Source organism: Paraburkholderia lebeckiae (assembly GCF_050436225.1).
GTDB classification, from domain to species: Bacteria; Pseudomonadota; Gammaproteobacteria; order Burkholderiales; family Burkholderiaceae; genus Paraburkholderia; species Paraburkholderia tuberum.
In genome coordinates, this window is sequence record NZ_JBNDLU010000003.1 from 516460 (window position 1) to 747145 (window position 230686).

General features: G+C 62.1%; 185 protein-coding genes and 16 pseudogenes (1 of these 201 cut by a window edge). 124 read left to right on the plus strand and 77 right to left on the minus strand.

What is annotated here, in order from left to right:
- The first annotated feature begins 268 nt into the window (after positions 1–268).
- The 4 genes from OKW45_RS37175 to OKW45_RS37190 all read left to right on the plus strand — a co-directional run bounded on the left by OKW45_RS37175 (position 269) and on the right by OKW45_RS37190 (position 5493).
- The gene (locus OKW45_RS37175; RefSeq protein WP_429473732.1) at positions 269–883 is read left to right on the plus strand and encodes a tyrosine-type recombinase/integrase; all 615 of its coding nucleotides are present in this window, start codon (positions 269–271) and stop codon (positions 881–883) included.
- 264 nt (positions 884–1147) lie between these two features.
- Entirely contained in the window at positions 1148–2827 is a 1680-nt protein-coding gene (locus tag OKW45_RS37180) for an ABC-F family ATP-binding cassette domain-containing protein (RefSeq protein WP_018422773.1), read from the plus strand.
- Between the two features lie 29 nt (positions 2828–2856).
- A complete protein-coding gene (locus OKW45_RS37185; protein WP_018422774.1) occupies positions 2857–3015 on the plus strand; it encodes a hypothetical protein in 159 nt (52 codons plus the stop codon).
- Between the two features lie 1245 nt (positions 3016–4260).
- Positions 4261–5493: a YncE family protein gene (locus tag OKW45_RS37190; protein ID WP_429473733.1), complete on the plus strand. Its 1233-nt coding sequence runs from the start codon at positions 4261–4263 to the stop codon at positions 5491–5493.
- A 117-nt stretch (positions 5494–5610) separates the two neighbouring features.
- Here OKW45_RS37190 and OKW45_RS37195 read toward each other — a convergent pair.
- Positions 5611–5844, minus strand: a pseudogene (locus OKW45_RS37195) (LysR substrate-binding domain-containing protein); the annotation flags it as partial.
- A gap of 84 nt (positions 5845–5928) precedes the next feature.
- Here OKW45_RS37195 and OKW45_RS37200 point away from each other — a divergent pair.
- The 4 genes from OKW45_RS37200 (at position 5929) to OKW45_RS37215 (ending at position 10629) form a co-directional block, all read left to right on the plus strand.
- On the plus strand, positions 5929–7557 hold the full coding sequence (locus OKW45_RS37200; protein ID WP_429473734.1) for a hypothetical protein: 1629 nt from the start codon (positions 5929–5931) through the stop codon (positions 7555–7557).
- 209 nt (positions 7558–7766) lie between these two features.
- Positions 7767–8897: an IS110 family RNA-guided transposase gene (locus tag OKW45_RS37205; RefSeq protein ID WP_429473735.1), complete on the plus strand. Its 1131-nt coding sequence runs from the start codon at positions 7767–7769 to the stop codon at positions 8895–8897.
- Between the two features lie 297 nt (positions 8898–9194).
- Positions 9195–10007, plus strand: coding sequence for an IS5 family transposase (locus tag OKW45_RS37210; protein ID WP_429473736.1), 813 nt, complete (start codon positions 9195–9197; stop codon positions 10005–10007).
- Between the two features lie 202 nt (positions 10008–10209).
- A complete protein-coding gene (locus OKW45_RS37215) occupies positions 10210–10629 on the plus strand; it encodes a PPC domain-containing DNA-binding protein (RefSeq protein WP_429473737.1) in 420 nt (139 codons plus the stop codon).
- 38 nt (positions 10630–10667) lie between these two features.
- Here OKW45_RS37215 and OKW45_RS37220 read toward each other — a convergent pair.
- The 5 genes and pseudogenes from OKW45_RS37220 to OKW45_RS37240 form a co-directional block, all read right to left on the minus strand.
- Positions 10668–10943 (minus strand): annotated as a pseudogene (locus tag OKW45_RS37220) (LysE family translocator); the annotation flags it as partial.
- Between the two features lie 214 nt (positions 10944–11157).
- On the minus strand, positions 11158–11544 hold the full coding sequence (locus OKW45_RS37225) for an MAPEG family protein (RefSeq protein WP_429473738.1): 387 nt from the start codon (positions 11542–11544) through the stop codon (positions 11158–11160).
- 187 nt (positions 11545–11731) lie between these two features.
- The gene (locus tag OKW45_RS37230; RefSeq protein ID WP_429473739.1) at positions 11732–13414 is read right to left on the minus strand and encodes an alkaline phosphatase family protein; all 1683 of its coding nucleotides are present in this window, start codon (positions 13412–13414) and stop codon (positions 11732–11734) included.
- 106 nt (positions 13415–13520) lie between these two features.
- Positions 13521–14276 carry a hypothetical protein gene (locus OKW45_RS37235; RefSeq protein ID WP_429473740.1) on the minus strand — a complete coding sequence of 252 codons (756 nt, stop codon included), beginning with the start codon at positions 14274–14276 and terminating at the stop codon, positions 13521–13523.
- Complete coding sequence (locus OKW45_RS37240; RefSeq protein WP_184005267.1) at positions 14221–14625, minus strand: DUF427 domain-containing protein; 405 nt, start codon at positions 14623–14625, stop codon at positions 14221–14223. Before OKW45_RS37240 ends, OKW45_RS37235 begins: the two co-directional genes overlap by 56 nt.
- A 349-nt stretch (positions 14626–14974) precedes the next feature.
- On the opposite strand from OKW45_RS37240, the gene OKW45_RS37245 reads away from it, so the two are divergent.
- Complete coding sequence (locus OKW45_RS37245) at positions 14975–15961, plus strand: hypothetical protein (protein WP_026226210.1); 987 nt, start codon at positions 14975–14977, stop codon at positions 15959–15961.
- Between the two features lie 52 nt (positions 15962–16013).
- Here the strand turns inward: OKW45_RS37245 and OKW45_RS37250 are convergent, their stop codons facing one another.
- Positions 16014–16556 carry a DUF4142 domain-containing protein gene (locus OKW45_RS37250; RefSeq protein ID WP_018422785.1) on the minus strand — a complete coding sequence of 181 codons (543 nt, stop codon included), beginning with the start codon at positions 16554–16556 and terminating at the stop codon, positions 16014–16016.
- Between the two features lie 165 nt (positions 16557–16721).
- On the opposite strand from OKW45_RS37250, the pseudogene OKW45_RS37255 reads away from it, so the two are divergent.
- The 4 genes and pseudogenes from OKW45_RS37255 to OKW45_RS37270 form a co-directional block, all read left to right on the plus strand.
- Positions 16722–16985, plus strand: a pseudogene (locus OKW45_RS37255) (hypothetical protein); the annotation flags it as partial.
- A 225-nt stretch (positions 16986–17210) separates the two neighbouring features.
- Positions 17211–17399 (plus strand): hypothetical protein, encoded by a 189-nt coding sequence (locus OKW45_RS37260; RefSeq protein WP_429473741.1) that lies wholly within the window; start codon positions 17211–17213, stop codon positions 17397–17399.
- A 54-nt stretch (positions 17400–17453) separates the two neighbouring features.
- Positions 17454–17675, plus strand: coding sequence for a DUF2795 domain-containing protein (locus tag OKW45_RS37265; RefSeq protein WP_429473742.1), 222 nt, complete (start codon positions 17454–17456; stop codon positions 17673–17675).
- Positions 17668–20241, plus strand: coding sequence for a membrane-bound PQQ-dependent dehydrogenase, glucose/quinate/shikimate family (locus OKW45_RS37270; RefSeq protein ID WP_429473743.1), 2574 nt, complete (start codon positions 17668–17670; stop codon positions 20239–20241). The genes OKW45_RS37265 and OKW45_RS37270 overlap by 8 nt, the downstream gene beginning before the upstream one ends.
- A gap of 41 nt (positions 20242–20282) precedes the next feature.
- Here OKW45_RS37270 and OKW45_RS37275 read toward each other — a convergent pair whose 3' ends face one another.
- Both OKW45_RS37275 and OKW45_RS37280 read right to left on the minus strand, forming a co-directional pair.
- Positions 20283–20390 (minus strand): DUF2474 domain-containing protein, encoded by a 108-nt coding sequence (locus OKW45_RS37275; protein ID WP_429473744.1) that lies wholly within the window; start codon positions 20388–20390, stop codon positions 20283–20285.
- A gap of 1 nt (position 20391) precedes the next feature.
- Entirely contained in the window at positions 20392–21213 is an 822-nt protein-coding gene (locus tag OKW45_RS37280) for a cytochrome d ubiquinol oxidase subunit II (RefSeq protein WP_429473745.1), read from the minus strand.
- A 62-nt stretch (positions 21214–21275) separates the two neighbouring features.
- Between OKW45_RS37280 and OKW45_RS37285 the strand changes: the two genes are divergently transcribed.
- Entirely contained in the window at positions 21276–21614 is a 339-nt protein-coding gene (locus tag OKW45_RS37285; RefSeq protein ID WP_260327640.1) for a hypothetical protein, read from the plus strand.
- Here OKW45_RS37285 and OKW45_RS37290 read toward each other — a convergent pair.
- Positions 21605–21855 (minus strand): annotated as a pseudogene (locus tag OKW45_RS37290) (DDE-type integrase/transposase/recombinase); the annotation flags it as partial. The gene OKW45_RS37285 and the pseudogene OKW45_RS37290 sit on opposite strands and share 10 nt — an antisense overlap.
- A 12-nt stretch (positions 21856–21867) precedes the next feature.
- Positions 21868–21976, minus strand: a pseudogene (locus tag OKW45_RS37295) (IS6 family transposase); the annotation flags it as partial.
- 275 nt (positions 21977–22251) lie between these two features.
- Between OKW45_RS37295 and OKW45_RS37300 the strand changes: the two are divergent.
- The gene (locus tag OKW45_RS37300; RefSeq protein ID WP_184117220.1) at positions 22252–23820 is read left to right on the plus strand and encodes a hypothetical protein; all 1569 of its coding nucleotides are present in this window, start codon (positions 22252–22254) and stop codon (positions 23818–23820) included.
- A 207-nt stretch (positions 23821–24027) separates the two neighbouring features.
- Positions 24028–24720 (plus strand): phosphatase PAP2 family protein, encoded by a 693-nt coding sequence (locus tag OKW45_RS37305; protein WP_184117221.1) that lies wholly within the window; start codon positions 24028–24030, stop codon positions 24718–24720.
- A 73-nt stretch (positions 24721–24793) separates the two neighbouring features.
- Here OKW45_RS37305 and OKW45_RS37310 read toward each other — a convergent pair.
- Positions 24794–25120: pseudogene (locus OKW45_RS37310) on the minus strand (DDE-type integrase/transposase/recombinase); the annotation flags it as partial.
- A gap of 130 nt (positions 25121–25250) precedes the next feature.
- On the opposite strand from OKW45_RS37310, the gene OKW45_RS37315 reads away from it, so the two are divergent.
- The gene (locus OKW45_RS37315) at positions 25251–25529 is read left to right on the plus strand and encodes a hypothetical protein (protein WP_018422792.1); all 279 of its coding nucleotides are present in this window, start codon (positions 25251–25253) and stop codon (positions 25527–25529) included.
- Between the two features lie 139 nt (positions 25530–25668).
- On the opposite strand, the gene OKW45_RS37320 is transcribed toward OKW45_RS37315, so the two are convergent.
- From OKW45_RS37320 to OKW45_RS37330, 3 genes are all read right to left on the minus strand, one after another.
- Positions 25669–26259 carry a hemerythrin domain-containing protein gene (locus OKW45_RS37320; protein WP_429473746.1) on the minus strand — a complete coding sequence of 197 codons (591 nt, stop codon included), beginning with the start codon at positions 26257–26259 and terminating at the stop codon, positions 25669–25671.
- An 87-nt stretch (positions 26260–26346) separates the two neighbouring features.
- Positions 26347–26667, minus strand: coding sequence for a hypothetical protein (locus OKW45_RS37325; protein ID WP_429473747.1), 321 nt, complete (start codon positions 26665–26667; stop codon positions 26347–26349).
- A 744-nt stretch (positions 26668–27411) separates the two neighbouring features.
- Positions 27412–28296: a manganese catalase family protein gene (locus OKW45_RS37330; protein ID WP_429473748.1), complete on the minus strand. Its 885-nt coding sequence runs from the start codon at positions 28294–28296 to the stop codon at positions 27412–27414.
- A gap of 404 nt (positions 28297–28700) precedes the next feature.
- On the opposite strand from OKW45_RS37330, the gene hmpA reads away from it, so the two are divergent.
- From hmpA to OKW45_RS37345, 3 genes are all read left to right on the plus strand, one after another.
- Entirely contained in the window at positions 28701–29915 is a 1215-nt protein-coding gene (gene hmpA / locus OKW45_RS37335; RefSeq protein ID WP_429473749.1) for an NO-inducible flavohemoprotein, read from the plus strand.
- A 77-nt stretch (positions 29916–29992) separates the two neighbouring features.
- A complete protein-coding gene (locus OKW45_RS37340) occupies positions 29993–30856 on the plus strand; it encodes an MBL fold metallo-hydrolase (protein WP_429473750.1) in 864 nt (287 codons plus the stop codon).
- A gap of 131 nt (positions 30857–30987) precedes the next feature.
- Positions 30988–31179, plus strand: a complete 192-nt coding sequence (locus OKW45_RS37345) for a hypothetical protein (RefSeq protein ID WP_018422801.1) — start codon at positions 30988–30990, stop codon at positions 31177–31179.
- 187 nt (positions 31180–31366) lie between these two features.
- Here OKW45_RS37345 and OKW45_RS37350 read toward each other — a convergent pair whose 3' ends face one another.
- Positions 31367–31882, minus strand: coding sequence for a hypothetical protein (locus OKW45_RS37350; RefSeq protein WP_429473751.1), 516 nt, complete (start codon positions 31880–31882; stop codon positions 31367–31369).
- Positions 31883–31984: 102 nt separating this feature from the next.
- Positions 31985–33724 carry a RecQ family ATP-dependent DNA helicase gene (locus OKW45_RS37355; protein WP_429473752.1) on the minus strand — a complete coding sequence of 580 codons (1740 nt, stop codon included), beginning with the start codon at positions 33722–33724 and terminating at the stop codon, positions 31985–31987.
- Positions 33725–33859: 135 nt separating this feature from the next.
- Here OKW45_RS37355 and OKW45_RS37360 point away from each other — a divergent pair, with 135 nt between their 5' ends.
- Together OKW45_RS37360 and OKW45_RS39670 are read left to right on the plus strand one after the other, a co-directional pair.
- Positions 33860–36151, plus strand: coding sequence for an FdhF/YdeP family oxidoreductase (locus tag OKW45_RS37360; RefSeq protein ID WP_429473753.1), 2292 nt, complete (start codon positions 33860–33862; stop codon positions 36149–36151).
- 152 nt (positions 36152–36303) lie between these two features.
- Positions 36304–36507, plus strand: coding sequence for a four-helix bundle copper-binding protein (locus OKW45_RS39670; RefSeq protein WP_503129166.1), 204 nt, complete (start codon positions 36304–36306; stop codon positions 36505–36507).
- 39 nt (positions 36508–36546) lie between these two features.
- On the opposite strand, the gene OKW45_RS37365 is transcribed toward OKW45_RS39670, so the two are convergent.
- The 3 genes and pseudogenes from OKW45_RS37365 to OKW45_RS37375 form a co-directional block, all read right to left on the minus strand.
- Positions 36547–37455 carry a LysR family transcriptional regulator gene (locus OKW45_RS37365; RefSeq protein WP_429473754.1) on the minus strand — a complete coding sequence of 303 codons (909 nt, stop codon included), beginning with the start codon at positions 37453–37455 and terminating at the stop codon, positions 36547–36549.
- 180 nt (positions 37456–37635) lie between these two features.
- Positions 37636–38466, minus strand: a complete 831-nt coding sequence (locus OKW45_RS37370) for a 3-oxoadipate:acetyl-CoA acetyltransferase (RefSeq protein ID WP_429474035.1) — start codon at positions 38464–38466, stop codon at positions 37636–37638.
- 243 nt (positions 38467–38709) lie between these two features.
- A pseudogene (locus OKW45_RS37375) lies at positions 38710–39165 on the minus strand (MFS transporter); the annotation flags it as partial.
- A 105-nt stretch (positions 39166–39270) separates the two neighbouring features.
- Here OKW45_RS37375 and OKW45_RS37380 point away from each other — a divergent pair.
- The 9 genes from OKW45_RS37380 to OKW45_RS37420 all read left to right on the plus strand — a co-directional run bounded on the left by OKW45_RS37380 (position 39271) and on the right by OKW45_RS37420 (position 52494).
- A complete protein-coding gene (locus OKW45_RS37380) occupies positions 39271–39615 on the plus strand; it encodes a hypothetical protein (protein ID WP_162634044.1) in 345 nt (114 codons plus the stop codon).
- A gap of 268 nt (positions 39616–39883) precedes the next feature.
- Positions 39884–41392, plus strand: coding sequence for an ATP-binding protein (locus OKW45_RS37385; RefSeq protein ID WP_429473755.1), 1509 nt, complete (start codon positions 39884–39886; stop codon positions 41390–41392).
- A gap of 264 nt (positions 41393–41656) precedes the next feature.
- Positions 41657–42655 (plus strand): efflux RND transporter periplasmic adaptor subunit, encoded by a 999-nt coding sequence (locus OKW45_RS37390; RefSeq protein WP_429473756.1) that lies wholly within the window; start codon positions 41657–41659, stop codon positions 42653–42655.
- 12 nt (positions 42656–42667) lie between these two features.
- Entirely contained in the window at positions 42668–45742 is a 3075-nt protein-coding gene (locus OKW45_RS37395; protein ID WP_429473757.1) for an efflux RND transporter permease subunit, read from the plus strand.
- Positions 45739–48891 (plus strand): efflux RND transporter permease subunit, encoded by a 3153-nt coding sequence (locus OKW45_RS37400; RefSeq protein WP_429473758.1) that lies wholly within the window; start codon positions 45739–45741, stop codon positions 48889–48891. The genes OKW45_RS37395 and OKW45_RS37400 overlap by 4 nt, the downstream gene beginning before the upstream one ends.
- The gene (locus tag OKW45_RS37405; protein WP_429473759.1) at positions 48888–50306 is read left to right on the plus strand and encodes an efflux transporter outer membrane subunit; all 1419 of its coding nucleotides are present in this window, start codon (positions 48888–48890) and stop codon (positions 50304–50306) included. The genes OKW45_RS37400 and OKW45_RS37405 overlap by 4 nt, the downstream gene beginning before the upstream one ends.
- Before the next feature lie 421 nt (positions 50307–50727).
- On the plus strand, positions 50728–51528 hold the full coding sequence (locus OKW45_RS37410; protein ID WP_429473760.1) for a MipA/OmpV family protein: 801 nt from the start codon (positions 50728–50730) through the stop codon (positions 51526–51528).
- A gap of 147 nt (positions 51529–51675) precedes the next feature.
- Positions 51676–52122, plus strand: a complete 447-nt coding sequence (locus tag OKW45_RS37415; protein WP_018422814.1) for a glycine zipper domain-containing protein — start codon at positions 51676–51678, stop codon at positions 52120–52122.
- 120 nt (positions 52123–52242) lie between these two features.
- Positions 52243–52494 (plus strand): EF-hand domain-containing protein, encoded by a 252-nt coding sequence (locus OKW45_RS37420; RefSeq protein ID WP_429473761.1) that lies wholly within the window; start codon positions 52243–52245, stop codon positions 52492–52494.
- 845 nt (positions 52495–53339) lie between these two features.
- On the opposite strand, the gene OKW45_RS37425 is transcribed toward OKW45_RS37420, so the two are convergent.
- A complete protein-coding gene (locus OKW45_RS37425) occupies positions 53340–54086 on the minus strand; it encodes a response regulator (RefSeq protein WP_429473762.1) in 747 nt (248 codons plus the stop codon).
- Between the two features lie 522 nt (positions 54087–54608).
- Here OKW45_RS37425 and OKW45_RS37430 point away from each other — a divergent pair.
- Positions 54609–55355 (plus strand): response regulator, encoded by a 747-nt coding sequence (locus tag OKW45_RS37430; RefSeq protein ID WP_018422818.1) that lies wholly within the window; start codon positions 54609–54611, stop codon positions 55353–55355.
- A gap of 267 nt (positions 55356–55622) precedes the next feature.
- On the opposite strand, the gene OKW45_RS37435 is transcribed toward OKW45_RS37430, so the two are convergent.
- Positions 55623–56537: a response regulator gene (locus tag OKW45_RS37435; protein ID WP_429473763.1), complete on the minus strand. Its 915-nt coding sequence runs from the start codon at positions 56535–56537 to the stop codon at positions 55623–55625.
- Positions 56524–60006 (minus strand): hybrid sensor histidine kinase/response regulator, encoded by a 3483-nt coding sequence (locus tag OKW45_RS37440; protein ID WP_429474036.1) that lies wholly within the window; start codon positions 60004–60006, stop codon positions 56524–56526. Before OKW45_RS37440 ends, OKW45_RS37435 begins: the two co-directional genes overlap by 14 nt.
- Positions 60007–60725: 719 nt before the next feature.
- Here OKW45_RS37440 and urtA point away from each other — a divergent pair.
- The 11 genes from urtA to OKW45_RS37495 all read left to right on the plus strand — a co-directional run bounded on the left by urtA (position 60726) and on the right by OKW45_RS37495 (position 71653).
- A complete protein-coding gene (gene urtA / locus OKW45_RS37445) occupies positions 60726–61898 on the plus strand; it encodes an urea ABC transporter substrate-binding protein (RefSeq protein ID WP_429474037.1) in 1173 nt (390 codons plus the stop codon).
- 121 nt (positions 61899–62019) lie between these two features.
- Complete coding sequence (gene urtB / locus OKW45_RS37450; RefSeq protein ID WP_018422822.1) at positions 62020–62937, plus strand: urea ABC transporter permease subunit UrtB; 918 nt, start codon at positions 62020–62022, stop codon at positions 62935–62937.
- A gap of 23 nt (positions 62938–62960) precedes the next feature.
- Positions 62961–64106, plus strand: a complete 1146-nt coding sequence (gene urtC, locus OKW45_RS37455) for an urea ABC transporter permease subunit UrtC (RefSeq protein WP_429473764.1) — start codon at positions 62961–62963, stop codon at positions 64104–64106.
- A 31-nt stretch (positions 64107–64137) separates the two neighbouring features.
- The gene (gene urtD, locus OKW45_RS37460) at positions 64138–64881 is read left to right on the plus strand and encodes an urea ABC transporter ATP-binding protein UrtD (RefSeq protein ID WP_018422824.1); all 744 of its coding nucleotides are present in this window, start codon (positions 64138–64140) and stop codon (positions 64879–64881) included.
- Between the two features lie 54 nt (positions 64882–64935).
- Positions 64936–65625 carry an urea ABC transporter ATP-binding subunit UrtE gene (gene urtE, locus OKW45_RS37465; protein WP_018422825.1) on the plus strand — a complete coding sequence of 230 codons (690 nt, stop codon included), beginning with the start codon at positions 64936–64938 and terminating at the stop codon, positions 65623–65625.
- A gap of 67 nt (positions 65626–65692) precedes the next feature.
- On the plus strand, positions 65693–65947 hold the full coding sequence (locus tag OKW45_RS37470; protein WP_018422826.1) for a hypothetical protein: 255 nt from the start codon (positions 65693–65695) through the stop codon (positions 65945–65947).
- A 52-nt stretch (positions 65948–65999) separates the two neighbouring features.
- Complete coding sequence (fmdA, locus tag OKW45_RS37475) at positions 66000–67178, plus strand: formamidase (RefSeq protein ID WP_018422827.1); 1179 nt, start codon at positions 66000–66002, stop codon at positions 67176–67178.
- A gap of 57 nt (positions 67179–67235) precedes the next feature.
- Complete coding sequence (locus tag OKW45_RS37480) at positions 67236–67571, plus strand: FmdB family zinc ribbon protein (protein ID WP_429473765.1); 336 nt, start codon at positions 67236–67238, stop codon at positions 67569–67571.
- 99 nt (positions 67572–67670) lie between these two features.
- Entirely contained in the window at positions 67671–68708 is a 1038-nt protein-coding gene (locus OKW45_RS37485; RefSeq protein ID WP_026226222.1) for an aliphatic amidase, read from the plus strand.
- A gap of 83 nt (positions 68709–68791) precedes the next feature.
- Entirely contained in the window at positions 68792–69592 is an 801-nt protein-coding gene (locus OKW45_RS37490; protein WP_429473766.1) for a CbbQ/NirQ/NorQ/GpvN family protein, read from the plus strand.
- Positions 69593–69733: 141 nt separating this feature from the next.
- Positions 69734–71653: a nitric oxide reductase activation protein NorD gene (locus OKW45_RS37495; RefSeq protein ID WP_429473767.1), complete on the plus strand. Its 1920-nt coding sequence runs from the start codon at positions 69734–69736 to the stop codon at positions 71651–71653.
- Positions 71654–71948: 295 nt separating this feature from the next.
- On the opposite strand, the gene OKW45_RS37500 is transcribed toward OKW45_RS37495, so the two are convergent.
- Positions 71949–72404 carry a winged helix-turn-helix transcriptional regulator gene (locus OKW45_RS37500; protein ID WP_018422832.1) on the minus strand — a complete coding sequence of 152 codons (456 nt, stop codon included), beginning with the start codon at positions 72402–72404 and terminating at the stop codon, positions 71949–71951.
- A gap of 145 nt (positions 72405–72549) precedes the next feature.
- Here OKW45_RS37500 and OKW45_RS37505 point away from each other — a divergent pair, with 145 nt between their 5' ends.
- From OKW45_RS37505 to OKW45_RS37520, 4 genes are all read left to right on the plus strand, one after another.
- Positions 72550–73548 carry an aldo/keto reductase gene (locus OKW45_RS37505; RefSeq protein ID WP_429473768.1) on the plus strand — a complete coding sequence of 333 codons (999 nt, stop codon included), beginning with the start codon at positions 72550–72552 and terminating at the stop codon, positions 73546–73548.
- 16 nt (positions 73549–73564) lie between these two features.
- A complete protein-coding gene (locus OKW45_RS37510; protein WP_429473769.1) occupies positions 73565–73876 on the plus strand; it encodes a high-potential iron-sulfur protein in 312 nt (103 codons plus the stop codon).
- A 71-nt stretch (positions 73877–73947) separates the two neighbouring features.
- Positions 73948–74400: a (2Fe-2S)-binding protein gene (locus OKW45_RS37515; protein ID WP_026226223.1), complete on the plus strand. Its 453-nt coding sequence runs from the start codon at positions 73948–73950 to the stop codon at positions 74398–74400.
- The gene (locus OKW45_RS37520) at positions 74400–76664 is read left to right on the plus strand and encodes a xanthine dehydrogenase family protein molybdopterin-binding subunit (RefSeq protein ID WP_429473770.1); all 2265 of its coding nucleotides are present in this window, start codon (positions 74400–74402) and stop codon (positions 76662–76664) included. The genes OKW45_RS37515 and OKW45_RS37520 overlap by 1 nt, the downstream gene beginning before the upstream one ends.
- A 164-nt stretch (positions 76665–76828) precedes the next feature.
- Here OKW45_RS37520 and OKW45_RS37525 read toward each other — a convergent pair whose 3' ends face one another.
- Positions 76829–77995, minus strand: a complete 1167-nt coding sequence (locus tag OKW45_RS37525) for an EAL domain-containing protein (RefSeq protein ID WP_429474038.1) — start codon at positions 77993–77995, stop codon at positions 76829–76831.
- Between the two features lie 240 nt (positions 77996–78235).
- Between OKW45_RS37525 and OKW45_RS37530 the strand changes: the two genes are divergently transcribed.
- Positions 78236–78415 carry a hypothetical protein gene (locus tag OKW45_RS37530; protein WP_018422838.1) on the plus strand — a complete coding sequence of 60 codons (180 nt, stop codon included), beginning with the start codon at positions 78236–78238 and terminating at the stop codon, positions 78413–78415.
- 134 nt (positions 78416–78549) lie between these two features.
- On the opposite strand, the gene OKW45_RS37535 is transcribed toward OKW45_RS37530, so the two are convergent.
- From OKW45_RS37535 to OKW45_RS37550, 4 genes are all read right to left on the minus strand, one after another.
- On the minus strand, positions 78550–79164 hold the full coding sequence (locus OKW45_RS37535) for an ankyrin repeat domain-containing protein (protein ID WP_429473771.1): 615 nt from the start codon (positions 79162–79164) through the stop codon (positions 78550–78552).
- Positions 79165–79240: 76 nt separating this feature from the next.
- Positions 79241–80695 (minus strand): catalase, encoded by a 1455-nt coding sequence (locus OKW45_RS37540; protein ID WP_429473772.1) that lies wholly within the window; start codon positions 80693–80695, stop codon positions 79241–79243.
- A 765-nt stretch (positions 80696–81460) separates the two neighbouring features.
- On the minus strand, positions 81461–82993 hold the full coding sequence (locus OKW45_RS37545) for an MFS transporter (protein ID WP_429474039.1): 1533 nt from the start codon (positions 82991–82993) through the stop codon (positions 81461–81463).
- Positions 82994–83159: 166 nt separating this feature from the next.
- A complete protein-coding gene (locus tag OKW45_RS37550; RefSeq protein ID WP_429473773.1) occupies positions 83160–84572 on the minus strand; it encodes a DHA2 family efflux MFS transporter permease subunit in 1413 nt (470 codons plus the stop codon).
- 527 nt (positions 84573–85099) lie between these two features.
- On the opposite strand from OKW45_RS37550, the gene OKW45_RS37555 reads away from it, so the two are divergent.
- The 14 genes from OKW45_RS37555 to OKW45_RS37620 all read left to right on the plus strand — a co-directional run bounded on the left by OKW45_RS37555 (position 85100) and on the right by OKW45_RS37620 (position 98691).
- Positions 85100–85972, plus strand: coding sequence for an FAD binding domain-containing protein (locus OKW45_RS37555; protein ID WP_429473774.1), 873 nt, complete (start codon positions 85100–85102; stop codon positions 85970–85972).
- A 7-nt stretch (positions 85973–85979) separates the two neighbouring features.
- Positions 85980–86468, plus strand: coding sequence for a (2Fe-2S)-binding protein (locus OKW45_RS37560; protein ID WP_018422844.1), 489 nt, complete (start codon positions 85980–85982; stop codon positions 86466–86468).
- Positions 86461–88815 carry a xanthine dehydrogenase family protein molybdopterin-binding subunit gene (locus OKW45_RS37565; RefSeq protein ID WP_429473775.1) on the plus strand — a complete coding sequence of 785 codons (2355 nt, stop codon included), beginning with the start codon at positions 86461–86463 and terminating at the stop codon, positions 88813–88815. Before OKW45_RS37560 ends, OKW45_RS37565 begins: the two co-directional genes overlap by 8 nt.
- A 14-nt stretch (positions 88816–88829) precedes the next feature.
- On the plus strand, positions 88830–89711 hold the full coding sequence (locus tag OKW45_RS37570) for an NAD(P)-dependent oxidoreductase (protein WP_429473776.1): 882 nt from the start codon (positions 88830–88832) through the stop codon (positions 89709–89711).
- A gap of 9 nt (positions 89712–89720) precedes the next feature.
- Positions 89721–90170 carry an SRPBCC family protein gene (locus OKW45_RS37575; protein WP_429473777.1) on the plus strand — a complete coding sequence of 150 codons (450 nt, stop codon included), beginning with the start codon at positions 89721–89723 and terminating at the stop codon, positions 90168–90170.
- A 44-nt stretch (positions 90171–90214) separates the two neighbouring features.
- Positions 90215–90526 (plus strand): NIPSNAP family protein, encoded by a 312-nt coding sequence (locus tag OKW45_RS37580; RefSeq protein ID WP_026226227.1) that lies wholly within the window; start codon positions 90215–90217, stop codon positions 90524–90526.
- 86 nt (positions 90527–90612) lie between these two features.
- On the plus strand, positions 90613–91491 hold the full coding sequence (locus tag OKW45_RS37585) for an SDR family NAD(P)-dependent oxidoreductase (protein ID WP_429473778.1): 879 nt from the start codon (positions 90613–90615) through the stop codon (positions 91489–91491).
- A 37-nt stretch (positions 91492–91528) separates the two neighbouring features.
- The gene (locus tag OKW45_RS37590) at positions 91529–92479 is read left to right on the plus strand and encodes an SMP-30/gluconolactonase/LRE family protein (protein WP_429473779.1); all 951 of its coding nucleotides are present in this window, start codon (positions 91529–91531) and stop codon (positions 92477–92479) included.
- Positions 92480–92960: 481 nt separating this feature from the next.
- Positions 92961–94094 (plus strand): alpha-D-ribose 1-methylphosphonate 5-triphosphate diphosphatase, encoded by a 1134-nt coding sequence (locus OKW45_RS37595; RefSeq protein WP_429473780.1) that lies wholly within the window; start codon positions 92961–92963, stop codon positions 94092–94094.
- 65 nt (positions 94095–94159) lie between these two features.
- Positions 94160–95059 (plus strand): phosphate/phosphite/phosphonate ABC transporter substrate-binding protein, encoded by a 900-nt coding sequence (locus OKW45_RS37600; protein WP_429473781.1) that lies wholly within the window; start codon positions 94160–94162, stop codon positions 95057–95059.
- A 173-nt stretch (positions 95060–95232) separates the two neighbouring features.
- Complete coding sequence (locus tag OKW45_RS37605; RefSeq protein ID WP_239499177.1) at positions 95233–95916, plus strand: phosphonate ABC transporter ATP-binding protein; 684 nt, start codon at positions 95233–95235, stop codon at positions 95914–95916.
- Positions 95917–95930: 14 nt separating this feature from the next.
- Positions 95931–96713, plus strand: a complete 783-nt coding sequence (gene phnE / locus OKW45_RS37610; protein ID WP_429474040.1) for a phosphonate ABC transporter, permease protein PhnE — start codon at positions 95931–95933, stop codon at positions 96711–96713.
- A 114-nt stretch (positions 96714–96827) separates the two neighbouring features.
- Positions 96828–97484, plus strand: a complete 657-nt coding sequence (locus OKW45_RS37615; RefSeq protein WP_018422856.1) for an LbetaH domain-containing protein — start codon at positions 96828–96830, stop codon at positions 97482–97484.
- Between the two features lie 190 nt (positions 97485–97674).
- Entirely contained in the window at positions 97675–98691 is a 1017-nt protein-coding gene (locus tag OKW45_RS37620) for an aldo/keto reductase (RefSeq protein ID WP_429473782.1), read from the plus strand.
- A gap of 130 nt (positions 98692–98821) precedes the next feature.
- Here the strand turns inward: OKW45_RS37620 and OKW45_RS37625 are convergent, their stop codons facing one another.
- From OKW45_RS37625 to OKW45_RS37640, 4 genes are all read right to left on the minus strand, one after another.
- Positions 98822–100291: an efflux transporter outer membrane subunit gene (locus tag OKW45_RS37625; RefSeq protein WP_429473783.1), complete on the minus strand. Its 1470-nt coding sequence runs from the start codon at positions 100289–100291 to the stop codon at positions 98822–98824.
- Positions 100284–101471, minus strand: coding sequence for an efflux RND transporter periplasmic adaptor subunit (locus tag OKW45_RS37630; protein ID WP_429473784.1), 1188 nt, complete (start codon positions 101469–101471; stop codon positions 100284–100286). The genes OKW45_RS37625 and OKW45_RS37630 overlap by 8 nt, the downstream gene beginning before the upstream one ends.
- On the minus strand, positions 101461–104652 hold the full coding sequence (locus OKW45_RS37635) for an efflux RND transporter permease subunit (RefSeq protein ID WP_018422860.1): 3192 nt from the start codon (positions 104650–104652) through the stop codon (positions 101461–101463). The genes OKW45_RS37630 and OKW45_RS37635 overlap by 11 nt, the downstream gene beginning before the upstream one ends.
- Positions 104653–105361: 709 nt before the next feature.
- Positions 105362–105682 carry a DUF4148 domain-containing protein gene (locus OKW45_RS37640; RefSeq protein ID WP_187632724.1) on the minus strand — a complete coding sequence of 107 codons (321 nt, stop codon included), beginning with the start codon at positions 105680–105682 and terminating at the stop codon, positions 105362–105364.
- A 253-nt stretch (positions 105683–105935) separates the two neighbouring features.
- Here OKW45_RS37640 and OKW45_RS37645 point away from each other — a divergent pair, with 253 nt between their 5' ends.
- Positions 105936–106244 (plus strand): putative quinol monooxygenase, encoded by a 309-nt coding sequence (locus tag OKW45_RS37645; RefSeq protein ID WP_184011341.1) that lies wholly within the window; start codon positions 105936–105938, stop codon positions 106242–106244.
- A 152-nt stretch (positions 106245–106396) separates the two neighbouring features.
- The gene (locus OKW45_RS37650) at positions 106397–107089 is read left to right on the plus strand and encodes a TetR/AcrR family transcriptional regulator (RefSeq protein WP_429473785.1); all 693 of its coding nucleotides are present in this window, start codon (positions 106397–106399) and stop codon (positions 107087–107089) included.
- 313 nt (positions 107090–107402) lie between these two features.
- Here OKW45_RS37650 and OKW45_RS37655 read toward each other — a convergent pair whose 3' ends face one another.
- Positions 107403–107681, minus strand: coding sequence for a hypothetical protein (locus tag OKW45_RS37655; RefSeq protein ID WP_429474055.1), 279 nt, complete (start codon positions 107679–107681; stop codon positions 107403–107405).
- Here OKW45_RS37655 and OKW45_RS37660 point away from each other — a divergent pair.
- The 6 genes from OKW45_RS37660 to OKW45_RS37685 all read left to right on the plus strand — a co-directional run bounded on the left by OKW45_RS37660 (position 107568) and on the right by OKW45_RS37685 (position 114854).
- Positions 107568–109151 carry a methyl-accepting chemotaxis protein gene (locus OKW45_RS37660; RefSeq protein WP_429474041.1) on the plus strand — a complete coding sequence of 528 codons (1584 nt, stop codon included), beginning with the start codon at positions 107568–107570 and terminating at the stop codon, positions 109149–109151. The genes OKW45_RS37655 and OKW45_RS37660 overlap by 114 nt on opposite strands.
- An 87-nt stretch (positions 109152–109238) precedes the next feature.
- Positions 109239–110246 carry a low-specificity L-threonine aldolase gene (gene ltaE, locus OKW45_RS37665; RefSeq protein WP_429473786.1) on the plus strand — a complete coding sequence of 336 codons (1008 nt, stop codon included), beginning with the start codon at positions 109239–109241 and terminating at the stop codon, positions 110244–110246.
- Positions 110247–110344: 98 nt separating this feature from the next.
- Entirely contained in the window at positions 110345–111091 is a 747-nt protein-coding gene (locus OKW45_RS37670; RefSeq protein ID WP_429473787.1) for a GntR family transcriptional regulator, read from the plus strand.
- Positions 111092–111259: 168 nt separating this feature from the next.
- Entirely contained in the window at positions 111260–112828 is a 1569-nt protein-coding gene (locus OKW45_RS37675) for a gamma-glutamyltransferase family protein (protein WP_429473788.1), read from the plus strand.
- Positions 112829–112938: 110 nt separating this feature from the next.
- Positions 112939–114228 (plus strand): oxalate/formate MFS antiporter, encoded by a 1290-nt coding sequence (oxlT, locus tag OKW45_RS37680; RefSeq protein WP_429473789.1) that lies wholly within the window; start codon positions 112939–112941, stop codon positions 114226–114228.
- A 218-nt stretch (positions 114229–114446) separates the two neighbouring features.
- Positions 114447–114854: an SDR family NAD(P)-dependent oxidoreductase gene (locus OKW45_RS37685; protein ID WP_429473790.1), complete on the plus strand. Its 408-nt coding sequence runs from the start codon at positions 114447–114449 to the stop codon at positions 114852–114854.
- 219 nt (positions 114855–115073) lie between these two features.
- On the opposite strand, the pseudogene OKW45_RS37690 reads toward OKW45_RS37685, so the two are convergent.
- Both OKW45_RS37690 and OKW45_RS37695 read right to left on the minus strand, forming a co-directional pair.
- Positions 115074–115395: pseudogene (locus OKW45_RS37690) on the minus strand (MFS transporter); the annotation flags it as partial.
- A gap of 494 nt (positions 115396–115889) precedes the next feature.
- On the minus strand, positions 115890–116426 hold the full coding sequence (locus OKW45_RS37695) for a LysR substrate-binding domain-containing protein (protein ID WP_429473791.1): 537 nt from the start codon (positions 116424–116426) through the stop codon (positions 115890–115892).
- A gap of 808 nt (positions 116427–117234) precedes the next feature.
- On the opposite strand from OKW45_RS37695, the gene OKW45_RS37700 reads away from it, so the two are divergent.
- Positions 117235–117831, plus strand: a complete 597-nt coding sequence (locus tag OKW45_RS37700) for a recombinase family protein (RefSeq protein WP_429473792.1) — start codon at positions 117235–117237, stop codon at positions 117829–117831.
- A gap of 176 nt (positions 117832–118007) precedes the next feature.
- Here the strand turns inward: OKW45_RS37700 and OKW45_RS37705 are convergent, their stop codons facing one another.
- Positions 118008–118604, minus strand: coding sequence for a recombinase family protein (locus OKW45_RS37705; protein ID WP_184012708.1), 597 nt, complete (start codon positions 118602–118604; stop codon positions 118008–118010).
- Positions 118605–119191: 587 nt separating this feature from the next.
- On the opposite strand from OKW45_RS37705, the gene OKW45_RS37710 reads away from it, so the two are divergent.
- Both OKW45_RS37710 and OKW45_RS37715 read left to right on the plus strand, forming a co-directional pair.
- Positions 119192–119935 carry an EAL domain-containing protein gene (locus tag OKW45_RS37710; RefSeq protein WP_429473793.1) on the plus strand — a complete coding sequence of 248 codons (744 nt, stop codon included), beginning with the start codon at positions 119192–119194 and terminating at the stop codon, positions 119933–119935.
- Positions 119936–120052: 117 nt separating this feature from the next.
- A pseudogene (locus OKW45_RS37715) lies at positions 120053–123682 on the plus strand (ESPR-type extended signal peptide-containing protein); the annotation flags it as partial.
- A gap of 8 nt (positions 123683–123690) precedes the next feature.
- Here the strand turns inward: OKW45_RS37715 and OKW45_RS37720 are convergent.
- Positions 123691–124068, minus strand: a complete 378-nt coding sequence (locus tag OKW45_RS37720; RefSeq protein WP_429473794.1) for a hypothetical protein — start codon at positions 124066–124068, stop codon at positions 123691–123693.
- A gap of 115 nt (positions 124069–124183) precedes the next feature.
- On the opposite strand from OKW45_RS37720, the pseudogene OKW45_RS37725 reads away from it, so the two are divergent.
- Positions 124184–126178 (plus strand): annotated as a pseudogene (locus OKW45_RS37725) (YadA family autotransporter adhesin); the annotation flags it as partial.
- On the opposite strand, the gene OKW45_RS37730 reads toward OKW45_RS37725, so the two are convergent.
- Positions 126130–126786, minus strand: a complete 657-nt coding sequence (locus OKW45_RS37730) for a hypothetical protein (RefSeq protein ID WP_429473795.1) — start codon at positions 126784–126786, stop codon at positions 126130–126132. The pseudogene OKW45_RS37725 and the gene OKW45_RS37730 sit on opposite strands and share 49 nt — an antisense overlap.
- Before the next feature lie 226 nt (positions 126787–127012).
- Between OKW45_RS37730 and OKW45_RS37735 the strand changes: the two are divergent.
- The 8 genes and pseudogenes from OKW45_RS37735 to OKW45_RS37770 form a co-directional block, all read left to right on the plus strand.
- Positions 127013–130558: pseudogene (locus tag OKW45_RS37735) on the plus strand (ESPR-type extended signal peptide-containing protein); the annotation flags it as partial.
- A 3-nt stretch (positions 130559–130561) separates the two neighbouring features.
- Positions 130562–131101: pseudogene (locus OKW45_RS37740) on the plus strand (YadA family autotransporter adhesin); the annotation flags it as partial.
- Between the two features lie 182 nt (positions 131102–131283).
- Positions 131284–131886: an OmpA family protein gene (locus OKW45_RS37745; protein WP_429473796.1), complete on the plus strand. Its 603-nt coding sequence runs from the start codon at positions 131284–131286 to the stop codon at positions 131884–131886.
- A 137-nt stretch (positions 131887–132023) separates the two neighbouring features.
- Positions 132024–133163 (plus strand): DUF2827 family protein, encoded by a 1140-nt coding sequence (locus OKW45_RS37750; protein WP_429473797.1) that lies wholly within the window; start codon positions 132024–132026, stop codon positions 133161–133163.
- On the plus strand, positions 133160–134263 hold the full coding sequence (locus tag OKW45_RS37755; RefSeq protein WP_429473798.1) for a DUF2827 domain-containing protein: 1104 nt from the start codon (positions 133160–133162) through the stop codon (positions 134261–134263). The genes OKW45_RS37750 and OKW45_RS37755 overlap by 4 nt, the downstream gene beginning before the upstream one ends.
- A 33-nt stretch (positions 134264–134296) precedes the next feature.
- Positions 134297–135415, plus strand: coding sequence for a DUF2827 domain-containing protein (locus OKW45_RS37760; RefSeq protein WP_429473799.1), 1119 nt, complete (start codon positions 134297–134299; stop codon positions 135413–135415).
- Positions 135416–135429: 14 nt separating this feature from the next.
- A complete protein-coding gene (locus OKW45_RS37765) occupies positions 135430–136299 on the plus strand; it encodes a peptidylprolyl isomerase (RefSeq protein ID WP_429473800.1) in 870 nt (289 codons plus the stop codon).
- Positions 136296–138164, plus strand: a complete 1869-nt coding sequence (locus tag OKW45_RS37770; RefSeq protein ID WP_429473801.1) for a tetratricopeptide repeat protein — start codon at positions 136296–136298, stop codon at positions 138162–138164. Before OKW45_RS37765 ends, OKW45_RS37770 begins: the two co-directional genes overlap by 4 nt.
- Positions 138165–138313: 149 nt before the next feature.
- Here the strand turns inward: OKW45_RS37770 and OKW45_RS37775 are convergent, their stop codons facing one another.
- Positions 138314–138592, minus strand: coding sequence for a hypothetical protein (locus tag OKW45_RS37775; RefSeq protein ID WP_239499179.1), 279 nt, complete (start codon positions 138590–138592; stop codon positions 138314–138316).
- Here OKW45_RS37775 and OKW45_RS37780 point away from each other — a divergent pair, their 5' ends adjacent.
- From OKW45_RS37780 to OKW45_RS37835, 12 genes and pseudogenes are all read left to right on the plus strand, one after another.
- Positions 138593–139156 carry a hypothetical protein gene (locus OKW45_RS37780; RefSeq protein ID WP_429473802.1) on the plus strand — a complete coding sequence of 188 codons (564 nt, stop codon included), beginning with the start codon at positions 138593–138595 and terminating at the stop codon, positions 139154–139156.
- A 354-nt stretch (positions 139157–139510) separates the two neighbouring features.
- On the plus strand, positions 139511–140053 hold the full coding sequence (locus OKW45_RS37785; protein ID WP_429473803.1) for a (2Fe-2S)-binding protein: 543 nt from the start codon (positions 139511–139513) through the stop codon (positions 140051–140053).
- The gene (locus tag OKW45_RS37790) at positions 140050–141060 is read left to right on the plus strand and encodes an FAD binding domain-containing protein (RefSeq protein WP_429473804.1); all 1011 of its coding nucleotides are present in this window, start codon (positions 140050–140052) and stop codon (positions 141058–141060) included. Before OKW45_RS37785 ends, OKW45_RS37790 begins: the two co-directional genes overlap by 4 nt.
- Positions 141057–143198 (plus strand): xanthine dehydrogenase family protein molybdopterin-binding subunit, encoded by a 2142-nt coding sequence (locus OKW45_RS37795; protein WP_429473805.1) that lies wholly within the window; start codon positions 141057–141059, stop codon positions 143196–143198. Before OKW45_RS37790 ends, OKW45_RS37795 begins: the two co-directional genes overlap by 4 nt.
- Before the next feature lie 362 nt (positions 143199–143560).
- Positions 143561–144655: pseudogene (locus OKW45_RS37800) on the plus strand (IS630 family transposase).
- The gene (locus OKW45_RS37805) at positions 144652–144894 is read left to right on the plus strand and encodes a DUF6429 family protein (protein WP_429473806.1); all 243 of its coding nucleotides are present in this window, start codon (positions 144652–144654) and stop codon (positions 144892–144894) included. The pseudogene OKW45_RS37800 and the gene OKW45_RS37805 overlap by 4 nt, the downstream one beginning before the upstream one ends.
- Positions 144895–145278: 384 nt before the next feature.
- Positions 145279–146010 carry a succinate dehydrogenase/fumarate reductase iron-sulfur subunit gene (locus OKW45_RS37810; protein ID WP_429474042.1) on the plus strand — a complete coding sequence of 244 codons (732 nt, stop codon included), beginning with the start codon at positions 145279–145281 and terminating at the stop codon, positions 146008–146010.
- Positions 146007–146339: a succinate dehydrogenase/fumarate reductase transmembrane subunit gene (locus OKW45_RS37815; RefSeq protein ID WP_018422881.1), complete on the plus strand. Its 333-nt coding sequence runs from the start codon at positions 146007–146009 to the stop codon at positions 146337–146339. The genes OKW45_RS37810 and OKW45_RS37815 overlap by 4 nt, the downstream gene beginning before the upstream one ends.
- Positions 146336–146755 carry a succinate dehydrogenase, cytochrome b556 subunit gene (gene sdhC, locus OKW45_RS37820; protein ID WP_429473807.1) on the plus strand — a complete coding sequence of 140 codons (420 nt, stop codon included), beginning with the start codon at positions 146336–146338 and terminating at the stop codon, positions 146753–146755. Before OKW45_RS37815 ends, sdhC begins: the two co-directional genes overlap by 4 nt.
- A gap of 29 nt (positions 146756–146784) precedes the next feature.
- Positions 146785–147654: a fumarate hydratase gene (locus OKW45_RS37825; RefSeq protein ID WP_429473808.1), complete on the plus strand. Its 870-nt coding sequence runs from the start codon at positions 146785–146787 to the stop codon at positions 147652–147654.
- A 46-nt stretch (positions 147655–147700) separates the two neighbouring features.
- Positions 147701–148312, plus strand: a complete 612-nt coding sequence (locus OKW45_RS37830; protein WP_184043520.1) for a FumA C-terminus/TtdB family hydratase beta subunit — start codon at positions 147701–147703, stop codon at positions 148310–148312.
- Positions 148313–148346: 34 nt separating this feature from the next.
- Positions 148347–150098 carry an L-aspartate oxidase gene (locus OKW45_RS37835; RefSeq protein ID WP_429473809.1) on the plus strand — a complete coding sequence of 584 codons (1752 nt, stop codon included), beginning with the start codon at positions 148347–148349 and terminating at the stop codon, positions 150096–150098.
- On the opposite strand, the gene OKW45_RS37840 is transcribed toward OKW45_RS37835, so the two are convergent.
- From OKW45_RS37840 to OKW45_RS37865, 6 genes and pseudogenes are all read right to left on the minus strand, one after another.
- Entirely contained in the window at positions 150038–150946 is a 909-nt protein-coding gene (locus OKW45_RS37840) for a LysR substrate-binding domain-containing protein (RefSeq protein WP_018422886.1), read from the minus strand. The two genes, OKW45_RS37835 and OKW45_RS37840, sit on opposite strands and share 61 nt — an antisense overlap.
- Positions 150947–150980: 34 nt before the next feature.
- Positions 150981–151733: a sulfite exporter TauE/SafE family protein gene (locus OKW45_RS37845; protein WP_018422887.1), complete on the minus strand. Its 753-nt coding sequence runs from the start codon at positions 151731–151733 to the stop codon at positions 150981–150983.
- 28 nt (positions 151734–151761) lie between these two features.
- Positions 151762–152682, minus strand: coding sequence for an ABC transporter permease (locus OKW45_RS37850; protein WP_429473810.1), 921 nt, complete (start codon positions 152680–152682; stop codon positions 151762–151764).
- Positions 152675–153433 carry an ABC transporter ATP-binding protein gene (locus tag OKW45_RS37855; protein WP_018422889.1) on the minus strand — a complete coding sequence of 253 codons (759 nt, stop codon included), beginning with the start codon at positions 153431–153433 and terminating at the stop codon, positions 152675–152677. The genes OKW45_RS37850 and OKW45_RS37855 overlap by 8 nt, the downstream gene beginning before the upstream one ends.
- A 315-nt stretch (positions 153434–153748) precedes the next feature.
- Positions 153749–154633: pseudogene (locus tag OKW45_RS37860) on the minus strand (ABC transporter substrate-binding protein); the annotation flags it as partial.
- Between the two features lie 351 nt (positions 154634–154984).
- Positions 154985–155770: a GntR family transcriptional regulator gene (locus tag OKW45_RS37865; protein ID WP_429473811.1), complete on the minus strand. Its 786-nt coding sequence runs from the start codon at positions 155768–155770 to the stop codon at positions 154985–154987.
- A gap of 254 nt (positions 155771–156024) precedes the next feature.
- On the opposite strand from OKW45_RS37865, the gene OKW45_RS37870 reads away from it, so the two are divergent.
- From OKW45_RS37870 to OKW45_RS37890, 5 genes are all read left to right on the plus strand, one after another.
- Positions 156025–156294: a UxaA family hydrolase gene (locus OKW45_RS37870; RefSeq protein WP_018422892.1), complete on the plus strand. Its 270-nt coding sequence runs from the start codon at positions 156025–156027 to the stop codon at positions 156292–156294.
- A gap of 83 nt (positions 156295–156377) precedes the next feature.
- Positions 156378–157553, plus strand: a complete 1176-nt coding sequence (locus OKW45_RS37875) for a UxaA family hydrolase (protein WP_018422893.1) — start codon at positions 156378–156380, stop codon at positions 157551–157553.
- A 227-nt stretch (positions 157554–157780) separates the two neighbouring features.
- Positions 157781–159115, plus strand: a complete 1335-nt coding sequence (gene dctA / locus OKW45_RS37880; RefSeq protein WP_018422894.1) for a C4-dicarboxylate transporter DctA — start codon at positions 157781–157783, stop codon at positions 159113–159115.
- Positions 159112–160113, plus strand: coding sequence for a hydroxyacid dehydrogenase (locus tag OKW45_RS37885; RefSeq protein ID WP_429473812.1), 1002 nt, complete (start codon positions 159112–159114; stop codon positions 160111–160113). Before dctA ends, OKW45_RS37885 begins: the two co-directional genes overlap by 4 nt.
- Positions 160110–161111, plus strand: coding sequence for an Ldh family oxidoreductase (locus tag OKW45_RS37890; RefSeq protein ID WP_018422896.1), 1002 nt, complete (start codon positions 160110–160112; stop codon positions 161109–161111). Before OKW45_RS37885 ends, OKW45_RS37890 begins: the two co-directional genes overlap by 4 nt.
- Positions 161112–161144: 33 nt before the next feature.
- On the opposite strand, the gene OKW45_RS37895 is transcribed toward OKW45_RS37890, so the two are convergent.
- The gene (locus tag OKW45_RS37895) at positions 161145–162191 is read right to left on the minus strand and encodes a LacI family DNA-binding transcriptional regulator (RefSeq protein WP_429473813.1); all 1047 of its coding nucleotides are present in this window, start codon (positions 162189–162191) and stop codon (positions 161145–161147) included.
- A gap of 197 nt (positions 162192–162388) precedes the next feature.
- On the opposite strand from OKW45_RS37895, the gene OKW45_RS37900 reads away from it, so the two are divergent.
- The 7 genes from OKW45_RS37900 to OKW45_RS37930 all read left to right on the plus strand — a co-directional run bounded on the left by OKW45_RS37900 (position 162389) and on the right by OKW45_RS37930 (position 169311).
- Positions 162389–163171, plus strand: coding sequence for an ABC transporter permease (locus tag OKW45_RS37900; protein WP_018422898.1), 783 nt, complete (start codon positions 162389–162391; stop codon positions 163169–163171).
- Positions 163168–164076, plus strand: a complete 909-nt coding sequence (locus OKW45_RS37905) for an ABC transporter permease (RefSeq protein WP_429473814.1) — start codon at positions 163168–163170, stop codon at positions 164074–164076. Before OKW45_RS37900 ends, OKW45_RS37905 begins: the two co-directional genes overlap by 4 nt.
- Positions 164077–164115: 39 nt before the next feature.
- Positions 164116–164922, plus strand: coding sequence for an ABC transporter ATP-binding protein (locus OKW45_RS37910; RefSeq protein WP_429473815.1), 807 nt, complete (start codon positions 164116–164118; stop codon positions 164920–164922).
- A gap of 65 nt (positions 164923–164987) precedes the next feature.
- Positions 164988–166046, plus strand: coding sequence for an ABC transporter substrate-binding protein (locus OKW45_RS37915; protein WP_018422901.1), 1059 nt, complete (start codon positions 164988–164990; stop codon positions 166044–166046).
- Positions 166047–166146: 100 nt separating this feature from the next.
- Positions 166147–167460: a sulfopropanediol 3-dehydrogenase gene (gene hpsN / locus OKW45_RS37920; RefSeq protein ID WP_429473816.1), complete on the plus strand. Its 1314-nt coding sequence runs from the start codon at positions 166147–166149 to the stop codon at positions 167458–167460.
- 43 nt (positions 167461–167503) lie between these two features.
- Positions 167504–168271: an SDR family NAD(P)-dependent oxidoreductase gene (locus OKW45_RS37925; RefSeq protein ID WP_429473817.1), complete on the plus strand. Its 768-nt coding sequence runs from the start codon at positions 167504–167506 to the stop codon at positions 168269–168271.
- 32 nt (positions 168272–168303) lie between these two features.
- A complete protein-coding gene (locus OKW45_RS37930) occupies positions 168304–169311 on the plus strand; it encodes a galactitol-1-phosphate 5-dehydrogenase (protein ID WP_018422904.1) in 1008 nt (335 codons plus the stop codon).
- Positions 169312–170064: 753 nt separating this feature from the next.
- Here the strand turns inward: OKW45_RS37930 and maiA are convergent.
- The 14 genes and pseudogenes from maiA to OKW45_RS38000 all read right to left on the minus strand — a co-directional run bounded on the left by maiA (position 170065) and on the right by OKW45_RS38000 (position 187175).
- Complete coding sequence (maiA, locus tag OKW45_RS37935) at positions 170065–170712, minus strand: maleylacetoacetate isomerase (protein WP_429473818.1); 648 nt, start codon at positions 170710–170712, stop codon at positions 170065–170067.
- A gap of 8 nt (positions 170713–170720) precedes the next feature.
- A pseudogene (locus OKW45_RS37940) lies at positions 170721–171680 on the minus strand (MBL fold metallo-hydrolase).
- A 74-nt stretch (positions 171681–171754) separates the two neighbouring features.
- Complete coding sequence (locus tag OKW45_RS37945) at positions 171755–173152, minus strand: MmgE/PrpD family protein (RefSeq protein ID WP_429473819.1); 1398 nt, start codon at positions 173150–173152, stop codon at positions 171755–171757.
- Positions 173153–173155: 3 nt separating this feature from the next.
- Entirely contained in the window at positions 173156–173416 is a 261-nt protein-coding gene (locus tag OKW45_RS37950; RefSeq protein ID WP_429473820.1) for a DUF2783 domain-containing protein, read from the minus strand.
- A 10-nt stretch (positions 173417–173426) separates the two neighbouring features.
- On the minus strand, positions 173427–175091 hold the full coding sequence (locus OKW45_RS37955; protein ID WP_429473821.1) for an FAD-dependent oxidoreductase: 1665 nt from the start codon (positions 175089–175091) through the stop codon (positions 173427–173429).
- A gap of 98 nt (positions 175092–175189) precedes the next feature.
- A complete protein-coding gene (locus tag OKW45_RS37960; protein WP_429473822.1) occupies positions 175190–176884 on the minus strand; it encodes an MFS transporter in 1695 nt (564 codons plus the stop codon).
- 195 nt (positions 176885–177079) lie between these two features.
- A complete protein-coding gene (gene fahA, locus OKW45_RS37965) occupies positions 177080–178399 on the minus strand; it encodes a fumarylacetoacetase (RefSeq protein WP_429473823.1) in 1320 nt (439 codons plus the stop codon).
- A gap of 2 nt (positions 178400–178401) precedes the next feature.
- Positions 178402–179040: a VOC family protein gene (locus tag OKW45_RS37970; RefSeq protein WP_429473824.1), complete on the minus strand. Its 639-nt coding sequence runs from the start codon at positions 179038–179040 to the stop codon at positions 178402–178404.
- Positions 179041–179061: 21 nt separating this feature from the next.
- On the minus strand, positions 179062–180864 hold the full coding sequence (locus OKW45_RS37975; protein ID WP_429473825.1) for an FAD-dependent monooxygenase: 1803 nt from the start codon (positions 180862–180864) through the stop codon (positions 179062–179064).
- 21 nt (positions 180865–180885) lie between these two features.
- Complete coding sequence (locus OKW45_RS37980) at positions 180886–182403, minus strand: AMP-binding protein (protein WP_429473826.1); 1518 nt, start codon at positions 182401–182403, stop codon at positions 180886–180888.
- Positions 182400–183566 carry an acetyl-CoA acetyltransferase gene (locus OKW45_RS37985; RefSeq protein WP_429473827.1) on the minus strand — a complete coding sequence of 389 codons (1167 nt, stop codon included), beginning with the start codon at positions 183564–183566 and terminating at the stop codon, positions 182400–182402. Before OKW45_RS37985 ends, OKW45_RS37980 begins: the two co-directional genes overlap by 4 nt.
- A gap of 195 nt (positions 183567–183761) precedes the next feature.
- On the minus strand, positions 183762–184871 hold the full coding sequence (locus OKW45_RS37990; protein ID WP_429473828.1) for a LuxR C-terminal-related transcriptional regulator: 1110 nt from the start codon (positions 184869–184871) through the stop codon (positions 183762–183764).
- A 291-nt stretch (positions 184872–185162) separates the two neighbouring features.
- On the minus strand, positions 185163–185615 hold the full coding sequence (locus OKW45_RS37995; RefSeq protein ID WP_429473829.1) for a cupin domain-containing protein: 453 nt from the start codon (positions 185613–185615) through the stop codon (positions 185163–185165).
- 822 nt (positions 185616–186437) lie between these two features.
- The gene (locus OKW45_RS38000) at positions 186438–187175 is read right to left on the minus strand and encodes a dienelactone hydrolase family protein (protein ID WP_429473830.1); all 738 of its coding nucleotides are present in this window, start codon (positions 187173–187175) and stop codon (positions 186438–186440) included.
- A gap of 626 nt (positions 187176–187801) precedes the next feature.
- Between OKW45_RS38000 and OKW45_RS38005 the strand changes: the two genes are divergently transcribed.
- Both OKW45_RS38005 and imm40 read left to right on the plus strand, forming a co-directional pair.
- Positions 187802–189622 (plus strand): ABC transporter transmembrane domain-containing protein, encoded by a 1821-nt coding sequence (locus OKW45_RS38005; protein ID WP_429468773.1) that lies wholly within the window; start codon positions 187802–187804, stop codon positions 189620–189622.
- Positions 189623–189816: 194 nt separating this feature from the next.
- Positions 189817–190140 carry an Imm40 family immunity protein gene (imm40, locus tag OKW45_RS38010; RefSeq protein WP_113061922.1) on the plus strand — a complete coding sequence of 108 codons (324 nt, stop codon included), beginning with the start codon at positions 189817–189819 and terminating at the stop codon, positions 190138–190140.
- 401 nt (positions 190141–190541) lie between these two features.
- On the opposite strand, the gene OKW45_RS38015 is transcribed toward imm40, so the two are convergent.
- Complete coding sequence (locus tag OKW45_RS38015) at positions 190542–190802, minus strand: hypothetical protein (protein ID WP_018420641.1); 261 nt, start codon at positions 190800–190802, stop codon at positions 190542–190544.
- Positions 190803–191829: 1027 nt separating this feature from the next.
- Here OKW45_RS38015 and metE point away from each other — a divergent pair.
- The 3 genes from metE to OKW45_RS38030 all read left to right on the plus strand — a co-directional run bounded on the left by metE (position 191830) and on the right by OKW45_RS38030 (position 196617).
- Positions 191830–194124 carry a 5-methyltetrahydropteroyltriglutamate--homocysteine S-methyltransferase gene (gene metE, locus OKW45_RS38020; RefSeq protein WP_429473831.1) on the plus strand — a complete coding sequence of 765 codons (2295 nt, stop codon included), beginning with the start codon at positions 191830–191832 and terminating at the stop codon, positions 194122–194124.
- Positions 194125–194621: 497 nt separating this feature from the next.
- A complete protein-coding gene (locus OKW45_RS38025) occupies positions 194622–195233 on the plus strand; it encodes a recombinase family protein (RefSeq protein ID WP_018422263.1) in 612 nt (203 codons plus the stop codon).
- A gap of 283 nt (positions 195234–195516) precedes the next feature.
- The gene (locus OKW45_RS38030; RefSeq protein ID WP_429473832.1) at positions 195517–196617 is read left to right on the plus strand and encodes an SDR family oxidoreductase; all 1101 of its coding nucleotides are present in this window, start codon (positions 195517–195519) and stop codon (positions 196615–196617) included.
- A 47-nt stretch (positions 196618–196664) separates the two neighbouring features.
- On the opposite strand, the gene OKW45_RS38035 is transcribed toward OKW45_RS38030, so the two are convergent.
- From OKW45_RS38035 to OKW45_RS38070, 8 genes are all read right to left on the minus strand, one after another.
- Positions 196665–197681: a UDP-glucuronic acid decarboxylase family protein gene (locus OKW45_RS38035; protein ID WP_429473833.1), complete on the minus strand. Its 1017-nt coding sequence runs from the start codon at positions 197679–197681 to the stop codon at positions 196665–196667.
- A gap of 51 nt (positions 197682–197732) precedes the next feature.
- On the minus strand, positions 197733–198689 hold the full coding sequence (locus OKW45_RS38040) for a glycosyltransferase family 4 protein (RefSeq protein WP_429473834.1): 957 nt from the start codon (positions 198687–198689) through the stop codon (positions 197733–197735).
- Complete coding sequence (locus OKW45_RS38045; RefSeq protein ID WP_429473835.1) at positions 198679–199818, minus strand: glycosyltransferase family 9 protein; 1140 nt, start codon at positions 199816–199818, stop codon at positions 198679–198681. Before OKW45_RS38045 ends, OKW45_RS38040 begins: the two co-directional genes overlap by 11 nt.
- Positions 199815–200903: a glycosyltransferase family 2 protein gene (locus OKW45_RS38050; protein WP_429473836.1), complete on the minus strand. Its 1089-nt coding sequence runs from the start codon at positions 200901–200903 to the stop codon at positions 199815–199817. Before OKW45_RS38050 ends, OKW45_RS38045 begins: the two co-directional genes overlap by 4 nt.
- A complete protein-coding gene (locus tag OKW45_RS38055) occupies positions 200900–202645 on the minus strand; it encodes a carbamoyltransferase family protein (protein WP_429473837.1) in 1746 nt (581 codons plus the stop codon). The genes OKW45_RS38050 and OKW45_RS38055 overlap by 4 nt, the downstream gene beginning before the upstream one ends.
- Positions 202646–202667: 22 nt before the next feature.
- Positions 202668–203909, minus strand: a complete 1242-nt coding sequence (gene waaF, locus OKW45_RS38060; RefSeq protein ID WP_429473838.1) for a lipopolysaccharide heptosyltransferase II — start codon at positions 203907–203909, stop codon at positions 202668–202670.
- Positions 203906–204508, minus strand: a complete 603-nt coding sequence (locus OKW45_RS38065; RefSeq protein ID WP_429473839.1) for a D-glycero-alpha-D-manno-heptose-1,7-bisphosphate 7-phosphatase — start codon at positions 204506–204508, stop codon at positions 203906–203908. The genes waaF and OKW45_RS38065 overlap by 4 nt, the downstream gene beginning before the upstream one ends.
- A gap of 122 nt (positions 204509–204630) precedes the next feature.
- Positions 204631–205938, minus strand: coding sequence for a glycosyltransferase family 4 protein (locus tag OKW45_RS38070; protein WP_429473840.1), 1308 nt, complete (start codon positions 205936–205938; stop codon positions 204631–204633).
- A 379-nt stretch (positions 205939–206317) separates the two neighbouring features.
- Here OKW45_RS38070 and OKW45_RS38075 point away from each other — a divergent pair, with 379 nt between their 5' ends.
- Positions 206318–209011, plus strand: coding sequence for an ABC transporter transmembrane domain-containing protein (locus OKW45_RS38075; RefSeq protein ID WP_429473841.1), 2694 nt, complete (start codon positions 206318–206320; stop codon positions 209009–209011).
- A 31-nt stretch (positions 209012–209042) separates the two neighbouring features.
- Here the strand turns inward: OKW45_RS38075 and OKW45_RS38080 are convergent, their stop codons facing one another.
- On the minus strand, positions 209043–209975 hold the full coding sequence (locus OKW45_RS38080) for a glycosyltransferase family 2 protein (protein ID WP_429473842.1): 933 nt from the start codon (positions 209973–209975) through the stop codon (positions 209043–209045).
- Between the two features lie 58 nt (positions 209976–210033).
- Positions 210034–210741, minus strand: a complete 708-nt coding sequence (locus tag OKW45_RS38085) for a PIG-L deacetylase family protein (protein ID WP_429474043.1) — start codon at positions 210739–210741, stop codon at positions 210034–210036.
- Between the two features lie 177 nt (positions 210742–210918).
- Between OKW45_RS38085 and OKW45_RS38090 the strand changes: the two genes are divergently transcribed.
- A complete protein-coding gene (locus OKW45_RS38090) occupies positions 210919–211950 on the plus strand; it encodes a flavodoxin family protein (protein ID WP_429474044.1) in 1032 nt (343 codons plus the stop codon).
- A 175-nt stretch (positions 211951–212125) separates the two neighbouring features.
- On the opposite strand, the gene OKW45_RS38095 is transcribed toward OKW45_RS38090, so the two are convergent.
- Both OKW45_RS38095 and OKW45_RS38100 read right to left on the minus strand, forming a co-directional pair.
- On the minus strand, positions 212126–216208 hold the full coding sequence (locus OKW45_RS38095; RefSeq protein ID WP_429473843.1) for a CheR family methyltransferase: 4083 nt from the start codon (positions 216206–216208) through the stop codon (positions 212126–212128).
- Positions 216209–216312: 104 nt separating this feature from the next.
- Positions 216313–217302 carry a chemotaxis protein CheB gene (locus OKW45_RS38100; RefSeq protein WP_429473844.1) on the minus strand — a complete coding sequence of 330 codons (990 nt, stop codon included), beginning with the start codon at positions 217300–217302 and terminating at the stop codon, positions 216313–216315.
- Positions 217303–217493: 191 nt separating this feature from the next.
- Between OKW45_RS38100 and OKW45_RS38105 the strand changes: the two genes are divergently transcribed.
- Positions 217494–217640 carry a chemotaxis protein CheB gene (locus OKW45_RS38105; RefSeq protein WP_429473845.1) on the plus strand — a complete coding sequence of 49 codons (147 nt, stop codon included), beginning with the start codon at positions 217494–217496 and terminating at the stop codon, positions 217638–217640.
- 178 nt (positions 217641–217818) lie between these two features.
- On the opposite strand, the gene OKW45_RS38110 is transcribed toward OKW45_RS38105, so the two are convergent.
- Entirely contained in the window at positions 217819–218898 is a 1080-nt protein-coding gene (locus OKW45_RS38110; RefSeq protein ID WP_429473846.1) for a glycosyltransferase family 4 protein, read from the minus strand.
- Positions 218899–219037: 139 nt separating this feature from the next.
- Between OKW45_RS38110 and OKW45_RS38115 the strand changes: the two genes are divergently transcribed.
- The 9 genes and pseudogenes from OKW45_RS38115 to OKW45_RS38155 all read left to right on the plus strand — a co-directional run bounded on the left by OKW45_RS38115 (position 219038) and on the right by OKW45_RS38155 (position 227433).
- Complete coding sequence (locus OKW45_RS38115) at positions 219038–219601, plus strand: hemerythrin domain-containing protein (protein ID WP_429473847.1); 564 nt, start codon at positions 219038–219040, stop codon at positions 219599–219601.
- Between the two features lie 35 nt (positions 219602–219636).
- A pseudogene (locus OKW45_RS38120) lies at positions 219637–219876 on the plus strand (alcohol dehydrogenase catalytic domain-containing protein); the annotation flags it as partial.
- A gap of 181 nt (positions 219877–220057) precedes the next feature.
- Positions 220058–220330 carry a DUF6723 family protein gene (locus OKW45_RS38125; RefSeq protein WP_184011565.1) on the plus strand — a complete coding sequence of 91 codons (273 nt, stop codon included), beginning with the start codon at positions 220058–220060 and terminating at the stop codon, positions 220328–220330.
- A 336-nt stretch (positions 220331–220666) separates the two neighbouring features.
- Entirely contained in the window at positions 220667–221773 is a 1107-nt protein-coding gene (coxB, locus tag OKW45_RS38130; protein ID WP_429473848.1) for a cytochrome c oxidase subunit II, read from the plus strand.
- Positions 221770–224397, plus strand: a complete 2628-nt coding sequence (ctaD, locus tag OKW45_RS38135) for a cytochrome c oxidase subunit I (RefSeq protein ID WP_429473849.1) — start codon at positions 221770–221772, stop codon at positions 224395–224397. Before coxB ends, ctaD begins: the two co-directional genes overlap by 4 nt.
- Before the next feature lie 14 nt (positions 224398–224411).
- Positions 224412–224741: a hypothetical protein gene (locus OKW45_RS38140; RefSeq protein ID WP_429473850.1), complete on the plus strand. Its 330-nt coding sequence runs from the start codon at positions 224412–224414 to the stop codon at positions 224739–224741.
- Positions 224738–225688 carry a cytochrome c oxidase assembly protein gene (locus tag OKW45_RS38145; RefSeq protein WP_429474045.1) on the plus strand — a complete coding sequence of 317 codons (951 nt, stop codon included), beginning with the start codon at positions 224738–224740 and terminating at the stop codon, positions 225686–225688. The genes OKW45_RS38140 and OKW45_RS38145 overlap by 4 nt, the downstream gene beginning before the upstream one ends.
- The gene (locus OKW45_RS38150; protein WP_429473851.1) at positions 225685–227046 is read left to right on the plus strand and encodes a c-type cytochrome; all 1362 of its coding nucleotides are present in this window, start codon (positions 225685–225687) and stop codon (positions 227044–227046) included. Before OKW45_RS38145 ends, OKW45_RS38150 begins: the two co-directional genes overlap by 4 nt.
- 108 nt (positions 227047–227154) lie before the next feature.
- On the plus strand, positions 227155–227433 hold the full coding sequence (locus OKW45_RS38155) for a DUF2934 domain-containing protein (protein ID WP_429473852.1): 279 nt from the start codon (positions 227155–227157) through the stop codon (positions 227431–227433).
- Between the two features lie 15 nt (positions 227434–227448).
- Here the strand turns inward: OKW45_RS38155 and nadE are convergent, their stop codons facing one another.
- Complete coding sequence (gene nadE / locus OKW45_RS38160; protein ID WP_429473853.1) at positions 227449–228309, minus strand: NAD(+) synthase; 861 nt, start codon at positions 228307–228309, stop codon at positions 227449–227451.
- A gap of 14 nt (positions 228310–228323) precedes the next feature.
- Positions 228324–228848: a CinA family protein gene (locus OKW45_RS38165; protein WP_429473854.1), complete on the minus strand. Its 525-nt coding sequence runs from the start codon at positions 228846–228848 to the stop codon at positions 228324–228326.
- 333 nt (positions 228849–229181) lie between these two features.
- Here OKW45_RS38165 and OKW45_RS38170 point away from each other — a divergent pair, with 333 nt between their 5' ends.
- Positions 229182–230686, plus strand: the 5' portion of a protein-coding gene (locus OKW45_RS38170) for a protein-L-isoaspartate(D-aspartate) O-methyltransferase (RefSeq protein WP_429473855.1). The gene runs 541 nt beyond the window's last position; only the first 1505 of its 2046 coding nucleotides appear in the window; it begins with the start codon at positions 229182–229184; its stop codon lies off the right edge, out of view.

Below are 230686 nucleotides of genomic sequence, written 5' to 3' on the forward strand. Positions count from 1 at the left end.
TACCAGTGCCGAAACCCTATAACGAATGGCCGCTATCGACAAACTTGAGCGACCGAACCGGGTCGCAAGTACTCATTCGCTTTCCGGGGGACGAGTCATTCGCGACCACCGACCTGTGAATGACAGGAAAGCGCCCCATACCCGTCTGACCGGCACCGATGCTCGAATGACGGCTCAGGCCGATTCGGGTAAGAAGACCGGATGGAACCGGTGTGGCGGAAAAATAACGGCAGACAATATATTTCCCATCAACTCAAGGGAGTTTGTCATGGGAAGCATTCAAAACCGGGAGCCTTGGAACAAGGCCAAGCTGATCGGTCAGAAGCCGCCGTTGAAGCCAAAAGACGTCTGGGCAATCCGGATTCACCTGCAGAACGGGCATGCGGTTCGCGATCTTGCGTTATTCAATCTTGCGATCGACAGTAAGCTGCGCGATTGCGATCTCGTCAACCTGCATGTCCGCGACGTGACTCACGGCAATCAGATACTGCCGCGTGCGATGATCATGCAGAGCAAGACTAAACGGCCCGTGCAGTTTGAGGTCACGGAGCCAGCTCGCACTGCCGTTGCTGCATGGATTGAAAAAGCCAAGCTGAGGTCCGATCAGTACCCGTTCCCGAGTCGGCTTTCTCGCTCGTCGCACATTTCAACGCGACAATACGCCAGGATGGTTCATCAGTGGGTCGCTGCAATCGGTCTTGATCCGACCGCTTACGGCACGCACACGATGCGCCGGACGAAGGCCACCTTGATCTACAAGCGAACGAAGAATCTTAGAGCCGTTCAACTCCTGCTTGGTCACAGCAAATTGGAAAGCACTGTTCGATATCTCGGGATTGAGGTCGACGATGCCCTCGAAATATCTGAGCAAACTGAAATCTAACATCGGGACGTGGCTGCGCGACAGGTTGCTCGCCGCCAGCCGCGCTTGCGCCACGGCTAAACCGCGTTTTTCGACCAGGATCCGTCATCCACCGCAAAGTTCGCTGGCTCCGTAGCTGGAACGCCCGGTGCACCATGGCCTACCTCGCTTTGTTGCCGGTGGGCGCCGCAAAGCGCAAGCGGCTCTTCACTCGTTCGGCCAGGAAAGAGACCGCCTTGTACGTCCGGTCGGCTATCATGCCTATCCTCTCCGAAGTAGCTCCTTATGATTTCCGTCCGTAATGTCACGCTGCGCCGCGGCGTCAATGTCGTACTCGATAGCGCGTCCGTCACCTTCACCCCCGGCGAAAAGATTGGCCTTGTCGGCCGCAATGGCGCCGGCAAGTCATCCTTCTTCGGCCTTCTCAACGGCACGCTGCACGAAGACGGCGGCGAGTTCTCGATTCCCGCTGCATGGAAGATGGGCCAGGTCGCGCAGGAGATGCCGGAGACCGAGCAGAGTGCGACCGACTTCGTCATCGAGGGTGACGCCATACTGCTGGCCGCGCAGGCCGAAGTAGCCGCCGCTGAGGCCAGCGACGATGGCATGCGCATGGCGCACGCCTACATGGCCCTGCACGACGCCGGGGCACACGATGCCCCCGCACGTGCCCAGGCGCTGATCCAGGGCCTTGGCTTCAGTGCTGCACAGCTTGGCCAGCCGGTCAACAGTTTCTCCGGCGGCTGGCGCATGCGACTGCAGCTGGCGCGCGCGCTCATGTGCCCGTCGGACCTGCTGTTGCTCGACGAACCGACCAATCACCTCGACCTCGACGCGCTGGTCTGGCTGGAAGCGTGGCTCAAGCGCTATCAAGGAACCCTGGTCGTGATCAGCCACGATCGCGAATTCCTCGACGCGGTGACGCAGGTGACGGTGCACGTCGACAACGCCAAGCTCGTGCGTTATGGCGGCAACTACAGCAAGTTCGAAGAGATGCGCGCCGAGCAACTGCTGTTGCAGCAGGCCGCGATGGCCAGACAGGCGGACAAGATCGCCCACCTCCAGAAGTTCATCGACCGTTTCAAGGCGAAGGCCTCGAAGGCGAAACAGGCGCAGAGCCGGGTCAAGGCGCTCGAACGCATGGAGAAGATCGCGCCCGTGCTTGCCGACGCGGAGTTCACCTTCGAGTTCAAGGAGCCCCTCAACGTCCCGAACCCGCTGTTGTCGATGCTGGACACGAGCTTCGGCTACCCCGCGCCGGCCGGCGCACTGCCGGGCACGCCGCCCACGGTCATCGTGCGGGGCATCAACCGTTCGGTGCTGGCCGGGCAGCGGATCGGCATTCTCGGTGCCAACGGCCAAGGCAAGTCCACGCTGGTGAAGACGGTGGCGCACGCCCTGGCGCCGATTGCCGGCGAAATCAGCGAAGGCAAAGGCCTGAACATCGGCTACTTTGCACAGCAGGAGCTGGACGTGCTGCGTCCTCTCGACACACCGTTGGAACACATGATCCGCCTTGCCAGGGACACGCCGGCGCACCTGCGTGCCCCCGGCCAGAGTGGCACCGAACAATCGCTTCGCACCTTCCTCGGCACCTTCAACTTCAGTGGTGACATGGTCCATCAGGCGGTCGGCACGATGAGCGGCGGCGAAAAGGCGCGGCTCGTGTTGTGCATGATCGTGTGGCAGCGCCCCAACCTGTTGCTGCTCGACGAGCCTACCAACCACCTCGACCTGGCCACACGCGAAGCGCTAGGCATGGCACTCAACGAATTCGAAGGCACAGTGTTGCTGGTCAGTCACGACCGGTCCCTGCTGCGCGCGGTATGTGACGAGTTCTGGCTGGTCACCAAGGGTGGCGTCGAGCCCTTCGACGGCGATCTGGACGACTACCAGCAGTTCCTGCGCGACGAAGCCCGTCGCATGCGCGAGCAGGCTGCCGCGGAGCAGAAGGTCATCGCCTGAGTTACCTCTAGGCGGGCGGCGGGCGTTGCATGGCGGGCGACGCGCGGACGTTCGCCAACGTCTTCAGCATTCGTGCGGACAAGCGCGCTCCAATGCAAGATATCGGCCACAAGCAGCCAGTCGATGCCGCGCCACGGATCGTGGACGATCCGCCGATCAACCCGGCCGGCGCTCCGCATATCAGGTGACCACCCGTCAGGGACACGTTGGGAGGGCACGTACACGCCTCGGCACGGCGAACATCGGCGACGCGTTCGCGCGAAGCCTCGCGGCGTTCGCCGCATCACGGCTGATCCCGTTCGTCGTCCGACTAATCACGCCCAAGGTACTGCCGCTCGGTTGCGTTCACGACTGCCGTGCTGGCGGTGGGACTGTCAGTTATGTATTTCAGTCCGCGACTTCGCACTTCGGAGCCTTAAGCACCGATGCCTCGCTACGGTGCGCCGCGCCAGTGTTGAACAAAGGCCTTTCCTAGTCTCTCTAACAGGTTGGAGGTGAAACTCATGGTCAGACGATTGGCGATATTTGCTTTTGGGGGCGGACATCGCAGGTAACTTTAGATAGCCCCGCGGTAGATATTCGCCCACGGACCGGCCGCGTTATTGCTGCGTCTGCAGCATCGAGGCACGAAGAGGCATCGAGCCACGCGTATTGTGCGCCTCCAGTATTGGACCGATGGAGAGGACAATGACTCTGATCAGATGGACGCTGACGATTGGCCTCGTATGCGGATGTGGCCTGGCCGGTACGGGCAATGCAGCAACAAACGACCGGCTTTTAAAGCTACTGCAGTTGCAAACCTTGAATCGTCTAGCATCGGAGAGCGCGCCGACGAAGAAGAACGCTTCGGGCGACAACAGTGCGCGCCAGGATCGTGGGGCAAACCGTCCGGGAGCCCAGTCACAGCCAGACAATCGAGGCGTGCCCGGCAACGTGCCGACGCGAAGGCCATAACCTGCGATTAAACGTCGGACCCGGGACGGCTGGCCGCGACGCGCAGTTATGGCTTGAAGGGCGCAATCGCCGTGGGGCGCCTTCGTGCCGTTTCGGGAATGGATCAGCCGGGTACACGGCTTGCTGTTGTTTGTGCAAGGAGCTATCCCCGTCCCATCGCGAATGCTCATACAGTGCGGCCTGGCGTGAACGGCGGAAGCCTGAGGCTGTCGCGTTGCAATTCGTTCGCGTTACTGTGAATTTCCAAAAGGCAGCGGTTGGCTGCCAAGAATGTACGTTAGAGATGCTGTGCGTTTCCCCGTAGATCACGGATGCTTCCACGGTCGAATCTTATGGAAATCTGAAGAACGACAACTACTACCTGGGAAAACGATAAGGATCACTGTTTAACGAAATGCCTAAGCTATAGCAGCGTCCATTATTTCTTTCGGCACGCGCTCGAGGTAGGCCTATTCCGACGACGATGAGGGAGGTGTACGATGCCGAGACACATGTGGACGAATGCATTGGCGACATCTGCGGCTATCGCGATTGCAGGTTGTGGTGGTGGAGATCATCTCGACGTTAGCGGGCCGCATCATGTAGCGGACATCGCCGTCCCAAACATCACGGCAGGCGTCAACTTCTCATTCGATATCGGTGCCGTTTCGGGTAGCAGATACTTTTTCACCGACAGGAATAATGCATCTCTGGATGAAATCGACATACCGTCGAAGAGCTTCGTCAAGACCATCCAGGGAAGCGGTCCTCTCGCGTTCACGGGGCTTGGACCCGGGCCGAACTCGCAGGCCGGTCCGGACGGCGCGACCCCTGTCGGCAACCTCATCTACGTGGGCGACGTGAACTCGGTGAAGGTGGTCGATCCCGCGGCTGGCGTCGTGACAAGCAAAATCACGGTCAGCACGACGGGCGTGCGCGCAGACGAAGGGTGTCTGGATCCCACACACGGCATCTTTATGATCTCGAGCCCCGAAGAGACGCCCCCGTTCGCCACATTCATCAACACGGCCACGCAGACCGTCGTCGCCAAAGTGACGTTCACCGACAGCGCAGGCAAGCCCACCGCGGGCCTCGAAGCCTGCCGGTACGATGCCGCCAGCGACAACTTCTATGTGAACGTCGACGGAAGCACGGCGAATCCTCATGGCGAACTGGTGAAATTGCCAGGGGCGTCGATTCGCGCGATACCGAACGGCGGCACGCAGAACTACACGACCCTTGCGGGCGTCGCGATGTACCCCGAAGGCAATTGCGATCCTACTGGGCTGGCACTCGGACCGGGAAACGATATCGCGGTTGGGTGCAGGGAAGGGACGACTGGCGCGCCCTTGCTCATGCAGATTCTTGACCGTTCGAACGGCGCGCTTCTGGCGTCCCTGAACGCAGGCGGCGGCGATCAACTCGAATATGATCCGTCCACCAATCGTTACTACAACGCGGCGAGCCGTTGGACGTCTTCGGGCAATGCGTCGACGAACGGCGCCTGCTCGGCGGCATCGCCATGCACGCCCGTGTTGACTATCGTCGACGCCAGCAACCGCAGTATCGTTACCCGCCTGAACACGGGGAATAACGCACATTCGGTTGCGATCGACCCGGCGACCGGGCTCATCTTCGTTCCATACTCTTCGGCGACATCGCCGGCGGGGTGTCCGAGTTGCGCGGCAAACGGGTTCGTCAACGGCGGCGTGTCGGTATTCGCGGCTAAGTGAGGCGCAGATCCGCGTCAACCAGGCCGACGCCGCGCGAAGCATAACGACGCGAGGAATCAGGCGGGTTCGCTTGCCCTGAGAAGTTCGATTGCCCACTCGACGAATACGGACGATCGTATGACCTTGCACGGGGTCGGCGGGCTCGCGCGGCAGGCCGTGGCGCTGGATGTAGGCGGGCGACACGCAGGTCGAGAGCGACAGCGTACCGGCCGAGCGCGCGATCAGCGAGTCGCTGAGTAACGGCTCGAGACGCAACACACAGTCGAGGTTCTCGGCGATCAGATCGACCGACCGGTTACCGACGCTAAACTCGTCCTGGACATCGGGATAACGCGCAATAAAGTCTGGCATGGCGTGGACGAAAAATTAGGGTGGAGCTGCCCGGCTCCTCGCTGCGCCCGAATTCTCGAAGACCTCGAAGAGACCGAGAGGGCAATGGCTGCGCGAAGCGCGACGCCGACTGGGACGCTGCGAATCAGCGTTCCCCTTGCGCTCGGACGCCGGGCAGGTGCGGCCGCTTATCGAATCCTTTTTGGCCAGAGACGCCCCTCCTCGAAACTGATTGTCTCCTTCTCCGAGGACACGACCGAACAACGGCGTCTACGCCGAGCTCCTGGTTCGAAAGCACGCGGCATAGCCGAAGAAAGACTTTCCATATTCGTTTTTCTTGGTTCCGCCGCTTTTCAACGCCCTATAGATTGTGCGCTCAAGCATTCCAATAACTTACACACGCTCAACATGTTCAACCGATGTTTGATAGCCTTGGCCGCACTCCCATTCGTCCTGGATGCGTGCGGAGGAAGCAGTATTGCGGATAGCCCAAACCCTTTGGCGAGCGCGGATCAGTTGGCAGCCGAAAAACTTGCAATCACTGTTGTTCAGTCTCCCGCTGTGATTGCGGCGAAAGCCACGCTTAAAGCAAAGTGGCTAGCGGCTGCGCAAACAACCGGTGGCGTACCGGATGAGGCGTTGTCAAATCTCGATGAGGCTTTAGATGAGAGTGTGTTCGCCTTCGCGCTATCGCTTGCTTCGGGCACTGCCAACGACCCGAAGGTGGTTTCGTTTCTAGCGGCCCCGCACAACTGGTACGGAATGAACGTGCCCGGATCGCGGACAACATTTGATAACCCGGACACCCTATATCGCAGCATCCCGGTTGACCCTGCGTCGAGCTACGTCATCACCGGAAAAGTACACGGACAAAAGCCTGTCGATTTCAATTTCAGCCTCTATAGCAGCACCAACGCAACGCTCTCCAACCTCGCCGGCGATCAGCTCGGCACCAACGCGGACGGCAGTTTCTTCATTAACGCTAACTCGTCGCCAACCGGAGGCGGCAACCAGATCCAGCTCGTCTCGGGAGCCTCGTCTATCTTCGTGCGCGATACGATCAACGAATGGGGAGTCCAACAGTTCAACAGTCTGGCGATAAAGCGGACCCCGTCCGCCTCGACGCAATCCCAGACCGCTGACGCGCTCGCCACGACCTTGGCAGCGACACTACAAACTTCGGCTGCGGCTGCACCCTTCATTGCCTACAACGCCCTCGCGTACGCTCAGCCTGCCAATACGCTCCCTGCGCCATCGCTTGGCGGCACCGGGGGGCGCCTCGCGAACCAGGCGGCGTCATATGCTGCATTCCAGCTTGCCGATGACCAAGCGCTTGTTCTCAACGTCAACCTCGGCGGGGCAAAATACTTCATCGCGCCGGCCTATGGACGGTGGACGATCACGACCGACTACATCAACCACACTCAGACGTTGAACAACACCCAAGCGGTACCCAATCCGGATGGCACGTACACGTTCGTGATATCCCCCAAAGACCCTGGCGTCTACAACTGGGTCGACACTGCAGGTCTGCATCAGGGCTTCCTCAACCCGCGCTGGCAGGGGTTACCCGCGACACCCGCTTCGCAGGGACCATCGGCGTCAGCCCAGCTTGTGAAGCTCAGTGACGTCCGGACTGTTCTCCCCGTGACGACAAAGTATGTTACTGCGGCGGAACGACAAGCACAGTTGGCTGTGCGTGCTGCGAGCTACGCGTCGCGATACGCACCCTGAGCTTTTCTCGTCGACGTAAATGAATGCCTGACGGCGATGCTGGAACTCGCCGTCGGTTATATATCGCGTGCTGCCGATGGTAGGCAGTATGACTTCCTGCGGGACAGAGGCTGGCCTGCCGCAACGGAATCAAACGCGGGTTAGCATTGCTGTCAGAGCCGCACGGTGCGGACGTGCCGCACCCGGCGATTTCCGACGCGGAGGCCAGCATGGAGCACGATAGCACTCTTTACGTGGGTCTTGATGTTCATAAGGATTCGATCACGGTCGCCTATGCCATTGGTTCGGGCGAGGTTGAACTGCTCGGCAAGATCGGTACTACGCAGGCCGACGTGGAACGGTTGTGCAAGAGACTGCAATCTAAAGCGCGATGCGTCAGCATCGTCTACGAAGCCGGTCCGTGCGGATATGGGCTTTACCGGCAGCTTGTCCAGAAAGAATTCCAGTGCATGGTCTGCGCGCCCTCGCTGATTCCCCGCAAGCCAGGTGAGCACATCAAGACTGACAGACGTGATGCCGTCAAGCTCGTCCGATCGCTGCGTGCCGGCGACCTGTCGGTTGTATACGTCCCCAGCATCGACGATGAAGCATTCCGGGATCTGGCCCGCGCATGGGTGATTGCCAAGGACGACCTCAAGCGTGCACGGCAACGGGTAAAAGCCTTTCTGCTGTCGCACGGCGTGCGCTACACCGGCTCTGCCGACTGGGGGCCGGCGCACCGACGCTGGCTGAGCGCATACAGCTTCGACAGTGCGTGGCAGCAGTTTGCGTTTGAAGAGCTACGTCGCGCGATCGAAGACCGGCTCGCCCAATGTGACCGGCTGGAGTCCGCGCTGCGTGAGGCAGTCGTCAACTGGCGCTTCTATCCCGCCGTCCTGGGCCTGCAGGCAATGCGCGGTGTCCAGTTCACCACGGCAGTGGGCATGCTCGCCGAGCTGGGCGATCTCTCACGCTTCGTGCACCCACGCCAGTTGATGGCGTGGCTCGGGGTGACGCCGTCCGAGCACTCATCGGGCGGCAAGCGTCGTCAGGGCAGCATCACTAAAAGCGGCAACAGTTATGCAAGAAAGCTGCTAGTTGAAGCTGCATGGAGCTATCGCCACCCTGCGCGTGTGAGCCCCGATATTCAGCGTCGTCACGAAGGTCTGCCTAAACCGATTGTAGATCGAGCCTGGGACGCACAGGTGCGCTTGTGCCGACGCTATCGCAAACTCGTCGCGCGCGGCAAGCAGAAGAATATCGCCGTAGTCGCAGTTGCCCGTGAACTCAGCGGATTCATCTGGGACATCTGCCGGCTCTCCTTGTCGCTGGCCATACCGCGCGAGACACAGATGCCGTGATGTACAGCAATGCCCTGCGTCTGCATCCACCGTAACGACACGTGCAGGAGTTTCCTGAAGGCGGCGTAGCCCGGCACACGAGTAACCCGCGACCAGGGTAGGCAACGGATCTCATCCGAATTGCGGTGGTAGGTAGCGGAAGGCTCATTGGGCGGACATCTGTAATGCGGTAGCCAATCCGCGGATATCAGCTTGATCCACCGTCGAGATTTACTGCTACGTCGCCCTCAGGAAATTCAAACATCGAAAACACAGAACCGATCATATTGACACGAGAAGTCATATCAGCCTGGAGGAATGAAAAAGGCAGACCGCAAAGGGTATCCGACTGATGTGTCGGACGAAGAATGGAGTTTCGCGGCACCGTATCTGACGTTGATGGACGTCGAGGCGCCCCAGCGCAAATACGAGCTGCGCGACATGTTTGACGTATTGCGCTGGATGGCTCGTGCCGGCGCGCCGTGGAGGATGCTGCCCAATGATTTTCCCCCGTGGGAACTGGTGTATCAGCAAACTCAACGTTGGTTGCAGGCCGGCTGCTTCGAGAGCATGGTGAGCGACCTGCGCTCGGTGATACGGGTGGCCCTGGGCCGTCGGGGAGAGCCCAGTGCGGTCATTCTCGATGGGCGCACGATACAGTCGACCTGCGAGAGCGGCCCGCGTGCGGGCTATGACGGTTATAAGCGCAAACGCGGCAGCAAGGTACACATTGCGGTGGACACATTGGGACAGTTGCTGGCGGTACACGTGACACCAGCCAATGAACAGGAACGCGCGCAGGTAGCGGAGCTTGCGCGCCAGGTCCAGCAGGTAACGGGGCGCACGGTCAAGGTGGCCTTTGCCGATCAGGGATACACGGGTAAAGAGCCAGCGCAGGCAGCACTGGACGAAGACATTGAACTGCAGGTGATCAAACTCGAGGAGACGAAAAAGGGCTTTGTACTGCTGCCCCGGCGATGGGTGGTCGAGCGCAGCTTTGGCTGGCTCAACCGCTTCCGCCGTCTCGCACGTGACTATGAGCGGCTACCTGAAACTCTCGCCGGGCTTCATTTCGTCGTCTTCGCAATGCTCATGCTCGTCCACGCCGTGCCAGTACTTCAAAGTTCCTAACACGCTATAGATCGGTAGATTGGGAAGACGGCGATTGTCGTGACATGCCGGGAACGTAGCATATGTACAGTTTAACTGTACATACAAACAGAATATATTTTCGACGTCGAGTCCGCACGAACCCAGCATAAACAAGCGCCTGTGAGATACTTCCTCATTCACGCATAATCTCTGAGTCCACCGCGTCTCAACCCGCCCAGGCATGCAAGCCCATCCCCTCCGACTCTCGCCCGACGACGACCTTCGCGTCGCCGTCGAAGACGCGTTTCGTCAACGCGACCTGCAAGCGGCCTTCGTCGTCCAGGGCATCGGCAGCCTCCACGTTGCGGCATTGAGGTTCGCTGGCGCGCAAGCGCCGACGGAAATTCGCGGCGACCTCGAAATATTGACCCTCGCAGGCTCAGTCTCGCCCGATGGCGCTCATCTGCACATGTCGATCGCGGATGCGCGCGGGCAGGTATTCGGCGGTCATGTGGCGCGCGGCTGCATGGTACGCACGACCGTCGAGTTGTTGCTCGTGTCGGTTCCGGGCTATTCGTTCGGGCGGGAGCCTGATCCGCAGACGGGTTTTATGGAACTCGTGATTCGCGGCGGCGGCGCCCCGCGGTCCGGCTCCGCCTGATCACGCAAAGGCGCATCACTTCGCGCGCCGGTAGTCGCTCAACGCCCCGCCAACATCCGCCCGCCGACCCCCACCAACAGCACACCCGCTGCCGTATCCAGCACGGCCTTGCGCCGAACCAGCGTGCGCCGAACCGACGGATGCGAGGCAAGCAACGCCATAGCGCAGTACCACGCGCACGAAATGCCGATCGACAGCGCCGCGACCGCGATATCGAGCCACAACGGCGCATGCGCGGGCACGATCAACGCGAAGATGCTGCTGTAGAACGCGATGGACTTCGGGTTCGTCGTGCTGACGAAATAGCCTTTCTTTGTCTCGCAGAATGCGAAGCTGCCGCTGTGCGATCAGGCTTCGTCCTGGCCGGTTTTCCCGAATGTGAAGTAAGCGTGGTTGCTTGAAAGACCAGGACCCGCGGTGCCAGGCCACGGGTCTTTTTGAAGCCCCCACGGGTGACTGTGGGGCTTATTTTCTTTTGGGCTGGCGCGGGAAGTCATCTATCCACTGTGCGTCGGTCCCGAGCTTGCCTCAGCGCATTAGCGCCAGACACAACCCAATCCCCGTCCCATAAGTCCCAAGCGCACCGACCAACCGCAAAGGATTGGGCTTCGCCATCGTCGGAAATGCAAGCAGTCCGACGACGAGCAAACACCGGCACGCCGTCGCGATGACCATCAGCGACACGGTCACCGCGGACGGCGATCTCGCACCCAGAAAAAGAAACAGCACCGCCAGGAACGGCGCGTATTCCGCGGTATTGCCATGCGCCCGTACCAGCTTGTGCAGCAGGTTGCCCGGATCGTCGGCGCAGCCCGCAGTAGTGCGTTCGCGAAAACGCGTCATCGATACCGACAAGCCGAGGCCGAATAACAGCAGCCCCAACACCGCCACGCATCCGAGAGCAATGTCGTTCATAGCAATGCGGCTCCTTGTCGGGCAATCGACGCACGCCTGTTTGGCGAGAATCAGCCGGCTCCCATTCTCGCACGGGCCGGCACGCGAGGTCCGCGCGGCTGGACTCCGCAAAAACGACTGCGCCGCGATCGTTCCAACACCGATCGCGGCGCAGCTTGCTACTCAAATACGTCGACTACGGCCACGCTTAGTCTTCGTGATCGAATTCCGGCAGCGCACGCGTTCCTTCAATCGCGACCGAATGCAGCAGCTCAGGCTTCAGATCGAGCAGACGCAAGATCGTCGGCGCGACCTGCGTGGTCAGCACCGGCTCGTCGTTGACCTGCCCGGCGTGATGCGTGTGAGGCACGTACATCACGAGGCCGAGATGGCTGTCGTCGGGCGCGTTGCCGCCATGCTCTTCGTCCTTGGACGTGCTCGACGTATAGATGACGCCGGGGTTCGGCTGAACGATGATGTCGGGCGTACGGCCGCGCGACGGGTCGCCGAACCGGTTAGCCAGTTGCGGGCCAGACAGGATGTACGCCTGAGGGCCGTCCGCGCAAATGCCGGGTGCGTTGCAGCTCAGATTGGCTTTCAGCGTCTTCACGACCGAGGACACCTGGCTTTGATCGCGCAGCCAGATCAGGCCGACGTCGTCGGTCTGCACTAAACCCGTGCCGACAAGTCCGGTGCCGTCGTTGAGGTTGCCGCTCTTCGTAGCGGCCTGCCCAAAATTGCCGCCCGAATCCAGGTAGTTGTTGGCTTCGAGCAACTTGGTCAGCGTATCGCCGTTCTTCACGAGCTTCGAATGATCGGTCGGCGACTGGCCATGCTTCGCGGTCGCGATGATCGCCGTCGACGAATAGAGATTGCGTTGCTTCAGTTCGGACACGATGCGTCCCAACGCGTCGTCGATATACGCGATCGCGCCGGCGACTTGCGGACCCGGCGTGAAGCTCGCATCCAGATAGCCGCCGCCCGACGCGACCGTGGCCTTCTGCGCGACGCTCAGCGTCTGGAAGTTGGCGCCGAACACGGTCGGCACCGCGACGTTCTTTTGACCTGTCGAATCCTTGCCATCGATTTCATGGATCAGCGATTGCACGTGGTAGTTGTCGAACTTCTCGGTGTGCGTGTACGTGTCGAGGTAGTAGGTATTGGTGTCTGGATCGATCGAATTTATTTCGGTGCGCGAAAGGTCGTCGACGCCCGCGCCCGACGGTCCGTTGAGCCAGTCGTAGCCCCACGCGTGCTTGTCCGCCCATGCGGTGCGCGCGCCGTTGACGTTGCCCTTGATCACTTCGAAAACCGTGTTGGTCTTCAGATAGTTGTGCGGATAGACGGGCTTACAGACGCCATTGACGAGCGCATGTGGAATCGCCTGCGGATTGAACGCGCCGCCGCCGTCGAGATGGATCAGCGCGCCGCCGTTTTCGCCGTCGATGCCAGTCGTTTCATCGAAGACGACATTCCAGCCGGTTGGGCCCGTGCAATGGGTATCGGACGGCGCATAGAGCGTGCGGTCGTAGGAGACGTCGTAGAACAGGCCCGCGGATTTCGGCGAGCCGCCGGTCACGAGCGCGGCGAGGCCCGGAAACGAATCCGACAGTCCCGGGGTATGCGCGTTCGTATAGGTCGTGCCTGACTTCGCGAGCAGCGCCAGGTTAGGGCACGTATTCGCGCCGATGCAACGCGCGACGTCCTGCTCATGCAGACCGTCGAAGCTGATCAGCAGCACATGCTTGACGGACGCGCGATCGCGATCGTGATCGCGGCCGTGGTCGTGATCGTCGCCGGCTGTTGCGACTGCCGAGTACAACCCTGCGAGCAGTGCGACGGCGGCGCACATTGCGCTTTGCTTACGGTTCCATTTCGTGATCGGTTTCATGTCTCGTCCTTTTGTTTGACAACGAATTTGGGTAGTGCGGGACGAATTTGAACCGTAACAAAGTCATTTGCGTGACCTGAGATTAATATTTGGCAATACCGAGGTGTTAAGGTCTTGTTAAGGTTAGGGTGATCCATTCGACGCGCATGCGCTGTGAACCTGATTCGATTCCGCGCGTGATTTTTCGCGAGTGGTCAAGCATAAAAAACGGCACGGGCTGGGGCAGTGGACCTTCCATCGTCGAGCCGCACGCGCCGAGTTCAAGCAGGCCTTGCGAACCGCTGCCGGGGCCGAGCGCGATCACGAACGTGCAGTATTTCGGGTGGCCCAGATACTTGAGCACGTCGGGGACGTTCTGGCTCAGCAGCTTGCTGCGAAGCTGCGCGTAGCTGCTCGTGACTTCGAGAAAGGCGCGCCGAATTTTTGACAGCCCCTCGACGCCCGGCAGACACAGCAGCAGATAGTCGCGGTTTTCGAGCATCGCGACCGCGTGCGCCGTGTCGCCGTTCTTCAGGTCCTCGGCCACCGCTTCCTCCAGAAATGGCGCGAGCCCCACGTCCGGAACGAAGGGCCTCGCTGCCCGGTATTGCAACGCTTTGCCGTAATGCGTTTTGAGTTGCTGAAAAGATCGGACTCGCCGGCTCAGGGTGCCGATGTCGAGCAACTGATCGAGCGGCAGATCGTTGTTGATCTTGTCCCTGATCTCGCTGAGCGTCGCGGCGAAGAGGCCGCCGTCCGTGCCGCTCGCGCCATGCCGGTCGCCGCGATCGCCGCGCCCGCACGCGGCATGACGCGCGCGCGTTCGCCTAGTGCGCGGCCGGCTCCTGCGTGATGGAATCCACGCGGTCGGGATAGAACGCAAGGTGCTCGCGGATCGGCGCGACAGCGTCGTATGGGTGCTCGTAGGTCCACACCGCGTTGGTGCCGCGCTCGCCGGCCGAAGGAATCGAGAAGTATGCGCATTCGCCCTTGTACGGACAATAAGTGGCGTGCGCCGTGCGTTCGAGCCGGGTCATGTCGACGTCCTTGCGCGGGATGTACAGCACGGCCAGATAGCGGGCTTCGAGCAGCGTCAATGCGTCGTGCGTATCGGCAATCACGTGACCGCCTGCCATGACGATCACGCGCGCCTGGTGGTGCTCGATCATGATTGGATGATCCGGGCCGGGGATCTTGACGGGTTTGTCGTTCGGGACCGAATGAGTGGACATAACGAGGCTCCCTGAGAAAGTGGGGCTGCGAGGTTTCGTGAGTCGACGGCGATGTTCGTCGCCGAAGAGCCACGCAAGGGACTGAAGATTGCCCGTATTGCCGTACTACTTCCTTTCAGGTATTTCTATCACATACTAACGCAGACCTTCCAGGTGCTGTGAGCGACGCAATGCCCGTCGGAATTGCATCAGTTGCGTGCGCGTGCTTTTGTGCAACGGGATGGCGACTTCGCGGAAGACGAACACGATCAGCCGACTGACAGGAGCGCGTCATGCTCGTTGAATATGCCCTGCATGACCTCGCAAGTGAGTCTGCAATCTCGTCGACAAATGGCGGGGTTGTTTGACTATGCCGGCACTTCGCAAGCGTTGGTCACTTCGCGGATTTGGGGCGTGTGCCGCTCTAACCGTGAACCTGTTGTCCTGCCCTTCACACGCACAGGTCGCGCCGGGACAATTGTCGAGCAATACCGTGATCGGCGGCAATGTAAAGCAGCACGCAGACGCTGTGCTCGCGATCATGACCTACACGACAGTCCCGGACATTACGACCAGTAACCTGTCGGTCAATAACGGCCTGACGGGTAATCCCGGCTTCGGGCAGACGCAATTTGGCGGCGGCTTCACGCTCAGCAGGTCGTTTCCGTTGTACATGGAGGGCACGCTCGCCTACAGCCGCTACGATCCGATCTTCATTGCCACGGATGGCGCCCAGCAGCGTGCCGTGCCGACGAAGTGGAACACCTTCAGTGGCACGGTCGGCCTGGGGTGGGATTTCCGCATCACGGACGAACTGGCGTTCCGTCCGATCTTGAACGGCACGATTGGGCGTGTTTCGAGTGACCTGAAGGTGGGGCAGACCCTCTTCAATCGTGTTACCGACAGCAACCTGCAGTTCCTCGAAAACGGTTCGCTGAACGCCTACGGCTATGGCGGCTCCCTGATGCTCGACTACGAGCATTACCGCGAAAACTACGAAATCGACGCCGAACTGCGGGCAACCGATATTTACCTGCGCAGCTTCGGCGCTTCTTCGGAGGCCGTTCAGGGCTCGGCCATGGCGCAGCAAGTGAGCCTATGGACGCGCTGGCGCGCGCCCACCGGCTGGCACGCGCTGGACCGGCCAGTCCGCTATGTGCTCGAAGCCGCTTACTCGCACTATTTCGGCGATAGTGCCGGCGTGCTGGGTTTCAACGACCTCACGTCGCTGGGAGTCGGCCTCGAACTCGACAGCAGCAGGTATCCCGTCATCATCACGCGTACGCGCGGGATGGTGCGCTATGTGTTCGGTCGCAACGTGCACGGGGTGTCGTTCGGATTCGCGATGAGTTTCTAGCCGGGCCAGCTTGCCAGACTACACGGATGGCGCGGGATACCTGCCTTCGTCGCTACTGCGTCACCCCTTTCTTCGCCGCGAGATCCTGCGCCATCTTGTAGTGCTCTTCGATGGTAGGCAGCGCTTTTTGCGCGGCCTTCTTCAGATCGGCGTTCTGTCCATCGGAGATTTCCTTCTTGAATGCGCTCAACGCCTGCTCGTGCCCCTGCAGGCCGACCTTCTGGATATACGCCTGATCGAATGCCTTGCCATGCAGGTTCTTCAGCGAATCAAGCATGGTGGTGTCGGAATTATCCTTCGGCACTGCGACGCCGTGTGGCGCAGCCATCTTCAGTTGCATCGTGAGCTTGGTGTGATCGAGCATCATGTGATGCGCGAACGATTTCACGTCCTTATCGCTCGAGTTCTTCGTCGCAAGCTTCGCCGCGTCGATTTCGGTCGACGACGACTGGCTCGCCGCCTGCACGAAATCCTTGTCGGCCTGGGGCAGCGGATTGGCGGCCGTGGTCGAGGCGGCCTCGGTTTGCGCGCAGGCAATCGTGGGGATGGCGGCAAGTCCACAGCAGATCGCGGCAATGGCAGTAAGGCGTTTCATGTTTTCTCCTCTACGAAGTCAAAAGGATGAATCGAAGCGGGACGGATGACACGCTTCGATCGACGTCTCGCAAGCGGCATACCATCATCGTCTGCGTCGCGTCTGGAATAGCGCATGTACGGCGAGGCAGGCTTGATCGGCAAAGGAATGACGGAGGCTCATATGCGCATCGCGCCCACCAGGCGACCCGATCTCGCGATCGAGATCGCCCGCCGTTCGAACACACGGCTCGAGATCGCGGCGAAGATCGACGACGGCGTGACCGGCTTCATCGTCGATAGTGTCGATGAAGCCGTCGATGCGGCGAACCGTATCGGCGAACTGGACCGGGCGCGCTGTCGCGAAGCATTCGAGCGGCGCTTCACCGCCGCGCGCATGGCCGACGAGTACATCGAGGTCTACCAGAAGCTGTTGGCGTCGAAGGGTTAAAGCGCAACGACGCGCCAGCTCGAGCGTGGAATTTTTCTAACGCGCGATGCCAATTTTGACCAACGTCATCGGCGTCCGACGGCCCCCGGAGCATGTCAGAAGTCCACGCGCCACGCGGCCCGGCCCCGCGCTCCACAGGCACGCCGGTTGCGAAGGCACGGGCATCCGCGCGGCCGTCCTCCGCGAGCCGCGAGGTTTCCAGCCATCCCGGCAAGGAGTCAGTCGATGCAGCAGACGCCCGAACCCGACAAGCCCGACAAGTCCCACAGGCCTGATAGCCAGCAAACCGAAATCGGCCGCGGCACGCCGCCGCCGCGCGTGCCCGAAGCGATGCCCGACACGGACATGCAGCCGGAGCAGCGGCCGGTTCGCGACACGCCGGACGTACGAGCACCAGGCTCGGCGCCACCGTGACGCGGCACGCCGGCCGGCACCTGATTCTTTCACGCAATCACTCAGGGGAACGAAATGACCAACTCCCGTTCGACCACGGGCGAGCGCCCGCTGAACCCGTTCATCGATGTGCAGAAAGCGCTGAAGGGCGCTTCCTATCCCGCCGACAAGAAAAGCCTGATCGAAACCGCGAAAGCGAATGGCGCCGACGACGACGTACTGAAACGGCTGCAGGATCTGCCCGACCAGCAATATCAGAGCCCCGCCGAAGTCTCGAAGGGCGTCGGCAATGAATAGCCCGCAAACCCCGCCGCCCGCCCCGCCAGGTCCGGGCTCGTCCGCGACCCGGTCCCCGCGTGGAGCGCGGGTCCCGGCCGCGCTCGCGGTGCCGGGGGTCGTCTTCGTCGTGATTGGCGTGCTGCTCGCGATAGGCGGTATCCGGCTCGCGATGCTCGGCGGGTCGTGGTACTACGTGCTCGCCGGCATCGCGATCGCGGCCACCGGCGTTCTGTTATGGCTGCGCCGGCGTGCCGCGCTGTTCGTGTTCGCGATCGTGCTGTTCGCATCGACGATCTGGGCGGTAGTCGAAGCGCGCTTCGATTTCTGGCAACTGCTGCCGCGCCTGTGGGTGTGGCTCATTCTCGCGAGCTGGCTGCTGCTGCCGCCGGTGACGAACCGGCTCGCGCTCGGGCCGCCCGCCGTGCCGCGCGAAGGCGTGCTGCCGCTCGCGGGCGCGGTCGTGCTCGTGGTGCTGCTCGGCATCGTCACGGCGTTCAATCATCCGTACGATCACCCGGGCCAACTCGAAGTGACATCGGCCGCGCCGGCGGATGCGCCGCTTGCCGGTGACTCGAACCGCAAGCCCGGCGACTGGACCGACTACGGCGGCTCGCCGCTCGGTCAGCGCTACTCGCCGCTCGCGCAGATCACACCGGACAACGCAGGAACGCTGAAGGAGGCGTGGCGCATCGAGACCGGCGACAAGGCCGGTCCCGGCGATCCGACCGAAACCACCTACGAAGATACGCCGATCAAGGTCGACAACAAGGTGTACGTGTGTACGCCGCACAGCATCGTGATCGCGCTCGACCCCGCGACCGGCCACCAACTGTGGCGCTACGACCCGCACATCCAGAGTCCGATCGGCAGCTTCAAGCACTGGGAGCATATGACGTGTCGCGGCGTGTCGTATCACGACGACGCGCTCTATCCGCCGCTGCCGGCCGCGGCCGAAGCCGCCCGCAACAGCGCGGCCGTGGCCGCCGCGAGCCCGGCAAGCGCCGCGGCGGCGGCGGGCCAAGGTACGGTGCCGACGTCGGTGCCGAACACGCCGCAAGACCGAGCCGCGACCGCGAGCGAGTGCCCCCGCCGCATTTTCCTGCCGACCGCGGACGCACGCCTGATCGCGCTGAACGCCGACACCGGCGCGATCTGCCCGCACTTTGGCAACAACGGGACGGTCGACCTGCGCACGCACATCGGGCCGTTCACGCCAGGTGGCTACTACTCGACGTCGCCGCCGGCCGTCACGCGCGACCTCGTGATCATCAGCGGCCACGTGACCGACAACGAATCAAGCAACGAGCCGTCCGGCGTCACGCGCGCGTTCGACGTGCACGACGGCCACCTCGTATGGAATTGGGACGCCGGTAATCCGAATGCGACGCAGCCGATCGCACCTGGCCAGATCTACGTGCGCAATTCGGTCAACATGTGGTCCGTGTTCGCGGTCGACGAAAAGCTCGGCATGGTCTATCTGCCGCTCGGCAACCAGACGCCCGACCAGTGGGGCGGCCTGCGCACGCCGCAGTCCGAGAAACTGGCCGCGGGCATCGCCGCGCTCGATCTCGCTACCGGCCGGCTCGTGTGGAACTACCAGTTCACGCATCACGACTTGTGGGACATGGACGTCGGCGGCCAGCCGTCGCTCGTCGATCTGCAAACCGCAAGCGGCGTGCAGCCGGCGATCATCGCGTCGACCAAGCAGGGCAGCCTCTACGTGCTGAACCGCCAGACCGGCAAGCCGATCATCCCGATCACCGAACGGCCGGTGCCGGACAGCGCGGCGCCCGGCGACCATACGTCGCCGACGCAGCCGTACTCGGCGCTGAACTTCTCGCCGCCGACGCTGCACGAGCACGACATGTGGGGCACCAATCCATTCGATCAGCTGTGGTGCCGCATCAAGTTCAAGTCGCTGCGCTATGACGGCATGTTCACGCCGCCGTCCGAGCAGGGCTCCCTCGTGTTCCCCGGCAACTTCGGCGTGTTCGACTGGGGCGGCGTGGCCGTCGATCCGGTGCGGCAAGTGCTGATCGCGAATCCGAGCTATATGGCGTTCACGTCGAAGCTGGTGCCGCGCGCACAGATTCCGTCGAACAACGGTGACAAGAAGGGCAGCGAAACGAGCGGCATCAAGCTCGCGCGCGGCACACCGTTCGGCTTCGAACTGAATGCGTTCCTGTCGCCGCTCGGCATTCCGTGTCAGGCGCCGCCGTGGGGCTACGTGGCCGCCGTCGATCTGCGCCAGGGGCATATCGTGTGGGAGCACAAGAACGGCACGATCCGCGATAGCGCGCCGTTGCCGATTCCGCTGCCGCTCGGCGTGCCGAGCCTCGGCGGCATGATCACTACCGGCGGCGGCGTTGCGTTCCTGTCCGGCACGCTCGACTACTACCTGCGCGCCTATGACGTGCGCACCGGCGCGCGACTATGGCAGGCGCGTCTGCCGGCCGGCGGCCAGGCCACCCCGATGACCTACGCCGACAGCAACGGCAAGCAGTACGTGCTGGTGGTGGCGGGCGGACATGGCTCGCTCGGCACCAGGCAGGGCGATTCCGTGGTCGCGTACACATTGCCGTAGTCGTACCGCGGGACTCACTCTGCAATCGCGCGCGGCCACGCTCAATGCGTGGCCGCGCGCAGCACCAGCTTCAGCACGCCGGCCACCGACGCCACCGTGACGACGCCGGCGAGCCACAGGCCGGCGAACCACGCAAGGCGGCGCCACATGTCAGTGATACCCTTCGCCCGCGCGCATCTTTCCCTTGAACACCGCGTACGCGTACACGGTATAGCCGAGAATCATCGGCACCGTGATCGCGGCGCCGACCAACAGGAATAGCAGGCTCGCATGCGGCGCTGCCGCCGCGCGGAACGAAATCGACGGTGGCACCAGGTTCGGATAAAGACTGATCAGCAGCCCCGCGTAGCACAGCACGAAGATGCCGTATGAAGACAGCAGCGGCAACCCATGGCGGCGCGCCGACAGGCTGCGGAAAAAGGCTATGGTCAATAGCGCGAGCAGCAGCGGTACCGGCGCCGTCAACAGCAGGTTCGGCCAGCGGAACCAGCGCGCGGTGAGCGAGTTCGGCAGCATCGGCGTCCATAGCGTAACCACCACGATCAGCGCGAGCACGGTGACGGCCATCGTGCGCGTGTGTCGCCGGCAACGCTCGTGCAACGGACCTTCGGTGCGCCAGATCAGCCAGCATGAGCCGAGCAGCGTGTAACCGGCCATCACCGCGAGACCGCACAGAATCGTGAAGCGGGTCAGCCAGTCCCACCAGCCGCCCACATACGAATTCCCGGAAACCGCGATCCCTTGCAGCAGGCCGCCGAGCACGAGCTCCTGGCACAGCGCGGCGAGCGCCGAGCCGCCGAAGAACGCGGCGTCCCACCATGCACGGCCGCGACCGATCGCCCGAAAGCGGAATTCGAACGCGACGCCGCGGAACACCAGCGCGAGCAGCATCGCGATGATCGGCGGATAGAGCGCCGGCAGAATCACGCCGTAGGCGAGCGGAAACACCGCGAAAAGGCCGCCGCCGAGCACGAGCCACGTCTCGTTGCCGTCCCATACACCTGTTTCCCGCGCAATGGGCTGGTGCGAACCAGGTGATTCCGGATGCGCTCGAAACCGCGCTGGCGGTCACCGTTTCGCCTGAGCAGGTGTCGCCGGCGTTGCTGCGACAGGTCGGCACGGTGCTCGCGATGGGCGACGGCGCGCACGCGGCCTTGCAGCGCTTTGCCGAGGCCAGTGGGCGTGAGCCGCCAGCATCGGGCGGCGACGGCGCGCAAGCTGCGACGCATGGCCCTGCGCAACTCGCCAAAGGCGACGCGCTGTTATGGCGCGTCGGCGACGCCGGGCCGCAAGGAAAAGGGTTTTGTCGCGATAAGGAAGTCAGTGCGAGCGGATTTGATATGAAGAGGACTGCATATATGACCAGCGAATAGAATTGCTCGGCAGCGGTTCTGGTGTCGCCATCGTGCTGCATCTGCGCTTTGCGAATCATGTGCATCACCTCGATGCCGGACAGAATGATGCGCGCACACCGGAAACTCTTGAAGCCCATGATCGGCTTGATGACACGTTTGATGGCGCGGTGATCCTGCTCGATGACGTTGTTCAGATACTTGTTCTGCCGGATCTTGATTGCTTTTTCCGCTCAGCGTTGAGCGCTTCGAGCGCGGCCAGATAATCGTTTGGTTCTACGATGTCGCGCAGGCTGAGGCGGAACTGGTAATACCAGCGAACGGCACAGCTGACGACGACGTCGGGGAGCCGGTGACCGATAAATCGATTTCGTCTGCTTTATTGCCTGACTCTACCTGGGCCTGTCCAAGAACCTCCCAGTGCCTTTGTGAGCGAGACCCGAAGGAATGTCTTCGTCTTTGTGTGAGGTGACGAACAAATGGTTACATTGGCGCGCGTATACTCGTCAAAAAAGTGACATATAGCACGATGAGATCGAAAGCGACCACGGATTCAGTTGCCCGACATCTTCCGTAAGCAATGTATCTTTCGTTTAACTGAACAAATCGAGAATACCTTGCGTGGATGGTTCCAGATCAACCTTCCGAGGTTTTTTTGATGACTATCAGAAGCCTGATGAACACTGGCATTTCGCCTGTGCGTCTGTGGGGGGTGTGGCTTATTGCGACCGTGGTTGCGTCGGTGCCATTCCTCGTCACGCCATATCCTCCTCTTGGGCAACACTTTTACAATATCGTCCGGCTCGATATCCTTTCTCATCCGGCATCGTATGCTAGAAATTTTGTCGTTCAGTGGGATGCCGTGCCTGACCTTGCCATGGACCTGGCCCTCCCGTGGTTCACGAAGCTCATACCGGTAGAATGGGCCGCCTGGCTGTTTACCCTCGTTGAACTCGGGCTATTGACATCGGGCTGCCTGGTGTTGAGCCGTGTTGCCAATGGCCGCTGGTCATGGTTACCGTTTATCAGCTTCCTGCTGCTCTATAACTGGATACTGATACGCGGCTACGATAATTTTCTGTTTGGTCTTGGCATTTCCTTTTGGGCGATCGCCGCGCACGTGGCATTGCGCCGGGCCACCCTCGCGCGGATCCTGGTTTCGTGCTGTAGTGCCCTTGTCATCTATTTTTGCCATCTGTTTCCGCTCGCCGTTTTCGCTCTGGTCGCAGGCACGTGGGAACTTGGCTGTCTTCTTCGGGAGGGGAAGGTCTCGATTCATTCACTGGCTCGCCACGCGGCCGCGAGCTTTGTTCCGTTGCTGCTCCCCCTTGCGCTGTTGATCCACAGCAGCACCGGTGGCCTTCATGGGTCAACCCACTTCGGCCTTATCCACGTACTTTCGAAGCTCGCTTTCTGCATCGATGTCTTCTCAGTGGGAAATCGTGCAGGCGATGTGGCGATCGTGGCGGGTTTGAGCCTGTTCGTGGTCATCGGTCTCGTTATGAGATGGTGGACGTGCGAGCCAGAGTTCCGGATAACCGTGTTTTCACTTCCGCTGGTAGTCCTGCTCGCACCGTTTGACGCGTTTGCTTCCTACGGTGTGATCGAGCGATGTGGGATCAGCTTCGCGTTTTTGCTGACTGCGCTGGTTGGCATACGACATTCGGTGGCGCCACGTCTCCAACGAGTCGGCGCACTCGCTCTCACGCTTGTCTTTGTTTTCCGGATCGTGACTGTGACTGAGGACTGGCGGGGCGACAGTCCTGTCATTCAGGCTTACCGCACTACGTTCGCGTCTCTGAAGGCCGGTTCCGTCTTGTTCCAGTACAAGCAAGACACCGCCGACCGGTCTCCATGGAAAGACCCCCACCGCTGGAACCCATATTTGGACAAGGTGGTGGCGCTCGCAACAGTGAATGGCGTTCTCGTGCCGGATTTGTATCTCAAAGCGGGCCAGCAACCCGTGCTTTACCGGAGCGAGAACGTGGCATTGAGGGAGTTCCAGGACGACAGCTCTACCCGGAAACCCAATGTCTTAGCAAATGGCGCCATGTTGCGCGCGTGGTCGACTGAACTGCTGGATCGTTTTCCGGACCTTCAAAGCCGGTTTACGACGGTCTATCTTGCGGTGCTCGACCCGTACCGGCGCCTACCCGAGACGCTTGATGGTTGGCAACTCGTTGCGACGTTACCCGAACATCGGCTCTATGAACTGCGTCCCCGTTGAGCTCAAATATTGACCTTAGACGACCACGACGCATGAGAGTTACACGGTCTCGACAAGGCATCGGTCGAGGGGTCGCATCAAGGAGGCTGTAGTTGTTCCTTATCCTCGTCCGTTGCAACGTCTTCGGTTCAAGGCGTTGCCGACGATAGAGCCCGATACGAGCTAGTCGCATCGGAAATTGGCATGGTCCGATTTTCTTACAAGACAATGAATAGCTTCGATTCGTCTATCGAGACATATCTATCCACCATCCACTTCGGTTATCTCACGGCCCAAACCATAGAGGTCATTGCCGACCTCTACACCTTCAAAGGGCTCGTGCTCATACCGTTGCTGTGGTGGATGTGGTTTCAGCGAGACGAGCGCCGCGAATGGCGGCGAGAAATGGTGCTCGCAACGCTTCTCAGCGGCCTCCTGGCGCTCTTCGTCGGAAGACTGCTGACTCACTGGTTGCCGTTCAGAGTGCGCCCTGTCTTTAGCAGCGAGCTGCATCTGCACTTTGCGGGTCACGTCATCGAGGACGCACAGCTGTCGAGTTGGAGTTCCTTCCCAAGCGATCACGCGATGTTATGGATGGCGGTCGCCACTGGCATCTTTCTCGTGTGGCGGGGCATCGGCGTGCTGGCGATTCTCTATGCGGTGCTGGTCATTTGCTTGCCGCGTGCCTATCTAGGCTTTCACTACCCGACCGACTTGCTGGCGGGCTCGCTCGTGGGAGCCGGAATCACCTATCTCATGACGCGAGACGCGATTCGCGTGCGCTACGCCACTCCGGCGCTGCGATGGATGGAGCGTTACCCGGGACCGTCAGCGATGCTGGCCTTTATTCTGTGCCTCGAACTCGCCACGCAGTTCGACGAACTGCGCAAGCTGACGGGCAGTGTGATCAAACACCTATGAATCACACATGGCGGTTTTGTCGCGATAAGGAAGTCAGTGCGAGCGGATTTGATATGAAGAGGACTGCATATATGACCAGCGAATAGAATTGCTCGGCAGCGGTTCTGGTGTCGCCATCGTGCTGCATCTGCGCTTTGCGAATCATGTGCATCACCTCGATGCCGGACAGAATGATGCGCGCACACCGGAAACTCTTGAAGCCCATGATCGGCTTGATGACACGTTTGATGGCGCGGTGATCCTGCTCGATGACGTTGTTCAGATACTTGTTCTGCCGAATCTTGATTGGCTTTTTCCGCTCAGCGTTGAGCGCTTCGAGCGCGGCCAGATTGGCGCCGCTCTTGTCCACAGTGATAGTCTCGGGCTCAACATTTTGGGCAATCGCCTTTTTTGCCCATCTCGTTCGTGGTTCGTGAGGGAATGCGAATTCTAGCGCACCGCGTTAGCGCGACAGAACCATGCGCGTCAGGCACGTGCAATGCGCATCTCGGGACCAGGCGGGCCGATGTATCGGACCGAAGGAGCCGAACATGCGTGTGCAGGCGATAGAGATGGCCGACTTCCTCGTAAGCTGGACCGTCGTCAGGGATTCGGAAGGTGCTTTCCAGTGGATCGTGCTCGTGACCGAGCGCGGCGGCGAACATGGCACGGTCTTCGAGCGACGCGGGACCTGCGGCCACGTGTCGTGGGGAGACGCGCAGGACATCGCGGCTGAGAATGCGCGCCGCGTCGCGGCCACGCTGGTCGAGCCGGACAAGACGAAATCGCGGCGCGAGCGGATGCCGGTGGCGCCCCGCGCGAATCATTGATTCACGGTCGGGGGCAGTGGCTGCAACGTCGCGTCGAGTAACGATTGCATCGGCGCCCCCAACGGAGATTCAGGCAGTGACTGCTGGCGGCCGCTTCGAAACGCCGCCGCACCACCCATTCGCGAATCCGCTACTCCCTCTAACTTCGCCCCCGCCCCGCGCGACGCGACCTCGGCAGAAAATGCCGCATCGCCAGCAAAATAGTCGATCCCAGCAGCAGCGTGGCGATTGGAAACGTGCCCGCGGCATTCACCGCGATGTCCATCGGGCGCTCCCCGAGCAGCTGCATACGGCGGCGCGTCATCGCGGCGCCTAGCGACTGCAGTTCGTTCTTCAGCATGCGCTCGGCGTCGGGCAGCAGGACGGTTTCCTCGTCGGCGACATGATGGGCAACCTCGCGAATCAATTGAAAAAACAGCCCATCGTAGGCGGCGTTTTCAGGGCCCATCGCACGCAGCTTCGCGATCGTCGCGCGCATCTGGTCGTGTTCGGGACGGCTTTTCTTCAGCGTTTCATCGCTGCCGAGCGCGCGGTCGAGCGCCGGATAGAAGATTTCTTCCTCCAGCTGCGCGTGGATTTCGAGCGCGTCGCACACGCCATTGACGATCGCACGTTTGCGCCACCACGGCGTGGAGGCGTGATATCGGTGCGAAGCGGCGAGCACGTGCATATGGTCAAGGCGGATCATCGACGTGATCGACGGCGACAGCGATGAGGCGTCAGTGGACATGGCGTTTCTCCAGGGCAAGGGTGCTCGCGGGTACCGCATGCTCCATTCCCGCTGCCCAAAAATCGGTCAACCGGGTGCCAGCGCCGGCTAGCGGGCCTCTTTACTGCTCGTGAAAGCATTCAACGCGGAGTCCGCGGCATCCGCCGCGCGGGCAAACAGATCGTCGACGATTCTGCGCGCCGCGCTATATCCGCCCATCAACGCATCAGCCTCGGTGTCGAACGGCCGCCCGCCCGCAATGCCGAAGCGCAGCGGCGAGAACGTTGCGACGGCGGCGCCCGCCTGATAAATGTGAACCACCGCCGCGTAGCGCGTGCGTACCGCCGCGCGCTCGGCGGGGCGCAACGTGAAATCCGCCTCGACGGTAACCTCGATCGTGAACCCGTGATATTCGTAGGTCCGCATCATCCTTTCCTTCGTCGCGTAAGTGGGTACGTGCCGGTGCGCGATGATCGCGTCCGACGGGCGCGGCGCTCGTCGCCGCCGCGCACAGTCGAGCGGCGCTGGCTCGATGCTACGAGCGTATCGAGCCGCGCAAGCAACAGACGCGCCTGTATCGCTTCAACGTTTTCGCATCATGGTCTGAAGCAACGATTCGCCGCAGCATACGCTGGCGGCCGCAAAAATGCGCGTCGGGCGCGTGGTCGAAACCATGGCGTTGCGGACAGTCATGCTGGAACGCGCAGTTAGCGCCTTCGCGCGTATTTGAACCCGCCCCGCGGTGAGAGCGCGCGCAAAGTAGCTGGCCCATCGGCTGCAACCTGTTGAGCGCGGTCTGAATCAAAATGTGGACTGCTGCGTGGAGGGACGAAATGCCTGATGTCCGACAAGCCTGCCCGTGCGCCGTCGATGCACAGGGCCGGCGAAATTCCGCAGGTTGCGATCCCACCCGCGACGCGTCTGGCGCTGTGTGGAAATCTCGCGCGGCGGCGCTGTGCAGAACGCTCGTCATCACATTCGCGATCGCCGCGACGGCCGCCTGCGCGACGCCGCCCGAACGCGGCGACGCGCAGTCTTCGGGTCAACCGGCATGCAACGTGGCCGGCAAGTTCTGCGACACCTTTTTTGGCCCTTAACGAGACGCGCGCCGCGCATGAGCTGCGTTGACGCGCGAGACCGCAAGAGGACCGATCAGATATTGCCGCGGCGGGTTCACCCGAGGTCGTTGCCGCGCGGCACCTCGCTGCCCAATTCAGCGCCGGTCGTCGGATCGCTCGACGGGTCGGAGCGCAGCCGCGTGGCCATCGCGGTGACCGCGGTTTCCTGTTGCGCTTCGAGGCCGACCGACGCGGTGCCGTCGCCGCCGTCCACCGCCGGTTCTGCGGTCTGTAGCGTGAGACCGGTGCCGCTGTTCCACGGTGTGTTCACCACCGCTCCGTCGTGCGACATCTTGTAATAGACGCTCGCGAATTCCTGTCTCGGCGGCAGCTTGCCCGGCGGGAAATTCGGGGTGATCGCATACAGCGCCTTCTCGAACGACTTCTGATGCGCAACTTCGCGGGTCATCAGAAAGCCGAGCGTCTCGCGCACGCCGGCATCGTCGGTGACGTTGATCAGCCGTTCATAGATGATCTTCGCGCGCGCTTCGGCGGCGATGTTCGAGCGCAGGTCCGCGGTCGGTTCGCCGATCGTGTCGATGTACGCGGCACTCCACGGTACGCCGCCGGAGTTCGTCAGCGGCGGCCCGCCGCCATACAGCACCTGGGTAAGGTGACTGTCGTTGCCCGCGCCGTTTAGCTTGCGGTAGAGCTCGGCTTGCTGCTCGACAGCTTCGGCGAGCTCCCCTTTCGCGCCGCGGTTCAACATCGCGACGATCGAGCCGATGATCTCGAGGTGGCTCAGTTCCTCGGTGGCGATATCGAACAGCATGTCCTTGCGTCCGGGGTCTTCTTCTGCAACGGCCTGCGTGAAGTAGCGCATCGCGGCGGCCAATTCGCCTTGCGGACCGCCGAACTGCTCCAGCATCAGGTTCGCAAGACCGGGATTGGTCGTGCCGACGCGAACCGTGTATTGCAGCCGTTTGTTGTGCATAAACATCGTGACCTCCATCGGAGTTGGTACTGTGGGTCGTCCATCCGCCGTGCCACGCGAGCGGAGCGCCGGTCGTCGCGAGCGGCGCGTGCGTCGTCGCGCATGCCGCGTTCCCGGGCGGCTCGCAACGCCTCGTGGGTGGTCCAGGGATGGCGTGCGCGGCGGCCGATGTCGCGTGTCTCGTGGCGCGCTCGGCTCCTCGTCGGCGTGTCCGTGGCCTTCGGCATGTGGACAGCCGGCATGGGTTGGAGCAGCATGGTCGCCTGGATAGGCTTGAAGCAGCGGGCCAATCTCAGCGGAACTTGCATGTGAGCGAGGCAATCAACCCAGATACCGCGCTGCGGTATCGACACTTTTTCGATCTGGGCGCACCAGCGAGCAATCAGTCGTCCTGCTGCAGGAGAAAAGAAATGCTGACGCAGAAGACCAAGGACATCGTCAAGGCCACGGCGCCGGTTCTGGCCGTGCACGGCTATACGATCATTCAACGTTTCTACAGGCGGCTCTTCGAGGCGCATCCCGAACTGAAGAACGTGTTCAATATGGCCCACCAGGAGCAGGGGCAGCAGCAGGAAGCGCTCGCGCGCGCCGTGTACGCGTACGCCGAGAACATCGAGGACCCCAGCAGTCTCGCCGCGGTCCTGCGCAATATCGCCAACAAGCACGCGAGCCTCGACGTGAAAGCGGAGCACTATCCGATCGTCGGCGAACATCTGCTTGGCGCGATCAAGGACGTGCTCGGCGACGCCGCGACCGACGACATCATCTCCGCGTGGGCCCATGCGTACGGCAATCTCGCGGACGTGCTGATGGGCATGGAAGCCGAGTTGCGCGAAACGCGCGCATCGCAGTTAGGCGGCTGGACCGGATGGCGCACGTTCGTCGTCAAGGAGAAGCGGCCCGAGAGCAGCGTCATCACGTCGTTCATTCTCGAACCGAAGGACGGACAGCCGGTCGCGAACTTCGAGCCGGGTCAGTACATCGGCATTGCCGTCGATGTGCCCGCGCTCGGCCTGCAGCAGATCCGGCAATACAGCTTGTCCGACGTGCCGAATGGCCATACCTATCGGATCTCCGTCAAGCGCGAGAGCGGCGAGGCCGGGCGACCGCCGGGCTACGTGTCCTCGCTGCTGCACGATCACGTGAACGTCGGCGACGAAGTCAAACTGGCGGCACCGTACGGCACGTTCTACATCGATGTTCATGCGAAGACGCCGATCGTGCTGATCAGCGGCGGTGTCGGTCTGACGCCGATGGTCAGCATGTTGAAGCGCGCGATTCAGGACCCGCAGCGGCGCGTGGTGTTCGTTCACGGTGCGCGCAACGGCGCCGTGCACGCGATGCGCGACCGTCTGCAACAGACCGCCGCCACCCAGCCGAATTTCCGCGCGATGGTGTTCTACGACGCGCCGCTCGATACCGACGTGCAGGGCGGCGACTACGATTACGCGGGTTTCATCGACCTCGGCAAGCTGCGCGACGAGATCCTGTTGCCCGACGCCGACTACTACATCTGCGGTCCTGTTCCTTTCATGCGGATGCAGCACGACGCACTGAAAAACCTGGACATTCACGAGTCGAAGATTCACTACGAGGTGTTCGGACCGGATCTGTTCGCTGAATGACGCGTACGGTCGTGCCGCGCGACGGCTGCCGCGGAAGCGACCAGCAGGAATGCAGTCACCGTGACCGGGAGCGCGGCATGAAAGTGCATCATCTGAACTGCATTTCGACTTGCCCGCTGTGCGGCAAGCTGTTCAACGGGCACCCCGATTCGCTGATCCGCCGCGGACATCTGACCTGCCATTGTCTGCTCGTCGAAAGTCCGGCGGGGCTGGTGCTCGTCGATACCGGTTTCGGTTTGCGCGATGTCGCCGATCCCTATTCGCGCCTCGGCAAATTCTTCCTGAGGCTGCTGAAGCCCGAGTTTCGAAATGAAATGACGGCGATCAGGCAGATCGAGCGGCTCGGTTTCGACCCGGCCGATGTGCGCCACATCGTGATGACGCACCTCGATTTCGACCATGCGGGCGGACTCGACGACTTTCCGCACGCGACGGTGCATATGCTCGCGAGCGAGCGCCAATACGCGGCGCAGCAGAAGACGTGGCTCGACCGGCAGCGCTTCAGGCCGCAGCAGTGGTCGTACCAGAACATGTGGCGCGTGCATTCGCCGCAGTACACCGAGCGTTGGGAGGGCTTCGCCAAGGTCCATCCGATCGAAGAACTCGCGAGCGAGATCGCGCTCGTGCCGTTGCGAGGCCACACCTATGGTCACGCGGGCGTCGCCGTACACGGCGATGACGGCTGGTTGCTGCTCGCGGGCGATGCCTATTTCGACAACGGCGAGCTCGACCCGGTGCGTCCGCATTGCGCACCCGGTTTGCGCTTCTATCAGTGGATGCTCGAAAAGGACCGCGCGGCACGGCTGTACAACCAGCGCCGACTGCGCGATCTGGCAAAGCGGGCGAGTCCCGCGTTGACGATTTTTTGCAGCCACGACGTCGACGAATTCGAACGGCTGGCGGGCCGTTCGGTGGCCGTGCCGGCGCAGCAGATGGCGTGATGCTCGCAGGCTTGCGCGCGCGCCCGCTGCTGCGCCGCTCGCTCACGTGTTGCGCTCACCCTGGCATCGTGCGTGCTGAGTCATCTGCACGCGCGGCATCCCGCGCCGGGCGACACTGCAAGGAGCGAATCATGACGACCCAGCAACGGCAGCCGAAGACGCCGAAAACCGCAGACGCCGACGAAAGCGGCGTAGGCAACGAAGGCAGGTTCGAAACGGACATCTCCGAGACCGGCGAGGACGGCACCAGCGTGCGTCAAGCCGAGGTCAAAGAAAAAGACCTGTCCGAAGTGAAGCCGTCGCAGCAGAAGGGCGGCCAATGACGGTGCGAACCGCGCGTCGCGCGAAGAACTGTCCGCCGCGCAGGGCTTACGGACAACCTGCGGTGCGGGCGCGTTTCCTATACTGCCTTTGTCCTCCGTTTGGACTCCAGGGGACAGCGTTCTCAAATGCGCTTGCAGCGGCCATGCCGGTTGATGGCTGGTCGCTCTTTTTTTGCGCGAGCGCTTTTTATCGCTCCGGCCGCCGCAGCAGCGCGGCCGCGAGCAGGCCGGCGCCGAGCGCCACGTAGACGTGGCCGAGCGAGCGGCGCGACAGATGCGCCTCGAATCCAGGCGTGAGCCTGTCGGGCACCACCTTGTAGTCGACCACATACGCGCTCGCCACGGTCGTGGCCGCGGCGACCGCGGTCGCGCCGGGCCGTCGCGATGAGTCGGGGCCGGCCATCCGGTCAACGAGTTGCTCGAACATCATTGCCCAGAAGATCGCGGCTGCCTGATGGATCGCGAAGCCGGTCACCGTATGGCGGATGCTGAAGCCGCGTTCACGCAGCGCGCGTTGCGGCCACAGGCAATGGGTGACGGCATTGATCGGCGCGAGCGGGCTGCCCGATGCGTCCGTGGATGCCGCCGCGGCGGTCGCCGCCGACAGGCAGCCGGCCAACAGCCCCGATGGCACGGCCCGGCGCAGCGTCGCACAGATGGCCTGATACCACGGCGAACCGATTTCGTATTCGAGCATTTTCATGGCGGGGCTCCGGTTGGGGCGCGCAAACGCACGCTCCATCATCGCGGACAGCGGTATGCGCGAGGAGCAGCATGGCGCGTTCCGCGCGGACGATGCCGCGCATCACGCGATCTCGGCCTTCACGAATCTCGCCATGAACGTGCGGGTCGAGCCATCGGGAAACAGCACCGCGACCTGTTCGTCGGTTGAAAACACCACATGGCCCGAGCCGTATTTGCGTACGCGGACAGCGTCGCCGCGGCTGAAGCGAGGCTTCTGGCTGGCGTGGCGAGGCGGTTTTTTGTCTTCGGGGGTGGTTCGTTGAGCTTCGAGTGTCGCTTCGAGCGGGTTCAGACAGTTGTCGCAGGTGCCGCAACGCTCGAAACCCTGCGCATCGCCGAAGTATTCCAGCATCACGCGCCACCGGCAGCCGCCGGTTTGCGCGTAGTCGATCATCTGCTGGAGTGCGTCGCGATCGCGCGTCGCGAGCTGCGCATAGCGTTCGACCGCGGCATCGATCGCGCTGTCCTCGCCAACTTCGCGTAACCGGTACCGCTGCAGCCGGTCGCGTGACACGTGTCGCGAGTCGGTTAGTATCTTCAGCGCGACGGCGAGCTTGTTGCGGCCGACGTCAGGCACCGCATCGAGCAGTTCGCGCGCGCTCACGCCAGGACCGGGCGATTTCGTGCGCTGCGCGAGGGCGTCGCAGATGCGGCGCAGCAGCGCGGCATCGGGATAGCGGCCCAGCGCGAGAAACTGCTGCACGCGCCGGTCGTTCAGATCGAACAGCAGTTCGCAGCGCGCGATCTCGCCGTCGCGTCCCGCGCGTCCGCTTTCCTGGTAATACGCATCGATGCTGCCCGGCATCTGGTAGTGGACGACGAAGCGGATATCGGGAACATCGACACCCATCCCGAACGCGTTGGTCGCGATCATCACACGCACGTCGCCCGACACGAAAGCCTCCTGCGCGTCATGCCGCTCACGCGCGGACATACGGCCGTGATAGCAGACGGCGGCAACTTCCCAGCCGCGCACCATCGCCGCCACTTGTTCGGCTTCGCGCACGGTCGCCGTGTAGACGATGCCTCGGCCGGTTTCACTCGCGAGCAGCGTGCGCAACGCGGCCGTCTTGGCCTCTCTCGCGCGCGCCGACGCACGCTGGCGCCCGCCCGCGACCGACACCTGCGTGACCCGATAGTGAAGATTGTCGCGATACACGCCGGTGTTCACGATGCGCGGCTCGCGCAAGCCCAGCGAACGCACGATGTCCTCGCGGATGTCCGGCGTGGCCGTCGCGGTGAGCGCGAGGATAGGTGGCTTGCCGAGCGCCTTGACCGCATCGACGATGCGCAGGAATGCCGGCCGAAAATCGTGGCCCCACTGCGATACGCAGTGCGCCTCATCGACGACGACGAGTTCGATGCGTTGCCGAGAACGCGCCCGCAATGCGTCGATCAGCTCGGGCCGCGTCAGCTGCTCGGGCGTGACGAAGACGATGCCGCGGCGTGCGCTGCGCAACGCGTCGTAAGTCTCGCGCAGTTCGGCGGCCGGCACCGTGCTATTGATCCGCCAGGCGTCGATGCCGGCCTCGCGCAGCTTGTCGAACTGGTCTTTCATCAGCGCGATCAGCGGCGACACGACCAGCGTCCAGCCGTCGAGGTGCAGCGCCGGCAACTGATAGCACAGCGATTTGCCCGCACCCGTCGGCATCACGGCGAGTGTGTCGCGCCGTTCGAGCACGCTGCGGATGATGTCCCGTTGGCCGGGGCGCAGCCGGCTGATCCCGAACACTTCGCGCAACGTCCTGCGCATCGCGTTCAGACGGGCGGACGTGTCGCGCGCGATGGAGGTGTCGGTCATGAAATTGGCGGTTGGCTTGCGGCACGGCGAGTCAGCCTGCGGCCAGCAAACACCGTACCGCGACCGGGCGCCGCAGCGGGAACGCCGTGTGCTGGTACGTCATGACGTGATATTTACGGCCAAACGGGTGGACTCATGAACAAGGAAGACAAAAGCGACGCGTATCCCTACGCGTCGGGCGGATGGGGGTCGGTCAAGGCGGTGGCGACAATCCTGCTGCAGGAAAAAGCACCGCTGAAGGATAGCCAGGTTCTGATGCATCAGAACAAGCCCGACGGTTTCATGTGTGTCAGTTGCTCGTGGGCGAAGCCGGCCGATCCGCATACGTTCGAGTTTTGCGAAAGCGGCGCGAAAGCGACCGCGTGGGATCTGACGGCCAAACGCGTCACGCCCGATTTCTTCGAGGTCCACACGGTCAGCGAGCTCGCCAGATGGCACGACCACGATCTCGAGGAAGCGGGGCGGTTGACCGAGCCGCTGCGCTACGACCCGGCTACCGACCGCTACGTGCCGGTACCGTGGCAGGAAGCATTCGATGCGATCGGCGCCGAGCTGCGCACGCTGGACCCGGCCAGCGTGGTGTTCTACACGTCGGGCCGCGCTTCACTGGAAACCTCGTATATGCTGCAGCTTTTCGCGCGCATGTACGGCACCAACAATCTGCCTGACAGCTCGAACATGTGCCACGAAAGCACCAGTGTCGGCCTCAAGGAAGCGATTGGCGTGGGCGTCGGTACGGTTTCGCTCGACGACTTCGAGAAGACCGACCTGATGTTCTTCTTCGGCCAGAACGTCGGCACCAATAGCCCGCGCATGCTGCATCAGTTGCAGGATGCGCGCAAACGCGGCGTGCCGATCATCACGTTCAATCCGCTACGCGAGCCGGGGCTGCTGCATTTCGCAAACCCGCAGTCAGCGTTGCAGATGCTCACACCCACCGATACGCAGATCAGCACGCAATACCACCAGGTGAAGACGGGTGGCGATACCGCCGCGATCCTCGGCATCTGCAAGCTCGTCATCGAAGCGGACGATCGCGCGGTGAGCACGGGCGACGCGCGCGTCGTCGACGTCGATTTCATCCGCGAGCATACGAACGGCTACGAGCAATTCGCTCAGTACGCGCGCGACGCGAGCTGGGACGACATCGAGCGAGTGAGCGGATTGCCGCGCGACGCGCTCCAGGCAGCCGCCGACGAGTACATGAAGGCGAACGCGGTGATCGCCCATTACGGCATGGGTCTCACGCAGCATCGGATGGGCGTGCAGAACGTGCGCATGCTGTGCAATCTGCTGCTGCTGCGCGGCAATATCGGCAAGCCGGGCGCGGGGCCGTCGCCGGTGCGCGGGCATTCGAACGTGCAGGGGCAGCGCACGGTCGGCATCACCGAAAAGCCGGAGCTCGCGCCGCTCGATCAACTGGCCAGACAGTTTTCGTTCGAGCCGCCGCGCGAGAAAGGTATGAACATCGTCGAGGCGTTCGAGGCGATGCTCGACGGCAAGGTCAACGCGATGATCAACCTCGGCGGCAACCTCGTGCGCTCGGTGCCCGACCGCGTGCGCACCGAACCGGCGTGGGCCGCGCTCGGGTTGACCGTCAACGTGGCGACCAAGCTCAATCGCAGCCACCTGGTGCACGGCCAGCGCTCGTATCTGCTGCCGTGTCTGAGCCGCATCGAGATCGACCGGCAGGCGGGCGGCGCGCAGGCGGTGTCGATGGAAGACAGCACGGCACACTTTCACGGCTCGCGTGGCATGGCCGAACCGGCCGCGCCGACGATCCGCTCGGAGCCGTTCATCGTCGCGGGCATCGCGAAGGCGACGCTTGGGGAGCGCTCGAGCGTCGACTGGGATGCATGGCGCGACGACTATTCGCGCGTGCGTCTGGAGATGTCGAAGACATGGCCCGAGATGTTCGGTGATTTCGAGGCGCGCATGTGGACACCCGGCGGCGTGATCCGGCCGCTGCCGGCGCGGGAGCGCAAGTGGAAGACCAAAAGCGGCAAGGCCGAATTCATGGTGCCGACTTCGATCGGCGAAGATCCGGACATGCCCGAGCGTGAGCCCGATTCGCTGCGGTTGATGACCCTGCGCAGCGACAGCCAGTTCAACACGACCATCTATGGCCTCGACGACCGCTTCAGAGGCATCAAGGGTTCGCGCATGGTGATTCTGATGAATCGGGCCGATATGGAAAAGCGCGGACTCGCGCACGGCGACCGAATCTGCCTCGAGACCATCGCGGACGACGGCGTCGAGCGGCACGTCGACGGACTGAGCGTCGTGCCGTTCGACGTGCCGCAGGGATGCATCGGCGGCTATTACCCGGAATGCAATCCGCTGCTGCCGCTATGGCACTACGCGAAAGAGAGCAAGGTGCCGGGCGCGAAGTCGATTCCGGTGCGCGTACTGGCGGCCACGCGGTGATCAGTGCTTCGTCGATACAAAGAGGCCGGCATCGTTACCTGTGCCGGCCGCTGAATTACACCCGGGCAGCGCGTGAAGGGCATGATAAGCGCGTGCCCATCTCCATCATAGTCGGGCCAGCGGGCCGTTAGCGGACGCGCAGGGTGTCGGTAATGCATGAGTTGCGTACAGAGCCGAACCGGCAAGCTGGCAAAGGACGAGAACCAAAAGTTTCGCACCGGCTGTGGCGCGCGCCACGGAGTCCATGCGCGACTTCCGCGACCTCCGCGCTCGCCTGCACGCGTCATCCCGCGCAGCATCGCCAGGATCGCAGCGATGCGTGCCGCCGTTGCGCCGACGCCTGCCGCGCGTTATGACGGAGCGCGCGTCCATACGCGAGCCGCGAAATGCAGCGTTCAGCGCCGCGGCTTCGAGCCCTTCCAGCTCGACTTGCGCGCGAACTCCACGAACGAATGCAGATAGTCGAGCGACGCGTCCGCTTCGCGCGTGCCTAGAAAAATCTGCTTGGCCATGCCGGTCTTGCCTAGCTTCACGCTGACGACCGGCATACGGTCCGCGTATTCCTCGGCGAGCCAGCGCGGCAGCGCGGCGACGCCGCGATCGCTCGCGACCATCTGCAGCATGATGTCGGTGGTCTCGATCGTCTTGTGACGGCGCGGCGCGACGTCGGCGGGGCGCAGGAACAGGTTGTAGATGTCGAGGCGGTCGGTGTCGACCGGATAGGTGATCAGCGTTTCATCGATCAGCTGTTCGGGCTCCACGTAACGCGCGTTGGCCAGCCGATGCCCGTCGGCCACCACCAGCACCTGCTCGTAATCGAACACGGGTTCGAAGCTGAGGCCGGGGCGCTTCAGCGGATCGGGGGTGACGAGCACGTCGATGTCGTAGCCGAACAGCGCGCCGATGCCGCCGAACTGGAAGCGCTGCTTGACGTCGACATCGACATCGGGCCAACGCGCGAGGTACGGCGACACGACTTTCAGCAGCCACTGATAACACGGATGACATTCCATGCCGATCCGCAGCGTGCCGCGCTCGCCGTTCGCATATTGCTTCATACGCGCTTCGGCGTGCTCGAACTGCGGCAGCAGCCGGTCAGCGAGCGACAGCAGATAGCGGCCCGCCTGCGTGAGGCGCAGGTTGCGGCCATCGCGTTCCCAGACCGGCGTGCCGAGCTGCTGCTCGAGCTTCCTGACGGTATGGCTCAATGCCGATTGCGTCAGATGCAGCGCACCGGCTGCCGCCGTGAGCGAGCCCTGCCGGTCCACTTCGCGGATCAGGGTAAGGTGAAAGCGTTCGAGCATGAGGTGTTCTCAACGAGGTCTCGGGCGGGCGATCAGAACGCCAGGCAATTCGAGCTCGCTTGACCAGGAGTGATATAGCCCAAAAGCGTCGTTCGTCGCGATCGGGCGAAATTAGCCGGTGTGGCCGGCCGGGCGCGGACAACGGCACGCCAGCGCAATACAGTGGTCCGTCCCGTCGGGCTATCTTGCAGGAAGATCGAGCATTTCACGCGCTTTGGCCGCACTTGCCACCGGACGGCCATATTCGCCACACAATGAGGCCACCCGCGCAACGAGTTGCGCATTGCTCTTTGCCAGCGTGTCCTTGTCCCAGCGCACGTTGTCTTCGAGACCGGTGCGGCAGTGTCCGCCCATTTCGAGAGTCCAATGATTGACCTCCAACTGATGCCGTCCGATTCCAGCGGCGGTCCATGTTGCATCCGGCAATAGCGCCTTGAGTTGCTGAACCTCGAACTCGAGAATCTCGCGACGCGCGGGCAGCGCATTTTTTACACCCATCACGAACTGAACGTGGACAGGAGACTTCAGCAGCCCCTGCTGAACGAGATCTGCGGTGCTGTACAGCATCGCCAGATCAAAGATTTCGATTTCCGGTTTGACATCGTAGTCGAGCATCGTTTGCGCAAGCGCGCGCACAAAGTCCGGCGGATTCTCATAGACGGTAGTCGGAAAATTGACAGAGCCCGTTGCGAGCGACGCCATATCCGGGCGCAGGTCGAGCATCGCGCCGCGTTGCTCGAACGAACGGCCACGACCGCCTGTCGAAAACTGGATGATGATGTCAGGGCAGTGCTTCCGGATGCCTTCCTGAAGCGCGGCGAAACTCGATCGGTCGGAACTCGAGTTCTCCTGTTCGTCACGCACGTGCAGATGAACGAGGGAGGCCCCGGCTTCGTACGCTTCCTGGGTGCTTTCGACCTGCTCGGAGATCGTGACCGGCACGGCCGGGTTGTCCTTCTTGCGGGGAACTGAGCCAGTGATGGCAACAGAGATGATGCACGGTTCGCTCATGACTAACACTCCAGTTCCAGATTTTCGTCTCGCCTCCACGGCGAGCCCTCATGAGCGCGTCTCCTGCAAAATGCCCGCGCTCCATATCTTCCAAGTTTAGTTCAAAAGGCACGGCTGAACTTGATCTGCTGTAGAAATCCTGGACACAGTCGAATGTTAGTCTTCGACGTTTTTCACGCCTTCGGATCCCGCCAGGCCGGTGAATCATTGGATCGTCTCGCTGCATGCTCGGCTCTGTTCGGATTACTGCTTGCTCAAGGCATGCGGCTTTCCGATGAGAAGGAAATGAAAGAACGCGATCAGCGGGAACGCCGTGGCTACTGCCGCAACCAGAGTCCAGCCGCCGTGCTCAAAGAGCGTGCTTGCGACAGCCGAACCGATTGCTCCGCCGATGAAGATGCTTGTCATGTAGAGCGCGTTCAGGCGGTTGCGGCTCGAGGCGTGCAATGCATAAATCTCGCGCTGTCCAAGCACCATGCTCATCTGCACCGCGAAATCGAGCACGATGCCTGTCACGACGAGACCGTACACACCAAACGACGGATGAATCAGCGCCGGTGTGCAGGCCAAAGCGCCGGCGATCAACGCGATGCATGTGGCACGGACAGAGTGCCCTGCATCTGCCAGGCGGCCGGCTACCGGCGCCGAAGTCGCGCCGATTGCACCAAGCATCGTCATGCACGCGCCAGTACCAAAGTGACATTTTTTGACACACCTTTCCAACAGATTTGAGGCCGCGATCTCTGTACATTCCCTTCTCGACGCGCGATACACCTCGTGCCCTCTCTGTAAAGGAAGATGCTCATGAAAACCCGAACGTTTGCCATGCTGGTGGGCGGGGCTCTGCTCACATCCATGACTGCTTCGGCATTCGCCGGCGTGGTCGTCGGTATCGCCGTGCCGGCTCCCGTCGCGGTCGTTCCTGCGGTACCTGTCTATGCGCCGCCGACCGTGGTCGTGCAAAACGGTTATGCAGCAGCCGTGCCACCGGCAGTCGCGCCGGTTGTGACGGTTGCGCCAGCGCCCCGACCTCCCACGGCGGTCGTCGTCATGCCACGTCGTCCTGTGATTGTAGTTAGGGGGCCGCGTCGCGTCTGGATGCCTGGTCACTGGGTAGGTGGAGTCTGGGTGGCCGGTCACTGGGTGTGAAATGTCGGCGCCGTACCTGTCTCGTGCGACACATGACCCCCGTCCGTCAAAGCAGCCAGGCAATGTTGCACATCACTTCGGCGCGAGGGCTGCTCGTCGGGGTCTGCGGCTTGCCGACTTTGTGCTGCTGGTCGTCCTGAGTGCACTTACGGTCGGAGGGTGCATGAGCCTGAATGGACGTGCACCCAAACGATTGTCCCCGCAGCGATACCTTCACCATCGTTTAATAGCCTGGCATCGCAGCGCACAGTGCCCGTATGCAGCACTAATGGACCTGGTGGATCTCGCGCGACGCTATGGCAATCCGTCCGCCATCTTTCTGGACGCGCTGTACGGCATGACCGCGCAAGTGGATGAGTCCTTTCCCGGGCAAGAATGCAGAGGACCCGCTGCGATCCCGGGACCGGTCAATCGAATGCCAAAGGCATCTGACTGTTTTATGTATACCTGCGTAGCAGGTCATCGAGAGAGCGAGATGAAAGCAAGCGGTATGTCGGTATGGCGGGGTTCCCTTTTCGCGCGCAACGTATTGCTGTTGATTGTACTGATGCTGACAAGTCAGATCCTGGTCTTTGCCGTCTATCTGAACTTTATCCAGAAGCCAAGAGTTGACGATGGGGCAGCGCTCGTGGCATCGCAGATCCGGATCCTGGACCGGCTGTTGTCAGTCCTGCCGGACGACCAGCGAAACCTGCAACTGCTCGAAATGAACGGAGCGCCCCAGGATGAACTGCCGCCGCCACAGGCTCACGACGGGTTGCCTCCCGACTACATGGCACACCGCTTCTTCGCTCGAGTGGCATCGGAACTTGCCTTGGACGAACAGCTTCGCTGGGAGCGCGACGGGCACCGGATCTGGGTGCGTCTACATGTGCAGGACATGTACTACTGGGTGGGGTTGCGTGGAACCTCGGCCATGAGCAGTACGTTGCCTTGGGCGCTGATCGGCCTGTTGTTAAGTGCGGCTACCCTTCCTGCTCTTGGAGCCTATCTGATCCACCGGCCGGTCGAACAGGCGCTGCGCCGGCTGGCGCGCGCTGCCAGCACCATCGAGCGTGGCGTTTGGCCCGAAGCGGTTCCCGTGAGCGGCCCGCGCGAGCTGGCAACAGTAGCGGAGGCGTTCAACCGGATGGCGTCGACGCTCGAAGATCTCGAAGCGACGCGCGCCGAAATGCTTGCGGGCATATCGCATGATATCCGCACGCCGCTGACCAAGCTGCGCATGGCCATCTTTGCACCGGAGTCATTCGAGGCCCCGGCCGCCAGCGCGGAACGCTTTGTCGAGGAGATCGACACGATCGTCCAGCAGTTTATCGATTTCGCCCGTGGGTGGGATAGCGAACCGGCAACGCACGGCGATCTGAACGCGCTGATCGAACAGCTCGCCGCCGACTATGCAGGTCTCGGTCGCACGTTCGAACTGTCGCTCGCGGAATTGCCCCCTGTTGCGTTCCGACCGGTCGGCATGCAGCGCCTGTTGATGAACCTGATGCAGAACGCGGTCGTGTACGGTCAGGTCGGGCTCGCAGTCCGGACTACCACGGACGCGCGAAGTGTCACGATTGCGGTTGAGGATCGGGGACCGGGCCTGCCTCAAGAGCTTCTGTCGCTGATAAAGCAACCATTCCGGCGCGGCTCAGAGGCGGATCGAAAGGGCGGGAGCGGCCTCGGCCTCGCGATAGCGGAACACGTCGCACAGCAGCATGGCGGCACGCTCGAACTCTTCCAGAATGTGCCATCAGGGCTCCGGGCCGTGGTGCAAATCCCCATTGCTTAGGGCGCGCATGTCGGCGCGATGACTGCGCCGACCTCGTTCTGTCGCAGGGACTACCACGCAATGTGACGCTTGAGCCCCGCCCCAACGGTCTGGCAGGGCAGCGTGAGCATTTGATGAGATGGCCATTTTTCAGGTTGTGTGATGAAAAACCTTACAAGATACTTTGCCCTACTTAGTATATTCGTGGCCGGCGTCGTGGCCGTTGGGTGGTTCCACCAGGCTCACGGTCACCGTCAGGCGGCTGTCGCACCGGATCCGATTCCCGTGAGCGCGGTTGCGGCTTCGGTTACCGATGTTCCTGTCTATATCGACTCGCTCGGCACCGTGACGCCGACACGTACCGTCACGGTCATCACGCAGGTCAACGGGATACTGCGTTCCGTCGATTTCAACGAGGGGCAGACGGTCAGGAAAGGACAGGTGATTGCACGCATCGATTCGCGGGCGCTCGACGCGCAGTTGCTGCAGGCACAGGGTACGCTGCGTCATGATCAGGCTGTACTCGCAAACGCGAAACTGGACCTGCAACGTTATCAGCAGCTGATCAAAGCGGGCTCGATTACGCAGCAGACGCTCGATACGCAAGTTGCTGCCGTCCAGGAGGACGAAGGCACCGTGCTGGCGGACACGGGCAACGTGAACAATCTGCAGGTTCAGGTCGGCTATTGCACCATCACGTCTCCCGTGGACGGCGTGGTGGGTCTGCGCCAGGTCGACCCCGGCAACTACGTGAGCAGCACCAGCACGAACGGTATCGCGGTCATCACGCAGCTGCAGCCGGCGACCGTGATGTACTCGGTGCCGGAAGACTACCTGGGGCAGATCCGGCGGGCGATGTCGCAGGGGGAGGTTCAGGTGCTGGCCTATGACCGTGACGGCAAATCGTTGCTCGCAAAGGGCTCGCTGCTTGCGGTCGACAACCTCGTCAATACGAGTGCCGGCACGATCAACGTCAAGGCCGTCTTCCCCGATTCCGGCAATGCGCTGTTCCCGAACGAATTCGTGAATGTGCGGATGCAGGTCGACACGCTGCACCGGATTCCGGTCGTGCCGACTACGGCAATCCAGCATGGCGCGAACGGCGATTTCGTTTTCGTGATCGGCGGCGCGGGCGCAGTGGCATTGCGCAACGTGAAGACCGGGCCGGTAAAAGGCGACGACACGGCGATTCTCGATGGCGGTGTGAAGGCAGGAGAGCGGGTCGCGACCGACGGTGCAGACAGGCTTGATACAGGCTCGATCGTGAAAGTCGTGGCGCACTGAGCGGAGCTGACGATGAATGCTTCACGAATCTTTATCGAGCGGCCCATTGCGACCGCGCTGTTGATGATCGCGTTGTTTCTGGCCGGGGTGCTGGGATACATCCTGCTGCCTGTTTCGGCGCTACCGGAAATCGACTATCCGACGATCCAGGTCTACACGCAGTATCCCGGCGCAAGCCCGGATGTGGTCAGTTCGTCGATCACCTCGCCGCTCGAAAGACAGCTCGGCCAGATGTCGGGGCTGAAGGCGATGAACTCGACGAGCTCGAACGGCACGTCGGTGATCACGTTGCAGTTCGATCTGTCGTTTTCGCTCGACGTCGCCGAGCAGGAAGTGCAGGCCGCGATCAATGCGTCCTCGAGCTTTCTGCCGGCTAATCTGCCGTATCCGCCTGTCTACAGCAAGGTCAACCCTGCCGACCCCCCGGTGCTCACGCTGTCGCTGACCTCCGACGTGCTGCCGCTGACGAAGATCGAGGACCTGGCCGATACCCGGCTTGCGCAGAAGATCTCGCAGATTTCAGGCGTGGGCCTCGTCACGATCAGCGGCGGTCAACGGCCGGCCGTGCGGGTGCAGACCGATACCGGCGCGCTCAACGCACTCGGCATGTCGATCGACGACGTGCGCACCGCGCTCGGCAATGCCAACGTTGACCAGGCGAAGGGCAGTCTCGACGGGAAATACCAGTCGTATTCGATCGGCGCGAACGACCAGCTGCAATCGGCGGCGGACTATCGCGACCTGATCATCGCGTACCGGCAAGGCGCACCGGTTCGGCTGGCGCAAATCGCCAGATCGATCGACAGCGCCGAGAATTTGCAACAGGCGGCGTGGACCAACAGCACGCCGTCTATCGTGCTGAACATCCAGCGGCAGCCGGGCGCCAACGTGATCGATGTGGTCGATAGCATGCAGAAGCTGTTGCCGCAACTGCGGGCGAGCTTGCCCGCATCGGTGAAGGTCGCCGTGCTGACGGATCGCACGAAGACGATCCGCGCGTCGGTTGCCGACGTCGAAACGGAGCTCGCAATCGCCGTGGCGCTCGTCGTGATGGTGATATTCGTATTCCTGCGCAATGTGCCCGCTACCGTGATTCCCGCAGTCACCGTGCCGCTGTCGCTCGTTGGCACGCTCGCGGTCGCGTACGGGCTCGGCTTTTCGCTGAATAACCTCACGTTGATGTCGCTGACTGTCGCGACAGGCTTTGTCGTCGACGACGCGATCGTAATGATCGAGAACATTACGCGCTACATCGAGGCTGGGGAAACGCCTCTGAGGGCCGCGATCAAGGGTGCGAAGGAGATCGGCTTTACGATCGTCTCGTTGTCCGTGTCGCTGATTGCGGTCATGATCCCCTTGCTGTTCATGGGCGACGTGGTCGGGCGCCTGTTCCGCGAGTTCGCGCTGACGCTGTCGGTCGCGATCGTCCTGTCGGCGTTCGTCTCGCTGACGCTTACGCCGATGATGTGCTCGCGCATGTTAAAAGCGCAGCCACACTCGCATCGGGTCGATTTCTTCGACCGGCTCAACAGCAGGTACATACGCGGTCTCGACTGGGTGTTGTCGCATCGGCGCCTGACGATCGCGTCGGTGGTGTTGACGGCCACGCTGACGTTCGTCGTGCTGATGCTGATGCCGAAGGGCTTCTTTCCCGAGCAGGACACAGGTCTGATCGCAGGTGTCGTGCAGGCCGAACCGACCATTTCGTTCCAGCGCATGATCGGCCAACAGCAGCAGGTCGTCGACCGGATCGCACGCGATCCGGCAGTCGCAAGTCTCTCGTCGTTTGTCGGCATCGACCAGACGAGACCGACGATCAATCAGGGCACGCTGTTGATCAATCTGAAGGACAAGGGCGAGCGAGCGCGCATCGACAAGGTGATCCGCCGCCTGACCGATGACACCGCAGACCTCGCGGGCGTGCGCCTGTTTCTGCATCCGGTGCAGGATCTGACGCTCGACGACACCGTTTCGACGACGAGCTACCGGCTCGGCGTGCAGTCGACCGATCCGGCGTTGCTGACTCGCTGGACGGGCGCGCTGGTTGGCGCGTTGCGCGGCGATCCGGCGTTCGCCGACGTGCAGAGCGAGGCGATGCAGTCAGGCAATCAGGTGCAACTGACGTTCGACCGCGATACCGCGTCGCGCCTTGGCATCACGCCGCAGGCGATCGACGACGTGCTGTACGACGCGTTTGGTCAGCGCCAGGTGTCGACGATCTACACGCAGCTGAACCAGTATCACGTGGTGCTGGTCGCGAGAAACAACGCCGACGACCTTGCGCATCTGCTTTCAGGACTCTATGTCAATACGTCGTCGGGCAGCCTCGCACCGCTCGCGTCGATGGCGACGATGAAGGTGATGCCCGCGCCGTTGAGGATCGATCGCAAGGGCCAGTTCCCGTATGCGGACGTGTCGTTCAATCTCGCTCCCGGATACAGCCTCGGCACTGCGATCGCACGTCTTGAGCGGGTCAAGGAACAGATAGGGTTGCCGCAGTCCGTCCAGGTGTCGCTGGAAGGATCGGCCGCGACCTTTCAGTCGTCGCTGGCGAGCGAAGGGTATCTGGTCGCCGCTGCCGTGATCGTGGTCTATCTGATGCTCGGCATCCTGTATGAGAGCTTCATTCACCCGGTCACGATCCTGTCCACGCTCCCTTCGGCGGCGCTTGGCGCACTGCTGGCGCTGCTGATGACCGGAACCCAGTTCGACATCATGGGCCTGATCGGTATCGTTCTGCTGATCGGCATCGTGATGAAAAACGCGATCATGATGATCGACTTCGCGCTAGACGGGCAGCGCAACCACGGCCTGTCCGCACACGATGCGATCCGGCGTGCGGCTGAACAGCGCTTCCGTCCCATCCTGATGACCACGATGGCGTCGCTGTTCGGCGCACTGCCGCTCGCGTTCGGCTCCGGCATGGGCTCCGAGTTGAGGCATCCACTTGGCATCGCGATCATCGGCGGCCTGTGCGTCAGCCAGTTGCTGACCTTGTTCTCGACGCCGGTGATCTATCTGGCGATGCATCGTCTGGAAAGACGCTTTGCCGCGGACGAGCCGATCGTAACGGAGTATGTGCAATGAACCTGTCTGGCCCATTCGTCAGGCGGCCCATCGCGACGACGTTGCTGGCGGTCGCCCTTGCGTTGTTCGGTATCCTGGCATTCAGGCTGCTGCCGGTCGCGCCGCTGCCCGAAATCGACTTTCCTACGATCCTGGTGCAGGGGCAACTGCCCGGCGCCGATCCGACGACGGTGGCCACCTCGGTTACGACGCCGCTCGAGCGGCAGTTCGGCCATATTGCGGGCCTGGCCCAGATGACGTCGGTCAGCTCTCGCGGGCAAACGCAGATCACGTTGCAGTTCGACCTGAGCCGGAATATCGACGGTGCGGCGCGCGACGTGCAGGCTGCAATCAACGCCGCGAAAACCAACCTGTCGCCCAATATGGACGGCAACCCGACGTATCGCAAGGTCAATCCCGCGGATTCGCCCATCCTCGTGATCAGTCTCACCTCCGACACGGCCACGCCAGGCCAGCTTTACGACGCGGCGTCGACGGTGCTGCAACAGAAGCTGATGCAGACAACCGGTGTCGGCAACGTGGTGGTGGGCGGCGCCGCGCTACCGGCTGTGCGGGTTGAACTGAATCCAGACCGGGTAAGCCACTACGGCATCAGTCTGGAGCAGATCCGCAGCACGATCGGGAAGGCGAATGTCGATTTGCCCAAGGGGTCGATGTCGGCGAGCGGACAGAACTATTCGATCGGCGCGAACGACATGCTGTATTCGCCCGCCGACTACGGACGGCTGATCGTCAGGCAGAACAACGGCAACATCGTGCGTGTGTCGGACCTCGGCGATGTACGTCAGGATGTCGAGAAGCTTGAGAACTACGGCCTGTCGAACGGCAAGCCGGCCGTGTTGCTGGTCCTCTATAAGCAACCGGGCGCCAACGTGATCGACGCCGTCGACAACGTGAAGGCCGAACTGCCAGCGCTCGAGGCGGCGATCCCGTCGACCATCAAGCTGGCGATCTCGGTGGACCGCACGAAGACGATCCGCGGCTCGCTGCTCGACGTCGAGATCACCCTGCTCGTATCGATCGTGCTCGTGACGGCCGTGACGTTCGCGTTCTTCCGCAGCTGGCGCGCGACGCTCATTCCGGCGATCGTCGTACCGCTGTCGCTGCTGGGTACATTCGGGGTCATGTATTTCCTTGGCTACAGCCTGAACAATCTCTCGCTGATGGCCTTGACCATTTCGACCGGTTTCGTGGTCGACGATGCAATCGTCGTCGTCGAAAACATCATGCGGCATCTGGCGCGCGGTAAGAACCCCATCGAGGCGGCACTCGCAGGGGCGCAGGAAGTGGGCTTCACGGTGTTTTCGATCAGCGTTTCGCTGGTCGCGGTATTCGTCCCGCTGCTGTTCATGGGTGGCCTGATGGGCCGGCTGCTGCGTGAATTCTCGGTGTCGCTTTCCGTTGCGATCGTGATGTCGATGCTGATTTCCCTCACGGTCACGCCGATGCTGTCGAGCATTTTCCTGCGCGGAGGACAGCAAGCCGGGAACGGCGACGACCATCACGAGAGCGGATTTTCTCGCCTGTACGGCACGTCGTTGCGCTGGGTCATCCGGCATCCGCTATTGATGGGTGGCGTGACGGTGCTGGTGTTCGTGCTGAACCTCTGGCTGTTCACCGTGGTTCCGAAAGGCTTCTTCCCGGAGGAAGACACGGGGCTGCTGCTTGGCACGCTGCAGGCGTCGCAAAGCATCTCCTGGCACGAGATGCAGCATCAGTTCCAGATGGTCAACAAGGCGGTGCAGGAGAATCCGAACGTCGCGTTCGTGGGTGGCTTCGTGGGAGGAGCGAACGCGCTCAACAACGCACTGTTGTTCGTCACGCTCAAGCCCCTGGGTGAGCGTCGCGCGACGGCCGATCAGGTGATCGCTCAGGTGCGCCGACGGCTTGCCGATATGCCGGGGACACAGCTCTATCTGCAGTCGTTGCAGGACCTCGCGGCCGGTGGCCGACAGAGCGCCGCGCAGTACCAGTACACCCTTACCGCGGACGACCAGGCGACACTCGATCAATGGGTGCCGAAGTTAGTCGCGCAGATGCACAAGATGCCGGCGCTGGCCGACATCAACACCGACCAGCAGGACAAGAGCATGCAGGTCGGCGTCGACGTCGACCGCGACTCCGCCGCGCGAATGGGCGTGAGCTTCAAAGATATCGACGAGGCGCTTTATGACGCGTTCGGCGAACGGCAGGTCTCGGCCATCTACGGGAGCGCGAATCAATATCACGTCGTGATGGAGGTGGCGCCCGAGTACTGGACAAGTCCTTCGGTACTGAAGGATATCCATGTTCCGGCGAGCCCGGCGCTCGCCACGAGCGGCGCGTCAACGACCGCCGCCGGCGGGGCAACCGGCGCAAGCGCCGCCACGCCGTCGGCCGCGGCCCAGGCGAACGGTTCAGCGCTGGTGTCGCTCGCCGCGATGGCCCGGTTCTCGACCGACCCCAGCGCCATTTCGATCAATCACCAGGCTACGTTCCCCGCCATTACCGTATCGTTCAACCTGCGCCCCGGTGCATCGATCGGACCCGTGACGCAGCAGATCAGCCAGGCCGTCGCTGCGCTCAGAATGCCGGCGAGTATCTCCGGCGCGTTCGCGGGCACGGCAGCAGCGTTTCGTGAGTCGATGGCGAGCGAGCCGCTGCTGATCCTCGCCGCGCTGTTGTCGGTGTACGTCGTGCTCGGCATGCTGTACGAGAACCTGGTTCATCCTTTGACGATTCTCTCGACGCTGCCTTCCGCGGGCGTCGGCGCTTTGATCGCGCTGCTGCTCACTCACACGGAGCTGTCGATCATCGCGTTGATCGGCGTGCTGATGCTGATCGGCATCGTGAAGAAGAACGCGATCATGATGATCGACTTCGCGATTGCCGAAGGGCGTCGGCATGCACTGCCGCCGGAGGAGGCGATCGTGCGCGCGGGCCTGATCCGCTTCCGTCCGATCATGATGACGACGGTCGCCGCAATTTTCGGCGCGCTGCCGCTCGTGCTGGGGTCAGGCTACGGATCCGAATTCCGCAAGCCACTCGGCATCTCGATCATCGGCGGTCTGGTGTTCAGCCAGGTCATCACGCTCTATACCACCCCTGTCATCTATCTCTGGCTCGATCGGGCGTCGCAGTGGTTGCGGCGCCGAAGGAAACACGCATGAAATCGCCCATCGGATTCCTGTCGGCCGTGTCGGTCGGCATGCGCTGCTGCGTCTGTGCGCTCGGTGCCACGCTTTGGCTTTCGGGCTGCGCAGTTGGCCCGGACTATCACCAGCCGGCCGTAGCGATTCCAACGCAGTTCAAGGAAGCGGGCACACAGTGGCGACTTGCGGCGCCCAACCCGCAGGCATCGCTCTCAAGCCGGTGGTGGGACGCGTACGACGATCCCGAGCTGTCCCGGCTCATCGACGCAGCGCTGCAGTCGAATCAGTCGATTGCAGGCGCGGCGGCCGCCTATCGGCTCGCGCAGGCCACCGTCGCTGCAGACCGGGCGAGCCTGTTTCCGACGCTCGGTGTCGACGCGTCGGCCTCGCACAACTCGGGCACGACGACGGAATACGCGAAGGCCTACGCGAGTTGGGAAGTCGATCTGTGGGGCGCCGTGCGCCGGCAGATCGAGTCTGGCAAGGCGAACGCGCAGAGCGCGGATGCGACGCTTGCCGGCGAGCGCCTGTCGATTGCCGCGACGCTGGCGACCGACTATTTCGACATCCGCCAGCTTGATATCGACATCGACCTGTTGCGGCGGCAGGAGGCGGTCAACGGGCGGATTCTCGCGATCACGCGCGCAGCGCTGGCACAGGGGACTGCGTCGCAAGTCGATCTGCTGTATGCGCAGGACACGCAGGAGGCGGTTGTCGCGAACCTGCAAATTTCACAGACCTCGCGCGAGCAGGACGAGCACGCAATCGCGGCGCTCACGGGTGTGCCGCCGGCTTCGTTGTCGATTGCACCGCGGCTCGACTATGTGTTTCGCGAGCCCGAGGTGCCATCCGTGCTGCCGTCTGCGTTGCTGGAAAGACGGCCTGACGTGGTCAGCGCGGAACGCACCGCTGCTGCTGCGAACGCGCTCATCGGGGTAGAGAAGGCCGCATTCTTTCCGGACCTCGATCTATCGGCACAGGGTCTCGTGCAGCACAACACCTTCGCGACGCTGTTCTCATTGCCGACCCGGATGTGGTCGCTCGGTCCCTCACTTGCCGCCACGCTGTTTGACGGTGGTGCCCGCGTGGCCGCCGTGCACAAGGCGCAGGCGACCTATGACGAAGACGTCGCATCCTATCGCGAAGCCGTGCTCACGGCGTTCCAGAACGTGGAGGACAGCCTGTCGTCATTGAACCATCTGCGCCAGCAGGAGCACGCGTTTGCCGACATTTACCAGCGCAACCGGCAGTTGCTGGAGAGCGTCGCCGCGCAACTGACGGCCGGAACCGCGAGCGAGCAGTCCGATTTGACTCAGCAAGTGACGCTACTGACGGCCAGGCAGAACCTGAACGACACGCAGGGGGCACTGGCGAAAAGCGGCGTTGGGCTGGTGAAGAACCTCGGCGGCGGCTGGATGTCGCCGAAGAGCTAGGCCCGATCCCATGATGGCGGGCGCGCCGTTGCGACGTCGTCTGCCGATCTGCGCGGTCCAGAGCCCGGTAGCGCCCACGACCGTTTTTCAAAGTCCGCGTCTCGAACTGCGTGCAAGGCCAGGTTACGTCCACTCGTGCGGTATCGCTTCCCCGCGACGTGACTTGACATGACATGCAACACATTTCCAACAACATGTAGCGCACAGGTTCTCTACATTGGCGGCTGTGTCATGCGGGGTTCGCCAGTGGGGCGAATCCATCACATGGGGAGTGTGCAGTGAAATTTAAAATCGTTCTCGTGTCTGCTGCCAGTGCGGCAATTTCTATGGCTGTCGGCAAGGCGCCTGCGGGGTCCCTGGCGATTGATATCAGCGTGGGCGTTGCAGTTCGCCGGACAACTATCGATGGATGTGCTTGAACATGCATGACCATCGCTTTGTCGCCGCTGTTTTCAAGCGAGGCTGCGCACGACGGTGGCTGGGCGCGCTCGCTGTCACCGCCAGCGCGTGCCTGCCTTACTCACCGGCGTTGGCGCAGTCGTCGCCGGGCAATAACGTGGGCATCAACGTGACCGCATTGCCCGACTATGAAGGCAGTAAGTCCTATCGCGTACTGCCGTTGCCCACGCTGTCGCTGTCGAAGGGGGCAATCTTCGTGCAGGGGTTCACGGGCGGCATTGCCTACCCGTTGTGGCCCAGTGTTGCGGTGGGCCTGCTGATCGGTGTTCAGCCGGGCCGCAACCAGGACGATGCGGCGGTGCTCAACGGTACCGGAGATATCCCAACGTCCTTCGACTTCGGCGCATTCGCGCGCTGGCACTATGGTCCAGCGAGCGCCGGTCTCCGCTTCCTTCAGTCCGCGCATGCGGGCTATGGTAATCGTGTCACGCTGAGCGCGTCGTATGCGCTGGTCCAGAAGCCCGTTGACCGGGTGTCGGTGTCCGCCGACGCCGTGTGGTCCAACGGACTTTCGCAGCAGACGTGGTTCGGTATCGACAGCGAGCAGGCTGCGTCCAGCACGGCCGGCCTCTCGCCGTATCACCCCTCAGCTGGCTTTTCGCGAGTTGACCTCAAGGTCGACTGGGATCATCGGCTGAACCAGCAGTGGTCACTGCAAAGCGCCTTCGGCGTCGGTTCCTTGCTCGGCGATGCTGCGAACAGTCCGATCGTTGAACGACGCGCGGCTGTATTTGGATCGGTGGGCGCTGCTTACTACTTCTGAGCGCTTACTTCGCGCTGCATCATCGTGAGAGAACTATCAATGAACCAGAATCTGACATCGACTCGTATCGCGCCAATGCTTGTTAGCCTCGCTGTCGGGTTGGGCATGGCGGGGTGTGCGGTTACGCCGCCGAGTGCTCCTACCGTCATGGCGGTCCCAGCGAACGGCAAGACCCTCAACCAGTTCCAGCAGGACGACTATAGCTGCCGCATGTACGCGACGCAGGTCGTGAATCCAGCGGCGGCCTCGCATCAGGCGGCAACCTCCGGTCTTGCTTCTACCGCCGTCGGCACGGCTGGAGGCGCCGCGGCCGGGGCTCTGATCGGCGCCGGGGCGGGCAACGCCGGTGCCGGCGCCGCAATCGGTGCGGGTGCCGGACTGCTGCTCGGCAGCATGATGGGCTCTGCGCAGCACAATCAGACCGAAGCGTCATTGCAGCAGCAATACGACAACGCGTACGCGCAATGCATCACGTCGAAGGGAGATACGATCGAAACACCTCGTTCGGCAGCGATCGTCGTGCCCGTACGCCCCGTGCCGCCCCGCGCCGTAATCTATGGCGCGCCCCCACCTTACTACTACGCGCCGTACTGATTTCGCTCGTATGGTCGTGTCATGGCTTGACCTGGAATTCTGCCGGCTGGAAATCCTGGGTCGAGCTTGGTCCCCTAGCTATTCCGTGCACGTCATTTCATTTTCTTAAAGGAGTCTTTGATGAAACGTTTATTCATTATTCTGGCTGCAATGTTCGCTGTGTCGTCTGCGTTCGCGCAGAGCAGCATGCAGCAGATGTTGGAAGCGCGCTTTACTGCCGCGAACGCAACTCATGACGGCAAGCTCACGAAAGAACAGGCGGAGGCAGGTATGCCGCGCGTCGCAGCCCATTTCGATCAGATCGATACTACGCATCAGGGTTACGTGACGCTTGAGCAGATCGAGCAGTTCGCCGCGCAGCATCGGCAGTAAGCGCTTGTAAGGCAAGCTTCAATACCCTCGGCTGGTTTAACCGTGTATTGAATATCTCCCATCGGGTCGCCTCATCACGTCAAATGATGGGGCTGCTGCGCGCTCCGGTAACCCGACGCTAGCAACCCGCCATGCGCAAGTCGGTAGCTAGAAGTCCTGCGGGCCTGGCGCATCGAAAGGCCCGGCGGTCCAGTCGAGGGCGACCTGGACGGGGAGACCAACACCGCGAATCCTGGCCCCCCAAAGGCGGATTACGGTCTGGGACACGAGCGGCGCGGCGCCCCCAAGCGGTAGCGCCTGAACGCATCCCTAATGCCAGTCGCTGAGTCTCAATTGAAAGGAGTTGAAATAATGTTTGATGCGGGTGTTCTTCGTCGCTTTGCGCTTGCTGCCGGTTTTTGCATGAGTGCCGCGGTGCTTGGCGGCTGTGTAGTCGTTCCGGTGGGTCGTCCAATAATGCCCCGGCCACTGGTTGTGGTCCCTCGACCGCCACTGATCGTCGCTCCCGCGTACTATTGACCTGAGTCTATGCGTGTCCGCCCCGCGGGCGGGCGGCATGCATAGCGGCCACTTTGCATCCTGTCCGAAGCTCGCCGCACGACGATGCGCAACTGCGTCCAGTTCACGGATAGCGGCCAGGATAACGGCCGCTCAAAAACGTGTATATCTGTGTGAGGCAGTTAGCCGATGCTCGACGTATATTCGATTACCACGTGCAGTGGCGTTCGCGGTGCTCGCCACTTGGCCGCTGCTACCGCATAGCAGTTTTGCGACTGGTCGTGCTCGAAACAATCAGCGCATATTCCGCGAAAGGCGCAACAGCAGCATGAGGGCAACCAGAGACCTCAGTTATGCGAATGGTGCGCGGCTGTGCCGGCAGCATGCTCTTCGAGGTCTGGCACGAAGACGTATCCGCAGCCACGAACGGTCTGGATGAATCGTGGTGTCGACGGGTCAGTTTCCACGATGCGGCGCAGACGATAGACCTGAACGTCGATGCCGCGATCGGCGGTCTCGGAGTCCGGGCCGTGAAGTGACTTGAGCAGACGCCTGCGGGTGAGTGTGCACATGGGAGAATTAACGAAAATCTGCAGCAGCGCAAACTCGCCGGCAGATAAGGTAAGAGACGTCTCTCCCGTATTCAGAGTGCGCGACTGAAAATCCAGCGTGAACGCGCCGAATGTGTAAGGTTGCCGTCGTTGGGGAATGCCCGCATCGGGTACGGCGCCCAGGCGCCGCAGCACTGACTGAATCCGTGCTACCAGTTCACGCGGGTTAAACGGTTTGCGGAGATAGTCATCGGCACCCAATTCAAGGCCAGCGATGCGCTCCTCTTCGTTGGCTCGGGCGGTGAGCATCAAGACTGGAATGTCGTCGCCTGATGCGCGCAACCTACGTAGTGCCGTCAAGTCGTCGACGCCCGGCATCATAAGATCGAGCACTATCAGGTCCGGGCGTTCGTGTTTGAGCCGGTGTTCGAGCGAACGCGCGTCATGTAGCACTGACACGTCGAAACCCCACCTTACCAGGTAGCGGCGAGTCGCATCACACAATTCGGCGTCGTCGTCGATTAGAAGAATCTGAGCGGACATAGGAAGAGAATAACAATCACAAACGAGTGATGACCGGGGCCGCGACTAATCGCAATGCGAGCGCACCGCAGCAGCTGCAGCACACGATCGATCGAAGAAATGTAGGCGAATTTCATAACGCCAGGTGTTAGCAAATCATGTCAAGAAATGTCATCACGGGGCCTGTTTTCTGTCCGCAAACGCACGGGTGCACGCGTTTTCTCGCTGACCACGAGCGACAGATGTATTATGAGCAGTCAGGATGGCGTGCCCGGTGCGTACGAGTGGCGCCGGGCGGTCGTGGGCTTTCGCCAGTCAGTGTTGCGGCCAGCACAAACGATGACATCTTTTGACATACCTTTCCAACACATCCAGTGCGGAGATCCTTGTATATTCCGTTCGTGGAACGATTAGGCGTGACCGAGTTGCAAGTCCGTTTTCTTGCTAGAGAAGGTATTGGATGTCGCTGCCAAGCGGTTCGCCGCATAGCATCAGAAACAGGAACTAAGAAACAAGCTTTATTAGAGGTGTCTGCTTAATCATATGTCAGATGACTTGCCAACCGGTCGCATCATCGTGCTTGACGATGACGTTGAAATCCGCAATATGCTGCAACGCTTTCTGACGGCACAAGGTTTCTCGGTGCGCGCAGTGAAGACAGGCATTGAGTTGGACGTCTTGATCGAGCGCTACCCGTTCGACCTGTTGATTCTCGATATCATGATGCCAGGCGAAGACGGCCTGTCCATCTGCCGTCGGTTGCGTGCTCGGAGAGAGACGATCCCCATTCTCATGCTAACGGCGCGTGGGGACCCCGCGGACAAGGTCGTAGGTTTGGAGATCGGCGCCGACGACTATCTCGCGAAACCCTTTCTGCCGAGCGAGCTGATAGCGCGGGTTCGGGCGATGTTACGTCGCCAGCAGTTTCAGGTGCGCCTGCAAAACGTGCGGGGCGAGATGCTGCTCGCAGGCGAGTCGCAATGCTTGCGGTTCGGCGCCTTCAGGCTGGACATTCGGCGTAGAGAATTGATGTCGGACGAAGCGGGCATCGTCGAACTCGGCCCGGCTGAAATGCGTCTCCTGTGTGCGCTTGCGGAGACGCCAAACCGTCCTGTAAGCCGCGCAAATCTGATAGAGCGCGCGCGTGGGTCGCAATATGAGGCGAGTGCCCGCAGCGTTGACGTGCAAGTTCTTCGCTTACGACAGGTGATCGAGACAGAGGCAAGCTCGCCCCGACATATCCGCACAGTGTGGGGCCTCGGCTACATGCTCGTTGCAACCCCAAACTAAAGCGTTACCTGTGGACGCTCGGGTGTGACATTCAAACCGCTTCCTCTGCTTTCCGTGTACATCGCGAGCAAGGCCTCGGTCACAGCGTTCATCGGTCTCTCTCGCGCTGCAACTCCCGCAATCTCAATGCGCGAGTGAGCCTGGTGACACCGGGCCGCGCGCCAGAGACGCGCTTCGTGAAAACGCACAGCCCCGGATGCGACGTGGCTTCCCCGAGGTGCCTGCCAATCAGCTTTCCCTTGCGATGCAACGGCTCGCCGACGCGCCTCACTGCATGGTGCGCCGGGTCACCACATTCAAAGCCATCCGTGCGGCCGCGGTACGGGTTTCCACACCCAGCTTTTCGAAGACGTGTTCAAGGTGCTTGTTGGCGGTGCGGGGGCTCATGCCGAGGATATCGGCGATATCGCGATTGGTCTTGCCCAGCGCGACCCAATACAGCACATCGGCTTCGCGAGGAGTTAGCCGGAACGCCTGCATCAACGCGGCGGGTCCGGGCGAACCGGCCTTGCATTGGATCAGCAGCAGTTCCTCGCCCTGCGCGCCGCGACGCAGCCGGCTGACGATAAGTTGTTCACTCGCGGCCATCAACTCGAACGGCCTGACCTCGGAAGCCTCGAGCGCGTCATGAAGCCAACTGCACAACGCGGCCGGCAGGCGCCCGTGTCCATCGAGCGAGCTGCGCAGCCACGACAGGGCAAGCGGCGTCATCCACAGCACTTCGCCGTTGGGGTCCACGGCGACCACAGCCTGGCCGGCAGCATCCATCGCCGCCCGGGTCTGCACGACCAGGCGCGAATTGCGCAGGTGCGAAGCGATGCGCACCATTACTTCGGCCGGACGAATCGGCTTGGTGATGTAATCGACCCCGCCAGCCTGGAAACCCTGCAGAATATGCTCGGTCTCCGTCAAACCGGTCATGAACACCACCGGAATCGTACGGGTCTGGAGGTCCTCCTTGAGCTGTCGGCAGGTCTCAAAGCCATCGATGCCGGGCATCACCGCATCGAGAAGGATCAGATCCGGCGGCAAGCGGCGGGCGCGGTCCAATGCCCCCGCGCCGTCGGTTGCGACCAGCACCGTGTAGCCCGATTTATCCAGCAGGGTATGCAGGATAGAGAGGTTTTCGGGCGCGTCGTCAACAATCAGGACGACATCGCGAAGCGGATCAGGACGTAGCATCGGGGTTCGCCTGCATGGTTCGGTCAAGGTATCGCAAATATTCAGGAAGGTCGAAGCGCTCGACATGCGTGCGCAAGATCCCCGTGAAAACTCCATAGGACGGGTCCAGCTGCTCGATCTCGCTGAGCTTGTCGAGGATGCCGCGCACGTACCCGAGGCTGCCGACCTCGTGCAGGCTGCGCAACAGTTCCGGGTCGGGTAACGCGACTTCGGTTGGCGGAATCGCGGGTGCCGCGGCGGGGAGCGGGTCTGCTGGCGCTATCTGCGCCGCAACAGCTGGCATTGCCGGGACCCACTGTAGATTCAGACGCTCGCGGATCAATTCCAGCAGTTCGACAACATTGACAGGCTTGACGAGGAAATCCTCGTTGCGAATGCCCGCTGCGTTTTTCCGGCCCTTGTCGAATGCATTGGCCGAGACCACGATAATCGGCGCATTGCTCAACAGATTCGCGCGAAGCAAGCGCGCGGTTTCCCACCCATTCAGTTGCGGCATGCCGATATCGAGCAGGATCAGGTCGGGTGCGAACGAAGAGACGGCGCGCAGTGCCTCGATTCCGGAAGCGACTTCCTGAACCTCGAAGCCCAGCGGCTCCAGCAGCTTGACGTGCAACTCGCGGTCCACCCGCTCGTTATCTACCACCAGCACGCGGCGCGTCGGGCCGGCATAGCCGCCGATCGGCAGTTTAGGAACGGTCGGAACCGGCTTCGGGGCGCGCACTTCCGGCAAGAACAACTGGACGCGAAATGTGCTGCCGCGGCCGGTCTCGCTCGTTACGGTCAGAGTCCCTCCCATCACGTCCGTGAGCATCTTGGCGATGGTCAGGCCTAGCCCCGTGCCGCTTTCCGAGCCGCCCGGGACATTGGCGCCGCGCTCGAACGGCAGGAAGATGCGAGTCAAGTCATCCGCATCAATGCCCACGCCGGAATCGATGATTTCGAAGACGGCCATCTCCCGGCGGTATTGCAAGCGCAGCGTGACATCGCCGCGATCGGTGAACTTCACCGCGTTGCCCAGGATATTGATGAGGACCTGGCCCACGCACTTTTTATCGGCACGCACGACGCAGGGCAAATTGGGCGGCGCCTCGTAATGGAAGGTGATGCCCTTGGCACGCGCCTGCAAGCTCACCATATCGGCTAACTGCGCGACGAATTCGGGAAAGCGCACTTCCTCGACTTCGAGCGTCATCTTGCCGGTCTCGATCTTGGCGATATCGAGCAGGCCGTCGATCAACGAAACGAGATGCTCCCCGCTGCGGCGAATCACCGCCAGTGCGAAATGGCGGTGGGGAGGAATGGACGTATCCTGTTCGAGCATCTGCGCATAGCCGAGAATGCTGTTGAGCGGCGTGCGCAATTCGTGGCTGATGCCGGTGACATAGCGGCTCTTCGCTAAATTGGCCTTTTCGGCTGCTAGCTTTGCACGTTGCAACTGCGCATCGGTGCGCTGGTGGGCATCGATTTCCTCGAGCAGCAAATGAGTCTGCCGGTTCGATTCCTCTTGCGCAACGCGCCGGCTTTCGGCCGTCAGCACACTCCACCAGCAGCCAATCCCGCCCGCGAGCGCCAGCACCGCAAACAGTTTCAGGAATGCCGCACGCAGTAGCATGTCGACGGCCGGCGAGAGTTCGTTGACAAGCACCGACTCCTGCGTATAGATCAAGCTGAGAATGGCGGCCAGAATCATGGACACCAGCACGAACAGCAGCAGGTACTGGCCGATGCGCGTATTGAAACGGGTCGACAGCGCCTTGGGCAAAAGCCAGCGTATCACTGCATTGATCTGTTCGGATAGCCGTGCGCCCGGTTTGCACACGTCATGACAACGCGCATCCAGCGTGCAGCACAGAGAGCAGATCGGTCCTTCATAAGCCGGGCAGTGCGCCATGTCTTCGGTTTCGTACGCCTTGTCGCAAATGCAGCATCGAATCGACTGATAGCCCTTGCCCAGCGGAACCCCGGCCAGCGCGACCGGCTGGCGCGCGACGTAGTATTTGCCGCCGGTCGCCCAGGCGATCGCCGGCGCGGCAATCAGCGCGGTCGCGAGCGCAATGACCGCCGAGAACGCGTGGGCAGTCTCGCCCAGCACATGAGTAAACGCCAGCACCGACAGCGACGAAGCAATCAGCGTCGCGCCAACCCCCACCGGATTGATTGCGTACAAATGAGCGCGCCTGAATTCGATGCCCTCGGGGCTCAGGCCAAGCGGCTTGTTGATCACGAGATCGGCCACGACCGCGCCGACCCAGCTGATGGCGATATTCGCATAAAGCCCGAGGACCTGTTCCAGTGCGCGGAAAACCCCAAGCTCCATCAGCATGAACGCGATCAGCACATTGAACACGAGCCACACCACGCGGCCCGGATGACTATGGGTCAGCCGCGCGAAGAAGTTGGACCACGCCAGCGATCCCGCATAGGCATTGGTCACATTGATCTTGAGTTGCGACAGGATAACGAAGAAGGTAGTGACCAGCAGTGCCGTTTCGGGCGAACCGAACACGTATTTGTACGCGACGAGGTACATCTGGGTCGGTTCGACCGCGCGGTCGGGCAGTACCTCATGCTGTATTGCGAGGAAGGCGAGGAAAGAGCCGCCTAGCAGCTTGGCCACACCAAGAATGATCCAGCCCGGGCCGGCACCCAGCATGCATAGCGTCCAGCGGCGCTTGTTGAGCGCGGTCCGCTCGGGCAGAAAGCGAAGGAAGTCGACCTGTTCTCCAACCTGCGCAATCATGGAAATGAGCACGGTGGTGGCGGCACCGAACATCAGCAGGTCGAAGTGGCCGTCGCTGCCGGCGTTGCCGAGAAAGCTCGGCAGTTCGCGCAGCAGGCCCGGTTCTTTCCAGATCACGGTTGCATAAGGCAGCAGCAGCAACACGACCCAGAGCGGCTGGGTAAACGCCTGCAAGCGGCTGATCAGTGTAATGCCGTGCGTGACGAGCGGGATGATGACCACCGCGCAGATCAAATAGCTTAGCGAGACGGGGATCTTGAAGTACAGCTGCAGCGCGAGCGCCATGATGGCGGCTTCCAGCGCGAAGAAAATGAAAGTAAAGGACGCATAGATCAGCGACGTGATCGTCGAGCCGATATAACCGAACCCGGCGCCCCGCGTTAGCAGATCCATATCGACGCCGAATTTCGCGGCGTAGTAGCTGATCGGAAGACTTGCCAGAAAGATGATCACGCCGACAAACAGGATTGCCCAGAGCGCATTGGTGAAGCCGTAACTGACGGTAATCGATCCGCCAATTGCTTCCAGGGCGAGGAATGAAATCGCGCCGAACGCGGTATTGGCCACCCGGAACTCGGACCATTTGCGAAATGTGCGTGGTGTGAAACGCAGCGCATAGTCTTCGATGGTTTCGTCGGCGACCCAGGTGTTGTAGTCGCGCCGTACCTTGATGATGCGCTGGACGGGTATCGCGTGTGGCAGCGCTGATTCGCGGGAGTGGTTCACCAAAATTATTCGGGATCGGACTGTGGACGGAACGAAGCGCCCGACAGACGCAAGCAGCATGCCACGTGCCCACGGTCGGTATGGAGCTAGCAAGAGCGTGCAGAAGCCCGCGGCGCTGGATATGCGCTGCGCAGGTGCAGGGCGGCGCGCGGCGCGCCCCTAATGTGACATTGCCGCACCGGGACAGTGCGAGCGAGTTTTCTCACCGGGATGCCAGCGCCGTTGCTCACTGCTAACGGCAGCTTCTTCACGTGCCAATTTCACGTGCCGACTTCTCCTTATGCGCGTCGAGCATACCGCCGCCCCGCGAGTTGGCCGATACGTCATTTGACGTAGGACCGCGCACTCTCCACGCAGCGACGCGATTGCAGGTGCCGCAAACCCGCTAGTGCCAGCGCATTGCCGCGCTCCTGCGCGAGCGCCGCGCGTTGGTAAGTCAAATGACGTATATCGATGCGGAATTCGGATACCTATCCTGCATCCGCCGTTCAACGACAAACAAGCCAATGCGTCGGCGCCATGCAGGCTGGCGCGTGCACTTCGCGTCACGACCGGCCCGCCGGCCAGCCCTGAAAACAACGCAGAAAAGGACTTTGAACATGACACAACGCTTCGACGACAACGGCGGTGACCACGCTGACGAGTCATCCGCCCACGCTGCCGAACCGGCCTCTCCGGCTCGCCGCAAAATTGCACTTGGCCTGGCTTCGCTGCCGTTTGCAATGATGGCCAAGCCGTCGTTCGCCGCCGCTCCGCCGACTTCGCAAGTCAACACGACGGGCAGGGCGGTCACAGATACCACAGTGACGGTTGGTCAGTTGCACTCATCAACCGGTACGATGGCGATCAGCGAAACCGGGTCGATCCGTGCCGAACGCCTCGCGATCGAACAGATCAACGCGATGGGCGGGATTCTCGGGCGCCAGATCAAAGTGATCCAGGAAGACGGCGCCAGCGACTGGCCGACCTTTGCGGAAAAGGCGACCAAGCTGCTCGAAAGCGACAAGGTCGCCACCGTGTTCGGCTGCTGGACATCCGCGTCGCGCAAAGCCGTGTTGCCCGTGTTCGAAAAAGACAATGGCCTGCTCTACTACCCGACTTTCTACGAAGGCCTGGAACAGTCGAAGAATGTTTTCTATACCGGCCAGGAAGCAACCCAGCAAGTGCTGGCCAGCCTGAGCTGGTTCGCCAAGGAGAAGAAGGCGAAGACCTTCTATCTGGTCGGTTCCGATTACATCTGGCCGCGCACCTCCAACAAGATCGCCCGCAAGCACATTGAAAACGTGCTCCACGGCGAAGTAGTCGGCGAAGAGTACTACCCGCTTGGCAACACCGAATTCGGTTCGCTCATTAACAAAATGAAGTTCAAGAAGCCGGATGTGATTTTCGCTGACGTGGTGGGCGGTAGCAACGTCGCGTTCTACAAACAACTGAAGGCCGCCGGCGTGACAGGCGACAAGCAGCTATTGCTGACGATCTCGGTGACCGAAGACGAGTTGCTGGGGATCGGAGGTGAAAACTTCCAGGGCTTCTACTCGTGCATGAAGTATTTCCAGAGCCTGGACAACCCCGCCAATAAAAAATTCGTTGCGGCATTCAAGGCCAAGTACGGCAACAACGCAGTGATCGGCGACGTGACCCAGGCCGCGTACCTCGGCCCGTGGTTGTGGAAGATGGCCTGCGAGAAAGCCGGCAGCTTCGACGTCGATAAGGTGGTGGCGGCTTCGCCGGGTCTGGAGTTCAAGGACGCGCCGGAAGGCTACGTCAAGGTTCACCAGAATCACCACCTCTGGAGCAACACGTTGATCGGTCAGGGTCAGCGCGATGGTCAGTTCAAGGTCGTCTACAAATCGGACTTGATTGAGCCGAATCCGTTTCCGAAGGGCTATCAGTAAAGACCGTGAGAGTCGCACGGGCGGCCGCTCACACGGCCGCCTGTGCGAAGCCGCAGTAGCTACCGCACTTTTCGATGTTCAAGGCAGCCTGCTCGAATGCAGGCCGCGCAGGGGATTGACCATGGCTTGGTTCTCGCAGTTCGGCGCGATCGTCGCTATGCAGGGTTTCAACGGCCTCTCGGTCTTCAGCGTCTTGCTGCTGATGGCGCTTGGCCTGGCCATCATTTTTGGCCAGATGGGCGTGATCAATATGGCGCACGGCGAGTTTCTGACGATCGGTGCCTACACCACTTACGTGTTGTCGGTGTTGACCCACAAATATGCACCGGCATTGCAACCCGTCTATTTCTTCGTGGCTATTCTGGTGGCGTTTGCGGTCGCTTTTGCATTCGGCTATCTGGTGGAATGGCTGCTGATTCGCCATCTCTACCGGCGTCCTCTTGACACGCTGCTGGCGACGTGGGGTCTATCGCTTGCGATGCAGCAAACCTTTCGCTCGGTGTTCGGCTCCGAAGAAGTCAGTCCAGATCTGCCGCAGTGGCTGATGGGTTCGCTCACGCCCTATCAGGGCCTGGATATTCCGATCAACGGCCTGATGGTGATGGTCGTCACCATTGTGCTCACGACGGTCCTGCTGCTGTTTTTGTACAAATCACAGTGGGGCGTGAAAGTGCGGGCCACGACCCAGAACCGGGTCATGGCGGGCGCGGTCGGGATCAACACCGGCAAGGTCGACCGCCTGACCTTTGCGCTTGGATGCGGGATTGCCGGCATAGCGGGCGCGGCGTTTACGACCATCGGCTCGACCGGCCCGACAAGCGGCTCGCTTTATATCGTCGACACCTTCCTGACCGTAGTCTTTGGCGGCGCGCAAAGCCTGTTCGGCACGATTGCGTCAGCGTTTTCGATCGCTCAGACCCAGTCGACAACCGAGTTCTTCCTGTCCGGCTCGATGGCGAAAGTGCTGACCCTGTCAGCCGTGATCGTCATTTTGATGCTACGTCCGCAGGGCCTGTTCGCAACCAAAGTGCGGCGCTAATTGTTCGATCGCAGGAGAACGCAATGAATTCGGGATCTCTAAAGTGGCTGGGCGGACGCTCGGGTGTGATGGGGTTCATCTGGTTGGGACTTCTGATACTGGTGCTGCTGCCGCTGACGCTGGACATCTTCCGGCTGAACCTGGTGGGCAAATACCTGACTTACGGGTTCGTGGCGATTGGACTCACGCTGTGTTGGGGGTACGGCGGCATCCTTAGCTTGGGGCAGGGCGTGTTTTTCGGTCTGGGCGGCTATTGCATGGCGATGTTCCTCAAGCTGGAAGCATCCGACCCGATCAGTACCAAGATTCAGTCAACGCCGGGTATTCCAGACTTCATGGACTGGAACCAGATCACTCACCTGCCGCTGATGTGGGAGCCCTTCAGGCACATGTGGTTCGCTGTGGCGGCGGTGCTGGTGGTGCCGGCCCTGCTCGCCTTCGTGATCGGTCTTGCCATGTTCAAGCGGCGCGTCGGCGACGTGTATTTCGCCATTGTGACCCAGGCGATTGCCGCCATCCTGTCGATCCTGATCATCGGGCAGCAGGGGCTGACCGGCGGCGTCAATGGCATTACCGATTTACGTACGATGCTCGGCTGGGATATCCGCACCACTTCGGCGCACTACGTCCTTTACTTCGTTAATGCAGGCCTGCTGTTCCTGTGTATCGCCTTTGGCAAGTTTCTGCTCTCGAGCAAGCTAGGCAAGCTGCTTGTGGCGATGCGCGACAAGGAGGAACGCGTACGATTCTCGGGCTATGACGTGGCGGCCCTGAAGATATTTGTGTTCTGCGTCGCGGCCGTGTTCTCTGCAATCGGCGGCGCGATGTTCACGTTGCAGGTGGGGTTCATGTCGCCATCCTTCGTGGGCATTGTCCCGTCGATCGAAATGGTGATCTTCTGTGCAGTGGGCGGGCGTACATCCCTGTTCGGGGCCGTTTATGGCGCCTTGCTGGTGAACTTCGGCGAGTCGTATTTCTCGGAATCGTTCCCGCAACTCTGGCTGTTCCTGATGGGCGCGCTCTTCATTGGCGTGGTTATGTTCTTCCCTGATGGACTGGCGGGTCTTTATGAAAGTCACGGCAAGAAGCTGCTGGCGCGTTTACCGGTTGCCGGCAATCTGCGACGTCGCGGGCTGGTCACAACTTCAGCTTCCGAACCTAAGGCCTGACGCTCGTCTACCCGCAAATACAGAGAACATCATGGCTCAAAAAGACTTTGTTTTATCGGTTGAGGACCTGACGGTCTCATTCGATGGCTTCAAGGCTGTGGACGGCTTGAACCTCTATGTGGACCGCAACGAAGTGCGTGTCGTGATCGGTCCGAACGGCGCGGGCAAAACGACCGTGCTCGACCTGATCAGCGGGAAGACGCGCTCCACCGGCGGAAGCATCAAATTCAAAGGACTGGAGTTGACGAAGATGAGCGAGCACATGATCGTGCGCGCCGGGATAGGCCGCAAGTTCCAGACTCCTTCGATCTACGAAAATCTTACGACGTACGAAAACCTCGAAGTGTCTTTTCCCCGAGGACGCAGTGTTTTCGGTGCCATCGCTTTCCGGCGCACGGCCGACGTCGACGAACGCGTGCGCCAGATTGCGGAGGAAGTATTCCTCACAGAGATGCTGGATCACACCGCCGAGTTGCTTAGTCACGGCCAGAAGCAGTGGCTCGAAATCGGCATGTTGCTTATGCAGGATCCAGAACTGATGCTGCTGGACGAACCGGTTGCTGGCATGAGCGTGTCCGAGCGTGAAAAGACGGCCGAACTGCTGGCGCGAGTGGCAAAAAATCGTTCGGTGGTGGTGATCGAGCACGACATGGAGTTCGTCAAGAACATCGCGCACCGCGTCACTGTGCTGCATCAGGGAAAGGTACTGGCCGAAGGCAGCATGGAAGCGGTGCAGTCCAACCCGAAAGTCATCGAAGTGTATCTCGGGCATTGAAGCTCGGTCCTGCAGCGCCAGCACGGCAACTTTGCATATCAAAAGGAACACCTTATGTTCAACGTTAGCGGACTGGTCTCGGGCTACGGTCAGAGCGAAGTGATCCATCAGCTCGACTTGAGCGCCGCCGCCGGCGAAATCGTCGCAGTGATGGGGCGCAACGGCATGGGTAAGACCACCTTTTTCAAATCGTTGATGGGGATCCTGCCGTGCCGTGCGGGAAAGGTGGAAGTGGCCGGCGTCGACGTCGCAAAACTGCAAGCGTTCGAGCGAGTCGCGCATGGGATCGCGTATGTGCCGCAAGGCAGAATGATTTTTTCGACCCTCACCGTGCTCGAAAACATCAAGGCGGGTCTGCCGAACTCGGCGCGCGGCAAGGTGCCAGCGGAGGTATTCGATCTGTTTCCGGTTCTCTACGATATGCGCGATCGCCGCGGCGGCAATCTGTCGGGCGGGCAGCAGCAACAACTCGCCATTGCGCGCGCGCTTGTTACCAATCCGAAGGTACTGCTGCTCGATGAGCCTACTGAAGGAATCCAGCCTTCCATCATCAAGGACATTGCCCGCTCCCTCAAGGAGATCCGCACGCTCAAGCAACTCACCATCATCGTTTCCGAGCAGGTGCTCAGTTTCACGATGGAAATTGCGGACCGTTTGCTCGTGATCGAGAAGGGCCGCTTCGTCCATGAGAACCGGCGCGACGAAGTCGATATCGCGAAGATCAGCAGTTACCTGTCCGTTTGATATCCAAAATTATGCGATGCGGCGCGCAAACCCGGCGCGCGCTGCTTATTGGCGAGGAGTGAGCAAGATGATTGGCTACATGTACTACAACCGCTTCGGCCATGCCGGCTTTACCGACCGCCATAAAGGTCGTAGCGCTGCGTCGGTGCAGACCTGCCCGGTTTGCCAGCTGCGCGTCGACGCACGCGGCGGCACGTTGCCTGACGGCACGGTGCTGGAAAAAGCCGAATGGACAGCCAAGGTCTGTACGCAGATCAAGGACGACACCGTCAACGGCGGCTATCAGGCCGGCTGCGCCGCATGTGTTTATCCGGCTGCCTGAGTCGGGACTTAAGCCGCAGTGCAATTGCAATGTGATACCACGGAGAGAATAGATGCAACATTTCACTATTAAACCTGGCGTGCCGCTTGCCGAGCAAGCCGAACTCGGCCATAACCGCTGGCACCCGGATATTCCGTTTCTGTCGACGGTTAAGCCCGGTGAAGAAATCATCATCGAGTCGCTCGATTTTCTCGATGCGCAAATCAAGGACGATGACGGCACCGACGACGTGCGCGACATCGACCTTACCCGTGCGCATCCGCTGACCGGTCCGTTCCATATCGAAGGGGCGGAGCCAGGCGACTTGCTGGTTGTCGATCTGCTCGATATCAAACCGATCACGCCGGTGGGGTTTTCCGGCGTATTCGCGAAGAGCAACGGCGGAGGTTTTCTCGGTGACTATTTCCCCGATCCGGCCAAGGCGATTTGGGACCTCAAGGGTTTGTACGCGACCTCGCGCCATATTCCGGGCGTACGCATCGCCGGGTTGACGCACCCTGGCCTGATGGGCTGTCTGCCGTCCGCCGAATTGCTGGCCGAATGGAATCGCCGCGAGGCACCGCTGGCGGCACTAGGTCTTGCCAAACCGCCCGAGCCGCGTACCGCCGTGCTGCGCGGCGTGAGCGGAGCTGCGTTCGACCGGATGGCAAAAGAGGCCGCGCGCACGGTCCCGCCGCGTGAACATGGCGGTAACACCGATATCAAGGACCTTTCCAGCGGGACCAGGATTTTCTTCCCGGTATACGTCAAAGGCGCGGGATTCTCGATGGGCGATCTGCATTTTTCCCAAGGCGACGGCGAGATCAGCTTTTGCGGCGCGATTGAAATGGACGGCGCGACCCACGTCGGCTTCGACCTGATCAAAGGGGGCATGGCCAAGTACAACCTGAGCGCGCCGGTTTTCATGCCGAGCCCGGTCAGGCCGCACTACGACCAATGGCTGACGTTTGAGGGCATCAGCGTCGAGAACGGCAAGAACTACTACATGGATGCGACGGTCGCTTACCGCCAGGCTTGCCTGAAGGCAATCGACTATCTGACGCAGCATGGATTTACCGGACCGCAGGCATACATGCTGCTCACCGCGGCGCCTGTCGAAGGGCGCATCGGCGGCATTGTCGATATTCCGAATTGCTCCGCCACCGTCTCGTTGCCGCTCGCCATCTTCGAGAAGAACATCGCCCCGACCGGGATGCTCAACGATCGTGCCTTCTGGGGCCACAGGAACTGACGAGGAGATCGACAGACAGGCGGCGGACATAGTTATTCCGCCGCGACACCCGGCGCATTGCGCGCCGGCCTTTTTGACGGTCGAATCGGGTTCCTTGCCATGCCTCTTTACGATATGCGTTGTCCCTCATGTGAGGGCATTTTCGAAAAACTGCTCGCCGTATCCAGGCGCGACGATCCCGTCGAGTGTCCTTATTGCGAGCAAAGCGTCGAGCCGGAAACGATGATTACCGCACGCAACGTGCAGGTCAGCGTCACCGAACAATGGAGGCCGCGCAGCCAGGCCGAACAGTTGACCGGAGCGGGCGTGACAGGCCCCGGAACGCGCGCCGGGGCGGGACGCTCGAGCGTCCTGCATGTCTGCAAAGGCGGCAATTGCAGCCTGTGCGGCTAAGGGGCGTGGTGGCACATTTCAAGGTGCCGGCCACTGCCGGGACGTGATCGATTGGTACATGGACAGAAGTGATGGGCGAGCTTGCCCGGGAGATGAGGTATGCGACACGGCGATATATCGAGCAGCAACGATTGTTTGGGCGTAGCGGTGGTCAACTACAAGATGCCGAGCCTGCACACGAAGGCAGAGGTTCTCGACAATGCACGCAAGATCGGCGAGATGCTGGTCGGCATGAAGCGCGGTCTGCCGGGCATGGATCTCGTGGTATTTCCTGAATATTCGACTCACGGCATCATGTACGACGCCAGGGAAATGTACGAAACGGCGTCGACCATTCCCGGCGAAGAGACTGAAATCTTCGCCGCCGCCTGTCGCAAAGCCAACGTATGGGGCATTTTTTCGCTGACGGGCGAGCGTCACGAAGAACACCCGAACAAGGCACCCTACAACACGCTGATCCTGATGAACAACCACGGCGAGATCGTGCAGAAATATCGCAAGATCATGCCGTGGGTGCCCATCGAGGGCTGGTATCCGGGCGATTGCACGTATGTTTCGGACGGTCCCAAGGGCATGAAGATCAGCCTGATCATCTGCGACGACGGCAATTTCCCGGAGATCTGGCGCGACTGCGCGATGCAGGGCGCGGAACTGATTGTGCGCTGTCAGGGCTACATGTACCCAGCCAAAGAGCAGCAGGTGATGGTGGCCAAGACCATGGCGTGGATGAACAACGTGTATGTTGCGGTGGCCAACGCTACCGGCTTCGATGGTGTTTATTCCTATTTCGGCCATTCGGCAATCGTCGGCTTCGACGGCCGAACGCTCGGCGAGTGCGGCGAGGAGGAAATGGGCATTCAATACGCGGAGTTGTCAGTCAGTCTGATTCGCGACGCGCGCAAGAACATGCAGTCGCAAAACCACTTGTTCAAGCTGCTGCACCGCGGCTATACGGGAACCATCAATTCAGGCGACGACGTCAAGGGTGTCGCCGCCTGTCCGTATAACTTTTATTCCCGATGGATCAACGACCCGGAAGGAACCCGCAAAACGGTCGAATCGTTCACGCGCAGCACGGTGGGCACACCGGAGTGTCCGATCGAGGGCATTCCCAATCAGGAACCCAGCCACCGCTAAAGGCCGGCCACATGGCGTCGTGGTATGCCATGTGTCTGCAAGATTGTCCCTTGGCGTGCTTTCCCGACGCAATACGACTCGCCATGTCCATCACGCCTTATCTGCTGACCGAAGAGCCGTACTATCAACCGGTCGATAGCGAAATCGCCATATACGAATCGGCCTATCGCCTGCGCTTGCCGCTGATGCTCAAAGGCCCGACCGGCTGCGGCAAGACACGTTTCGTTGAGCACATGGCGTGGCGCCTGAAGCGTCCTTTGATCACGCTCGCATGTAACGAGGACATGACCGCGGCCGACCTGGTCGGCCGCTACCTGCTCGGCCCAGAGGGCACCTTCTGGCAAGACGGTCCACTAACACTGGCCGTGCGCCATGGCGCGATCTGCTACCTCGATGAAGTTGTGGAAATGCGCCAGGATTCTATGGTCGTGATCCACCCTTTGACCGACACGCGACGCCTGCTGCCGCTCGACAAGAAGGGCGAAACCGTCCACGCGCATCCGGATTTCCAGTTGGTGGTCTCATACAATCCCGACTATCAAAGCATTTCAAAGGACCTCAAGCAATCGACAAGGCAGCGGTTTTGTTCGCTCGATTTCGACTATCCGCAAGCCGATCACGAGGCGAGGATCGTAGCCCATGAAAGCGGCGCGGCGCTCGCCGTGTGCGAGGGACTGGTCGGCATAGCGGCCCGCTCGCGGGCATTGCGGGGCAGAGGGCTGGACGAAGGTATTTCGACCCGCATGTTGATCCATGCCGCGCGTCTGATCGGCGACGGCCAGCCGGCGCGGTTGGCCTGCCGGGTGGCGCTCAGCCTTCCGCTGACGGACGACCCCGATATGCTCGAAGCGCTCGACGGATTTGTCGAGGCGCACTTCGGCTAGACAATGCCGCCAACCCTCGCCAGTCAAGCCGCCGGCGCGTCTGCGCGCTGGGACGGAGTAAGCTCCGCGCCCGCTGTTGCGGATCGGTCTGCCGCATTCGATGCAGCGCGTCTTGCCCCCTATCGCCAGGCGCTAGGCCGCATGCTGGACGAGGCTTCGCAGGTAGCGTTACTTGAAGTGCTCGGCGACCTCGAGCGGGCCGCGCCTGATTGCGTGCCGCCCATGCTAGGCCGAATCGAATTCCTGCTGGCAAGGGCCGGGGTTCCCGGCCTCTATGGATGGGCGCTTGCCGGTCTACGCGCCCACGCCGGCGAGCGTGCGGCGCGCCTGCGCTATTTCACATGCAGCGACGCACTATCGGTGCAGATTCTGAACTGGGAAGCTGCAGGGCGTCCCAAACAACCCGCACCCGCGGCGTTGGAAGCTTACCTGTTCGGCTTGAGCGGTCTCACCGTCGCTATCGGTACCCGTCGGCAAGGGTTGCTGAACGGGCCGCCGGCGCGTCCGGTACTCACACGCATGATGCTGGCGTTGCCGGATTCGTACACCTTCCTCGACTGCCCGGATCGAGGCGGCTTGATGCGAGCGGCGAGCGCCCATGCGGTTGCCCATCTGTTGTTCTCACCCGCGGCTCAACCCGCTGCGGCGCGCAAGCCGCTCGCGCTGACGGTGATCTCCTTGCTCGAGGATGCACGGGTCGAAGCGCTGCTGGCGCGCCGCTATCCCGGTGTGGAGATGCTTTGGCGCAGCCTGCATGGCGCGTCTCCGGCCGACGGCCTCGGCTGCGCCGCATTGCTTGCGCGGCTGAGTCGCGCGCTGATCGATCCGCACTATCAGGACGACAACTTCTGGGTGAATAAAGGCCGGCGTCTGTTCGACGCGCAGCGCGAGTGCCTGGACGATGTTGCTGCGTTTCACAGCATTGCTGCCGTGCTGGCTAACGACCTGGGGCAGATGCGCGTGCAATTCGACTTGCCCGGCTACGCCGCCGCTCCGGCGTACCGCGATGACCATAGCTATTTGTGGGATTACGGTGAGCAGGCGGCATCCGATCATGCCGCGCTAGAGCAACCAGTCACGGTGCAATTGTTGCCTGGCGGTATATCGGCCGATGCGGCCAGCGGGAGTAGTGCGGTGAACCCGCAGGACGCGTCGCCCGCCGAAGCATTGGCCTGGGGGGCGACGCGCAGCGTGAACTACCCGGAATGGGACGAGCGAATCGAAACGTTGCGAGACAACTGGTGCACGCTGTACGAAAAGTCCGGGCGGGAGCCGGACGCAACGATTACGCAAATGCGCAGGGCGCGCTTGCGCGGCCTCGCGAGCGGAGGCGAACTCGACCGGTCGGTGCGGCTAAAGCGTCAGCCACAGGGGGAACGCTTCGATCTGGATGCACTGGTCGATGCGATTTCAAGCCGGCGACAAGGCGGCAATATCGATGAGCGTGTCTTCGAGAATCCCGGAAGGCGCGTGCGTGAAGCGTCGGTATTGTTACTGCTGGATGTGTCCGCATCGAGCGCGAGCCAGTTGGCCTTGCATTCGGTCAGCGTGCTGGAAACCGAGAAAGCCCTTGCTCTGCACGCAGTCGCGCTGGCCCGGCAAGGCGGCCACCGGGCGGCCGTTCATGGCTTTGCCTCCAACACACGAAAACACGTCCTCTATGAACGCTATCTGGATTTCGATATGCCGTTTGGCGAGGTTTCACGCCAACGCCTGGCCAGCGCTGCGGCCGCCTGGTCAACCCGCTTCGGCGCGGCAGTGCGCCATGCGACCGCGCTAATCGAGGACCAGTCGGAGGGCATCCGCGCCATTCTGATGGTGACGGATGGCGCACCCGCGGACATCGACGTGACACGCGATGCCTATCTGGTCGAAGACGCGCGGATCGCGGTGCAGGATGCGAGGCGGGCTGGAATCCGCTGCTTCTGCATCGCGTTGGACACGCAGGCCGACTCGTATGTGCGTCGAATTTTCGGACAAGGGAACTATCTGATCGCGGTGGATCCGGATTTTTTACAGCAGCGCCTGAAGTCCGTCCTGGCGAAACTGGTGCGCCTCTAAGCGATGGGTCGACAGCAATCGACAATAGCGCCTGTGGGTCGAAAGTACGCATCCGCTTACGGTGAGACCTGACCTTCGCGGAAGCCAGCAGTTCATCCAGTCCGACACCGTGCTTGTCGACCGCTGACGATAGCAGATAGGGCTCACCGCGCAACGCCACGAACATTCGTCCAGATGCCAAGTGGTCGCCGGCTCCCGCGGGACGGCTGTGGCTGGCCGTCATTCGGGCGATTTCGTCTTTTTCGTCGCAACGTCTTGCGCGAAGTTGGTGGTCAACCGGACTGTGCCCGTTCGACTATTCCAAACGGGTTTCCGGGCCGGACTCCCCGTCCCGGTTCGAAGGAGCGCGATCGGTACGCGTTTCGCCGAGATCGAACTGTCGTCGCGCCGATTCCATTTCCGTCATATGCGCTTCAACCCAGTCCCAGATCCCACAAATCTTGTCGAGCAGACTGCGTCCTAGCGGTGTCAATTGATAGTCGACACGAGGCGGTATCACGGGATGCACATAGCGCGTGACGAGACCGTCGCGCTCGAGTTGCCGCAAGGTCTTCGTGAGCATCTTCTGACTGACGCCCCCCACCTCATCGCGTAGCCGCGAGAAACGCATCTCGCCATGTGTGCCCAACGCGTCGATCACAAGGATCGTCCACTTGTCGGCGATCTGCTCGATGACGTTGCGCGCGAGGTCGTCGGTTTTCTTCTGTGGGTTCTCGGCGGCGTGAGGGCCGTCGTAGCAATTTGTTTCCATGGGGAAAGTATGGAACCTTCAGGTGCCTTCTTGTGATCGCCGGATGCGGCTGAAATAATCGACTCGCCTGCCCGTCCTTTGGGCACGTCGCATTTTCTCGGACCGCATTCGACATGGATGCGGCGCTTTAACCAGAGAGCATCGCATGACTATTGAAACAATTGAAGTTGAGGGTTTATCGACGCCTGTCTCGCGTATCGGCCTGGGCACGTGGGCGATCGGCGGATGGATGTGGGGCGGCACTGATGAGAAGGACTCGATTGCGGTGATCCGCCGGGCGCTCGACAGCGGCGTGAACCTTATCGACACGGCGCCGGCGTACGGCTTCGGCGCGTCGGAGGAAATCGTCGGCAAAGCGCTGGCCGATGGATATCGACACAAGGCAGTCATCGCGACTAAAGTCGCTCTCGAATGGCAGGACGGCAAGGTATTTCGCAATGCTTCGCCGGAGCGCATTCGTCATGAAGTAGAGGATACACTTCGGCGCTTGCGGACAGATTACATCGATCTGTACCAGGTTCACTGGCCCGATCCGCTCGTGCCAATCGAAGAGACGGCCGCGGTGCTGAACGACCTGCGCAAGGAAGGCAAGGTTCGCGCGCTCGGCGTCAGCAATTTCTCTGCGGCGCAAATGGACGCGTTCCGACGCGTGGCGCCGCTGTCCACCACGCAGCCGCCTTACAACCTGTTTGAACGCGACATCGACCGCGATGTGCTGCCTTATGTGAAACAGCATGGGCTGGTTGCGCTCGCCTATGGCGCACTGTGCCGCGGATTGCTGGCAGGGCGCATCGGCGCCGAGACGCGCTTCGAGGGCGACGATCTGCGTCAACATGACCCGAAGTTCCGTGCGCCGCGTCGTCAGCAGTATGTCGATGCTGTGAAAGCACTGGACGTCTTCGCGCGCGATAACTTCGACAAGTCGGTGCTTGCGCTTGCCGTGCGCTGGGTGCTAGACCGCGGCCCGACGATTGCGCTGTGGGGTGCGCGCCGTCCGTCGCAACTGGACGGACTCGAGGCCGCGTTCGGCTGGCGACTCGACGACAAGGCCTTCGCGCAAATCGACGCGATCGTCTCGCAATTCGTCAAGGACCCGGTAGGCCCGGAGTTTATGGCACCGCCGCAACGTGTTCTGGTGGCGTGAAAGGAGTGTATTGAACATGCGAACCAATCGACGAACTTTCATTGTGCATACCGTTGGCGCCGCGGCGCTGGCAATAACCGGCGGCACGGCGTGGGCCGCGCCCACGCAGCTTCAGGAAAGCGATCCGGCCGCACAGGCGCTCGGCTACCGGACCGACGCATCGCGCGTCGATCACGCGAAATATCCGCGCTTCAGCGCCACCCAGCGCTGTTCGAATTGCCAGTTCTATCAGGGCAAGCCAGCCGACACGAGCGCGCTTTGCGCGCTATTCGGCGCGAAGCAGGTGAACGGCGCGGGATGGTGCAACGCCTATCAGGCGAGAGCCTGATCGGCTTGTGCGGGTAAAGCGATACGGCGCATGACGACTTCGTGCCGTTCGCGTCGACTACGAGGAATCAGTTGATGGAACTCATTGTGAACGGCGTTCATCACAACGTCGATGCGGATGCGAACATGCCGCTGCTGTGGGCAGTCCGTGATCTGCTCGGGCTGCACGGTACCAAGTTCGGTTGCGGGGTCGGTGCGTGCGGCGCATGCACGGTCCATCTGGACGGTGTCGCTGTGCGTTCGTGTGTGACCGCACTGGCGGATGTTCAGGGCAAGCCCGTAACGACCATCGAGGGACTCGGCAAAGGCGGCGATCACCCAGTGCAACGCGCGTGGAAAGCCGCCAATGTGCCGCAGTGCGGTTACTGCCAGCCGGGACAGATCATGCAGGCCGCGTCGCTGCTCAAACAGACGCCGAAGCCGAGTGACGAGCAGATCGTCGAAGCGATGTCCGGCAATGTTTGCCGCTGTGGCACCTATCAACGCATCAAGGCCGCTATCAAGGCCGCGGCATCGGAGGCGTGATGGGCGAAATCGTCAATGTGAGCCGGCGCGGGGTGTTGAAAGGGACCTTGGCGGGCGGGGTTGTGCTGGGCTTGCAGATCGGCGGCGCGGGTACCGCGTTCGCGGCGAGCGTGCTGTCGTCCGCGAACGGCGCGAAAGGGGCTTTCGCACCGAACGTGTATGTCTCGGTCGCGCCGTCCGGCGAGATCATTCTGGTCGTGCATCGTTCGGAGATGGGGACCGGTATCCGCACCAGTCTCGCGATGATTCTTGCCGACGAGCTCGACGCCGACTGGAACGCCGTGAAGGTCGTGCAGGCGCAAGGCGATGCGAAGTATGGCGACCAGAATACCGATGGCTCGCGCAGCATCCGCCAGTTCTTCCAGCCGTTGCGCGAAGCAGGCGGCACGGCCCGGCAGATGCTCGTGGCGGCGGCCGCCGTGCAATGGCGCGTGGCGCCGGCGACCTGCCACACCGAGCCGGGTCATGTCGTGCACGCGGCGAGCGGGCGGCGCGTGGCCTACGGCGCGCTCGCAACGGCGGCGGCGCGTCAGCCGGTGCCGGGCCGTGACGCGCTGCATCTGAAAGACGAGGGTACCTGGCGCTATATCGGCAAGTCGCTGCCGATCGTCGATCTCGACGACATCGTCCACGGCCGGGCGACGTACGGTATCGATGTCGTGTTGCCCCGAATGACGTACGCGTCGATCGAACGTTCGGCGGTCTATGGCGCGACGCTCAAGAGCGTCGATTCGACGGAAACGATGAAAGTGCCCGGCGTGCTGCATGTGATCCGCATTCCCGCCGCGCCGCTCCCCGCCGGTTTCCAGCCGCTGGGCGGCGTCGCGGTGGTGGCGACCAGCACCTGGGCGGCGATGCAAGGGCGGCGGAAATTGAGGCTCGACTGGGACCTTGGGCCGAATGCATCGTATGACAGTCAGGCTTATCGCAAGGCGCTCGAGGACACCGCGCGGCAGCCGGGCAAAATCGTTCGCAACAACGGCGACACAGCGGCTGCGCTAAAGAGCGCCGCCCACCATGTCTCGGCGGACTACTACGTGCCGCACCTGGCGCACGCGGCGATGGAGCCGCTCGCCGCGACCGCGTCCTATGCAAACGGCGCGGTTGAAGTATGGACCGCGACGCAGAATCCGCAGCAGGCTCGCACGACCGTGGCACAGGTGCTCGGCTTGCAGGAGCCGGCCGTAACGATCAATGTCACGTTACTGGGCGGCGGCTTCGGCCGCAAGTCCAAGCCTGACTACGTGGCCGAGGCGGCATTCCTGTCACGCGAAGTCGGCGCGCCCGTGAAGCTCACGTGGACTCGCGAAGACGATGTGCACAACGACTATTTCCATGCGGTGTGCGCCCAGCACATGGAAGGCGGGCTCGATGCGCACGGCAAGACGGTCGCGTGGTTGCACCGCACGGTGTTTCCGTCCATCAGTTCGACGTTCAAGGCGGATGTCCGCTATGGGGCGGCGGGGGAATTGGGGCAGGGCGTGACCGATATGCCCTACGACATCGCCAACGTGCGGTGTGAGAACGGCGCCGCCTCCGCACACACGCGCATCGGCTGGTATCGATCGGTGTACAACATTCCCCACGGCTTCGCGTTAGGGTCGTTCGTCGATGAGCTTGCGGCGGCCGCGCGGCAGGATCCGGTGCAGCACCTGCTCACGCTGCTCGGCACGCCGCGGCATGTCGATCTGCATGCACTGGGGGTCGATTACCCGAACTACGGCGCGTCGATCGACGAGTATCCGATCGACACCGCCCGCTATGCGGCCGTGGTTCGCGCAGCCGCCGTGCGCTCCGGATGGTCGACCGCATTGCCGGCGCGGCATGGGCGCGGGATTGCGGTACATCGCAGCTTCCTGAGTTACGTGGCCGCTGTCGCGCATGTGCAGGTGGCCGACGACGGTTCGGTGCGTGTGACACGCGTCGACCTGGCCGTCGACTGTGGGCGCATCGTCAATCCCGATCGGGTTGTTGCGCAGTTCGAGGGCGCAGTGGTGATGGCGCTCGGCAACACGCTATACAGTGAACTCACTTTCCGGAACGGTGCGTCGGAGCAATCGAACTTCACGGACTACCGGGTTGCCCGTATCGATTCCGTTCCCGAGACACACGTGTATATCGTGCCGAGCAATGCGCCGCCTGGCGGTGTTGGCGAGCCGGGCGTGCCGCCGACTTCGGCGGCCATCTGCAACGCGATCTTCAATGCGACCGGCCAGCGGATTCGTGCGTTACCGGTGGATACGTCGCTGCTGAAACGGGCGTAGCGGCGAAACGCAACGGGTTCGAGCGGCTGCCTATCGTGGGAATGACATCAGCGTTAAACGATAGAACTGTTGCGTCAACGGAACGCTGCGCGCGGGCTGCGGTGTTCAGTGCACTTCGGTGCGCGCCAGCTCTTTCGAAATCGTTCTGCGAACCCGCCGTTGCGTCACCTGCCGCCTGGCATTGACGCAACGGCCGCCGGCTTGCCGTAAAGCCACCCTTGCGCAAGCTCGATGCCGCAGTTCTGCAATGCGTCATGCTGGCCTGCCGTTTCGACACCTTCAGCGAGCACCTTGCAGCCGAGCTTACAGAGCTGTTCAGCCGACGCGCGAATAGCGGCTGCAAAGGGCGCACCCTTATCGGCATTGCGGATCACTGTAATGCACAGTTTGACGATTTCTGGCTTCAACAGGCGGACGGTATCGAGGTCTGCGAACCCGCAGCCCGTGTCGTCCAGGGCCAAGCCAATGCCGATGGTACGCAGGCGTTCGACCGCGTCTCGCAAACCCTCGGCTTCGTCGAGCGGCAAGTGCTCGGTGAGTTCGAACATAACTTCCTGCCGGCCTGCCAACGGCAGTTTTTCCGCAGCAAGGGTCAAGGCATCCGGGCCCAGATTGATGGTCAAAAACTTCCCGGGCGGCAGCTTGCCTTTGGTGCGCTCGAGAGCCAATTCGGCACACAATAATTCCATCTCCACGGCACAGCCGGCCGCATGGGCCGCGCCGAACAGCGCGTCCGGGCGTTCAAATGGCGTCCGTTGCGGACCTCTTGAAAGGGCTTCAAAACCCGTCACTGCACCGTCTTTAATGCGCACTATCGGCTGCAACACGGTCTGTACGGAGCGTTCGCGCAGAATTGCTCTCACTCTGGTCGATGAGTTGTCCCGGTCCTTATGTTGATGTTTCGGTTGGGATCTCGATCGATCTTTCGTCCATTGAATCCAACCTGTTTTGGCATCTCCTGAGAGTGCTTCGGAAGGCAAAACGAACACCGACAGATCGTAGTTGATCCGGGCGCCTGTCCCGCCGCCAAAAATGGCAAGTAGCCGCTCGCGAATCAGATGACGCCCTGCCTTTTCTATGGCCTGCGCCGCTTCGCTGGCATCACGCGGCAAGCCTCCCGACAGCACACGGAAACATGCAGAGCAATGTCCGTCGACATCAGAACGATATTGGTCAATGACCTGATGCTGAGCCAGCAACCGCTTTAGCAAAGCCGTTGCTTCCTCGCCGAACTGAGCGAGAGCCTGTTGAGTTGATTCCTCGCCGAATATGTCGGTCAGACGCGTGATATCTGCAATCCGAATGCTGACTACGGCCGTTATTTCCGTCATTGAAGACAACCCGTTGTATTCCTTCTTGCTTACTCTTTTCGAAAATTCACATAGGCCTCTGAGCGACGTATCAACATACCGGCTCCTGCATGTCGCAAATCAGTCGGCAAGATGACATTCGTGTCATCCAGACCCGCAGCGCGATTTTCCGCGCTTACCAGCGGCAGCGAATTCAATTGGTGAGATCTGCGCAAAATTGGAAGACGTGCTAACGTCTGCGTCTTCAATAAAGGAAAGATCATGAACGTTACGCAAACGGCCGCAAGCGTGGCCATGCAAGTGATGCAGCAGTCCTCGCAGGGCGTTGCCGCGCATACGCCGCAAAGCGGCGCCCTGGCTCTCGTCGAAGCGGAAGCTGCGAGCGCGCCGCCTGTCAGTACAAACGGCATGGTTGGAAGCATCATCAATACTTTCGCGTGAACGCAGAGCTGGGTTGCGAATCGAGCATGGATGAACCCGGCGCGCTTTTGAGCGAGTAAAAAAGGCGGAACGGAACTTCTCCGGTCAAGTTTCCGGAAAGCTGATCGCGTTCCTCCACATTGCTGCGTAGCGCCTTACTGCGTAGCGCCGAGCTGGCGCAGCGCATCGGCTGCGGCGGTATTGTGTTGCGAGACGGCCATTTGCAGCGCGGTGCCGCCGCGTGCGTCGACATGATTGACGTTCGCTCCGTGCGCCACCAGCACCGGGAGCATATCGAGCCGGCCGAACAGCGCAGCAAACGATAGCGCCGTTTCCCCTGCGTTGTTGGTTTGATCGATAGAGCAGCGCGTCTCGAGCAATATTTGCGCAATGTTCGTTTCGCCCTTGAACAGTGCACCCATCAACGCGGTATTGCCGTGTTTGTCGGCGGCGCATGCGTTGGCGTGAGCGGCAAGAAGCGCCCTTAGCGTGTCCGGGTGATTGTCGTAGGCGCTAAGAATGAGCGCGGTATATCCCTGGGGCGTTGCGGTTTCGATCGGATAGTGCGCGTCGATCAGCAATTGAACGATATCGGTTCGCCCTTCGCGCGCGGCGGCGAACCAGTCATCGGTGTATGCCCGCGTATCAACCGTGCCGGAATATGTTGCTGGCCGATAAACGTGCTCCGCACAACTCGCGGTCAGAAGTGCGGCTATCGCTGCCACGGCTGCGTTTCGAACTACTCGCCGCGCAGTAGAGAAATCTCGCATGACGTTCTCCGTCGGAAATCGTATTCAGGCAGACGGGGCCTGCTTGCGCAGGCCCCGTCTGCGTTGCCTACTGGCTTCAGTTATCGCCAAGATGCGACGCCATATCCTGCACACGTGAGAGATCCGCATGCGTGGCGCGTGCGAGGCGGGTACCGTAATCGGAATCAGCCTTGTAGAAGTACGACAGCATCGTGTACTTGTTTGCGTCGTTTGTTACACGGCCCAGATCGCCCGACAATGCCGTGACCAGATCCGCCTTGTTGGCTTCAGACAGCGTCCGGTAGAACTCGCCAGCCTGACGGAAGTCGAGCGTCTTGTGAATCGCCATTTGCTGCGTCGTTCCGCTGAGCGGCGTCTGCACGGACTTATACCTGGCCTGCTGCGAGATCTCCGCGATGCTGGAAGGCTCGTAGTTCACCTCAGCCTTGCGATCGCCGGAATTCATCGAGCCATCCTGATTATTGTTGTACACAGACACAACAGGACGGTTGATCGGCAAATCGTTGTAGTTCGGTCCCAGGCGATACATCTGCGTGTCGGCGTATGCGAACAGACGACCCTGCAGCATCCGGTCCTCGGAAGGCTCGATGCCCGGCACGAGGCGGGACGGCGCGAATGCCGATTCTTCAGTTGACTGGAAGTAGTTATCCGGAACCCGATTGAGCGTCATCGTCCCGACCTTCTGCTCAGGGATCGACGACGGCCACACCTTCGTGTCGTCAAGCGGATCGAAGTCGAACTTGTTCAGATCCTTAGGCGAAAGGATCTGAATGTACAGATCCCATTGCGGATACGAATGCGCCTTGACCGAGTTGTACAGGTCGTCGGTCATCAGATTCCAGTCGGCGCCGATCGAATGAGGAATATCCTGCGGACGGATTCCCTCGATGCCCTGACGGCTCTTCCAGTGAAACTTCACGTAGTGAACCTCGCCTTTGGCATTGACGAACTTGAACGCATGCACGCCGAAGCCATCCATGTGACGGTATGAGTCAGGCATTCCCTCGTCGGTGTAGAGGTGCGTCAGCATGTTGGTCGCTTCCGGCGTATGGGCGAAGAAGTCGAAGGCCAGATTCGGATCCTGCACGCCCGTCACGGCGGACGGCTTGTTTGCGTGCACGAAGTCCGGAAACTTGATGGCGTCCCGGATGAAGAAGATCGGCCAGTTGATGCCAACGACGTCCCAGTTGCCTTGCTGCGTATAGAACTTCACTGCAAAGCCGCGCGGGTCGCGCGCCTGCTCAGGCGATCCGCGATAGCCCATTACGGTCGAGAAACGCACGAAGACCGGGGTCTTCGTGCCAGGCGTGAACACTTTGGCGGTGGTCAACGCGCTGATATCGGCGGTCGGCGTGAACTCGCCAAAAATACCCGTGCCGCGCGCATGAACGACGCGCTCCGGGATGCGCTCCCGGTCGAAGCGCTGCAGCTTCTCGATCAGATGCGAGTCCTGCAGCAGTACCGGACCTTCAGGACCGGCGGTCTGGGAGTTCTGGTTGTCGCCGACCGGCGAGCCACTATCGCGCGTCATATCTTCAGCGTACACGGGTTGCACAGTGACGATTGCGGAGGCGATGGAAAGAATGCTTGCTGCGATTTGTGTCGTGCGTAATTTCACGTTGTGATCCCAATTCAGGACAGGAGGAAACCAGGCACATCCTATGATTTGACTTTTCATAGTGCCAATCTATTTTCTCTATGCCTGCAATAGGAGGTCGATTTCTTTCAAGACTAAAAAATGATGATAAAAAATGAAAGCAGCCAAGATTAAATTATGTGGTATGGCTGAATTGGCTTAGCAAGGAATACTGCAGAGAGGCATGACAAAGATCGGGTTGCAGGATCTCCAGGAAGGGAGCCTGAGCACGTTCTCGACACTGCTCTTCTTCGGAAACAGTCCGTGAATAGGGGGCTAGAGTTCGGCGATAGATAGATCATGCAAGGCGGGACTGGATCGTCGCGTTGGCCCGCAAAGAATGCGTCGTGAACGTCCGAAAAGTTGGAAAAACTGTCTTTCTGAAATTGGCAATAGAGCCCACTGCTCTAATTGGTAAAGTATCTTATGCTAATGCGCTGGATCGATAGAATTAGCTGGTGATTTTGTCAATCTTTATTGCTGTGGAAAAAATACATTGACTGAATTGACATGAATAAAGATTCAATGTCAAAGAGCCGGATCGGTAATGCGTCGGTCAGGATTCAGTCATGAGTCGTGGTTGAAGCCTTACCTGTGGCTTCATCCGTGGAAGCCTTCGCTGCCGAAACCTGCGTCTTCGCCAATGCAGCCGCGCGCGTCTCACCGGTCGGCGATCCCTTCACCTCCGGAAAGCGCCGGGCTGGCATTATCTGGGCTCGTCGCGGATGGTGTGCGGCCAAGGAATCCAAGCACCATGATCGCGGAGGCGAGCGTGATTGCCACCAGCATATGGAGCAGTACCCGGAACGCGCCGTCGTACGCATGCACGAGTACAGGCGCCCCGAGTGCGGGCAGAAGTGCCGCAGCATGTGCCAGATCGCCGGTGGCCACGCGCTGGGCGGCTTCTGTGACGGCACGAGCCGACGCGCCGGGAGATCCCGCGAGTGCATCGGCTAGTCGCAAGCGTGTGAGCACTGCCAGTATCGCGCTAGCCACCGCGAGGGTCATGCCTTCGCCCGCCACGCGCGTCGTGCTGAAGATACCCGTCGCCATGCCGGCGCGTTCCTTTGGAACAACGCTGACTGACAAGCCGTCCATCAGTCCCCACGGCAGCCCCGCACCGACACCGATCACGAACAGCGGAATCGCAAGGACAGCGGCTGACGCATCAAGTCCGATACCGCTGAACCAGAGCATGCCGATGGCCGCAATGACGAGGCCGATCGCCGAGATGACGCCGGCCGACATCCAGCGCGTGAGATGCGCAGCGGTGAGCGGCACGATCAGCATCGGCGCCGAAAGCGAAACCATCATCAAGCCCGCGCCGATCGCGGTATGTCCTTCGATGCCGATGAATCGCGTCGGTAAGACAAGCAGCAACGTGACGTAGCAGAATGCGGTCGCAAGCGGGAGTACCTGCACACCGACGAAGCGCGGATAGCGAAACAACGACAGATCGAGCATAGGCCGGGTAACACGACCTTCGATCCAGACGAAGGCGATCGCCATGACCGCGGCACCCACGAACAGTGCAACGATGAGGGGACTGCTCCAGCCGCTCTCCGGCCCTTGCAGCAGGCCGAAGGTGAACAGGGTCAGTGCCGCGGTAAAGCTGATGGCGCCAGGCCAGTCGAGACCATTGGCGTGCGGATCGTAGGATTCCCTCAGCTTTGGAACGCCGAGCGCAAAGCCCGTCAAGCCGATAGCCGCGTCCGCCAGGAAGAACGAGCGCCAGCCGAATGTTTGCGTAAGAAACCCGGCGAGAAGCGGACCCAGCGCCAGGCCCACGCCGAAAGTCGTGCCGAGCATGCTGAACGCGCGAGCGCGGCCATGCCCGTCGAATTCCTGGGCAAGCGCTGCCGATGATCCGGCCAGCACCAACGCGGCCGCGATGCCCTGCAGCGCGCGCAGAAAGTCGACCCATACGAGGCTCGGCGCGGCGGAGATCCCGAGTGATGTCGCTGCAAAGAGCGCTACCCCGACGGCGAATACACGTTTTCGTCCGAGCAGATCCGCGAGCGCTCCGGCGACCATCAGACTGCTGCCGAAGCTCAGCATGAACGCGTTCAGGATCCAGTTGATTGCCACTGGACTGCCTCCCAGTGCGGTGCCGATAGTCGGCGCCGACACCGCCGCACCGCCGAAATTCAGCGGCAGCACAAGCACCGCGATACAAACGCCCGCGAGGATCAGCGCCTGTTGCGACGCGCTGCGAGCGACTGAGCTGTCAGCTGCTGGCGCCGCGTGGGGCGAGGCGGCTTGTGAACTCGTACATGGCGTACCCGGGTTATTCTGCACGGACTCTCTCTCTGTTTAACTTAGGCCAGTCGCCATTAACGCGCTCGATACAATTTCCGCACTACCGCGATGCGGCTCCCGCATGGCCGCTAACCTCGCAGCCGGCATCCGGTTCGAGGCCGATAAAGTACAGCACGGAGATCAGTACCAGCGCCGCGACAAGCAGAAACGCGACCCGGAAATCAGCAAGCGAAAGCTGCGCGTGGCCGCCATGTATCAGGACTGCAGCATGCAGCGCGATCGCACCGAATGCGATGCCGAGACCGATGGTCATCTGCTGGACCATGCTGAAAAACGTGCTCGCCGAACTCATCCGCGCCGGCGGTACGTCCGCGAATGCGAGCGTGTTGATGCTGGTGAACTGCATCGATCGGCATAGCCCGCCGACCAGCAGCACCAGCATGATCAGCGCGCGCGGCGTGTCCGGCGAGAGCAGGGCGCACAGCGCGATGGTGGCGGCAGTGAGCAGGCCATTGACGATCATTACCTTGCGAAAACCGAAGCGCTTGAGGATGGGCGTGGTGACGGTCTTCATGGCCAGATTGCCGGCCGCGTAAGCGAGCACCAGCAAACCGGCGGCGAACGCATTCAGCCCGAAACCGAGCTGGAAGAACAGCGGCAACAGGAAGGGCGAAACGCTGACCGAGACGACATACAACGAACCGCCATCGAGAGTCGCGCGAAAGGTCGGGATTCGCCACGGCGCGAGATCGATCAGCGGATGTTCGGCACGTCGGAAATGCCGTACCGCGAAGGCTGCGGCGAGCACGCCACCGGTCAGCGCCGCGGCCGCGATGTGCCAGTCGCCATGCAGTTGCCCGACGAGTTCCATGCCGTACATGAGGCAGGTTAGCGCGACTCCGCTAAGCACGAATCCGGGCAAATCGAACGGACGACGGCTGGATTCGCAGTGGTTCGGAATGAACGTGGCGGTGAGCGCCAGGCCCAGCAGGCCGATCGGTACGTTCAGCAGAAAGATCCAGCGCCAGCTGAAATAGGTCGAGATAAAGCCGCCCAACGCTGGACCCAGCACCGGTGCGGCCAACCCGGGCCAGGTAATGTAGGCGATCGAGCGCATCAGGTGACGCTTCTCCGTGCTGCGCAGCACGGCGAGCCGGCCGACCGGCACCATCATGGCACCGCCGAGTCCCTGCAGGATCCGCGCGGCCGTGAATTCGACGAGACCGTTGCTGAGCCCGCAAAGTATCGACGCGCCGGTGAACACGACGATAGCGCTACCGAACACGGAGCGTTGCCCAAAGCGATCCGCCACCCAGCCGCTGATCGGGATGAAAACCGCGAGCGCGAGCAGATAGGCGGTCATGCCGATACTCAGCCTCACGGGCGTGACGCCGAACGTGGCGGCCATGTGGGGCAGCGCTGTCGCAATCACCGTAGCGTCCAGGTTCTCCATGAAATAGGCACTGGCGACGATCAACGCGATGATGACCGATTGACGGCTTGACAAAGACATGAGCGGAAAACCGGAACGGGTTGAGTGAAAGGCCCGCAAACGCCCTGGCGCGGGGGGTGGCCGATGCCGACGGTCATAGATGAAGCGCTCGCTTCGCGATGACCCGAGATAGTGCACGGCTGGACCGGGAGCATGGCGACACCGGTTCATGCCTCAGGACGATGTACTCTATCAAATCATAAGTCGTCATGTGAAGACGTGTGTGAAAAACCCATAAACATAGTAGTGGCACCACTTTGATGCACGGCCTGCACGGTGGACCGACAACGATCCTCCCGATTTGAAATTTAGTCGTCAATTGACGATTTAATTTATCGGCGATATCCTCGTTTCCGAAGCGATGGCTGAAGCGGTAGCTATCCCACGGGGTGAACAGCGCCGCGCACGCGGCTGGAGCGACTCATGAGCAGCGTCAAGCGAAGCGGGAATGGCCGTCGTCGATCGCCTCGGTTATCGGCGGGCGGGGGCTGTCGCGGGTTGCCTGTCATCGCCCGGAATCGTAGCCTGAGTGCGCAGGCGCAACGCGTATGAAGCCCACCGCATTTTCGTATCACCGGCCGAGCACGCTCGACGACGCGCTGTCGCTTCTGGCTCTTCACGGTTTTGACGCCAAGCTGATCGCCGGAGGACAAAGCCTCGCGCCGATGATGAATATGCGCTTCGCGCAACCGGCGCATCTGGTCGATCTGAATGCGCTGCCTCAACTCAAGGGCGTCACGCTTGAACCCGATACGCTGGCGATCGGCGCAATGACGCGCCATCACGAGCTGGCCACCAGCAGCACAGTGCGCGCTGCTTGCCCGCTACTGGCTCAAGCGGCGGCGACGATCGGACATTACGCGATCCGGCAGCGCGGGACGCTCGGCGGCAGTCTCGCGCATGCTGACCCCGCGGCGCAATTGCCGCTCCTTGCGAGCACGCTAGGCGCACGCATCGAGATTGTCGGGCCGGCAGGCAGCCGGGAGGTGCCGGCGGCACAGTTTCTGATCGCGGTGATGACCACCGATCTGGCGGTCGACGAAATCATTCGCACGGTGCGCTTTCCGACGGCGTTGCCGGGCGAGCGGCATGCCTTCGAAGCATTTAGCCGACGGCACGGCGATTTCGCGATCGCGGCTTGCGCTGTCACCGCGGTGCTCGCGGGCGACAGGTTCGCGTCGTTGCGGATCGGCGTAGGCGGTGTGGCAGACGTGCCGTTGGTGCTTGACGGCCTCGCTGCGGGTTTCGTCGGCGAAACGGCCGATACGCCGGGCGTCCGCAGGATTGCCCAGGCAGTCGCAGACGCCGTCGAGGTGCACGATCAGCCAGGCATCAGCGCCGCGTATCGGCGCGATCTCGTCAAGGCGCTCCTCGCGCGAGCATTGCAGCGGATAACCGCTGGCGTTACGCAACCCGATTAGGCCGTTCATGGAAAAGACAGCAATTTATCTGAGTGTGAACGGTGCGCGCCATGAAGTGCATTGCGAGCCTCGCAAGCTATTGTCCGATGTGCTGCGCGAAGATTGCCGGCTGACGGGCACGCATGTCGGATGCGAGCACGGTGTGTGCGGCGCATGCACCGTGTTGATCGATGGCCGCCCGGCACGCTCATGTCTGGCTTACGCCGTGCAAATGGATGAAGCGCAGATCACGACCATCGAGGCGGTCGCGCAAGACGGTCGTCTGTCGCCGCTTCAGCAGGCGCTGCATGAGTGCCACGGTCTGCAGTGCGGCTTCTGCACGCCCGGCATCGTCATGACATTTGAAGCGTACCTGCGCGAGAACCCGTGGCCATCCGAGGCCCAGGTGCGCGAGGTGCTATCGGGCAATCTGTGCCGCTGTACCGGATATCAGAACATCGTGCGGGCGATCCTGCTCGCGGCCGAGCGGATGCGCGCGGAGACGGTCGATGTCTGAGCAGACGTTTCGTTACCTCAACAAAGCGACGCCTCGCACTGAAGACTATCGGCTGCTGACAGGCTACGGACGGTATCTCGACGACATCGAGATACCCGGTGCCCTTCACGTGTGCTTTGTTCGCTCGCCGCACGCGCATGCGCGGATCGTCTCCATCGATATTCACGGCGCCGCCGCGATGCCCGGCGTCGTATCCGTCATCACGGGCGTGGAACTCGCGCAGTGGACTACACCGTTCCGTGTCGCACCACCCGTCGAAGGACTGAAGCCCGTCGAATTTGCGACGATGCCAGTGGACATAGTGCGTTTTCAGGGCGATCTGGTCGCTTGCGTCGTCGCGACGGATCGGTACCTCGCTGAAGACGCCGCCGAGCAGGTGCTCGTCGAGTTCGAGCCGCTGCCCGTGGTGACAGACATGTGGCAGGCGCTGGACCCCAACGCCGCGCAAGTCGACCCGGCCGTGCCGGGCAACCTGGTCTCGCACCAGACTTACGTGCATGGCGATCCTGAGCGCGCCAACAGCCGGGCCTTCCGGATAGTCGAGGCGACCTTCCAGCAGCAGCGCCAGACTCATGTGCCGATCGAAACCCGCGGCTGTGCAGCGGTCTGGGACGCCGGACGGGACCACCTGACGTTCCATATCGGAACCCAGGTGCCCCATCCTTTGCGCACTCAACTGGCGCAGCGCCTCAAGCTCGACGAGTCCCAGGTGACCGTGATTTCGCCCGATGTCGGCGGAGCGTTCGGACAGAAAATCGCCTTGTACCGCGAAGAGTTGACCGTTGCTGCGCTGGCTCGCCATCTGAAGCGGCCCGTGCGCTGGCGTGAGGATCGCCTCGAGAACCTGACGGCCGCCGCCAATTCGCGTGAGGACTTCTGCCGCACCCGCGCAGCGGTCGATGAGCGCGGCACGCTGCTCGCTCTCGAACTCGAACTCCGCGAAGACTTTGGCGCCTATTGCTTCTTTCCTGCCAACTATCTGGCGCGCGTCGTTGCGATGATCCTGAGTGGACCGTACCGGCTGCAGGACTATGCGTTCGATGTGAAGGTCGTGCTCAGCCATAAATGTGGCAATGCACCGATGCGCGCGCCGATGTCCATTACCAGCTGGGTGATGGACGGCACGCTGGATGCAATCGCGCGGGAACTGGCACTCGACCCGGTCGAGGTACGCCGTCGCAACCTGTTGAGTCCGGCAGAACTGCCGTACCGCACTGCTACGGGAGAATGTCTGGACGACATCACGCCGACCCAGACGTTCGAGGCCTTGCTGTCGGCGCTCGACTACGCGGGCTTTCGCGAGCGCCAGCAGGCAGCGCGCGCAACTGGCCATTACCTGGGGCTTGGCCTGTGCAACGTGGTGGAACCGACCACGTATGGTTCGCGCTTCTATAAGGCCGCGGGAATTCCCGGTTCGGGGCACGAAGCAAGCTGGATCCGTATCGAACCAGGCGGGGTGGTGAACGCGTCGGTCGGTCTCGGGCCCAGCGGCCAGGGCTACGAAAGCGCGATGGCCAATGCGGTGGCGGAGGGCCTGGGCGTGCCGCCGTCGAGTGTGCGCATTCATATGGGCCACACCGATATCGCGCCATACGGTATGGGCAGTCGTGGCGCCCGCAGCGGCACGGCAGGCGGCGGCGCGCTTTACCTGTGCGCACTCGACGCACGCCGCAAGGTGCTCGCGATCGCCGCCGGTTGCCTTGGTTTGCCTGACGAGCAGTCGCTGCGCCTGATCGACGCGCGAATCGAGCGTCGTCGCGCGGACGAGTGGATCGACACGGGTTTGACGCTTGCCGACGTCGCCCGCCGTGCGTATCTGGATCCCACCGCGTTGCCGCCAGGTTTGACGCCGGGCCTCGAATTTCACCTGACTTACGACCCTCCGGCCATGACCTATTCGAATGCGGCTCATGGATGCGAGATCGAGGTGGACGTCTTGACCGGCGCAATCCGCATCGCGCGTTACGTCGTCGCGGAAGACTGCGGCACGCTGCTCAATCCCACCGTGGTGGAAGGGCAGCAGCATGGCGCCGTGGCGATGGGACTGTCGGGCGCGCTGTTCGAGCATATGCGTTACGACGACTCAGGACAGAACGTGACCGGCTCACTCGCCGACTACCTGATCGCCACTTCAACTGAATTGCCCAACCTCGAGATCATCCCGCTGCATACGCCTGGCAAGTCGACGGCGGCCGGCATCAAGGGGATGGCCGAAGGCGGGGTGATGGGAGCGATCGGCGCATTGACCAACGCGGTCAACGATGCGCTTGCGCCATTTGGCGTCGTTGCCGACCGTCATCCACTGACTCCCATGCTATTGCGCGACTTGCTGCGCGACAAACTCTGAACGGACCAACCATCATGAATCAATCTGCAGGCAAACCCGCGATTGGCTTTATCGGCCTTGGCATCATGGGTTGCTCGATGGCCTCGCGGCTCGCCGCCGCCGGCTATCCGCTGCACGTCTATAACCGTACGCGTGCGAAGGCTGAGCCGCTCATCGAAGCCGGCGCGAGCTGGCAAGCGACCCCGCGGGCGCTCGCCGAAGTATCGGACGTCGTGTTCACGATTGTCGGCACACCCGAGGACGTCCGCGCACTCTATCTGGGCGACGGCGGTCTGATCGCGCATGCGCGGCGCGATGCGGTGCTGGTCGACATGACGACGTCGAGTCCAAAACTGGCTGAAGAGTTGGCCGCGCACGCCGCTGAGCGTGGGGTGCACATGCTGGATGCGCCGGTATCGGGCGGCGACATCGGTGCGCGTGAAGGGCGCCTGTCGATCATGGTCGGCGGCGCAAGCGCTGTGCTCGCACGCGTGGAACCGATGTTGCGCTGCCTCGGCACCAACATCGTCCTGCAAGGCGGCCCGGGTGCGGGTCAGCACACGAAGCTGTGCAATCAGATCGTCATTGCGTCGACGATGATGGGCGTGTGCGAAGGGCTCGCCTATGCGCACAGCGCCGGCCTGGATGCCAACACCGTATTGAGCGCGATTGGCGGGGGCGCGGCGGGTGGATTCCAGCTGAACAACCTGGGGCCACGCATTGCCAAGGGCGATTTTGCGCCCGGTTTCTTCATCGAGCACTTCATCAAGGACATGCGGATTGCGCACGAGGAAGCAGGAAGCATGGGACGTGAATTGCCGGGTCTGGAACTGGTGCGCGTGATGTATCACGAGATGGCCGAGCGGGGTTACGCGCGCAACGGCACGCAGGCGCTGTTCAAACTCTACGAACGCTGAGCGGCGGCGATGAAACTGACAGATCAAACCATCCTGCCCGTGCCCCCTGAAGCCGCATGGCGTGCATTGAACGACCCCGTCGTACTCGAAGCATGTCTGCCCGGCTGCAAAGCGCTGAAGAGGCTCGACGACCTGCATTTCGAATCGACCGTGCAGATTCGCGTCGGCCCGGTGTCGGCGACCTTCAAAAGCAACGTCGAATTGTCGGATCTCGATCCGCCCCGGACCTATACGATTGCCGGTATGGGCAGTGCGGGTGCGCTGGGCTTTGCCAAAGTCACTGCGCGCCTGCAACTTGAAGCGCAAGGCGATACGACCGTACTGGTGTACGACGCTGACGTCGAAATTGGCGGGAAGCTGATGAGCGTGGGCTCGCGCCTGATCGAGTCCGCCGCGAGCAAGAATCTCGACGAGTTCTTCAGCGCGCTGAAGGCGCACGTCGAAAGCCACGCGGTCTGACGGCGCCGTGCTGTGAGAGAGTACCGATCGACACAGAGGGAATCATGCTGGTAGAAATGCGTACGTATCAGATAACGGCAGGAAAGGCAGGCGAGTTCCTGGACATCTACGAGCGCGAAGGGCTCGGCATCATCAGTCAGTACGCCCGCCTCAAGGGTTGCTGGACGAAGGACTCAGGCACGTTGAACTCGATCGTGTTCTGCTGGGGCTACGAAGACTACGCGCATCGGGCCGCGCAGCGCGCGAAACTCGCAGCCGATCCACGCTGGCAAGCTTTCACGCCGCGCATCCTGCCGTATCTCGTCCATCAGGAATCGGTGTTTCTGTCGCCAGTGCCGTTTTGCCCAATGGACTGAGGTGAGTGACGAATTTCCCGGCCGCGCGACCTATCGACGTACCCGTCGTTTGGCGGTCTGCTTGTGAGGTGGCAGGCTGACGTTTTATGACGAATCAGAAAGGACTATTGATGACACACTTTACTTTCACTCCCGGAGCCGTCGCCGTCGTGACAGGCGGCGCTGCCGGCATTGGACTCGCTGCTGCGAAGCGGTTCGCGCGGCTCGGGCTTCGCGTGTGCATTGCGGATCTGGGTGAGGACCGCCTGGCGCACGCGAAGCAGGCGATTTCCAGCGTGGCTGCTGAAGGCGCGAAGGAGGTACTGGCCGTCGAGACGGACGTCAGCCGCATCGAAGACCTGGTCCGGCTCGAAGCAGCCGTTCGGGATCGCTTCGGCGGCACGGATATCCTCATGAACAATGCGGGGATTCAACCGGGTAGCGCCATGTTCGGAGCGGCCGCTAACTGGGATAGGGTGCTCGACGTCAACCTGTGGGGTGTCATTCGTGGCACTCAGACCTTCGTGCCCGCGATGATCGCGCGCGGACGCCCGGGCCTCGTCATTAACACCGGTTCGAAGCAGGGCATCACGACGCCGCCCGGCGACCCGGCTTATAACGTCTCCAAGGCCGGCCTGAAGGCGTTTACCGAAGCACTGCAGCACGAGTTGCGCAATACGCCAGGCTGCCGGATCAGCGCGCATTTGCTGATCCCTGGCTTTGTGTTTACGGAGCTTGCCGCTCAAGGTCGTACCGAGAAACCGGCCGCTGCCTGGACGCCCGAGCAGACTGTCGATTTCATGATCGAGCGACTGGGTGCCGGCGATTTCTACATTCTGTGCCCCGACAACGATGTACCTCGCTCCCTCGACGAGCGACGCATCCTTTGGGCTGCGGGAGACATTGTAGAGAATCGCCCGGCGCTATCGCGTTGGCATCCGGACTACGAGCAGGCGTTCGCAGCGTATATCCAGAAGAACGACTGACTTGCCCGCCCCGCAAATCGTAAGTGGAAGATTGGAGATGGTAGAGATTCCAAGGTGGCGACAGAGCGAAACCTATCCCGATCCGTCGGTGGAGGTCCTCGATCCGCGCTTTCTGAAATATCGCATTACCAATGCCGCAGTGGAGCGCCTTGCGACTGGAATGCGTTTTGGTGAAGGGCCCGTGTGGTTCGGCGACGGCCGCTACCTTCTATGGAGCGATATTCCGAACAACCGCATCATGCGATGGGATGAAGAAACCGGTGCGGTTGCGGTGTTTCGCAGGCCGTCGGGTTTCGCCAACGGCAACACGCGTGACCGCCAGGGGCGGTTGATCACCTGCGAGCATGGCAACCGCCGGGTGACGCGCACCGAGTACAACGGCATCCTGACCATTCTCATGGACCGTTTCGACGGCAAGCGGCTCAACTCGCCCAATGACGTCGTCGTCAAGAGCGACGACAGCATCTGGTTCACTGACCCGACCTTTGGAATTCTGAGTGATTACGGGGGTGTCAGGGGGGAGGCCGAACTGCCAACCCAGGTCTACCGCCTGGACCCGCGCTCCGGCGAAGCAGAGATCGTCGTTGGCGACATCGCCAATCCGAACGGCCTTTGTTTTTCGCCGGATGAAAGCCGCCTCTACATTGTCGAGTCCGGATCCACGCCAAGACGAATCCGGGCGTACGACGTCGAGGATGGCCGACGCCTCGTCAACGGCCGCATCTTTGTCGACGGCGGCGAGCACGGCGCGCCGGATGGCTTCCGCTGCGACACTGACGGCAACCTGTGGGCCGGCTGGGGTACAGGACCGACGTTGAACGGTGTGATGGTGTTCGCACCGGACGGCGAGGCCATCGGCCGCATCGCGCTGCCTGAACGCTGTGCGAACCTGTGCTTTGGCGGCGCGGCGCACAACCGCCTGTTCATGGCCGCCGGCCAGTCGCTCTACGCGCTTTACGTGGATGCCAAGGCGGCCGTCCCAACCTGAGCCAGTGCTGAGGCAGCCAGCTTCAGTATTGCGACTGCCCTCGATGCTCATCGACGACGAATGGCGTCCACTTGCGATGCCCGTGACCACCTCGTCAATCAAGAATCTGTTCGATCTGCCGCCCCATTACAACGTCTACTCCGCGCTCGATTGAAACGCTCGGTGTTTGTTGTCGGTCGCTGTCATGGTCTTGTCATTCCGGTCGGGTGAAATGAATTCGCAGTCGTGCATGGAAGAGCGCGGGCCGTGATGAACCCATTACGGTCGTGCTCGCGGAATCGGCTGGTTGGCTCTTTCCCTAAACATCTAGACGTTTAGATGAAGACGCCGCTAGCAAGCGCTTTCTGGGCCGGCAGGCAACGCCCATTAAGCACGAGCGCCGAGATCGCAAACGCAACAGCACGACTCATCGCTTCGAATCACAACTAACGCTGCGTCGTACAGCAGCACGCTAAAGCGGACACACGTACGGAGCATGTCGATGCTGATCAGGAACGCTCGCGTCGTCACGCGGGACGAGGAATTTACGGGAACCTTGCGGATTGAAAACGGCGTCATTGTCGACCTTGAACGGGGCACGACGTTGGCGGCCGAAGCCGAAGACTGGAACGGTGACTATCTGTTGCCGGGCCTGGTCGAACTACACACAGACAATCTGGAGAAGCATCTGGCGCCGCGGCCGGGCGTGAGATGGAATATCGACGCGGCATTTGTGATTCATGACGCACAGGTGGCCGCGGCGGGCATCACAACCGTATTCGATTCGCTAAGGATCGGCGCGCGTTCGGACGTCGACATGCACAGCCGGGATCTTCAGACGCAGTGCGTGGAGGCACTCGCGCGCCTGTCCGCGTGCGAGTTGCTGCGTGCCGAGCATTTCCTCCACCTGCGCTGCGAAATCGCCGCTCCCGACGTCGTGAATGTATTCGATTCGCTGTGCACGCATCCATTGCTGCGGCTCGCTTCGGTGATGGATCACACGCCGGGCCAGCGCCAATGGCACGATCGGGATCAATGGCGTCGCTGGCAGGAACGGCACGGCAAATTGACCGACGAACACTTCGCCGCAGTGATTGCTGAGCTTTCAGACGGACAGGAACGTTTCGCCGACCGGCACCGTCGCGAGATCGTCGCGCGCTGCATGGAGCTCGGCGTGCCGGTGGCGAGCCACGACGACACCGTAATCGAGCATGTTGAACAGGCAGCGGCCGAAGGCATCGTCCTGGCGGAATTCCCAACCACCCGCATCGCCGCGCAAGCCGCACGCGAACACGGCATCGCAACGATTATGGGCGCGCCCAACGTCGTAAGAGGCGGATCGCACTCGGGCAACGTCTCGGCAATCGAACTTGCGCAAGCCGGACTGCTCGACATCCTGTCATCGGACTACGTGCCCTCGAGCCTGTTGACCGCCGCCTTCGAACTGGTCGGCAAGGCCGGCTGGACGCTGCCGCGCGCGATGGCAACGGTATCCGCGGAACCCGCGCGCGCAGTGGGGTTGGACGACCGCGGCGCCATCGCCCCCGGTTTGCGTGCCGACTTTGTGCGCGTGCGGATGCACGATGCGCTGCCTGTGCCTCGCGCGACATATCGGGCAGGCGAGCGCATTGTCTGATGCCCGGAACAAAGCAATCCGTTGTTGAGTCGCCTGGTCTGTATGAAACATAAATTGAGGAAAATATGAAGGTCTCCAAATTTTTATCTGCAGCAGCTCTGGCCGTGAGTTTTGTCTCCGTTACCGCACATGCAGCGGGTACGTGTCCGAACGATGGCGTAGTTCGCTTTGGTGTCGAACCTTACGAATCGGCTCAGCGCATGCTGCCGGTCTATACGGATCTCGCCAAGATGATCGGCGACAAGCTCGGCTGCACGGTGCAACTCTACGTCGCGACCAGCTATAACGCCGAGATCGAGGCAATGCGCAACAACAAGCTCGAATTCGGCGAATTCGGTCCCCTCGGCTACGTGCTCGCGCACCAGGTCGCGCACGCTGAAGCCGTCGCCACGTTCGCCGGCGAGCAGGGCAAGCCGGCCACTTACTACGCCTCCATCGTCACGTGGCCCGGCTCGGGCATCAAGACGCTGGGCGACACCAAGGGTCGCTCGTTCGCTTACGCCGATCCGGCGTCGACGTCCGGCCATCTGTTTCCCGCTTTCGGTCTGAGCAAGAACGGCATCGATCCGGACAAGGGCGTAAAAGCGGTCTACGCGGGTAGCCATACGGCGTCGTTCGAGGCGCTGCGCAACCACAAGGTCGAAGCGGGGGAGCTGAACAGCGAAGAAATCGCCAGCGCCAAGCTACACAACGAATTCGATCCTGCGGCTTACGTGACGCTGTGGAAATCGGAACCGATTCCGCTCGACCCGCTGGCCGTGCGCGGCGACTTGCCGGCGGATTTCAAGGCCCGTCTGGCCAGTGTGCTGAGTTCGCTCGATCTACGCCAATTGCCGGAAGCCGATCAGAAGTTCCTGGCATCGAACCAGAACCCGGAGCTGAAGACGGTGCCGCAAACGGACGCCGCTTATAACCAGATCCGCGATCTGGTTTCGACTCTTCACATCGACCTGGCAAAACTGTGAGCACTCTGTCCAGCACCTCGGGTGGCGTCCCGATAGATTCGGCGAGCCGGTTTTCAGCCGGCGCGTCGAGCCTACCCGGAACAGCACTCCATACGACGCGTGGGCCCGGCGTAAAACTGGCTGTCCGTGATCTGACGATGCGTTACGCAAATGGCCACACTGCGCTGCGCGGCATGAATGTGTCGGTCCGCGCCGGTGAGCTGGTCGTGGTGCTGGGCAGCAATGGCAGCGGCAAGTCGACCTTCATGAAGTGCGTGGTCGGACTGAATCGGCCGACCGCCGGGTCGGTCGAGGTGGCTGGGCGCGATCTCGCCGCACTGTCCGGCAAAGCTTTGCGTGAGGCGCGTCTGCCGCTTGCGTTGATCTCGCAGAACGCCAATCTCGTGAAGCGGCGCAGCGTGCTGGCGAACGTCTGCTGCGGCGCGCTCGGCCGACACCGGACGCTGGCAACCGCGCTGGGTCGGGTACCTCGCGAGGAGATCGACCCGGCGCTGTCCTATCTGGACGAGGTCGGCTTGCTGCATCTGGCGCGCCAGCGCGCCGGCACGCTTTCGGGCGGACAGGCGCAGCGCGTGGCGGTGGCCCGTGCGCTGGCCCAACGTCCTCACGTCTTGCTCGCCGACGAGCCGGTCGCCAGTCTGGACCCCGAAGCGGCTGACGAAGTCATGCGGCTGCTGCGCCGCCTCGCCGACGACGACGGTCTCGCGGTGGTGTGCGTACTGCACCAGCCCGAACTGGCGACGCGATATGCCGACCGACTGATCGGTCTGCGCGGCGGCCTGCTTGAATTCGATCGGACGGCGTCGGCCGTCTCCCGTCAACAGATCGCGAGCCTTTATTTGGCCGAGGCGTCATGAGCAAGGTTCTTGAAATGCGCGCATCGACGGGCTCGTCGGGTGGCCGGACCATCTGGTCGGTGTGTGCCGCCGTCGTGCTGTTCGCGCTGTTTGTGCAGGCGTGGATCGTCGTCCAGGCCCGTCCGCAGGATCTGGTTACCGGTGCCCACGGTATGGTCGACATTATTTCGCGCGCCGTGCCGCCGGCGTTCGATCAGTTCGTCCCGAACTTGTGGCCGGTTCTCGAAACGATTGACCTGGCGATTTTCGGCACGGTGTTCGGGGTGCTGCTCGCCTTTCCGCTGTCGATTCTGGCGGCCGCGAATGTCACACCGGCGCTGCCCCTGTACTACGCCGCGCGCGCGCTGATCGGCGTCACCCGGGCAGTGCCCGATCTGGTCTGGGCACTGTTGTTCGTCACGGCGGTCGGGCTGGGGCCGTTTCCGGGCGCACTTGCGCTTGCGGTCCATTCGGTCGGCATGCTTGGGCGGCTGTTCGCGGAAGTAATCGAAGACATGGATATGGGCCCCGTCGAAGCGTTGACGCTGACCGGTGCAGGGCGCCTCCAGGTGTTAAGCCATGCTGTCGTGCCGGGCGTGTTGCCCTCGCTGCTCGGCATTGGGCTGTTCCGCTTCGACGAAAACCTGCGCTCGTCGCTCGTGCTCGGCTTTGTCGGAGCAGGCGGAATCGGCTTCCAGTTGCTGACCGCAATGAACCTGTTCCAGTACCAGACGGTGTCGTTCCTGTTGATCGCCACCTTCGTCCTGGTCGTCTGTGCCGAACGCGTCTCCGCTTACCTGCGCAGCCGTGTCACCTGAACGCGGGCCGCTCACCTGCGTCGGCGTCGCTCTTCATGCCCTGACGCGATCGTCATGGGAAGTGCGCAGCCGGCGGCCCAAGGCTCTCCTCATCATTGAAGCACGAGAATCGATATGTTGATCAATCATGGCGTCGGCGTCGATCCGTGGGCGCTCGGTCGCGTTCTGTCGGAGCATCCGGAAATCCATCCAACGGCGGTAGTTCGCGCCAGCGACTTTGGCCGTTACACCTATCTCGGTCCGCGCAGCCATGTCGCCGAATCGGTCATCGGCGACTACGGCTATGCGATGGGTGACAATCAGATCGCCCACGCACTCATTGGCAAGTTCGCCAATATCGCCACCGGCGTACGCATCAACCCGCCCAATCATCCTTCGTGGCGTGCGACCCACCATCACTTTACCTATCGCTCCCGATCGTACGGATTGTCTCTCGACGACGACGCTGACATCTTCCAGTGGCGGGCGCAGGAGCCAGTCGAGGTGGGTCACGACGTGTGGCTCGGCCACGATGCCATCATCATGCCCGGCGTGACGATCGGCACTGGCGCCGCGGTCGGCTCAGGAGCCGTTGTGACCAAGGACGTACCGCCGTTCGCGATCGTCGTCGGCGTGCCGGCGCGAGTGCTGCGTTTTCGCGTCGACGCGCGCACCTCGGAGCGCATGCAGCGGATAGCCTGGTGGGACTGGAGCGCCGAGCGCATTGACGCGGCATTGGCCGATTTTCGTGGGCTCACGGCGGCCGAGTTCGTGGAGAAGTACGACGGGTAAAAGTGAATGAATGGCCAAGCGGCCGTTTCTCCGCGACGGGCGGAGCCTTGCACGTCCCTAATGGTGCGTTGACCAGACGAGTGTGCCAACTGTCCTCGCGTCAATCACCTGGTCTCGACGTGCCCGTCTCTATGGATGTGTCACGTGGAATTCCCAGGTTAGATCCTTCAAATTAACGGAACAGTCTCATATGGAATTTCGCCAACTTGGCCGCTGCGGTCTCAAGGTTTCGACGCTGACGCTTGGGACGATGCTGTTCGGCGATCCGACCGACGAAGCAACCGCGGCACGCATCGTCGACCAGGCGCATGAACAAGGCGTCAACTCGATCGATACCGCCGACGTCTACGCTGGCGGTGAATCGGAGCGTGTCGTCGGGCGTTGCATCGCCGCCCGGCGCGATCGCTGGGTGCTGGCGACCAAATTTGCCAGTCCATTCGGCGATGGTGACGTCAATGCGCGCGGCGCGTCGCGCAAACACATGGTGCGAGCCGTTGAGGCCAGCCTCAAGCGCCTGAAGACGGACTATATCGATCTGCTTTACCTCCACGCTGAAGATCACGACACGCCGGTCGACGAAACGGTGCGCGCGCTAAATGATCTGATCCAGGCCGGCAAGTTGCGCTACTACGGCCTGTCGAACCATCGCGCATGGAAGATCGCCGAATTCAGTCATACCGCCCAGGCACTGGGTCTCGCTGCCCCGGTAGCCAGTCAGCCGCTCTACAACCTCGCGAATCGGCAGGCCGAGGCCGAGCAGCTGACAGCCGCGCACCGTTATGGCCTCGGCGTGATTTCGTACAGCCCACTCGCCCGTGGCGTGCTGACCGGCAAGTATGAATTGGGCGTAACGCCCGCGGCGGATACGCGGGCAGGGCGCGGCGACCGCCGCTTGCAGCAGGCCGAATGGCGGCCCGAGTCGTTGGAGCTGGCACGGCGCGTTCGCGAGCATGCAGAGGCGCGTGGATTGAGGGCGGGGCAATTCGCCCTCGCGTGGGTGCTCAACAGTAGCTATATCAGTTCGACCATTGCCGGACCACGCACCGTGGCGCAATGGGACGATTATCTACCGGCCCTGAGCTATCGCCTGAGCGCCGAAGACGAAGACTTCGTCGACTCGCTCGTCACGACGGGCCACCCTTCGACGCCCGGGTTCAATGATCCCAAGCATCTTTTCTTTGGGCGAATTCCCCGTCACGGTTCGTAAGCCGGACACGCGCAGGAGAATTTCCAGAGTCGCGGCATTCCGAAGAGGTTCCGCCACATCGGACTGCTACGCGTGCTATCGACAGCGTGCGCAACCGGGTCACCCTCCCGGTTGCGCCCTGTGCAGGCCTTCAATTTGCGCCGTGCGCCATCGTTGTCGCGACGAGTGCCGGCGTAGCAGCCACTTGGGCGAGTTCATCGCTCGACCATCCACCGCCCAGTGCATGCAGCAGTTGCACGTTGGCACTTAGCTGGCGTGTCTGGATATCGAGCACGCTGCGTTGTGCTTCGAGTGCGACGGTCTGCGCCTGCACGACATCGAGGTAACCTACAGTGCCCTGGCGATATTGGCGCAACGCCAGATCGACCGAGTACTGCGCGGCATTCGCGGCATCCTTTTGCTCGCCAAGCGCGGTGCCGAGATACGACAGCAGCGAAAGGTTGTCCTCGACCTGCTGGAATGCCGACAGAACCACGCTGCGGTAGCGGTCTCCGGCTTCCTCGGTTGCCGCCTTCGCGGCGTCGAGCTGCGCACGACGGTAACCGCCGTCGAAAACGTATTGCACGAGCTGCGGGCCAATCGCCCAGAACAGATTGGGCGCGCTAACCAGTCCGGCATAGGCGGCGCTTTGTACACCACCCTGCAAGCTCAGCGTGATGTCCGGGAAATAGGCCGCGCGCGCGACGCCAATCTTTGCGTTGGCCTCGGCAACCCGGCGCTCCGCTGCTGCGACGTCGGGGCGACGTTGCAGCAGCGTCGAGGGCAGGCCGGTCGGAATCGCCGGCAACGCGATGGCGGCAGTCTGCTGCGGCAGGCTGAATTCGGACGCGGAAGTGCCGACCAGCACGGCAATCGCGTGTTCGATGAGCGCTCGTTGCGCGAGATTCTGCGACAACTGGGACTTCGCCGACGACAATTGCGTTTGAGCCCGCGAAACGTCGAGGCCCGCTACGATGCCGCTGTCATGCAGCGTCTGCGTGAGTTGCAGCGCTTTCGCATACGCCATGACCGTCTCGTTCAGCAGCTCGGTCTGCTGGTCGAGCCCCCGCAAACTGATGTAATTATCCGCGAGTGCCACTTGCAGGCTCAGTTTCACCGAAGCCAGATCGGCTTTGGTCGCCTGAGCCTCATCCTTGCCGGCCACCACGGAGTCACGCACGCGGCCCCACAGGTCGAGGTCGTAATTGACTTCGGCGCCGAGCGTGACGGAGTTGTAGTCGTTCGGGCCGCCCACGCGCAACGGCCGGTTGTCGGACTGGCGAACGCGCTGCGGCACGGCGCTTGCGCTGATGGTCGGATACAGTCCCGACGCGACCTGCGCGACGAAAGCCTGCGCTTGCGCATAGTGCGCGTACGCGGCGCGCAGATCGGTGTTGTTGGCCAGCAGACGCGTTTCGAGATCGTCGAGTTGCGCGTCGCCATATATTTTCCACCAGCGGTTACGGTCTATCCGGTCGGCAGGCTGAGCGGCGGTCCAGGGACCAACGGTTTTGTATTGCGCCGCTATCGGCACCGAAGGCGCCTGATATTGCGGCGCGAGCGAGCAGGCGGAGAGCGCCAGGACGCCCGTTAAAAGCGCGACCCGTCCAGGCTTAACCATGTGCGGCCGCCTTCCTGTCAGTGGCCGGCGCAACCTGCACGCCGTCGCCGTCGGCGAGTCCGTCGGGCGGCGTATCGATCACGCGATCGCTGGCGGCGAGTCCCGAGCCGATCTCCACCGAGTCGCCCAGATCGCGGTCGATCTTCACCTGCTTGAACAGTACGCGACCGTTCGCACCGAGCGTGGCGACCACGACGCCGCGGCTATCGAACACGAGCGCGCTAGCCGGCACCCGAAGTGAATCGGCGGACGCGGGCAACGTGAATTTCAGGCTGGCGAAACCGCCCGGCAGCAGCTTGCCGTTGGCATTGTCGACCAGCAACTGCACGAGCGTCGTCCCCGAACTCGAATTGACGGAGTCTGCCGCTGCAATCACGCGCGCGTTGAACTGCTGGTCGGCGTACTCGGGAACGGTCAAGGTCGCGGTTGTGCCATCGTGGATCGCCGGTGCGTAGTTCTGCGGTACCTGAACATACACACGCAACTGCTTGACCTCGGAGACCGCGAACAGCTCCTGGCCGACGCCGCCGCTACCGGCGTTCACCAGCGCGCCAACGTCGGTGTCGCGCGCGGTCACCACGCCGTCGAACGGCGCGACGATCCGCGCAAAGGCCTTCGTCGCAACGAGGCGATCGACGTTGGCCTTCGCGGCCGCCACGATCGCCTCCTTCGCGGTGTAATCGGCAATGCGTTGGTCGACGTCCTGCTGGGCCACGGAATCGGTGCCGCTTAGCGCCTCCCAGCGCTTCGCCGTCGTACCCGCTACGACGGCATTCGCCTGCGCACTCTGCAGATCGGCGCGTGCCTGAAGGAGCTGCTGATCAAGCTCGGGTGTTTCGATTTCGGCGAGCACCTGACCCGCCTTGACCGGCGCGCCAATATCGACGTTCCATGATTTCAGATAGCCGCTGACCTGCGCGAAAATCGGCGCCCGTGTAAACGCTTCGAGCCGGCCGGGCAGTTGCAGTGAAGGGCCGTTGGGATCGCGCATGGGCTGGATCAGATTGACTGTCGGTATGGCCTGAGCCTCCGTCCAGGTTTTCAGCTTGCGGGCGTCGACGGCTCGCAGCGCGACACCGCCAACGACGATGCCTAAGGCGACCAGCAGGCCGATCACGCCCGCAACCCGAAGCGGACGGCGCGATGGCGTGTTAGTGGGAAAAGCGGATTCAGACGACATAGGCAGGACCTCCCGGGACGGGTGCTGGGGTCGCCGCGCGCCCGGGGCGCGCGTGAACGATACAGAAGATGACGGGGACCAGGAACAGCGAAGCCGTGGTGGCAAACATCAAACCGCCGATCACGGCGCGGCCGAGCGGCGCGTTTTGCTCACCGCCTTCGCCGAGGGCGAGCGCCATCGGCGCCATGCCGATGATCATGGATAGCGCGGTCATAAGCACCGGGCGAAAGCGCGTAAAGCCCGCTTCGAGCGCCGCCTTGAACGGATCGCCATGGACGGCAAGACGTTCGCGGCAGAAGCTGACGACCAGAATCGAATTGGCGGTCGCCACCCCCATGCACATGATCGCGCCAGTGAGTGCGGGTACGGAGAGCGTCGTGTGCGTCGCGAACAGCATCCAGACGATGCCCGCCAACGCCGCCGGCAATGCGCTCACAATCACGAACGGATCGGCCCACGACTGGAAATTGACGACGATCAGCAGATAGATCAGCACCACTGCGCCAAGCAGGCCGAACAACATGCCGGCAAAGGCGCTGTTCATCGTCTGCACCTGACCCAGCAGCGCGACGCTCGAGCCCTTCGGCAGCGTGCTGGCGTTCTGGTGCACGATGCGCTGGATATCGGCCGACACCGCGCCGAGATCGCGGTCCTGGGTGGTCGCGAAGATCTCGACCATGGGCTGGATGTTGTATTGGCTGACGACTTCGTTGCTGGTGGAGCGCTCGACCGTTGCCAGGCCGCCGAGGATCTGGGCGGTGCCTCCGCCGCTGGCGGTGATCGGCAGATTTTGCAATGCTGCCAGTGAATCGAGACTGTATTGCGGCGTTTGCATCACGATCGGATACGACACGCCGTTCGCGTTGTTCAGCCAGTACGTGGGCGCCACCTGGCTCGAACCTGCGAGATTCACCACCATGCTGTTCGTCACATCGCGCTCGGTGATGCCGAGCAACTGTGCACGCGTGCGGTCGACATCGACGTTGAAGGTGGGGTTGCCGTGCGACTGCGCGATCCGTGCATCGACCACGCCGGGCACGTCGCGGACCGCGCGCAGCAGACGGTCTGCATACGCGTAGTTGGCGTTCAGGTTGTTGCCGCGGATCTGCAGGTCGATCGGCGCCGGCGAGCCGAAGTTAAGGATCTGGCCGATGATGTCCGCCGGTGGGAAAGAGAACGTGACCCCCGGGAATTCCCGCGGCAATCTTTCACGCATCATGCGGACATACCCGTCGGTCGGACGATGCCCTTCGTTCAGCGCAATCTGGATGTCGCCGTCCTGCGAACCGACCGTCCCGGTGTTGTTGTATGCGGTATTGATGCCGCTGACCGGCAGACCCATATTGTCGACCACCGTGCCGAGGTCGGACGGCGGGATGATCTGGCGGATCGCGCCTTCGACATTCGCGAATATCTGCGCGGTCTTTTCGACGCGAACCCCGACTGGTGCGCGCACATGCATCAGGATCTGCCCGGCATCGACCGCCGGGAAGAAGTCGCGGCCGAGCAAGGGCGCGAGGGCGAACGAGAGCGCGACGAAGCCGAGGAAGCAACTGACGAACGGACGCCGATGGTTCAGCGCGAGTTCGAGTAACCCGCGATACGCGCCACGCACCTTTTCAAAGCGCGCTTCGAAGCCGCGCTGGAAGCGTCCGAGCGGACCTGGACGTCGCGCCTCATCGGCATGCCCATCCTGCGCATGCGGCTTCAGCAGGTATTTGGCCATTGTCGGCACGAGGGTTCTCGAGAGGATGAACGACGAGATCATCGCGAAAATGACGGCCTCCGCCATCGGCACGAACAGGAAGCGCGCCACGCCGTTCAGGAAGAACATCGGCACGAACACGATGCAGATGCACAGCAGGGAAACGAACGCGGGTGTGACGATCTGCGCGGCGCCATCGAGGATAGCGGTCTCCACCTCCTTGCCGTGCTCGAGGTGCCAGTTGATGTTCTCGATCGTCACGGTCGCATCGTCGACAAGAATCCCCACCGCTAACGCAAGACCGCCGAGCGTCATGATGTTCAAGGTTTCGCCTAGTGCGGAGAGCGTGGCGATCGAGCCGAGAATGGCCAGTGGGATCGAGGTTGCGATGATGATCGTCGAACGCCAGCTGCCGAGGAACAGCAGAATCATCAGGCTGGTGAGCACGGCCGCGATCACGCCTTCACGTGCCACACCGGTGATGGCTGCGCGCACGAAGATCGACTGGTCGCCGATCGGTTCGACATTCAGGTTATCGGGCCACGACGCTTTCCCGTTGGCGATTTGCTGCTTGATGCCGGAGATGATCCCGAGCGTCGAAACCGAGCCGTTCTTGAGTACCGACATCAGCACCGAGCGCCGGCCGTTCACATGGACGATATTGGTTTGCGGCGGACTGCCGTCGCGAACATTCGCAATATCACGAATAGTGACCGTCGTGCCATTGACGGCCTTGACCGGTAGATCGCCCAGGGCCTTGATTTCCGAGGGCGCATTGTTGAGTTGCAGCGTGTATTCGTAGTCGCCGATCTTTTCCGTGCCGACCGGCGTGATCAGATTCTGACCCGCCAGCGCATTGGCGACGTCCTGCGCGGACAAACCGCGCGCCTGCAGTGCCGCAGGATCAATGTCGATTTGCACCTGGCGCGTCTTGCCGCCGAACGGGTAGGGAACCGACGCACCGGCGACAGTCGTGAGCATGGGACGCACCGCATTCAGACCGAGGTCGCCCAGCCTCTGCTCGGACAGCCCCTTGCCCGATAGCGCCAACTGGATGATTGGCACGGTCGACGCGTTGTAATTGAGGATCAGCGGTGGCGTAGTGCCCGCGGGCAACTGCCGCAACTGAGTTTGCGCGACCGCGGTCACTTGCGCGTTCGCCGTGCTGATATTCACGCCCGGCTGGAAGAAGATCTTGATGATCCCGAAACCAGCGACCGATTCCGCCTCGATGTGTTCGACATCGTTCACGGTGGTAGTCAGCGTGCGTTCGAACGGCGATGTGATCCGGCCGACCATCTGGTCGGGCGGCAGCCCCGTGTATTGCCACACCACGCTGATCACCGGGATTCTGATATCGGGGAAAATGTCGGTGGGCGTCTTCATCGCCGACAGTGGCCCGATGATGAGGATGAAGATTGCCAGGACGACGAAAGTGTAGGGTCGTCGGAGCGCGATACGAACTAGACCGAGCATGAGAATTCCAGGGCTTGGGGGAAACGCAAGAGCATCTTGCAGAGATCTGGCGCAGGAAGATGTTCGCAACGAGGATGATTGCTTTGTGACCTATGTCGGGTGTTCCCAAACGCAACCAGAGTGCGAATGTACACAACGCTCTGGATTCCTGCAGACGGAGAAATAGCATCCCGGCAACGTTTGAATGCCAGGCGAGTCAATTTCTTTCTATCTGCGCATATCGGGAAAACCTTGTCCATGCGGGATGGAGTGATGCTCGGCAAGATTCGGACGGAGGCGAACTAGCGTGATTTCCAGCGAAGACTAAAGGCGTTAGAGATTTTTATTACCAATTGTTTGAGAGGCCATCGAGGGTTCTCGTGCCTCCTTTCAGACGGCATTCAAAGGGTTGACTTCATTCTGAAGACGAGGTCTTCGCGTTATTACGCGTATCGTTCAGAATGATCGTCACTTACCTCCCGTGAAGATCGCCTTAACGGGAGAGTCAAGCGAAAATTCACGAATGACATGCGTATGAAGGTGTGAAGAGGAATGCTGACAGCGTGCCTTCAAAGCGTTGAGCCGCGGCAACGCGGGGTTCAAATCGGGCTTCGCCAGGGCGGTGACAAAACAGACGAGCGAGGTGCGTCCAACGACCGCTGGCAGCCGTTGCGCAAGTCGCGCGATGCGGCCCCGGACCCGGGGCCGGATTCAGTGCAGATCGAGACCATCAGTGACCAAAGTAGATCGAGTGAGTCCCTGTGGTCGTCGACGGCGCACCCGACTGTGAGGAGCCGTTCATCGACACTCCGCCGACTGCCGTGCTGCTCGGCGTCGTGGCATCCTGCGCATGAATACGTGCCTCCGCAGCCTGAACATCGGTGGGATAGTGCAGATCTTTGAGGCCCGGGCGATACCCCGCCTGTTCCATTTGCACCAGGTCGGCGCGCACTTCGGCACGCGTCAGCGGGGCAGTGGAGTCCTGTGCAAAAGAGACCGCGGGGACGACGAGTGCGTTGGCAACCAACGCTGCATAGATCAGAGTCTTCATGGTGAATTACCTGTCAAGTTAAATATAGTCAGCTTCACACGCGATGAATGGAGCCTCGGGTGTCGCCGCGCCACCGCCGCAAGGGTGAGTAACCTGTATTGTCCGCAGATGGGGTGACGCGAGGCTGACCTCTGCATTACGCCGCTGTCATGTTCAAATAGGCAGGAGCGAGAACCTGTCGGCAAGCGTACGTCAACGCGGCTATGATTTCATGCGGCGATCGGCGCCGAAACAAGAAAGGAGAAGTACCCAGATGATCCATGTCATTGCCACAATCACTGCCCAGCCCGGTCAACGCGAGGCCGTGTTGGCACTTTTCAACCAGAACCGTCCAGCGGTGTTGGCCGAAGAGGGGTGCATCAGCTACGAGGCCGTCATCGACGTACCGGAGTTTGGGACGCTTCAGACACCGCTCGGTAAAGATACGTTCGCTGTCATCGAGCGCTGGCAGAGCGCTGAAGCTTTGAGGGCGCATGGGGCCTCAACGCATATGGCCGAATATGGACACAATACGCGCCCGTTGCTCGTGAGCCGTGTCATCAACGTGCTTCAGGCTTGCTAAAGAGAGCGTTCCTGGCGGTCCGCCATTGACTGGGCAGGCCAATATGGGCGCCGCCACGCCGACTTCCAATCACCCTGCCTGCGTGTATACTTTTATGAAAACATAAATCGTCATCTGATGACATCAGTGATAATCCGACAGCGCAGGGAGTTATGAAGAACAAAGGGACCATCGAGAAGCCGACCCGTGGAACCGGCGCCGAGCGCGTCGCGGTCAAGCGGCCGATGAAAAAAGCGCCGCAGCGTTTGCCGCGCGCAGAGCGTCAGGCGCGCGTGCTGGAGAAGGCCGCGGAGTATTTCGCGGAGCATGGTCTGGGCGCGCAGACCCGCGCCATCGCGGAAGCCTGCGGCGTATCGCAACGCTTGTTATATAGCCTGTTCCCGAGCAAGGCCGCTTTGATTGACGAAGTCTACAAGCGGGAAGTCGTCGGAATCTTCGACGCAATCTGGTTTGTTCAGTTGCAAGACCGAAGTGTGCCGATTGAAAGCCGACTCAACCGCTTTTATCGCGAGTACTATGACACGCTTTTGACGCGCCGCTGGCTGAGGCTTTTCCTTTACTCGTCGCTCGAGGGCCTGCACACGGCGCCGGCCTATACGAACGCGATCGTCAGCCATGCGCTCGAAATCATCGTCACCGAGACCGCGCATGAACTGGGTCTACGCATGCCTGTCGACCCGGCTCAACTGGGCGAAGTGGGTTGGCTGTTGCATGGCGCGGTGTCGCATCTGGCGATTCGCCGCCGCATCTATTCGAACGAAAACAGCACGCCCGCCGAAGCGGTGATTGCCATGCACGTGCGCGCCTTCCTGACGAGCCTGCCGAGCCTGCTGCCTGCGCTATAACGCATTGCGAGTCGGCGCAGGGCGGTTCGCTGGTGTTATCGCTGCGACCGTCTGTGTCGTCTTCAGCGCAAATCGTCAAGCGACGATACAATCCTGCGAAATTGGGCTGCATTGCCGCGCAGGCGCCCTGGGGGCTGCTCATTGTGTCCGCGCCGTCTCCCGTTCGAGCTGTGTTTGCCTTGCGCATGGCGGCTGCGTCATAACTGTTCGCAATCGTCGCCATGATTCAAACCAATTTCCCGAACGGCCTGCGCCTCGGCACAATGCCATCGCGCATCCTGGTGGCGTTTCGGGCGATATGTCAGGCCGCGAGTCATTGCACGCTGTCCGCGGCCGCCGTCTTTGAAACAGCCGAGACACGCGCAACAAATAATGCATCTCTCACGAAAAAGGTGAATCCATGAGGACTACGGCGGGTTTGCGTGTCCGCACCCAGTTGGTTGCCGGCTTCGGCATCGTCCTCTTCGCCCTCGTTGCGCTGACGGTCATCGCCATCACACGCGTCGAGTCCGTGCGGCAACGACTCGATCAGATCATCGACGTGAACGGCGTCAAAGAACGGTACGCCATCAACTTTCGCGGTAGCGTCCATGACCGGTCAATAGCCGTGCGCGATGTCACTCTCGTATCGCATGATGAGCTGCCGGCCGTCGTCGCGCATATCCAGCAACTCGCGGCGGATTATGACGAGGCGGCAAAGCCGCTTGCCGCCGTCTACGCGCAGCGCACCGACATCACCGCAGCCGAGCGCGCTATCTATTCGCGCGTGATCGAGGCGGGCAACAAGGCCACGCCGTTTATCGACGAGGTGATTGCACGGCAAACCTCCGGCGACACCGAAGGAGCGCGCACCGTGCTGCTTCAGCAAGCGCGCCCCGCGCTGGTCGAGTGGCTCGCGGCAATCAACCAGTTGATCGACTTTCAGGAAGCGCTGAACCGGCAGGGCGGTGCCGAGGCACGCCAGATAAGCGTCGATTTCCGCTGGATGATGCTTGCGCTAACCGGACTTGCGTGCGTGATCGGTGTTGGCGTTGCGGTGCTTGTCGTGCGCAACATCGGCCGCTCGCTCGGCGCGGAGCCGCGTGAGCTGATCGCGTTCGCCGATGCGATCCGGCGCGGCGATCTTTCCCAGCGCGCCGGGTTACGCACCGGCGATACGGCTAGCGTGATGGCGACTGTCGTGCGGATGCGAGAAGCGCTAGCGGACATCGTGGGACAGGTGCGCGATGGCGCCGATGCAGTCGCCGGCATGAGTCACGCGATTGCCGCCGGCAATGCCGATCTTGGCGCGCGCACCGAACTCCAGGCCAGCGCGCTCGAGCAGGCCACCGGCGCGCTCAAGGAGTTCGATGCTAGCGTGGCCACCAACACGGCGAACGCGGGACACGCTGACGAGCTTGCCAGGCACGCCTCGGAAACGGCTGGGCAAGGCGGCATGGCGGTCGGCCGGGTGGTGGAGACGATGCATGGGATAAGGGCGTCGTCGGCGCGCATCGCGGAGATCATCTCAGTCATCGACGGGATCGCGTTCCAGACCAACATCCTCGCGCTGAATGCGGCGGTCGAGGCCGCGCGTGCCGGTAGCCAGGGACGCGGTTTTGCCGTGGTGGCCGGCGAGGTCAGGCTGCTCGCGCAACGTAGCGCAGAAGCGGCGAAGGAGGTCCGGCAACTGATCGTGACGAGCGACGCTCGCGTGAAAGACGGCGCCGCCCAGGTTGATGCCGCGGGCTCGACGATCTCCGCGGTCGTTGATTCGTCGGCGCGCGTCACGGGCATCATGAGCGAAATCCACGACGCATGTCAGCAACAGAGGCTTCATATCGGCGAAGTCCGGGAGATGATCGCGAGCCTGGAGCATGGCACGCAACAGAATGTTGCGCTGGTCCAGCAATCGGGTGCTGCCGCGGACGCTTTGAACAGGCAAGCGCAGACTCTGCTTAGCGCGGTCAATCTCTTTTCCGTCGATGACGAGCGCGGTTCGGAGCTGAAATCGGCGGGCCCACAGCAGCGCGATGCAACTGCGCGCAACCCGGCGCTTTCGCTCACCAGCAGCTACTCGTGAGCGCAGGGCGGCATAGCACGATTTTCAATTCAATCCTGGTCGTCCGCGCTGCAGGCGCGATGCGCCCGCAACCCTGAGGAGCAGCACATGATCGATTTGCGCAGCGATACCGTGACCCGTCCGGACCAGCCGATGCTCGCCGCGATGTCAACCGCCGAGTTGGGCGACGATGTGTGGGGCGACGATCCGACTGTGCTGCGTCTGCAGGCCGTGCTTGCCGAACGCGCCGGCAAGGAAGCCGGCCTGTTCTTTCCGACTGGAACGCAATGCAATCTTGCGGCCTTGATGGCGCATTGCGCGCGTGGCGACGAATACATCGTCGGCCAACTGGCGCACACCTATAAATACGAAGGCGGCGGCGCGGCGGTGCTCGGCAGCATTCAGCCGCAGCCGCTGGAAAACGCCGCTGACGGCACCTTGCCGCTCGATAAGGTTGCGGCCGCCATCAAGCCGATCGATGATCATTTCGCGCGTACGCGTCTGTTCGCGCTCGAGAACACGATTGGAGGCAAAGTACTGCCCGCGGACTACGTGGCCCGTGCGGTCGAATTGGTTCGTCAGAGCGGGCTTGCGACGCATCTCGACGGGGCACGCGTGTTCAACGCCGCGGTGGCTTCGGGCCAATCGCTGGCGGCGCTGTGCGCGCCCTTCGATTCGGTGTCGATCTGCTTCTCCAAAGGACTGGGCGCGCCGGTCGGCTCGGTGCTGCTCGGCAGCCAGGCGCTGATCGGCGCAGCGCATCGCTGGCGCAAAGTGCTGGGCGGCGGCATGCGGCAGTCGGGCGTGCTGGCGGCGGCGTGTCTGTACGCGCTGGATCACAACGTCGAGCGGCTCGCGGACGATCACGCCAACGCCCAACATCTTGCCGACGGTCTCGCGCGGATCGATCAGGTGACGGTACAGTCACACGCGACCAACATGGTGTTCGCGCAGTTTCCGCAAGAACATTGCGCTCCGCTCGAAGCGTGGCTTCGGGAACGGGGCATTCTCACGCAGATGCTGTATGCGTCGCGTTTTGCGACACATAAGGACGTCTCGCGCGCGGACATCGATACGTTTCTGTCCGCTGTAAAGGCGTATTTCGCTCGCGGCTGATGTTTGCGCGATGCCGGTTTTTTCATTGCGTGTTGACATGGCGCGTTCGGGTTGGACAATAATCTCAGCCCCGATACTCGCCAACTCAGGTTCCAAGCGTGAACGACGTCACCGGCATTTCCCCCTCGCGGGCTGACCATGTCTATGTCAGCGTACGCGAAGATATCTTCGATATGCGCCTGCTGCCCGGCGACCGCGTGACGGAAGGCAGCATCGCCGAGCGCTTCGGCGTGTCCCGCACGCCCGCGCGCGAAGCCTTGCAGCGCCTGCAAGGCGACGGCCTGATGCGCGGTTATGTGCGCGGCGGCTGGGAAGTCGTGCCGGTCGATTTCAAGCGCTTCGAAGACCTGTATGAAATGCGCAAGCTGATTGAAACCTTTGCTGTCTCGAAGCTTGCGAGTGCCGAAGGGGAGCTCTCCGAAGGCGTCGCACGGATGCTCGGTCAGCTCGAACAAATCTGGAAGATCCCAACTGCTCATCGTCGGCGTGACGGCCGCGAGATGGTCGCGCTCGACGAAGCATTTCATCACGCTCTCGTGCAGGCTGCCGATAACGCCGAGCTGACCAATGCGATGCAGCGCGTGACCGATCGCATCCGGGTCGTGCGGCGGCTCGATCTCGTGTATGGCGACTGCATCGACGAAACCTACGACGAACATTTGGCGATCCTCGATGCGATCCGTCGTCGCGAAACGGATCGTAGCGTTGCGTTGATCGCACGCCATATCGAGGGTAGCCGCGCTGAAGTGCGCACCTTGACCGAGGAGCGCCTGCAACGCGCACGCACTGCAATGGGGCCGAATGCGGTCCCCTATGCACCACCCAGGTTGCGCGGCACCAAGTAGCGACATTCGCCCTGAGCACCGGGTCGCGCGAAACCCTGCTCTGGCGCGCATGACCCGTCGACTCGCACGCTGGCATGCTTCTCGCATAAGTGACGGGTATGTATACAAGCAAAAGCCCCGTCAGCTATGTCATCTAGTTTTCTGAATCCAACACGCGGCGCGCGCGGTATGGCCGTCGCGCCGAACGCGCTCGCGGCGCAGAGCGCGTTGGCCATCATGCGGGACGGCGGCAACGCCGTCGAAGCCATGATTGCCGCTGCCGCGACTATCGCAGTCGTCTATCCGCACATGAACAGCATTGGCGGCGACGGCTTCTGGCTAATCTCGCGCCCCGGCGCGGAGCCGGTGGGCATCGAGGCCTGCGGCGCGGCCGCGCTAGCTGCGACGATCGACGCGTACCGCTCCCGCGGATATACGACGATTCCGACGCGCGGCCCGCTGGCCGCGAATACGGTCGCGGGCACCGTGTCCGGGTGGCAGCTCGCACACCGCTGGTCGAGGGACGCGCTCGGCGGCAAGCTGCCCGTCAAGCGTCTTCTCGAAGACGCCATTCACTACGCGAAGTCCGGCGTGCCCGTCACGCGCAGCCAGGCTCAATGTGTCGCCAGCCGGCGCGCCGAACTGAGCTCGATCGCCGGTTTCGCGGACACCTTTCTCCCTGACGGGCGCGCGCCGGCAGCGGGCGAGCGCTTCGTCGCACCGCGTCTCGCCGCAACCTTGGAGCGCCTCGCCGAAGCAGGTCTCGACGACTTCTATCGCGGCGATCTCGCGCGCAGCATCGCGAGCGATCTTCAGTCCGCCGGCTCGCTGCTTGCGCTTGCCGATCTCGAACGGCACGAGGCGCGCTGGCGCAAGCCGCTCGCACTGCAGCACTCGCTCGGCACGATCTACAACATGCCGCCGCCGACACAGGGTCTCGTGTCGCTGCTGATTCTCGGCATTCTCGACCGCGTGCTGACGAAAGACATGGATCCGCTCGGGCCTGAGTTCGTCCACGCGTGCGTCGAGGCAACCAAGCTGGCTTTCGCGATTCGCGACGCGCACGTCACCGATCCCGATCACATGACGGTCGATCCCGCCACGCTGCTCGAACCGGCCGCACTCGACGCGATGGCCGCGCGCGTCTCGCCGACGCGAGCCGCGCCCTGGCCGGCCGGGCGCGGACCGGGCGACACCGTATGGCTAGGCGTGACGGATAGCGAGGGCGTGGCGGTCAGCTTCATCCAGAGCATTTATCACGAGTTCGGCAGCGGCATCGTCCTGCCGGGCTCCGGCATCAACTGGCAGAACCGCGGCTGCAGTTTCTCGCTCGACGAACACGCGCTCAATCCGCTGATGCCGCGGCGCAGGCCATTTCATACCCTCAATCCGGCGCTGGCGCGCTTTGCCGACGGCCGCACGATGGTGTACGGCAACATGGGCGGAGACGGACAACCCCAATCGCAAAGCGCCGTGTTTTCACGCATCGCGAATTTCGGCTGGAATCCGCAGGCGGCGATCGACGCGCCTCGCTGGCTGCTCGGCCGCACATGGGGCCAATCGACCGACACGCTCAAGCTCGAACCACGCTTCGCCGCGCACACGGCGGCAGCGCTCAGCGCGCTCGGGCACGAGGTCGAGATGATGGCGCCTTACGACGAAGCGATGGGGCATGCCGGCGCAATCGTCCGGCATCCTGATGGATTAATCGAAGCGGGCTACGATCCGCGCAGTGACGGGGTCGCTGCGGGCTGGTAGACACCGCGCGCTTTTACCCAAACGACTTGCAGTTCCGGCCGTTCAGGCCCGGAGGACGGCGCACGTTTCGCGCATGCCGGCTGGCATGCGCTCAGGAATCGGAGAACACCATGAGTACACGCTTGCAACCGATGTCGCCGCGTATCGAGAATGTCTCGACGCTCGCCACGCATAACCGCTGGATTCAACTCGGGCTGGGTCTCGTCTGCATGATGGCGATCTCGAGTCCGCAATACGTCTGGACGTTGATGACCAAACCGCTCGCCGCGAAACTGGGCATCGCATTGCCTGAACTGCAGGTGACGTTCTCGCTGCTGATCATTTTGCAGACGTTCTTTTCGCCGTTTCAAGGCAAGCTGATCGACCGCTTCGGTCCGCGCACGCTGATTTCGGTCGGCACGGCGATGTCCGGCCTGAGCTGGGTGTTCGCATCGCAGGCGCAGAGTGCGCCGATGCTCTATCTGACCTATGGCGTGATCGGTGGCCTTGGCACGGGCATCGTGTATGTCGGCGTTGTCGGGCTGATGGTGCGCTGGTTCCCCGCGCAGCGCGGCTTCGCGGCGGGCGCCGTCGCCGCCGGCTATGGCATGGGCGCGATCGTCACGACGTTTCCGATCGCGGCGTCGTTGCAGGCGCGCGGTGTCGACGCGACGCTGTGGATGTTCGGCATCGCGTTCGCGGTGGTGGGGCTGCTGGCATCGCAGGGCTTGCGTGTGCCGCCCGCGCATGACGCCGCCGGCGCAAATGTGGATGACGCCGGTTCGCCGGTGGCTAATCTGCGCCCGTCACAGACGCTCAGGACGCCGATCTTCTGGCTGATGTTCGCCATGATGACGATGATGTCGACCTCCGGTCTAATGGTCACGTCGCAAATGGCCACCTTCGCCGCCGATTTCGGCGTGACCAAAGTGCTCGTGTTCGGGATGGCGGCGCTTCCGCTTGCGTTGACGATCGACCGCTTCACGAACGGGCTCACGCGGCCGCTGTTCGGCTGGGTGTCCGACAGAGTCGGCCGCGAAAACACGATGTTCTTCGCGTTCGCCCTGGAAGGCGTCGCGATGGCGCTGTGGCTGTTCACGCGCGATAACGCGGTGCTGTTCGTGTTGCTCTCGGGCGTGGTGTTCTTCGGCTGGGGCGAAATCTTCTCGCTGTTCCCGGCGACGCTGACCGACACGTTCGGCACGCGGCATGCCACGGAAAACTATGGCTGGCTCTACATTTCGCAGGGCATCGGCTCGATCCTGGGCGGCCCGCTGGCGGCGTTGATGCACCAGCACGCGGGTAGCTGGCTGCCGGTGTTCGGCGCGGCGATCACGCTCGACATCGTTACCGCATTGCTCGCGATTGCAGTGCTCAAGCCGATGCGCCGCCGTTTTCTTGCCGCACCACGCGGCGTTTGACGGCAACTGGCCGCTCGTTCGTTGTACGGCTAATTGCCAGGTGGCGCGCCTCTTTCATGGGCGCGCCGCGCGATTGGCCGCTTTCCACGCCAAATACTCGTTTCCCATGCCGTCACGGTTACACCTCGTTTGACAGGCGTCGTTCAGCCGCCGCCGGTCGTGTACATTGAAGCGGGGTCACTCGTCGGACTTCCGGTGACGCTTCGCCCCGGACCAACATGCACACACGGTGGACCACCGACGACATTGCGCCGCAGACCGGCAAACGAGTGCTCATCACGGGAGCGAATAGCGGTATCGGCTATCAGGCCGCGCTGACGCTGACGCGCAAAGGGGCACGGGTCATCCTGGCATGCCGCGATAAACGACGCGCAGAAAAAGCTCTCGCCCGCCTGAAAGCCGAAGTTCCCGGAGCAAGCGCGGAACTGGCGATTCTCGACCTCGCTTCCCTCGCGTCCGTCCGCTCGTTCGCGCAGAAAGAACTCGCGGAGCAACGCCGCATTGAAGACTACGATCTGATTCTGCTTGACGTGATGCTGCCCGAACTCGACGGGCTCGAAGTCCTCAAACGGTCCAGGACAAAGCCGTCGGGCTCAAGTCCGCTGAAGCAAAGGCGGTGGCGATGAACGGCGCAGGGGGTGGGTCTGACGGTGTCATGAGCGGAGTGTCGCAGTCGGGGCAACCGCGCGACATTCGAATGTCGCCATACTCGCCGACGATCTACGTCCACCAATAGGCGGGTGAAATGCGCAGTCCGCTGCGCAAGTGTGAAGAGACATTCAACGAAAACGCGCTGATTCCGCCTGGTTTCTTGACCTCCGGCTCATTCCTGCTCCGGTGGACGCCAGGATCAACAGGATCGATGCGGTCATGCCCCAGCTCTGAAAGTTGGGCAGCAGACCAAGACAGATCGTCGCGGTCGTGACCACAATGATTGAGCCGAGAAACACCGGACGCTGGCGATACCGGTCGCCCCAGCTACTGAGCACAATTCCACCGAGCGGTCGGATCACGTACCCGATTGCGAGCACGGAGAAAGTAGCCAGCATGCTCACCAGTGACGACGAGTTCGGGAAAAACTGGGCCGCAATGTTATGGGCAAAAAAGCCATAGACGATGAAATCGTAAAAACTGCAGCGAGCCTCCAAGGCTTGCGATGAGAATCATCTTCCATTGCGACCGGGACAAGCCGGACGACGGTGGACGGTCGGCGCCGCCGACCGGGCTGCGGGATATTCCCACGACTCCTCCAATTGATTATCGGATTCTTTGTCCGATGGTCTACGTGCGTCGACCGCGAGACGTCTCGCGTGACAACCGGTTTTGCGGGCTCACATGGCCACAACACCTTCGGTTCGCAAGCCGGGTACGGCGTGGTGCAGAAGGTGTTGCAAGGATTCACCTTCCTCCGCGACGCCGTACACATACCGGTCCGCTGGTCGCTGGTCTCGAGGCTCAGTGACTACACAGCGTCCCGGGAGCGGAAGAACGGCGCGGTGAGGGCGTGTAAGCGGGATCTTGCGGGTCGAAGCGCGGCATTGCCCTTTATCCCCGATATCTCAAGGCGTCCACGAGAAGCCTGAAAGCAGGCGATGCATGGCGCCGGTGGGGATAGTAGAGATGGTATCCCGACAGGTCGGGCGTGAACCTTCCCAGGACCCTCACGAGCCGCTCGGCGTCGAGACAGTGCTGACCTGGTCGAGCGGCAGATAGGCAAGGCCGTGGCCGTCGAGCGCCGCATCAAGGATGAGATCGATGGTATTCAGCACAAGCTGACCATCAACCCGGACACGTGCTTCGCGACCTCCGCGTTTCAGTCGCCATGCGTTTACCGTGCCCGACGTTGGCAGGCGTAGATTGATGGCCCGGTGGTCGATCAGTTGAGCCGGTGACGTCGGCATTGGGCTGTCGCGAAAGTATTCCGGCGAACCGACGATCGCCATCGGAATGTCGGGGCCAATCCGCACCGCGATCATGTCCCTGGCGATCTCCCGGCCGAGGCGTACTCCGGCATCGAAGCGGTCGGCCACGACGTCTGCCAGCCCGTAATCGACTGTGATCTCGACGTTGATGTCCGGGCTTCCAACAAGCAGCCGCCGCATTGCCGGAATGTGCGGCTGGTCGCGCTGCGCGAAATCGGTCTGGTCGGCAAGCCGATTTTCCGCCACTGCTCGCGTGTTCTGGATTCCATCGAGCAATCGCAGCGGTCGCAAATGAAGTAGGACATCATATAACAAAGTTAACTATTATCTATATGAATTTGGCGTGACGGCACAGAATGCCACTTAATGACATTAAGCTACTCATTATTCTGGGTACGTGAATAGATTTAAGTTTCTCGCGCCTTCCTATGGAGATCGGAACTTCCCATGTCCATTCGTTAATATAGCGACGGCCTGTTTGATGTCCGTTTTGTCGGTTTCGGTCAATTGATTGGTCGCCCGCAAAGGTTCTTGAGGGATGTTGCGTAGTACGTACGCCACGTTGCCATTACGAACTCGCGAGAGACGGGCAGTGGCAGACATCACTGCCTGAAGCATTCCGGCAGGCTGCGCCCTATCCGTTCTTCCGACCAAGGAGGTGGGAATGTGTCGGCCCTATTTTGAAGCAAAGGCCATTCTCCGAGACCCTGGGTTAACTTCGCGCCTAAAGGCGAGCAAAACATAGGAATTAACATTATTTGTACAAATGGCTGCGCAAAACGTGCGAATTAAGTTGTCAACATATTTGGGCGCCTTACAATTCACATTCGACGTCGAAAGCGTTTAATTAAACGTCGGCGCTGCGCACGACGTGCCGCTCCAAGAATTCGCGACGCATCGGAGTGTGATCGTACGTCATATGAGCAGCGTAACGTCGGCGTTGGTATCTCGCGAAATCGCCAATTGCGACGAAGCCTCCTGGGACGATGCGGCGAGGCACCCACACCCGACTTAAAGACGGGATTGGCACCCGAGAGTTTGCGCACGGCGCAATCTTTTCACGACAATAGAACCTGCGACCGGTATGAAGATCAGTGACAACAAAATCGGCTACGCCCGAGTATCAACCGATGAACAGCACTTGGACCTGCAGTTACAAGCGCTCGCCGCCTACGGCTGCGATGTGACGTTTTCAGACCGGGGAATTTCGGGTGCTAAGTTCGACCGCCCCGGCTTGAACGAAGCGTTGGCCGCGGCCGTCCCTGGCAGCACTCTTGTTGTGTGGCGGCTGGACCGCCTCGGGCGGTCAATGAGGCATCTCGCGGCAATAATCGGGGACTTGGATATGCGCGGAGTGCGAGTCGTGTCATTGACCGAGTACATTGATACGCGCTCGCCAAGCGGACGCTTCACATTTCACATGCTAGCGGCGCTTGCGGAGTTCGAGCGGGGACTGATCAGTGAACGGACTCGCGCGGGTATTGCTGCGGCACGTGCGCGGGGCAGCAATATCGGTAGGCCGGCCGCATTGAACGAGGCACAGCGGCAACGAGCTCGCGAATTGCTAGAGGAACATCCTGCCAAGGTCGTTGCGGAGACCTTAAATATCGACAGGCGCACGTTGAGGCGATATATGAATCAGCCGGGAGCACGGGCTTTAACTACTGCCGATATGGAATAGCGATTGCCGCTGCGACCGCCGATAGATCGGTCGGTGGTTCGTTGGAACCGTGAGTCACCACGGGGCCGTCTTGGTAAGACCCACGTGTGCGTCCGGATGCCACGCAGTGCCGCTAGCAACCGGCATCTTTCAAAACGACACTGCGCGCCTGAGCCGCGTCTGTTCAATACGGAGGTTCATTGACCTCGTTGCGCAGACGGATTCGTTCGTTGCCGTATCGCATTTGCGTCCAAGCTGATCGCCCGTTTCAGTGTGCGTGGATGCACATTGAATTTCCGTGCGATCTCGGCTATCGAGGTCGTTTCCAATAGTGCGACCGCCTGGCGGCGCTGTGCCGGGCTTAGTAGCGGCTTACGCCCGAAGTTCTTGCCGCGTACACGCGCCGCCACCATTCCTGCACGAGTGCGTTCGCTAATGAGTCGCCGCTCGAACTCGGACAGTGCGGCCATCATGTGGAACATCAGCATGCCGCCGGCTGATGTTGTGTCGATTGACTCGGTCAGCGAGATAAAGTCGATACTGTTGTTGCCAAGGTAGTTCACCAGTTCAATTAGTTTCCCGATTGATCGGCCAAGCCGGTCCAACCTCCATACGACAAGCGTATCGCCGGCCGATATCTTTGCGAGCGCGTTGTTCAGTCCTGTCCTGGAAAAGGACGCGCCGGATATGCCGTGGTCCGTGTACAACACTTCGCATCCTGCACGCAGCAATGCGTCTTGCTGTAGCGATAGGTTTTGTTCTTCTGTTGAGACGCGCGCGTATCCGATTTTCATGGTGTGCTCCTCCGCTGAGCGGCCCCGGATTTTCGTAACCCATTTGCGGTAACGCAGGCCGCCTGCATCTCTGAGAAAAGTGCCGACAGCTGGCAAACCCAGCGAAAAAAGGCGTACTTCATCCATCTATCAGTCAATAAGAAATCCACAAAGCTTTTGGTGCGAGCGCACAGCTTTGCCATTGCGGTTGCTCTGTACTTGTCTATGTTCGCGTGAGCCGCAGAAGTGTCAGACATTGCAAGATCTGAACGCATTCTACTGGACAAAAAGGAACCCTTTTGTCCACCCCATTTTGTCTGCTTGTAATCCTCGCTTGACGTGCCTGTAGGGCTTACCTGACGCGGCCGTAGGGAAGCTAGAAGAACTTTTTTAGTAATTTGGCACAAAGGTTCCTTTTTGACCGCCTCCAGGCGAAGGGTTGACAGTGTTTCGGAAATTGAAGTCGACGACCGTGACCGATAGATGGGCCGATCTGTGCGTGCGGGGTCCGCCCGAAAAAGGATCGGAATTTTTAACACTTAGACCTGTGGTTCGCGTGCTGTCTGCTCAAAAAAAGAAGTACGGAATTGACCTGTCCGGAGAAGAAGATGGACGACAAGGGTTTGGCGGGGGAAGTGTTTAGCGCGATGATCGACTCGCGTGTGAAGTTACACCGTGAACCGGTGTGCAACGTCACAGGCAGCGAAAACGTGCTCTATCACGAGTGTTCCGCGACAGCGACTGATGCCCGCGGCAACGAATTGAATCCGGCTCTTTTCATGTCGGCGCTTGAGCGCATGTCGCTCATCCGTCTGTTCGACCGGTACGTCGTCAAACAAGCCATCGCGGCCTTGCGCGGTTCCGCCACTCTGAGGCTCGGCATCAACATTTCCGTTCAGAGCGCGGTCGCAGATGTCGTGTGGCATGCGATTTTTCATCTGCTCGCAGAAGCGCCCGAAGTGGCGCAACGGCTGGTGATCGAATTTCCTGAGCCCGCCTGGTTCGACGCCCATGACAACGCACAGCATTTCGCATATCGCCTCAAGCAGGCCGGTTGCAGGATCGCGATAGACAACTTCGGAATCGAAACCGCTATCGGCATCCGTACGCCTGACATCATCAAAATCGATGCGTCCTTCGTCACCGCTGCCCGCCACGGCGAAAAACACGTTGCACGCCTCGCGCGATTGGTACGCCTCGCAGCAGAGCAGGCTGGCGATGTAGTGATCCAGGGCGTTGATGAGCCGATGGATTTACTGCACGTCCACGAGTGCACGACGAGATGGGCTCAGGGTCATTTCGTCAAGGCACCTGACGCCCTGAAATGGGTTGCCAGTAACTTGCAATTGTAGTTTTCGATTTAACAAATGGGGCTACGAATCGCCTTGGCGAGGGATGTCCCCTGCGCAGGAGATGTGCGTGTGTTTGACGATGTTTAAAGAAAAACCTTTGAAAGAGGCGGGCTGAAAATGAACATAAGTTATCGGACGATCTGGAATGAATCGTTAGGGGCTTTCGTCGCTGTCTCTGAACTAGACACGGCGCACGGAAAAGGGAAGGGCGCAGGCGGAGTTGTGAGTGACGCAGCGCACGCGCCTTATCAGGTAAATGGCGTGCCGCTTACGCTCATGGCCGTTGCAATGACCGTCATGTTCGGCGGCTCGCTGATGACGCCAGATGAGGCTGAAGCACAAACCGCTTTATATCCCGGCACCGGATGTAGTCAGACATCGACAGCCGGAGCATTGCTGACTGTTGCTGTCGGCTGCGGTGTAACTGCCTCGGGTTCCGGGTCAACTGCTCTCGGTGCAAATACCACGACTTCAGGTGTAAATTCGACAGCGGTCGGATATCTTGCAGTCGCTGCGGCGCAAGGTGCTGCCGCTGTCGGCACAGGGTCGCGCGCGAATAACGTGGGCGCCGTTGCGGTCGGTTCTAATTCGCGATCAAGCGGAGTTAGCAGCGCGGCACTCGGATCGACGGCGAGTGCAGGAGGCGACGGCAGTGCTGCAATTGGCGTTGCGTCGTCGTCGGACGGCGATTTTTCGCTTGCATTAGGTGCGAGTACGGAAGCGTCGCAAACGGGTGCAATCGCGCTCGGGCACAACGCCACCGCCAGCGGTTCGGCAGGTATGGCTTTGGGGATGAATTCCTCAGCGATTAGAAATAATGGAGTCGCAGTAGGTTTGAACGCAACAGCGAACGGGAACAATTCTTTTGCGGGCGGCACAAATTCGGTCGCGGGCGCAGCAGGCGACGCGACAGTCGTGAATGACATTGTGCTCGGCACGAACGCTAGCGCAACTGGCGGTAATTCGATAGCCCTCGGAGCAGCAACGACAGCTTCGGGAAGCGCGAGTATGGCGATGGGCGCAGCAGCGGTGGCGACCGTACCGGATACAGTTGCGCTCGGCCACTCGGCGACCGCTAACGCTTCGGCAAGTATGGCGCTCGGTTCAGCCGCGACAGCTTCCGGAATCGGGAGTGCTGCGCTCGGTTCAACCGCGTTAGCAACCGGGGGAAATGCGGTCGCGATTGGGTCTACGGCTTTGGCTGCAGGGAACCGGGCCGTTGCAGTTGGTTATGGTTCGACAGCTTCAGGCATCAATTCGTTTGCATTCCTGGGAACTGCATCGGGCCAGGGCGCTATGGCCTTCGGCAATAGTTCTACAGCGTCCGGTTCAATGGCAGCGCTGTCGTTGGGTAATTTCTCTACGGCATCAGGCCAGAATGCATCTGCTTTCGGGGTGTTCTCTATCGCAGGAGGTGCAGCCTCGACCGTCGCAGGGTCGGGAGCGTTCGCAAATGGCGATTTCTCAACGGCAGTAGGTGCTAATGCGGGGGCTAGCGGATTAAATAGCACTGCCGTTGGCAGAACAGCAAAGAGTGTCGCCGATGATTCAACAGCGTTGGGCGAAAAGGCCACGGCTTCAGGTGCCGGGTCGATGGCATCCGGTTTCGGCGCAATAGCTAACGGGGCGAATTCGTTTTCGGGTGGCACAAACGCAATCGCAGGCGTAGCAGGCGACACGACAATCGCCAATGACGTTGCACTCGGAAATGGTGCTTCGGCTGTCGGGGGAAATTCGGTTGCAGTCGGCACCTCGTCTACGGCAAGCGGTGCGGGCGCGATGGCACTCGGTCAGGGCGCAATCAGCAGCAACACGAATTCCGTCGCTATTTCTAATGGCGGGGCGGCAACTGGAATCAATGCGGTGGTCATCGGCACGAATTCCACGGCAGCAGGCACGAACGCCACCGCAATCGGCGCGGCAGCGGTTTCGGCAGGCGCGCATTCGGTGACTGTCGGCTCGGGCGCTAAAGCAAACGGCAACGATTCTTTCGCGGCAGGAACCAACTCAGTTGCGGGCATCGACAGCAACACAACGATTATCAATGATCTTGCGCTCGGAAATACCGCATCGGCTGTCGGCGGAAATTCCGTAGCAATTGGCGCGGCGTCGGTCGCTTCAGGTGCTAGTGCAATGGCACTCGGTCAGGGCGCAACCGCTGCGAACGCCAACAGCGTTGCATTGGGAACCGGCTCGGTTACTGCCGCTGCGAACCCCACGCCAACAGGCACGATTGGCGGCAAGTCGTATGCATTTGCAGGACCCGCGCCGACGAGCGTGGTCAGCGTAGGCGCTAAAGGCACCGAACGTCAAATCACGAATGTGGCCGCAGGCCGGATCAGTGACACGAGCACGGATGCAATCAATGGCTCGCAACTCAACGCAACAAACCTCGCCGTCAATGATCTTTCGACAAGCACATCGACGGGAATTTCCTCGCTGAGTACCGGCGTTGCTAGTTTGTCCACGGGTCTCTCCACGACAAACAGCAACGTGTCCTCATTGTCCACGGCGATTTCGACTCTGAAACCGTCGCATTACATGAGCATCAACGATAACGGCACGCAGCAAGGCAACTATGCGAACGACGGAGCAAGCGGCGTAAATGCACTTGCCATAGGTACAAGTGCCACGGCGGCGGGCGCAAGCGCGGTGGCTCTCGGCGATGCAGCGAACGGCGCAGCAGCAAATTCCGTCGCGATTGGTCAGAAGGCGACGGCAACGAAAGCAGGCGATGTGGCTTTGGGTTCGGGCTCAGTAACTGCGGCAGCGAATCCGACTGCCAGCGCAACTATCGGCGGAAAATCGTACAGCTTTGCAGGAGCAACCCCGAAAAGCGTCGTCAGCGTTGGCGATAAAGGTGCTGAACGACAAATCACGAACGTGGCCGCTGGCCAACTGAACGCAAATTCGACGGACGCCGTCAACGGTTCGCAGCTTGACGCGACGAACCAGGCTGTTGAATCGCTTTCGACAAGCACATCTACGGGAATTTCGAGCCTTAGCACTGGCGTGTCGTCGCTTTCAACGGGCGTGAGTTCTTTGTCTACGGGCCTGTCCACGGCTACGAGCAACATCAGTTCGCTTTCAACGGGCGTCAGTTCCTTGTCCACAGGCGTGTCGTCGTTGAGCACCGGCCTTTCCTCGTTGAGCACTTCCACGAGCACGGGAATTTCGAGTCTTTCGACTTCGGCAAGCACCGGCCTTAGCTCTTTGAGCGCGTCCACTTCGACGGGCTTATCTACCGTGACGAGCGGCATCGGTTCGCTTTCGACCGGCTTGTCCACAACAAACAGCAATGTGTCGTCGCTCAGCACTATCGTTTCCGCGAGCAAATCACACTACGTCAGCATCAACGATAACGGCACGCAACAAGGAAATTACGCGAACGACGGCGCAACCGGCGTAAACGCAATTGCTGTCGGCACGAACGCTACAGCGGCAGGTGCGAGCGGTGTGGCGTTGGGCGACACAGCAAATAGTACGGGCGCGAATTCGGTCGCGGTGGGCGCAAAAGCGATTGCGACAAATGACGGCGATGTCGCCTTGGGTTCGGGGTCGGTCACTGCCGCAGCGAATCCGACTTCAAGCGCAACCATCGGCGGACAATCATATAACTTTGCAGGCGCAAAACCAGCGAGCGTCGTGAGCGTCGGCGCAAAGGACGCGGAGCGTCAGATCACGAATGTTGCAGCGGGGCGGCTTACCGCAGACAGCACGGATGCTGTGAACGGTTCGCAATTGAACGCAACGAATCAAGCTGTTGATTCGCTCAGCACGTCCGCGAGTACCGGAATTTCTGGTCTGAGCGCGGGCGTATCGTCACTTTCGACCGGCGTTAGCTCACTGAGCACCGGCCTGTCTTCCCTGAGCACTTCGACTTCAACGGCAGTTTCTAGCCTGAGCACGGGCGTGTCGTCGCTGTCCACTGCCGCAAGTTCGCTCTCGACCGGCGTGTCGTCGTTGAGCACTTCGACATCCACGGTGAGCAGTTCGCTGTCTACCGGCCTTTCGTCGTTGAGCACTTCCGCATCGACGGGCATGTCGAGCCTCAGCACGAGCGCATCGACCGGCATCGGCAGTTTGTCCACGGGGCTGTCAACAACGAATAGCAATGTCGCTTCGTTGAGCACCGTTGTTGATGCCAATAAAACGCACTACTACAGCGTGAATGACAACGGCGTTCAGGGAGCAAATTACGACAACAAGGGCGCAACCGGCGTAAATGCAATTGCCGCAGGTGTCGCTGCATCGGCAGGCGGTGCAGGTGCAACGGCAGTCGGTTACAACTCGCAAGCGCTAGCGGATTCGAGTGTGGCAGTCGGCGATAGCAACACGGTCGCAGCGACTGGCGGTCCTGGGTCCGTAGCGATGGGTTATAAATCCCAGGCGCTCAACGGTAGTGCAGTCGCAATCGGAAATCAGCAAACCGCAAGTGGTGATGGCGCAGTTGCAATCGGCGATCCGGGTTCGTCGTCAGGTACTGGCGCAGTGACGGTCGGCGCAAACAATAACGCGAACGGAACGGGCGCAGTCGCAGTCGGTAATTCAAACAGTGCGACGGGTACGGGTTCACTTGCCATCGGCAGCACTTCGACTGCTGCGGCGGATGGCGGGATTGCATTGGGCTCGGCTGCTGTCGCGACGAATGCAGGGGACGTTGCACTCGGCAGCGGCTCTGTTACGACGGCTGCAAATCCGACTCCGAACGCAACGATTGGCGGAAGCTCCTATAACTTTGCAGGCCAAAATCCGACGAGCGTAGTCAGCGTCGGCGCGAAAAATGCGGAACGTCAAATCACGAACGTTGCAGCGGGTCAACTCAATACGGACAGCACGGATGCCGTAAATGGTTCGCAGCTTAATGCGACGAACCTCGCGCTTGATTCGGTTTCGACAAGTACCTCGACGGGAATTTCTTCGTTGAGCACGGGCGTTTCGTCACTTTCGACGGGCGTGTCGTCGCTGAGCACCGGTATTTCTTCATTGAGCACGGGCGTTTCTAGCCTCAGTACTGGCGTGTCGTCACTAAGCACAGGCGTATCGTCTTTGTCCACATCGACTTCGACCGGCATCAGTTCCTTGTCGAATTCGGTTTCGACGGTCGCAAGCAATGTGGCTTCGCTCTCGACGGGCGTATCGTCATTGAGCACGTCCGCATCGACTGGCCTTAGCTCTTTGAGCACGTCCACATCGACTACCGCGAGTTCGCTTTCGACCGGTTTGTCCGGAGCGGTCAGCAACATCGGTTCGCTTTCGACTGGCGTGTCGTCATTGAGCACGGGCGTTTCGTCGTTGAGTACGTCCACGTCCACGGCAAATAGCTCGCTGTCTACCGGCTTGTCCGGTGCCGTCAGCAACATCAGTTCGTTGAGCACTTCGACATCGACGGCAAATAGTTCGCTTTCGACGGGCCTGTCCGGCGCTGTGAGCAATATCGCATCCATCAGCACAAGCGCATCGACCGGCATCGGCTCACTTTCGACGGGCGTCGGTAGTCTCAGCACGGGCGTTTCGTCGCTGAGCACTTCGGCTTCGACAGCAGCAAGCTCGCTGTCTACTGCGATTTCCGCAAGCAAAACGCATTACTACTCGGTCAACGACAACGGCGTTCAGGGAGGCAATTACAACAACGATGGCGCGAGCGGCGTAAATGCGCTCGCTGCGGGCGTCGGTGCCACGGCGCAGGGAAATGCATCGGCAGCAATCGGCTACAACACGAGCGCGCTTGGTGATGGCGCAGTTGCAGTCGGAAACAGTGCACAAGCAAACGGAACAGGCGGCGTTGCAATCGGACAGAATTCGGTTTCAAGCGGCAACGACTCGACCGCGTTGGGCCATGGCGCGACAGCATCCGGCGATGGCGATGCAGCCTTCGGAAATAACGCATCGACATCCGGAAACAATTCGGTTGCAGTCGGCAGCGGCGCGGTTGCTTCGACCGATGGCGCAATAGCGTTTGGCGGCAACGCGCAGGCAAAGACGCAAAATTCAATTGCTATCGGAAATGGCGCAACCGCATCGACTGCAAATTCTGTTGCGCTCGGCAACGGAGCTTTGACGAAAAATGCCGTTGCGACTTCGAGCGGGACAATCGGCGGCACGACGTACCAATACGCGGGCACGAATCCGACAGGCGTTGTCAGCGTGGGGACGAAGGACGCAGAACGTCAGGTGACGAACGTTGCAGCCGGTCAGGTGAAAGCGAGCAGCACAGACGCGATTAACGGCTCGCAATTGGACGCGACGAACCTCGCTGTAGATGCACTTTCGACAAGTACCTCGACGGGAATTTCTTCGTTGAGCACGGGCGTTTCCTCGCTCTCGACCGGTTTGTCGTCGCTTAGCACTTCCGCATCGACGGGAATTTCGTCGTTGAGCACTTCTGCATCGACCGGCTTGTCCACAGTCACGAGCGGAATCAATTCGCTCTCGACCGGGCTTTCGACAACCGACAGCAATGTCGCATCGTTGTCTACGTCTGCATCGACGGGCCTGTCGTCGCTGAGCACGGGTGTTTCTTCGTTGAGCACTGGCGTGTCGTCTCTTTCGACCGGCGTGTCCTCGCTCTCGACTTCTGCAAGCACCGGTATTTCCTCGTTGAGCGCTTCGACAAGCACTGGTATTTCGACGGTCGCGAGCAATGTGGCCTCGTTGAGCACAGGCGTAAGCTCACTTTCGACTGGCGTGTCGTCGCTCAGTACCGGCGTTTCGAGTTTGAGCACTTCGGCTTCGACCGGCCTGTCGTCACTGAGCACTGCAACTTCGGCCAGCCTGTCCACGATCACGAGCGGCATCGGTTCCGTGTCGGCATCGACTTCGACGGGCCTGTCTACCGTGACGAGTGGCATCGGTTCGCTTTCGACCGGCCTGTCCAGTGCAACGAGTTCGCTGTCTACAGCGATTTCGGCAAGCAAGACGCACTATTACAGCGTCAACGACGACGGCGTCCAGGGCGCGAATTACGAAAATGACGGCGCAACGGGTGTAAATGCGCTCGCGGCAGGCGTAGGCGCAACCGCAGCTGGTGCAGCAGGCGTTGCAGTCGGAAATAGTGCGAATGCGACGGGCGCAAACTCTGTGGCCGTTGGTTCGGGCGCTGTTGCGAAAAATACCGGCGATGTAGCTTTGGGTTCGGGTTCCATCACTGACGTTTCGCATCCGACTGCAAGCGGTACGGTCGGCGGTGCAACGTATCAATATGCAGGTGCAAATCCTTCGAGTGTCGTTAGCGTCGGCGCTCCGAATGCGGAACGTCAGATTACCAACGTTGCGGCAGGCCAGGTCACGCAAAACAGCACGGACGCAATTAATGGTTCGCAACTGTACGCGACGAACACGGCAATCGATGCGGTCAGCACTTCCACGAGCACTGCGGTTTCTTCGCTGAGCACGGGTATTTCGTCGCTTTCGACTTCCACGAGTACCGGTTTGTCCACGGTAACGAGCGGCATCGGCTCACTCAGCACGGGCATTTCTTCGTTGAGCACGTCCACTTCGACAGGTCTGTCAACGGTGGCGAGCAATGTCGGTTCGCTTTCGACTTCGACTTCGGCGGCGGTATCGAGTTTGAGCACCGGAATTTCGGGCGCTACAAGCAGCATCGGTTCGCTGAGCACGGGTATTTCGTCGCTCTCGACCTCGGCATCGACCGGAATTTCGAGCGTCAGCGCAAGTGTGTCCACCGTCGCGAGTGCAGTTGATTCGTTGAGCACGTCCACGAGTACCGGTTTGTCCACGGTAACGAGCGGCATCGGTTCGTTGAGCACGGGCATCTCGTCGCTGAGCACATCGGCATCGACGGGTCTTTCGACGGTCATGAGCAACGTCTCTTCGTTGAGCACTTCGACATCGACAAGCGTTTCGAGCTTGAGCACGGGACTTTCGACAACGGATAGCAATGTGGCTTCGCTCTCCACTTCGGCAAGTACCGGCCTGTCGTCGCTCAGCACGTCTGCTTCGACCGGTCTGTCCACGGTCACGAGCAGCGTTGATTCGCTCAGCACGAGCGCATCGACGGGCCTCAGCACTGTGACGAGCAATATCGGTTCGTTGAGCACGGGCGTGAGTTCCCTTTCGACCGGTATGTCATCGTTGAGCACGTCGGCATCGACGGGAATTTCGTCGCTCTCGACTTCGGCCTCGACTGTCGCAAGTTCGCTTTCGACAGGCGTAAGTTCGTTATCGACGGGTCTTTCGACTGCGATCAGCGACATTTCTTCGTTGAGCAGTTCGACTTCGACGGGGCTCAGCACTGTGACAAGCAGTGTCGGTTCGTTGAGTACCGGCGTATCGTCGTTGAGCACGTCTGCATCGACGGGCATCAGTTCCTTGTCCACATCGACTTCGACTGCAATCGAAGCCGCAAAGACGCATTACTACAGCGTCAACGATAACGGCGTGCAGCAAGGCAATTACGCGAACGATGGCGCGACAGGTCTGAACGCAATTGCGGCAGGTACGAACGCCACAGCCGCGGGCGCAAGCAGCGTTGCGATTGGCGACGGCGCAAATGCTGCAAACGATAATTCGGTTGCACTTGGCGCAGGCTCGATTACCGACGTTTCGCATCCGACTCCGAGCGCAGTTATCGGCGGCGCAACGTATCAGTTCGCCGGTGCAAATCCTGTCGGCGTAGTGAGTGTTGGTGCGCCGGGTTCGGAGCGTCAAATCACGAACGTCGCGGCGGGTCAAATCAACGCGAACAGCACGGATGCAATCAATGGTTCGCAGCTTTATCAAACGAACCAGACGATTGATTCGCTGAGCACGTCCACGAGCACGGGAATAATTTCGCTCTCGACAAGCACATCGACGGCTGTATCGAGCTTGAGCACGGGCGTATCGTCGCTGTCCACCTCGACTTCGACAGGCTTGTCCAGTTTGAGCACCGGTCTTTCGACTGTCGTCAGTGACGTAAATTCGTTGAGCACTTCGACTTCGACAGGCTTGTCGTCGCTCTCGACGTCCACGAGCACGGGACTTTCGTCGTTGAGCACGTCCACGAGTACGGGCCTCAGTTCGTTGAGCACGGGCCTTTCGACGGTCGTCAGCAACGTCGATTCCCTCAGCACGTCCACGAGCACGGCAATCGGTTCGCTCTCGACCTCGACTTCGACGGGACTGTCTTCGCTCAGCACTTCGACTTCGACGGGTCTGAGTTCGCTCAGCACCGGCGTTTCGTCACTGAGCACGGGTCTTTCAACTGTGACGAGCAGCGTCGATTCCCTGAGCACTTCTACATCAAGCGGCATCAGCAGCTTGAGCACCGGGGTGTCGTCGCTTTCGACTGGCCTCTCGACGGTAACGAGTAACGTCGATTCGCTTTCGACCTCAACTTCGACTGCCATTTCGTCGTTGAGCACATCGACTTCGACGGGCTTGTCCAGTTTGAGCACGGGCGTTTCGAGCCTTTCGACTTCGACATCGACAGGCATCAGCAGCCTGAGCACGGGCGTTTCGTCGCTGAGCACTTCGACTAGCACCGGAATTTCGAGCCTCAGTACGGGCCTGTCTACCGTTGTTAGCAATGTCGATTCGCTTTCGACATCGACTTCGACGGCTGTATCTAGTCTGAGCACCGGCGTTTCGTCACTTTCTACTTCGACTTCGACCGGAATTAGCAGTCTCAGCACGGGCATTTCGTCTTTGTCCACTTCGACTTCGACGGCTGTATCGAGCCTGAGCACTGGCATTTCGAGTTTGAGCACGGGCGTTTCGTCGCTCTCGACTTCGACATCGACAGGGATTAGCAGCCTCAGTACGGGCCTGTCTACTGTCACGAGCAGCGTTGATTCGCTTTCGACTTCGACTTCGACGGGTCTTTCGACTGTGACAAGCAGCGTCGATTCGCTCAGTACGTCCACGTCAACCGGCATCGGCTCTTTGTCAACCGGCCTGAGTTCGCTTTCGACGGGCCTCAGCACCGTGACGAGCGGAATCGATTCGTTGAGCATTTCGACTTCGACGGGGATTTCGTCGCTCTCGACTTCGACTTCGACCGGCATCAGCAGCTTGAGCACCGGTGTGTCGTCGCTTTCGACGGGTCTTTCGACTGTAACGAGCAATGTGGATTCGTTGAGCACGTCCACGAGCACGGCAATCGGTTCGCTCTCGACTTCCACGAGCACGGGCATTTCGAGCTTGAGTACCGGCATTTCGTCGCTGTCCACTTCGACTTCGACAGGTATTTCGAGCTTGAGCACCGGACTTTCGACGGTCACGAGCAACGTGGATTCGCTCAGCACTTCGACTTCGACTGCAACGAGTTCGCTGTCTACAGCAACGAGTTCGCTTTCGACTGGCGTGTCGTCGCTCAGCACGTCCACGAGTACCGGTTTGTCGTCGTTGAGTACTTCGACTTCGAGCGGACTTTCGACTGTGACGAGCGGCGTCAATTCTCTTTCGACGGGCCTGTCCACGACGAACAGCAATGTGTCTTCGCTGTCCACGGCTATTTCGACGCTGAAGCCTTCGCACTACGTCAGCATCAATGACAACGGCGTGCAAGGCGGCAACTACAGCAACGATGGCGCAACAGGCACAAATGCTATCGCTGTTGGCGTGAACGCCACTGCCGGGGGCGAGAATTCTTCGGCTTATGGCAACAAGGCAAATGCTGCCGGAAACGCCGCGACGGCGCTCGGCCACAACGCAAATGCCACCGGCGTGAATTCGAGCGCTATGGGTGTGGGTTCGACTGCATCCGGAGATAACGCAACTGCGCTTGGTTCCGGTGCAGTCGCAAGCGCGCCGAATTCCGTTGCACTTGGCGTGAATTCGGTCGCAAGCGAGGCGAACACGGTATCGATTGGATCGGAAGGTAACGAACGTCGCCTGACGAACGTTGCGCCGGGTATCAATCCGACCGATGGCGTGAACATGTCCCAACTGCAAGGCGTGCAGAACAGCCTGAACAACAGCATCAATTCCGTTGCTCGCAAGGCATACGGCGGCGTTGCTGCGGCTACGGCTCTCACGATGATTCCGGATGTCGATCAAGGCAAGACGATTTCGGTTGGTATCGGCGGGGCGAGCTATCAGGGGTATGGCGCAACTGCAATCGGCTTTACCGCACGCATTACGAGCAACCTGAAAGTTCGGGGTGGTGTGGGCATCAGCAGCGCCGGTAGTTCGTATGGCGTAGGCGCGTCGTATCAGTGGTAACGCCTGGTTGATGCGTTGAAAAGTGCGCGGGACGGATTTCACAAGGTCTGTCCCGCGCAGAAAAAAGCCGATCAAAAAACGAGGAAAAAATGTCAGCAAAAATTCTATTTGTTGCTTTCGCCGCCGCATTGCTCGCGGCGTGTTCGTCGCAAGGTCCGACCTGGAATGCGTATCGGGTCAGCATGCCGAACGGTCAGCAGGCGTACCGCGTCGATTGTCATGGTCTTTTCGAAGGTCAGGATGCGTGCTTTTCTCAGGCGAAAGAAATCTGCGGCAGAAAGCAGATGCAGCCTATCGAGCAGGTTGCGCCTTTGGGCGACGATCAAAACCCGCGTGACGTGCGCAGTCTCACTTTCCAATGCGCGACGCCGCCGCAGCCTGCGCAACCCGTTGTAGCGAAGCCTGCGCCTGTTCCTGCCCCTGTTGTCGCACCGGTTGCGCCACCGAAACGCATCACGCTCGACAGTGACGCGAATTTCGACACGGATAAATCGACGCTGAAAGCGGAGGCGCGCGAAAAACTTGACGTGCTCATTGAAGCTGCGAACGGGACGGTTTTCAGGGCGATCACGATTAACGGCTACACGGATTCGACTGGCTCCGTTGAACACAACCAAAACCTATCCGAAAGGCGTGCGCAGTCGGTAGAGAAGTATCTGCGCGATCACGGCTTGAGGGCGGAGAAATTCAACGTGCAGGGCTACGGCGAAAGCAGTCCGGTCGCGAGCAATGCGACAGCCGCGGGCCGTGCGAAAAATCGGCGGGTGGACATCACGCTCGAATAGAAAAATGCTGCACAGGTACTACCGCAAATGCGCTGTTCGCGCGAGCGTTCGAATGAACAACGACGCTCGCGCATAAAAAGAAATGAGCACGCTTTAGCGCGAAAGGACCAACAGACTAAAAAGAGGGAAAACGGGAAATGAAGATCGGGATTTCAGTGCTCACGCACGCGGGGCAGAGCATATGGGAAAACGGGTTAGGGCAGAACATATTTTACTTTGTGCAACTGCTGCGCGAGTTGCCTTTTGTGACAGATATTGTGCTTCTGAACTGCGGCGATCAGCCGTGTTTGCCGCCAGAAGCCGAAGCACTTGCCAGCGGCGTGCCGCTCGTCGCCCCGCGTGAGCTGGTCGAACTGCCGGATGTGATTTTCGAGATGGGCGGGGGCCTCGATGTCGAATGGCTCGACTACGCTCGCGCGCGTGGTTCGAAAGTCGTCTTTTTCTGCTGCGGTCAGCCGTATGTGGGGCTGATCGAACCAAGCGTTTTCAAACGTGACGGCTATTTCTCGCGCGCCACACGTTGCGATGAAATCTGGATTCTCGGCAAGGATCGTGCGTTGATTCCGATGATGCGCACGCTGCATCGCTGTCCGGTTGTCGAAGTGCCGTTTCTGTGGGACAGCACATTTATCGAGCAGCGAATCACGGCTGTCGAAAAAGCCGGACTCAAGTTCGGCTACGAATCGCGACCTGCCCTTGGCGAGCCGATACGTCGCAGTCTGAGCGTGGCCATGTTTGAGCCGAACATTTCAGTCGTCAAATGCTGCGTGATTCCAATGTTGATCGCTGAAGCAGCCTTCCGCGCGGAACCGGATGCCGTCACATCCCTGCACGTCTTGAACAGCGTGCAGATGCAGGATCATCCATCGTTCTCCTTTCTGCTCGGCTCGATGGATTTGAACCGGCAGGAGCGTGTGCGGCTCGATGGGCGGCACGATTTCGCCGGTTTCATGAGTCAGCACGCCGATGCCGTGATCGCGCATCAATGGCAGAACGACCAGAACATTTTGTACCTCGATGCGCTGTACGGTGGGTATCCGCTTATCCACAATTCGCCGTGGCTCGAAAGATACGGCTACTACTATCCGGATTCAGACATCGAAGCCGGGGCGGCGCAGCTTCTTCGCGCCCGCTCACACGACGCGCACCACAAATATTACTTGCAGCGTTCGCGCAGCTTCCTCGCGTCGCTGTCACCACATGCACCGCCCAACGCGTCAGCGTACGCGCGACTGCTGCTCGCCCTGACTGCCAGAAAGGCGGGGGTGGCAGTATGAAAAAGCTAAAGGTCGGCGTGACCATTTATCTGCGTCAAGGCCAGCAGTCCATTTGGGAAAACGGCATTTTTCAGAACTGCTATTTCCTGGCGATGCTGCTCAAGCATTCGCCCAACGTCGAAGCCGCGTACCTGGTCAACGGCGGCGACGGCGATCCGGCAGCAGCAGCGCAATTTCTCGAATTCGCACCTGTGCCCGTAATCGACCTCGATACGGCGCGAGAAAAGCTCGACGTGATCGTCGAACTGAGCGCGCAGCTTAATCCGGATTGGGCGCGCAGTTTCTGCGAAAAAGGTCGTCATGTCATCGGCATGCGCGTAGCAAATGATTACGTGATCGACATAGAGCGAATGATGTTCGGTCTGCCGCATGGAATGCTCGTGTCAGGCACGCCCTACAGTGCAATCTGGACGTTGCCTGCGTTCGAAAAAACCTGCGCGAGCTATTACGAGACGGCACTGCGTGCGCCAGTGAAGGCGATGCAACACCTGTGGAGCCCTGCGCTTGTTGAGCGTGCGGCAAATGGTGCGTTCGGATACAAGCCGGGTCGGTCGAATTGGCGGCTCGCTGTGCTCGAACCGAATATCTGCATGGTGAAAACGTCGCATATTCCGATGCTACTCGCAGACTTTGCGCATCGGCAGCAACCGGGCCTGATCGACTATGCGCGGTTCTTCAACACGATGCATCTGAAAAACGACGCGCAGTTCGTCGGTTTTGCTCGCAGCCTCGATCTCGTCACGCAGGGTCGCGCGACATTCGAGCCGCGTTTGCCGGTCCACGAAATTCTCACGCAGCAAGCGGACGCCATTGTTTCGCACACGTGGGAGAACACACAGAACTACGTCTATTACGAAGCGCTGCACGGCGGTTATCCGCTGATTCACAACTCGGATTTGTTGGGCGGCTGCGGCTATCGGTACGGGGATTTCGATTGCGAAGGGGGAGCCCTCGCGCTGCGTGAAGCGTTTGCCGTCCACGACGCAAGCCTCGATGACTACAGGGCGAAAGCACAGGCATTTCTCGCGACGCTCGATCCGCTTGCGCCCGCAAATATCGAACAGTACAGCGCGGCAATCGCGGCGGCCGTCACTGCCTGAACCGTTTGACTTTATAAAAAACAGGAGGGAAGTATGAATCGAAAGTTACGAATCGGTATCACGATTGGGCTTCACCACGAAGCTGAAAGTCTGTGGGTCAACGGCATCAAGCAGAACGCGCTGTATCTGGCGAAGCTGTTTCAGCATTCGCCGCTGCGTCACGAGGTAACGCTCGTCAACACAACGAACGTGGCCGTTACTTCCGCGCTGCCGTGGGATTTGAACCGCTTCCCGACACGTGCGTTCGCGGATGCAAAAGACAGTCTCGATGTGTTGATCGAGCTGGGCGGCCAGATCAGCAACGAGCAGACGGCCTATCTCAAAACACGTGGTACGAAGATCGTTAGCTACTGCTGCGGGCCTGAATACGTGCAGATGACTGAGGCGATGATTTTCGGGCGACGTCTGACCGATCACGTTTTCATCAACCAGAACTATGACCAGGTTTGGGTGATTCCCCAGGTGATGGAGACGAGCGCAGGCTTTCTCGGCGTGCTGCGGCGTCATAAAGTCGTCCCTGTGCCTTTCGTGTGGGACTCGATGTGCCTCAACATGCGTACGAAAGAAATGCCGTTCGCAGGCGAATACAGGCCGGGTAAGGGGCTTGCACGCATATCGATCATGGAACCGAATATCGACGTGCTGAAGTTCTGCCTGAATCCGCTGCTGATCGCGGAAAGCGCATATCGGCAAGTTGGCGAAAAACTCGGCTACGTGCACGTGACGAACGCTGAACATCTGGCGCGCTCGTGTCCGGAATTTATTGGCATCGCGCATTACCTGGACCTGGTGCGCGACAGCAAGGTCAGCTTCGTTGGCCGTCATGACACGCCGCAATTTCTGGCTGAGCACACGGATATCGTCGTGTCGCATCAATGGGGCCTCGCGCTGAACTATTTCTATTTCGATGTGGCCTGGAACGGATATGCGCTCGTGCATAACGCGCATCTGTGTAAGGAAGTCGGATACTTCTATCCGGAAGGCGATCTGGATGCAGGCGCGCAGAAGCTGGTGCACGCGATCAAAAACCATAACGGCAATTGGGAAACGTATCGCGCCCGTCAGCGCGCAGCGATCAAACCTTTCCTTGCCACGCACGAACCGCTTATTGCCCGTTACGACGAATTGCTCGCGGCGCTAGTCGCGGCCTAACCAGAGAACCACACGTGAGAAAAACACAGATGAGGAAAACACACATGCAAAACGTACGTACCCCGCGCGTGACGGGTTTGATGGTTCTGGCAATCGTCGCGGCTGGACTTCACGTGCCGACGGCGCTCGCAGCTTCTGACGATGCCGTGGCGACGGTCAACGGCGTGGCCGTGCATCGCGTCGAACTAGACGAAGCGATGACAGGCCGCCCGGAAACGATGCGGGTGGAAATTCTGCAAGGGCTCGTTGCGCGTGAATTGCTGCGTCAGGCAGCGGAGCGCGAAGGCTTGGGCAACACGGAAGCGGTTCGCGCCGCAATGCAGAAAGCGAAAATCGATACCGAAAATCGGTTGTACGTTGCGCGGCATCTGTCTGCTGAACCAGTCACGGATGCCGAGGTACGCCAACGCTATAACGAAATCATCAGCGAACTTGGGCCGTATCAGTATCAGGTAAGCCAGATGGTGTTTGCCGATGAGCCGACAGCACGATTCGCGTTGATGCTGCTTCAGAACGGCGATTCGTTTGATCAGGTCGTCGCACGCACGCAGGCCAGTGCTGTGCAAACGGCATGGGTCAGCTTCAAAACTCCGATCAAAGAAGGTCACACGCAAAGTGTGCCGGTGCCGCTCGCGCAGGTTATCGCGACGTTGAAGAGCGGCGAGATCACGCGCACGCCTGTTCGCGTCGGCGACAGCGTTATCGTTGCGCGCCTCAATGATCGACGCGCTACGGTGGTTCCGTCTTATGACGAAGCACGCGAACCGATGCGCAAAGCGATGCAGGGCAAAAAGAACGATGACGCTTTGGCAGGGCTGATTGGTCGGCTTGCAGAGAAATCGGCCATCCTTCCGCAACAGACTTTCCGGAGCGCATCGAAATGACGCTGACACAAGTGACGGGGAAGCAAGTGACGGACGCGCAACTGAAATGGCTCGGTGATGTCGAAAATAAAATCACGCGCAGCGATCTGATTGGCGCGTCACGACTGCTCGATGCGCAGGGCGCGATGGAGTCAGATCAGCCGATAGTGTTGATCGCGTGCAGCCGCTTGATGATTCTGCGCGGGCGGCTCGTGCAAGCACAGCAACTGCTCGATAAGGCACTCAGCATCAAACCGGACAACGTAGATGCGCTTGTCGAACGTGCGCGCGTGGCGATCAGGTTCGGCAACGATGCCGATGCGCAGGAATGGTTTCAGCGCGTGTGGAATACCGGCGCACGCGGCGATGTTTGGCTTATCGACTGGTTTGATTCTTTATCGCGCATGGGGCGCGGCGATGACGCGATAAATATCGCGAGCATTCTTTGCGAGCATTTCGCCGCCGATGCCGGGAACTGGTTTCGCCTCGGGCTCGCGTATCAGCAGACGCGACGCCATGCGCAGGCGCTCGATGCATACCAGAAGGCTCTCAGCCTGAACACGAAATTGCCGATGCTGCGCAACAACCTCGGCGCTGCCTATCTCGAATTGAACCGGTACGAGGAGGCGCGTCAGCTTTTCGAAGCGACGCTTGCTGAAGACCCGGATCACGCCTTTGCGTGGACGAATCTCGCGTCTGTGCTGCTCAAAACCGGCAAGCTCAATGACAGCCTGGTCGCAGCCGAACGCGCGTGCGCGCTCGCGCCGAATCTCGTCAGCGCGTTGCAGACATATTCGTACGTGCTGCGCGAGTTGCAACAGTTTTCCGCTGCACTCGAAATCGCGCAGCGGGCGCTGAGCTTCAATCCGGAAAATCCTTCGCTGATCTGGACTATCGCCATGCTGCAATTGCTGCTCGGCGACTACGAAAACGGCTGGCGAAATCACGAGGCGCGCTGGAGCGGTTCGCCGGAACTGCGTGATGTCGTGCCGAATATCCCCGCGCCACGTTGGACCGGCGAAGCGCTGAAGGCTAAAACGATTTTCGTTTGGGGCGAGCAGGGGCACGGCGATGCATTGCAGTTTGTGCGTTTTCTCCCGGCTGTCGCTGAATTCGTGGAACAGCAGGGCGGCAAGCTGGTTTATTGCTGTTTCAGCAGTCTGCAAACGCTTTTTGCACGCAGCCTCGGCGATGAAGTGCCGACAATCATTCCGCACGATCAGCGTCCGCTGCCGCATTTCGATTTTCATTTGCCCGTGGGCAGTCTGCCTTTTCTACTCGGTGCGACGCTCAACGATTTGCCCGACGAGCCGTATCTGAAAGCCGATCCGAAGAAGGTTCAGACGTGGAGCAAGTATCTGCCGAACGACCGGAAATTGCGTGTTGGCCTCGCGTGGAGCGGCAGCAAAACGCATCAGCGCAACGGACTGCGTTCGGTCGATCCGCTGAATTACGCACGCGCCTTTGCAGGCATGAGCAATGTCACGTTCGTGAATCTGCAGATGGACGCGGAAACGGACGTGCAGTATCTGCGCGGCGCGGGCCTGACTGTCGCAAATCCGGCTGCGGAATTCTCATCGTTTGACGACACGGCAGCAGTCGTCAGCGGCCTCGATCTCGTCATCACTGTGTGCACGTCGATTGCGCATCTGGCGGGCGGCCTGGGCGTGCCTACGTGGGTCCTGCTCGACGTTAATCCGCATTGGGTCTGGATGACGGACCGCACGGATAGTCCGTGGTACGCAAACACGCGCCTTTACCGGCAATCCATATACGGCGACTGGACGCCTGTTTTCGAAGCGCTGACGCGCGATCTTGCTGTGCTCGCGCTCAGTCACGAAACGCAGGTTGAGCAAACGGAAAATGCAATGGGGAGCCTGCATTGAAACGGATCGATCTTTCCGCCGCACTGAGCGCGTGCGCTGACGACCTCGTTCGTCAAAAAATCGCGATGAAAATCGGACTGCCTGCGCTGACCATCGCGGACGTTTTCAGCCGTGCTGGATCGATTCTGATTGCCGCGCTCGCGGCGCGATCATCGGAAGGGCGCGAGGAAACTGTCATGGTATTCGGCGCGTTGATGTCGCGCGATATCAACCCGCGCATTGACGACGAGTGCGCAAAGCTGGTCGATACGACCGGTCAACTGAAAGAGCTTGAACACGCGGGCTTCACGTTCGTGGCTCGCGCGACCGGCAGAGATGCGAGCGTGCTGAGTGATCACGTCGCCACGCAAATTGGCGTACCGGCGCAGGCTACGTGCGCATTGACATGCATTTGCGCCGCGATTCTCGGCGGATTGATCAAGCACCACGTGCTGATCGAGCAGGCCGATATTTCGGAATTGCCGGGGCTGTTCGCGTCGCAGCTTGCGACGATTGCGGACCATCTGAATGAAGGATCGATAGATGCGCTCGGCTACCTGCAACCAGATGTGCAGGTTTTTCTCGACAGGGTATCTGCGCGACTCGCGGTTGTAGCTGCGGACTTCGAACCGCAGCGGCCACGCGTGAGCGCATCTAGCGCCAGTGAAGAAGCAAAACCGGCGCAGCAGCCGCAAGTTCCGCCGCACAACCGTTTCGAAGCCGGGAAAGTGTTCGTGAACGACATCCGCTTCACGAGCACGATCAAACCGTCTTCATCAATTGCCGCAGCACTCGCTGCTGCGAAAGACGAAAAACCGCGATCACGACGCGCGTGGAAAGTGTTCGCGCTGACTACGGCGTCCGTGCTGATCGCGGCTTTCGTGTGGATGAAATTCTATCACTGGCCGGAAGTCGTTTCCTTCGTGAATCAGCTAGCAAATTCGACGCAGCACGGTAGTTCAGGGGTATCCGGTCCTGTCTTGTCAGGCGTGCGCGTCGGGAGCAGCAAGTAATTTTTTAATCAAGGTTTGGCCCTCCTGTCCCGGCGACCCTCGTAAAGCCGGGGCATTTTCGGTCGGCGAGGTTTGTTCGCCTCGCCGACTCTTTTTTTTGGATCAATCGTCAGGCGTCTGTTCTCCAGGCTGCAATGTTTTTGGTGCTCCGCTCGGTCGCCCCACAGGCTTCAAATGCGGCCCAATGCGCGCAAGTGTCGAGCGAGCGCATGCGAGCAGTTCGCCGTTGCAGTTCGAGCCGGATCGATTCTTTGGGAGACGTTGCGGAAGCAGGAGGGATATCGTCCCTTGATATCGACTCCATATGGTCTATATACAAGCAGAGTGATTGTTGAAACCGGCAAGGAATTGGCAATGGACGACGCTACTTTCGGGGAGCAATCAGGTCCAGATGGAGACGCCGGGCTGCATTGGTCAAGCAGCGTCACGGTGACGATGCGTGTGAACGGCCAGCCGCGGGTCGCAATGGTGAACCCGCGCGTCACGCTGCTGGACTGGTTGCGCGAAGACTCGGGTCTCAGCGGCGCCAAGAAGGGCTGTAATGAAGGCGCATGCGGCACCTGCACCGTGCTGGTCGACGGCAAGCGGATGAACAGCTGTCTGATGCTCGTCGTGCAATGTGACGGCTGCGAGGTCACGACTGTCGAAGGTCTCGCCGCCTCCGACGGGACGCTGCATCCGGTACAGCAGGCATTTATCGAGCACGATGCCTTTCAGTGCGGCTATTGCACGCCCGGGCAAATCGTCTCCGCGGTCGCCTGCATCGCTGAAGGGCACGCGACCGATGAGGCGAGCGTTCGCGAATGGATGAGCGGCAATCTGTGCCGCTGCTCTTGCTATCCGCAGATCGTGGCGGCCGTACTCGATGCCGCCGGCGCGGCCGGGGACGAACGATGAAAAACTTCGAATACGCGCGTGGCGCAACCGCGCAACAGGTAGTCGCGTCGTTGGCGGCGGGCAACGTGGCGATCATCGCGGGCGGTACGGAGCTGCTCAACTGGATGCGGCTCGGCATTGCAGCGCCCGATCGCGTCATCGATGTCGGTGGACTCACAGGTCTCGCTCGTATTGTGCGCGAGCGTGACGATCTGGTGATCGGCGCGCTGACGGACCTGAACGTGATCGGTGAAGACGCGCTCGTCGGCGCCCACGCGAGCGCGCTGGCTCAAGCCTGTCTGCTCGCCGCCTCGGCGCAGGTGCGCAACCGCGCGACGCTCGGCGGCAATGTGATGCAAAAGACGCGATGCGCTTATTTTCGTTCGGAAACGCCGTTGCCATGGGGCTGCAACAAGCGCAATCCCGGGTCGGGCTGCCCCGCGCGCAATGGCATCAACGAACGGCATGCAATTTTTGGCTGGACCGATGCATGCGTCGCGGTTCAACCGTCCGATCCGGCTGTGGCACTGGCTTGTCTGGATGCGACAGCTGAGGTCATCGGGCCGAACGGCGGTCGAATGATCAAGATGACGGAGTTCCACCTGACGCAGCAGGAAGCGGCCGGCATGGGCGGCGATGCCGCCCGGCTCGAGACGAGACTGGCTGCCGACGAAGTGATTGTCTCCTTTCACATACCCATCCGCGCGGATGCACGATCCGCCTACGTAAAAGTCCGCGAGCGCGCCAGCTACGAATATGCGCTGGTCTCGGCAGCCGCATCCGTGGAGCTCGATCGGGATCGCATTGTGTCGGCGCGCATTGCACTTGGCTCGGTGGCGCAACGCCCGTGGCGCCTTCCAGCAGCGGAGGTGTCGCTGGCCGGGCAGGCGCCGACCAAGGAAGTGGTCACGCCGATTGTCGACGCGGCGATGAGCGACGCTCGGCCGCTCGCTCACAATGGCTACAAGGTGACGATGGCGCGCAATGCCGCGGTGCGTGCGTTACTGACGGCAGCAGGGCGATCATGAGCATCGGCACGGCGGTCTCCCGCGTGGAAGGCCTGGCGAAGGTCACGGGACAGGCGAAATTCGCGGCTGACAATACGCCGCCCGGCACGCTTCATGCGGCGTTGGTCGGCGCGCCCGTGGCGTCGGGCCGGCTGATCGACGTAGATGCCACCGCGGCACTTGCCTTGCCGGGTGTGGTGCGGGTGCTCACCGCGCACGATATGCCGCGATTCGGTGCGGTGCAGCCGCCAGCGGCGGTGCTCGCACTGCCGTTGCAAAACGACGCGATTCGGTACGAAGGCGAGCCGGTCGCAATCGTGCTTGCGGAATCCATCGAGGCGGCGGAAGCCGGCCGCGATGCCGTGCTTGTCCGTTGCGAGCGCGATGACCCCATCCTTCCCGGCGCCGCGACGCGCGAGCCGCCGCCCGAGCCACGCATGCTCGGCGACGATCTGGAGATGGGCGACGTCGATGCGATTCTCGGAACCGCACAGGCAAGCGTGGCGGCGACGTATATTCAAGCCGCGCGTCACCACAATGCGATGGAGACGTCGGGCACCGTTGCGCGATTCGAGCACGGCAAGCTCACGCTGTGGGATGCGGTTCAGGCGAGCGAGAATGTGCCGCTTGTCGTAGCCGCGGCACTCGGCATGAGGCCGGACGACATTCACGTGATCGCACCGCACACGGGCGGCGGGTTCGGCTCGAAGGGATATGTGTGGCCGCACCAGATTCTTGCCGCCGCCGCGGCACGCGTCGCGGGGCGGCCCGTGAAGCTTCATCTGCGGCGTCACGATCAGTTCGTCTGCGTCGGCTATCAGCCGTGGATGAAACAGGACATCAAGCTTGCGGCAACGGCGGACGGCCGGCTCAGCGCCATCGATCACGAAATCGTCAATTCGAGCGCGATTGCGGACACGCACCTGGAGCCCGCAAGCGAAGCAAGCAAGACGCTTTATGCGTCGCCCGCCATTCGCACCAAGCAGTGGCTGGAGCGGCGCAACATCAACGTGCCCACGCCAATGCGCGCGCCGGTGGAAGGTCCGGGGCTATGGGCGCTCGAAAGTGCGATGGACGAACTCGCCGTGGCGCTGAAGATCGATCCGCTCGATCTACGACTGGCGAACTACGCCGAGGTCGATCCGCATACGAACAAGCCTTGGTCGTCAAAAAAGCTTCGCGAGGCGTATGAGGAAGGCGCGCGGCTTTATGGCTGGCGCACGCGCGGCGAGACGCCACGACGAGACGGAGCGTGGCGCATCGGACATGGGATGGCGACGAGCTCAATGGGCAATTTCCGCTTTCCCGGCGGGGCGCGCGTGCGCCTGAGGTCCGACGGCACGGCGCTGATCGAGGCGAACACGCACGATATCGGCACCGGCACGCAGACGGTCTTTTGCCAGATCGCGGCCGAAGAGCTGGGCTTGCCGATCGAGAAAGTGTCGATTGTGTGGGGCGATACCAACCTTCACCCGGCGGGTCCCGTCTATGGATCGAGCGCCACGGGCAGCACGGGAAGCGCGATCGCACTGGCTTGCCGGGAAATCAACGCGAAGCTCGATGCGCTCGGCGGGAAAGACGTTCGCGCGAGCCTGCGGCAGGCTAATCTACCGGAGATGGTCGCGGACGGTGCGTTCACGCTCCCGGGTGGCGCCAGCTTCAGCGCGGACGGCGACGGTACGCCATACGCGATGCGGACGTGGGGTGCGATCTTTGTCGAAGTAGGCGTCGATCCCGAGCTTGGCCTCGTGCGCTTGCGCCGGGCGGTGGGTGCCTATTCCGCGGGCCGGATTATCAATCCGAAAACGGCGCGAAGTCAGATGACGGGGGCGATCATCTGGGGTTGGGGCAAGGCGACGATGGAAGAAAGCGTGCAGGAGCCCAATACCGGTGGCTGGCTCGCGAAGAATCTGTCGAACGTGGCGGTCCCGGTGAATGCGGACATTCCGCTCGATATCAAGATCCACTTCGTCAGTGAGTATGATCCGCATGCAAGTGCGATCGGTACCCGAGGCATCGGAGAACTCGGCGCGACCGGCGTGGATGCCGCAGTGGCCGCGGCCGTCTACGACGCCATTGGCTTGCGTGTGCGCGACCTGCCCATTTTGCCGGGCAAGATACTGGCAGGCCTTTCGAGTCAGCACGCCGCTGCGGGATAGCAATGTGGCTGGGTCGTGAGTTGAGTGCTCAGGACGGACGGCACCGCAGTTTTGCGCGCCTTTCGCACCGCGACGTGCTCTTCACCCCGCCTCGCACCTCCCGGATTTCGAAATCCCAGCGGGACGCGGTTCAGATCAGTGACGAACTACGCGAATTCAGGCATCAGTATCGCGCGTCGTTTCTCCGCTGGGCGAACCAGGCGACGCGGGAAACCGGTTACCGTTAAACGACTGCCGAAGGGTGAACCACCCGGGAAAGGGTCCAATTTCGTCGCCGCTAGTGTCTTGAGTTAAAAATTCATTGAATGATGCCGATCACGTACTAAAGGGGCCTGTGTGGCACTTGATACGAGGAGGCGACGATGAGCGGACGGCCCAAAGGGGAACTCGTGCTGAGCGAATCGGAGCGCGAAGAACTGCAAGCGCTGACGATGCGACGCAAGACCGCACAGGCCCTGGCATTGCGGGCGCGCATCGTGCTGGCCTGTGCCGATGGCATGGACAACAGGACAGTTGCGGCGAAACAGCGGCTCACTCAGCAGACGGTTTCGAAGTGGCGGGCGCGGTTCGTGATCCATCGTCTGGACGGACTGCTCGATGCACCTCGGCCCGGCGCGCCGAGGACGATTGATGACGCGCGCGTCGATGCGGTTATCGCGAAGACGCTCGAGTCCGTGCCTCCTGGAGCGACTCACTGGAGCACGCGCACCATGGCTCGCGAGATGAAATTGTCGCAAACGGCGGTCACGCGGATCTGGCGTGCTTTTGGATTGCAGCCGCATCGGCGGGAAACGTTCAAGCTCTTCAGCGATCCGATGTTCGTCGACAAGGTGCGGGATATCGTCGGGCTTTACCTGGACCCGCCGCTCAAGGCCATGGTGTTGTGCGTGGACGAGAAGAGCCAGATTCAGGCGCTCGATCGCACGCAACCCATGTTGCCGTTGGCACCCGGCATCCCTGCGCGACGCACCCACGATTACATGCGCCACGGCACGACCACCCTGTTCGCGGCGCTGGACATCGCTACTGGTGAAGTGATCGGCGAGGTACATCGGCGCCATCGCAGCAGCGAATTCGTGCGCTTTCTGCGCACTATCGAAGCCAGCGTGCCGCCTCACCTGGATGTGCATCTGGTGATGGATAACTATGGCACGCACAAAACGTCCTAGATCAAAGCCTGGTTTGCCCGTCATCCCCGCTTCCATGTTCACTTCACGCCTACCTCGGCGTCGTGGCTTAACCAGGTCGAACGCTGGTTCGCTGCGCTCACTGAAAAATACCTTCGACGCGGTACGCATCGCTCGACCCGTCAACTCGAAGACGCGATCCGCCATTACCTGGACGTCTATAACGCCAATCCCCAACCGTTTGTCTGGAGCAAGTCGGCTGATGAGATCCTGGCCAGCCTGGAACGGTTTTGTGTGCGGGTCCGGAAAGCTGCGGCAGGAGCATCATGAATATCAATACCGATGCAATTGATGAGGTCGCCCTGGTACTTCTCTACCTGACCCTGCATGACCGATACCGCGCGTGGAAGGGTTTCGACTGGGATGTGCTGAACCGGCTCTACGAACGAGGCTTCATCGAAGTCCCAGTCAACAAGACGAAGTCCGTGATCTTTACCGAAGAAGGATTGCGCGAGTCCGAACGGCTCTTTAATCAGCACTTCGTCATTCAAGGAAGAACGGGAAATTGATTCAACGAACTTCTAACTCACGACACTAGTAACCTGGAAGTTACCGGATTATATCGGCGCGCGCCTACGCTTTCGACGAAATCGGCTCCATATGACGACCGCGTAAGGGGTGGATTGAGGCCTGATCCAGTGTGTTAGCGCAAAACCTTGGGTAGGATCGTGGGGACAGGACGGGCCGTAATGGCGGGAGTCAAACCTGGCGAGGCTTTGCGGGCAGCGGTTGGAGTTGGCTGCTCCGCCAGAATGGCTCTCAAGCGTTCTCACAGGCACTCGCACGCCCGCGAGCATAAAAAAACCTTGAGGTTGCAACAAGAATCTTTGGCTTTGACGGGCGGCGCGCGCCCCTTAGACTGCTTCGCAATCATTCGAACCTCAACGGTCACGATGCGAACCACTCCCCCGCAACTCAAGGTCGACGTCTGGCGCGGTAACGAGGAAGGCAGCTTTCAGCGCTTCGACGTGCCGCGCATGGAAAGTCAGACCGTGCTCGACGTGGTGATCCACATCCAGCGCCATCTGGATGCGACGCTGTCCTATCGCTTTGCGTGCCGGGTCGGCATGTGCGGTTCATGCGCAATGACCGTCAACGGCCGCGCGCGATGGACCTGCCGCACGCACGTCACCAAGGTCATGAAGCACGCCGGTGGCGTGCTCGAAATCGCGCCTCTCAATCATCTGCCCGTCATCAAGGATCTGGCGACGGATATGACCGCCTTCTTCGACAAATGGCGCGACGCGAAGGGCTATTTCAAGGGCGAGCACACGCGTAACGAACCTGCCACTTGCGTCGATCCCGCCTCCGCCGAACGCAAGGCGGCCGACGCGGGGATTGAATGCATCGGCTGCGGTGTCTGTTATGCGAGCTGCGACGTTGTCGCATGGAACCCCGACTATCTTGGACCCGCCGCGCTCAATCGTGCGTGGACGCTCGTCAACGACGTACGCGACATCCAGCAGCAAACCCGCGTCGCAGCCGTCTCCAACGACGCAGGCTGTCATTCGTGCCATACGCTCGGCTCGTGTACCGAACGGTGTCCCAAGTCGCTGCAGCCGACGGCCAGCATTGCTGGCCTGAAACGGCTTCGCGGCCATGCGCCGAAAGGAGAACCGCGATGATGAGCGGCTGGCAGTTGCAGCGCCTGTCGGCGATGGTGCTGACCTTATGCGTGGCCGTCCATCTTGTCACCATGATTATCGTGGTGCATGGCGGGCTGAGCGCGGCGAACGTGATCGCGCGTCTGCACGGCAATACGGCGTGGGCGGTGTTCTATTCAGTGTTCGTGCTTGCGTCGTCCGCGCATGTGCCTGTCGGGTTGCGAAGGATCGCCGAGGAGTGGCTCGGCTGGCGCGGGCGCAGCGTCGGGGTGGCGAGCGTGATCGTCGGCATTGCATTGGCGATCGCCGGTCTGCGCGCGGTCTTCGCGCTGGTAGGAGGGCCGCAATGAGCGACATGGCACGCACAGCGAAACCAGCAACAGACACGAACCACGCCGGACACCGCACCCCTGGCCGGCGCGCCGACTCGCGCGCGCGCAACCATCCCGCGTGGTGGGCCTTTCTTGTGCACCGTCTGTCCGGACTCGCGCTCGCCTTCTTTCTGCCGCTGCACTTCTGGGCGCTCGGCACCGCTTTGCACAGCGCAGCATCGTTCGAGTCGTTTCTCGCCGTGACGAGGCAACCCGCCTTCATATTCGCCGAGTGGGGCCTCGTCACGTTGCTGGCCGCGCATCTGTTCGGCGGCGTGCGCATTCTGCTCATCGAATACCGGCCATGGAGCGGTTTGCGCAAGAACCTGATCGCGGCGACAGCGGGCGGCGCATTGGTCATCGGGCTGGCGTTCGCGCTGTCGCTCACGTCGTGAACGCACGGTCCCCCGACGGAGATTCATCAATGGACATGCAGCAGATCGAAGAGGTCGCGAAGCAGTTGTACATACGCGCGCTGAAGCATTTGCCGCCCGACATCAAGGACGGTATCGCGCGCCTCGAACGCGCTGAAACCGACGACACCGCGCGCCGCGTGCTGGGCACAATGCGCACCAATATCGCGATTGCCGAAGATCAGGACAACCTGCTGTGCCAGGACACCGGGCTGCCGATCTACAACGTGACGATCGGCACGGGCCTCGCGCTCGACGGCATCGCGTTGAAAGCAGCGATCCGGCGCGGCTGCGAACGGGCCACGCGCGAGCATCCATTGCGCTCGTCGGTCGTGCATCCGTTGACGCGGAAAAACGAACATTCGTCTTGCGGCGTGCTGATGCCCGCGATCCATATCGACTTCGACTCGACAGCCGACACGCTCGTGATCGAAATGATTCCGAAGGGCAGCGGTTCGGAAAACAACTCGTTTCTGAAAATGGCGATTCCGGCGGAAGGTGTCGACGCGATCAAACGCTTCGTGATCGACTGCGTGGTCGATGCGGGCGGCAAGACGTGTCCGCCGACGATTGTAGGCGTGGGCATCGGCGGTACATCGGATCTGTGCGTGTGGCTCGCCAAGCGTGCCGCGACGCGCGCGCTCGGTACGCATTGCGACGATCCGGCGGCGGCCGCGCTGGAGGAGCAATTGTCGGCAGCGGTGAACCGCCTGGGCGTCGGCCCGCAGGGGCTCGGCGGCGACGCGACATCGTTCGCGGTCCACCTCGAACTGGCGGCGACGCATATCACGATGAATCCGGTTGCCGTGAACATGCAATGTCATTCGGCCCGCCGCGCGCGCGCCACGCTGACGCCGGCGGGCGTCGAGTACGGCTACTGACACGCGGGCTGTCCGCATCGGCACGCACACCGTCAAGGAACGATCGATGACTCATCACACGCTGTCCATGCCCGCTAGCGAAGCGCAGATTCGCGCGTTGCGCACGGGCGATACCGTTACGTTGACAGGCACGCTGTTCGGCATCCGCGACGCCACGCAGATCCATATGTTCGACCGTGGCCGCACGACTCGCTTCGATCTGCGCGGCCATGCGGTGATTCACACCGCGCCGAACGTGCGCAAAGTGCCACGCTCGGACGCACATCCGGCGGGCTACGAGCCCGTCTGCGTCGGCACGACGACGTCCGCACGCATGGAGCGCTTCACCGCGGCGCTGATGGCGCAGTACGGCGTGCGCATCGTGATCGGCAAGGGCGGGCTCGGGCAGGCGTCGAGCGATGCGTTCGCAAAATACGGCGGCGTGTATCTCGCGATCGTCGGCGGCACGGCGGCGCTGGAGACGACATGGATCGAACAGATCGAAGACGTCGATCTCGACGACCTGAACCCCGAATCGCTATGGCGCTTCAGGATCGGCGAATTCGGCCCGCTGCTCGTCGCGATGGATAGTCACGGCGGCAGCGTCTACACGAAGGTCCAGCAGAGCACGCGTGAGCGGCGCGAAGCGGTGCTCGCGTCGCTGGGCATCAGAAGCTGAACGAACGCAGCGTCGTTCATCACGGGAACCGACCATGAAGCACGTGGATACCGACATCCTGATTCTCGGCAGCGGCGGCGCGGGCCTGTTTGCCGCGCTGCATGCGCAGGCCGACGCGCCGCAGTTGCGCATCACGATCGCCGTGAAAGGATTGCTCGGCAAATGCGGCTGTACGCGCATGGTGCAGGGCGGCTATAACGTCGCGCTAGCACAGGGCGATTCGATCGAACGTCACTTCATGGATACGATCGAAGGCGGCAAATGGCTGTCGAACCAGGAACTCGCGTGGACGCTGGTGACACGCGCGGTCGAGCGGATAAACGAACTCGAAAACGAACTGGGCTGCTTCTTCGACCGCAACCCGGACGGCACGCTGAAGCAGAAGGCATTCGCCGGGCAAACCTTCGACCGCACGGTGCACAAGGGCGATCAGACTGGCATCGAGATCATCAACCGGCTTGCCGAACAGGTGTGGGCGCGCGGGATCGAGCGGCTCGAAGAACATCGCGCGGTGGAATTCATCGAGTCCGAAGACGGCAGCGCACTGGCCGGCGTGCTGATGATCGACATTCGCAGCGGCGAATTCGTCTTCGTGCGCGCGAAGGCCGTGCTGCTCGCGACGGGCGGCGGCCCCACGATGTACAAGTACCACACGCCGAGCGGAGACAAGAGTTGCGACGGCATGGCGATGGCGCTGCGTGCCGGACTCACGTTGCGCGACATGGAGATGGTGCAGTTCCACCCGACGGGCTTGCTGGCGGGCACTCATACGCGCATGACGGGCACCGTGCTCGAAGAAGGGCTGCGCGGCGCGGGCGGCTATCTGCTGACGGGCGACGGCGAGCGCTTTATGCACCGCTACGATCCGCGCGGCGAGCGCGCGACGCGCGACATCGTCTCGCGCAGCATTTACCGTGAACTGCGCGCGGGCAACACGACGCCGAACGGCGGCGTCTATCTGCGCATGGATCATCTCGGGCCCGACAGCGTGCGCCAGCGTTTCAAGGGCATGGTCGAACGCTGCGCGGATTGCGGCTTCGATCTGGCGGGCGGCCAGGTCGAAGTGGTGCCGACCGCGCACTACATGATGGGCGGCGTGATGTTCGAGACCGACTGTTCGACGACGCTGCCGGGCCTCTTCGTCGCGGGCGAGGATGCGGGCGGCGTGCACGGCGCGAACCGGCTGGGCGGCAACGGCGTCGCGAATTCGACGGTGTTCGGCGGCATTGCGGGTGAGACGCTCGCGCGCTGGGTGCCGCGCCATGGGCGCCTCGCCACCGCCGATGCCAGTCAGATCGAGCGCGCCATCGAACGTTGCACGCGGCCGCTCGGCCAGCCTGCGGGCGATCTCGAATCGATACGCGACGACCTGTACGAGTTGATGTGGCGCGACGTCGGCATCCTGCGCGACGGGCAGGGCTTGCTGCGCGCGAGAAGCGCATTGATCGACATCGGCGAACGGCTGGACCGCACGGGTGTCGATGGACGCGATCTGCGCTTCAACCTGTCGTGGCACGACTGGATGAACCTGCACAACCTGACGCTCGTTAGCCGCGCGATCACCGAGTCGGCGTTGCTGCGCGAGAATTCGCGCGGCGCGCATTTCCGCGAAGACTTTCCCGACGCCGGAGATCTGGACACATCCGAGTATGTATGCCTGCGGCTTCAGCAGAACGCCTTCGAAACCAGCCGCCGGCGCGTGCAGTTCACGCGCGTGAAGCCTGGTCAGTCGCTGCTCGACGAATCATTGCCACTGGCGGAAACGTCGGCCGCCGTCGTGAAGTGACGCTTCACGGCGGCCGTGAACGCTTCGCGTCCGTGTTCGCGCCGTTCCAGCAGGCCGACGCGGCGCGGCGCGATCCGCTCGGGCAACTCGGTCACGCGCAGCCCTGATTCGTGATTCCAGTTCGCATTCGCGAGACGCGGCACTACCGAAACGCCGAAACCGCGCTTCACCATTTCGCAGATCGATTCGAGCGAGTTCAGCTCCATGATGTCGTGCACGGAAGCGTCGAGGCCGCGCAGCGCGTCGTCGATCAGCATGCCTGTCCACGTCTGCCGGTCGAAACGGATGAACGGCTCACGAAGCAGCGTGTCGACGTGAGCGCGCGGATTTTCAGCCGACGAGATCAGCACCATCGGCTCGTGATACAGCACTGTCCACTTCAACGCGGCGGGAAAGCCGGTGGGCGACTGCGTGACGATGGCGGCGTCGAGCTCTCCGTTTTCCACGCGTACCGTGAAGTCACTCGACAGGCCCGTGAAAAGCTTCAGTTCGAGGCGCGGGTAGCGGCGTTTCAGATTCAGCATCGCATCGGCGAACGCGCCCATCAGCGACGACACCAGCGCGCCGACCCGCACGACGCCGGCCAGTTCGTCGCGGCCCGCCGTGGCCAGAATCCGCCGATAGTCGGCGACCAGCGTTTCGGCGAGCGGCACGATCGTGCGTCCCTGTTCGCTCAACGCGACCGAGCGCGCGCTCCGTTCGAACAGCACCATGTCGAGATCGCGTTCCAGTGAACGCATCTGCAGGCTCACGGCGGCCTGCGTGAGACACACTTCGTCGGCGGCTGCGGCGAACGAGCCGTGGCGCGCGACGGACAGAAACGTGACGAAATAGCGAATCGCACTCATGACGCTCACTCCGTTTGACGTTGCCGCATCGGCATTACTTTATCGCGTGAACAAGCGATGAACCCAGCAGCGCCACGCCCGAAGCGAACAGCAGCGCAAGCAGCACCCGGCGAAACGCGGTGTCCGACAGACGCCGATAAAGCCGTGAGCCGAGCCACGCAAACAGCAGCGACGACGGCAGCATCCAGGCGAAGAGTACTAGCGTCTGCTTGCCGATCAGGCCCGTCAGTGCATACGTGACGAGCGTCAGCGATTGCATCGCGATGAAAAAGCTTTGGCAGATCGCGCGCTGCGTATCTTTGTTGTGACCGCGCAGCATGCACCATATGGTCGGTGCCGGACCGACGAGCCCCGCAATGCCGCCCAGAATGCCGCCGACCACACCGACGCCGCCGTCCGCCCAGGCACCGCCTGCCGTCACCGTCGGCAGATCTTTCGCGGCGAGCATCACGCCGCAATAGACGATCATCAGCAGACCGGCACCGATCCGAAAGCCGACGGGATCGATGAACGGCAGCAGCGTCGCGCCGATCGGCACGCCGACAATGCCTCCTGCGATGAATGGACCGATGATCTTCGGCCGTATCTGCGAGCGCACCGTATGCACGGTTAGCATCTGTCCGACCAGCGAGCCGACCACGAGCATCGGCCCGATCGCTTGCGGCGGCAGCGCCCATGCCCAGAACACCATCGCGACGAGACCGAACGCAAATCCCGCCAGCCCCGACACGAAGCCCGCGACCGCGCTGCCTCCAATCACCAGCAGCGCGATGTCGGCGCTTAGCAACGAGCCTCCCGTGCGTGCACGCCATGCTTCACGACTGCATGCCCCAGCGTTGCACCGTATGGCGTTCGAGTACGCGGAAGATCAGGTTTTCGACGGCGAGGCCAATCAGAATCACCGTGAACAGACCCGCGAACACGTTCGCGATGTCGAGCAGGTTCTTGTTTTCGTAGATGAACCAGCCGAGGCCGCCGGAACCCGAACTCACGCCGAACACGAGTTCCGCCGCGATCAGCGTGCGCCACGCGAAGGCCCAGCCGATCTTCAGGCCGGTCAGAATGCTCGGGAACGCAGCGGGCACCAGAATCGCGGCGACGTAGCGCCCGCCGCGCAACCCATAGTTGCGCCCGACCATTTTCAGCGTGTTGCTCACCGACAGAAAGCCCGAGTGCGTATTCAACGCGACCGACCATGTCACCGAATGCACGAGCACGAAGATCAGGCTGCCGTTGCCGAGCCCGAACCAGATCAGCGCGAGCGGCAGCAGCGCGATGGCGGGCAGCGGGTTGAGCATCGACGTCATCGTTTCGAGAAAGTCCGTGCCGATGCGCGACGTGATCGCGGCGGCCGTCAGCAACGCGGCCAGCAGCAGACCGCAGCCGTAGCCGAGCAGCAATACGTGGATCGACGCCCATGCCTTGCCGGGCAGTTCGCCGTTTGCGATGCTCGTGCAGAACGCGTCGACGGTCGCGCTGAAAGTGGGAAACAGCAACGGATTGTTGAGCCAGCGTCCGTAGCCTTCCCAGACCAGCGCGAGCAGCGCGAGGATCAGGAACTTGCGCAGCCAGCTCTGGTTGTACAGGCGCTCGAACAGTGACAGCGGCTTTTCGACGACGCTGAAATGCTGTGCATCGCTGGGTTCGCGAATGATCTCGCCGCGCGGCGCGCGCGTGATCATGTCGTCATGGGGCGGATGGACGGATGCGGAACCGTGTGCGGTAGCGTCAGACATTCTCTGCCTCGTGGATTTCGTCTTCGAACAGCATGTGCTGGATGCGTTTTTCGAGCGTGGCAGCGGATTCACCTGCCGCCGCCGTATCGAGTTCTGCCTTGACCTGCCCCGGGTGCGGCGACAGCAACAGAATCCGGCTGCCGACCTTGATCGCTTCCGGAATCGAATGCGTGACGAATAGCACGGTGAAGCGCGTTTCCTGCCATAGCGTCAGCAGTTCGTCCTGCATCTTGCGGCGCGTGAGCGCATCGAGTGCGGCGAACGGCTCGTCCATCAGCAGGATGTCCGGTTCCATCGCCATGCCGCGCGCAATCGCCACGCGCTGCTTCATGCCGCCCGATAACGTATGCGGATGGCTGTCCGAGAATTTCGTGAGGTTGACCTTGTCGATGTAATGCATCGCGCGCTGTTCCGCTTCGCTCGCCGACAGCCGGTGCGAAGCGAGCAGCGGAAACATCACGTTCTGCTTGACCGTCTTCCACGGCAGCAACTGGTCGAATTCCTGAAAGACCATCATCCGGTCGGGGCCCGGCTTCGTCACCGTCTTGCCCTTCAGCGTGATCGAACCTTCCGTCGGCAGCAGATAGCCGCCGACGCTCTTGAGCAACGTCGATTTCCCGCAACCCGATGGCCCAAGCAAAACGAAACGGTCGCCTTCGAATACCTGAAAGTCGACGCGATACGTTGCCATCACGAGATGCCGCGGCGTCTTGTATTGCAGCGTTACGCCGGCGACATCCAGTAACGGCATGCCGCTCGGCGAGGATGTGGCGCGGGTGGCTCCAGCACGCGTGCGGTGCATGATCAACTCCCTTGAAGCGATTGGGCGGTCGGAAAGAACATGTCCTTCCACGAGGCGGGGTTTGGTCTTGATCAGGCCCGTGCGTGCCATGAAATCCGCGTATTTGACCGTGTTTTCGGGCGTGGTCGTGAAGGCGACATCGGGCGACGAAATCATCTTTTCGATGTCGGCGACATTGCTCTTGTCCTTGCTGATGCGCAGGTAGGCGAGTGCGGCCGCGTGCTTGTCCCTGGTGATCTGCGCTTCGGCATCGTCGAGCGCGGCCATGAAGGCTTGCACGAGTTTCGGATTCTGTTGATAGAACTTCGTCATGCACCAGACCAGATTGAATGTCGACTTGCCGCCCAGAATGTCATACGAATTCACAACGGTGCGCACGCCAGGGTGGGCCAATTCCTGTTCCTGAAAAGGCGGCGAGCCGAAATGCGCGGTCACTTCGCTATTGCCCGACAGCAGCGCCTGCTGCGCATCGGGATGAGCCAGCGAGACAGTGTATTTATCGAGCTGCCCCTGGTTGCCGGCGCCGAAGGCCTTTTCCGCGGCCATTTGCAACGTGATTGCCTGGATCGACACCTTCGCTGCGGGCAGCGCGATCTTGTCCTTGCCGGTGAAGTCTTTCAACGTTTTCACCGTCGGATTGTTGGTGTTCAACAGCAGCGGCATCGAATTGATCGCCGACAGCGCCTTGACCTCGACGGGCGTGCCGCGCGTACGCGCCCACAGCAGCACGAGCGGCGCGACGCCGCCTGAGGCGATCTGCAACGAATCGGACAGCAGCGCGTCGTTCATCACGTTGCCGCCCGCGAATTCGACCCATGACACTTTCAGATTCGGCACGCCCAGTTGCGCGGCGTGCTTTTCGAGCAGCTTCTGATCCTGCATCAGCATCAGCGGCAAATAGCTGACGCCGTATTGGCGCGCGATCCGGATCTCCGACAGTTCGGCGCGGGCGGGCGCACTGGTGAGAGCTGCGCCGAGAGCGAGCAGCGTTGAGAGAAATACGGCAACTTTACGAAGGCTCATTGCTGGACACTCCTTGCGACAGGAACGGCACGGCCAATCTGTTGAAATGCGACACCGGATAAACCGGATGGGTGGGGGCTGCGTGTGCTTATTCGGTCTCGCGTGGCTGCGGCCGGTGCAACGCATGCGTCACGCGGCAAGGCGCGACATGAAGGACATGAGCGGGATGACAATGAGGCGGGGTACGCATCGTGAGTGTCTCCTTGTTGCCGGCCTGCTCGCGACAAAACGGTTTGCGCGACGCGGCCGGAATCAGGTTCACAGATGGTGTGTTGTGGGCAACCGGATTGCGCGTGAAATGCCTTGCTTCGGTGACTGTGGCATTCAGCGAATTCAGCGCCGTGTGATTTAACTCATCTGTATGAGTAGCGAGTGTAGGTGATCGTGCTGTTGATTGCAAATGCGGGAAAACGTGACATGTGCGGCGCGCGGCCGGCGGCTTTTGGCGCTGCGCACCGCGCCTTGCTTCTGGCCTTGTCAGAGCGGCTCTTCGTGCGATGCCGAAGCACCGACGTATTCGTGGCGTGCGGTGTTCGCATGCGAGATCCGCACTTCGACGGGCGCCTGATGATACGAATACGCGACGCGCCGCACTTCAAGAAGCGGCGTGCCGTGCGGCACTTCCAGCAGCTTGCTTTCGAGTTCATTGGCTACCGCGACGCGCACGCGTTCCTCGGTGCCGAGCACGTTGATGTTGAACGCATCCTGATAGAAGTTGTACAGCGTGCTCGGCCGGCTGCGCAGCGCGGCTTCCGTCAGGCCCGGAAAACGCGCCTCGGGTACGGTGATGTTGTCGATCATCACCGTTTCGCCATGCAGCGCCAGACGGTTGATGAACGTGAACACGCGCGCGCCCGTTTCGACTTTCAGCAGCGTCGCGATATCGCGCGTAGCCTTGGCCTTCCTGAACTGCACGAGCGTTACGGTCGGGTAGGTCTTGTCGCCGTCCTGGCGGACGATGCGGAAGAAGCGGAAGAAATGACGATCACGCTGATGTTGCGCGACGAAAGTACCGAGCCCCTGATGCCGCACCAGAATGTTGTCGGCCACCAGTTCGTCGATTGCCTTGCGCAGCGTGCCGATCGATACGCCGAAGCGTTCGGCCAGCCGCTTTTCCGAAGGAATCGTTTCGCCGCCCTTCCATTCGTGCGCGGCCAGCGCGGCCAGCATCGCATTCTTCACTTCCTTGTAGCGCGTGCCGCCGATTGCCGGCGTGGTGGCCGCATCGTTCGGTAGATTGATACCTGTCGTCAACGTATTCATCGATCTCATCCTGTCGTTGCATCTTCATTGCTGCTGTCTTTCAATTGATTCTACTTCATACGGTTCATCAAACACATATAGATGATATGGTTGACATATGCAAATGTGCCGCCTAAGATGGGTTCACGCAGGCGAACCAAACCGTACCAACAGACTGGAGACAACTGATGAGCCACACCGCAGCAGGTGCACCGCAACAATCCGGTGAAGAATCTTCCGCCAGCCCTTTGTCAGACCGCAAAACGATTCATATCGTGCTGCACGAAGCGAAAGACACCGTCGGTGTGGCGGTTGTCGAAGGCATCAAGGCGGGGACCCAGTTGAACGCGTGGATCATGGACGACGACGAGCTCGTGACGATCTCGGCGAAACAGAACATTCCGATCGGTCACAAGGTGGCGCTGAAAGACATGGCGGTCGGCGACACGGTGTTCAAGTACGGCGTGGACATCGGCAAGGTCGTTGCGCCGATCCGCGCGGGTGAACATGCGCATGTTCACAACATCAAGACGAAGCGCTGGTAGCCGGCGCGAGGATCGACCAGCTCGCGCATCGTCATTGCGAGCGAGCTTCCCCACTCAACAGAGCCAGATCGAAGAGAGCCACCATGAGCGTGATTGACCAGAACACCACTTTCCGCGGGTTTCGCCGTTCCAATGGACGCGTCGGCGTGCGTAACCATGTGATCATCCTGCCCGTCGACGATTTGTCGAACGCCGCCGCGCTGGCCGTCGAAACGGCCATCAAAGGCACGATGGCGCTACCGCATCCATACGGCCGCCTGCAGTTCGGCGCCGACCTCGATCTGCACTTCCGCACGCTGATCGGCGCCGGCTGCAACCCGAATGTCGCGGCGGTCGTCGTGATCGGGATCGAGGAAGGCTGGACCAAACGTGTCGTAGACGGCATTGCGAAGTCAGGCAAGCCGGTGATGGGCTTCGGCATCGAACTGCATGGCGATCACGATACGATCATGCGTGCGTCGAAAACCGCGAAAGAGATGGTGCAGTACGCCACGTCTCTCGATCGCGAAGAATGCCCGATTTCGGACCTGTGGGTATCCACGAAGTGCGGCGAATCCGATACCACGTCCGGCTGCGGCGCGAACCCGACTGTCGGCAATGCGTTCGACAAGCTCTACGGGTTGGGCACGACGCTCGTCTTCGGCGAGACGTCCGAACTCACGGGCGGCGAGCAGATCGTTGCCGCGCGTTGCGCGAACGACCAGGTGCGCGAGCGCTTCCAGTTCATGTTCGACCGCTATCAGGACATGATCAATCGCTGGAAGACCGACGATCTGTCGGAGTCGCAGCCGACCAAAGGCAACATCGCGGGCGGCCTGACGACCATCGAAGAAAAAGCGCTGGGCAATATCCAGAAGATCGGCAAGAAGTGCAGAGTCGACGGCGTGCTCGACAAGGCCGAGGAACCGACGGGGCCGGGCTTGTGGTTCATGGATTCGTCGTCAGCCGCGGCCGAGATGGTTACGCTGTGCGCCGCGTCGGGCTTTGCCGTGCATTTCTTCCCGACCGGGCAGGGGAACGTGATCGGCAATCCGATCGTGCCTGTCATCAAGATTTGCGCGAACCCGCGTACGGTGCGCACGATGAGCGAGCATATCGACGTGGATGTGTCGGGACTGTTGCAGCGCGAACAGAATCTCGATCAGGCTGGCGACAAACTGCTGGAATCGATGCTGCGCACCGCGAACGGGCGCTTTACGTCGGCGGAAGCGCTGGGCCACCGCGAGTTCGTGTTGACGCGCCTGTTCGAAAGCGCGTAATTTCTCCGGGCCCGTCCTCGCGACGGGCCGCGCTGCATAGCGCGTGAATCCTGATCGCGGAGACGGCTGCGATGACAGTTAGCTTCGCGTCAGCTTCGGATCCCCTGTATTCAATGGAGTTTTCGCAGCAGCGCGCGCACGCGTGACGTCTCGGGCCCAGGAAGCCCGGCACGCGCCGCACGGCGCTGTTCCATTTTCCAGCAGCAGCGAGTGGAGGAGACACCATCTTGCGCGTGCTAAAACATCTTTACGTGCAGGTTCTGATCGGACTTGCGGCAGGCATTCTCGTCGGTTATTTCTGGCCGGATCTCGGCGTCCAGATGAAGCCGTTCGGTGATACCTTTATCCGGCTCATCAAGATGCTGATCACGCTGGTGATCTTCTGTACCGTCTCCGTCGGCATCGCGCGGATGGAGAATCTCAAGCAGGTCGGGCGCGTCGGCCTCAAAACCATCGTGTACTTCGAAGCGGTGACGACGGTGGCGCTCGTCATCGGCCTTGTCGTCGCCAATCTGCTGCACCCCGGCTCTGGGCTGAACATCGATCCGAAGACGCTCGATACGCAAGCAGTCAGCCATTACGTGACGGAAGTTCACGCGCAGTCGAACACCAGCTTCCTCGAAGAGATCGTGCCGAATTCGGTCGTGGGCGCGTTCGCGCGGGGCGATCTGTTGCAGGTGTTGCTGTTCTCGGTGTTGTTCGGCATCGCGCTATCGATCATGTCGCGGCGCAGCCGCTTCCTGTCGCGCGTGATCGAACAGAGCGGCGAAGCGCTGATGCGGATCGTCGAAATGATCATGCGCCTGGCTCCCCTTGGCGCGTTCGGCGCGATGGCGTTCACAGTCGGAAAATATGGCATTTCGACGCTGCAGCAACTCGGTCTGTTGATCGTGTGCTTCTATCTGACGAGCATTCTCTTCATCGCCCTGGTGCTGGGCACGATCTGCCGCTGGGCGGGCGTGGGGTTGTGGCCGCTGCTCAAGTATCTGCGTGAGGAACTGCTGATCGTATTGGGCACGTCTACAACGGAATCGGTGTTGCCTCGTTTGATGGAAAAGCTCGAACGGCTTGGGTGTCCGAAGCCGGTAGTCGGGCTCGTGCTGCCGACGGGCTATTCGTTCAACCTCGACGGCGCTGCGATCTATCTGACGATGACCTCGCTCTTCATCGCGCAGGCCACCAATACCCATCTCACGTTACTGCAACAGATCGGGCTGCTGGCGATATTGATGGTGACGTCAAAGGGCGGCGCGGGCGTGGCGGGTGCGGCGCTGGTCGCACTGACGGCGACACTGTCGACGCACAACATCATTCCGGTTGCGGGCATTACGCTGATACTCGGGATCGATCGCGTGCTCAACGAGATTCGCGCGATCGTGAACATGATCGGCAATGCGGTGGCGACGATTGTCGTCGCCCGCTGGGAAGGCGCATTCGATGTGCAGGCCGCGCGCAAACTGCTGGCCGCGCCGCCGGAAGTTCAACGCGGCGAGCCGCAAGCGAACGCAAGCGATGTCAACGACATGGCGCCGCCCGCATATGTACAGGAGCGCTCGAATTGAGCACGAACCTGAATACGAATCCGCGCGCGACGCGCAAGAAGATCGTCATCAGCGAATTCATCGACCCTTCCGCAGTCGCAGCGCTCAGCGAGCACTTCGACGTGCATGCCGATGCGTCGCTTGTCGATCAACCCGTTGCGTTGAACGCGTTGCTGGCCGATGCCGACGCGCTGATCGTGCGCAATCGCACGCAGGTAAGGGCCGCGCTGCTCGATGCCGCGCCGCGTCTGAGCGTAGTCGGGCGTCTGGGCGTCGGACTCGACAACATCGATCTGGACGCATGCGCGCAACGCAACGTATCGGTGTTCCCGGCGACGGGTGCGAATGCACGCGCGGTGGCCGAGTACGTGCTCGCCACGGCACTGATGCTGCTGCGCGGTGCATACCGTTGCAGCATGGAGGTCGCGGCGGGCAAATGGCCGCGCGCGGCGCTTTCGAATGGCCGCGAAGCGGCGGGTAGCACGCTTGCCGTAATCGGCTTCGGCGGCATCGGGCAACTCGTTGCGCAGCTCGCGCGCGCGCTGGGCATGCAGGTGGTCGCCTACGATCCGCTGCAGCCGGCCGACGCGGCGTGCTGGGCCGCGACCGGCGCACGCCGCGTGACCATCGACGAAGCGTGGCGTGCCGCCGATGTGATCACGCTGCATGTGCCGCTCGTCGACAGCACGCGCAATCTGCTCGGCGCATCGCAACTCGCGGCGCTGAAGCGCCACGCGATTATCGTCAACACGTCGCGCGGCGGGATCGTCGATGAAGCGGCGCTTGCCTTGGCGTTGCGCGAAGGCCGCATTGGCGGCGCGGCGCTCGACGTTTTCGACGATGAGCCGCTCGCCGCCCGTTCCCCGCTGGCCGACGCACCAAACCTCATTCTCACGCCGCACATTGCGGGGCTGACCATGCAGTCGAACGAACGTGTCAGCACGCTCGTTGCGGCGCGCGTGACGGAGGCCCTGCTTGCGCAGCGTGATTCACACGTGACCGAAGGAATTTCACGATGACGCGAGTCTCAGCCGACGAACTGCTCGAACTCGCGACGCGCGCCGTCCGCAACGCGGGCGCAACGCCGGAGACCGCGACGGCCACGGCCCGCGCGTTGGTGTATGCGGACTCGTGCGGGTTGTCGTCGCACGGTGTTTCGCGTTTGCCGATGTACGTCGCGCAGTTGCGCAACGGGCGCGTCGATCCGCAGGCGAAGCCCTCCATTGTTGCGACGCGCAACGCCGCCGTGCTCGTCGATGCCGCCGATGGCATGGCGTTTCCCGCCTGCGCGCTTGCTGTCGAGACCTTGATCGGCCGGGCGCGCGAACACGGCAGCGCAGTGGCGAGCGTGACCCGCAGCCATCATTTCGGCGTCGGCGCATATCACCTGGAGGCGATCGGCGCGGCGGGCATGGTGGGCCTTGCGTTCAGCAATTCCCCGGCGGCGATGCCCGCGTGGGGCGGGCGTCATGCGCTATTCGGCACCAATCCCATTGCCGCCGTGTTTCCGCGCCGCAATGGCGACGCATTGATAGTCGACCTGTCGCTGTCGCAAGTGGCGCGCGGCAAGATCATGGTTGCGGCGCGCGATGACAAGCCCATACCGTCCGGCTGGGCGACCGCCCGTGACGGTACGCCGACCACCGACGCCAAGGCGGCGCTCGACGGCATGATGCTGCCGTTCGGCGGCGCGAAAGGCGCGATGCTCGCGCTGATGGTCGAACTGCTGGCGGCGGCGCTGGCGGGCGCGAACTTCGGCTATGAAGCGGGATCGTTCCTGACCGAGGAAGGGGCACGCTCGCGGATCGGCCATCTGTTCTGGGCCATCGATCCGGGCGCGCTGGCGGGCAATGAGATATACGTAGAACGGGTCGAGGCGCTTGTCGCGGCGATGTTGCAGGATGCGGATGTCCGTTTGCCAGGGCAACGGCGGCATGCGTTGGCCGACGCGGCAAGCCGCGATGGAATCGAGATTCCCGATGCGCTGCTCACACAGTTGCAGACATTGGTCGCGTGATGCGCGAATGCGCCGAAAGGAACCAGGCGCACTTCACGCGGGCGCCGGGCCGCTCGTGCCACGCACGATCAGTTCGATCGGCAGACACTCGCGCTGCGGCGGCACGCCGTCCGAGAGCCAGCGCAGCAGTGCGCGCGCGACGCGTTCGCCGAGTTCGTAAGTGGGCAACAGCACGGTAGTGAGACCTGGTGTGATCTGCGAGACGATGGGCAGATTGTCGCAACCGACAATCGATAACTGCTGCGGCACGGCGATACCGGCCGATTGCGCTTCGAACAGGCAACCCAGCGCGAGCACGTCATTGCCGCAGAAAATGGCGGTTGGAGCAGGGCGCAATTGCGTCAGTAGCTTGAGCCCGGCGCGACCACCTTCGAAGCCGAACGGCTGTTCGATGATGTTCGCATCAGGCAGGCGGATATCGTGCTCTGCAAGGGTTCGCCGGAAGCCTTCGATCCGCTGACGCGCGCGGTCGTTATGGCGCGTGAAGCCCGAGATTACGCCGAAGCGGCGATGACCGAGTTCGAGCAGATGTTCAGCGGCCAGTTGTCCGATCAACTGGTTGTCGAAGCCAATCGACGGCGGTGTATCTGGGTCGCCGCTGCCGGCTGCGCCGGGGCGCTCGGCGTGCGACCAGGTCAGCAGCAGCGCGACGTGGCTCGCGCGAATCAGTTCATAGGTTTGGGGCGCATGGTCGGTGCCGACCAGAACGATTGCGTCGACAGCACGTTCCAGCAGCGCGCGCACGACTTCGATTTCCGCGGACAGGTTGTACTCGTGCGCGGAGATCAGCAACTGATAGCCGGAATTCGACAGTGTGGTTTGCAAGCCTTGCACCGCACGCGCGAAGATCGCGTTGTCGAGCGTCGGCACGATTGCGCCGACCATTCGCGCACGACCTAGCGCAAGCGCGCGCGCCGCGCCGTCGGGCACATATCCCAGCGTGGCGATCGCATCACGGATGCGCGCGCGCGTGTCCGCTTTCACCATGTCGGGGTTGGAGAGAGCGCGCGACACAGTTGCCGTCGAGACGCCGGCGAGTGTGGCGACATCGCTGATACGGGCGCGTGGCAAGGTATTCATTGCGGCAGATCAGACCGGTTTGGATAGGCTCAATTGATTGTAGTGCCCGATTGCAAGCGAACGACAGTACAACATCATTCGAATCGGTATAAATCCCGATGTGACCCGTGATCTTAGCGTCTATATTCAAATGCAAGCGGTTACATTTCATTGCGCGGCGCGTTGAATTTCACGCCGCTGAACAGGCAGGAGACAATGTGTTCCCCGCATTCCGTTCACCGCGCTTCCTGTGCAGCATCGGCACGCTCGCAGCAACGCTCGCCGCGTGGTACGTGCTGACGGCTCTCACAGGCATCGTCGCACCGTCGAGATTCCCCACTCCGTTCGATACCTGGCAGGCGCTTGCCCAGGTGGTGACGGACGGTTATGCCGACGGCCGTCTCGACCAGCACATCGTGCAGAGCGTGAAGCTCGTTCTATACGGCTTCGCGACGGCGGCGGTGACGGGCGTGCCGCTCGGCCTATGGATGGGCTACTCGGCGCGTGCGCAAGCGTTCTTCAACCCGATCTTTCTGCTGTTGCGACCCATTCCGCCGCTCGCGTGGATTCCGCTCGCGATCGTCTGGCTTGGACTCGGCGACTCCGCGAAGGTGATGGTGATCTGGTTCGCGGCGTTCGTGCCATGCGTGATCAACAGTTTCGCGGGCGTGCGCAATCTCGACGTGCCGATGCTCGAAGCCGCCGAGATGCTGGGTTTGCGGCGCTCGCGCTTCGTGCTGGAAGTGATGATTCCCGGCGCGCTGCCGATGATTTTCACAGGCTTGCGCCTGTCATTGCAGGCTTCATGGACGACGCTCGTGGCGGGCGAACTGATCGGTGCGGTCAAAGGTCTCGGGCATCTGCTGACGCAAGGCTCGCTCGACATCTATCCGGCGATGATCGTCGTTGCGATGCTGACGGTCGCGCTGTGTGGATGGTTGATGACGGTCGCGCTTGGGCAAATCGAACGGCAACTCATGCCTTGGAGAGCGAACAGATGAAACCGGGTCATCTGCGCGGTGTCGCGCATCCTGACATCGAGTCCGTCGGCGTCAATCGCGAGTCCGGCAGTGCGGCACGCACGTTGCGCCAGCGCAAGATGGTCAGCGAGCCTGGGCGTGCTGTGACTCAACGCAACGTGCCGCTCTGGACGCTGAATGCCGCGGGGCTGATCGCATTCTTCGGCATCTGGTGGCTGGCATCTGCAGCAGAACTCGTCCCCGCGATCTTTCTACCGACGCCGCTTGCAGTCGTTCACAAGTTTGCCGATCTGCTCACGCATCCGTTTGTCGGTTACACGCTCGAAGTGCATCTGTGGTCGAGCTTGCAGCGCTATCTGATGGGCTTTTTGCTGGCCGTCGCGCTGGGTGTGCCGCTCGGTCTGACGATGGGCTGGTTCCGCTGGCTCGACTACTGCGTGACGCCGCTCTTCGAGACCGTGCGTTTCATCGCGCCGATTGCATGGGTGCCGTTTGCCGCGTTGTGGTTCGGCACGGGCATCGGTGGCCCGGTGCTGATCATTTTTGCGGGTGCGTTTCCGCCGTGCGTCGTCAATGCTTATCGCGGTGCGCAGCAGGTCGACGGCAGGCTGCTCGAAGCGGCGCGCATGCTGGGCGCGTCGAACCGGATGATCGTCTGCGAAGTGCTGCTGCCAGGCGCGTTGCCGTCGGTGATCGCAGGTGTGCGCGTCGCGGCGGGACTGGGCTGGATGTCGCTGGTCGGCGCCGAACTGATCGTCGCGTCGAGCGGCATTGGCTACATGATGGTCAAGGGACAAGCGGCAATCGACACTGCGACGGTGATGAGCGCGATGATCGCAATCGGTATGGTGGGCGCGGCAATCGACCTGCTGCTTGGACGCATCGAAGCGTACGCGATGCGCAACCGGCGCGTGGCCCGGCACTAGCACCGTGGCTTCACTCTCTCAACCGTGACGGAGCGCACGATGAGCATGATTCGTTTCAATGATGTGTCCCGCATGTTCAGGCGCGACAAGGCGAGCGTCGTCGCGCTGGAACACGTCGAACTGGAAATCGCCGACAAGGAATTCGTTGCGATCGTCGGGCCGTCGGGCTGTGGCAAGACGACGTGTCTGCGGATGGTCGCGGGTCTCGAGTTTCCGACTTCGGGCAGCGTGACGGTGGCGGCCCGCAAGGTGACACGGCCAGGACCCGATCGCGCGGTCGTCTTTCAGCAGTTCGCGCTGTTCCCGTGGAAGACAGTGTGGGACAACATCGATCTCGGCTTGCGCGCGAAGGGCATGGCCGCCGACGCAAGACGCGAAACGATCGAACGCTATCTGTCGCTGATGAATCTGCGCGGCTACGAACACGCGTATCCGCATCAACTATCGGGCGGCATGCAGCAGCGCGTCGCGATCGCGCGCGCGTATGCGCTCGACCCCGGCGTGCTGCTGATGGACGAGCCGTTCGGCGCGCTCGATGCCCAAACCCGGGTCGTCATGCAGGAAGAACTGGTGCGGCTCACGCGCGTGAATCCGCGCACGGTGCTGTTCATCACGCACGCGGTCGAAGAGTCGGTGTATCTCGCGGATCGCGTCGTCGTGATGACGGGCCGGCCGGGGCGCGTGAAAGAAGTGATCGATGTGAAGTCCGTGCGCGAGCAGCATGGCTGGGACGCGTGCAAGCGGATCGAAGACGTGATGGATCTCGAATCGTTCGTCCGGTTGCGCACGCATATCTGGAAGTCGTTGCGCGACGAACACGGCGCTGTCGAACGTGTCGCTGCATGAAGCTGCATAAAACTGCCACCGGTTCCAACGGCTGAGCGCAATACCCCATAAAACAGGAGACCAACATGAAACGTCTGCGTGCGATCCCTTTCATTGCGTTGCTCTGCGCGGGCAGTGCGGCGTTGCCGGGCACGGTCTGGTCCGCCGATCTCGCTCTGATCAGGGTCAGCTATCAGCCCGCGCTGTATTGGGCGTTGCCGTTCTATGTCGCAACCGAAAAAGGGTGGTGGGCAGAGGTCGGATTGAAGCCCGAGTTTTCGGTGTTTCCCGCAGGCGTGCCGCAGATTGCGGCGGCGGCGTCGAAATCCTGGGACGTGGGCGGCACGGGTTCCGTGCCGGCGGTGCTCGGCTACAAGCGCTTCGGCATTCAGGTGATCGGCCTGACAAACGACGAATCGCAGGGCAACGTTCTGATGGCGAGCAAGGCGCGTTATGACGCGGTGCGCCGCAATCCGGCGTCGCTGAAAGGCCAAACCATCGTGTTGACGTCCAACTCGACGGGTGATTACGCGGTACAGGCCTGCCTGAAAAAGTATGGGCTGACGAAGGCTGATGTGACGCTCAAGAACATGGGCCAGGCCGAGATCATTTCCGCTGTGTCGTCGGGCAATGCTGATTACGCGGGCGTGTGGGCGCCGTATGACTATACGCTCGAAGAGAAGGCGGGCGCGCGCGTGTTGTGCTCCGGTAAGGACGGCGGCGCATCGGTGCCCGGCGCGCTCGTCACGCGTGGCGAATTCGAGAAGCAGCATCCCGATCAGGTGGCAAAGTTTCTCGCCGTCTATCTGCATGCATGGGCGTGGATGAAGGCGCACCCTGACCAGGCCGTCGCGATGATGAAGAAGTTTTACCAGGAGGGCGGCGTCAACATCAGCGACGATTCGATGCGCAAGGAATTCGCGACGCGCCCGACCTTCGACCTGAAGCAGCAACTCGCCGCGATGGACCGCACGAAAGGCGTATCGCAGGCCGACGATTCGTTCACGAAGATCGCGCAGTTCATGCATGCCTCGGGCGCGCTCGCTTCCGTCCCCGAAGCAAAAGACTATATCGACGACAGCGCGATGAAGCGTGTGTTGGGCGACCCTAAACTCGCGGCGTTCGCAATGGACGGCAGCAAATAACGCCGCGGTCGCGATCGCGCAAAAGGCCACGGTGTGGCCTTTTAAAAGCCCCTCGCTGCAAGCGCTTGCATTATCTTTAACATCGATGAAGGAGAAGGCGATGAGCGTGACTTACCTGAAGAAAGCAGCCAAGACGCCGGAAACCGAGACCGCGACGGCGCAACAGGTCGTCGGTGAAATGCTTGCGCAGATTCAGGCGCGTGGCGAAGACGCCGCGCGTGCGTATGCGAAGAAACTCGATAACTGGGACGGTCCGATCATCGTCTCCGCCGATGAGATCGAACGGCGTGCGCTCGAAGTGCCCGCGCACGTGAAGGCCGATATCGATTTCGCCGCGCAACAGGTATTCGACTTCGCGCTCGCACAGCGGCGCTCGATTGGGGATTTCTCGGTCGAACTGTATCCAGGCGTGACGGCAGGGCAAAAAGTGGTGCCCGTCAACGTGGTCGGCTGTTATGCGCCTGCTGGCAGGTACGCGCATATCGCGTCGGCATACATGGGCGTTGCGACTGCCAAGGCAGCGGGCGTGAAAACGGTGATTGCCTGTTCGAGCCCGTTTCGCGGAGGCGGCATCCATCCGTATGTGCTGTATGCGTTCAAGGCGGCAGGCGCCGATGTCGTGATGACGCTGGGAGGCGTGCAGGCGATTGCGTCGATGGCGTATGGGCTTTTTACCGGCAAGCAGGCGGACGTTGTGGTGGGGCCGGGCAACAAGTTCGTCGCGGAGGCGAAGCGCGCGCTCTTTGGCAAGGTTGGGATCGACGTCTTCGCGGGGCCGTCGGAAGTTGCGGTGATCGCCGACGCCAGCGCCGACCCGGCGATGGTCGCGAGCGATCTGGTCGGCCAGGCCGAGCATGGCCACGAGTCGCCGGCATGGTTGTTCACGACGTCGAAGGCGCTCGCCGACGAGGTCATTGAGCGGGTTCCGCAACTCATCGATGCGTTGCCGCCGACCGCACACGATGCCGCAGGCGCCGCGTGGCGCGACTACGGCGAAGTGATCCTGTGCGACACGCGAGAGGAAGTGGTGGACGTGTCTGACCGCTATGCATCGGAACACCTCGAAGTGCAGGCTGCCGATCTGGACTGGTGGCTCGAACATCTGACGTGTTACGGCTCGCTCTTTCTCGGCGAAGAAACGACGGTCGCATTCGGCGACAAGGCGAGCGGTCCGAATCACGTTCTGCCCACCAAGGGCGCAGCGCGCTATTCAGGGGGGCTCTCGGTGCACAAGTTCGTGAAGACGTTGACGTGGCAGCGCATGACGCGCGATGCGGCGAAGCGCATTGGCGAAGTGACGGCGCGTATCTCGCGGCTCGAAGGCATGGAAGCCCACGCCCGTACCGCTGACGACCGCTTGCAGAAGTACTTTCCCGACGAAGCATTCGTGCGTGGCGAACCGGTACAGGTATGAACGCCATCGGCATGTGCAATCGGTACGACGAAGGAGGAGACCGTTGAATATCGCTCGACTATTCGACCTGAATGGCAGAACCGCACTCGTGACCGGCGGCAACTCGGGCGTCGGCGAAGCGATGGCGCGCGCGTTGGGCGGGGCGGGTGCGCGCGTCGTGCTGGTGGCGCGGCGAAGTGATGCGCTCGACGAAGCGGCAATGCGGCTGCGGGATGACGGTATTGATGCGCACATGCACGCATGCGATCTCAGCGACGCGCATGCGGCGCGCGCCTGCGCGCTCGATGCAGCGGCACAGCACGGCCAGATTGACATTCTCGTCAACGCGGCGGGCGTCAATCTGCGTCAACCATTCGATGAAGTGACGCCGGAAGCGTGGCAACAGCAGCTCGCACTGCATCTTGGCGCGCCGTTCTTCATGACGCAGGCGCTCGCACCCTCGATGAAGGCGCGCGGACATGGTCGCATCATCAACATCGCGTCGCTGCAGTCATACCGTGCATTCAACGATAGCGCGCCATACGGCGCGGCGAAGGGCGGTGTCGTGCAATTGACGCGTGCTATCGCGCAGGCGTGGTCACGTTACGGCATCACGTGCAACGCGATTGGGCCGGGCTTTTTCCCCACTGCGCTGACGGCCCCCGTTTTCAACGACGCGCGCGCCGCGGACATGCACGCGCAGAACACGTGCATCGGACGCAATGGAAAACTCGACGATCTGTATGGCGTCACGGTGTTTCTTGCGAGTGACGCGTCCGCGTACGTCACGGGCCAGACCATCATGGTCGACGGCGGGTACACCGCGCGGTAGGCGGTAACGCAATTGCACGACGGAGAACGCTTGTGAAAGCACTTGTCTACACGCAGCCCAATGAGGTCCAGTTGCTGGATCGGCCCGAACCGCTGGCAGCCGACGGCGAGGTGATACTCAGGATCGATGCGGTCGGTATTTGCGGCTCCGATATGCATGCATTCCACGGCCACGATCCGCGACGCAAACCCGGCCTCATTCTCGGTCATGAGTTCGCCGGCACGATCGTGGAGACGCGCGCACCGCATCTGATGAAAGGCTTGCGCGTCACGGGCAATCCGTTGATCACCTGCGGGCACTGTGAATACTGTGTGCAGGGGCGCGACAATCTGTGCGCGAACCGGACGATGGTCGGCATGACGCGTCCGGGTGCATTTGCACAATATATGTCGTTGCCTGCGGGATGCGTTGTCGAAATTCCGCAGGGGATGCCCGCAACGCACGCCGCGGTGACCGAGCCGGCTGCTACGGCGCTGCATGCGCTGAATCTGTCGATGCGCGCGCTGCAAAGACCGTTGCCGGAAACCCGCGCGCTGGTCATTGGCGGCGGAGCGATTGGATTGCTGTCGGCGTTGTTACTGAAATCGTATGGCTGCCGGTCGGTTGAAATGGCGGAGGTCAATCCGCTGCGTCGACGATCGGCGGAGCAGCATGCGCAGTGCGAGACATGGGATCCGTTGGACGCGCCGGCGCCTGAAAGCCGGTTTGAGTTCGTGATCGATGCCGTGGGCGCAAAGCCGACACGCGCGCTCGCGTTATCGTCGGTGAAGCCTGGCGGCGTCGTGATGCACATCGGCCTCCAGGACTGGGCAAGCGAAATCGATATGCGCAAGCTGACGCTCGCTGAAATCACGCTGCTGGGTACGTACACATATACGATGGCGGATCTTCGCGCGACGGTTGCGGCGTTGCACGAAGGCGCGTTCGGTTCGCTGGATTGGCTCGACGTGCGGCCGCTCGATGCCGGAAGCCAGGCGTTCGACGATTTGCAGAACGGCAGGACGGCGTCAGGGAAAGTCGTCCTGACGCCGGGCTTCTAAATTTAGTATCCCGTTCCGCTGATTCGCGAACAAAGTCTTTGTAGCTTAGCGAGGATGGAATCAGCGGAGGCGGTCCACGTGAATGGTTTGCAATTTTCGTTGTAGTGGGGGTGCCCTCTAGAAACGGACTTTTTCGTACGGTAAGCGCGCAAACCTCGCGTTTCGAATGTCTCTGCGCGAGCTACAACGGCCGTCTGGACTTATCGTTCACGGTCCTCCGGCGTCGCCGGTAACGCTTGTCGGTGTAGAGAACAACAATTGGGAAGATCAGGGCCAGCGAAACGCAAGGACCCTGATGAGCATTCTCGGAGCGCATGCGGTTCTCCCCTGAGCGCGTCGCAGCGACCGGCGAAGGCGGCAAACGGCCATTAGGCGACGCCCGAAGCCTATGCATACGGGACGTCGGTTTGTCCGCTTCACAGCGATCAACAGCCGCCTACCGCTCAGAGTCCATGCAGGCAGCTAGAGGCAACGCGGTTTTCGTTTCTTCTCGCGGCGTGCAACTGAATTTGCTATCGAGTTCCTTAGAAATTCATCAGGCGGCTGATATTGCAAACACTTGAGTGCTTTTCGACAGCCTCCGGGTTATTGCTGCTCGCCCGTCGTCGCCCGCCGTATCCAGCGCCCGGGCGGGTTCCCTGTCCCCAGGCCCTTGCGTCAGCGTGGGCTGGAGTTACTCGACGACAAGACCTCATCAATCAATGCGAAGCGACCGTTCGGACGCACCTCTGTCTTTCCTCACGGCCCACGCGCTCATGCCGCGTCAGGTTGCTGGTCCGGCGCCGCATGCGCAAAAGCGGCGAGCGCAATTGCGTTCTCATTGATGCGTGTGAGTATCGGAAAGCGGTCGACGTCGACGGAGAAGCGCTGCGCATTGAAAACTTGTGGCACAAGGCAGAGGTCAGCCATTGTCGGTGCGTCGCCGACGCAGAACCTGCCGGTCCGCTTGTCGGCCACGAGCCGCGTCTCGAGCGACTCAAACCCAATCTCGACCCAATGCCGGTACCAGGCGAGCTTCGCTTCCTCAGTCAGGCCCAGATTCGCCGTTAAATACCTCAGCACGCGCAGGTTATTCAGGGGATGGATTTCGCATGCGATTTGCAGCGACAGCGATCTGACATAGGCACGCCCCGCAGGATCTCCTGGCAGGAGCGGCGGATCAGGCTGGATTTCGTCAAGGTACTCGATTATTGCGAGCGATTGCGGAATCGGCGCTCCCGCATCGTCAAGCAGCGTAGGCACCAGCTGGTCGGGGTTGATTTCCCTATATGTCGGCGCGAGCTGTTCACCGCCGTTGCGCACCAGATGCACCGGCAGGTACTCGTACGGGATCCCCTTGAGGTTCAGCGCAATCCGCACGCGATAGGACGCCGAACTCCGGAAGTAGCTGTATAGCTTCATGTCCGCTCTTAGCCCTGAAGCTGATCCCACATTTCCCTGTCTCGTTCAGCCGTCCAGATACGTGGATGGCTGATACCGCTGGCCTCGTCGTAGGCCCGCGACACGTCGAAGGGCAGGCAGTGCTCGTAGATGAAAACATGCCCGAACTTCGGGTCCATGACCTTGCGCGTGTGCGCCATCGCACCCTTCAGATCGAACTTCTGCGCGACCGCATCACGACCACTCTGAAGCAGAGTGGTCACGAAGTCCTTCGTATAGTTGAGCCCTTGCTCGATATCTTCGCGTGTCACCAGTGCCGGTCCACGGCCCGGCACGAGCTTTTCCGCACCGAGAGCACGCAGCGCTTCGAGCGTCGCCGGCCACTCGGCCAGCTGAGCGTCACCGCAGTAGCAGGCCGCCCCGTATTCGACCAGATCACCGGAGAACAGCACCTTCTGCGACGGCAGCAAGACCACCGTGTCGCCCTTGGTATGGCCCGCGCCGGGATGTGCGATCTTGACTTCAAGCTTGCCGAGAAAAAGCGTGATTTCCTTTTCGAAAACAAGCGTTGGCCAGGTCAGCCCAGGCACCGTCTCCGCATCTGCGAACAACCTCGGGAAGCGTTCGATCTCGGACTTCATGTCCGCTTCGCCGCGCTCTACGATCAGCTCCTAGGTACCGCGGCTGGCGATGATCTCCTGGGCCCCTTCCTTAAAGTAGGCCGACGCGCCCAGGACGCGCACGGCGTGACAGTGCGACAGCACCACATACTTGATCGGCTTGTCCGTCACCGACCGGATTTTTGCGATCAGTTGCTGTGCCATTGCGGGCGTACCGGTTGTGTCGATGATCAAGACACCATCATCGCCAACGATGACGCCCGAATTCGGATCGCCCTCGGCGGTGTACGCATAAGCGTTCTCCGACAGTTGCGTCCATGTAATTTCTTTGACTTCCAGGTCCCCTTCGGATGCGAATGCCTTTGCCATGCCAACTCTCCGTGTTCTGTAACGGATATCTAATGCGGGAAACAGTCTGTTTTGTGCTAGCGCGGACCCCGAGGTCATGCACCGCCGCGCTCCACCTGCATATGAGACAGGATGGCGTGCGCGTCGTCCTGCTCCTGGATAGTGCTCACGATCTGCACAAGCTGGTCAGCCTGCTGACCTGAGACCGGTTTAGCCGCATACTGCAGACAGTCCGTGAAACGCGCCAGATGGGCCTGCTCGGGCAGGGCGTTGCCCGGAAAACCCGGAGCAATATCGAGCGCCAGCTTCAGCTGACGGCCGTCGGCCGCTTCGACGCGAAGCTCGACTGCCGTATGGTGAAGCGCCTGCATGGTCTCATCGGAAATCACGTCGACCCGACCGGTGAATGCAAGTACCTCGGGATCGCGGATGCTCGACTCGACGAAGTGCTCGAGTCGCGATGCGCCCCGAACCAACGCATTAGCGACGCAGTATTTCGCACTGAACTGCGCGTTCACGCGAGGGTTCTCGCCTATTGCGAAATCATGGCCAACAAGGCGGAACGCATACGGCGGCAGTCTGACCTCAATGCGACCGACGTTACCCGGTCCGATATCGAGTTCCTTGCGTGCGCGCAGCGCCAGCTCGGTCACCCCCTGCGTCAGGCCGCAACTGGGGTATTTTTTGAATACGGTGCTCATTACCTGCCACTGTTCTCCGAGTCCCTCGACACACTCGTCGGCCTTGCGAAGCCCTCGGGCAAATTGGTGCGCATATCCGTAGACACCCGACAGGAAGCGGCCCGGTCCGGTGATACCGCGTTGCGCGAGCTGCGCGCACATGACCCCGGTCTCGGCCACCCACCCCTGAATCAGTCGCACCGCGAGTGAGCCGTCGATATTGCTCTGGAAGCTGCCCGCTGCCCGGTTGAACGCCAAGGCCAGTGAATGCAGGGTTTGCTGCCGGTCCAGGCCGAGTATCCTCGCCACCGCTGCGGTCGCGCCGAAGACCCCGGCCACGCCCGTCGGATCGGCGCCATCGTAATCAGTCTCTGCCAGATTCAACCGGGAGGCGACCTCCGCCCCGATGAGCAGCGCGGATAGGAAGTCCCGGCCCGAGCAACCGCCGGCGAGCTCCACTGCGGCCAGTGCCGCCGGAATGAGCGAGGAACCGATATGCAACCCGGGCGCCATCGCATCGCAAAAGTCCAATGCCCGACACATGACGCCGTTTACCAACGCGGCACCGCTGGCTGATACGGAATCGCCATGAATGAACACGGTGGCACCGCCTGATCTGTCACGTTCCCTGACAAAGTCCAGAATCGCTGCGCAACCGTCCTCGGAGGCACCCGCGATCGCCGTACCGAGGGTCGTCAAAAGCATGTTGCGCACGACTGCGAGTGCCTCTTCCGGTGCATGCGAGGCATCAAACCCATGCACAAAATCCGTCAGACGCCATTCAGCCTGCATCAAATCATCGGATCCGCTCATGGATCAACGCTCCGCGGAAGGTTCGAGGGTGCCGGTGGTCTCCACTTTTCCCCTCGCGATACCAAGCGCCTCGCGCAGCACCGATAGATCGCCGATGTGGTTGGCCAGCAGCAGGATCAGCCGCGCGTTGAGCGTTGAACTCTGCTCATCGGTGAGGTCACGATGAGCATCGATGAGCGCCTCGTAAAAATCGTCGCCCGGAACGAACGAATAGAAATAGCGTTTGCCGGGTTCAGCAAAATTGGGTCGTGTAGTCAGTGCCATTCTGAGTCCTTCAATCGTTGCACGTCGCGCGGGCAATCGCACTCCGTACCTTCATCGGGTCAAGCGCGCGCCAGCGCGCCGCGACATGCTGGTCGGGCCGCACAAGATAGACGCTCCCGGGAGCGAGATCGTATCGCTCCCGGACGCGCCCCTTGACGTCGATGAGCGTGGGAATGCCGCTAGGGGCGCTGCCACCTTCCGCCACCACAACTGCTTCGACCGGAATCGGCGCATCCGAAAGTTCGGCGAGCGCCTGAACAGTCGCCGCATCGAGCGCTGACGCGTCCTTCGTGAAAAGGAGCAGCGTGAAGCGGTCACCGAATGCACCGAGCAGCCATGATTGACCGCCACCGGTCACCGGCGCATCGGCCATCGGCGCCCCCGGCACCATGTTGCCGGCGAACGTCGACGCATCCGGCGTGTTGAGGCTCGAGTCGATCAGGATGGTGGGCACCGAGAGACGGCCAGAGTTCACCAGCGCCCGTGCAAAAGGCTGCTCCCCGGCCAGCCCGAGTAGAGCATCACGGAACGTTTTGCTGATGTTGCTTTTCGGGGTAATGAAATCCGTCGAGCGTGTGGAGTTCCTGATGTTGTCGTCAGCAGCCAGCCCGCGCTCCTCCGTGTACGTGTCGAGCAGCGCCGACGGCGCCTTGCCTTCCATAACGAGCTTGAGCTTCCATACCAGATTGTCGGCGTCCTGTATGCCCGAATTGGCACCCCGGCCGCCAAAAGGAGAAACCTGATGCGCGGAATCGCCGACAAAAAGCACGCGGCCGTGGTTGAAGCTGCCCATGCGCCGGCACTGGAACGTGTAGATGCTCACCCATTCGAGCTCGAACTCGCGGTCGTCGCCCAGCATCGCTTTTATGCGCGGGATCACATTCTCTGGCTTCTTTTCCTCTTCGGGGTCGGCCTGCCAGCCAAGCTGGAAGTCGATCCGCCAGACATTGTCGGCCTGACGGTGTACGAGCGCCGACTGATTACGGTGAAACGGCGGATTGAACCAGAACCACCGCTCCGTGGGGTAATCGGCGTTCATGACCACATCGGCAATCAGGAACCGATCCTTGAAGATTTTCCCGTCGATGTCCAACCCAAGGAGGGTGCGGATCGGGCTGCGCGCGCCGTCCGCAGCGACGAGCCATTCCGTGTCCAAGGTGTAGTCCCCCGCAGGGGTCCTGACCTGAAGCGTCACCTCACCACCCTGCGGCATAACGCCGATGACCTCGTTCTTGAAACGGATCTCGAGATTCGGCAACTCGCGAGCGCGTCGAAGCAGAAACTCTTCGAGATAGTACTGCTGAAGGTTAATCATGCCGGGCCGATGATGGTCGGGCTCCGGGCTGAGATTGAAGTTAAAAACTTCCGTCTCGTCAAAGAATGTGCGGCCGACGTTCCAGGACACGCCCTTTTCCATCATCGGCCCACTGCAGCCGAGTCGGTCGAAGATCTCGAGCGTGCGTTTGGCGTACGCCACCCCGCGTGAGCCGAGTGAAACAGTATCGTCGTTGTCCAGGAGAAGCACCGGCGTCCCCTGGGCGGCCAGGTCAATAGCGGTAGTGAGACCGACCGGACCGGCGCCGACCACGACCACCGGGTAGCGCCCATGGGGAACGCCATTGAGCTCAGGTGGACGCACAAATTCGAATTTCTCGTACTGATAGGTACTATGCACTGTCAATGTCTCCAGATTACAACCTTGCGTAACCGCGCCGCCAGGTCCACGCCATGTAATGCCGACCCGGCGCCCGCCCGCCACGCCAACCCCTCGTGTCACGTCTCGTGCTTCAGTCTTCCCGTGCGTGCCGCCAGCATGAACGCCACGACAAGGATTGCGCCGATCAGAGCGGCCAGCCTGGGATAGGCCAATCCTGCATACATGTTCCCGTTCGCCGCGACTATCGCGAAAGCCGCTGCAGGAAGAAATCCTCCAGTCCAGCCAAAACCAATGTGGTAGCTCACGGAAAGCGCGGTGAAGCGAATCCTGGCTGGAAACAGTTCAGTCATGGCCGCTGCCAAAGGTGCGTAGGTCATGGCTGCAAACGTGGCAAGGGCGACCAGCAGCAGGAAGACCATTGGCCGGTTCACACCATGCGGCGGAGCCTTCTGCGGGTATCCGGCGGAGTCCAGCGCACCGCGCAGCGAAGCGGCGAAAGCTTTAGCCTTGACAGCGGCGTCCGACCCGCTGCCGTCGTAAGAAGCGACGACCTTATCGCCCACCCTGATGATTGCACCGGCACCCGCGCTCGCTATCTCATTCGTGTAGCTGATGCCGGCGCGGACAAGCGCACTTTTCGCGAGATCGCAGGACGTATGGAACTTCGACGTTCCGAGTGCATTGAATTGCGTCGAGCATTCGTGCGGATCGGCCACGACTACGACGGGCGCCGTCTCAATGGCGCGTTCCAGCGCCGGATTGGCAAAATGCGTCAGGCCGCGGTAGATCGCCGGATAACAAAGGACAACCAGAATGAAACCTGTGCAGATTACTGTCTTACGCTCGATCTTGTCGGACAGCACGCCGAAACCGAGAAAAATCGGAACCGCCACGACGAGCGACAACATTGAAAGCAGATTGGCTGTTGCGGGCTCAACGCGCAACACCTCGGTCAGGAAAAATGGCGTGTAGAAAAATGCGCTGTAAAAGGTCACCGCCGCGCCGGGTCCAAGAGCGAACAGCGAACAGATCATTGCGACGATGTTGCGACGACCGGTGAACGCTTCCCTGAGCGGTGCGCGTGAAACCTGGTGTTCGTTGCGCAGCCGTTCGAATTCAGGTGATTCGCCCATGCGGGTACGCATCCACAACGACAGCGCCAGCAAAGCCAGCGACAGCACGAACGGCACACGCCAGGCCCATCCAAGAAAAGCCGCCTCGCCGAATGTAGAACGCGTGCCCTGCACGACCAGCTGAGAGAGAATCAGACCTGCGATCGGTGCAATCTGCAGCCACGACGTATAGAAGGCGCGCCGATTCGCCGGAACGTGTTCCGCGACGTACACCATCGCTCCTCCATTTTCGCCGCCCAACGCAAATCCCTGCACAAGCCGCAGCCCGACGAACATAACGGGGGCGAGGACGCCGACGGTTGCATATGTCGGCAGCAGACCGATTAGCACGGTCGCCAGTCCCATCAGGGCGACCGTCACGACGAAAACCCGTTTTCGACCGAGCCGGTCGCCTATGCCGCCGAAGACCATCGCGCCAAGCGGCCTGACGAGAAAGCCTGCCGCAAATCCGAGCAACGTAAAGATCAGCGACAGCGCGGGATTGACACCGGAAAAAAACTGCTTGCCAATCACGGCAGCCATAGTGCCGACGAGGAACAAATCGTACGCCTCGAAGCACGATCCAAGCGATGCAGCAACCACAATCTGGTAAAGGCTCGCGCCCGAGCGCTTCCGTGCGGAATGTTCAGGCAAAGCTGTGCCTGCCGCGAGGCTCGCGGCGGTTTGATCGGATCTCATTGTGTCTCCTCCATCCGGACGATGGTGGACCGGCTTTGGACCAAACCCTTTGGGCATCCCGCTGGGTTGTCTTGTCCTTCACCGATCCGGGTGATTCCTGGATAGCCGCTTATCTCTTACGGACAATGCGGTTCATGTTTTCCTGGCAGCTGTGGACCAAGACCACAGCCGCTCCTTACATCATCACGTCACCCATCACGGCCGGCGCGCGGGAAGCACCGTCGCGCGGCACTCTCCGAACCCGATGCGACGATAGCCGTCTCGTTCGCACCAGGCGCGCATGATGACCGTGTCGCCGTCCTCCAGGAACGTGCGGGTTTCTCCGCCCGGCAACGTGAACGGATGCCTGCCGCCTTCCGTGAGTTCAAGAAGACAGGCGCGCGAAGCCGGATCGGGGCCTGAGAGCGTCCCGCTGCCGAGCAGGTCGCCCGGGCAAAGATTCGTCCCGTTCGACGTCTGATGTGCAATCAGTTGCGACATTGCCCAATAAGCGTCCGGATAATGCGAGACGGACAAGCTCGCCGGAGGTTTGCCGCTGGTTCGCATCTGCGCCGACTGCAACAGCGTCTCGACCCGAATATCAATCGAACCACGTGTCGCCAGCTCCGGACTCCAAAGGTGCGGCATTGGCGCCGGATCACCTTGAGGACGAGAGAAGCCGGTGCGGTACGGCTCGAGCGCCTCGAGCGTCACGATCCACGGCGACAGGCTGGTGAAAAAGCTTTTCGCAAGGAACGGCCCCAGCGGCTGGTATTCCCATGACTGAATGTCGCGCGCGGACCAGTCGTTCAACAGGCAAACGCCGAATACATGCGCGTCAGCATTCTGGATGTCAATGGCCGTGCCGAGTTCGTTTCCTTGTCCGATGAGTACACCGAGCTCGGCTTCGTAATCAAGTCGCCGGCAGGGCGCAAATTCCGGCTCGGCGCTGTTCGGGTCCTTCAGCTGACCGGTTGGCCGGCGGAAATCCTGTCCCGACACACGAATCGAGGACGTACGGCCGTGATAGCCTACCGGCAGCCAGCGATAGTTTGGCAGGATCGGATTGTCGGGGCGGAACAGACGGCCGACGTTTGTCGCATGGCTGAGCGATGAGTAAAAGTCGGAAAAGTTTTCGATGCGCGCCGGAAGAGCGTATTCAGCGTCCGCCTGCGGAACGAGGCATTCGGAAGCCTCCTTGCGCTGAGGACAGTCCTCAGATAGCAGGAACGACACAGCCGAGCGCACAGCGCTTCGCTTGTCGGACGATAGCGCCATGTAATCGTTGAGCGGCGCACGTGCAGCCGCCTGCGCTGCCTCACGCGCTTCTGCCGGAAAAAGATTCCTTGCCAGAGCAGCGCCTACATCGAGGATTTGATCGCCGATCGCGATGCCGCCGCGGAAATTTTCATTTCTCGAAGCCCGCCGGAATACGCCGTGGGGCAGGTTCTGAATTGGAAAATCCGTCGCGCCGTCATTGGCTGAGCGGACCCAGCTCTTCCGTGAAACGTCATGGGTGTGATTGGAACGGGTCATGTTCAATTATTTCCTTCCGCAGAGGTCTCGTAGCGCTTGCGCTTGATCTGTCCGATCAACTCAATCATGGCGGCGGAGACGTCCCGACCTTCGGCTTGCGCCGCTGCTTTCGCGGCGAGCCAATGATTCAGATCTTCCTGCGCCTGGGTAGTGTGCTGGTTCCATGCAGGATCGATCGGCGTTGTCAATTCGAGCCGGTAACCGTTTGGGTCTCTGAAATAGATGCTCTGGATGATGCCCTTGTGATCGACAGGTCCGAGTACATCCACGCCCTGGCTTACCAGCCATTCCTTCCAGCGCATGAGTTCGGCCGTGTCGCTCACTTCAAGCGCGATGTGATCGAAGACGTCGTAGGCGGGATGGGACGGAGACGAAGGCAACGGCAAATTGGTGCATTCAAAGAACGCCATCGTCGACCCGTCCGCCATCCGGAAAAAGATGTGGAAATACGGAAAGGCGTCACCCGTGGACGGCACGTGATCATCCATGATCGTGCTCGCGAGTTCCATTCCAAGGATACGACCGTAAAAATCGGCGGTGGCCCCTACGTCATGCGTGACGCGGGCATAGTGATTGAGCATATTCGGCCGCAGTCCCAGCTCGGAGGCCGAGCGGCGCGATGCTAATGTGGAAGTTTGCATATCGACTCCTATCTGTCGTAGTTAGACCAGCACGGAGGCGCGATCGATGACTTGTGCCAGCACGTCCGTCAGGCACTGCGCGAGATCGACACCTACTGGAGCAGTTGTACAGCGCCACGCGACGTGCTGATCCGGGCGCAGCAGGATCGCGCCGTCATCCTCGATTTCGCGTACGTTGCGCCATTCGCCCGAAGGATCGCTTACCTGTGCGTCGTCGGCGATGACTACCACCTCGACGGGCATACCAAGCCTGTCAGTGGTCTCCTTTGCTGCCGTTTTCCAGACGTCCGGCCGGCCGGTAATCAGCACAAAGCGATCAGCCCGTGCGAGATCAAGGCTGGAGATTCTCTGCGAGCCGCGCGCGAGCCACGCGTGCGCGATGCGATGGCCGGGGCGCGTGGTCGGAACGAAGCGTTGGCCCAGCGGGTCGCGGGGCGGAGGCGACGTGTTGTCGCTGACGAGCGCACCCCGGTCGTACCGGATGCCGATTTCGAGGTCATGCGCCTGATATTCTGTCCGGTGCACCTTCATCAGTTCGTTGAACCGGGCACGTCGTGCCTCAGCGTCGTCGCCCTCGGCGAGCAAGGCCTTGAAGTTTGCCTCACTGCCCTGCGGATCGCCCGGCACGATTCCGATGGCTGCATTCGTCACCTGATAATTTCCGAACGTGAACAGTGCCCAGTGGACGTTGCGCTCGGCGACCGGGCGACGTTCGCTCTCATAGCTATCAAGCAACCCGGCTCCGGCCCGGCCCCGAATCACGGCAGCCAGTTTCCATGCCAGATTCTGTGCGTCGTGCACGGCGGAGTTCAGGCCAAGCCCCGTCGTGGGCGTATGTCTATGTGCGGCATCGCCTGCCAGAAAGACGCGGCCAAACCGATAGCGATCAGCCAGCACACCCTGCACGATCCACTTGCCGACGCTGAGCACGCTAACGTCGAGATCAGGAATCTTCAACAATGCGCGGATGCGAGGCACGAGCGTAGCCGCATCGTAATTTTCGCTGCTGCCGGGCTTGAAACTGAAGTGGAACATCCATTCTTCTGAGCGACGGTCGAACCGCGTCGGGCCCAGCTTACCCAGCACGCCGCTACCCCATGCTTTGGTGTCGCCTTCGGGATTCGCAAACCAGAACGTGCTGACGTTGTCGTCGTCGATATAGGCCGAGAGATCTGCCGCGAAATACACGGTAACCATCTCCAGCAGTTCGGGCGTACCTTCAAGACGCGCACCGACGCACGGACCGACCGTTTTACCACCGTCGGCAGCGACGACGTATTGAGCGCGAACCTGATAGGTTTCGTCAGCGATACGGTCACGCACGGTCGCGATGACCTCGGTCTCGCTTTGCTCGATCGACAGCAACTCGTGACCGAAGCGCATCTGCGCACCACCCATCTGCTCCGAATGCGCCTTGAGTAGCGGCTCAAGGCGCACTTGCGGATAAACGGTGCTCTGGCACGGACTATCTTTCTGATACGTCGACGCCAGGGAACCGCCGCCCCAGGCTTCGAGTTCGTAAAGCGTCTTGCGGTCCCAAGGGCTATCGCCGCCCAGACTCGTGCACCAGCGCATCTTGCTGACGTATTCGATCGGCAATGAGCGCGCGTAGATTGCGTCGGCAAGGCCGTATTGACGGAACACCTCCATCGTGCGCTGATTCAGGTACCGCGCCTTCGGCATCGGCGACTGCTGCGGGTGCCTCTCGATCAGCAGCGATTCAACGCCAAGGTTGGCCAAAAAAATAGATGTGCTCAGCCCGCAACCGCCGCCACCGACGATCAGTACCGGTACATTGACTTGTTTCAAGATTGCTCTCCTCATCTTCAGAAGCTTGCGCAGCGACTACTGGCCGAGGCGGGCGCGCAACTCCGTTTTCAATACCTTGCCGTAACTGTTTTTTGGCAACTCATTGGCGAACCGGTAGTGTTTCGGGCGCTTGAAGCGTGCAATGTGCTGCACACACCAGGCATCCAGTTCGTCGCGGGTCGTTTGACGGCCCGCGTGAAGCACCACGAAAGCCACGGGCACCTCACCCCATTCGTCGTCTCGCTGTCCCACTACCGACACTTCCGACACCGACGGATGAGCCAGCAACGTTTCCTCTACCTCTCGCGGATAGATGTTGGAGCCGCCCGAAATGATCAGGTCCTTCGATCGGTCCTTCAGCGTGAGAAACCCGTCCTCGTCGAGACTGCCGGTATCGCCCGTGTAGAGCCAGCCGTTGCGGATCGCGTCGCGCGTAGCGGACGCATTGTTCCAATAGCCAGGCATTACGGCGGCGCCGCGCACAACGACCTCGCCGGTTTCTCCTTTCGGGGCGGAGCTTCCGTCTCGCGCCACGACGTCGACTTCGACGAGAGACTGTGCGACACCCACCGAAGCGGCACGGGCCAACCAATGAGCATGCTTTCGATCTGAGAGATGGTGACGTCCGAGTGCGGTAATTGTCATCGGGCTTTCGCCCTGCCCATAGATCTGCACGAGGCGCGGACCCAACACTTCCAAAGCCTGCTGTAAGTCATTCACATACATCGGTCCGCCGCCATAGACGATCGTCTTGAAGCCAGCGGGATCGGCATCGACTGCGCGGAAATGATCGACAAGCCGTTTGACCATCGTCGGTGCCGCGAACATCGCGAGAGGTCCGACACGTGCGGCCAGACCAGCCAGCTCCTCGGGCTCGAATCCACCCGACCGCGGCACCACGTGACGCGCGCCTCGCAAGATGTACGCATAGTGGTAAAGTCCGGCCCCGTGGGACATCGGCGCTGCGTAGACCATCGCGTCTTCGGGGCTGACATCGTCCACGTCAATGCAATAGCACGCGGTCATCGCCATCAGGTTCCGGTGAGTCTGCATGACGCCTTTCGGTCGCCCAGTCGTTCCGGATGTGTAGAACAACGACGCGAGATCGTCGGGCTGACGGTGATGCAGGTCGGTCGGTGCATATTCGACCGCATGCAGGTATTCGTCCGAGCCGAACACGACGCAGCGCCGTTTACCGCCTTGCATGTCGCCCAATGTCGACAGCAACTCGCTCGAAACGAACAGCACGTCAGCCCCGGCGTCATCCAGGATGTACTCCAACTCTCTGGGATGCAGCTTGCAGTTAGCAGGCACGGAAACGGCACCTGCCCAATAGATGGCCTGAAGCACCTCCAGATATTCGGGACGGTTGGCGGAGTAGATGGCAACCCGGGCACCAGGCTGTACGCCGCATTGCTCGCTCAGGAAGCCTGCTAGCGCCGCCACGCGTGTTGCGAGTTGCCCGTATTCGAGCCAGGGTTCGTCGCCGTGCAGAACCGCGAGCCGCTCGGGAAAGATCGCTGCCGTGCGCTGCAGCCACCGGGCGATGTTCATCGGCTGCGCTCCAGAATGCTGACATAGCTCGCCACCGCGGAGCCTCCCATGTTGAAGACGCCTGCGAGCGAGGCATCAGGAACCTGCATCGCGCCTGCCGTATTGGTCAGTTGCATCGCAGCAATCGCGTGCATGGACACGCCTGTGGCGCCGATCGGGTGGCCTTTCGCTTTGAGCCCGCCCGAAGCGTTGACCGGAAGTCGCCCTCCACGGGCAACGACCCCTTCTTCGATAAGACGATGGCCCTGGCCAGCAGCGGCCAGGCCCATCGCTTCGTAGCTGAGCAACTCAGCGATCGTGAAGCAATCGTGAACCTCGGCGAACGACAGGTCGTCGACCGCGCAACCGGCACGCTCGAGTGCGCCGCGCCAGGCGCGCTTCGGACCTTCGAACGACGCAGCATGGCGGCGCCCCAGCGGCAGATAGTCGTTGACCTGCACACGGGAACGGATTGAGACCGCACGAGGAAAATCTGCGGCCGCATCGCTCGAGGCAAGCACCAGTGCCGCAGCGCCGTCGGAGATTAGCGAGCAGTCTGTCTTGCGCAGCGGTGGCGCGATCATCGGATTTTTTTCAGATACGGTGTTGCAGAACTCGAAGCCGAGATCTCGCCGCATATGCGCCCACGGATTGTTGACGCCGTTCGCGTGATTTTTTGCAGCTATACGCGCGAGCGCCGACGAATGGTCTCCGTACTCCGCGAAATAGTCCTGCGCGATTGAGGCGAAGATGCCCGGGAAGCCGCCGGGTGGACTTCCCGCCTCGCCCGAGTATGCGCAGTTACCAAGGATGCGCGTCACATCTTCGCCGGATACATCGGTCATCTTTTCGGCGCCGATGACCAGCGCGGTACGCGCACGGCCCGCCTCAATCGCATCGCATGCCGAGTAAATTGCGGCGGCGCCCGACGCGCAGGCGTTCTCAACACGCACCGCTGGCTTCCATCGCAGCCCATCGCTGCAATTCAGCGTCAGTGACGAAGCGAAGATGTCCGGGACCAGACCACCATTCAAATTGCCCAGCCAGGTGCCGTCGATTTCCTCGCCTTGCAGGCCCGCATCTTTCAAGGCTTCGCGGCCGGCCCGCACGATCAGATCCTCAAGGCTTGCGCCGTCGAACCGGCCAAACGGCAGGTGCGCCCAGCCTACAATCGCCACTCCCATCGCGTTCTCCCATCAATGTGCTTTTGGGAAATTTACCCGCGTCATCACCGGGACGGCAGTCGTCGAATTACATTAGGGTGAACACCGGTAAGATGCGTCTTAACTTCCTTTCATTAATCCGCGTTTCTCCGGGCGTAGGACCTAAAACGTGGCAACGTGGCAACGTGGCAATGTGGCGCAGAGGTAGGGAGAAGGTCACCGATCGCGCCCGAGTAACTTGCCGATCAGTTCGCCCGTCGTCATGGCTGCATACTTGCGCATAAGCCGGGCACGGTGTGCTTCGACCGTTCGATGACTAATTTGCAGCTCGCGCGCGATCCGCTTGCTGCTTTTTCCCGTCACCAGCAGTTGCGCGACCTCGCGCTCGCGCCGGGTCAGGTCGCGAGTCACCCGACGGGCCGACGAAATATCCTCGAATGCCCAGATCGCAGTTGCAAATGGATCGTCGCGGTTCATTGAGCGCCCGGAAACGTGGCACCAGAACGGGCTGCCATCAAGCCTTTGCATGATGCGCTCATCGGAATAAAAGCCCGTCTCCTTCATCACCAGCCATGCGCGCTCGCCGATGTGTCGAAACTCGTCCTGGGAGGGATAGAGGTATTCCAGCGAGCGTCCAGCCAGTTCGTTAGGCGCACACCCAAAAATTTCACCGAACGTGTAGTTGCAAGACACGATGACTCGGTTCCTGGACAGGAGCAGGCCAACGGGTGCCATGCGAAACGCCTGCGCAAGATCGTCAGGCGGATACGGCGACTCACCGGAACCCACGTCGGTAGCCAGTCTGTCATCACTGGAACCCTGTCCTTCCTGGATGACGGTGGGCGCCGCCTTTATGGAAACGACTTCGGATCCAGCAGAAGGAGGCGCGGTACCAGATTGTCCATGGGATCGTTTTACCGGCCTGTCCATGTTCTGCCATATCCGGCCGACAGTGGAGGCGGAAACGTTAGACTCTCGTGCGACGTGGCGGGCACTGCTTACTGCCGTGACACCGTCGTCGGGCTTGCGAGATGCAATCGCGGCCACCGTCGCTTCGCCGATTCTTTGGGGAGCCCCGCTGCGAGGAAGATCCGTCAAGCCCTGCAGGCCATCCATGATGAACCTTCTGCGCCATTTGGAGACTGTGTGCGCCGTCGACTGAACGCGAGCGGCCACAACCGCATTGTCCAGTCCCTCTGCACAGGCCAGGACAATTCGGGCGCGAAATGCCAGCGCTGGACTAGTGCCGCCGCGCTGCGCGAAGTCGTTGAGCGCCGTTCTGTCCTCGGGACTTAACGACAGATGCAGTTTCGGCCTTCCTTTCATCGCCTGGGCTTCAGCCGCCGGACAGGTCAATCGGCCCGACGACTTATGTAACGAACATACCAGGCATCATACCCGTTGAACTGATACATAGGCTTGATCCAGCCGTCGGACTTTCGCGGTCTCTGTTGCGTGCACCGTCGGCTTCGCCAAGGAAAGCAGGACAAGCAGAACATTGTCGCTGCCGCATGCCGCGCGGTTGGTTAGAACCGTTAGCTTGCAGGGTAAGCACGACTTCAGGTCATGCTTACTGCGTCTCAGTGGGCCTTCGAGCCAAGCGGTACATCGTGCAATTCAGCCGAGGATCTTTAAACCTTCAGGAGGCTCGCACGGTATTGTTCCCATCCTGGCCGGCACTGAAATTTCCAGGAACTCGAAATCTTCCGATATTGCCGTTTCATTGTGTTTGAGACCAGGTGGAATATAAAGCGATTCTCCAGCGCCAACCCGAATAACTCGACCATCTTCGAACTGAAGATCTATCCAGCCTCGGAGGGTGAAAATAAACTGCGTTTCGCAAACATGGTAATGCCAACCGGTCTGCTGCATCACGCCTGTCGCCATGGTCACCTGCGCCCTCATTCGACCGTCTGTGGCGTCGGAAACACCGAGGTCCCGATAATTGAAGAATGTTCGGCGACCTGCTACTAGTGGGGCTGTTTCCGTCGTAGCGTATGCGAGTTTCTCTAAAAGGTCAGCGGAGACGTTTGCGGCCTCGGGGAAAAGGGTACCGCTGAAGTGTTCCATTGAATGTTCCTTAATTTAGCCGGTGGGTGCCCAGGTGTTCTCGTCAAAGCGCGGTCAAGCCTTGCGACTCTAAAGCCAGCGCAAGAGTGTGAGAGGCTCACAGGGCCGCGCGTGCCTCTTCATTGAGCCTCCATCGAATTTACCGGGCTGGATGGAAGGCAAACAGTCGCACAATTACATCAGGGAAAACCCTTAATTCTTGCATTATCCGCTCTAGGCAAATCGTTGTACTTCGTCCGAACGCCAAATGGATGTGTGACGGAAGGGCATTTGCTGTTGAGGAAGGGCGTAACACCAGGACGCATGAGCGCTAAGGAAGCTTGGGCGGCGGCGTCCTCTAAGCGTTGACGAAGGGGATTTCGGGGATTCAACTCTTGGAGCATCGGCTCCGCCTTCGGGCATTTCTGCCGATGCCGTCGCTGCGCCTGGGACGCGCGATCGACTGCTTAACCTTGGGAAACGGGCGTCCGGGTTAAAAGACGGTGGACGGCGGCTCCGGGTCGCAAGTACGCATTCGGTTGCAGTGGCAGCAGACGCTCGCCGCCGCCGAAGTGCGAATGTCGGCAAAGCGACTCGTAGCTGCCTGACAGATGCGATACCTGAATGTCGGGAATGGCCGAATATTTGTCATTGAGCGACGGTACGGGTCGGCACATGCCTTTTGCATTGCACGCGCGGCCAGGATGAGCGTCGCGCTCGGTCGTCGGGCGCGGATCGGCCACCAAGGGACGTTCGCTTGGCCGTTTGGTAGGACGCTCGAGCGGCGCCTTCCGCACTTGATGCCGGCCATTCAAAGGCGCCATTCTGGCGTCGGATTGATTTTCAACCGCCCAAGTTTTGATTCAGCAGCGCAAACAACGCTTCCCACCCGCGCTCGGCGGCGGCATGGTCGTATACCGGGAAGTCCGGCACCATCCAACCGTGAGCGGCGGTGTAAATTTCCGCGCGGTAATTTACACCGGCTTCGACGAACGCCTTCTCCAGGCGCTCGGCCATCGCCGGCGGATAGCTGTCATCGTTCTCTGCGCTAGCGAGGTAGACCGCTGCTTTCAGGTTGGACGCGAGCAAGTGTGGACTGGTTGGCGCGTCGGTCGCCAGATTGCCACCATGGAAGCTAGCGACCGTCACAAAACGACCAGGATGGGTGGCCGCCGCGGTAATCGCCATACCGCCACCCATGCAAAAACCTATTGCGCCGACATTGGTGCCCCTAACATCGCCGCGGGCATCGAGATAGGCCAGGAAGGCCTCGGTGTCATTCGCAGCCTTATCATTCCCTGTCGTAGCCATCAATGGGCCTAGAATTGCGCGCACATCGCCCTTAAACACTTCGTCTGGCACGAGGGTTTGGTAGGGGCCGTAGCGGTAGAAGAGGTCGGGGAGTAACACGACGTAGCCGGCGTTTGCAACACGCTGTGCCATCTCAAGCACCGCAGGCCTGATCCCGCCAGCGTCCATAAAGAAAATCACCGGTGACCACGGCCCCTCGCCAGCAGGCGTCATAATATTCGCGGGGCATTCGCCGTCCCGAGTTCGAATAGTCACTCGTTCGTGGGGCATGAAATTTTCCTATTGCCGATGGGTGTGCCGAGAGTAGTCTATCGTCAACATCCGTTTCTGTTCAGCAGTGTGCATTTAACCTCCTGAGTCATTAAATCGATCCCTCGTTTCGCCAAACGTCTAATGGTCAGGGAATGGCCGTTGTACCTTGGAAGCTGTCGTCAAGACGGTGCTATGTCGAACGGCGTTTGTGGGTGGGTCGTGCCGCTCGCAGACACGCTATGACCGGCCCGGCTCGGCGATTAACGTTTGCTGCCGGCTCGGCAATCGCGACCGGCGCATTTCGTATCAAGCCATCTTGGCGACGGCCACTGCGGGCCCACACGTAGCGTACCCAACGTTGCCATCGACCCTGTTGCGCAGCGGTAGTATTACGCTTTACCTGCTCTTCGCGGTCGCGCTCGACGCTCTTCTGTACCTGTTCGTGGATCTGGCGCAACGTCAAGCCACCGGGTCCTTTCTGTTCGTCCGGATCGGATTTGTCTGTCATGGCAATGGCTCATTCCTGAGAAGATCGATTTGATCTTGATATATATATGGGGAGTCGCGGCAAGCACGCGACCGCTGCCTTCGAATCTGTAGGACTGGCACAATCGAGATGAACTTCTACCCGCTCGGGAATCCTCATGCCAGACGCTGTCCCGCCTTCGCCGCCTTCGCGGGCTATAGGCCCCCTGTTTGCCCTGTTTCCCTTCATGCGCCCGTATGCCGGGCGCTGGGCGCTCGCGTTCCTGGCGCTGGTGACGTCGGCGGGCGCCACACTGGCGTTGCCGGTGGCGTTCAAATACCTGATTGACCGTGGCTTTGCTGCGGGTGACCGTACGCATATCGATCGCTATTTCCTCGCGTTATTCGCCGTTTCGCTGGTACTGGCCGGCGCCACGGCACTGCGCTTCTACCTCGTGTCGTGGCTGGGCGAGCGGGTCACGGCTGATTTGCGAAGTGCGGTCTACGACCACGTGCTGGAGATGAGCCCGCAGTTCTTCGAAACCACGCAGACCGGAGAGGTGCTGTCGCGGCTCACCACCGACACCACCTTGATTCAGACGGTGGTGGGCACCAGCCTGTCGCTGGGGTTACGCAACTTCTTCCTGCTTACCGGTGGCGTGGCGATGCTGGCAGTGACCAGCCCTGTACTGTCAGGCTACGTTATCGCTACGCTGGTGGTGGTGGTCGCTCCCATCGTTGTCTTCGGTCGGCGCGTGCGCCGCCTCTCGCGCGCCAGCCAGGACAAGGTAGCGAACGCGAGCGCGCTGGCGGGCGAGGTCCTCAATGCCATGCCGACCGTCCAGTCGTACACGCAGGAGTCCTTTGAGGCGCGGCGGTTTGCCGGCGCGGTGGAGGTGGCCTTTGAGACAGCGCTCAAGCGAATTCGGGCGCGTGCCTGGTTGACCGCCGTGGTTATCGTGCTGGTATTCGCCGCCGTCGTGTTCGTCCTCTGGCTTGGGGCGCAGTCTGTGCTAGCCGGGCGGATGACGGCCGGCCAGTTGTCCCAGTTCATCCTCTACGCGGTGTTCACCGCCGGCGCTGTGGGAGCTGTCGCCGAAGTGTGGGGCGATCTGCAGCGGGCTGCCGGCGCCACCGAACGTTTGTTGCAACTGCTGGTGGCACGCTCGCCGGTGGTGCAGGCCGAGGCGACGGTCGCGCTGCCGGCGCGCGGGGACGGCATCCGCTTCGACAATGTTAGCTTTTCGTATCCGTCCCGCCCCGGCATTGCTGCACTCGCCGGGCTCTCGCTCGACGTCCGCGCGGGCGAACATGTCGCGCTGGTTGGACCGTCCGGCGCCGGCAAAACCACGCTGTTCCAACTGCTGCTGCGATTTTACGACCCGCAGGCCGGCAACATTCTGATCAACGGCGTCCCGACGCGACAGGTGCCGATCCTCGAGTTGCGCAAGGGAATCGGGGCAGTGCTGCAGGAATCGGTGATCTTTTCGGGCAGCGTGCTCGACAACATCCGCTACGGCGCGCACGAGGCCACACTCCCGCAAGTGCAGCGGGCTGCCGAAATGGCCGCTGCGGCCGGCTTTATCGAAGAACTGCCGCTAGGCTACGACACGTTTCTAGGCGAGCGCGGAGTACGACTGTCTGGCGGACAGCGCCAACGCATTGCGATCGCCCGCGCGATCCTGAAGAATCCGCCCGTCCTGCTGCTGGACGAGGCCACCAGCGCGCTCGACGCTGCCAGCGAACGCCTCGTACAGAAGGCGCTGGACAATGCCGCGCAGAACCGCACCACGCTGGTCATCGCGCACCGCCTCGCGACCGTACAGCAAGCGGACCGCATTGTCGTGCTGGAGCAAGGCCGCATCGTCGCGCAGGGCCGTCACGCCGACTTGCTTCTGAGCTCGCCGCTCTATGCCCAGCTTGCCGCCCTGCAGTTTGGCGAGCAGGTTGCGCATATGGGACAGCGCGACGCTGAGTGCGATCGCGTCGACTCGGCGTGAAGACACGATCCAGGTCGGCACGGCAACCGCAGCGCTCCCAACGGATCGACATGACGCGGTAGCGTAAGGCAATAAGCGGCCGCAACCGGTCATTTGACGATCGGCCTCAGATTGCTGACAATCCGGCGTCTTGCGCCGATCGACGAGTTGTCGATTGATCCGGTTTTTCGACAGACACTGCCACAAGAGTGCCAATGACCATCACCAAGATTCTCGAACTTTACGCTCGCAGCGGGCGGTCGCTTGGAGATATGGGTCTAAAGGAAGCCGCGTTAGATCTCTCGGAAGCAGGGCAAGCGTTGGACCTGTTTGCAGGCCAAAAATGGCTGGTCCTTGGCGGGGACGTTTATCGCGCATCGTCAGACGGACGAAGTCTTGAGCCCACGCACGAAAATTGGTTTTACGAGGGAAGCAACGTCGACGAGGGAATCTCTGCAGCTCGGGATTTTTTGCATTCCTTGCGAGAGCGTTCGTTATTCGTTGTGTTTGTCGTTACTGGCCGAACTCCAGCCCAGTGAATAACGGCCTCCTGGAGCGAGCGGGCGCTCATGGCGACCCTTGCTGTCCTAGGCGCCGGCCCGCTACGCGAATTTCATGAGGCGACGGTCGGCCATTTTCTGCCGTCCGACTGCGGTGCGTAGATCGGTGACAATCGGCGCGGATGGGGCGGCTCAAGGTCCGTTCGCGGTAGGCGGCTACGGCTGATCCTTGCTCCATACTCCGGCATACAGGTCGTAGACGGGTACGTGTCGTAGCGCGGCTCTAACCGTGTCCTCTCCAACTGCGTCAAGCAATCGAGTCGGGACAGAAATCCCAACGTGATCTCTGTCGATATAAAAAACTTCGGCGCCCGCGCAAACGGGAGTGAGGTGGTCCTCGATTTCACGAAGGGAACCACAACGCGCGACGAGTTGAAGGCTCATGATCGCTTCACCCGGACTTCCGTAACATCTCCAAGAGCATTCTTCAGACGGTCCTCGAGGTCGTTCTCGACCTTCTGACCGCGCACGTCGTAGCACGTCACAAACCTTGCGGGCGAGGGAACGTGTTGTAACCCGAAGATGACACGTGCGCGGACGAACGCGAGGCTCAATTTGAGCGCTTCTTCGGTCTCGATGAAATGATTGGCGATCAGGGTGTGTTCCGTCGCGTCGTTCGCGGAAAACTCGGGAGTAAACATGGTGCCTTTGCTCAATTATCTTTCTCTGCTCGACGGCCGCTTTCGGTGACGGAGTAGCGTACACAGGCGACATCGTATCAAAGACACAAGCGCGTCTGAACGGCAGCTTTGGGGAAGATCGAGAGACCGCAACGGGTCGCAAGTACGCATTCGGTTGCAGTGGCAGCAGACGCTCGCCGCCGCCGAAGTGCGAATGTCGGCAAAGCGACTCGTAGCTGCCTGACAGATGCGATCCCTGAATGTCGGGAATGGCTGGAATATTTGTCATTGAGCGACGGTACCGGGCAACTGCCGGACTCTGATATTTGGCATTTAGTGCTCTCGCGTCTCGACTGACGGCGGTGCGGTCGAAAGCTGCCTGTCGAGTCCGACGATGAGGCGAATACCCGAGTCGCTCCGCATAGCGACGCTTGGAAAACAAAAAGGCCCGCACAAGGGGCGGGCGGCCTTCTGCAGTGACTTCAGAGGGCCGGTGGGGTTGAGGGTGGCTGGCCGCGATAAGCGGCGTTATCGCGTCAACGCACGCGCCAGTCTCTACCCTGTACGCTCGCTCCGTTCATCCTGCCGGCCGGCGGAAACCGGATGCAGCCGCCTCCCTCCCAGTCGAACCATCAAGAGCATCTATCGGAGCCCTCCAAAGACAGCAGTTCTTGATAAGGTTTGTTCAACGCCTGCCCGCATGCGCCGCCACGCGCTTGCGAGCCCGCCGACATGGGCAGGCGTCGAACAAACCTTCAAGAAAACATGCCACTCCTCACCGAAGGGTGAACCACCCGGGAAAGAGTCCAATTTCGTCGCCGCGTACAAGGACTGAGTTCGGCTAGCAGCCTCCGTGGCCCTCCGTGGCCTATATTAAAAGCCTCCGCGGTTAGCGATGACGCCGCGCGCAGGAAGTGCACGGCTACCTCGAATGAAGAAAAATAATGGATAAATGAAATAATGCCATTTTTCTTCATGGAACGAAAACCCTATCATCGCTGCCAGTCCTCGCATCGTTCCTCGCACTTTTCATCGGAAGGCAGCCCCAATGGTCACGACACATAATCTCGGCTTCCCGCGCATCGGCGCAAAACGCGAACTCAAGTTCGGCATCGAACGCTACTGGAAGGGCGAATCGTCGCGCGACGAACTGAAGGCGCTCGGCGCGCAACTGCGTGCGCGTCACTGGAATGACCAACGCGAGCTCGACCTCGCGCCGGTCGGCGATTTCGCGTTCTACGACCAGGTGCTCGACATGAGCTTCACGCTCGGCAATCTGCCAGCACGCGTGCAGGGCTTTCATGGCGACAAGCTCGACAATTACTTCCGCGTCGCGCGCGGCCGCTCGGCGCAGGGTGCCGAGGAGCACGCCACGTGTTGCGGCGGCGTCGCGGCCGGCGAAATGACGAAGTGGTTCGATACGAACTACCACTACATCGTCCCCGAATTCACGGCCGATACGACGTTCAACCTCGACACGTCCGGCTTCCTCGAACAGCTGCGTGAAGCGCGCGAGCAGGGCGTGAAGGCGAAGCCGGTGATCATCGGCCCGATCACGTATCTCTGGCTCGGCAAGGCGAAGGACGACTCCGACAAACTTGCGCTGTTGGCTCGCATCATGCCTGTCTATCGCGCGCTGCTCGACTATTTCAAGGTGATGGACGTCGAGTGGGTGCAGATCGACGAACCGGTGCTCGTCACCGAACTCGATCCAGCATGGCGCGACGCGTTCGTGACCGCGTATCAAGGCTTCGAGGAACGCGGCGTCAAGCTGCTGCTGACGACGTACTTCGGGCAACTGAAAGAGAACCTCGAACTTGCCTGCGGCTTGGCCGTCGACGGTCTGCACATCGACGCGATCAACGCACGCGACGAAGTGGCGGTGGCCGCGCGAAAGTTGCCGGCGCATAGCGTGCTATCGATTGGCGCGATCAACGGCCGCAACATCTGGAAGACCGATCTGAACGCCACGCTCGAATGGCTCACGCCGCTCGCGCGGCAACTCGGCGAGCGCCTGTGGCTCGCGCCATCGTGCTCGCTGCTGCACGTGCCGGTCGATCTCGCGAGCGAAGCAAAGCTCGATCCGGAGATCCGCTCATGGCTCGCGTTCGCGTTGCAAAAGCTCGACGAATTGAAAGTGCTCGCCACCGCACTCAATGGCGGCCGCGACAAGGTCGCGAATCAACTCGCCGCCAATGCCGCCGCGATTGCCACGCGCCGCGACTCGCCGCGCGTGAACAACCCGACGGTGAAGGCCGCGCTGGCGCGCATGGACGCGAATGTCGGCAATCGCCAGCACGCCTACGCCGAGCGCGCGGCGAAGCAGGCCGCGCTGCTGGAACTGCCCGCATACCCGACCACGACGATCGGCTCGTTCCCGCAGACGGCGGAAATTCGCCATGCTCGCAGCCAGTTCAGGCGCGGCGCGCTCGACGAGGCCGGCTATCGGCACGCAATGCGCGAGGAAATCGAGCGCAGCGTGCGCGAACAGGAAGCGTTGGGTCTCGACGTGCTCGTGCACGGCGAAGCCGAACGCAACGACATGGTCGAGTACTTCGGCGAGCAACTCGACGGCTACGCGTTCAGCCAGTTCGGCTGGGTGCAGTCGTATGGTTCGCGCTGCGTGAAGCCGCCTATCCTGTTCGGCGACATCAGCCGTCCGCGGGCGATGACGCTCGAGTGGATCACCTACGCGCAGTCACTGACGAACAAGCCGATGAAGGGCATGCTCACGGGTCCCGTGACGATCCTGAACTGGTCGTTCGTGCGCGACGACCAGCCGCGTTCGGTGTCGTGCTACCAGCTCGCGCTCGCCATCCGCGAAGAAGTGCTCGACCTTGAAAAAGCCGGCGTGCGCGTCGTGCAGATCGACGAAGCCGCGCTGCGCGAGGGCCTGCCGCTGCGTCGCGCGCAGTGGGGCGAGTATCTGCGCTGGGCGGTGGAATCGTTCCGTATCGCCGCGAACGGCGTGCGCGACGAAACGCAAATCCACACGCATATGTGCTATTCGGAGTTCAACGACATCATCGCGTCGATCGCCGACATGGATGCGGACGTGATCACGATCGAGACCTCGCGCTCGGACATGGAGTTGCTCGACGCGTTCGACGACTTCAGCTACCCGAACGGGATCGGCCCGGGCGTCTATGACATCCACTCGCCGAACATTCCGACACAGCAACACATCGTGCAATTGATGCAAAAGGCGGCGGAGCGCATTCCGGCGCAGCGTCTGTGGGTGAATCCGGACTGCGGTCTGAAAACGCGTCAGTGGGCTGAAGTGATTCCCGCGCTCACGAACATGGTCGCCGCCGCGAAGATGCTGCGCAGCCGGCCTCAGTAAAGAGCGAGCGAGCCGTCGATTGCTCCCCGGCGGCTACATGCCGCCTCCACCGCTCATGTAACCACAGTTCAATCGCGCCAATACCGACGCCAACCGTATTGGGCGTTCAACGTGGTTGATACACTTTGAAAATTCCTCCACCGGGCTGCTTGCATCGCCAGTGCAAGCGTCATAGCAAGGCGCCTGCCTGCCCGCCACGCAACGGCCTCGCGCGGGCTGGACCCGGGAACGCTGATTGCGGGTTGACCAAGATGGCCGCGGTTAGCCACGGTCACCCGCAATCTCACATAGGAGAACGTCATGTCTTCGGACAAGAATTCGAATCGTCAGCCATCGAATCCAGCGCAGCCCGGCCGCGACAGCGGACAGCAGCAACAGAACCAGACTCCTCCGACGCATCAGGGCGGCCAGCGGCAGCCCTGAGCGCGATGAGTGACGGCGTGTCCAGGCGTCGTCGCTCGAAAAGAAAAGGACTCCCCGGAGTACTAGCGCCGCTAATGGCGGATCGTGACTATGAAGGCGACGTGGAAAAACTACACATCTATCTGTTCGGCGCGCATGATGCGGTTCGGCACGAGCAGGCGCTGATCCGGCTCGACAAGGCCGGCTACATGGTCACGCTCGCGCGGGTCGTGGTCGAGGATCTGCCGACCTATGCGCAGGCGCGCGAACGCCCCGAACTTCAAAGTCTGATCCGACGAATCGCGCCGCGCGACACGCTCGTCGTGCTCGAGGTGGCCGCGCTCGGCTGCAACGCGCGCGACATACTCGCCACCGTGATGCAGTGCCGGAAGGCTGGCATCGCTCTGCGTTGCGTCGAAGTCGGCCATACCGACCTGGCCGGGCGTCCCGAGCCTTCGGCGCTGAAGGCGTTGCGCGCGCTAGTGCGGCTCGACGCCGCGTGCCGCAGCCTGCGCAGCCGCGACAGTCTCGCGGCCGTTCGCGCGAGCGGGAAGCACACAGGCAGACCGCCATCGCTTTCCGAGCAGCAGCGCGAACGCGTGCTGCAATCGCTCGGCAGAGGACAGTCGGTCAGCGAGGTCGCGCGGCGCTTCGGCACTTCGCGTCAGACCGTGATGCGCATTCGCGCGGACACAGCAGTCGTGTAGAAATTGCATCCCGAAGCTATTTCCGCGTCTTCTTACCGCATCGGTGATCGGGCAACCGCGCGGCGCTTTCGCACGATCCATCGCGTAAAAAACGCCACTCCGTTCAGACAAGCGTGCATATGCGTGCGATGGTCCGCGCACGTGAACAACGCGGGCGGGCGCGAGTCGCTGAGCGTCGATCTGGTCGATTGCCCGGCGGATCGCCTCGCCACCATCTCGGCCGCGTTGAGTTGAAGGGTATAAGCCTTGCTCGATCGTCGGCACCTTGATGGAGGAGAAGCCGATGTCCAACGATCGATTGACGGGCACGCCGGGCCGCGACTCGCAAGCGGAAAACGACACGTCCGCGGACCCCGTGTCGCAAACGCGCCGCAAGGTGGTGCAAAGCGCCGCGGCCGGTCTGGCCGCCGTCCTGGCGGGCACCGCGCACGCCGCCGATGCGGGCGGGGCGCCTGGCAGCGGCGGTAATGCACCAGCAGCGCCAGCCGCACCAGACGCCAGCGCGTCACTGAGCGACCCGCGAGGGCTATACCCGCATCCGCCGTTTCAGGATCAGCAGCAGCCGTGGCCCGGTCTGGCGAGCCGTATGACGCCGCGCCCCGATCACGGCGAGTCGAGCTATCGCGGCAGCGGCCTGCTCGCGGGGCGCAAGGCGCTGATCACCGGCGGCGATTCCGGCATCGGCCGCGCGGCGGCGATCGCGTTCGCGCGCGAAGGCGCGGACGTGTCGATCATTTATCTGCCCGCCGAGGAGCCGGACGCGCGCGAAGTCGTCGCGTTGATTCGCGGCGCGGGCCGCAATGCGGTCGCGATACCCGGTGACATTCGCGACGAGGCGTTCTGCAAACAGGCCGTTGATCGCGCGGTAAACGGCATGGGCGGCCTCGACGTGCTCGTCAACAACGCGGGTCGCCAGCACAGCCACGATTCGATCCTCGACATTAGCACCGAGGATTTCGACTGGACGTTGCGCACCAATCTGTACGGCATGTTCTGGATCACGAAGGCCGCGATTTCGCACATGCCGCCGGGCGCGGCGATCGTCAATACGAGTTCGGTGAATGCCTACAATCCGTCGATCAACCTGCTCGACTACGCGATGACGAAGGCCGCGATCGCGAACTTTACGAAATCGCTGGCCAAGCAGATGATCTCGCGCGGCATCCGCGTGAACGCGGTGGCGCCGGGTCCTTTCTGGACGCCGTTGCAAGTCAGCGGCGGGCAGACGATGAAGAACCTCGAAAATTTCGGCGCCAACACGCCGATGGGACGTCCGGGCCAGCCGGCCGAAATCGCGCCGATTTATGTGGCGCTGGCGATGTCGCGCGCGAGCTACGTGACCGGACAGGTGTATGGCGCGACGGGCGGCGAGGGGCCGCCGTGATCGCGTGAAGAGCGGCGCCGCGACGGCGGCATCGCTGCGCCGCTGGCTCAATGAGGGCAAGCGGACGTGACTCGGGCGCCGTCCATGCCCGCAGGCGGCGGCGTCTGCTGACTCGCCTCGATGCGCGCGCGGAAATAACGCGCGGTGCGCGGCAGCCCTTCGTCAAGCGACGTGCCCGGCTGCCAGCCGAGCAGCTTTGTCGCCAACGAGATGTCCGGCTGTCGATGCCACGGATCGTCGGCCGGCAGCGGCCGTGTTTCGAGCGGCGACGCGGAGCCGGTCACCGCGACGATGCGCTGCGCGATCTCGCGCATCGACACTTCGTGCGGATTGCCCAGGTTGACCGGGCCGCCCGGATCGTCGGCGCAGTTCATCAGCAGGATGAAGGCGTCGATCATGTCGTCGACATAGCAGAACGAACGCGTCTGCGAGCCGTCGCCGTAGATGGTCAGCGGCTCGCCGCGCAGCGCCTGCATCATGAAGTTCGACACCACCCGGCCGTCGGCCGGATGCATACGCGGGCCGTAGGTGTTGAAGATGCGCGCGATGCGGATCGACAGACCATGCTGACGGCGATAGTCCATGAACAGCGTTTCCGCGCAGCGCTTGCCTTCGTCGTAGCACGAGCGCGGACCGATGGGATTCACGTGGCCCCAGTAGTCTTCTTTCTGCGGATGGACGAGCGCGTCGCCATACACCTCGCTCGTCGACGCCTGGAAAATCCGCGCTTTCACGCGTTTGGCGAGCCCGAGCATATTGATCGCGCCATGCACGCTGGTCTTTGTAGTCTGCACCGGATCGTGCTGGTAGTGGATCGGTGACGCGGGGCACGCGAGGTTATAGATTTCATCGACCTCCACATACAACGGGAACGTTACGTCGTGACGCATCAGTTCGAAGTTCGCGCAGTCGAGTAGATGCGCGATGTTGTCCTTTGTACCGGTATAGAAGTTGTCGACGCATAGCACGTCGTGTCCCTGCGCGACGAGCCGTTCGCACAGGTGCGAGCCGAGAAAGCCGGCGCCGCCGGTGACCAGAATGCGCTTGCGGGTAAGTTCTTTCATGGTGCGTGATCCTGTGGTTGGACCGCATGAACGTCGAAAAGCAGCGTGGCATTACGCCGTGACGTGCAGCAGCGCGTCGTGCCAGTCCTGCGCGAATCGGTCGATATGAAAGCGTTCGAGCGCCGTGCGCCGCGCGCCTCCGCCGAGCCGCCGCGCTTCGCCGGGATCGCGCAGCAGCCCGAGCATCGCGTCGACGAGCACGTCGACGTCGGTATGCACGAAGCCGTTTTCGCCGTTGCGAATCACGGTGGCGAGCTCGGTCGTGGCGAGACCGACGATCGGCATGCCGATCGTCATCGCCTCGACGATCGCGAGGCCGAGGCTGGTCCAGCGGATCGGATTGAAAAAGAAGCGGTAGCGCGCGCTGAATGCGGCCAGATCGAGGTTGCCGATCTCACCGATGCCGTTTAGCCGCTGTGCGTCCATCCCGACGAGATCGAGCGGCACGCGCGTGCGCGTTTCGCTGAAGACATCCGCGCCGAGCCGCCGGCCGCGCTGCGCGAGATGATTGACGACCACGATGCCGCGCTGCAGTTCGCCGCTGTAGCGCACGCCGTCGGGCACCACGACGCCATGTTCGATCACGCGCGTCGGCGTGACGCCGCTGTCCCACATCAGCCGGTTGAAGTGTGTGACGTGGACCAGCAGCGTGCCGGGATCGTCGACCCAATGCCATTGCTCGAACGGGTTCTCCTGCGGCGGGTCGTGCTCGACATAGACGCGTGGCAGACGTTGCTGCGCGGCGCTCAGCACGCGCTCGCGGTCGTGGTCCCAGTGGGTGCGATGCTGGTACAGCACCACGTCGAACTCGTGGTTGGGCACGTCGTCGATTGCGATCTCGTGCACGTTGTCGCCCCACGGCAATACGCCGACCTTGCCGGCATAGCCGGGCGGATGACCGGGTTTCGTCACCAGATAGAAATCGTGCGGCGTCTGGCTCAGGTAATACATGTAGTTGCCGTGCACGTGCCAGGTCAGCACGCGCAGCCGGCGGCAATTACGCAACATGGTGCAGATCCTCGAAAGACAGCGAAACGGTTCCCTCATGCAGGCTGCCGGGTGCGCCTGGTTGCGCGCCGGGCGCGCTCGCAAGCTGCTCGCGGGCGGTCTCGACCACCTGTTCGACCTCCACGTTCAGCGCGCACGGATGACCATACGGGCAGTCGCGGAACATGCACGGCCGGCACGCCGGATAGTCGGCCAGCACGCGATGCCGCGCATGATCGAGCGGCGCCCAGCGCCGCGTGTCGCTGCCGCATGCGATCACGACCGACGCGCTCGCCATCGCCGCGGCGATGTGCGAGATGCCGGTGTCGTTGCAGACCACGAGCCGCGCATGGGCAACCAGCGCAGCGAGTCCGCCGAGCGAAGTCGCACCTGCCAGATGCAGCGCGGGCGCGCTCATCGCGCCGAGCACCGCGCAGGTCAGGGGCGCTTCGGCGGCCGTGCCGGTGATTGCGATCTGCCAGCCGTCGGCGGCGAGGTGGTCGGCGACGGCCGCGAAGCGCTCGGCGGGCCAGCGGCGCGACGGCAATTGCGAACCGGGGTGAACCAGCACGAGCCGCTCGCCTTCGATACCGTGATACGTGCGCAGCGCGGTGTACTCGTCGAGGTCGAGCTCGGTGAGCGGGAACGTCAGACGCCGGTCGTGCGCCGGCGCGCCGAGTGCGCTCATCAGCGCGAGATAGCGCTCGGGCTCCGGCAGCGCATCGGGCCAATCGATGAAGCAACCCTCGCGCGGTACCTCGTCGGGCTGCACGAAGCCGGCGTCGGCACACGCGCCGAGTTGATGCAGCAGATCGTTGGCGATGCCGCCGCTGCCGTGCAGTTGTATCGCCAGATCGAAACGCCGCTCGCGCATCCGCGCGAAGAACGCGGGCAAGCCATCGTTCGATTCGGGCTGCTCGGGAAAACCGACGGCGCCCGGAAACACGATCAGCTCGTCGACGAGCGCCGCATAGCGCTCGACGAACGCGCGTGCCCACGGCAGTCCGATCAGCGCGATATGCGCATCCGGCGCGGCCGCGCGCAGTGCACGCAAGGCGGGCACTGCGCACAGCATGTCGCCGAGCTGCAGCGCGCGAAACACGGCGATACGGCGCGGCGCCAGCGCCGCCAGCAGCGAGGGTGGGGTCATGGAAAGAACACCTTGAAACGGATGGCGCCATAGAGCCGCCAGTAGATCGATAGAAACGGAATGGGGATCGACGTCCAGAGCATTTCGGCGACGTGGCGCCAGCCGTGGTTGCGCCCGTGCAGCCGCCGCGCGCAGAAATAGCCGGTCAACCCGCACCACGCGATCAAACCCGCGCCCGCGGGCATCGGCTGATCCGCGAACGAACCGCCGATCGCCAGCAACGCGGCGCAGAGAATCGCGTAGTACAGCAGCGGCGGCCGCGAGCGGATGCGGGTTCGAAACAGTTCGGGATGCTTGCGATAGAGCAGCGCATCGAACTGGCTCTTTTTCTGCTGCGCGATGCTGACGCCCCAGCGCGCAGGCCGCACCGGATGCACGACCACCGCGTCGCGGGCGCGCACGATCTGGCCGCCCGCGGTAAGCAGCGTGAACTGCAGGTCCGAATCCTCGCGCCACGCCGACGTGAACCGTTCGTCGAAGCCGCCGGTCGCGACGAGCGCCGCACGCGTGACGAACACGTTCGCGGTCGCGAATTCGGCGCGCGCGAGGCCGCTCGCGTCGGCTTCGTAATCGGTCGGCAGATCGGGCGGCGAGGGCAGCGGCACGACGATCGTGCCGGCGGCCGCCGTCGCGCCTTGCGCGAGCGCCGCGACGCCAGCCGTCAGCCAGTGCGGATCGGGCAGCGTGTCGTCGTCGGTGAAGGCGATCAGCGAAGCGCGCGCATACTGCCATCCCGCGTTGCGCGCGCCGGCCGGCCCTTGGGTGCGCGTGACCGGGAGGTAGTGCACTTCCAGCCCGCGCGGCGCCATCTCGCGCGCGAATCGTTCGACGCAGGCGCGCGTGGCCTCGTCGGGACCGTCGTCGCAGACCACGATCTCGTAGCGGTGCGGCGCGAACTGCTGCGCGCATAGCGCGGCAAGACAGTTCGCGAGCATCGCGGGACGGCGGTAGGTGGGCACGACCACCGACACGTCGGGCCTCCACTGCGTGCGCAACGTGCGGCCGGTTTCCTCGGCATCTTCGCTGCTGTAGCGCGCGGCCACGCCGCCATGCAGGGGCGACGGACACATGACGGATGCGTTCATGCGCGGCTCCCCGCCTTGTCGACGAGGAACGGGCCGATCACGAGCGCGTCGAGCGGCGAGGTCCAGAACGACTCGACCGCGTCGCGCGGCGAATTCACCATCGGCTCGCCGCGCGTGTTGAACGACGTATTGACGAGAATCGGCACGCCTGTGCGCTGCTTGAACGCCGCCAGCAGGTCGTAGTACAGCGGGTGCTGCGCGCGGTTGATGGTCTGCACGCGCGCGGTGCCGTCCACATGCCGCACGGCCGGAATACGCGCGGCCTGGTCGGCGCGCACGTCGAAGACGAACAGCATGAACGGCGCGGTTTGGCCGTTCACGAACCATTCGTTGGCTTCCTCTTCCATCACGACCGGCGCGACCGGGCGGAAGTCCTCGCGATCCTTGATCTCGTTGAGCTTCGCCTGCATCTGCGGATCGACCGGCGACGCGAGGATCGAGCGCGCGCCGAGCGCGCGCGGCCCGAATTCGGTGCGCCCCTGATACCAGCCGATCACCTTGCCCTGCGCGAGCAGATCGGCGGTCTCGCCGGCGATATCGGCGAGTCGCCGGTACGGTACTTTCGACCAGCGCAGGAACTGCTCGATTTCCGCTTCGCTGTACTCGGGCCCGAGATACGCGTGATCCATTCTCCAGTGACGTTCGCGGTCGCCGCGCGCGGCACGCTCGCGATAGTCGGTCCAGAGCGCCGCGCCAAGCGCGGTGCCAGCGTCGCCGGCCGCCGGTTGCACCCACACTTCGCTGAATGGCCCGGCGTCGCGCACCTTCGAGTTCATCACGCAGTTCAGCGCGACGCCGCCCGCCATGCAGAGCCGGCTCAAGCCGGTCTGCCGATGCAGCCAGTGCGCGAGTTCCAGCACGGTCTCCTCGAGCACGCGCTGCAACGAATTGGCGATATCGAAGTGGCGTTGTTCGAGCGGCCCGCCGCGTTCGCGCGCGGGACCGAAGCGTTCGGTCAGCCGCGGAGCGTCGACGGTATAGCTGCCGTCGTGCCGATAGCGGACGATCTCGCGGAACACCTCGACGTAAGCCGGCTTGCCGTACGACGCGAGCGCCATCACCTTGTACTCGTCCGACGAGTGCAGGAAGCCGAGCCAGTCGGTGACCTCTTCGTAGAGCAGCCCGAGCGAGTGCGGCAGCTCGACCTGTTTCAGACGCTGGTACTCGCCGCCGACGAATTGCCCCATGCTGGTCGTCACGCCCTCGCCGCGGCCGTCCATCGTCAGCACGGCGGTGTCGTCGAACGGCGCGGCGAGAAACGCGCTCGCCTCGTGCGCGAGATGGTGCTCGACGAAGTGCCATGCGAAGCCGTGCTCGCGGTCCACCCCCTGGAAGCGCTTGCGCAGATGATGCGGCGCGCCGTCGAGCAGTTGGCCCTTCGCGTTGGCGATATAGCTGAGGAACAGCGGGTCCCACGGCGACGCGGACGGGTTGTCCGGGCGCGTGCCGGCCGGATCGAACGGCAGCTCGATCGTCGCGCCCGGCCTCTTCGGCATGCCGCCGAATAGCGTGGGGTCGTACGAGTAAGCGACGTGATCGATCGCGGCGAGCGTAATGCCGGCGGCCTTCAGGCAGTAGTCGATCGCATCGAACGGGAGCTGCCAGGTCGAGAACGGCACCGGACGTTTCGCGTGCTTGACGTGCGTGAAGCGTTCGTCTTCGGCGGCGGCGAGCACCACACCGTCGCGCAGCAGCGCGGCGGCGCTGTCGTGATAGACCGCATTGATTCCGAGTGTGTACATGGCATTAGCAGTGGAAGTGGGTTCAGGGGACGGTTGGCTGATCGATCAGCGACGGCGTGCTCGTGTTATCGGGGTGACCGGCGCGCTCCGATACACCACGACGCGGCGCATGCGCATCCGCTTGCCGCAATTCGAGTGCCGCGTGCACGACCTCGTTGGTCGGAACGCCGAGCAGGCAGGCGTGATGCCCGTGCGGACACACGCTGCGATAGCACCAGCGGCATTCGACGTCGCGATACAGCACGCGTTGCGGCGTTTGCCACGGCGTGTGCTGCGGGTTGGTCAGTGCATAAAGATCGACGACCGGTGTGCCGAGCGCGGACGCGACATGCACGGGGCCGCTATTGTTGGATACGAGCACGCTCGCGCGTTCGAGCAGCGCGGCGAGTTCGGCGAGCGTCAGCGCACCGCTCAGGTCGTATAGCTGCGCGCGCGCGCCGGGCGCGGCCGTGCGCATCACGGTCTCGACGAGCGCTCGCTCGCTTGCGCCGCCGGTCACGAGCACCGAGGCGCCGGTTTCGCGCGCGAGCTGCGTGGCGACCTCGCCGAAGCGCTCGGGCGGGTAGCGGCGCGATGCAGCGGTCGCGCCTGGATGCAGCACGATGCACTCGGTGTGGCGGCAGATGCCGAGCGTCCTCAGTTTCGCGTCGAGCGACTGGCGCGCGGCCGGCGGCACGCGAAAGCGCATGCCGGTGTCGGCCGTCTGCGCGCCGACGTGACGCACCAGATCGAGCTGGCGTTGCACCTCGTGCCGCGTGCGCTGCTGCGGCTCCGGCTCGCGCAGCCAGTCGGTCAACAGCGCGTACGGGTTTTCACGGCAATGCGCTAGGCGGCGCGGAATCCCCGCGAGATAGCACAGCATCGCGGCCGGCAACGGGCTCTGGCTATAGACGGTGAAAATCACCGCCGCGTCGAAGCCGCCGCGCCGCAGCCGCTGCTGCATGCGGTGATCGTCGAGCAGATCGCGCGTCACGGTCGACGCGGGCGCGACCCACGGCGCGTCGTATTCGATCACATCGTCGACATCGTCGAGAAACGGCGCGAGCGCGACGCCGCTGCGCGAAGCGAGCAGCGTGATATGGCGGTCTTCGGCGGACTCGCGCAGCGCGTGCAGCGCGGGCGTGGTCATCAGCACGTCGCCCAGATTGTCGAGGCGCACGCACAGAATCCGTTTGACGTCGCCGCCCCAGCACACCGGCTGCGACGTATCGGGCGCGCGCGCGTGAGCCAGGGTGGGCGGCGCAAGTGGCAGAGGTGCGTTCACCGCGGCGCCTCCTTGCGGCGCGCCGCGGGGCCCGGCGGCAGGCCGTGCAACAGGACGCGTTGCGCGGCCTCGTGCAGACCGGCGGCGCGCGCGCCCGGCGTGCGCTGCGGGCCGGTTCGCCATTCGGTCTCGTGGCCGTTGTCGAGCAGGATCGTGCGGCAGCCGGCCCGATTGCCCGCTTCGACGTCGTCGAGAATGTCGCCGATGAACCAGCTGTTGGCGAGATCGAGTTCATGCTCTTCGGCCGCGCGCAGCAGCATGCCGGGCGCGGGCTTGCGGCAGTCGCATACGATCGCGTAACGCGCGACGCTGCCCTCGGGATGATGCGGGCACCAGTACGCGCCGGCGAGCGGGGCGCCGCACTCGGCGAACATCTGCCGCAGCCGGCGTTCGACGTCGAACAGCGCTCTGTCTTCGAACTTGCCGAGCGCGATGCCGGACTGATTGCTGATCACGAACAGCGCGTACGGGTACGCGGCGAGCAGCGCGAGCGCTTCGCGCGCGCCCGGCGCGAAACGCATCAGCGCGGGATCGGCGTTGTAGGGCACGTCTTCGAGCAGCGTGCCGTCCTTGTCGATGAACACAGCGGGTAGCGTCATGATGGTTCGTGGTATGCGCGAGCTTGGGTCAAAAGTCGGAAAAGGCGCGCTGCAGCCGCTGGACCGGCCGCGGCGCGTTCCAAATGCGCACACCGCGCGCGTTCGCGCGGCGTGCGCCGTGGTCAACGGAACGACGCTCCGGCTGCTGCTCGCAGCGGTAGCTGCTCCGGCTCGGACGCGGTGTCGAGCGATGTTTTGGTCGGTGCCAGCCTTGCCGCGCGTGCGTAGATTTGCACGAGCGCATCGCTGACGCCGCGCCAGGTGAAGCCGGTCCGCGCCCGTTCGAGGCCCGCTTCGCCCATCCGGCACGCGAGCGCGGGGTCGCGCCGCAAGCAGTCGAGACGCGCGGCGAGCGCGTGCGGATCGCGCGGCGGCACGAGAAAGCCGGTCACGCCATCGAGGATCGAATAGCGGATGCCGCCTACGTCGGCGCCGATCACCGGCGTCGCGCAGGCCATCGCCTCGATCGGCGTGATGCCGAACGGCTCGTACCAGGGCGTCGTCACGAACACGTCGGCGGCGCTGTAGAAGTAGCGCAGCCGCGTGCGACCACACCGGCCGACGAAGCTCGTCTGCTCCGCGACGCCGCAGTCGCGTGCAATCTCGCGCAAGCGCGCGATCTCCGGCGTCGCGATTTCGTTGGGCGCGTCCGAATTGCCGCCGACTATGTACAGCTGCGCCGACGCGTTGAACGTGTGCTTCAGCACGCCGACGCCGCGCACCACGTTGTCGATGCCTTTGCGCTGCACGAGCCGCCCCACTTGCAGCACGATGAAGTCGTGCTGGCGCCAGCCGAGCGCGTTGCGGGCGGCTTCGCGCTCGACGGGCCGGAACTCCTCGGCATCGAAACCGCACGGCACGATCTCGATGCGCGCTGGATCGGCGCGATAGTGTTCGAGCAGATCGGCTTGGTCCTGCGGACATTCGGCGACGAGGACGTCCGAGCCTGCGACCAGTTCGTCTTCGATCGCGAAGCGCTCGTCGGGGAAGCCGTCATCCGTTCCCTGATGGATACGCCGCACCCGGCCGAGCGCGTGAAAGGTCGTGACCAGCGGCACACCGAGCGCAGCCTTCACTTGCAGCGCGGCGAGGCCGGACATGAAGAAGTTCGCGTGCATCACGTCGTAGGGCTGCGGTTCGCGGCGAAAGAACGCGTTCAGAAACGCGGCGAACTCGTCCATGAACGGCAGCAGTCGTTCCTTTGGCAATTGCCACGGCGGTCCCGCGGGCACATGAATCACGCGCACGCCGTCCATGTCGACGCTCTCGGGCAGCAGTGCGCGATCGCGGCGCGTGAACACGTCGACCTGATGGCCCATTTCCACCAGTTGACGCGCGACGTTCGCGACGTAGATGTTCTGTCCGCCGCTGTCGACGCCACCGGCGACAGCAAGTGGCGACGCGTGTTCGCTGATCAGGGCGATTTTCATTGGCATTCCTTCCTGCGATGCGCGGTTATTGATGTTGACTTTCGTTACCGGCGCAGAGCATTCGGTGTGCCATTCGCATCCTGCGGTGCGGACAAACGATGCGAAGGTCGCGCCGGAACCGGACGAAGCGCCGTAGCGTGCCCTTTTTCGTGGGAAGAGAAGCGCTGTGGCGTTCCCTGTTTCTACATACCGTCATGTAACTTCGAACCGCTCGCGCCGCGCCGGTACTAGGATGAGTGAAGGACCCCGCCCAATTAATAAGTAAGCAGTGCGCGGAAAAGGGCTGGAGCCAGCGCCTTTTTTGCTCGCGCCCGGGTGCGCCGCTTGCGGCACGCCACCCTTGTGCGACGTTTTTTCCGGATGCCACCACCCCGACTTCATGCCGAATTCCGCCCCGCCGCCTCGCTCCGAACTGACGCGCCGAATCGTCGGCGATCTCGCGCATGCGGTGTGGCGTTATCGCTGGCAGACCAGCGGGGCGCTCGCGCTGATGATCGCCGCGCGGCTCGCGACCGTGCTGATGCCGCTCACGCTGAAGCACATCGTCGACGAACTGAGCCCTCCGCTCGCGCATGTGGCGTTTCCGGTGTTCCTCGTGCTCGCCTATGCGCTGCTACGATTTTTCGGCGACGCGCTGAACGAGGCGCGCGACGTCGTGTTCAGCATCGTCGTGCAACGCACGGTCGCGGCGCTGACCGAGCGCACCTTCGCGCATCTGCATCGGTTGAGCGCGCGCTTTCATGCGCGGCGCGAGACTGGCGCGATCGTGCGCGACGTGCAGAAAGGCGCCGACGGCATCGGCTTTCTGCTCGGCACCGCGCTGTTCACGATCGTGCCGACCTTCTTCGAGATCGCGGTGATCGTCGCGATCATGGTGCATAGCTACGCGCGCGAATTCATGCTCGTGATCGTCGTGACCTTCGTGCTGTATGCGGGCTATACGTTCGTGTTCACGCGGCGGCGCGTCGCGTTCCAGCGCGCGGTCAATCTGCTCGAAGCGCAATCGGACGGGCGGCTCGTCGACAGTCTGTTGAACTACGACACGGTCAAATACTTCGCGACCGAAGAAAGCGAGACGCAACGGCTCGGCGACGTGCTGGAAAAGTGGGTGCACGCGCGCATCGCTAACCAGAACGCGTTGACCGCATTGCACGTGGGACAGAGCGCGATGATCGCGCTCGGGGTAGCGGCGGTCATGCTGCTTGCCGCGCAGCACGTGGTGGCCGGCAGCATGAGCGTCGGCGACCTGATTCTGGTGAACGCCTACCTGATCCAGATCTGCATGCCGCTGAACACGCTCGGCTTCGTGTTTCGCGAGACCAACGACGCGCTCGTCAACGTCGAGCGCATGTTCGTGATTCTGGCGGCGCGCGGCCGCCTCGGCGAGGACATCGATGCGCGCGACGCGCAGCCGCTGAAGGTCGGCGCGGGGCTGATCGAGTTCGAACACGTCGATTTCGGCTACGACACGGCGCGTCAGGTGCTGCGCGATGTCGACTTTCACGCGTATGCGGGCAAGACGCTCGCGGTGGTCGGCGGCAGCGGCTCGGGCAAATCGACGCTCGTGAAGCTGCTGTTTCGCCTCTATCGGCCCGAGCGCGGCATGATCCGCATCGACGGGCAAGACATCAGCATGGTCACGCAGCGCAGTCTGCGCGAGGCCATCGGCATCGTGCCGCAGGACACCGTGCTGTTCAATGAAACGATCGCCTACAACATCGCCTATGGACGTCCGTCGGCGACGCGCGCGGACGTCGTGCGGGCGGCGCGGGCCGCGCAGCTCGACGAGTTCATCGAGCGCTTGCCCGACCATTACGACACGCGCGTCGGCGAGCGGGGCGTGCGGCTATCGGGCGGCGAGCGGCAGCGCATCGCGATTGCGCGCGCGATTCTGAAGGACCCGCGCATCATCGTGTTCGACGAGGCGACCTCCGCGCTCGACACGCGCTCCGAGCGCGCGATCCAGACCGAGCTGACGCGCCTCGCGCAAGGCCGCACGTCGATCGTGATCGCGCATCGACTTTCCACCGTCGTCGACGCGGACTGGATTCTGGTGATGGAACACGGCCAGGTGGTCGAGCAGGGCACGCATCGGGAACTGCTCGCGCGCGAGGGCGTGTACGCGAAGATGTGGTCGCTGCAATGGCAGCAGGGCGAACTCGAACACGCGCAGCGCCGGCTGACCGCGCGATCGGTCAGCGTCAGCGCATTGACGGCGGGTGTGATCGATGCATTGCACGACGAGATCGCCGGGCAGCGCGTCGTCGTCTACGCGGAGCCGTCCGACAACGAACTGCGGGTGACCGGCGATCCGAGCGTGCTGCAACCGTTGATCGCCGAGTTGTGCCGCAATGAGATCGCGCAGGCGAGCCCGGGGCAGCGCATCGCGTTGCGCGCGGAGCGGCACGGCAATCACGTGTGGTTCAGCGTGCTCGGCATGGGCGACAAGCCGGCCGAGCTATCGCTGGCGACGGCGCGGCATATGGAAAGCGCGCTGGCGGCCGCGGGCGGCAGCTTCACGCTGACGCCGCTGAATGGGCGGCTCGCCTACGTGGCGATGCTTCCGCTGCGGCCGGTCGCGGATGCGCAACCGCCACTGGCATCGGCGCCCACGGCGCCGGATTCGGCGGAGCCCGCACCGCTCGATGGCCTCTTCGTGCTCGCGATCGACGACCAGGAAGAAGCGCGCGACGCGCTCGAAGCGGTGCTAAGCACGAGCGGCGCACGCGTTCGGCTATGTGCAGCGGGCACCGAAGCGCTGGACTGGCTGCGCGCGACGGACCCGGTGCAATGGCCGCATGTGCTGCTGTGCGATCTGATGCTGGCCGGCGAAAATGGCTATGACGTGCTGAGCCGTTTGCGCGAACTGGAAGGCGGGCGGCCGTCGATTCCGGGCGGGCCGCTGCCCGCGATCGCGTTGACCGGCTACATGGACGCACTCGACGAACAGCGTGCGCGCACTGCGGGTTTCGACGTGCACTTGCACAAGCCCGTGGCGCCCGCGGAACTGATCGCCGCGATCCGGCGGCTCGCGCAGGCGCCGGATCGCATGGACACGGCGTTGCCGCGATAATGATGCGCGCGATTCAGGTCTGAGCGAGGTCTCAGGTCGGCGCGTCGAACTTGCCACCAACAGTCGTCGTTGCGGACGCGTCGAGATTGCGCTCGGCCGCGCGCACGCGGTCGCGCATCGCGAGGATCGACCGGGGGACCACGCGGCGTTGTCGCACGGTCCACGCCAGCCCGGCCAGCAATCCGGTGCCGTCGCGCATCAGCGTGCCTTCCCGCGCGAATACGTCGAGGGCGCGCAGAGTCGCGCTCAACGCTTCGCCCAACGGCAGACGCAGCCACGCGACCCACGCGGCGTTGCGCGCGAGCATGCGACGGCGCAACGCGCTCTCGCGCACCGGCGACGGATGGTGATGGAGCGTCAACTGCTCGCAGTAGACGATCGCATGTCCCGACGCGAGCACGTCGAGCGAAACGAGGGCTTCCTCACCGCCGATGAAAAGACGCGGCTCATAGCCGCCGATCTCGCGATACAGCGCCGTGCGAAACACGCACGCGCCCGCCATATAGCCGATCAAGGAGGGCCCCGGCAGACCGACACGGCCGAGCGGGCTTGCGCGCATCAACGCGCAGGTCGGATCGGTCGTGTTGTCCCCGCCGACGGCGACACGTGCATTCAGCACGCCGACGCACGGCCATGCATCGAGCAATTGCACCGCGCGTTCGAGCGAGCCGGGGTCCCACCAGGTGTCGTCATCGCAGAACGCGACATAGTCGGTCTCGACGCACGCGACCGCGTGGTTGCGGCCCGCCGCGCCGAGATTGCCGTTGCATTCGACGACGCGAACGCTTGGATAGCGCGCTTCGACGAGTGCGACCGTGTTGTCAGTGGAGCCGTTGTCGGCGACGATGATCGGCGGGTTTTCGGGTAACGCGAGCAGACGTTCCAAGGTCGTGAGCAATTCGCTCGCGCGGTTATACGTGAGAACGACGACCGAAATGCGCGGGTAGGGGGCTTTGGTTTGCATGCTGTGCAATCGTTTCGACGGTTGGACTGCGACGGCGACGCAAACCTCGTGCCGCACGTCACGCGTTTTGCGTAGATCGACCCGATTCGTTGCGGCCAAGCTGCCAATAGCATTCGGACGAAAAAAGGCTTGCCTGTCCTTCGGGACCGAATGCGCGCAGTTGGCTGCGGTAGGCGTCGATTGCCGCGCGCTTCATATGCTCGTGTTGCGTGGTGCCGGGCGCATCGAACGCGTGCGGTGGCTGGGCGGCGTAGCCGCGTTTCGCGAGGTCGCACAGGCGCGCTTGCACGACGCCGGACATGCGCCGGTAGGGCACATCTTCATAGGCGATGAACGGACTGGCTGGCTGACGCCGCATCAAGGCGAGACAGGCATTGGACACGAGAACGTGATCCGAATGGAACAGGCCCAACGGCATGACGATCCGCGCGGGTTTTGTTTCGGAAACAGCGTGGTTCAGCGCGGTGATCAGCTCGTCTGCATCGGGCGTTGCATGGTATTGCGCATCGCAGAACAGCAGATGCACAGGAATCGCCGACAGCAACCCGAGCGCCTCCCGGTCTTCCGCCTGACGCGCCTGCATCGCTTCGCACGCGTCGGCGAAACCGGCGGCGCGGTCCCAATCGGTCGTCATGTTGCCGACGGGCGGCGCAGTGAAAACTGTGCAGACGACCGTGCCGGGATGAGCGGCGATCAGCAGTCCGCAACTGAGGACCGCATCGTCGAGATGCGGTGAAATGACGAGCAAGCGCTGGTTCGATTCCATTCCGGCAGTTAGCAAGCTACGTTCCGCCGTCGCGGCGCGCGAAGTGCCAATGCTGGAATAGCCCTTGCTCGCCATGCGGTTCTACTACCGCTTACCGTATGAGCCATGAGCCCCCCTGCAAAACCGCCCGACCACGTGCGCATCGTCGAAGTCCGCAAAGGTCAGGTTACCGAATCGATGTCCCGCGACGCGTTTCGCGAACGCTTCATGGCCCGCTTCTACGACCCGGCGTTTCGCGCGGAAGACGCATCGCTCGCGCGGCTCGAAGCGATTGCATGGGATGCCTATCGCCAAGGCCGCAAGGCGCCGGTCACGGAAAAAGCCGGGCCTGGATTCGCCGACCCGGACTACGATCTGTCGGTCGAATGGCGCACGGCGAGCGAGCGGATCAAGGCGGCGCAGGCGCGGCAGCGCGATCCGGCGTCGCGCTCGCGCGTGCTCGTGATCAACGCATCCTCGCGCAACGACTACACGTGCCCCGGCGAAATGTCGAAGAGCTTCCGGCTTGCGAAGATCGCGCAGCAAGCGCTCGAACGCCGGTCTTGCGACGTCGATTTCCTCGATCTGTCGCACCTGAACTCCGATCGCGACCTGCATATTCATCCGTGCAAAGGCTGCGTGTCGACCGCGATGCCGCTGTGTCACTGGCCATGCAGTTGTTATCCGAATCACTCGCTCGGGCTCGTCAACGACTGGATGAACGACATCTACGAGCGCTTTGCCGCCTGTCACGGCGTGCTGATCGTGACGCCGGTCTACTGGTATCAGGTGTCCGCGCCGCTGAAGCTGATGATGGATCGCCTCGTGTGCGCCGACGGCGGCAATCCCGATCCCACCTCGACCCACGGCAAGAAACCGGACGAAGCCAAGCGTCTCGAACTGGCTGGCTGGGACTATCCGAAACATCTGGCGGGCCGGGCCTATGGCGTCGTCGTGCATGGCGACGTCGCCGGCATCGAGGACTCGCGCAGGGCGCTCGCGGACTGGCTCGACTGGATGGGCTTCGTCGAATCGGGCGCGAAGTCGCGGCTCGATCGTTTTATCGGCTATTACGAGCCCTATGCGACCAGCCATGAAGCGCTCGATCGCGACGAGGACGTGCAGCAGGAAGTGGCCAACGCGGCCGAAGCCGTCGCGAACTGCGTCGAGCAGATCCGCGGCGGACGCAAGGAACCGGACGAAAGCCTCGGCACTCCGCGCGCCAAATGATCCGCAAGTCGCATGAGAAGGGCGAAGCATGAAGAACGACCAGGTGGCGTGCGCGTTCGTCGGCATGGAGGACGTGTCGTCGTGCCTGATCGAGGCGCTGCCGCGAGGGTCGCGTCGCGCAATGCGTCGTCGGAAAGCAACGGCTAGACCCGTTGCGCCCCGCCAAGCCGCTAGTTCAGCCGCGCAGTCGCGCGCAAATGCTCAGCAGGTCTTCGAGAACCACCGGCTTTTTCAGGTGCGCGTCGAAGCCGGCGTGTTCGGCCGCACTGACGTCCGCTTGCTGTCCAAAGCCGCTGACCGCGACGCAGATCACGGACTTCATCGTCGGCATGCCGCGCAGCTTGCCGATGAACTCCATACCGTCCATGCCCGGCATCCCGATGTCCGACAGGATGATATCGGGCGCGTTGCCGTTGATCATCGTCAACGCTTCCTCGCCGCTCGTCGCGGTCCGCACTTCGGCGCCCTCGCTTTCCAGCAGCAGCCTGAAGGTTTCGACGGTCGCGGCGTCGTCGTCGACCATCAGGATGCGCGTGCCTTTCAGCGGCTCGGCGACGACTTCGATACCCGCGCCCGTGCGGGTGGCGAGCCGATGAGTGGGCAGCGTCACCGTGAACGTCGCGCCGCGGCCGACGCCGTCCGACTCCGCGCGCACCGCGCCGCCGTGCAGGTTGACCAGATCACGCACCAGCGCGAGGCCGATGCCGAGGCCCCCGCGGCGCAAGCCCGGATCGCGGCTCTGCTGGAACATCTCGAAGATATGCGGCAGCAGCGACGCCTCGATGCCGATGCCGGTATCGCTGACGCGAAGCACGGCCTCGTCATGATCATTGACCTGCAACGACACCTGGATCGAACCGCGCTGCGTGAATTTCAGCGCATTGCTGATCAGATTCCACACGATCTGCTCGATACGCGTGAGGTCCGCGTGAATGATCACAGGCGCATCGGTGATGTCGACGTTCAACGCGACGCCGCGCTGCGCCGTATCGTCCTGCACCGCGCTGCACACGCGCTGCACGATCTCGCGCATGTCGACCACGGTGCGCACGACCGACAGCTTGCCGGTGCGTACGCGCGAAATGTCGAGCAGATCGTCGATGATTTGCGCCTGGCCCATCACGGTGCGGCGGATCGTATCGGTCGCGCGCGACACGTTCAGATTCTGCCGCGTTTCCGGCGCGCGCGCGATCAGCTCGGCGCTCGCCGAAATCAGGTTCAGCGGATGCTTGAGCTCGTGCGACACGACCGCGAGAAATTCGTCGCGGCGCCGCTGTGCGTCGCGCTCGCTTGCCGCGCGCAGCGATTCGACGTGGGTGCCGCGCCCCGAGATCGGGTCGGTGGCGAACTCGCCGAGATCGCGCGTGATCTGCGCAAAGCCGCTGATGCCCGGTTCGTCGAGACGGGACAGCACGCCGCTCGCGAAAAAGCGCGTGCCGTCCTTGCGCAAATGCCAGCGCTCCTCTTCGGCGCGGCCATTCAGACGCGCTTCGGCGAATTCGCGTTGCGCGACGTTGTCGGCGCGGTCCTCTTCGGTGTACAGGATATCGGCGGACTGGCCGATCATATCGGCTTCCGTATAGCCGAAAATCCGTTCCGCGCCCGCGTTCCAGCTGTTGATCACGCCGTTGTCGTCGAACGTGATGATCGCGTAGTCGCGCGTGCTTTCCGCGACGATGCGCATGCGCCGCTCGCCTTCGCGCAGCCGGTCTTCCGCCTGACGCCGCCCGGTGATGTCGATGAACGACAGCACAGCGCCGTCGATGCGGTCTTCGGTCGTGCGGTAAGGCACGAAGCGCGCGAGATACCAGCGCCCGTCGTTGCTCTTCAGCTCGCGTTCGATCAGGCGCAACGAGTCGAATGCCTCGGCCGCGTCGTCGGCGAGCTTGTCGTATTCGAGGCGGTGCGTGATGTCGAGCAGCGAGCGGCCGATGTCCGACGGAATGATGCTGAAGACGTCGGTTGCGCGCGGCGTATAGCGTTTGATGCAGATGTTGCGGTCGACGAAGATCGTGCCGATGTCGTTCGCGGCGATCAGGTTGTGCAAGTCGTCGTTGATCTTGCCGGTTTCCTCGACCTTCGACTTCAGCTCCGCGTTGACCGTGGTCAACTCCTCGTTGATCGATTGCAGCTCTTCCTTGCTGGTTTCGAGTTCCTCGGTCGCCGAGCGCAGTTCCTCGTTGATCGCCTGCAATTCCTCGTTCGACGCCTTCAGCTCCTCGGTTGAGGTTTCCGACTGCTCGATGGTGGACTGCAACTGTTCCTTCGTGCGTTGCAGTTCCCGTTCGAGCTGACTGATTATCGGGTCTTTCTGCACGTCGGCCGGCGCCGTTTCGGCGTTCGCCACGCTGTCCTCGACCTCGTCGAACAGCACCAGCACGAAGTCCGCGTTCGCTTCCGGATCGTGCACGGGCCGCGCGGTCATGTTGACGAAGTACGACCGGCCATCGCGCTCGATGCGCACGCGGCGCGCTTCGACGCTGCGGTTCGTGTGCAAGGCCTGATAGATCGCGGTGCGCAGTTCCAGCCGCAGTTCCGGACGCACGACCGCCACGATGTTGTGCGAAGGCTCGCCGCCGGAATACTGCAGAAAACGCCCAGCGCGATCGGACAGATGAACGATTTCGGATTCGCGGCTCACCAGCACGCTGGGCGGCGCATATTGCTCGACGAGCCGCTGATGCAGATCGCCGAACGAAAAGCGCCGGCGCCCCGGCGGCTGCACCGTGGTCACGACAGGCCGCAAGCTCATCGTGCCGGAAATCGCGATCGGCACCGGCGTATCACTGCGCACCGCCATGTTCGCGCGATAGATGCGGTTGCGCTTGTCGACCACGGTGAACATCGAGCTCACGCCGTCGGCCGACTCCGAGCTGCCGAGGAACAGCACGCCGCCGGGACGCAGCGCGAAGTGGAACATCTTCAGGATTTCGATCTGCGCTTCGCGGTCGAGGTAGATCAGCAGGTTGCGGCAGCAGATCATGTCGAGCCGCGAGAACGGCGGGTCGCTCAGCACGTTATGGTGAGCGAACAGCATGTGCTCGCGCAGCTCCTTCTTGATCCGGAAATGCGCGGCGTCCCTCGTGAAGAACTGGCGGATGCGCGCCGGCGTCAGGTCGGCGGAGATCGAGTCCGGGTACACACCGGTGCGCGCGAGAGAAATGGCGCGCTCGTCGATGTCGGTCGCGAATACCTGAAAAGACACGCCCTCGGGCGACTTCAGCGAGCGTTCCTGCAGCAGTATCGCCAGCGAATAGGCTTCTTCGCCCGTCGCGCAGCCCACCGACCACACGCGGATGCGGTCCTGTTCGCCGCGGTTTTCGAACAGGGGCGGCAACACTTCACGTTCGAGCACGTCGAACGCTTCCTTGTCGCGGAAGAAATTGGTGACGCTGATCAGCATGTCCTGCAACAGCGCCTGGGTTTCTTCAGCGTGCAGATGCAGATAATCGCGATACGCCTGCAGATCGGTAATGCCGTTGACTTGCAGCCGGCGTTCGATACGCCGCAGAACCGTGGCCCGTTTGTAATGCCGGAAATCGTGTGCGGTGCGGGTGCGCAGAATCACCATGATTTCGCGCAACGCGCGCTCGGCCGACTCGTTGACCGTGTCTTCCTCGGGCTCGTCCGCCTCCGCGGCCGGCAGATGGATTTCCCGCGCGGTGGACCACAGATCCATCAGCCGTTGCGGCATCTCGGCCGCGGTCATCACGAAGTCGGCCATGCCGGTCGCGATTGCGCTGCGCGGCATGCTGTCGTGTTCCGCCTCGGAAGGGTCCTGCACGAGCGTGATGCCGCCCATTTCCTTGATGCGCGACAAGCCGACCGAGCCGTCCGAGCCCGCACCCGACATCACGATGCCTATCGCGCGTTTGCGGTGCGCCTCGGCGAGCGTGCGGAAAAACAGATCGATGCTCGCACGGCGTCCTTCCTCGGGCAGCTTCCGCGTGACGCGCAGGTAGCCGTCGACCATGATCATCTCGAACGAGGGCGCGACCAGATAGACGTGGTCCGATTCGATCGGCGTGGGGCCTGTGACCTGCTGCACGGACATGCTGGTGACTTTCTGCAGCAGTGAGGCCAGATTGCTTTCGTGATCCGGCAACAGGTGAACGACCACGACGAAGGCCATCGACGTGTGCGCGGGCAGCGCCTCGAAGAATTCCGTCAGCGCGTTAAGCCCCCCCGCCGATGCGCCGATGCCGACGATCGGATAGAGTGCCTGGCTAGGCAGAGTTTGCCCTCGCTTCTTTGACATGGCTGCGTGTCCCTTCATGGAAAGGATAGTGTCCAGCGGTGGATTTTTATAGGGCGACGAGCCCATTTCTTGCTGGCTCGGACGGCTATTATCCCGCATTGCACTCATTTTTCCATCAGCATCGACTGCAGCAGTTCGGCCGCGCGCCTCGCGCGCAGCACATTATCCTCCTCGCGCTGTTGCGCGGCGGTATCTCCGGTTTTGGCGAAATGGTCGCGCAACTCGCGGCTAAACATTTCGCGCTCGCGCAGCGCACGCAGCGCCTTGCGCAATGAGTCCTCGGCATCCGTCATGCGGCCGTCGCCGAGCGACGCGGCCGAATACGCATGACCGGTATGACAGCGATAACGCATCACCCGCGATCCGGTGATGCGCCACAGCGTGCCGTTGCATTCGGGGCATGTGAAAGTCGACGGCGTGGCGAGTCCCCTGATTGCTTCGAATGCCATGGTGCCGGCCAGCCACGCGTCTTGTTCGAGAACGATGCGATCGGTCGCCTCGCGCCGCGCACGGCCGCTTTTTCCCGTCGCGCTGGCGTTGCCGCCGGTCAGTTTTACCAAACATTGCCCCATTTGATCGAGCGGCAGCACGTGATCGGCAAACGGCGATGCATGTTGCGGCATCTCGCTCGCGAACGCGTCGACCGGGTCCTGGACGAGCGTCGCGCCGCCGCACGTCTGGATTGCTTCGAGGCCTGCGGTGCCGTCGTCGAGCAGGCCGGTCAGGATCACGCCGATCGCGCGTGGCCCTATCTGCGCGGCCGCACTGCGAAATAGGGGGTCGATCGCCGGGCGCGCGAAGTTCTCTTTCGCGCCGTGCAGAAGCCGCAGTAGCCCATCCTCGACGACGAGGTGCCGATCGGGCGGCGCCACGTAAATTCTGCCGGGCGCGTAATGTTCGCCATCCTGTGCATGCTTGGCGGGTAGCGGTCCGGCCTGGTTCAGCAGCGCGGGCAGCATGCTGCCATGCGCGCCGATATGCAACACGACGGCGATGCTGGCGGGCATATCGACGGGAAGCTGCGAAGCAAGCGAACGCAGCGCATCGACCCCGCCCGAGGACGTGCCGATTACGATGAAGTCGCGGTGGGTCAAGTGGGCTCCGGGGCGTGGAAGCGGGGCGTGAAAGCGGACCTTTCTTGTTAGTCAAAACAAACAAGCAAGCGATATGCCGTCGCTGCATTTTTTGGGGCGTTGCAGGTAGAAACGTTCTTTGGCGACGGCGGTTTTCAGCCTCCGCGACAATCCAGGCACGCGGGCCGAAAGCGCCGCGCGAAACTCGCACAATGCATATGACGAATGTCGTGCAACATCATCTGCCGGGCGAATCGACCCAGTTCGTCAGTCTGGTCCGCAAGTGGACGTCGCTGCCGGTGTGTGCCGCGAAGAACGGCGAGCGTCCCGAGCCGGCTCACGTCTACGTAGCAAGTTGAGACGACGTGCTGACCCTCGAAGCCGGGCTCTTTCGCACAATGCCGGTCGACGGCGGCAGCCGCCGTTCCGCATCGACACCACCGACGCATTCCTTGAGAAAGCGCCATGCACGATCTCATGGTGCGCTTCGCCGATGCGCTTCGCCGATGCGCTGCGCGGGCGGTCCGGTTAACGCAATTACACCGGCGCGGGCTGACTGCCCGTCGCTCGCGGGCGGCCGCTCGTGTCGAGCGCGAGCAGCGCGTCGTAGATCATCAGATAGTCGTTGGTCATGCGCGTTGCCGTGAAGCGGCGCTCGAACGCGCGGCGGCACGCGCCGCGCTCGATACCGTCGATGCGCTCAACAGCTTGCACGGCCTCGTCCACGTTATCGACGACCAGGCCGGTCACGCCGTCTTCGAGCAACTCGGGCACCGCGCCGCGGCGAAACGCGATCACCGGCGTGCCGCATGCCATCGCCTCGATCATCACCATGCCGAACGGCTCGTCCCATTCGATGGGCAGCAGCAACGCGCGCGCGTTCTCGAGCAATTGCCGGCGCTCGAGGCCGCCGACTTCGCCAAGGTATTCGGTGAACGCGCTCGAGCGGCGCAACAGCGGATCGATGCGTTCGCGGAAATAGTCGCGTTCGCCGGGATGAATCTTCGCGGCGATTTTCAATGGCAAGCCGCTGCGCCGGGCGATGTCGATCGCGAGATCGGGACGTTTCTCCGGCATCATCCGGCCGAGAAAAAGCAGGTAGGAACCGGCCATCGGTTGAAACTCGAACTCGTCGAGCGGCAGGCCGTGATGCACCGTGCCCTGCCAGTTCGCCCACGGCACGGGGTGGCGCTGACTGGCGGAAATCGACACCACCGGCACGCGCGCGAATTCGCGAAACAGCGGGCCATGATCGTGCAGCAGGAGACGGCCGTGCAGCGTCGTCAGCGTACGGCACGGCAGGCGCTCGGCCCAAGCGAAATGCAGCGGCTCGCCGTGAAAATGAACGACGTCGAAGCGGTCCGCGTCGCGAATCACGCGCGCGAGCTGCCTGATGTGATGGGTTTGCGTGTCCCACACGTTCGCGTCGCGCCAAAGTCCACGCGGGCAGATCGGCACGAGCCGCGCGGCGCTCGTCGAATCGGCGCTCGCATAGAGCGTCACGTCGTGGCCGCGCGCGACCAGTTCTTCGGTCAGATACGACACGACGCGTTCGGTGGCGCCGTACGCGAACGGCGGCACGCTTTCGTAAAGCGGAGCGATTTGGGCGATTCTCATCGGTCGTTGAAAAGAGGCAAGAGAGGTTAGCGCGCAACACGCGGCGCCGCAGCACCGCAGCAATCGACGTACCTCCGCGGGACCGGTGGCGGTATGGCGTTTGCTCGATCAGGGCACTTGACCGATTGAAGGAGCCGCCATGAAAGACCGCGCAACGCAGTCCGCTTCGGACGACACTAAGCCCACCGCCTCACGCGAAACCGCGAGCACGCCCGACGCGCTCGCGCTGCTCGAAGCCGATCATCGCGCCGTCGAAAAACTGTTCGACGCTTTCGGCAAATCGCGCGGCGACGAGCGCGACACGCTCGAAGCCAAAGCCGCGCTGGCGCAGCGCGCGTGCGAAGAGCTGACAATGCACTCGATCATCGAGGAAGAGCTGTTGTATCCGGCCGCGCAACAGGCGCTGCCCGACGACGACAAGCTGGACGTCGATGAAGCCTACGTCGAGCATTTTCTGGTGAAGACGCTGATCGCGAAGTTCGAGACGCTGAAGCCGGGCGACCAAGGCTTCGACGCGACGTTCAAGGTCATGTCCGAGCTCGTGCGTCATCACGTCGAGGAAGAGGAAGGCGAGCTCTTTCCGGCCTTGCGGCGCACCGGCTGCGATCTCGCCGCGCTCGGTGAAAAGATCGCGGCGCGCAAGCAAACGCTGCAAGCCAGGCTGGATCAGGCGGGCAGTCGCGCTGTCGGCGACAAGACCTGATGGGCGCAAGCGCCATCGAACATCGCAGGTGAATGATGAAGGCAGTGGTATTTCACGGCATCGGCGATTTCCGGCTCGACGACGTGCCGGACCCGCAGTTGCAGCAGCCGGCCGACGCGCTCGTGCGGCTCACGTCGAGCGCGATTTGCGGCACGGACCTGCACATGGTGCGCGGCACGCTCGGCGAGATGGAGTCCGGCACGATTCTCGGGTACGAACGCGCCGGCGACATCGCGCAATGCGATACCGCGAGTTCGACCGGCGCGAGCCGGGGTGGATCAAGGTAAAGCTGGAGACTTGAAATGCGCGCGGCAGTCGCGCTGATCCGTTTGAAGCGTCGCCGCGACAGGGCAGTCCATAAGTCGACGCTTATGGACGAACGCACCCTTTTACACCTCCATTAACATCGGTTTCAGAAGGGCATAACAGGATCGCCTAACGCAGGCAGGGAGCGATATGTCCAGGAGAAAGCTGAAACTGATCCAATACTCGCCGGCGACGATCCTGTCGCGCGACGACTTTTCGATCTTCGTCACCGCGCGACGCAGCGCCGATGGACGATTCTATGCCGACCTACTGGTCAGCCGTAAGGTGGACGGCCGCCGACTATTCCCGTTCGATGGCGCACCCGATGTCGGTCCGTTCGACAGTATCGAGGAAGCGCGGCTCGCCGCCGAGGAATACGGCGCGCGGATCGTCGCGGCCGATCTTGCCTGTCCCGAGATGTAAGCACGCGGCCCGTGCCGCGCCCAGCGATCCGCCCGCGATGGCGACCGGATCGCGTCGATCGTCGACGACACGCCGGCATCGGCGCGCCTCGCGCTATCGCCTGGCGACTGCATCCCCATCTGACGCGTGTGCCAGTCCGCGACCGGCACACGGCGGACCTGCGTGTCCGCCGTCTTCCTTCTGACCTCGGTCATCGCAGCTCCCCTCGAATGTCCAGAGATGCCAGGATTGGCCACCCGGTCGAGCATCGGCCGTTGCTTTGCAGCTGTCGTCGTTGGAACGGTGCTTGCTGTGCTGCACGCGAACCACTGGCTTACCTGCCTTCAACGTCGCGCAATGATCGATCTCGCTGGACCAATCGGACCTACGGCTTCTCATCGCATTGCGCTCCTCGCGCGGCGCGGCGTGCGGATACTGCTCCCCTGCGTGGCACGCGGCGCCTGCGCACAGCAACCGCCGCAGGATGCGCTGCATCCGGCCGGCGTGCAGGCCGCGCACATTCTGCGGCTGTGGCACCTGTCGTTGATCGTGTGCGGCGCGGTGTTCGCGGCAGTGCTGTTCGCGACACTGATTGCGCTGGTTCGCCGCACCGATAGGAGCGGCAATACTGGCGACAATGCGCAAGGTGTCGAGCACGCGTCACTCGCGCAGCCGCGCGAACGCGGCACGCAGCGCGCGGTCGCCGTCGTCAGCGTCGCGTCGGTGGCGCTGCTGTTGGGGCTGATCGTCGCCGACGTATTGACGGATCGCGCGCTGTCACGCTTGCCGGTCGACGACGCGTTGCATCTCGAAGTCACCGGCGAGCAGTGGTGGTGGAAAGTCGACTATCCTGGCGATGCGCAACAGCCGGGCTTCTCGACCGCGAATGAATTTCACGTGCCCGCGGGGCGGCCAGTCGTCATCGCGCTGAAGACGAGCGATGTGATCCACAGCTTCTGGATGCCCAATCTGCACGGCAAGAAGGACATGCTGCCGGGCATCGATTCGACGATCGAATTCCGCGTCGACCAACCCGGCGTCTATCGCGGCCAGTGCGCCGAATATTGCGGTGCCGAGCACGCATGGATGGCGATGTTCGTGACCGCCGACACGCCCGAACATTATGCGCACTGGCGCACGCAGCAGGCCACGCCCGCCGTGACGGCGGCGCTCAGTCCGACCGACGCGGTCGCTCGACGCGGCCTGCAGATCTTCGAGCAGTCGAGCTGCGCAAACTGCCACACCGTGCGCGGCACGTCGGCGCAGGGCACGCTCGGCCCAGACCTCACGCACCTGATGAGCCGGCAGACGATCGCCGCGGGCGTGCTGCCGAACACGCAGCAGAACCTCGCGGCGTGGATCCGCGATCCGAACGCGCTGAAGCCGGGCACGACGATGCCGGCCGTGCCGCTCCCCGCATCCGACCGGCAAGCGCTGGTCGCCTGGCTCGGATCCCTACGATGAGCACGCTCGAACGCCCGTCCGCCTTGCACGTCGACCTCGCGATCAAGGACGGCCCCCACGCGCCCGCCGATACGCGCGCGCTGCTCGCCGACACGTGGCGCGATCCGCCGGGCGTGATTGGCTGGTTGTCCGCAATCAACCACAAGACGATCGCGCGGCGCTTCATCGTCACGACGTTCGTGTTCTTCCTGCTCGCGGGGTTGCTCGCGCTCGCGATGCGCACGCAGCTCGCGCGGCCGAACAACCACGTGGTCGGTCCCGACTTCTACGACCAGCTGTTCACGATGCACGGCACGACGATGATGTTCCTGTTCGCCGTGCCGGTGATGCAGGCGGTCGCCGGATACTTGATTCCGTTGATGATCGGCGCGCGCAGCGTCGCATTTCCGCGCATGAATGCGTACGCGTACTGGGTGTTCCTGTTCGGCGGACTGACGCTCTACATTGCGTTCGCGATGGGCGCGGGGCCGCGCTCGGGCTGGTTCAGCTACGTGCCGCTGGCCGGCCCGGACTATGCGACGGGCAAAGGCTCCGATATCTGGGCGCAGATGATCACGTTCACCGAGCTGTCCGCGCTGCTCGAAGCGATCGTGCTGATCACGACCATTCTGAAAATGCGCGCGCCCGGCATGTCGCTGAACCGGCTGCCGCTGTTCGCATGGGCGACGCTCGTCACGCAGTTCATGGTGCTGTTCGCGATGCCCGCGGTCATGCTCGCGAGTACCGCGCTGATTCTGGACCGGTTGGTCAGCACGCAGTTTTACAACCCGTCGCTCGGCGGCGACGTGCTGCTGTGGCAGCACCTGTTCTGGTTCTTCGGACACCCGGAGGTGTATTTGATCTTCATCCCGGCACTCGGCTTCATGTCGTCGATCATCGAGACCTTTTCGCGCCGGCCGGTGGTCGGCTATCCGGCGATGGTGCTCGCGCTGATCGCGACCGCGTTCCTTGCGTTCGGACTCTGGGTGCATCACATGTTCGCGACCACGGTGCCCGAACTGGGCAAGAGCTTCTTCACGGCGGCAAGCGTGCTGATCGCGGTACCGTCGGGCATTCAGATCTATTGCTGGCTCGCGACACTGCTGACCGGCAAGCTCAGGCTCCGCACGCCGCTGCTGTTCGTGCTCGCGTTCTTCTTCATCCTGGTGCTGGGCGGCATGACCGGCATCATGCTCGGCTCGGTCGCGCTGGATCTGCAGGTGCATGACACCTACTTCGTGGTCGCGCATCTGCACTACGTGCTGATAGGCGGCGCGGTGTTTCCGCTGTTCGGCGCGTTCTACTACTGGTTTCCGAAGATCACCGGACGCATGCTCGGCGAGCGCCTCGGGCGCTGGCATTTCTGGCTGTTCTTCATCGGCTTCAACGTGACGTTCTTCCCGATGCACTGGCTCGGCCTGCATGGCATGACGCGGCGCATCTGGACTTATCCCGCCGGGCTCGGCTGGGGGCCGATGAATTTGAGTGCGACACTCGGCGCGTATCTGATGGGCGTCGGCGTCTTGCTGTTCCTTGTCAATGTGGCGCGCAGCCGCCGGCGGGGCGCTGCTGCGTCGGCCGATCCGTGGGGCGGCGGCACGCTCGAATGGAGCACGCCGAGCCCGCCGCCGCCACACAATTTCGACGTGCTGCCGATCGTGCATGGCCGCCATCCGCTGTGGGAGCCGTCGCGGCAGCCGGCGTCGGTGTCGGGTCTCACGGCCGGCGCGCGCGAGGTGCTGACGACGAGCGCGCTCGATGCGATCGCCGAAACCCGCCCGCTGTTTCCGACGCCGTCGATCTGGCCGTTTGTGAGCGCTGTCGCGACGACGATCTTCTTTATCGGTTCGATCTTCACGCCGACGGCCGTATGGTGGGGCACCGTGCCGGTCGCCGCGGCGATGATCGCGTGGTTCTGGCCAACGCGCGCGAGCAATGCGCTGGCGCGCGCGCTCGAACGCTGGCCGTCGCCACGCGGCGGTACGGCGCAGCACGAAACGCCGCAAATCCGCACGCTTGCCGAGTCCGACGACGCGCCGGCGGGCACCGTCTCGACCCTCGACGTGCGCGCGTTGCCGAGCTTCGACTTCAGCCATCGCAGCCCGATGTGGTGGGCGACCGCCGGTCTGATGGCGATCGAAGGCACTGTGTTCGCGATCGCGGTCGCGATGTACTTTTATCTGCGCGGCGTGAACGCGGCGTGGCCGCTGCACGCGCCGCCGCCCGCTCTGCTGTGGGGCACGCTGAACACGGCCATCCTGCTGCTGAGCCTCGCGCCGAACCAGCTCGCGAAGCGCGCGGCGGAGCGTGGCGAACGCGCTGGCGCGTGCTTGTGGCTCAGCGTGTGTCTCGCGTTCGCGCTGGCATTCCTCGTGCTGCGCGGCTTCGAGTTCACGGCGCTGAATGTGATGTGGTACGCGAATGCATATGGCTCGATCGTGTGGCTGCTGCTCGGGCTGCATACCACGCACCTCGTGACCGATACCGTCGATTCAGCCGTGCTCGCGCTACTGCTGAAGACCGGTCCGTTCGAGGGCAAACGGCTGCTCGACACCAGCGAAAACGCGATCTACTGGTACTTCGTCGTGTTGAGCTGGCTGCCGATCTATGCGGTGCTGTACGTTGCGCCGCGCATGCATGGGTGATTCGTGAGGTGCCGATGGATATCTGGCTAGGATTGCTCGCGGCACCAACGGCGGTGCTCGCCACCCAGAGCATCGACTATGCGCTGATCCGGCTCGCCTGCGCGAGCGGCGCCGCATGGCCGATGCACGCGGTCAGCGCGGCGGCGTTCGCGTTCTGCGCGTTTGCCGCGTGGCTCGCATACGGACGCTGGCGTGCCGAACGCTCGCTCGGCGAGCCCGCCTATGCGCGACGCGACGCGCGCGCCGGCTTTTTCGCGCTGATGGCGATGATCGTCGGCGCGCTGTCCGCGCTCGTGCAACTCGCGATGTGGATCCCGCAATGGCTGCTGCCCGCTTGCCGATGACCCGGCACATCCATTGGGCCGCATGCCTGGCCTGGCTGCCCAGCACGACGGCCGCCGCGCATGTGCTGTCCGACGCCGATCGCGCGACCTTGTCGTTCGGCTGGAGCTTCGAACCGTGGGTCGTCGCGTTGCTGGCGCTCAGCATCGGCGCGTATCTGATCGGCTATGCGCGGCTGCGGCGCCGCTCGCGCGCGCGGCGGCGCTGGGTCGGCGCGCGCACGCTGCATCTGCTGGCCTTCGCCGGCGGTTGGAGCGCGCTGGTGCTCGCGTTGATGTCGCCGCTCGATACGTTGTCCGGGGCGCTGTTTTCCGCGCACATGGTGCAGCACGAATCGATGATGCTGATCGCGGCGCCGCTGTGCGTGGCGGGGCGTCCGCTTGCCGTATGGATGTGGGCGCTGCCGCGGCGCGCGCGTCTGGCGGTCGGGCGGGCGGTGCGCGCTCGCCCGTTCGCGCGCGCGTGGCGCTGGCTGACCGCGCCGCTGGTCGCGTGGGTGCTGCACGCCGCCGCTTTATGGGCGTGGCATGCGCCGACGTTGTTCGAGGCCGCGCTTGCGCATCCAACCGTGCATACATTGCAGCACGCCAGCTTTTTGCTGAGTGCGCTGATCTTCTGGTGGACCGTGACAGGCGACGGCGCCCGCCGCGGCAACGGCGGCCACGCGATGCTGTCGCTGTTCACGACGATGGTTCACACGAGTGCGCTCGGCGCGCTGATCACGCTTGCGCCGGGCCTCTGGTATCCGTCGTATATCGAGCCGTGCGCGGCGTTGGGCATCGATCCCCTGCACGATCAGCAACTGGGCGGACTGATCATGTGGGTGCCGGGCGCGATGGCCTATCTGGCTGGGGGGCTGCTCGTCGCGGCGCGCTGGCTGAGCCGCGCGGACCGGCAGCCGGCATTGACGTACGACGCGGCGCGGGCCCGCGGGGAGGGCGCGCGATGATGCGAAGGCACGCCGCGGCGCGAGCGGCGGCAGCGGGTGCGTTGCTCGCGGTGTGCGTCGGGTTGTCGGCGAGCGCATTCACCGGTGGATCGACCGCGGCGGATGCGTCGGCGGCGAGCACTGACGCGCAGGCTTCGGGCGACGCGGCGAGCATCGAGCCGTCCCAGCTCGCGCGTGGCGAGTACCTGGCGAAAGTCGCCGATTGCGCCGGCTGCCACACCGCGCCGCAGGGCGGCGCGCCGTTTGCGGGCGGCCTTGGCATGGGTTCGCCGTTCGGCACGATCGTGTCGAGCAATATCACGCCGGACCCGCAGTACGGCATCGGCCGCTACACGTACCAGGACTTCGAGCGCGCGCTGCGCGAAGGTGTCGCGCGCGGCGGCAAGCGGCTCTATCCGGCGATGCCATACGTGTCGTTCTCGAAGCTCAGCGACGAGGACGTGCACGCGCTTTACCTATACATGCTGCACGGCATCGCGCCGGTCGCGAAACCGACCCCGCGCTCGGACGTCGCGTTTCCGTTCAACCAGCGCTGGGCGCTGCGCTTCTGGCAGATGGTCTTCGTGCCGTCGCAGCCATACGTGCCGCGTCCGCAAAGCGACGCGATGTGGAATCGCGGCGCGTATCTGGTGCAAGGCCCGGGACATTGCGGCGCGTGCCATACGCCGCGCGGCAAGTTCTACCAGGAAAAAGGCCTCGACGAGTCGTCGAGCGACTATCTGGTGGGCGGCGTCAACGATCACTGGTTCGCGCCAAACCTGACCGGCGACATGGGCTCAGGACTCGGCCGGCTCACCGCCGCGGACATCGCCGCGTTCCTGAAGACCGGCCACGGCGCGGGCGTCATCGCGTACGGCAGCATGGTCGAACAGGTCGAGGACAGCACGCAGTATCTGACCGACGACGATCTGCATGCAATCGCGCATTACCTGAAGTCGCTGCCCGCGCAACAGCCGTCGGGCACCTATACGCACGGCGCCGATCCAGCGCGTACCAGCGTGAACGGCAGCCGCGTGCCCGACTCGCTGAGCGTCGGCTTCAACGTCTACCAGTCTTTTTGCGCAAGCTGCCATCACGCGGATGGGCGCGGCGTGCCGAACGTGTTCCCGGCGCTCGCGGGCAACCCTTCGGTGATCGCGGAAGACACCACGTCGCTGATCCGGCTGCTCATCGAAGGCGGCAACAGCCCGGCGACGCGAAGCGGTCCGTCACGTCAGTCGATGCCGCCGTTCGCGGCGACCCTCGCCGTCGTCGAGATCGCGCAGGTGTTGACGTATATCCGCAGCGCCTGGGGCAACAACGCGCAGTCCGTCACCGCCAACGACGTCGCGACGCTGCGAAACGAGCTGCACAAATAGCAGCACACGCCGCCGCGCGGAACAACGCTTGCTCGCCTGTCGCTCGCCGTCATTCGGGCACGGCGCGCGTGGCGCCGTATTGCATCGCTCACGCTCACGGAGAGACACATGGACAAGGAACTCGAAGCCCGCATCCGCACGCGGGCGTATCAAATCTGGGAAAACGATCCGTCGCCGGAAGGCAGGGCCGACGACCATTGGGAAGAAGCGCGCCGGCAGATCGAGGCGGAAGGCGAGGTCGATGAGGCTGCCGCGCCGCAGGAGCCGACCGATCAGTCCGCCGATCGCGACCGCGGCTCGCGCATCGCGCCCGAACAGCAACTGCAGGAAATGCCCGGCGAGGACATCGAACCGCCGAAGCGCGCCAAACGTCCGCGCGCCGGATGAGCGGGCGCCGCGCTTTCACACCGACGCCGACGATGGCGTCGGAGCCACCGGCAGCGCGCGCTTGTGGCGCGTCGCCATGTAAAAGCGGCGGATCGTGGTCAAGACTTCTTCACTGACGGGCTTGCCTTCGAGGAAGTCGTCGATGTCCTGGTAGCTGATGCCGTAGCTGTCCTCGTCCGGCTTCTGCGGCGTCAGCGATTCGAGGTCCGCGGTCGGCACCTTGTTGACGAGCCGCTCCGATGCGCCGAGCGCATGCGCGAGCGCGCGCACGCGGCGCTTCGTCAGGCCGGCGAGCGGCAGGATATCGGCGCCGCCGTCGCCGAACTTCGTGAAGAAGCCCATCAGCGATTCGGCCGCGTGGTCGGTGCCTATCACCACGCCGACCCGCGCGCCCGCAATCGCGTATTGCGCGATCATGCGTTGCCGCGCCTTGATGTTGCCGAGCACGAAGTCTTCCTGAAAGTCGTCGACGTACTGCACGTTGCCGCGTTTGAGCGAAGACAGCATCGCTTCGGCGGGCTCCTTGATATTGACCGTCAGCGTTTCGTCCGGACGGATGAACGCGAGTGCGGCCGCGGCGTCCTCTTCGTCGCGCTGGCTGCCGAACGGCAGACGCACCGCGACGAAACGGGCTTCATAGCCGCCGGCGCGCAGACGTTCGACGGCAAGCTGCGCGAGGCGCCCCGCAGTCGACGAATCGACGCCGCCGCTAATGCCCAGCACATAGGTACGCAGGCCTTGCGACGCCAGGTAGTCGCCGAGGAACGCGACACGCCGCTCGCGTTCGCGGGCCACGTCGAAGTCACGCTCGACGCCGAGTTCGTCAATCACTGCCTGTTGCCAGGCGTTGGCGTCGAAGGAAGATTGCAGATTCATCGTTCGGTCTCTCTTCAGTGGTCCCGCTGGATGCGCGGGAGTTGATCGAAGTAATGCTCGACGCGCGACAGCGCATACAGCGCGGCGGCCGAACGCACGTCGTTGCGGTCGCCCAAAAAGCGCCGCGTCTCGGCGAACGTGACGAACTGATCGCCCGGACGCCGGAACGCCCACGCGAAGCATTGCGTGCCCTGCGGCGGATCGTCATCCGAGCCGCCATGCGCGCCGCCATCGGCGAGCCCCGTGTTCGATACCGCGATGTCCGCGCAGCAGCCTTCCTGGCGCAACGCGCCCTCGGCCATTTCGCGCGCGACCGCTTCGCTGGTGAGTCCGTATTGCTTCATCGTGCTTTGCCGCACGCCGAGAAACCCTGCTTTGCCCGATGGCGAGTAGCTGACGAAGCCGACGTCGAGACATGCGCCGCTGCCTGGCACGCTCGCCAGATATGACGCGATCTGGCCGCCGGTGCAGGATTCGGCGGTCGCGAGCTTCAGACCTCGCGAGCTGAGGAAGGATACGACCTGCATGGGAATGTTCATGATTTTCGCCCTTGTCGTGCGATGGAATCGGACCGGCGTTTTGTTCGCTCAAGCGCTCGCGCCGGAACCGCAGCAAATATCGGTCCGCGCTCGCGGAGCGCGGGCGCGTGACGGCGGCACGTGCGTTGCTCGGGCGATGACGGGCGCGAGAAGGAGGATGGCTGCGTCAAGGTCGTGATGAAGCCGTAGCGCGCGCTTCACGTTTCGCGCATCGCCACCGGTCCCCGCTGGCGGTATGCTCGTTGCTGAAGCGTGGAAGAGCAGTGCACTCGCGCGCCGCCCCGTGGCAAGTGCGGAGCGCGCGGAGCGCCGCGCATTCGCGAGGAGGCGGCGATGAGCGATTTCGACGAAGCGCGCGCATGGATGGTCGAACGGCAGATCGTGCAACGCGGCGTGCGCGACGACTACGTGATCGAGGCGATGCGGCGCGTGCCGCGCGAGGCGTTCGTGCCCTCCGATCTGCACGAATTCGCGTATGACGATACGCCGCTGCCGATCGGCGGCGAGCAGTCGATCTCGCAGCCGTACATCGTCGCGAAGATGCTCGCGGCCGCCGAGTTGCAGCCCGGCGATCGCGTGCTCGACATTGGCACGGGCTCCGGCTATGCGGCCGCGATCGCCGCGGAGATCGCGGGCCGGGTGGATTCGATCGAACGAGACGCGAGCCTCGCCGAGGGCGCGCGCGAGCGCTTGCAGCGGCTCGGCTACGAGAACGTCGAAGTGCATGTCGGCGACGGCACGGCAGGTCTTGCCGAGCATGCGCCCTATAACGCGATCATTGCGGCGGCGGGCGGACCGCGTGTGCCGCGAGCGCTGCGCATGCAACTCGCCGTCGGCGGACGGCTCGTGATGCCGGTCGGCAGCAGTCCGAGCCGTCAGCGGCTCGTGAAGATCGTGCGGCTCGACGAACACGACTACGACGAACATGCGTTCGGTGAAGTGCGCTTCGTGCCGCTCGTCGGCGACGATGGCTGGCCGGAGCCGGGCAGCGCGCCGCGCGCGGATTTGCGGCCCACGCCCACGCCGACCCCGCTCGCGCCTACGCCGGCCCCGCCTATGCCGGCCGCGCCTATGCCGGCCGCGCTCGAAGTCGCGCTTCGCAACGCGGCCGAACCGTTGCCCGACATCGATTCAGCGGAATTCGCGGCGTATTTCGACCGCTTCGCCGGGCGGCGCGTCGTGCTGCTCGGCGAGGCCAGTCACGGCACCTCGGAGTTCTATCGCGCGCGCGCCGCAATCACGCGACGCCTCGTCGAGCAGCACGGCTTTTCGATGATCGCGGTCGAGGCCGACTGGCCCGACGCCGCGATCATCGACCGGCATGTGCGCGATCGGCCGATGCCCGGCGAGCGGTCCCGACCGTTTCGCCGCTTTCCGACCTGGATGTGGCGCAACACCGACTTCATGGGCTTCGTCGCGTGGCTGCGCTCGCACAACGCCGCGCACCGCGAGCGCGAAACGCGCTTTTACGGGCTCGATATCTACAGCCTGTCCGAATCGATCGACGCGGTATTGCGCTATCTCGACAGCGTCGACCCGGCCGCGGCGCGCATCGCTCGCGAGCGTTATGGGTGCCTCAGTCCGTGGCAGAAAGATCCGGCCGTGTACGGACGCGCCGCGTTGAGCGGCGGCTACGCGCAGTGCGAAGAGCACGTGGTCGCGCAGCTCGGCGATCTGCTGAAAAGTCGGCTCGACTATGCGCGCGAAGACGGTGAGCGCTTCCTCGACGCGGCGCAGAATGCGCGGCTCGTGGCGGTCGCCGAGCACTACTATCGCGCGATGTACTACGGCGGACCGCAAAGCTGGAATCTGCGCGACACGCATATGTTCGACACGCT

Coding starts and splice junctions, on each gene's coding strand:
- OKW45_RS37315 (WP_018422792.1), top strand. CDS start 25,251: ATGCGTGTGCAGGCGATAGAGATGGCCGACTTCCTCGTAAGCTGGACC.
- OKW45_RS38055 (WP_429473837.1), bottom strand. CDS start 202,645: ATGTACACACTCGGAATCAATGCGGTCTATCACGACAGCGCCGCCGCG.
- OKW45_RS37575 (WP_429473777.1), top strand. CDS start 89,721: ATGAAACTGACAGATCAAACCATCCTGCCCGTGCCCCCTGAAGCCGCA.
- OKW45_RS37950 (WP_429473820.1), bottom strand. CDS start 173,416: ATGGCACTGACTACACGACCCAATTTTGCTGAACCCGGCAAACGCTAT.
- OKW45_RS37700 (WP_429473792.1), top strand. CDS start 117,235: ATGAAGATCAGTGACAACAAAATCGGCTACGCCCGAGTATCAACCGAT.
- OKW45_RS37655 (WP_429474055.1), bottom strand. CDS start 107,681: ATGGACGCTACCGCGAAAGTTGATGGCGTACCGTTCTTTGACGCCGTT.
- OKW45_RS37590 (WP_429473779.1), top strand. CDS start 91,529: ATGGTAGAGATTCCAAGGTGGCGACAGAGCGAAACCTATCCCGATCCG.
- OKW45_RS37520 (WP_429473770.1), top strand. CDS start 74,400: ATGGGCGAAATCGTCAATGTGAGCCGGCGCGGGGTGTTGAAAGGGACC.
- OKW45_RS37260 (WP_429473741.1), top strand. CDS start 17,211: ATGCAGCAGACGCCCGAACCCGACAAGCCCGACAAGTCCCACAGGCCT.
- OKW45_RS37865 (WP_429473811.1), bottom strand. CDS start 155,770: ATGAATACGTTGACGACAGGTATCAATCTACCGAACGATGCGGCCACC.
- OKW45_RS37815 (WP_018422881.1), top strand. CDS start 146,007: ATGATGAGCGGCTGGCAGTTGCAGCGCCTGTCGGCGATGGTGCTGACC.
- OKW45_RS37585 (WP_429473778.1), top strand. CDS start 90,613: ATGACGAATCAGAAAGGACTATTGATGACACACTTTACTTTCACTCCC.
- OKW45_RS37650 (WP_429473785.1), top strand. CDS start 106,397: ATGAAGAACAAAGGGACCATCGAGAAGCCGACCCGTGGAACCGGCGCC.
- OKW45_RS37945 (WP_429473819.1), bottom strand. CDS start 173,152: ATGAGCGGATCCGATGATTTGATGCAGGCTGAATGGCGTCTGACGGAT.
- urtB (WP_018422822.1), top strand. CDS start 62,020: ATGGCTTGGTTCTCGCAGTTCGGCGCGATCGTCGCTATGCAGGGTTTC.
- OKW45_RS38085 (WP_429474043.1), bottom strand. CDS start 210,741: ATGGAATCGAACCAGCGCTTGCTCGTCATTTCACCGCATCTCGACGAT.
- OKW45_RS38065 (WP_429473839.1), bottom strand. CDS start 204,508: ATGACGCTACCCGCTGTGTTCATCGACAAGGACGGCACGCTGCTCGAA.
- OKW45_RS37525 (WP_429474038.1), bottom strand. CDS start 77,995: ATGACGGAAATAACGGCCGTAGTCAGCATTCGGATTGCAGATATCACG.
- OKW45_RS37395 (WP_429473757.1), top strand. CDS start 42,668: ATGAATGCTTCACGAATCTTTATCGAGCGGCCCATTGCGACCGCGCTG.
- OKW45_RS38140 (WP_429473850.1), top strand. CDS start 224,412: ATGGATATCTGGCTAGGATTGCTCGCGGCACCAACGGCGGTGCTCGCC.
- urtC (WP_429473764.1), top strand. CDS start 62,961: ATGAATTCGGGATCTCTAAAGTGGCTGGGCGGACGCTCGGGTGTGATG.
- OKW45_RS37640 (WP_187632724.1), bottom strand. CDS start 105,682: ATGAAGACTCTGATCTATGCAGCGTTGGTTGCCAACGCACTCGTCGTC.
- OKW45_RS37565 (WP_429473775.1), top strand. CDS start 86,461: ATGTCTGAGCAGACGTTTCGTTACCTCAACAAAGCGACGCCTCGCACT.
- OKW45_RS37505 (WP_429473768.1), top strand. CDS start 72,550: ATGACTATTGAAACAATTGAAGTTGAGGGTTTATCGACGCCTGTCTCG.
- OKW45_RS38115 (WP_429473847.1), top strand. CDS start 219,038: ATGAAAGACCGCGCAACGCAGTCCGCTTCGGACGACACTAAGCCCACC.
- OKW45_RS37385 (WP_429473755.1), top strand. CDS start 39,884: ATGGACCTGGTGGATCTCGCGCGACGCTATGGCAATCCGTCCGCCATC.
- urtE (WP_018422825.1), top strand. CDS start 64,936: ATGTTCAACGTTAGCGGACTGGTCTCGGGCTACGGTCAGAGCGAAGTG.
- imm40 (WP_113061922.1), top strand. CDS start 189,817: ATGACCATCACCAAGATTCTCGAACTTTACGCTCGCAGCGGGCGGTCG.
- OKW45_RS37330 (WP_429473748.1), bottom strand. CDS start 28,296: ATGTTTATGCACAACAAACGGCTGCAATACACGGTTCGCGTCGGCACG.
- OKW45_RS37890 (WP_018422896.1), top strand. CDS start 160,110: ATGACGCGAGTCTCAGCCGACGAACTGCTCGAACTCGCGACGCGCGCC.
- OKW45_RS37645 (WP_184011341.1), top strand. CDS start 105,936: ATGATCCATGTCATTGCCACAATCACTGCCCAGCCCGGTCAACGCGAG.
- OKW45_RS37305 (WP_184117221.1), top strand. CDS start 24,028: ATGAATAGCTTCGATTCGTCTATCGAGACATATCTATCCACCATCCAC.
- OKW45_RS37825 (WP_429473808.1), top strand. CDS start 146,785: ATGGACATGCAGCAGATCGAAGAGGTCGCGAAGCAGTTGTACATACGC.
- OKW45_RS37975 (WP_429473825.1), bottom strand. CDS start 180,864: ATGAGGAGAGCAATCTTGAAACAAGTCAATGTACCGGTACTGATCGTC.
- ctaD (WP_429473849.1), top strand. CDS start 221,770: ATGAGCACGCTCGAACGCCCGTCCGCCTTGCACGTCGACCTCGCGATC.
- OKW45_RS37175 (WP_429473732.1), top strand. CDS start 269: ATGGGAAGCATTCAAAACCGGGAGCCTTGGAACAAGGCCAAGCTGATC.
- OKW45_RS37990 (WP_429473828.1), bottom strand. CDS start 184,871: ATGAAAGGAAGGCCGAAACTGCATCTGTCGTTAAGTCCCGAGGACAGA.
- OKW45_RS37200 (WP_429473734.1), top strand. CDS start 5,929: ATGGCTGCGCGAAGCGCGACGCCGACTGGGACGCTGCGAATCAGCGTT.
- OKW45_RS37675 (WP_429473788.1), top strand. CDS start 111,260: ATGGCCGTCGCGCCGAACGCGCTCGCGGCGCAGAGCGCGTTGGCCATC.
- OKW45_RS38040 (WP_429473834.1), bottom strand. CDS start 198,689: ATGTTGCGTAATTGCCGCCGGCTGCGCGTGCTGACCTGGCACGTGCAC.
- OKW45_RS37345 (WP_018422801.1), top strand. CDS start 30,988: ATGACGACCCAGCAACGGCAGCCGAAGACGCCGAAAACCGCAGACGCC.
- OKW45_RS38025 (WP_018422263.1), top strand. CDS start 194,622: ATGGCGGATCGTGACTATGAAGGCGACGTGGAAAAACTACACATCTAT.
- OKW45_RS38030 (WP_429473832.1), top strand. CDS start 195,517: ATGTCCAACGATCGATTGACGGGCACGCCGGGCCGCGACTCGCAAGCG.
- OKW45_RS37355 (WP_429473752.1), bottom strand. CDS start 33,724: ATGACCGACACCTCCATCGCGCGCGACACGTCCGCCCGTCTGAACGCG.
- OKW45_RS37985 (WP_429473827.1), bottom strand. CDS start 183,566: ATGGGAGTGGCGATTGTAGGCTGGGCGCACCTGCCGTTTGGCCGGTTC.
- OKW45_RS37360 (WP_429473753.1), top strand. CDS start 33,860: ATGAACAAGGAAGACAAAAGCGACGCGTATCCCTACGCGTCGGGCGGA.
- OKW45_RS37555 (WP_429473774.1), top strand. CDS start 85,100: ATGAAGCCCACCGCATTTTCGTATCACCGGCCGAGCACGCTCGACGAC.
- OKW45_RS38150 (WP_429473851.1), top strand. CDS start 225,685: ATGATGCGAAGGCACGCCGCGGCGCGAGCGGCGGCAGCGGGTGCGTTG.
- OKW45_RS37595 (WP_429473780.1), top strand. CDS start 92,961: ATGCTGATCAGGAACGCTCGCGTCGTCACGCGGGACGAGGAATTTACG.
- OKW45_RS38000 (WP_429473830.1), bottom strand. CDS start 187,175: ATGCCCCACGAACGAGTGACTATTCGAACTCGGGACGGCGAATGCCCC.
- OKW45_RS37835 (WP_429473809.1), top strand. CDS start 148,347: ATGAAGCACGTGGATACCGACATCCTGATTCTCGGCAGCGGCGGCGCG.
- OKW45_RS39670 (WP_503129166.1), top strand. CDS start 36,304: ATGCATGAGTTGCGTACAGAGCCGAACCGGCAAGCTGGCAAAGGACGA.
- OKW45_RS38005 (WP_429468773.1), top strand. CDS start 187,802: ATGCCAGACGCTGTCCCGCCTTCGCCGCCTTCGCGGGCTATAGGCCCC.
- OKW45_RS38125 (WP_184011565.1), top strand. CDS start 220,058: ATGTCCAGGAGAAAGCTGAAACTGATCCAATACTCGCCGGCGACGATC.
- OKW45_RS38145 (WP_429474045.1), top strand. CDS start 224,738: ATGACCCGGCACATCCATTGGGCCGCATGCCTGGCCTGGCTGCCCAGC.
- OKW45_RS37790 (WP_429473804.1), top strand. CDS start 140,050: ATGAAAAACTTCGAATACGCGCGTGGCGCAACCGCGCAACAGGTAGTC.
- OKW45_RS37630 (WP_429473784.1), bottom strand. CDS start 101,471: ATGTCGTCTGAATCCGCTTTTCCCACTAACACGCCATCGCGCCGTCCG.
- OKW45_RS37370 (WP_429474035.1), bottom strand. CDS start 38,466: ATGAGCGAACCGTGCATCATCTCTGTTGCCATCACTGGCTCAGTTCCC.
- OKW45_RS38070 (WP_429473840.1), bottom strand. CDS start 205,938: ATGAAAATCGCCCTGATCAGCGAACACGCGTCGCCACTTGCTGTCGCC.
- hmpA (WP_429473749.1), top strand. CDS start 28,701: ATGCTGACGCAGAAGACCAAGGACATCGTCAAGGCCACGGCGCCGGTT.
- OKW45_RS37250 (WP_018422785.1), bottom strand. CDS start 16,556: ATGAAACGCCTTACTGCCATTGCCGCGATCTGCTGTGGACTTGCCGCC.
- OKW45_RS37535 (WP_429473771.1), bottom strand. CDS start 79,164: ATGCGAGATTTCTCTACTGCGCGGCGAGTAGTTCGAAACGCAGCCGTG.
- OKW45_RS37970 (WP_429473824.1), bottom strand. CDS start 179,040: ATGCAAACTTCCACATTAGCATCGCGCCGCTCGGCCTCCGAGCTGGGA.
- OKW45_RS37905 (WP_429473814.1), top strand. CDS start 163,168: ATGAAACCGGGTCATCTGCGCGGTGTCGCGCATCCTGACATCGAGTCC.
- OKW45_RS38105 (WP_429473845.1), top strand. CDS start 217,494: ATGCATATGACGAATGTCGTGCAACATCATCTGCCGGGCGAATCGACC.
- OKW45_RS37830 (WP_184043520.1), top strand. CDS start 147,701: ATGACTCATCACACGCTGTCCATGCCCGCTAGCGAAGCGCAGATTCGC.
- OKW45_RS38095 (WP_429473843.1), bottom strand. CDS start 216,208: ATGTCAAAGAAGCGAGGGCAAACTCTGCCTAGCCAGGCACTCTATCCG.
- OKW45_RS37185 (WP_018422774.1), top strand. CDS start 2,857: ATGGCGGGCGACGCGCGGACGTTCGCCAACGTCTTCAGCATTCGTGCG.
- nadE (WP_429473853.1), bottom strand. CDS start 228,309: ATGAATCTGCAATCTTCCTTCGACGCCAACGCCTGGCAACAGGCAGTG.
- OKW45_RS37215 (WP_429473737.1), top strand. CDS start 10,210: ATGCAAGCCCATCCCCTCCGACTCTCGCCCGACGACGACCTTCGCGTC.
- OKW45_RS38155 (WP_429473852.1), top strand. CDS start 227,155: ATGGACAAGGAACTCGAAGCCCGCATCCGCACGCGGGCGTATCAAATC.
- OKW45_RS37425 (WP_429473762.1), bottom strand. CDS start 54,086: ATGTCCGCTCAGATTCTTCTAATCGACGACGACGCCGAATTGTGTGAT.
- OKW45_RS37205 (WP_429473735.1), top strand. CDS start 7,767: ATGGAGCACGATAGCACTCTTTACGTGGGTCTTGATGTTCATAAGGAT.
- OKW45_RS37915 (WP_018422901.1), top strand. CDS start 164,988: ATGAAACGTCTGCGTGCGATCCCTTTCATTGCGTTGCTCTGCGCGGGC.
- OKW45_RS37795 (WP_429473805.1), top strand. CDS start 141,057: ATGAGCATCGGCACGGCGGTCTCCCGCGTGGAAGGCCTGGCGAAGGTC.
- OKW45_RS37420 (WP_429473761.1), top strand. CDS start 52,243: ATGAAACGTTTATTCATTATTCTGGCTGCAATGTTCGCTGTGTCGTCT.
- OKW45_RS38075 (WP_429473841.1), top strand. CDS start 206,318: ATGCCGAATTCCGCCCCGCCGCCTCGCTCCGAACTGACGCGCCGAATC.
- OKW45_RS37995 (WP_429473829.1), bottom strand. CDS start 185,615: ATGGAACACTTCAGCGGTACCCTTTTCCCCGAGGCCGCAAACGTCTCC.
- urtA (WP_429474037.1), top strand. CDS start 60,726: ATGATGGCCAAGCCGTCGTTCGCCGCCGCTCCGCCGACTTCGCAAGTC.
- OKW45_RS37240 (WP_184005267.1), bottom strand. CDS start 14,625: ATGTCCACTCATTCGGTCCCGAACGACAAACCCGTCAAGATCCCCGGC.
- OKW45_RS37275 (WP_429473744.1), bottom strand. CDS start 20,390: ATGTGGCGCCGCCTTGCGTGGTTCGCCGGCCTGTGGCTCGCCGGCGTC.
- OKW45_RS37560 (WP_018422844.1), top strand. CDS start 85,980: ATGGAAAAGACAGCAATTTATCTGAGTGTGAACGGTGCGCGCCATGAA.
- OKW45_RS37840 (WP_018422886.1), bottom strand. CDS start 150,946: ATGAGTGCGATTCGCTATTTCGTCACGTTTCTGTCCGTCGCGCGCCAC.
- OKW45_RS37960 (WP_429473822.1), bottom strand. CDS start 176,884: ATGAGATCCGATCAAACCGCCGCGAGCCTCGCGGCAGGCACAGCTTTG.
- OKW45_RS37760 (WP_429473799.1), top strand. CDS start 134,297: ATGAATCGAAAGTTACGAATCGGTATCACGATTGGGCTTCACCACGAA.
- OKW45_RS37745 (WP_429473796.1), top strand. CDS start 131,284: ATGCCGAACGGTCAGCAGGCGTACCGCGTCGATTGTCATGGTCTTTTC.
- OKW45_RS37340 (WP_429473750.1), top strand. CDS start 29,993: ATGAAAGTGCATCATCTGAACTGCATTTCGACTTGCCCGCTGTGCGGC.
- OKW45_RS37875 (WP_018422893.1), top strand. CDS start 156,378: ATGAGCGTGATTGACCAGAACACCACTTTCCGCGGGTTTCGCCGTTCC.
- fahA (WP_429473823.1), bottom strand. CDS start 178,399: ATGACCCGTTCCAATCACACCCATGACGTTTCACGGAAGAGCTGGGTC.
- ltaE (WP_429473786.1), top strand. CDS start 109,239: ATGATCGATTTGCGCAGCGATACCGTGACCCGTCCGGACCAGCCGATG.
- sdhC (WP_429473807.1), top strand. CDS start 146,336: ATGAGCGACATGGCACGCACAGCGAAACCAGCAACAGACACGAACCAC.
- maiA (WP_429473818.1), bottom strand. CDS start 170,712: ATGAAGCTATACAGCTACTTCCGGAGTTCGGCGTCCTATCGCGTGCGG.
- OKW45_RS37350 (WP_429473751.1), bottom strand. CDS start 31,882: ATGAAAATGCTCGAATACGAAATCGGTTCGCCGTGGTATCAGGCCATC.
- OKW45_RS37635 (WP_018422860.1), bottom strand. CDS start 104,652: ATGCTCGGTCTAGTTCGTATCGCGCTCCGACGACCCTACACTTTCGTC.
- OKW45_RS37410 (WP_429473760.1), top strand. CDS start 50,728: ATGCATGACCATCGCTTTGTCGCCGCTGTTTTCAAGCGAGGCTGCGCA.
- OKW45_RS37850 (WP_429473810.1), bottom strand. CDS start 152,682: ATGTCTGACGCTACCGCACACGGTTCCGCATCCGTCCATCCGCCCCAT.
- OKW45_RS37400 (WP_429473758.1), top strand. CDS start 45,739: ATGAACCTGTCTGGCCCATTCGTCAGGCGGCCCATCGCGACGACGTTG.
- OKW45_RS37615 (WP_018422856.1), top strand. CDS start 96,828: ATGTTGATCAATCATGGCGTCGGCGTCGATCCGTGGGCGCTCGGTCGC.
- OKW45_RS37380 (WP_162634044.1), top strand. CDS start 39,271: ATGAAAACCCGAACGTTTGCCATGCTGGTGGGCGGGGCTCTGCTCACA.
- OKW45_RS37405 (WP_429473759.1), top strand. CDS start 48,888: ATGAAATCGCCCATCGGATTCCTGTCGGCCGTGTCGGTCGGCATGCGC.
- OKW45_RS37490 (WP_429473766.1), top strand. CDS start 68,792: ATGTCCATCACGCCTTATCTGCTGACCGAAGAGCCGTACTATCAACCG.
- OKW45_RS37785 (WP_429473803.1), top strand. CDS start 139,511: ATGGACGACGCTACTTTCGGGGAGCAATCAGGTCCAGATGGAGACGCC.
- OKW45_RS37770 (WP_429473801.1), top strand. CDS start 136,296: ATGACGCTGACACAAGTGACGGGGAAGCAAGTGACGGACGCGCAACTG.
- OKW45_RS37225 (WP_429473738.1), bottom strand. CDS start 11,544: ATGAACGACATTGCTCTCGGATGCGTGGCGGTGTTGGGGCTGCTGTTA.
- OKW45_RS37325 (WP_429473747.1), bottom strand. CDS start 26,667: ATGATGCGGACCTACGAATATCACGGGTTCACGATCGAGGTTACCGTC.
- OKW45_RS37470 (WP_018422826.1), top strand. CDS start 65,693: ATGATTGGCTACATGTACTACAACCGCTTCGGCCATGCCGGCTTTACC.
- OKW45_RS38090 (WP_429474044.1), top strand. CDS start 210,919: ATGTCCCGCGACGCGTTTCGCGAACGCTTCATGGCCCGCTTCTACGAC.
- OKW45_RS37245 (WP_026226210.1), top strand. CDS start 14,975: ATGCCGGCACTTCGCAAGCGTTGGTCACTTCGCGGATTTGGGGCGTGT.
- OKW45_RS37495 (WP_429473767.1), top strand. CDS start 69,734: ATGCTGGACGAGGCTTCGCAGGTAGCGTTACTTGAAGTGCTCGGCGAC.
- OKW45_RS37190 (WP_429473733.1), top strand. CDS start 4,261: ATGCCGAGACACATGTGGACGAATGCATTGGCGACATCTGCGGCTATC.
- OKW45_RS37705 (WP_184012708.1), bottom strand. CDS start 118,604: ATGAAAATCGGATACGCGCGCGTCTCAACAGAAGAACAAAACCTATCG.
- fmdA (WP_018422827.1), top strand. CDS start 66,000: ATGCAACATTTCACTATTAAACCTGGCGTGCCGCTTGCCGAGCAAGCC.
- OKW45_RS37755 (WP_429473798.1), top strand. CDS start 133,160: ATGAAAAAGCTAAAGGTCGGCGTGACCATTTATCTGCGTCAAGGCCAG.
- coxB (WP_429473848.1), top strand. CDS start 220,667: ATGATCGATCTCGCTGGACCAATCGGACCTACGGCTTCTCATCGCATT.
- OKW45_RS37435 (WP_429473763.1), bottom strand. CDS start 56,537: ATGCTACGTCCTGATCCGCTTCGCGATGTCGTCCTGATTGTTGACGAC.
- OKW45_RS37265 (WP_429473742.1), top strand. CDS start 17,454: ATGACCAACTCCCGTTCGACCACGGGCGAGCGCCCGCTGAACCCGTTC.
- oxlT (WP_429473789.1), top strand. CDS start 112,939: ATGAGTACACGCTTGCAACCGATGTCGCCGCGTATCGAGAATGTCTCG.
- OKW45_RS38050 (WP_429473836.1), bottom strand. CDS start 200,903: ATGAACGCATCCGTCATGTGTCCGTCGCCCCTGCATGGCGGCGTGGCC.
- OKW45_RS37415 (WP_018422814.1), top strand. CDS start 51,676: ATGGCGGTCCCAGCGAACGGCAAGACCCTCAACCAGTTCCAGCAGGAC.
- metE (WP_429473831.1), top strand. CDS start 191,830: ATGGTCACGACACATAATCTCGGCTTCCCGCGCATCGGCGCAAAACGC.
- OKW45_RS38110 (WP_429473846.1), bottom strand. CDS start 218,898: ATGAGAATCGCCCAAATCGCTCCGCTTTACGAAAGCGTGCCGCCGTTC.
- OKW45_RS37685 (WP_429473790.1), top strand. CDS start 114,447: ATGCACACACGGTGGACCACCGACGACATTGCGCCGCAGACCGGCAAA.
- OKW45_RS37605 (WP_239499177.1), top strand. CDS start 95,233: ATGAATGTGTCGGTCCGCGCCGGTGAGCTGGTCGTGGTGCTGGGCAGC.
- OKW45_RS37320 (WP_429473746.1), bottom strand. CDS start 26,259: ATGTCCACTGACGCCTCATCGCTGTCGCCGTCGATCACGTCGATGATC.
- OKW45_RS37530 (WP_018422838.1), top strand. CDS start 78,236: ATGAACGTTACGCAAACGGCCGCAAGCGTGGCCATGCAAGTGATGCAG.
- OKW45_RS37230 (WP_429473739.1), bottom strand. CDS start 13,414: ATGAAACCGATCACGAAATGGAACCGTAAGCAAAGCGCAATGTGCGCC.
- OKW45_RS37550 (WP_429473773.1), bottom strand. CDS start 84,572: ATGTCTTTGTCAAGCCGTCAATCGGTCATCATCGCGTTGATCGTCGCC.
- phnE (WP_429474040.1), top strand. CDS start 95,931: ATGCGCGCATCGACGGGCTCGTCGGGTGGCCGGACCATCTGGTCGGTG.
- OKW45_RS37180 (WP_018422773.1), top strand. CDS start 1,148: ATGATTTCCGTCCGTAATGTCACGCTGCGCCGCGGCGTCAATGTCGTA.
- OKW45_RS37570 (WP_429473776.1), top strand. CDS start 88,830: ATGAATCAATCTGCAGGCAAACCCGCGATTGGCTTTATCGGCCTTGGC.
- OKW45_RS37620 (WP_429473782.1), top strand. CDS start 97,675: ATGGAATTTCGCCAACTTGGCCGCTGCGGTCTCAAGGTTTCGACGCTG.
- urtD (WP_018422824.1), top strand. CDS start 64,138: ATGGCTCAAAAAGACTTTGTTTTATCGGTTGAGGACCTGACGGTCTCA.
- OKW45_RS37540 (WP_429473772.1), bottom strand. CDS start 80,695: ATGACGCGCGATAGTGGCTCGCCGGTCGGCGACAACCAGAACTCCCAG.
- OKW45_RS37485 (WP_026226222.1), top strand. CDS start 67,671: ATGCGACACGGCGATATATCGAGCAGCAACGATTGTTTGGGCGTAGCG.
- OKW45_RS38080 (WP_429473842.1), bottom strand. CDS start 209,975: ATGCAAACCAAAGCCCCCTACCCGCGCATTTCGGTCGTCGTTCTCACG.
- OKW45_RS37805 (WP_429473806.1), top strand. CDS start 144,652: ATGAATATCAATACCGATGCAATTGATGAGGTCGCCCTGGTACTTCTC.
- OKW45_RS37430 (WP_018422818.1), top strand. CDS start 54,609: ATGTCAGATGACTTGCCAACCGGTCGCATCATCGTGCTTGACGATGAC.
- OKW45_RS38045 (WP_429473835.1), bottom strand. CDS start 199,818: ATGACCCCACCCTCGCTGCTGGCGGCGCTGGCGCCGCGCCGTATCGCC.
- hpsN (WP_429473816.1), top strand. CDS start 166,147: ATGAGCGTGACTTACCTGAAGAAAGCAGCCAAGACGCCGGAAACCGAG.
- OKW45_RS37895 (WP_429473813.1), bottom strand. CDS start 162,191: ATGAATACCTTGCCACGCGCCCGTATCAGCGATGTCGCCACACTCGCC.
- OKW45_RS37210 (WP_429473736.1), top strand. CDS start 9,195: ATGAAAAAGGCAGACCGCAAAGGGTATCCGACTGATGTGTCGGACGAA.
- OKW45_RS37500 (WP_018422832.1), bottom strand. CDS start 72,404: ATGGAAACAAATTGCTACGACGGCCCTCACGCCGCCGAGAACCCACAG.
- OKW45_RS37980 (WP_429473826.1), bottom strand. CDS start 182,403: ATGAACATCGCCCGGTGGCTGCAGCGCACGGCAGCGATCTTTCCCGAG.
- OKW45_RS37910 (WP_429473815.1), top strand. CDS start 164,116: ATGAGCATGATTCGTTTCAATGATGTGTCCCGCATGTTCAGGCGCGAC.
- OKW45_RS37730 (WP_429473795.1), bottom strand. CDS start 126,786: ATGCCACTCGTCACGGTAGACAGGCCCGTCGAAGTCGATGCCGACACG.
- OKW45_RS38165 (WP_429473854.1), bottom strand. CDS start 228,848: ATGAACATTCCCATGCAGGTCGTATCCTTCCTCAGCTCGCGAGGTCTG.
- OKW45_RS37580 (WP_026226227.1), top strand. CDS start 90,215: ATGCTGGTAGAAATGCGTACGTATCAGATAACGGCAGGAAAGGCAGGC.
- OKW45_RS37270 (WP_429473743.1), top strand. CDS start 17,668: ATGAATAGCCCGCAAACCCCGCCGCCCGCCCCGCCAGGTCCGGGCTCG.
- OKW45_RS37750 (WP_429473797.1), top strand. CDS start 132,024: ATGAAGATCGGGATTTCAGTGCTCACGCACGCGGGGCAGAGCATATGG.
- OKW45_RS37600 (WP_429473781.1), top strand. CDS start 94,160: ATGAAGGTCTCCAAATTTTTATCTGCAGCAGCTCTGGCCGTGAGTTTT.
- OKW45_RS37365 (WP_429473754.1), bottom strand. CDS start 37,455: ATGCTCGAACGCTTTCACCTTACCCTGATCCGCGAAGTGGACCGGCAG.
- OKW45_RS37625 (WP_429473783.1), bottom strand. CDS start 100,291: ATGGTTAAGCCTGGACGGGTCGCGCTTTTAACGGGCGTCCTGGCGCTC.
- OKW45_RS37855 (WP_018422889.1), bottom strand. CDS start 153,433: ATGCCGTTACTGGATGTCGCCGGCGTAACGCTGCAATACAAGACGCCG.
- OKW45_RS38015 (WP_018420641.1), bottom strand. CDS start 190,802: ATGTTTACTCCCGAGTTTTCCGCGAACGACGCGACGGAACACACCCTG.
- OKW45_RS38035 (WP_429473833.1), bottom strand. CDS start 197,681: ATGAAAGAACTTACCCGCAAGCGCATTCTGGTCACCGGCGGCGCCGGC.
- OKW45_RS37510 (WP_429473769.1), top strand. CDS start 73,565: ATGCGAACCAATCGACGAACTTTCATTGTGCATACCGTTGGCGCCGCG.
- OKW45_RS37810 (WP_429474042.1), top strand. CDS start 145,279: ATGCGAACCACTCCCCCGCAACTCAAGGTCGACGTCTGGCGCGGTAAC.
- OKW45_RS37710 (WP_429473793.1), top strand. CDS start 119,192: ATGGACGACAAGGGTTTGGCGGGGGAAGTGTTTAGCGCGATGATCGAC.
- OKW45_RS37300 (WP_184117220.1), top strand. CDS start 22,252: ATGACTATCAGAAGCCTGATGAACACTGGCATTTCGCCTGTGCGTCTG.